The 225001-nt window shown below is 64.1% G+C and carries 224 protein-coding genes, 1 tRNA gene and 6 pseudogenes (2 of these 231 only partly in view); 93 read left to right on the plus strand and 138 right to left on the minus strand.

All coding sequences use genetic code 11. The annotated features are described in order from the left end of the window. Both ndk and IVB50_RS24005 read right to left on the minus strand, forming a co-directional pair. Positions 1-49: the start of a nucleoside-diphosphate kinase gene (gene ndk / locus IVB50_RS24000; protein ID WP_018456271.1), read on the minus strand. 374 nt of this gene lie to the left of the window's left edge; only the first 49 of its 423 coding nucleotides appear in the window; it begins with the start codon at positions 47-49; its stop codon lies beyond the left edge, outside the window. 255 nt (positions 50-304) lie between these two features. After that, positions 305-931, minus strand: coding sequence for a glutathione S-transferase family protein (locus tag IVB50_RS24005; protein WP_018459082.1), 627 nt, complete (start codon positions 929-931; stop codon positions 305-307). Positions 932-1266: 335 nt separating this feature from the next. Between IVB50_RS24005 and IVB50_RS24010 the strand changes: the two genes are divergently transcribed. The 3 genes from IVB50_RS24010 (at position 1267) to IVB50_RS24020 (ending at position 3846) form a co-directional block, all read left to right on the plus strand. After that, positions 1267-1521, plus strand: a complete 255-nt coding sequence (locus IVB50_RS24010) for a hypothetical protein (RefSeq protein WP_018459083.1) — start codon at positions 1267-1269, stop codon at positions 1519-1521. A gap of 217 nt (positions 1522-1738) precedes the next feature. Next, the gene (locus IVB50_RS24015; protein ID WP_007609361.1) at positions 1739-1912 is read left to right on the plus strand and encodes a hypothetical protein; all 174 of its coding nucleotides are present in this window, start codon (positions 1739-1741) and stop codon (positions 1910-1912) included. A 71-nt stretch (positions 1913-1983) separates the two neighbouring features. Beyond that, on the plus strand, positions 1984-3846 hold the full coding sequence (locus IVB50_RS24020) for an ABC-F family ATP-binding cassette domain-containing protein (RefSeq protein ID WP_018459084.1): 1863 nt from the start codon (positions 1984-1986) through the stop codon (positions 3844-3846). A 159-nt stretch (positions 3847-4005) separates the two neighbouring features. Here the strand turns inward: IVB50_RS24020 and IVB50_RS24025 are convergent, their stop codons facing one another. From IVB50_RS24025 to IVB50_RS24055, 7 genes are all read right to left on the minus strand, one after another. After that, on the minus strand, positions 4006-4971 hold the full coding sequence (locus IVB50_RS24025) for a tripartite tricarboxylate transporter substrate-binding protein (protein ID WP_018459085.1): 966 nt from the start codon (positions 4969-4971) through the stop codon (positions 4006-4008). A gap of 166 nt (positions 4972-5137) precedes the next feature. Then, positions 5138-6592, minus strand: a complete 1455-nt coding sequence (locus tag IVB50_RS24030; RefSeq protein WP_026233732.1) for an HlyD family type I secretion periplasmic adaptor subunit — start codon at positions 6590-6592, stop codon at positions 5138-5140. Further along, on the minus strand, positions 6579-8711 hold the full coding sequence (locus IVB50_RS24035) for a type I secretion system permease/ATPase (RefSeq protein WP_018459087.1): 2133 nt from the start codon (positions 8709-8711) through the stop codon (positions 6579-6581). Before IVB50_RS24035 ends, IVB50_RS24030 begins: the two co-directional genes overlap by 14 nt. A 275-nt stretch (positions 8712-8986) precedes the next feature. Then, complete coding sequence (locus IVB50_RS24040; RefSeq protein ID WP_247297469.1) at positions 8987-11833, minus strand: calcium-binding protein; 2847 nt, start codon at positions 11831-11833, stop codon at positions 8987-8989. Positions 11834-12273: 440 nt separating this feature from the next. Then, positions 12274-12765: a hypothetical protein gene (locus IVB50_RS24045; RefSeq protein ID WP_018459090.1), complete on the minus strand. Its 492-nt coding sequence runs from the start codon at positions 12763-12765 to the stop codon at positions 12274-12276. A 166-nt stretch (positions 12766-12931) separates the two neighbouring features. Continuing rightward, positions 12932-13384: a DNA polymerase III subunit chi gene (locus IVB50_RS24050; protein WP_018459091.1), complete on the minus strand. Its 453-nt coding sequence runs from the start codon at positions 13382-13384 to the stop codon at positions 12932-12934. Between the two features lie 6 nt (positions 13385-13390). After that, positions 13391-14890 (minus strand): leucyl aminopeptidase, encoded by a 1500-nt coding sequence (locus IVB50_RS24055; protein ID WP_018459092.1) that lies wholly within the window; start codon positions 14888-14890, stop codon positions 13391-13393. 339 nt (positions 14891-15229) lie between these two features. Between IVB50_RS24055 and lptF the strand changes: the two genes are divergently transcribed. From lptF to IVB50_RS24105, 10 genes are all read left to right on the plus strand, one after another. Beyond that, positions 15230-16399 carry an LPS export ABC transporter permease LptF gene (gene lptF / locus IVB50_RS24060; protein ID WP_018459093.1) on the plus strand — a complete coding sequence of 390 codons (1170 nt, stop codon included), beginning with the start codon at positions 15230-15232 and terminating at the stop codon, positions 16397-16399. Beyond that, on the plus strand, positions 16396-17493 hold the full coding sequence (gene lptG / locus IVB50_RS24065; RefSeq protein WP_018459094.1) for an LPS export ABC transporter permease LptG: 1098 nt from the start codon (positions 16396-16398) through the stop codon (positions 17491-17493). The genes lptF and lptG overlap by 4 nt, the downstream gene beginning before the upstream one ends. Then, the gene (locus tag IVB50_RS24070; RefSeq protein WP_026233733.1) at positions 17493-19982 is read left to right on the plus strand and encodes an LPS-assembly protein LptD; all 2490 of its coding nucleotides are present in this window, start codon (positions 17493-17495) and stop codon (positions 19980-19982) included. The genes lptG and IVB50_RS24070 overlap by 1 nt, the downstream gene beginning before the upstream one ends. Before the next feature lie 69 nt (positions 19983-20051). Then, positions 20052-20978, plus strand: a complete 927-nt coding sequence (locus tag IVB50_RS24075) for a SurA N- domain family protein (protein ID WP_026233734.1) — start codon at positions 20052-20054, stop codon at positions 20976-20978. Then, entirely contained in the window at positions 20978-21994 is a 1017-nt protein-coding gene (gene pdxA, locus IVB50_RS24080) for a 4-hydroxythreonine-4-phosphate dehydrogenase PdxA (RefSeq protein WP_018459097.1), read from the plus strand. The genes IVB50_RS24075 and pdxA overlap by 1 nt, the downstream gene beginning before the upstream one ends. Then, positions 21991-22851: a 16S rRNA (adenine(1518)-N(6)/adenine(1519)-N(6))-dimethyltransferase RsmA gene (gene rsmA / locus IVB50_RS24085; protein WP_247297470.1), complete on the plus strand. Its 861-nt coding sequence runs from the start codon at positions 21991-21993 to the stop codon at positions 22849-22851. Before pdxA ends, rsmA begins: the two co-directional genes overlap by 4 nt. A gap of 16 nt (positions 22852-22867) precedes the next feature. After that, a complete protein-coding gene (locus tag IVB50_RS24090; protein WP_018459099.1) occupies positions 22868-23926 on the plus strand; it encodes an alcohol dehydrogenase in 1059 nt (352 codons plus the stop codon). A gap of 90 nt (positions 23927-24016) precedes the next feature. Beyond that, positions 24017-24178, plus strand: a complete 162-nt coding sequence (locus IVB50_RS24095) for a Flp family type IVb pilin (protein ID WP_018459100.1) — start codon at positions 24017-24019, stop codon at positions 24176-24178. A 71-nt stretch (positions 24179-24249) separates the two neighbouring features. Next, positions 24250-24486, plus strand: coding sequence for a hypothetical protein (locus tag IVB50_RS24100; RefSeq protein ID WP_018459101.1), 237 nt, complete (start codon positions 24250-24252; stop codon positions 24484-24486). Between the two features lie 361 nt (positions 24487-24847). Beyond that, entirely contained in the window at positions 24848-25564 is a 717-nt protein-coding gene (locus IVB50_RS24105; RefSeq protein ID WP_018459102.1) for a Crp/Fnr family transcriptional regulator, read from the plus strand. Between the two features lie 9 nt (positions 25565-25573). Here the strand turns inward: IVB50_RS24105 and IVB50_RS24110 are convergent, their stop codons facing one another. Beyond that, complete coding sequence (locus tag IVB50_RS24110) at positions 25574-26311, minus strand: Crp/Fnr family transcriptional regulator (protein ID WP_247297472.1); 738 nt, start codon at positions 26309-26311, stop codon at positions 25574-25576. A gap of 158 nt (positions 26312-26469) precedes the next feature. Here IVB50_RS24110 and IVB50_RS24115 point away from each other — a divergent pair, with 158 nt between their 5' ends. Then, positions 26470-26709, plus strand: coding sequence for a hypothetical protein (locus tag IVB50_RS24115; protein ID WP_018459104.1), 240 nt, complete (start codon positions 26470-26472; stop codon positions 26707-26709). Positions 26710-26726: 17 nt separating this feature from the next. Next, positions 26727-27428 (plus strand): Crp/Fnr family transcriptional regulator, encoded by a 702-nt coding sequence (locus IVB50_RS24120; protein ID WP_247297474.1) that lies wholly within the window; start codon positions 26727-26729, stop codon positions 27426-27428. 63 nt (positions 27429-27491) lie between these two features. Here the strand turns inward: IVB50_RS24120 and IVB50_RS24125 are convergent, their stop codons facing one another. Beyond that, a complete protein-coding gene (locus IVB50_RS24125; RefSeq protein ID WP_018459106.1) occupies positions 27492-28106 on the minus strand; it encodes a hypothetical protein in 615 nt (204 codons plus the stop codon). Between the two features lie 166 nt (positions 28107-28272). Further along, on the minus strand, positions 28273-29265 hold the full coding sequence (locus tag IVB50_RS24130; RefSeq protein ID WP_018459107.1) for a LysR family transcriptional regulator: 993 nt from the start codon (positions 29263-29265) through the stop codon (positions 28273-28275). 112 nt (positions 29266-29377) lie between these two features. Here IVB50_RS24130 and IVB50_RS24135 point away from each other — a divergent pair, with 112 nt between their 5' ends. The 5 genes from IVB50_RS24135 to IVB50_RS24155 all read left to right on the plus strand — a co-directional run bounded on the left by IVB50_RS24135 (position 29378) and on the right by IVB50_RS24155 (position 34986). Beyond that, entirely contained in the window at positions 29378-30358 is a 981-nt protein-coding gene (locus tag IVB50_RS24135) for a tripartite tricarboxylate transporter substrate-binding protein (protein WP_018459108.1), read from the plus strand. After that, entirely contained in the window at positions 30358-30969 is a 612-nt protein-coding gene (locus IVB50_RS24140) for a protocatechuate 3,4-dioxygenase (RefSeq protein WP_026233735.1), read from the plus strand. Before IVB50_RS24135 ends, IVB50_RS24140 begins: the two co-directional genes overlap by 1 nt. A 791-nt stretch (positions 30970-31760) precedes the next feature. Next, on the plus strand, positions 31761-33107 hold the full coding sequence (locus IVB50_RS24145) for a caspase family protein (RefSeq protein ID WP_247297476.1): 1347 nt from the start codon (positions 31761-31763) through the stop codon (positions 33105-33107). Between the two features lie 28 nt (positions 33108-33135). Next, positions 33136-33624, plus strand: coding sequence for a hypothetical protein (locus IVB50_RS24150; RefSeq protein WP_018459111.1), 489 nt, complete (start codon positions 33136-33138; stop codon positions 33622-33624). A 150-nt stretch (positions 33625-33774) separates the two neighbouring features. Continuing rightward, the gene (locus IVB50_RS24155) at positions 33775-34986 is read left to right on the plus strand and encodes a hypothetical protein (RefSeq protein ID WP_018459112.1); all 1212 of its coding nucleotides are present in this window, start codon (positions 33775-33777) and stop codon (positions 34984-34986) included. Here the strand turns inward: IVB50_RS24155 and gmk are convergent. The 9 genes from gmk to IVB50_RS24200 all read right to left on the minus strand — a co-directional run bounded on the left by gmk (position 34919) and on the right by IVB50_RS24200 (position 43629). Further along, a complete protein-coding gene (gene gmk, locus IVB50_RS24160; RefSeq protein ID WP_018459113.1) occupies positions 34919-35578 on the minus strand; it encodes a guanylate kinase in 660 nt (219 codons plus the stop codon). The two genes, IVB50_RS24155 and gmk, sit on opposite strands and share 68 nt — an antisense overlap. A gap of 3 nt (positions 35579-35581) precedes the next feature. Then, positions 35582-36469 (minus strand): YicC/YloC family endoribonuclease, encoded by an 888-nt coding sequence (locus tag IVB50_RS24165; RefSeq protein WP_018459114.1) that lies wholly within the window; start codon positions 36467-36469, stop codon positions 35582-35584. Between the two features lie 118 nt (positions 36470-36587). Next, positions 36588-37862, minus strand: a complete 1275-nt coding sequence (mltG, locus tag IVB50_RS24170) for an endolytic transglycosylase MltG (protein WP_018459115.1) — start codon at positions 37860-37862, stop codon at positions 36588-36590. Positions 37863-37987: 125 nt separating this feature from the next. Next, on the minus strand, positions 37988-39253 hold the full coding sequence (gene fabF, locus IVB50_RS24175) for a beta-ketoacyl-ACP synthase II (RefSeq protein ID WP_026233736.1): 1266 nt from the start codon (positions 39251-39253) through the stop codon (positions 37988-37990). Positions 39254-39361: 108 nt separating this feature from the next. After that, positions 39362-39601 (minus strand): acyl carrier protein, encoded by a 240-nt coding sequence (locus tag IVB50_RS24180; RefSeq protein WP_006020277.1) that lies wholly within the window; start codon positions 39599-39601, stop codon positions 39362-39364. A 307-nt stretch (positions 39602-39908) separates the two neighbouring features. After that, positions 39909-40646 (minus strand): 3-oxoacyl-[acyl-carrier-protein] reductase, encoded by a 738-nt coding sequence (fabG, locus tag IVB50_RS24185; protein WP_026233737.1) that lies wholly within the window; start codon positions 40644-40646, stop codon positions 39909-39911. A 102-nt stretch (positions 40647-40748) separates the two neighbouring features. After that, positions 40749-41708, minus strand: a complete 960-nt coding sequence (gene fabD / locus IVB50_RS24190) for an ACP S-malonyltransferase (RefSeq protein WP_026233738.1) — start codon at positions 41706-41708, stop codon at positions 40749-40751. Positions 41709-41895: 187 nt separating this feature from the next. Beyond that, positions 41896-42921 (minus strand): fatty acid desaturase family protein, encoded by a 1026-nt coding sequence (locus IVB50_RS24195; protein ID WP_018459119.1) that lies wholly within the window; start codon positions 42919-42921, stop codon positions 41896-41898. 3 nt (positions 42922-42924) lie between these two features. Then, a complete protein-coding gene (locus IVB50_RS24200; RefSeq protein ID WP_018459120.1) occupies positions 42925-43629 on the minus strand; it encodes a TetR/AcrR family transcriptional regulator C-terminal domain-containing protein in 705 nt (234 codons plus the stop codon). 343 nt (positions 43630-43972) lie between these two features. Here IVB50_RS24200 and rpsF point away from each other — a divergent pair, with 343 nt between their 5' ends. The 4 genes from rpsF to rplI all read left to right on the plus strand — a co-directional run bounded on the left by rpsF (position 43973) and on the right by rplI (position 46509). Then, on the plus strand, positions 43973-44488 hold the full coding sequence (gene rpsF / locus IVB50_RS24205; RefSeq protein WP_018459121.1) for a 30S ribosomal protein S6: 516 nt from the start codon (positions 43973-43975) through the stop codon (positions 44486-44488). 5 nt (positions 44489-44493) lie between these two features. Further along, the gene (gene rpsR / locus IVB50_RS24210) at positions 44494-44733 is read left to right on the plus strand and encodes a 30S ribosomal protein S18 (RefSeq protein WP_007592020.1); all 240 of its coding nucleotides are present in this window, start codon (positions 44494-44496) and stop codon (positions 44731-44733) included. A gap of 129 nt (positions 44734-44862) precedes the next feature. Then, on the plus strand, positions 44863-45840 hold the full coding sequence (locus IVB50_RS24215; protein ID WP_204510986.1) for a hypothetical protein: 978 nt from the start codon (positions 44863-44865) through the stop codon (positions 45838-45840). Positions 45841-45903: 63 nt separating this feature from the next. Continuing rightward, a complete protein-coding gene (gene rplI / locus IVB50_RS24220; protein ID WP_007609316.1) occupies positions 45904-46509 on the plus strand; it encodes a 50S ribosomal protein L9 in 606 nt (201 codons plus the stop codon). 37 nt (positions 46510-46546) lie between these two features. Here rplI and IVB50_RS24225 read toward each other — a convergent pair. Together IVB50_RS24225 and IVB50_RS24230 are read right to left on the minus strand one after the other, a co-directional pair. Next, positions 46547-46752: pseudogene (locus tag IVB50_RS24225) on the minus strand (PaaI family thioesterase); the annotation flags it as partial. Between the two features lie 51 nt (positions 46753-46803). Then, positions 46804-47847 (minus strand): hypothetical protein, encoded by a 1044-nt coding sequence (locus IVB50_RS24230; protein WP_026233740.1) that lies wholly within the window; start codon positions 47845-47847, stop codon positions 46804-46806. Positions 47848-48128: 281 nt separating this feature from the next. Between IVB50_RS24230 and IVB50_RS24235 the strand changes: the two genes are divergently transcribed. From IVB50_RS24235 to alr, 3 genes are all read left to right on the plus strand, one after another. Continuing rightward, positions 48129-49379 carry a cyclopropane-fatty-acyl-phospholipid synthase family protein gene (locus IVB50_RS24235; RefSeq protein ID WP_247297479.1) on the plus strand — a complete coding sequence of 417 codons (1251 nt, stop codon included), beginning with the start codon at positions 48129-48131 and terminating at the stop codon, positions 49377-49379. Between the two features lie 755 nt (positions 49380-50134). Further along, positions 50135-51643, plus strand: coding sequence for a replicative DNA helicase (locus IVB50_RS24240; protein ID WP_018459126.1), 1509 nt, complete (start codon positions 50135-50137; stop codon positions 51641-51643). Positions 51644-51694: 51 nt separating this feature from the next. Continuing rightward, on the plus strand, positions 51695-52975 hold the full coding sequence (gene alr / locus IVB50_RS24245; RefSeq protein ID WP_018459127.1) for an alanine racemase: 1281 nt from the start codon (positions 51695-51697) through the stop codon (positions 52973-52975). A 12-nt stretch (positions 52976-52987) separates the two neighbouring features. Here alr and IVB50_RS24250 read toward each other — a convergent pair whose 3' ends face one another. After that, positions 52988-53206 carry a hypothetical protein gene (locus IVB50_RS24250; protein ID WP_018459128.1) on the minus strand — a complete coding sequence of 73 codons (219 nt, stop codon included), beginning with the start codon at positions 53204-53206 and terminating at the stop codon, positions 52988-52990. A 40-nt stretch (positions 53207-53246) separates the two neighbouring features. Here IVB50_RS24250 and IVB50_RS24255 point away from each other — a divergent pair, with 40 nt between their 5' ends. Next, positions 53247-54017: an exodeoxyribonuclease III gene (locus IVB50_RS24255; RefSeq protein WP_018459129.1), complete on the plus strand. Its 771-nt coding sequence runs from the start codon at positions 53247-53249 to the stop codon at positions 54015-54017. 1 nt (position 54018) lies between these two features. On the opposite strand, the gene IVB50_RS24260 is transcribed toward IVB50_RS24255, so the two are convergent. The 3 genes from IVB50_RS24260 to IVB50_RS24270 all read right to left on the minus strand — a co-directional run bounded on the left by IVB50_RS24260 (position 54019) and on the right by IVB50_RS24270 (position 56798). Continuing rightward, the gene (locus IVB50_RS24260) at positions 54019-54834 is read right to left on the minus strand and encodes a hypothetical protein (RefSeq protein ID WP_018459130.1); all 816 of its coding nucleotides are present in this window, start codon (positions 54832-54834) and stop codon (positions 54019-54021) included. Positions 54835-54933: 99 nt separating this feature from the next. Next, positions 54934-55302, minus strand: coding sequence for a GFA family protein (locus tag IVB50_RS24265; RefSeq protein ID WP_018459131.1), 369 nt, complete (start codon positions 55300-55302; stop codon positions 54934-54936). Positions 55303-55931: 629 nt separating this feature from the next. Then, positions 55932-56798, minus strand: coding sequence for a L,D-transpeptidase (locus tag IVB50_RS24270; protein WP_247297679.1), 867 nt, complete (start codon positions 56796-56798; stop codon positions 55932-55934). 194 nt (positions 56799-56992) lie between these two features. Between IVB50_RS24270 and IVB50_RS24275 the strand changes: the two genes are divergently transcribed. The 7 genes from IVB50_RS24275 (at position 56993) to IVB50_RS24305 (ending at position 65103) form a co-directional block, all read left to right on the plus strand. Further along, on the plus strand, positions 56993-57718 hold the full coding sequence (locus IVB50_RS24275) for a sulfite exporter TauE/SafE family protein (protein ID WP_018459133.1): 726 nt from the start codon (positions 56993-56995) through the stop codon (positions 57716-57718). Between the two features lie 102 nt (positions 57719-57820). Further along, the gene (radA, locus tag IVB50_RS24280; protein WP_018459134.1) at positions 57821-59266 is read left to right on the plus strand and encodes a DNA repair protein RadA; all 1446 of its coding nucleotides are present in this window, start codon (positions 57821-57823) and stop codon (positions 59264-59266) included. A gap of 165 nt (positions 59267-59431) precedes the next feature. Next, positions 59432-60061 carry a CvpA family protein gene (locus IVB50_RS24285; RefSeq protein WP_007592055.1) on the plus strand — a complete coding sequence of 210 codons (630 nt, stop codon included), beginning with the start codon at positions 59432-59434 and terminating at the stop codon, positions 60059-60061. 28 nt (positions 60062-60089) lie between these two features. Next, positions 60090-61595: an amidophosphoribosyltransferase gene (purF, locus tag IVB50_RS24290; RefSeq protein WP_018459135.1), complete on the plus strand. Its 1506-nt coding sequence runs from the start codon at positions 60090-60092 to the stop codon at positions 61593-61595. A 144-nt stretch (positions 61596-61739) separates the two neighbouring features. Beyond that, complete coding sequence (locus tag IVB50_RS24295) at positions 61740-62480, plus strand: SDR family NAD(P)-dependent oxidoreductase (RefSeq protein ID WP_018459136.1); 741 nt, start codon at positions 61740-61742, stop codon at positions 62478-62480. A 78-nt stretch (positions 62481-62558) separates the two neighbouring features. Then, on the plus strand, positions 62559-63707 hold the full coding sequence (locus IVB50_RS24300; RefSeq protein WP_247297480.1) for a hypothetical protein: 1149 nt from the start codon (positions 62559-62561) through the stop codon (positions 63705-63707). Positions 63708-63876: 169 nt separating this feature from the next. Next, positions 63877-65103, plus strand: a complete 1227-nt coding sequence (locus tag IVB50_RS24305; RefSeq protein ID WP_018459138.1) for an ABC transporter substrate-binding protein — start codon at positions 63877-63879, stop codon at positions 65101-65103. Positions 65104-65224: 121 nt separating this feature from the next. On the opposite strand, the gene IVB50_RS24310 is transcribed toward IVB50_RS24305, so the two are convergent. From IVB50_RS24310 to IVB50_RS24340, 7 genes are all read right to left on the minus strand, one after another. Further along, positions 65225-66478 (minus strand): tetracycline resistance MFS efflux pump, encoded by a 1254-nt coding sequence (locus tag IVB50_RS24310; RefSeq protein WP_018459139.1) that lies wholly within the window; start codon positions 66476-66478, stop codon positions 65225-65227. Beyond that, on the minus strand, positions 66475-67857 hold the full coding sequence (der, locus tag IVB50_RS24315; RefSeq protein ID WP_018459140.1) for a ribosome biogenesis GTPase Der: 1383 nt from the start codon (positions 67855-67857) through the stop codon (positions 66475-66477). Before der ends, IVB50_RS24310 begins: the two co-directional genes overlap by 4 nt. A 49-nt stretch (positions 67858-67906) precedes the next feature. Continuing rightward, positions 67907-68455, minus strand: a complete 549-nt coding sequence (locus IVB50_RS24320) for a hypothetical protein (protein ID WP_026233742.1) — start codon at positions 68453-68455, stop codon at positions 67907-67909. 26 nt (positions 68456-68481) lie between these two features. Next, complete coding sequence (locus IVB50_RS24325) at positions 68482-69135, minus strand: tetratricopeptide repeat protein (protein ID WP_247297481.1); 654 nt, start codon at positions 69133-69135, stop codon at positions 68482-68484. Positions 69136-69302: 167 nt separating this feature from the next. Continuing rightward, entirely contained in the window at positions 69303-70895 is a 1593-nt protein-coding gene (locus IVB50_RS24330; protein ID WP_247297483.1) for a class I adenylate-forming enzyme family protein, read from the minus strand. Between the two features lie 72 nt (positions 70896-70967). Continuing rightward, complete coding sequence (locus tag IVB50_RS24335; protein ID WP_026233743.1) at positions 70968-71552, minus strand: NnrU family protein; 585 nt, start codon at positions 71550-71552, stop codon at positions 70968-70970. Positions 71553-71623: 71 nt separating this feature from the next. Next, a complete protein-coding gene (locus tag IVB50_RS24340) occupies positions 71624-72202 on the minus strand; it encodes a hypothetical protein (protein ID WP_026233744.1) in 579 nt (192 codons plus the stop codon). On the opposite strand from IVB50_RS24340, the gene IVB50_RS24345 reads away from it, so the two are divergent. Then, the gene (locus tag IVB50_RS24345) at positions 72189-72410 is read left to right on the plus strand and encodes a hypothetical protein (protein WP_157643098.1); all 222 of its coding nucleotides are present in this window, start codon (positions 72189-72191) and stop codon (positions 72408-72410) included. The two genes, IVB50_RS24340 and IVB50_RS24345, sit on opposite strands and share 14 nt — an antisense overlap. Before the next feature lie 20 nt (positions 72411-72430). Here the strand turns inward: IVB50_RS24345 and IVB50_RS24350 are convergent, their stop codons facing one another. Then, positions 72431-74050, minus strand: a complete 1620-nt coding sequence (locus IVB50_RS24350) for a peptide chain release factor 3 (protein WP_085352891.1) — start codon at positions 74048-74050, stop codon at positions 72431-72433. A 168-nt stretch (positions 74051-74218) separates the two neighbouring features. Between IVB50_RS24350 and sugE the strand changes: the two genes are divergently transcribed. Then, positions 74219-74533: a quaternary ammonium compound efflux SMR transporter SugE gene (gene sugE, locus IVB50_RS24355; protein WP_204510973.1), complete on the plus strand. Its 315-nt coding sequence runs from the start codon at positions 74219-74221 to the stop codon at positions 74531-74533. On the opposite strand, the gene IVB50_RS24360 is transcribed toward sugE, so the two are convergent. The 7 genes from IVB50_RS24360 to IVB50_RS24390 form a co-directional block, all read right to left on the minus strand. Continuing rightward, complete coding sequence (locus IVB50_RS24360) at positions 74526-75533, minus strand: inorganic phosphate transporter (RefSeq protein ID WP_247297484.1); 1008 nt, start codon at positions 75531-75533, stop codon at positions 74526-74528. The genes sugE and IVB50_RS24360 overlap by 8 nt on opposite strands. Before the next feature lie 15 nt (positions 75534-75548). Continuing rightward, entirely contained in the window at positions 75549-76193 is a 645-nt protein-coding gene (locus IVB50_RS24365) for a DUF47 domain-containing protein (protein WP_018459150.1), read from the minus strand. Between the two features lie 158 nt (positions 76194-76351). Further along, the gene (locus IVB50_RS24370; RefSeq protein WP_007592084.1) at positions 76352-77320 is read right to left on the minus strand and encodes a branched-chain amino acid ABC transporter permease; all 969 of its coding nucleotides are present in this window, start codon (positions 77318-77320) and stop codon (positions 76352-76354) included. Between the two features lies 1 nt (position 77321). Next, positions 77322-78185: a branched-chain amino acid ABC transporter permease gene (locus IVB50_RS24375; protein ID WP_018459151.1), complete on the minus strand. Its 864-nt coding sequence runs from the start codon at positions 78183-78185 to the stop codon at positions 77322-77324. A 72-nt stretch (positions 78186-78257) separates the two neighbouring features. Next, positions 78258-79481 carry an ABC transporter substrate-binding protein gene (locus IVB50_RS24380; RefSeq protein ID WP_018459152.1) on the minus strand — a complete coding sequence of 408 codons (1224 nt, stop codon included), beginning with the start codon at positions 79479-79481 and terminating at the stop codon, positions 78258-78260. A 33-nt stretch (positions 79482-79514) separates the two neighbouring features. After that, positions 79515-80261: an ABC transporter ATP-binding protein gene (locus tag IVB50_RS24385; protein WP_247297486.1), complete on the minus strand. Its 747-nt coding sequence runs from the start codon at positions 80259-80261 to the stop codon at positions 79515-79517. Further along, positions 80254-81009 (minus strand): ABC transporter ATP-binding protein, encoded by a 756-nt coding sequence (locus tag IVB50_RS24390; RefSeq protein WP_018459153.1) that lies wholly within the window; start codon positions 81007-81009, stop codon positions 80254-80256. The genes IVB50_RS24385 and IVB50_RS24390 overlap by 8 nt, the downstream gene beginning before the upstream one ends. 336 nt (positions 81010-81345) lie before the next feature. Here IVB50_RS24390 and IVB50_RS24395 point away from each other — a divergent pair, with 336 nt between their 5' ends. Continuing rightward, positions 81346-82029 (plus strand): PAS domain-containing protein, encoded by a 684-nt coding sequence (locus IVB50_RS24395; protein ID WP_018459154.1) that lies wholly within the window; start codon positions 81346-81348, stop codon positions 82027-82029. A 3-nt stretch (positions 82030-82032) separates the two neighbouring features. Here IVB50_RS24395 and IVB50_RS24400 read toward each other — a convergent pair whose 3' ends face one another. Continuing rightward, the gene (locus IVB50_RS24400) at positions 82033-82407 is read right to left on the minus strand and encodes an ArsC family reductase (RefSeq protein WP_018459155.1); all 375 of its coding nucleotides are present in this window, start codon (positions 82405-82407) and stop codon (positions 82033-82035) included. Positions 82408-82514: 107 nt separating this feature from the next. Between IVB50_RS24400 and IVB50_RS24405 the strand changes: the two genes are divergently transcribed. The 3 genes and pseudogenes from IVB50_RS24405 to IVB50_RS24415 all read left to right on the plus strand — a co-directional run bounded on the left by IVB50_RS24405 (position 82515) and on the right by IVB50_RS24415 (position 84515). Beyond that, positions 82515-82886 (plus strand): tRNA-binding protein, encoded by a 372-nt coding sequence (locus tag IVB50_RS24405; protein WP_018459156.1) that lies wholly within the window; start codon positions 82515-82517, stop codon positions 82884-82886. Positions 82887-83097: 211 nt separating this feature from the next. Then, the gene (locus tag IVB50_RS24410) at positions 83098-83730 is read left to right on the plus strand and encodes a TetR/AcrR family transcriptional regulator (protein ID WP_085362174.1); all 633 of its coding nucleotides are present in this window, start codon (positions 83098-83100) and stop codon (positions 83728-83730) included. Positions 83731-83733: 3 nt separating this feature from the next. Next, a pseudogene (locus tag IVB50_RS24415) lies at positions 83734-84515 on the plus strand (sulfite exporter TauE/SafE family protein). Between the two features lie 2 nt (positions 84516-84517). Here IVB50_RS24415 and IVB50_RS24420 read toward each other — a convergent pair. The 9 genes and pseudogenes from IVB50_RS24420 to IVB50_RS24460 form a co-directional block, all read right to left on the minus strand. Next, positions 84518-85222, minus strand: a complete 705-nt coding sequence (locus IVB50_RS24420) for a glutathione S-transferase N-terminal domain-containing protein (protein ID WP_247297681.1) — start codon at positions 85220-85222, stop codon at positions 84518-84520. Between the two features lie 93 nt (positions 85223-85315). After that, positions 85316-85459 carry a hypothetical protein gene (locus tag IVB50_RS24425; RefSeq protein WP_162847292.1) on the minus strand — a complete coding sequence of 48 codons (144 nt, stop codon included), beginning with the start codon at positions 85457-85459 and terminating at the stop codon, positions 85316-85318. Positions 85460-85573: 114 nt separating this feature from the next. After that, positions 85574-86149, minus strand: a pseudogene (locus tag IVB50_RS24430) (DUF429 domain-containing protein); the annotation flags it as partial. Beyond that, positions 86104-86464: pseudogene (locus IVB50_RS24435) on the minus strand (carboxymuconolactone decarboxylase family protein). The pseudogenes IVB50_RS24430 and IVB50_RS24435, both read right to left, overlap by 46 nt. Before the next feature lie 3 nt (positions 86465-86467). Continuing rightward, the gene (locus IVB50_RS24440) at positions 86468-86989 is read right to left on the minus strand and encodes a sigma-70 family RNA polymerase sigma factor (protein WP_085352883.1); all 522 of its coding nucleotides are present in this window, start codon (positions 86987-86989) and stop codon (positions 86468-86470) included. Beyond that, complete coding sequence (locus IVB50_RS24445; RefSeq protein WP_162496413.1) at positions 86986-87195, minus strand: DUF2892 domain-containing protein; 210 nt, start codon at positions 87193-87195, stop codon at positions 86986-86988. The genes IVB50_RS24440 and IVB50_RS24445 overlap by 4 nt, the downstream gene beginning before the upstream one ends. Positions 87196-87292: 97 nt before the next feature. Continuing rightward, entirely contained in the window at positions 87293-88477 is a 1185-nt protein-coding gene (locus IVB50_RS24450) for a serine hydrolase domain-containing protein (protein WP_346658551.1), read from the minus strand. Between the two features lie 74 nt (positions 88478-88551). Then, positions 88552-89244, minus strand: a complete 693-nt coding sequence (locus IVB50_RS24455; protein ID WP_085384875.1) for a GNAT family N-acetyltransferase — start codon at positions 89242-89244, stop codon at positions 88552-88554. A gap of 4 nt (positions 89245-89248) precedes the next feature. Continuing rightward, a complete protein-coding gene (locus IVB50_RS24460) occupies positions 89249-89596 on the minus strand; it encodes a Lin0512 family protein (RefSeq protein ID WP_026233749.1) in 348 nt (115 codons plus the stop codon). 162 nt (positions 89597-89758) lie between these two features. Between IVB50_RS24460 and IVB50_RS24465 the strand changes: the two genes are divergently transcribed. The 3 genes from IVB50_RS24465 to IVB50_RS24475 all read left to right on the plus strand — a co-directional run bounded on the left by IVB50_RS24465 (position 89759) and on the right by IVB50_RS24475 (position 91503). Then, positions 89759-90112, plus strand: a complete 354-nt coding sequence (locus IVB50_RS24465) for an MmcQ/YjbR family DNA-binding protein (RefSeq protein ID WP_085352880.1) — start codon at positions 89759-89761, stop codon at positions 90110-90112. A gap of 75 nt (positions 90113-90187) precedes the next feature. Next, a complete protein-coding gene (locus IVB50_RS24470) occupies positions 90188-91060 on the plus strand; it encodes a bifunctional helix-turn-helix transcriptional regulator/GNAT family N-acetyltransferase (RefSeq protein WP_204510969.1) in 873 nt (290 codons plus the stop codon). Between the two features lie 56 nt (positions 91061-91116). Then, on the plus strand, positions 91117-91503 hold the full coding sequence (locus tag IVB50_RS24475; RefSeq protein WP_247297491.1) for an ester cyclase: 387 nt from the start codon (positions 91117-91119) through the stop codon (positions 91501-91503). A 22-nt stretch (positions 91504-91525) separates the two neighbouring features. On the opposite strand, the gene IVB50_RS24480 is transcribed toward IVB50_RS24475, so the two are convergent. Next, positions 91526-92746, minus strand: coding sequence for an MFS transporter (locus IVB50_RS24480; protein ID WP_204510967.1), 1221 nt, complete (start codon positions 92744-92746; stop codon positions 91526-91528). Between the two features lie 420 nt (positions 92747-93166). On the opposite strand from IVB50_RS24480, the gene IVB50_RS24485 reads away from it, so the two are divergent. Further along, positions 93167-93628, plus strand: a complete 462-nt coding sequence (locus tag IVB50_RS24485; protein ID WP_018459171.1) for a cupin domain-containing protein — start codon at positions 93167-93169, stop codon at positions 93626-93628. A gap of 31 nt (positions 93629-93659) precedes the next feature. On the opposite strand, the gene IVB50_RS24490 is transcribed toward IVB50_RS24485, so the two are convergent. Both IVB50_RS24490 and IVB50_RS24495 read right to left on the minus strand, forming a co-directional pair. Then, entirely contained in the window at positions 93660-94238 is a 579-nt protein-coding gene (locus tag IVB50_RS24490; RefSeq protein ID WP_247297493.1) for a DUF308 domain-containing protein, read from the minus strand. A gap of 105 nt (positions 94239-94343) precedes the next feature. Beyond that, positions 94344-94928: a TetR/AcrR family transcriptional regulator gene (locus tag IVB50_RS24495; RefSeq protein ID WP_247297494.1), complete on the minus strand. Its 585-nt coding sequence runs from the start codon at positions 94926-94928 to the stop codon at positions 94344-94346. A gap of 76 nt (positions 94929-95004) precedes the next feature. Here IVB50_RS24495 and IVB50_RS24500 point away from each other — a divergent pair, with 76 nt between their 5' ends. Together IVB50_RS24500 and IVB50_RS24505 are read left to right on the plus strand one after the other, a co-directional pair. Beyond that, entirely contained in the window at positions 95005-95502 is a 498-nt protein-coding gene (locus IVB50_RS24500; protein WP_085395946.1) for a peptide deformylase, read from the plus strand. Between the two features lie 59 nt (positions 95503-95561). After that, positions 95562-95843 (plus strand): annotated as a pseudogene (locus IVB50_RS24505) (GFA family protein); the annotation flags it as partial. Between the two features lie 361 nt (positions 95844-96204). Here IVB50_RS24505 and IVB50_RS24510 read toward each other — a convergent pair. Genes IVB50_RS24510 through IVB50_RS24520 form a run of 3 tightly spaced genes read right to left on the minus strand, consistent with a single transcriptional unit; the run spans position 96205 to position 98083 of the window. Next, on the minus strand, positions 96205-96567 hold the full coding sequence (locus IVB50_RS24510) for a metalloregulator ArsR/SmtB family transcription factor (RefSeq protein ID WP_018459176.1): 363 nt from the start codon (positions 96565-96567) through the stop codon (positions 96205-96207). Then, a complete protein-coding gene (locus IVB50_RS24515) occupies positions 96567-97229 on the minus strand; it encodes an SRPBCC family protein (protein WP_247297496.1) in 663 nt (220 codons plus the stop codon). The genes IVB50_RS24510 and IVB50_RS24515 overlap by 1 nt, the downstream gene beginning before the upstream one ends. 56 nt (positions 97230-97285) lie before the next feature. Then, positions 97286-98083 (minus strand): helix-turn-helix transcriptional regulator, encoded by a 798-nt coding sequence (locus IVB50_RS24520; protein WP_247297497.1) that lies wholly within the window; start codon positions 98081-98083, stop codon positions 97286-97288. A gap of 125 nt (positions 98084-98208) precedes the next feature. Between IVB50_RS24520 and IVB50_RS24525 the strand changes: the two genes are divergently transcribed. Continuing rightward, positions 98209-99759 (plus strand): carboxylesterase family protein, encoded by a 1551-nt coding sequence (locus IVB50_RS24525; RefSeq protein WP_247297499.1) that lies wholly within the window; start codon positions 98209-98211, stop codon positions 99757-99759. A 7-nt stretch (positions 99760-99766) separates the two neighbouring features. On the opposite strand, the gene IVB50_RS24530 is transcribed toward IVB50_RS24525, so the two are convergent. Next, complete coding sequence (locus IVB50_RS24530) at positions 99767-101023, minus strand: serine hydrolase (RefSeq protein WP_247297501.1); 1257 nt, start codon at positions 101021-101023, stop codon at positions 99767-99769. Positions 101024-101260: 237 nt separating this feature from the next. On the opposite strand from IVB50_RS24530, the gene IVB50_RS24535 reads away from it, so the two are divergent. Then, entirely contained in the window at positions 101261-101611 is a 351-nt protein-coding gene (locus IVB50_RS24535) for an ethanolamine utilization protein (protein ID WP_085395943.1), read from the plus strand. A 90-nt stretch (positions 101612-101701) separates the two neighbouring features. On the opposite strand, the gene IVB50_RS24540 is transcribed toward IVB50_RS24535, so the two are convergent. Both IVB50_RS24540 and IVB50_RS24545 read right to left on the minus strand, forming a co-directional pair. Beyond that, on the minus strand, positions 101702-102460 hold the full coding sequence (locus IVB50_RS24540) for an SDR family oxidoreductase (protein WP_085395942.1): 759 nt from the start codon (positions 102458-102460) through the stop codon (positions 101702-101704). Between the two features lie 167 nt (positions 102461-102627). Beyond that, positions 102628-103509, minus strand: a complete 882-nt coding sequence (locus tag IVB50_RS24545) for an AraC family transcriptional regulator (protein ID WP_247297503.1) — start codon at positions 103507-103509, stop codon at positions 102628-102630. A 364-nt stretch (positions 103510-103873) separates the two neighbouring features. Between IVB50_RS24545 and IVB50_RS24550 the strand changes: the two genes are divergently transcribed. After that, on the plus strand, positions 103874-104221 hold the full coding sequence (locus tag IVB50_RS24550; protein ID WP_085352869.1) for a hypothetical protein: 348 nt from the start codon (positions 103874-103876) through the stop codon (positions 104219-104221). A gap of 91 nt (positions 104222-104312) precedes the next feature. Here IVB50_RS24550 and IVB50_RS24555 read toward each other — a convergent pair whose 3' ends face one another. The 4 genes from IVB50_RS24555 to IVB50_RS24570 all read right to left on the minus strand — a co-directional run bounded on the left by IVB50_RS24555 (position 104313) and on the right by IVB50_RS24570 (position 107156). Next, a complete protein-coding gene (locus IVB50_RS24555) occupies positions 104313-104879 on the minus strand; it encodes a suppressor of fused domain protein (protein ID WP_085352868.1) in 567 nt (188 codons plus the stop codon). A gap of 259 nt (positions 104880-105138) precedes the next feature. After that, positions 105139-105543 carry a nuclear transport factor 2 family protein gene (locus tag IVB50_RS24560; protein ID WP_204510960.1) on the minus strand — a complete coding sequence of 135 codons (405 nt, stop codon included), beginning with the start codon at positions 105541-105543 and terminating at the stop codon, positions 105139-105141. 1 nt (position 105544) lies between these two features. After that, the gene (locus IVB50_RS24565; protein ID WP_247297505.1) at positions 105545-106441 is read right to left on the minus strand and encodes an MBL fold metallo-hydrolase; all 897 of its coding nucleotides are present in this window, start codon (positions 106439-106441) and stop codon (positions 105545-105547) included. A 70-nt stretch (positions 106442-106511) separates the two neighbouring features. Next, positions 106512-107156: a DsbA family protein gene (locus IVB50_RS24570; RefSeq protein WP_247297507.1), complete on the minus strand. Its 645-nt coding sequence runs from the start codon at positions 107154-107156 to the stop codon at positions 106512-106514. A gap of 110 nt (positions 107157-107266) precedes the next feature. Here IVB50_RS24570 and IVB50_RS24575 point away from each other — a divergent pair, with 110 nt between their 5' ends. Next, positions 107267-108166 (plus strand): LysR family transcriptional regulator, encoded by a 900-nt coding sequence (locus tag IVB50_RS24575; protein WP_247297509.1) that lies wholly within the window; start codon positions 107267-107269, stop codon positions 108164-108166. 15 nt (positions 108167-108181) lie between these two features. Here the strand turns inward: IVB50_RS24575 and IVB50_RS24580 are convergent, their stop codons facing one another. Continuing rightward, positions 108182-109084 (minus strand): HNH endonuclease, encoded by a 903-nt coding sequence (locus IVB50_RS24580; protein WP_039800641.1) that lies wholly within the window; start codon positions 109082-109084, stop codon positions 108182-108184. 149 nt (positions 109085-109233) lie between these two features. Next, a complete protein-coding gene (locus tag IVB50_RS24585; protein WP_018459184.1) occupies positions 109234-110130 on the minus strand; it encodes a LysR family transcriptional regulator in 897 nt (298 codons plus the stop codon). Between the two features lie 266 nt (positions 110131-110396). Between IVB50_RS24585 and IVB50_RS24590 the strand changes: the two genes are divergently transcribed. The 5 genes from IVB50_RS24590 to IVB50_RS24610 all read left to right on the plus strand — a co-directional run bounded on the left by IVB50_RS24590 (position 110397) and on the right by IVB50_RS24610 (position 113690). Further along, entirely contained in the window at positions 110397-111131 is a 735-nt protein-coding gene (locus tag IVB50_RS24590; protein ID WP_018459185.1) for an SDR family oxidoreductase, read from the plus strand. 49 nt (positions 111132-111180) lie between these two features. Next, positions 111181-111933 carry a glucose 1-dehydrogenase gene (locus tag IVB50_RS24595; RefSeq protein ID WP_018459186.1) on the plus strand — a complete coding sequence of 251 codons (753 nt, stop codon included), beginning with the start codon at positions 111181-111183 and terminating at the stop codon, positions 111931-111933. 32 nt (positions 111934-111965) lie between these two features. Then, positions 111966-112565 (plus strand): NAD(P)-binding domain-containing protein, encoded by a 600-nt coding sequence (locus tag IVB50_RS24600; RefSeq protein WP_247297511.1) that lies wholly within the window; start codon positions 111966-111968, stop codon positions 112563-112565. 70 nt (positions 112566-112635) lie between these two features. Further along, positions 112636-113046, plus strand: coding sequence for a nuclear transport factor 2 family protein (locus IVB50_RS24605; RefSeq protein ID WP_018459187.1), 411 nt, complete (start codon positions 112636-112638; stop codon positions 113044-113046). Between the two features lie 11 nt (positions 113047-113057). After that, positions 113058-113690, plus strand: coding sequence for a class I SAM-dependent methyltransferase (locus tag IVB50_RS24610; protein WP_018459188.1), 633 nt, complete (start codon positions 113058-113060; stop codon positions 113688-113690). A gap of 54 nt (positions 113691-113744) precedes the next feature. On the opposite strand, the gene IVB50_RS24615 is transcribed toward IVB50_RS24610, so the two are convergent. The 3 genes from IVB50_RS24615 to IVB50_RS24625 form a co-directional block, all read right to left on the minus strand. Then, positions 113745-114488 (minus strand): SDR family NAD(P)-dependent oxidoreductase, encoded by a 744-nt coding sequence (locus IVB50_RS24615; RefSeq protein WP_247297513.1) that lies wholly within the window; start codon positions 114486-114488, stop codon positions 113745-113747. Between the two features lie 215 nt (positions 114489-114703). After that, entirely contained in the window at positions 114704-115114 is a 411-nt protein-coding gene (locus IVB50_RS24620; protein WP_247297514.1) for an SMI1/KNR4 family protein, read from the minus strand. Between the two features lie 76 nt (positions 115115-115190). Further along, a complete protein-coding gene (locus IVB50_RS24625) occupies positions 115191-115727 on the minus strand; it encodes a hypothetical protein (protein ID WP_247297516.1) in 537 nt (178 codons plus the stop codon). A gap of 117 nt (positions 115728-115844) precedes the next feature. Between IVB50_RS24625 and IVB50_RS24630 the strand changes: the two genes are divergently transcribed. Continuing rightward, positions 115845-116237: a VOC family protein gene (locus tag IVB50_RS24630; protein ID WP_247297518.1), complete on the plus strand. Its 393-nt coding sequence runs from the start codon at positions 115845-115847 to the stop codon at positions 116235-116237. A gap of 84 nt (positions 116238-116321) precedes the next feature. Here the strand turns inward: IVB50_RS24630 and guaA are convergent, their stop codons facing one another. Beyond that, complete coding sequence (gene guaA, locus IVB50_RS24635; RefSeq protein WP_247297520.1) at positions 116322-117920, minus strand: glutamine-hydrolyzing GMP synthase; 1599 nt, start codon at positions 117918-117920, stop codon at positions 116322-116324. A 147-nt stretch (positions 117921-118067) separates the two neighbouring features. Between guaA and IVB50_RS24640 the strand changes: the two genes are divergently transcribed. Beyond that, on the plus strand, positions 118068-118439 hold the full coding sequence (locus IVB50_RS24640) for a nuclear transport factor 2 family protein (protein ID WP_247297523.1): 372 nt from the start codon (positions 118068-118070) through the stop codon (positions 118437-118439). A 40-nt stretch (positions 118440-118479) separates the two neighbouring features. On the opposite strand, the gene IVB50_RS24645 is transcribed toward IVB50_RS24640, so the two are convergent. After that, on the minus strand, positions 118480-118932 hold the full coding sequence (locus IVB50_RS24645) for a helix-turn-helix domain-containing protein (protein WP_247297525.1): 453 nt from the start codon (positions 118930-118932) through the stop codon (positions 118480-118482). A 182-nt stretch (positions 118933-119114) separates the two neighbouring features. Here IVB50_RS24645 and IVB50_RS24650 point away from each other — a divergent pair, with 182 nt between their 5' ends. From IVB50_RS24650 to IVB50_RS24660, 3 genes are all read left to right on the plus strand, one after another. Next, entirely contained in the window at positions 119115-120299 is a 1185-nt protein-coding gene (locus IVB50_RS24650; protein WP_247297683.1) for an MFS transporter, read from the plus strand. A gap of 97 nt (positions 120300-120396) precedes the next feature. Next, positions 120397-120729 carry a DHCW motif cupin fold protein gene (locus IVB50_RS24655; protein WP_018459194.1) on the plus strand — a complete coding sequence of 111 codons (333 nt, stop codon included), beginning with the start codon at positions 120397-120399 and terminating at the stop codon, positions 120727-120729. Between the two features lie 259 nt (positions 120730-120988). Next, a complete protein-coding gene (locus tag IVB50_RS24660) occupies positions 120989-121198 on the plus strand; it encodes a cold-shock protein (RefSeq protein WP_007592195.1) in 210 nt (69 codons plus the stop codon). 133 nt (positions 121199-121331) lie between these two features. Here IVB50_RS24660 and IVB50_RS24665 read toward each other — a convergent pair whose 3' ends face one another. Together IVB50_RS24665 and IVB50_RS24670 are read right to left on the minus strand one after the other, a co-directional pair. Further along, on the minus strand, positions 121332-122630 hold the full coding sequence (locus tag IVB50_RS24665) for an RsmB/NOP family class I SAM-dependent RNA methyltransferase (protein WP_085352855.1): 1299 nt from the start codon (positions 122628-122630) through the stop codon (positions 121332-121334). A 34-nt stretch (positions 122631-122664) separates the two neighbouring features. Further along, the gene (locus IVB50_RS24670; protein ID WP_026233755.1) at positions 122665-123087 is read right to left on the minus strand and encodes an MAPEG family protein; all 423 of its coding nucleotides are present in this window, start codon (positions 123085-123087) and stop codon (positions 122665-122667) included. Positions 123088-123255: 168 nt separating this feature from the next. Here IVB50_RS24670 and IVB50_RS24675 point away from each other — a divergent pair, with 168 nt between their 5' ends. Both IVB50_RS24675 and IVB50_RS24680 read left to right on the plus strand, forming a co-directional pair. Then, positions 123256-123927 carry an acriflavin resistance protein gene (locus IVB50_RS24675; RefSeq protein WP_247297527.1) on the plus strand — a complete coding sequence of 224 codons (672 nt, stop codon included), beginning with the start codon at positions 123256-123258 and terminating at the stop codon, positions 123925-123927. Positions 123928-123997: 70 nt separating this feature from the next. Continuing rightward, entirely contained in the window at positions 123998-124840 is an 843-nt protein-coding gene (locus IVB50_RS24680; RefSeq protein ID WP_247297530.1) for a metallophosphoesterase, read from the plus strand. A 16-nt stretch (positions 124841-124856) separates the two neighbouring features. Here IVB50_RS24680 and IVB50_RS24685 read toward each other — a convergent pair whose 3' ends face one another. The 3 genes from IVB50_RS24685 to guaB all read right to left on the minus strand — a co-directional run bounded on the left by IVB50_RS24685 (position 124857) and on the right by guaB (position 128028). After that, a complete protein-coding gene (locus IVB50_RS24685; RefSeq protein ID WP_026233756.1) occupies positions 124857-125147 on the minus strand; it encodes a hypothetical protein in 291 nt (96 codons plus the stop codon). 149 nt (positions 125148-125296) lie between these two features. Continuing rightward, positions 125297-126319 carry an NADP-dependent oxidoreductase gene (locus IVB50_RS24690; RefSeq protein WP_085395926.1) on the minus strand — a complete coding sequence of 341 codons (1023 nt, stop codon included), beginning with the start codon at positions 126317-126319 and terminating at the stop codon, positions 125297-125299. Positions 126320-126537: 218 nt separating this feature from the next. Then, a complete protein-coding gene (guaB, locus tag IVB50_RS24695; RefSeq protein ID WP_007609139.1) occupies positions 126538-128028 on the minus strand; it encodes an IMP dehydrogenase in 1491 nt (496 codons plus the stop codon). A 384-nt stretch (positions 128029-128412) separates the two neighbouring features. On the opposite strand from guaB, the gene IVB50_RS24700 reads away from it, so the two are divergent. After that, positions 128413-129903, plus strand: coding sequence for an MFS transporter (locus tag IVB50_RS24700; RefSeq protein ID WP_247297531.1), 1491 nt, complete (start codon positions 128413-128415; stop codon positions 129901-129903). On the opposite strand, the gene IVB50_RS24705 is transcribed toward IVB50_RS24700, so the two are convergent. Together IVB50_RS24705 and IVB50_RS24710 are read right to left on the minus strand one after the other, a co-directional pair. Further along, positions 129900-130598: an RlmE family RNA methyltransferase gene (locus IVB50_RS24705; RefSeq protein ID WP_247297532.1), complete on the minus strand. Its 699-nt coding sequence runs from the start codon at positions 130596-130598 to the stop codon at positions 129900-129902. The two genes, IVB50_RS24700 and IVB50_RS24705, sit on opposite strands and share 4 nt — an antisense overlap. Position 130599: 1 nt before the next feature. Then, positions 130600-131667: a Ppx/GppA phosphatase family protein gene (locus IVB50_RS24710; RefSeq protein WP_026233757.1), complete on the minus strand. Its 1068-nt coding sequence runs from the start codon at positions 131665-131667 to the stop codon at positions 130600-130602. 210 nt (positions 131668-131877) lie between these two features. Here IVB50_RS24710 and IVB50_RS24715 point away from each other — a divergent pair, with 210 nt between their 5' ends. After that, positions 131878-134250 (plus strand): xanthine dehydrogenase family protein molybdopterin-binding subunit, encoded by a 2373-nt coding sequence (locus IVB50_RS24715; protein ID WP_018459203.1) that lies wholly within the window; start codon positions 131878-131880, stop codon positions 134248-134250. Positions 134251-134412: 162 nt separating this feature from the next. Here IVB50_RS24715 and IVB50_RS24720 read toward each other — a convergent pair whose 3' ends face one another. Beyond that, positions 134413-135219: a hypothetical protein gene (locus IVB50_RS24720; RefSeq protein ID WP_018459204.1), complete on the minus strand. Its 807-nt coding sequence runs from the start codon at positions 135217-135219 to the stop codon at positions 134413-134415. A gap of 141 nt (positions 135220-135360) precedes the next feature. Here IVB50_RS24720 and IVB50_RS24725 point away from each other — a divergent pair, with 141 nt between their 5' ends. The 3 genes from IVB50_RS24725 (at position 135361) to IVB50_RS24735 (ending at position 138816) form a co-directional block, all read left to right on the plus strand. Next, positions 135361-135858, plus strand: coding sequence for a YaiI/YqxD family protein (locus IVB50_RS24725; protein ID WP_007609125.1), 498 nt, complete (start codon positions 135361-135363; stop codon positions 135856-135858). 8 nt (positions 135859-135866) lie between these two features. Further along, positions 135867-137672, plus strand: coding sequence for an ATP-binding cassette domain-containing protein (locus IVB50_RS24730; RefSeq protein WP_018459206.1), 1806 nt, complete (start codon positions 135867-135869; stop codon positions 137670-137672). 64 nt (positions 137673-137736) lie between these two features. Beyond that, entirely contained in the window at positions 137737-138816 is a 1080-nt protein-coding gene (locus IVB50_RS24735; RefSeq protein WP_026233758.1) for an alanine racemase, read from the plus strand. On the opposite strand, the gene IVB50_RS24740 is transcribed toward IVB50_RS24735, so the two are convergent. Further along, on the minus strand, positions 138817-139719 hold the full coding sequence (locus tag IVB50_RS24740) for a LysR family transcriptional regulator (RefSeq protein ID WP_204510951.1): 903 nt from the start codon (positions 139717-139719) through the stop codon (positions 138817-138819). 91 nt (positions 139720-139810) lie between these two features. On the opposite strand from IVB50_RS24740, the gene IVB50_RS24745 reads away from it, so the two are divergent. Next, positions 139811-141028 carry an MFS transporter gene (locus IVB50_RS24745; protein WP_247297533.1) on the plus strand — a complete coding sequence of 406 codons (1218 nt, stop codon included), beginning with the start codon at positions 139811-139813 and terminating at the stop codon, positions 141026-141028. A 9-nt stretch (positions 141029-141037) separates the two neighbouring features. Here IVB50_RS24745 and IVB50_RS24750 read toward each other — a convergent pair whose 3' ends face one another. The 8 genes and pseudogenes from IVB50_RS24750 to IVB50_RS24785 form a co-directional block, all read right to left on the minus strand. Beyond that, positions 141038-142264, minus strand: coding sequence for a TIGR03862 family flavoprotein (locus IVB50_RS24750; RefSeq protein ID WP_256465056.1), 1227 nt, complete (start codon positions 142262-142264; stop codon positions 141038-141040). Beyond that, positions 142261-143178, minus strand: a complete 918-nt coding sequence (locus IVB50_RS24755; RefSeq protein ID WP_018459211.1) for an SDR family NAD(P)-dependent oxidoreductase — start codon at positions 143176-143178, stop codon at positions 142261-142263. Before IVB50_RS24755 ends, IVB50_RS24750 begins: the two co-directional genes overlap by 4 nt. Before the next feature lie 236 nt (positions 143179-143414). Then, complete coding sequence (locus IVB50_RS24760; RefSeq protein ID WP_247297535.1) at positions 143415-143894, minus strand: MaoC family dehydratase; 480 nt, start codon at positions 143892-143894, stop codon at positions 143415-143417. After that, entirely contained in the window at positions 143895-145613 is a 1719-nt protein-coding gene (locus IVB50_RS24765; RefSeq protein WP_247297536.1) for an AMP-binding protein, read from the minus strand. It lies immediately after the preceding gene. Next, positions 145613-146518: pseudogene (gene mmsB / locus IVB50_RS24770) on the minus strand (3-hydroxyisobutyrate dehydrogenase); the annotation flags it as partial. The pseudogene mmsB and the gene IVB50_RS24765, both read right to left, overlap by 1 nt. A 13-nt stretch (positions 146519-146531) precedes the next feature. Continuing rightward, a complete protein-coding gene (locus IVB50_RS24775; protein WP_247297537.1) occupies positions 146532-147599 on the minus strand; it encodes an enoyl-CoA hydratase/isomerase family protein in 1068 nt (355 codons plus the stop codon). Beyond that, positions 147596-148741 (minus strand): isobutyryl-CoA dehydrogenase, encoded by a 1146-nt coding sequence (locus tag IVB50_RS24780; RefSeq protein WP_018459216.1) that lies wholly within the window; start codon positions 148739-148741, stop codon positions 147596-147598. The genes IVB50_RS24775 and IVB50_RS24780 overlap by 4 nt, the downstream gene beginning before the upstream one ends. Positions 148742-148765: 24 nt before the next feature. Further along, positions 148766-150262 (minus strand): CoA-acylating methylmalonate-semialdehyde dehydrogenase, encoded by a 1497-nt coding sequence (locus IVB50_RS24785; RefSeq protein ID WP_018459217.1) that lies wholly within the window; start codon positions 150260-150262, stop codon positions 148766-148768. 101 nt (positions 150263-150363) lie between these two features. Here IVB50_RS24785 and IVB50_RS24790 point away from each other — a divergent pair, with 101 nt between their 5' ends. Further along, complete coding sequence (locus IVB50_RS24790; RefSeq protein WP_018459218.1) at positions 150364-151272, plus strand: LysR family transcriptional regulator; 909 nt, start codon at positions 150364-150366, stop codon at positions 151270-151272. A 3-nt stretch (positions 151273-151275) separates the two neighbouring features. Here the strand turns inward: IVB50_RS24790 and IVB50_RS24795 are convergent, their stop codons facing one another. Together IVB50_RS24795 and IVB50_RS24800 are read right to left on the minus strand one after the other, a co-directional pair. After that, complete coding sequence (locus IVB50_RS24795) at positions 151276-151896, minus strand: TetR/AcrR family transcriptional regulator (RefSeq protein ID WP_018459219.1); 621 nt, start codon at positions 151894-151896, stop codon at positions 151276-151278. A 59-nt stretch (positions 151897-151955) separates the two neighbouring features. Then, positions 151956-152495 carry a PaaI family thioesterase gene (locus IVB50_RS24800; RefSeq protein ID WP_018459220.1) on the minus strand — a complete coding sequence of 180 codons (540 nt, stop codon included), beginning with the start codon at positions 152493-152495 and terminating at the stop codon, positions 151956-151958. Between the two features lie 151 nt (positions 152496-152646). On the opposite strand from IVB50_RS24800, the gene IVB50_RS24805 reads away from it, so the two are divergent. The 3 genes from IVB50_RS24805 (at position 152647) to IVB50_RS24815 (ending at position 156158) form a co-directional block, all read left to right on the plus strand. Continuing rightward, entirely contained in the window at positions 152647-153417 is a 771-nt protein-coding gene (locus IVB50_RS24805) for an enoyl-CoA hydratase (RefSeq protein ID WP_018459221.1), read from the plus strand. 142 nt (positions 153418-153559) lie between these two features. Beyond that, positions 153560-154756 carry an acetyl-CoA C-acyltransferase gene (locus tag IVB50_RS24810; RefSeq protein ID WP_247297538.1) on the plus strand — a complete coding sequence of 399 codons (1197 nt, stop codon included), beginning with the start codon at positions 153560-153562 and terminating at the stop codon, positions 154754-154756. 106 nt (positions 154757-154862) lie between these two features. Further along, entirely contained in the window at positions 154863-156158 is a 1296-nt protein-coding gene (locus IVB50_RS24815) for an MFS transporter (protein ID WP_085352817.1), read from the plus strand. Positions 156159-156377: 219 nt separating this feature from the next. Here the strand turns inward: IVB50_RS24815 and IVB50_RS24820 are convergent, their stop codons facing one another. From IVB50_RS24820 to IVB50_RS24845, 6 genes are all read right to left on the minus strand, one after another. Then, a complete protein-coding gene (locus IVB50_RS24820) occupies positions 156378-157139 on the minus strand; it encodes a hypothetical protein (protein ID WP_317244448.1) in 762 nt (253 codons plus the stop codon). A gap of 102 nt (positions 157140-157241) precedes the next feature. After that, a complete protein-coding gene (locus tag IVB50_RS24825; protein ID WP_085352815.1) occupies positions 157242-158951 on the minus strand; it encodes a response regulator in 1710 nt (569 codons plus the stop codon). After that, positions 158948-160462 (minus strand): ATPase domain-containing protein, encoded by a 1515-nt coding sequence (locus IVB50_RS24830; RefSeq protein WP_085352814.1) that lies wholly within the window; start codon positions 160460-160462, stop codon positions 158948-158950. The genes IVB50_RS24825 and IVB50_RS24830 overlap by 4 nt, the downstream gene beginning before the upstream one ends. A gap of 263 nt (positions 160463-160725) precedes the next feature. After that, complete coding sequence (locus IVB50_RS24835; protein ID WP_085395913.1) at positions 160726-162423, minus strand: GMC oxidoreductase; 1698 nt, start codon at positions 162421-162423, stop codon at positions 160726-160728. Positions 162424-162844: 421 nt separating this feature from the next. Then, positions 162845-164404 carry a carboxyl transferase domain-containing protein gene (locus IVB50_RS24840; RefSeq protein WP_247297539.1) on the minus strand — a complete coding sequence of 520 codons (1560 nt, stop codon included), beginning with the start codon at positions 164402-164404 and terminating at the stop codon, positions 162845-162847. Then, on the minus strand, positions 164334-165308 hold the full coding sequence (locus IVB50_RS24845; protein ID WP_085395911.1) for a helix-turn-helix domain-containing protein: 975 nt from the start codon (positions 165306-165308) through the stop codon (positions 164334-164336). The genes IVB50_RS24840 and IVB50_RS24845 overlap by 71 nt, the downstream gene beginning before the upstream one ends. Positions 165309-165402: 94 nt before the next feature. Here IVB50_RS24845 and IVB50_RS24850 point away from each other — a divergent pair, with 94 nt between their 5' ends. The 4 genes from IVB50_RS24850 (at position 165403) to glsA (ending at position 170936) form a co-directional block, all read left to right on the plus strand. Further along, positions 165403-165624 carry an acetyl-CoA carboxylase biotin carboxyl carrier protein subunit gene (locus IVB50_RS24850; protein ID WP_247297541.1) on the plus strand — a complete coding sequence of 74 codons (222 nt, stop codon included), beginning with the start codon at positions 165403-165405 and terminating at the stop codon, positions 165622-165624. 164 nt (positions 165625-165788) lie between these two features. Beyond that, positions 165789-166955 carry a TAXI family TRAP transporter solute-binding subunit gene (locus IVB50_RS24855; RefSeq protein WP_018459232.1) on the plus strand — a complete coding sequence of 389 codons (1167 nt, stop codon included), beginning with the start codon at positions 165789-165791 and terminating at the stop codon, positions 166953-166955. A 35-nt stretch (positions 166956-166990) separates the two neighbouring features. Continuing rightward, entirely contained in the window at positions 166991-169066 is a 2076-nt protein-coding gene (locus IVB50_RS24860) for a TRAP transporter permease (protein WP_204510945.1), read from the plus strand. Positions 169067-169088: 22 nt separating this feature from the next. Next, positions 169089-170936, plus strand: coding sequence for a glutaminase A (glsA, locus tag IVB50_RS24865; RefSeq protein ID WP_247297542.1), 1848 nt, complete (start codon positions 169089-169091; stop codon positions 170934-170936). A 5-nt stretch (positions 170937-170941) separates the two neighbouring features. On the opposite strand, the gene IVB50_RS24870 is transcribed toward glsA, so the two are convergent. Both IVB50_RS24870 and IVB50_RS24875 read right to left on the minus strand, forming a co-directional pair. Next, positions 170942-171244, minus strand: coding sequence for a nucleoside triphosphate pyrophosphohydrolase family protein (locus IVB50_RS24870; RefSeq protein WP_026233761.1), 303 nt, complete (start codon positions 171242-171244; stop codon positions 170942-170944). A gap of 26 nt (positions 171245-171270) precedes the next feature. Then, positions 171271-171798, minus strand: a complete 528-nt coding sequence (locus tag IVB50_RS24875) for a carboxymuconolactone decarboxylase family protein (RefSeq protein WP_085352807.1) — start codon at positions 171796-171798, stop codon at positions 171271-171273. Between IVB50_RS24875 and IVB50_RS24880 the strand changes: the two genes are divergently transcribed. Further along, the gene (locus IVB50_RS24880; protein ID WP_158091581.1) at positions 171797-171967 is read left to right on the plus strand and encodes a hypothetical protein; all 171 of its coding nucleotides are present in this window, start codon (positions 171797-171799) and stop codon (positions 171965-171967) included. The genes IVB50_RS24875 and IVB50_RS24880 overlap by 2 nt on opposite strands. A 436-nt stretch (positions 171968-172403) precedes the next feature. On the opposite strand, the gene IVB50_RS24885 is transcribed toward IVB50_RS24880, so the two are convergent. From IVB50_RS24885 to ugpC, 12 genes are all read right to left on the minus strand, one after another. Further along, entirely contained in the window at positions 172404-172763 is a 360-nt protein-coding gene (locus IVB50_RS24885; RefSeq protein ID WP_247297544.1) for an OB-fold domain-containing protein, read from the minus strand. Continuing rightward, positions 172760-173896 carry a thiolase family protein gene (locus IVB50_RS24890; RefSeq protein ID WP_247297547.1) on the minus strand — a complete coding sequence of 379 codons (1137 nt, stop codon included), beginning with the start codon at positions 173894-173896 and terminating at the stop codon, positions 172760-172762. Before IVB50_RS24890 ends, IVB50_RS24885 begins: the two co-directional genes overlap by 4 nt. Beyond that, positions 173893-175116: a CoA transferase gene (locus IVB50_RS24895; protein WP_247297549.1), complete on the minus strand. Its 1224-nt coding sequence runs from the start codon at positions 175114-175116 to the stop codon at positions 173893-173895. The genes IVB50_RS24890 and IVB50_RS24895 overlap by 4 nt, the downstream gene beginning before the upstream one ends. A 121-nt stretch (positions 175117-175237) precedes the next feature. Next, a complete protein-coding gene (locus IVB50_RS24900; RefSeq protein ID WP_018459240.1) occupies positions 175238-175444 on the minus strand; it encodes a hypothetical protein in 207 nt (68 codons plus the stop codon). 118 nt (positions 175445-175562) lie between these two features. Further along, the gene (locus IVB50_RS24905) at positions 175563-176732 is read right to left on the minus strand and encodes an acetyl-CoA acetyltransferase (RefSeq protein WP_247297551.1); all 1170 of its coding nucleotides are present in this window, start codon (positions 176730-176732) and stop codon (positions 175563-175565) included. 59 nt (positions 176733-176791) lie between these two features. Beyond that, positions 176792-177442, minus strand: coding sequence for a bifunctional 4-hydroxy-2-oxoglutarate aldolase/2-dehydro-3-deoxy-phosphogluconate aldolase (gene eda / locus IVB50_RS24910; RefSeq protein WP_247297556.1), 651 nt, complete (start codon positions 177440-177442; stop codon positions 176792-176794). A 13-nt stretch (positions 177443-177455) separates the two neighbouring features. Next, complete coding sequence (locus tag IVB50_RS24915) at positions 177456-178436, minus strand: sugar kinase (RefSeq protein WP_204510939.1); 981 nt, start codon at positions 178434-178436, stop codon at positions 177456-177458. Between the two features lie 23 nt (positions 178437-178459). Beyond that, on the minus strand, positions 178460-179446 hold the full coding sequence (gene denD, locus IVB50_RS24920) for a D-erythronate dehydrogenase (RefSeq protein WP_247297557.1): 987 nt from the start codon (positions 179444-179446) through the stop codon (positions 178460-178462). 78 nt (positions 179447-179524) lie between these two features. Beyond that, the gene (locus IVB50_RS24925) at positions 179525-180400 is read right to left on the minus strand and encodes a carbohydrate ABC transporter permease (RefSeq protein ID WP_007592322.1); all 876 of its coding nucleotides are present in this window, start codon (positions 180398-180400) and stop codon (positions 179525-179527) included. 2 nt (positions 180401-180402) lie between these two features. Next, a complete protein-coding gene (locus IVB50_RS24930) occupies positions 180403-181350 on the minus strand; it encodes a sugar ABC transporter permease (RefSeq protein ID WP_007592324.1) in 948 nt (315 codons plus the stop codon). A 66-nt stretch (positions 181351-181416) separates the two neighbouring features. After that, the gene (locus IVB50_RS24935) at positions 181417-182730 is read right to left on the minus strand and encodes an ABC transporter substrate-binding protein (protein ID WP_018459245.1); all 1314 of its coding nucleotides are present in this window, start codon (positions 182728-182730) and stop codon (positions 181417-181419) included. Positions 182731-182808: 78 nt separating this feature from the next. Further along, positions 182809-183870 (minus strand): sn-glycerol-3-phosphate ABC transporter ATP-binding protein UgpC, encoded by a 1062-nt coding sequence (gene ugpC, locus IVB50_RS24940; RefSeq protein WP_007592328.1) that lies wholly within the window; start codon positions 183868-183870, stop codon positions 182809-182811. Positions 183871-184072: 202 nt separating this feature from the next. On the opposite strand from ugpC, the gene IVB50_RS24945 reads away from it, so the two are divergent. The 7 genes from IVB50_RS24945 (at position 184073) to IVB50_RS24975 (ending at position 190459) form a co-directional block, all read left to right on the plus strand. Beyond that, positions 184073-185173 (plus strand): LacI family DNA-binding transcriptional regulator, encoded by a 1101-nt coding sequence (locus IVB50_RS24945; RefSeq protein ID WP_247297558.1) that lies wholly within the window; start codon positions 184073-184075, stop codon positions 185171-185173. 122 nt (positions 185174-185295) lie between these two features. Continuing rightward, positions 185296-187125: an IlvD/Edd family dehydratase gene (locus tag IVB50_RS24950; RefSeq protein WP_247297560.1), complete on the plus strand. Its 1830-nt coding sequence runs from the start codon at positions 185296-185298 to the stop codon at positions 187123-187125. 113 nt (positions 187126-187238) lie between these two features. Beyond that, positions 187239-187970, plus strand: coding sequence for an SDR family oxidoreductase (locus IVB50_RS24955; RefSeq protein WP_247297562.1), 732 nt, complete (start codon positions 187239-187241; stop codon positions 187968-187970). A gap of 15 nt (positions 187971-187985) precedes the next feature. Next, positions 187986-188732, plus strand: coding sequence for an SDR family NAD(P)-dependent oxidoreductase (locus tag IVB50_RS24960; protein WP_018459249.1), 747 nt, complete (start codon positions 187986-187988; stop codon positions 188730-188732). Positions 188733-188739: 7 nt separating this feature from the next. Then, positions 188740-189132 carry a GFA family protein gene (locus IVB50_RS24965; protein ID WP_085362164.1) on the plus strand — a complete coding sequence of 131 codons (393 nt, stop codon included), beginning with the start codon at positions 188740-188742 and terminating at the stop codon, positions 189130-189132. A 161-nt stretch (positions 189133-189293) separates the two neighbouring features. After that, positions 189294-189974 (plus strand): site-2 protease family protein, encoded by a 681-nt coding sequence (locus IVB50_RS24970; RefSeq protein ID WP_026233763.1) that lies wholly within the window; start codon positions 189294-189296, stop codon positions 189972-189974. Between the two features lie 62 nt (positions 189975-190036). Continuing rightward, entirely contained in the window at positions 190037-190459 is a 423-nt protein-coding gene (locus IVB50_RS24975) for a hypothetical protein (protein ID WP_085352797.1), read from the plus strand. Here the strand turns inward: IVB50_RS24975 and IVB50_RS24980 are convergent. From IVB50_RS24980 to IVB50_RS25005, 6 genes are all read right to left on the minus strand, one after another. Beyond that, positions 190447-191262 (minus strand): TonB family protein, encoded by an 816-nt coding sequence (locus IVB50_RS24980; RefSeq protein ID WP_085352796.1) that lies wholly within the window; start codon positions 191260-191262, stop codon positions 190447-190449. The genes IVB50_RS24975 and IVB50_RS24980 overlap by 13 nt on opposite strands. 9 nt (positions 191263-191271) lie before the next feature. Beyond that, positions 191272-191727, minus strand: coding sequence for a TonB system transport protein ExbD (exbD, locus tag IVB50_RS24985; RefSeq protein WP_018459254.1), 456 nt, complete (start codon positions 191725-191727; stop codon positions 191272-191274). Between the two features lie 3 nt (positions 191728-191730). Then, entirely contained in the window at positions 191731-192651 is a 921-nt protein-coding gene (gene exbB, locus IVB50_RS24990) for a tonB-system energizer ExbB (RefSeq protein ID WP_085352795.1), read from the minus strand. After that, entirely contained in the window at positions 192648-193337 is a 690-nt protein-coding gene (locus IVB50_RS24995; protein WP_085352794.1) for a Fe2+-dependent dioxygenase, read from the minus strand. The genes exbB and IVB50_RS24995 overlap by 4 nt, the downstream gene beginning before the upstream one ends. A gap of 2 nt (positions 193338-193339) precedes the next feature. After that, the gene (locus tag IVB50_RS25000; protein WP_247297564.1) at positions 193340-195733 is read right to left on the minus strand and encodes a TonB-dependent receptor; all 2394 of its coding nucleotides are present in this window, start codon (positions 195731-195733) and stop codon (positions 193340-193342) included. Between the two features lie 228 nt (positions 195734-195961). Continuing rightward, positions 195962-196201: a hypothetical protein gene (locus IVB50_RS25005; RefSeq protein WP_085352792.1), complete on the minus strand. Its 240-nt coding sequence runs from the start codon at positions 196199-196201 to the stop codon at positions 195962-195964. Positions 196202-196576: 375 nt separating this feature from the next. Between IVB50_RS25005 and IVB50_RS25010 the strand changes: the two genes are divergently transcribed. From IVB50_RS25010 to IVB50_RS25020, 3 genes are all read left to right on the plus strand, one after another. Continuing rightward, complete coding sequence (locus IVB50_RS25010; RefSeq protein ID WP_204510936.1) at positions 196577-197749, plus strand: efflux RND transporter periplasmic adaptor subunit; 1173 nt, start codon at positions 196577-196579, stop codon at positions 197747-197749. After that, complete coding sequence (locus tag IVB50_RS25015; RefSeq protein ID WP_247297571.1) at positions 197746-200892, plus strand: efflux RND transporter permease subunit; 3147 nt, start codon at positions 197746-197748, stop codon at positions 200890-200892. Before IVB50_RS25010 ends, IVB50_RS25015 begins: the two co-directional genes overlap by 4 nt. 66 nt (positions 200893-200958) lie before the next feature. After that, positions 200959-201531, plus strand: coding sequence for an invasion associated locus B family protein (locus IVB50_RS25020; RefSeq protein WP_247297572.1), 573 nt, complete (start codon positions 200959-200961; stop codon positions 201529-201531). A gap of 80 nt (positions 201532-201611) precedes the next feature. On the opposite strand, the gene IVB50_RS25025 is transcribed toward IVB50_RS25020, so the two are convergent. From IVB50_RS25025 to IVB50_RS25050, 6 genes are all read right to left on the minus strand, one after another. Then, a complete protein-coding gene (locus IVB50_RS25025; RefSeq protein ID WP_085352790.1) occupies positions 201612-202331 on the minus strand; it encodes an ABC transporter ATP-binding protein in 720 nt (239 codons plus the stop codon). Then, positions 202328-203095: an ABC transporter ATP-binding protein gene (locus tag IVB50_RS25030; protein WP_247297573.1), complete on the minus strand. Its 768-nt coding sequence runs from the start codon at positions 203093-203095 to the stop codon at positions 202328-202330. The genes IVB50_RS25025 and IVB50_RS25030 overlap by 4 nt, the downstream gene beginning before the upstream one ends. Next, positions 203085-204056, minus strand: coding sequence for a branched-chain amino acid ABC transporter permease (locus IVB50_RS25035; RefSeq protein ID WP_204510934.1), 972 nt, complete (start codon positions 204054-204056; stop codon positions 203085-203087). The genes IVB50_RS25030 and IVB50_RS25035 overlap by 11 nt, the downstream gene beginning before the upstream one ends. Positions 204057-204069: 13 nt before the next feature. Then, positions 204070-204933: a branched-chain amino acid ABC transporter permease gene (locus IVB50_RS25040; RefSeq protein ID WP_018459265.1), complete on the minus strand. Its 864-nt coding sequence runs from the start codon at positions 204931-204933 to the stop codon at positions 204070-204072. Positions 204934-204997: 64 nt separating this feature from the next. Continuing rightward, the gene (locus tag IVB50_RS25045) at positions 204998-206251 is read right to left on the minus strand and encodes an ABC transporter substrate-binding protein (RefSeq protein ID WP_247297574.1); all 1254 of its coding nucleotides are present in this window, start codon (positions 206249-206251) and stop codon (positions 204998-205000) included. Between the two features lie 180 nt (positions 206252-206431). Then, complete coding sequence (locus IVB50_RS25050; protein WP_085385621.1) at positions 206432-206794, minus strand: DUF1428 family protein; 363 nt, start codon at positions 206792-206794, stop codon at positions 206432-206434. A 299-nt stretch (positions 206795-207093) separates the two neighbouring features. Here IVB50_RS25050 and IVB50_RS25055 point away from each other — a divergent pair. Next, positions 207094-207167, plus strand: a tRNA-Gln gene (locus tag IVB50_RS25055). Between the two features lie 61 nt (positions 207168-207228). Here IVB50_RS25055 and rnz read toward each other — a convergent pair. Continuing rightward, positions 207229-208131: a ribonuclease Z gene (gene rnz, locus IVB50_RS25060; RefSeq protein WP_085352786.1), complete on the minus strand. Its 903-nt coding sequence runs from the start codon at positions 208129-208131 to the stop codon at positions 207229-207231. Positions 208132-208395: 264 nt separating this feature from the next. Between rnz and IVB50_RS25065 the strand changes: the two genes are divergently transcribed. Next, a complete protein-coding gene (locus IVB50_RS25065) occupies positions 208396-209898 on the plus strand; it encodes an amidase (protein ID WP_247297575.1) in 1503 nt (500 codons plus the stop codon). Between the two features lie 23 nt (positions 209899-209921). On the opposite strand, the gene IVB50_RS25070 is transcribed toward IVB50_RS25065, so the two are convergent. Next, a complete protein-coding gene (locus IVB50_RS25070) occupies positions 209922-210527 on the minus strand; it encodes a TetR/AcrR family transcriptional regulator (RefSeq protein WP_018459270.1) in 606 nt (201 codons plus the stop codon). 199 nt (positions 210528-210726) lie between these two features. Between IVB50_RS25070 and IVB50_RS25075 the strand changes: the two genes are divergently transcribed. After that, positions 210727-211968: an efflux RND transporter periplasmic adaptor subunit gene (locus tag IVB50_RS25075; protein ID WP_247297576.1), complete on the plus strand. Its 1242-nt coding sequence runs from the start codon at positions 210727-210729 to the stop codon at positions 211966-211968. 150 nt (positions 211969-212118) lie between these two features. Next, complete coding sequence (locus IVB50_RS25080; protein ID WP_085352783.1) at positions 212119-215307, plus strand: multidrug efflux RND transporter permease subunit; 3189 nt, start codon at positions 212119-212121, stop codon at positions 215305-215307. On the opposite strand, the gene IVB50_RS25085 is transcribed toward IVB50_RS25080, so the two are convergent. The 10 genes from IVB50_RS25085 to IVB50_RS25130 form a co-directional block, all read right to left on the minus strand. After that, on the minus strand, positions 215304-216032 hold the full coding sequence (locus tag IVB50_RS25085; RefSeq protein WP_085352782.1) for a sulfite exporter TauE/SafE family protein: 729 nt from the start codon (positions 216030-216032) through the stop codon (positions 215304-215306). The two genes, IVB50_RS25080 and IVB50_RS25085, sit on opposite strands and share 4 nt — an antisense overlap. Before the next feature lie 14 nt (positions 216033-216046). Beyond that, positions 216047-216223: a hypothetical protein gene (locus IVB50_RS25090; RefSeq protein ID WP_231188607.1), complete on the minus strand. Its 177-nt coding sequence runs from the start codon at positions 216221-216223 to the stop codon at positions 216047-216049. Then, complete coding sequence (locus tag IVB50_RS25095) at positions 216216-216473, minus strand: hypothetical protein (protein ID WP_085352780.1); 258 nt, start codon at positions 216471-216473, stop codon at positions 216216-216218. The genes IVB50_RS25090 and IVB50_RS25095 overlap by 8 nt, the downstream gene beginning before the upstream one ends. A 230-nt stretch (positions 216474-216703) precedes the next feature. Next, on the minus strand, positions 216704-217822 hold the full coding sequence (locus IVB50_RS25100; protein WP_247297577.1) for a helix-turn-helix transcriptional regulator: 1119 nt from the start codon (positions 217820-217822) through the stop codon (positions 216704-216706). A 113-nt stretch (positions 217823-217935) separates the two neighbouring features. After that, positions 217936-219054 (minus strand): helix-turn-helix transcriptional regulator, encoded by a 1119-nt coding sequence (locus IVB50_RS25105; protein WP_018459277.1) that lies wholly within the window; start codon positions 219052-219054, stop codon positions 217936-217938. Positions 219055-219204: 150 nt separating this feature from the next. Beyond that, positions 219205-219453 carry a hypothetical protein gene (locus IVB50_RS25110; protein ID WP_204510928.1) on the minus strand — a complete coding sequence of 83 codons (249 nt, stop codon included), beginning with the start codon at positions 219451-219453 and terminating at the stop codon, positions 219205-219207. A gap of 81 nt (positions 219454-219534) precedes the next feature. Further along, a complete protein-coding gene (locus IVB50_RS25115) occupies positions 219535-220506 on the minus strand; it encodes an AraC family transcriptional regulator (protein WP_018459279.1) in 972 nt (323 codons plus the stop codon). Between the two features lie 229 nt (positions 220507-220735). Next, positions 220736-221893 carry a LuxR C-terminal-related transcriptional regulator gene (locus IVB50_RS25120; RefSeq protein WP_247297578.1) on the minus strand — a complete coding sequence of 386 codons (1158 nt, stop codon included), beginning with the start codon at positions 221891-221893 and terminating at the stop codon, positions 220736-220738. A 320-nt stretch (positions 221894-222213) separates the two neighbouring features. Continuing rightward, complete coding sequence (locus IVB50_RS25125; protein WP_247297580.1) at positions 222214-222726, minus strand: hypothetical protein; 513 nt, start codon at positions 222724-222726, stop codon at positions 222214-222216. A 93-nt stretch (positions 222727-222819) separates the two neighbouring features. Beyond that, positions 222820-223266 (minus strand): MaoC family dehydratase, encoded by a 447-nt coding sequence (locus tag IVB50_RS25130; RefSeq protein WP_247297582.1) that lies wholly within the window; start codon positions 223264-223266, stop codon positions 222820-222822. On the opposite strand from IVB50_RS25130, the gene IVB50_RS25135 reads away from it, so the two are divergent. Next, positions 223265-223537, plus strand: coding sequence for a hypothetical protein (locus IVB50_RS25135; RefSeq protein WP_247297584.1), 273 nt, complete (start codon positions 223265-223267; stop codon positions 223535-223537). The genes IVB50_RS25130 and IVB50_RS25135 overlap by 2 nt on opposite strands. Before the next feature lie 99 nt (positions 223538-223636). Here the strand turns inward: IVB50_RS25135 and IVB50_RS25140 are convergent, their stop codons facing one another. The 3 genes from IVB50_RS25140 to IVB50_RS25150 all read right to left on the minus strand — a co-directional run. Continuing rightward, positions 223637-224059, minus strand: a complete 423-nt coding sequence (locus IVB50_RS25140) for a hypothetical protein (protein ID WP_018459285.1) — start codon at positions 224057-224059, stop codon at positions 223637-223639. Positions 224060-224071: 12 nt separating this feature from the next. Then, on the minus strand, positions 224072-224293 hold the full coding sequence (locus tag IVB50_RS25145) for a hypothetical protein (protein ID WP_085352772.1): 222 nt from the start codon (positions 224291-224293) through the stop codon (positions 224072-224074). Positions 224294-224489: 196 nt separating this feature from the next. Continuing rightward, a protein-coding gene (locus tag IVB50_RS25150; RefSeq protein ID WP_247297586.1) for a lytic murein transglycosylase crosses the window boundary here: on the minus strand, positions 224490-225001 show its 3' portion. The gene runs 301 nt beyond the window's last position; only the last 512 of its 813 coding nucleotides appear in the window; its start codon lies off the right edge, out of view — the gene reads right to left on this strand; its stop codon occupies positions 224490-224492.

Consider the following 225001-nt stretch of genomic DNA (forward strand, 5'->3'; position numbering starts at 1 on the left):
GCGCGGTGGCGTCGGGCTTGATGATCGAGAAGGTGCGTTCGATGGCCATGATGTTGTCCTTGAAGAGAAACAGTGGTTCGGAGTTGCCGGGCTTATATCGGCGCCTTCGCGATACGGCAAGCGACCGCCCAAACGGGCTCGCGGGGGCTTCGCCGCAGGCCGAGGGCGAGTGTTCACCTGAACCGATACTTGTAGATGGCGGCGATCTGGGCGTCCGAAGGTCGGCGTCGGGCTTAGGGCCGCTTTCGACCCCATGACGTTGAGTGCTGACCTCTCGTGTCTCGATTCGCGGACGAAACGGGAATCAGGTGTTCACCCCTTCGTGCGAACGCTCCATGGCACGCTTGTAGGCGTCGCGGCCGGTGGTGCGGGCGAAATAGGCCTGTTCGGCGTCGCCGAGGGTGATCCCGCAGTTCCGTTGGCCCAGGTTCAGGGCGTAGGTCACCGAGATGTCGGCTGCTGTGAAAGCCTCGCCGGCAAGGTAGGACGAGTCGGCAAGCCGTTGGCTGACAAGCTTTAGCCGCTTCTGGAACGACTGCAGGCACCAGGTCGCGCCCCAGTTCTCCCGTTCGGCGTCGGGCGCGATGAAGCGGCTGACGACGACGGGCATCATCAGGGTCGCGAGACCGGCTTCGCCCAGATGCAGAAATTGCTGGTAGGCGGGGAACGTGGGATCCTGCGGCGCGGGCGCCAGCGGCGTCGGCCCGTAGCGGGCCATCAGGTACTCCATGATCGCGATCGACTCGACCATGACGACGTCGCCGTCCTGGATCGCGGGGATGTAGTCAGCGGGGTTGACCGCCAGGAACTCGGGGTCCTGCTTGGCGGCCAGCATGTCCACCTGCCGCACGCGGTAGGGAAGGCCCATCTCCTCCAGCACCCATACGACCCGGATCGATCGCGAGGTCTGTCCGCCCCAAACGGTGATCACGCGAAGGCCCCTTCCTGGTGTGACTGAGGATCGACCATGGCAGACTCTATATGACCGTAGCACTCAAGGCAGACGCGAAGCTTAGCTTCAGCGTGGTCTCCTTCCCATCCATTGCGGACGCGTGGTGGGTCCCCCTTTCAGGGTTGGAAGTCCAACGTGGATTACAATGATTTCACCCAGATGAACCCATTCTGAAGGTCACGTCAGGGTTTGGTTCAGCCTCGCTCGGATAACCTCGGGTCCATCGAAACCAAAGCCTCTTTCAGAGGCAGACCGTTTCGGCGGCCTTTCCATCGACGCGATAGCCCCGCGCCAACAGATTTGAGGAGATCACCATGTTGAGGAAACTTTCCCTCGCCGCCGTCGCCGCGGTTGCGCTTGGTGCCGCGCTGGCGCCGACCTCCGCCTCCGCGCACTGGCATGGTGGCGGCGGCGGCTGGCACGGCGGCGGTGGCTGGCACAACGGCCACGGCTGGGGTGGACCGCGCTTCTATGCTCCCGTCTCCTACGGCTATGGCGGCTGCTATGTGCGCCGGCTGGTCCCGACCCCCTGGGGACCCCGCTGGCGGATGATCAACCGCTGCTTCTGAGCCCGACAGCACCTTTCCAAAGATACCTGAGCCCCCAAGGTACCTTCCAGGCGAAGCCCCGGCGTCCCCCGGCGCCGGGGCTTTGTATTCGGAGAGGATATTGCGCGGCTTCACACAATTTTTGCTAGAATGCCGCGCAATCGCCGCGAGTGGCGAAACCATTTGGGGGCCAAGGACTTGGTACTGTGTCGCTTCTTTGAGAACACGGAACTCTGCGATGGTTAGCCTTTTCGCCGACGATAGCGAGCAAATCGACCGGCGCACCAGCCGCTCGATCCGCGATGCGGTGGGCGAACGGCTCCAGCAGAGCCTGCGGCCCGAAGCCAGGCTGCCGACGCACCTCGAGCAACTCCTCAATGAGCTGAAGCAGCGCGAGCGCGATTCGCACTGAGTTGACAAGCACCGGCTTGCAAACACAGAAAAACGGGTTGCGTTTGATCGCGGGTGCGGTGACAAGGCCGCATGCTCTCCATCACCGACCTCTCCATCCGCCTCGCCGGACGCCTTCTGATTGACCAGAGTTCCGTGCAGATCACGCCCGGATCCCGCGTGGGCATGGTCGGTCGCAACGGCACCGGCAAATCGACCCTGTTCAAGGTGATCCGCGGCGAGCTCGCCGCCGAGCACGGCACGGTGAGCCTGCCGCCCCGCTGGCGCGTCGGCAGCCTGGCGCAGGAAGCGCCGAACGGCCCCGAGAGCCTGATCTCGGTCGTGCTCAAGGCCGACCTGGAACGCGACGCACTGCTCACCGAGGCCGAGAGCGCGACCGACCCGCACCAGATCGCCGAGATCCAGACCCGGCTGGTCGACATCGACGCGCATTCGGCGCCGAGCCGCGCCGCAGCCATCCTTTCCGGTCTCGGCTTCTCCGCCGCCGACCAGCTCCGCCCCTGCGCCGAATTCTCCGGCGGCTGGCGCATGCGCGTTGCGCTCGCCGCAACGCTGTTTGCGGCTCCCGACCTGTTGCTGCTCGACGAGCCCACCAACTATCTCGACCTCGAAGGCACGCTGTGGCTCGAGGATCACCTCGCGCATTATCCGCGCACCGTTATCGTGATCAGCCATGATCGCGATCTGCTGGAAAGCTCGGTCGACCAGATCCTGCATCTGGATCGCAGCAAGCTCACCCTTTACAAGGGCACCTACTCCTCCTTCGAGGAGCAGCGCGCCATGCGCGAGATGCTCGATGCCAAAGCGGTCAAGCGCCAGGAAGCCGAACGCGCCCGCCTGCAAGCCTTCGTCGACCGTTTCAAGGCCAAGGCCTCGAAAGCCCGCCAGGCGCAGTCCCGTGTGAAAATGCTGGAGCGGCTGAAGCCGATCACGGCGCTGGTCACCCAGGACGTACGCGAGATCAGCTTTCCCGCGCCCGAGAAAATCCTGTCGCCGCCGATCATCGCCGCCGACAACGTCGTGGTCGGCTACGATCCGACCACGCCCGTGCTGAACCGCGTCACCTTGCGCGTCGATAATGACGACCGCATCGCGCTGCTCGGCTCAAATGGCAACGGCAAGTCGACTCTCGTGAAGCTGCTCGCCGGCCGCCTCGCGCCGTTCTCGGGCAAGGTGACCCGCGCCGACAAGCTCTCGATTGCCTATTTCGCCCAGCACCAGCTCGACGAATTGAACGAGGATGCCTCGACCTACGACCACGTCCGCAAGCTGATGGGCGAGGCGCCGGAAGCCAAAGTACGCGCCCGCGCTGGTGCGATCGGCTTTTCCGGCAAGGCGGCCGATACCAAGGTCGGAAAATTGTCGGGCGGCGAGAAGGCGCGGCTCCTGCTGGGACTGGCGACCTTCTTCGGCCCCAACATGATCATCCTGGACGAGCCGACCAACCATCTCGACATCGACAGCCGCGCCGCGCTTGCGGAAGCCATCAACGAATTCCCCGGCGCCGTCATCATGGTTTCGCATGATCGCTATCTGATCGAGTCCTGCGCCGATCAACTCTGGATCGTCGCCGACCGCACCGTGACTAATTACGACGGAGACCTCGACGAATATCGCCGCCTGGTGCTGTCCGCGCGCAATGGCGAGCCCGCCCCGCGAGAGCGCAACGCGCCGAGCGAGAAGCCGCAGCGTCCGAGATCGGACAATCGCGGCTCGCTGAAGAAACGTATCGCGGAAGCTGAGACCGAGATCGCCCGCGTCAGCGCGATCATCAGCAAGATCGACACTGCGCTGGCCCTGCCCGACATCTTCACCCGCGACCCCAAGCAAGCCGCGCAACTGTCGAAGGCACGTGCCAATGCGGCCGACGCGCTGGCGCGCGCCGAGGAGCAGTGGCTAGAGGCGAGCACGCAGTTCGACGAGGCGGCGGGCTGACGCCTCCGCGACCGGCCCGACATCAAAATCGCAAAAACAACCCCATGCACAGTACCGGTATTTTGCTACCCGGTGATTGGCTATTGAATGGACTGTTCTTTACCGTGGTGACTTAGCCCGCTCACGCAGCGATGTCGGGACGAATTGAGCAGGAATGGCTCAGTCCGCGAATTGGCCGGCTGCCTTGATCATCGGAGCCCATCGGTCGACTTCGCTCGCTAGCATCGCGGCCAGCGCCTCCGGCGTCGCCTTCTCCTGCGGGACCGGCTCGGTATTGATGTCGTTGAACCGGGCGATCAGCGTGGAATCCCTAAGGGCGGACTGGAGCGCCGCGGTCAGCTTCTGAACGACCGCCGGCGGTGTGCCCTTGGGGGCATAGATGCCGTGCCAGACGCCAAGTTCGAACCCTTTGAGACCGGCCTCGTCGGCCGTCGGCAGATCGGGCAGGCTCTTCAGCCGCTCCTTGGTGGTGATCGCATAGGCCTTGACCTGCTTCGACATGATCGGGCCGGTGGTATTCGTCGCCTGGTCGCAGGTAAGATCGATCTGCCGGCCGAGAAGGTCGTTCATGATGGGGCCGTTGCCCTTGTAGGGCACCGCGGTGAGCTGCTTCTGGATCGCTGTCATGAACAGCATGCCGCAGAGATGCGACGCCGCGCCGAGTCCGGCATTGGCATAGGTCAACTTGTCGCCCTGCTGTTGGGCGTAGGCGACCAATTCCTTCAGCGTGTCGGCCGGAAAATCCGGACGCGCGATGATGGTCATCGGCGCATTGGTCACAAGCCCGATCGGCGCAAAGGCCGTCTTCGTGTCATAGCTGAGGTTGCGGTACAGTGTGGCGGCCGTCGAGAGGCCGACATGATGGATCAGCAGCGTGTATCCGTCGGGCTGGGCTCGCGATGCGCGGGTCGTGGCGATGGTACCACCGGCGCCAGGCGCGTTCTCGACGACGATCTGTTGGCCAAGCGATTTCGCCATGCCGGCCGCGGTCAGGCGAGCAATCGTGTCCGTAGGTCCGCCGGCGGCGAACGGCACCAGCATGGTGACGGGCCTGATCGGATAGTCCTGGGCGAGCGCCGCGCCAAACGGCAGGACCAGAGCCGATACGAGGGCAATGAGCCGCATGCTTTCCTCCAAATTTTTTGCTTGCTCCTATGTACGCATTCCGGGCTGCGGGGCCACACCAAAATGACTTCATCAGGAGTGGCGCGCCCGCGGCATGGTGTAGCTGCCGAAAAGCCCGATTGGTTCTCAGCGCGTCTCGCGAAGCTTCGTCGGCATCATGCGGGAACTAGCGCTCGCGCATGATCTCGTGCCGGTAGCGCTGCAGCGGCGATAGCAGGTAGCTCAGGATGGTGCGCGAACCGGTCCTGATCTCGACGGTCACCGCCATTCCCGGCGACAGGCTGACGAGCCGGTCGTCCACCTGCATCTGGGTGCGATCGAGCGAGATGCGGGCGCTGTAGCTCAACTCCTGCCCGCTGGGCTCGCTGCTGTCGCGTTGTGTCGCGAGCGGACGGTCGCTCCCGCGCTCCTGCGGCCGGTCGCGGATGATGGCGTCCTGCGAGACGCTCACGACCTGGCCTGCGAGAAGCCCGTAGCGGGTGAAATTGAAAGTGTCGATTTTGATGGCAGCACCCTGCCCGGCCTCGACAAATCCGATATCGCGATTGGAGATCATCGCCTCGATCTCGAGCCGCGTATCGGTCGGCACGATTACCAGCAGCGACTGCGCGGGCGTGACCACGCCGCCCACGGTGTGGACCGCAAGCTGCTGCACGACGCCGTCGACCGGCGACGTCAGTTGCTGAAGCCTCGTCCTCTGCTGCGCCTTGATCAGATCGCGTGCGACGCCATTGGCTTTCTGTTCGCTCTTAGCCAGCTCGTCGGAGAGACTCTTCCTGTACTCGGCCAGGGCTTGGATGCGGGTCTCCCGGATCGCGGCGACGGCCGCCTCGGCCTCCTTCAAGCGGCTGCTCTGGACGCGAAGCTCCTCCTGCTGCTCGATCTGGAGCTGGAGGGTCTCATAGTAGGTCAGCTTCGAGCCGATCTCCTTCTCCATCAGCGTCTTGCGGATCTCGACACGCTGCTGGGTGATCGGCAGCAACGCATCAAGCTTGTGAATCGTCGCCGCAATCGTCTGATGTTCGGCCTCCTTCTGCGCTTCCTGACGTGCCAGCGCCGCGAGCTTGGCCCTGTTCTCGCTGACCTGATTGGCGAGGAGCTGCCGTTGCGTCGCAACCAGCATGGGATCGGCATCCTCTGGTACGACGAGATCAGCGGATACCCCTTCGCCGCCCGCCAATGCGGCGCGGAGGCGCGCGACGTTGAGCCGTTCGGCCATGAGATCGTCGTGCAGACGATCGCGCTCTGCGGCGTTCACCGTCGGATCGAGCTCGATCAGCAGGTCGCCCGATTTGACCGATTGCCCGTCCTGCACGTGAATGGCGCGCACTACGCCGGTCTCGAACGGCTGGACAACCTTGCTTCGCCCGCTCGACACGACCTTGCCGGTTGCGGAGGCCACGATGTCGATCGTGCCCCAGGCCGACCAGGCCAGCGCCGCGCAGACAAGCAGCATCAGGGCCAGGGCGATGGCGCGGCCGATCGGCGATGGCGGTGTCTCCGTGATTTCCAGCGCCGCCGGCAGGAAGGCGACTTCCTCGGCGCGCCGGCCCTTTCCATTCCGGAACGGGATCACGGTCTGCTCCGGCCGAGCCGCCGGCACAGTGCTAGCCGACCTCATAAATGCCTCCCTGGAGACGATGCAGGGCGGCGTAGCGGCCGCCGGTCTTGATCAGCGCATCATGCGTGCCGTCCTCGACCAGACGGCCGCGTTCCAGGGTGAAGATGCGATCGGCGCCGCGGACGGTGGACAGACGGTGCGCGATGATCAGGACGGTACGGCCTTTCGCGATCTCCTTCATGTTGTCATGGATGATCCGCTCGCTTTCATAGTCGAGCGCGCTGGTGGCTTCGTCGAAGATCAGGATCCGGGGATTGCCCACCAGTGCGCGGGCAATCGCAATGCGCTGGCGCTGCCCGCCCGAGAGCGTCGAGCCGCGCTCGCCGACCACCGTATCGTAGCCCTCGGGGAGCTCCAGAATGAAGTCATGCGCGCCCGCCAGCTTCGCCGCATCGATGATGCGGTCCACCGGCAGGCTCGGATCGGCCAGGGCGACGTTGTCGCGCACCGACCGATTGAACAGCATGTTGTCCTGGAGCACGATTCCGATCTGCCGACGGAGCCCGGCCGGGTCGGTCGTCATCAGATCCATTCCGTCGACCAGCACGCGGCCGCCTTGCGGAACGTAGAGCCGCTGCACCAGCTTGGCGAAGGTGCTTTTGCCCGAGCCGGACGATCCGACGATGCCGACGGTTTGTCCGGCTGGAATATCGAACGAGACATCGTGCAGGATCTCCGGCCCATCGGGCCGGTAGCGGAAAGACACGTGCTCGAAGCGGATGTTGCCCCGGATCGGCGGCAGCCCCGCGCGGGCGGCGGAGTAAGCCGGCTCCGCCGCGCTGTTGAGGATGTCGCCGAGCCGCGCGATCGACAGCCGCGCCTGATGAAAATCCTGCCAGACTTGCGCGAGCCGCAGCACCGGGGCCGACACCCGCCCCGCGAAGATGTTGAAGGCCACGAGCTCGCCGACCGTCAATGCGTCACCGATCACCAGCCTGGCGCCGACATAGAGAATGGCGGCAGTGACGACCTTGCTGACGAGCTGCACGAGCTGGCTTGCCGTGTTGCCGAGGCTGGTGACACCGAAGCTCGCGGAGACATAGCCGGCGAGCTGCTCTTCCCAGCGGCGCTGCATCTGCGGCTCGACCGCCATCGCCTTCAGCGTTTCGATGCCGCTGACGCTCTCGACCAGGAAGGCCTGGTTCTCCGCGCCGCGGCGGAATTTCTCGTCCAGCCTGCGGCGAAACAGCGGCGTCGCCACGGCCGAGATCGCGATGTAGAACGGGAACGATGCCAGCACGATGAAGCTCATCTGCGCCGAATAGGCGAACATCACGGCCAGGAACACCGAGGTGAAGACCAGGTCGATGAGAAGCGTCAGTGACGAGCTGGTGATGAAATTGCGGATGTTCTCGAGCTCGCGGACCCGGGCCACGGAATCTCCGACGCGCCTGGCCTGAAACCAGGCCATCGGCAGCGCCAGCAGATGATGGAACAGCCGTGCCCCGAGCTCGACATCGATGCGGTTGGTCGTGTGCGCAAACAAGTAATTGCGTAGGATCCCAAGCACGGTGTCGAACAGGGAGACGACGACGAGGCCGATGACGAGAACGTCGAGCGTGGACAGTGAGCGGTGCACCAGCACCTTGTCGATGACGACCTGGAAGAACAGCGGCGAGACCAGCGCAAAAAGCTGGAGGAAGAACGAAGCCGCCAGCACCTCGCCCAGCAGCCGCCGGTATTTGCCGATCGCGCCGATGAACCAGGTGATATCGAAGTGCCGCCCGAGGTCGGACAGGCCGGCGCGCCGGACCATCAGGATCAAGCCGCCGTCCCAGATCGCGCTCAGCTCGTCGCGATCCATCAGCACCGGGCGCTGTGCCTCCGGGGACTGCACCAGCACCTTGTCGGCGGAGGCCTTTGCGATGACCATGAAGCCGCCGTCCCGCAGCATTGCGATCGCAGGCAGCGGGGTGTCCGACAGCCGGCTCCACTGCGTTCGATAGGTTCGCGCTTTAAGTCCGAGAGACCTGGCGCAGCGGACGATATCCGCTACGCCGAAGCTTGCCGCGCCCAGCCGGTGCCTGAGCTGCTCGCGATCGGCCGCAACACCCTGCAGATGCAGCAGCGTGAGCAACGCATCGAGCCCCGTGTCGGTGGAGACCGCATTCGTCATCATGCGCGTTCTCCGGGCCGATTCAGCGAGAACGCAATGGCGTGAAGTCGAATCGAGCTTGGCCAGCAGCCGCGCTCTATCCGGTCCCTCCCCCCTTGTGGAGGAGGGACCGGGAGGGCGGTGCCCCACGGGGATTCTTTCCGACGTTCGGCCGCTAACACTGCATCTTCAACCATCGGCACCTTTTCCTGGGCTACCCCTCTCCCTAACCCGCAAGGGGGGGAGGGAACGCACCTCCGTCGGAGCGCTAGTGAGGCTCTTCCCATCAGGCCTTACTGTCAGGCGTGCTGCGGCGGTGCGAGCACCTGGCTCTGCGTCGCGTGCGGATCGGGCAGCGGCATCTCGCCGTTCCCCTCACCTGCCGGGACGAAGCTGGCCGCCATGGCCTGGTTGAGCAGCATCGCGGCCGCGAACGCTCCGCCCTGGATGACGACGTTGTTGCCGGTGCCGCCGTCCAGAATGTCGAGGCCCCCGCCGCCGATCAGCACGTCATCACCGGCACCACCTGCCAGCGTGTCGTTGGCGGGGCTGCCGATCAGCACGTCGTCGCCGTTGCCGCCATTGGCAACGAGCTGGATGCCGCCGTGCAAGCCGGAAGCCGTGATGACGTCGTCGCCATCGAGACCGTTGATGACGATCCTGTCGCCCGCGCCGGCATCGGTGATGTTGATGTCCTGGCCAAGCCCCGACACCGTGATGATGCCGTCGTGCTCGGTCACCGTGATGACGTCGTTGCCGCCGGTTGCGTTGATGGTCACGGTATCAGCGGCGCCGTCATTGGCGCCGAGATCGAGGTCGACCTGGCTGACGCCGGTGCCGGAGAGGTCACCGACGGTAATGTTGTCGGCACCGCCGAGAGCATTGAAGTCGACATGTTCGACCCCGTTCAGGTCCATCGCAATGGCGGCGACATCCCGCGTGAACAGCACCCGACCGCCATTGGCCGAGATGTTGATGGTCTCGCTGATATTGGCGCCGTTGAATGCCAGCGTGTCGGAGCCCTTCCCGCCTTCGACGGTGTCGCTGCCGTCGCCGGGATTCCAGACGAAGGTGTCGTCGCCCGCGCCGAGATTGGCGAAATCGTTGCCGCGTCCGCCGTTCACGATGTCATTGCCGGCGCTGCCGGTGATGGTGTCATTGCCGTCGCCGCCGTTGATGTTGAGGCTGAACGACTGTCCCGCCTTGATGGTAGAGGCGTTGATGACGTCATTGCCTTGTCCGCCGTTGATGCCGAGCACGTCACCGGTGTCCGCGTGCGCAACCATCACCTGCGCAGCGAGGCCGTTGACCACGATCGATCCGCCGGAGGTCACGACCGATATGTTGTCGTCACCGATCGTGCCGTTCACGGTCACGCGGTCCGCAGCGCCATCGCCGCTCTGGCCGCCGGGGCCGGCACTGAGGTCGATGGCAACCTGCGTGATTCCTGTCCCGGTCAGATCGTTGACGGTGATGTTGTCGGCGCCGCCTGCCGCCGCGATCTGCACGTGCTCGACGCCAACGAGGTCCATGACGATAGCACCGACGTCACGGGTGAGTAGCGCACGGCTTCCGTTCGCCGAGATCGACATGGTCTCGGCCACATTGGCGCCGTTGAACACCAGCGTATCGGTTCCCGTGCCGCCTTCGACAGTGTCGCTGCCGTCACCGGGATTCCACGTGAAGATGTCGTCGCCTGCGCCGAGAAGCGCGACGTCATTGCCGCGGCCGCCGATGACCTTGTCGTTGCCGTCGCCGCCGATCAGGGTGTCGGCTCCCTGGCTGCCGGTGATGGTGTCGTTGCCCGCACCGCCGTCGATGGTCAGCCCGATCGCCGCGCCGAGCGTGGATGCATCGATCACGTCGTTGCCGCCGAGCGCCTGCACGACCAGCCGGTCGTTGCCGGCCTCTGCATTTGCGATCGTCACGACCTCCGGCAGCCCCGTGACCGTGACCGTTGTGCCCGCGGCTGTGACCTCGATGTGCTGATTGCCGTTGCTGCCGTTGACGGTCACCGTATCAGCAGCGCCGTCGCCTTGCGTCCCTCCCGGAACGGCTCCGAGATCAACCAGCACCTGCTTGACGCCGGTCCGGGTGAGGTCGCCGACGGTGATGTTGTCGGCGCCGCCACGCGCATCGAATTCGATCTGCTCGACGCTGTTGAGATCCATCGTGATGTTGGCGACATCGCGGGTGAAGCGCACCCGGCCGCCATTGGCCGAGATGTTGATGGTCTCGTTGATGTTGGCGCCATTGAAAAGCAGCTTGTCGCTGCCCGAGCCGCCCTCGACCGTGTCGCTGCCGTCACCGGGATTCCAGATGAAAGTGTCGTCGCCACTCCCGAGCTGGGCGACGTCGTTGCCGCGTCCGCCATTGACGATGTCGTCGCCGCTGCCGCCGATGATGAGGTCGTTGCCGTCGCCGCCGATGATCCGGTCGTTGCCGGCGCCGCCATCGAGCGTCAGCGAGATCAGGCTGCCGAGCCCATTGCCCGCGGTGATGACATCGTCGCCGCCGCCGCTGTGCAAGACGAGATTTTCAGTCGTGCCGATGTCGAGCGAAAACGGCGCCGCGCCCGTCCCGTCGAGCCGCACGCGGGTGCCGTTCGCCGTGATCGTGAACGTCTCGGCGGCGTTGTTTCCGTTGACCTGAGCCGTATCGTTGCCCTCACCACCTTCGAACAGGTTGGTGCCGCCGCCGGGATTCCAGATCATGACGTCGTCGCCGGCCTCGCCGAACAGCTGGTTGTCGCCGCTGCCGCCGTCCAGGACGTCGTTACCCGCTCCGCCGAACAGCAGATCGTTGCCGCCGCCGCCCTTGATCAAATCGTTGCCGGCCTGACCAAACAGGAGGTCGGCTCCCGAGCCGCCCGTGATCCTGTCATTGCCGTCGCCGCCGAAGATGTGCACCGCCGGCATCGGTCCGTGGCATTCGTCGACGGTGATCGTGTCGTCACCGCCTTGACCGAAGATGTCGATCGCGGTGGTGTTGTCGACCGTGGGTTCGCCACCAACCGTTTTCACGTGCCCGTTATCAACCAGGATGCGGCCGGACTTGTCGCGACTTATCACGAGGCCGTTATTCGCGCTGTCGCCGAAAATGATGAGTTGCCCCGTAACCGGGGAAAACACAGAGGTAATGGACATCCAAATGATCCTTCCGACCTAGCCCCTCCCTTCGACGCGTAGCATTCGCGCACATGACATTCTTGAACCGTTGCTTGAGACGCGCGTGATTATTCTGGAGATTTCCTCCAGTTTTGCTTCGGGGCAGTTTCCGACAGCGGATGCGAAGGCTTGCTCATCACGAACCGCCTGATCACGGATCACGCGTAACGCCCCCGTGATTTTCAACGCGCGCGGAAGAACGCAGCTCGAGGCAATGAAGGCACTTTGGGCGAAGGTCGGCATCCGCGATGTCGAAACTCGCGAACAAGATCGCCGGCGAGCGCGAACGGGAGAGATCACGGTTCACGCCTCGGCCACCGCGATCAAGGAATGCAAAGCCGCTTGATGATGGGGATAGGAGTGCGCGGCTGATCGCATCGACAGCCGCAACCAGCTTCAGGCCAAAAGGTCGACCCGTGTTACGCCGACTTCTTCTTCGGCTTCGGCTTGGTCGCCTTCGGCATGACCGGCGCCTCCGGCGTGCCCTCGATCGAGGACAGGCGACCGGCCGTGAAGGTATAGATGCCAGCGCGCGGACCGGTCGTCCAGGTCACGACCGCAACGCGCCTGCCGGCGGCATCACCGGAGAGGTTGACGCTCGAGGGCGCGCCGATGCCGCGCACCACATCGCATTCGGTGTGGCCGAGCGCGACGGTGCCGCCCATGGGAGCCGGCGCGGTCGTCGACGCATTCGCATCAGCCGGCCCGGGCGGCGGCGCCATGCCGGCACAAGCCCCGTCGGCGCTGACCAGATCCTCGGCCCCAACCGGCTTGTCGGGGGTCAGCGGCGGCGACTCAATCGAGATGCTTTTGATGAACAGGCGGCTGGGCGTGTTGAACCACTGGGCATCCCTGGACAACAGATCGGTCCCGCCCGAACAGCCCGCAACCAGCGGGGCTACGGCCGCCAACGCAATTATGAGCGAGCTGGGAAGCTTTTGATGTCGCACGATAAACTAAAATCCCCGAGTGAAGGATCGGCCCTAAGCAATTGTAGCAACATCACTTTGCGGCACGAAGGTGACAAAAGCCATCATCACCCGAAAAGTGCAAATTATCATTAATTGCGAGCGACCGCTAATTCCGCTTCTGCCACCGGCCCCGCTCGTCAGCCTGCCAATAAGTGACATCAAATCCCCGCGCCTTGCAATCCGTCCAGGCGCTGCGGGCGAACGCAAGCGCGTCCGGATCGTCGCCGTCGAACAGCAGCACCATGCGCTCATAGGCCTGCGCGTCCTGCGGCACCGCGGCGTTGTCGACGAGGAAGCGGACATTGGCACCGTTCGGATTGTCCTCCTCGACCGCCAGCACGATCGGCTGATCGGCGGCGTCGCTCACCCGCCATGTCGCGTGCGGCAGGAAGGAATCGTCGCGATAGGTCCACAAATGAGCGTCGAGCGCATCGGCGCGCTCCGGCGAATTCGACTGCACCACGACGCGCCAGCCGCGCTCGAGCGATTTCTCGAGAAGCGGCGGCAACACGTTCTCCACCGTCATGTTTTGCAGATGGTAGAAAAGGACTTCAGTCATCTCGGGTCATTTGCGCTCGTAATGGTCGGCGACCAGACGGTCGAGCAAGCGAACTCCGTAACCGCTTCCCCAGCTCTGATTGATGTCGGTCTTCGGCGCGCCCATGGCGGTCCCAGCGATGTCTAGATGCGCCCAGGGCGTGCCGTCCACGAAGCGCTGGAGGAACTGTGCCGCGGTGATCGAGCCGCCATGGCGGCCGCCGGTGTTCTTCATGTCGGCGAACTGGGAATCGATCAGCTTGTCGTATTCGGGGCCAAGCGGCAGGCGCCAGACCTTCTCGCCGCTCTCGATGCCGGCCGCCAGCAGCCGCTCGGCAAGCTCGTCATTGTTGGAGAACATGCCGGCATGCTCGGTGCCGAGCGCGACCACGATGGCGCCGGTCAACGTCGCGAGATCCACCATGAATTTCGGCTTGGTTTTCTTGGCGACGTACCAGAGCACATCGGCAAGCACCAGGCGGCCTTCCGCGTCGGTGTTGATGATCTCGATGGTCTGGCCCGACATCGAGGTGACGATGTCGCCTGGGCGCTGCGCGTTGCCGTCCGGCATGTTCTCGACGAGGCCGATGGCGCCGACGACGTTGACCTTGGCCTTGCGTGCCGCGAGCGCATGCATCAGGCCGACGACGCAGGCAGCCCCTCCCATGTCGCCCTTCATGTCCTCCATGCTGCCGGCCGGCTTGATCGAAATGCCGCCGGTGTCGAAGCAGACGCCCTTGCCGACGAAGGCAACCGGCGCCTCACCTTTCTTGCCGCCGTCCCAACGCATGATCACGGTGCGGCTCGGCCGCGCCGAGCCCTGGCCGACGCCGAGCAGAGCGCCCATGCCGAGCTTGTCCATGGCCTTGACGTCGAGGACCTCGATCTTGACGCCGAGCTTGCGGAGCAGGCCTGCGCGGCGCGCGAACTCCTCGGGAAAAAGCACGTTCGGCGGCTCGTTGACGAGGTCGCGCGCAATGATCACGCCGTCCACGATCGCAGCCGCCGATGTAAACGCCTTCTTCGCGGCGACCACGTCGCCGACCGCAAACGAGACGTCGGCGCGCGTGCCGCCCTCCTCGCCATCCTTCTTCCTGGTCTTGTAGCGGTCGAACTTGTAGGTGCGCAGCCGCAGGCCCGAGGCGATCGCGACCGCCTGCTCGCTGGTCATGGCGCCGCCTGGAAGTTCCGCCATGATGGTCATGGCCGCCGCCCCGGCCGGAAGCTTGCTCGCCGCCACGCCGCCGAATTTGAGGAAGTCGTTCGCCTTCAGGCCGGCCGCCTTGCCGGCACCGATCACGATCAGGCGGGTGGCCTTCACGCCTTCGGGCGCAAGGATGTCGAGCGCAGCGCCGCTTTTGCCCTTGAAGGCGGCGGCGGTGGCCGCCCGCTTCACGAGTTCGGTGGCCCCGCCGAGCGCCTTGGCGGTCGCCGGGCCGAGCTTCAGGCTGTCGTCGCAGAACACGACCATGATGCCACGGGCGGCGGCAGACAATGGAACGAAGCCGACCTTGATGGCATCGGACATGAGTAACTCCTTAAAACATTGCGCTTTTTACCGATCGGCGGTCCCGGCCACGGGCCGGAGCTGAACGGCGATTCACTGAGCGTGCCGCACTATGGGCCACCGGCCCGGCAGATGCCAAGCACCCCCCGTGGCCGAGGGGCCACAACGAGGGAAATATTAACCATATATTGAGGGTGCCACGGGGCAGCCATTTTGTTGACGGATCAAAGGGATGGTACTGAGAGAGTAAGCCGGCGGATGAGATGGTTGGCCGACCTTGGGGATCCTCTTGCGGGGATTGGTTGGACAGGCGGAATTCCGGCCGGCATTGGGGACTTGGTGGGATTCGTGCGGTAGCGCATGGGGTCAATCGATAGGTATATCTTCCGCACGACGCTCGCGTCGTTTGCGCTGGTCCTGGTCAGCCTCACGGGCGTGATCTGGATTACGCAAGCGTTGCGCGGCATCGACCTGATGACGAGCCAGGGTCAGACCATCCTGACCTTCCTCGGGATCACCAGCCTCGTCGTGCCCGCGCTGGTCCTGATCATCTCGCCGATCGCGCTGATGATCGCGATCTCGCATACGCTGAACAAGCTCGCGACCGATTCCGAGATCATCGTGATGAATGCCGCCGGCTTCTCGCCATTCCGGCTGTTCTATCCGTTCTTCTACGCCACCTGCGTGGTGGCGCTGCTGGTCGCCTTCATCGCGGCCTATCTCGCTCCCGACGGCATGCGGCGGATCAAGCAGTGGGACGCCGAGATCACCGCAGACGTGCTCACCAACATCCTGCAGCCCGGCCGCTTCGCCCAGCTCGACAAGAACCTGACGATCCGGATTCGCGAACGCCAGCCCGGCGGCATCCTCGCCGGCATCTTCATCGACGACCGCCGCGATCCGAACGAGCGGGTCTCGATCGTCGCCGAGCACGGCGAAGTCGTGAAGAACGAGACCGGATCGTTCCTGGTGCTGGAGACCGGCAATCTCCAACGCTTCGAGGCCGGCAAGCGCGATCCCGCGCTGGTGGCGTTCGGCCGCTACGGCTTCGACATGTCCAAGTTCTCGGGCCAGGGCCGCGACGTCACCCTCGGCATCCGCGAGCGTTATCTCTGGGAGTTGCTCTCGCCGTCCGAGGACGATCCCGTCTACAAGCAGATTCCCGGCCAGTTCCGCTCGGCCCTGCATGACAGCCTGCTGGCGCCGATCTATCCCTTCGCCTTTGCCGTGCTGACCTTCGCGTTTCTGGGTGCGCCTCGCACCACGCGCCAGAGCCGCAATTTCTCGATCGGCTCCTCGATCCTCGCCGTGTTCGGCCTGCGCATGGCCGGCTTCGCCTGCTCGGTGATGGCGGTGAAATCGCCGGGCGCGGTGCTGGTCCAATATGCCATGGTCATTGGTGCCATCGGCGTCGGGCTGGCGATCATCATTGGCGGCCTTGTGGTCGAACCGCCGCCGCGCCTCATGGAGGCCATCAACAGGTCGAACGCGCGCATTGCGCGGCTGTTCGGACGGCCGGCCACCGCATGAGCATGCTCACCAACACACTCGGGCGCTATTTCGCCGGCCGTTTCGTGGTCGCGGCGCTCGGCGTGTTCGCCGGCATTTTCCTGCTGCTGGTGCTGGTCGATTACATCGAGATGGTGCGCAAGACCTCAGGGCTCGCATCCGCCTCCGCAGTCATGGTGGCCGAGACCTCGCTGTTCCGCGTGCCTCAGCTTTTGGAGAAGCTGACGCCGTTCTGCATGCTGATCGGCGCCATGACCTGCTATCTCGCCCTCTCCCGCCGGCTCGAGCTCGTCGTCGCGCGCGCCGCCGGCGTCTCCGCATGGCAATTCATCTCGCCGGCGCTCGGCAGCGCGCTCCTGATCGGCGTGATCGCCACCGTCGCCTACAATCCGATGTCGGCCAATCTGCGCGAGCTGTCCAAGCGCATGGAAGCCGAGCTGTTCGGCTCGGCGCCCGGCGGCGGCATTCAGGACGCCTCCGGCTTCTGGCTCAACCAGAAGACCAGCGACGGCGAGACGATCATCAATGCGGCGCGCAGCGAGCAGCAGGGTATCCGGCTCACCGGACTCACGCTGTTCCGGTTTGACACAGAGCAGCACTTCAAGGAACGGGTCGAGGCGCGCGAGGCGACGCTCGAGGCCGGCCGTTGGCTGTTCAAGGGCGTCCGCCGCTTCTCGCTGGATTCGCCGCCGGTCGATCAGGCCAGCCTGGAGATTCCGACCACGCTGACCGAGGCCCAGGTCCGCAACAGCTTTTCCACACCCGAGACTGTGTCCTTTTGGCAACTACCGAGCTACATCCGCTCATCCGAAAGCTCGGGCTTCGCGACAGCCGGATACCGACTCCAGTATCAGAAGCTTCTGGCACAGCCGTTTTTGCTTGCAGCCATGGTGATGCTCGCGGCCTCCGTGTCGTTGCGCTTCTTCCGGATGGGCGGCGTGCAGAAGATGGTTTTGAGTGGCGTGGGCGCAGGCTTTCTGCTCTACGTTCTGTCGAAAGTGACTGAAGATTTGAGCAAGGCTGAGTTGATGCATCCGATCGCTGCGGCGTGGTTGCCCGTGGTGGTGGGCGGCCTCACCGGCTTTTTGGCCTTGCTGTATCAGGAGGACGGATAGTGACGGCCGTCCACCGAGGGCCCGTGTCTCGTTTGACGCGGCGCACATTGGTGCGCGCGAACGGGTGTGGCTTGTCCATTCGCAGATTCCTGCTTGCTGTCGCCGCCGTGGCATCGCTCGGTGGCGTGATGGACGTTGCCGCCGTGACGCCGGCATCCGCCCAGAGCTTCACCTACAATCCGCTGCCGCCGCGTGCGAAGCCGCCGAAGGCCGTCAACGACAACCAGATGCTGGTTCAGGCGACCGAGGTCGATTACGACTACAACAATTCGCGCGTCTCCGCGGTCGGTAACGTCCAGCTGTTCTACAACGGCACCAGCGTCGAGGCCGACAAGGTCATCTACGACCAGAAGACCAAGCGGCTCCATGCCGAAGGCAACATCCGTATGACGGATGCCGACGGCAAGATCACCTATGCCGAGATCCTGGACCTGTCCGACGACTACCGTGACGGCTTCGTCGATTCGCTGCGCGTTGATACGGCCGACCAGACCCGCATGGCGGCGAGCCGCTCCGATCGCTCCAGCGGCAACTACACGGTGTTCGAGAACGGCGTCTACACGGCCTGCGCGCCGTGCAAGGACGATCCGAAGAAGCCGCCGCTCTGGCAGGTCAAGGGTGCGCGCATCATCCACGACCAGCAGGAGAAGATGCTGTATTTCGAGACGGCGCAGCTCGAATTCTTCGGCGTGCCGATCGCCTATATGCCCTATTTCTCGACGCCCGACCCGACCGTGAAGCGCAAGACCGGCTTCCTGATGCCGGGCTTCACGTCGAATACGCCGTTCGGCTACGGCGTCGAGGTTCCGTTCTACTGGGCGATCGCGCCCGACATGGACGCCACCTTCAACCCGCGCATCACGTCCAGGCAGGGCGTGCTGTTCCAGGCCGAATTTCGCCAGCGCCTGATGGACGGCGCCTATCAGATCCGCGTCTACGGCATCGACCAGCTCGATCGGAGCGCGCTCGCTGGCCAGCCCGGCGACAAGCAGTTCCGCGGCGCCGTCGACACCAAGGGTCAGTTCGCGCTGAACGACAAATGGGTCTGGGGTTGGGACGGTGTCCTGATGTCCGACTATTATTTCTTCTCGGACTATCGGTTGTCGCAATATCGCGATCCGCTGGGCTCGTTCCTGTATCTGCCGACGGATGCACTCTCGCAGCTTTACCTGACCGGTGTCGGCAATCGCAGCTTCTTCGACGCGCGCACGATGTACTGGCTGAGTTACTCGGGCAACCAGAACCAGGTGCCGGTCGTCTACCCCGTGATCGACTACTCGAACGTGCTGAACTATCCAGTCTTCGGCGGCGAGTTCAGCTACAAGACCAATTTCGTGAACCTGTCGCGTGACACCGCGGTGTTCGATCCGATCACGACGCTCGCCAACACCAACAGCCTGTGCACGACGGTGTCGGCCGATCCGCTCGCGCGTACGCCGTCGCAGTGCCTGCTGCGCGGCTTCCCGGGTACCTACACCCGCCTGACGGCGGAAGCGCAGTGGCGCAAGTCCTTCACCGATCCGTTCGGTGAAATCTGGACGCCGTTCGCCATTCTCCGCGCCGACGCGATCAACTCCTCGGTCTCCAACCAGCCGGGCGTGTCGAACTATTTGCCCGTCGGCGATACCCAGGCGCTCCGCCTGATGCCGACCGTGGGCCTCGAATACCGCTACCCCTTCATCAACGTTCAGCCCTGGGGTTCGACCACCATCGAGCCGATCGCGCAGATCATCATCCGGCCGAACGAGACCTATGCCGGCAAGCTCCCCAACGAGGACGCGCAGAGCATGGTGTTCGACGCCTCGAACCTGTTCAGCGTCGACAAGTTCTCCGGCTACGACCGTGTCGAGGGCGGCGGCCGCGCCAATGTCGGCGTGCAGTCCACCACGCAGTTCGACAGGGGCGGAGCCATCAAGACGCTGTTCGGCCAGTCCTACCAGCTGTTCGGCATGAACTCCTTCGCGGTCCAGGACTCCATCAATACCGGCGTGGATTCCGGCCTGCAAAGGCCGCGCTCCGACTATGTGGCGAGCGCCGCCTATTCGCCCAACAGCACCTATACGTTCAGCGTTCGCTCGCGCATGGACGAGCAGACCTGGAACGTGCAGCGCTTCGAGGCGGAAGGCCGCGCCAACTTCAACCGCTGGTCAGTCAGCATGCTGTACGGCAATTACGCGGCGCAGCCGGAACTCGGCTATCTAACCCGCCGCGAGGGCATCCTGACGTCAGGCTCGATCAAGCTCGCGGCCAATTGGGTGGTCACGGGCTCGGCGCGCTGGGACCTTGAGGCCAACAAGATCAACCAGTATGTGCTCGGTGCCGGCTACGTCGACGATTGTTTTGTGCTCGGCTTGAACTATGTAACTGCGTATAGCTATTCCGCAGGCTCGACCCCGCCCGTGCTGAACCACGCGATCATGTTCCAGATCGGCCTGCGCACGCTGGCGAACACAGCGACCACCAGCAGTTCCGGCGGCGGACTCCAGTGAACGGTTTGAAGGTGCCGGCCGCGTGTTCCCGATCGCAGGTTCACCTCGGCTGACATGCGAGCGACAAATATGACGATCCCATTGCCTGTCTTCCGCCTATTCCTCATCCTCGCCGCCCTGCTGCTGGCCGGCGCGCCGTTGCGTGCGCAGAACATCGTCTTGATGGTCAACGGCGATCCCATCACCGACTTCGACATCGAGCAGCGCTCCAAGCTCGACCAGCTGACGACGCAGAAGACACCGGCCCGCCAGGACGTCATCAACGAGCTGATCGACGACCGGGTGAAGATGAAGGAAGGCAAGAAATATGGTGTCGACCCCGGCGTCTCCGACATCAACCAGTCCTACGAGGGCATGGCGCAGCGCATGCGCATCTCGCCGGACCAGCTCACCAAGTCGCTCGAGGTCAAGGGCGTCCGCCCCGAAACCCTGAAGAGCCGCATGAAGGCCGAGATGGTCTGGACCAGCCTCGTGCGCGGCCGCTTCAAGGAGAAGCTGCTGGTCGGCGAGAAGGACGTCGCGCAGGCCGTGCAGGCCCAGACCGGCGACAAGCTGCAGATCGAGGGCACCGAATACAAGATGCAGCCGATCGTGCTGATCGTGCCACGGGGCTCGTCGCCGGCGTTCCTGGAGACACGGCATAAGGAAGCCGAGCAGTATCGCTCGCGCGTCGGAAGCTGCGAAGAAGCCAATTCGCTGTTCCGCTCCACGCCGAACGCCACCATCCGCGACGTCGTCACCAAGACCACCGCTGAATTACCCGAGGCGCTGCGTAAGGTGCTCGACGACACGCCGATCGGCCACCTGACCGCGCCCGAGACGACCAAGGCAGGCATCGAGATGGTGGTGCTGTGCTCGCGCAAGCCGACCATGATCGACACGCCGAAGAAGCGCGAGGTCCGCGAGAAGATGTATCAGGAGAAGTACGAGAAGACCCAGAAGACCTATCTCGAGGAGCTCCGCAAGGCGGCGATGATCGAGTATCGCAACCGCTGATGGCCAAGCAGCCTGCCAAGCCCCTCGCCCTGACGCTGGGAGAGCCTGCCGGCATCGGCCCCGACATCACCATCGCAGCCTGGCTCAAGCGCCGCGAACTGGACCTGCCCGCCTTCTATCTGCTCGGCGACGAGGCGCTGATCGCCCGCCGCGCCAAGGCGCTCGGCGCTGCCGTCAGGATCGCTTCGGTGACCACCGGCGAGGCCGAGGCCGCCTTCCCCCAGGCCCTGCCCGTGGTTGCGTCCGGCGAGCCCGCGAGCGCCGCGCCCGGCAAGCCCGACGCATCGAGCGCGCCGGCCGCGCTCGCCTCGATCCGCCAGGCGGTCACGGATGTCCGCGAGGGCCGCGCCGGCGCCGTTGTCACCAATCCGATTGCCAAGAGCGTGCTCTATCGTGCCGGCTTCCGCCATCCCGGCCATACCGAATTCCTCGCAGAACTCGCCGCGGAAGACGGCCCCACGCCGCAGCCGGTGATGATGCTGTGGTCGCCGCGGCTCGCCGTAGTGCCCGTGACCATCCACGTCTCCTTGCGCGATGCACTGGCCCAGCTCACCAGCGAGCTGATCGTCTCGACCGTGCGCATCGTCGCGACCGAACTCAAATCCCGCTTCGGCATCGCGAATCCGCGCATCGCGATTTCCGGCCTCAATCCGCACGCGGGCGAGGACGGCTCGCTCGGCCACGAGGAGCAGACCGTGATCGCGCCGGCGATCAAGACGTTGCGGGGCGACGGTATCGAGGCGAAGGGACCGCTCCCCGCCGACACCATGTTCCACGAAGCCGCGCGAAACAGCTATGACTGCGCCGTCTGCATGTACCACGACCAGGCGCTGATCCCGATCAAGACTGTGGCCTTCGATGACGCGGTCAACGTCACGCTCGGACTGCCCTTCATCCGCACCTCGCCCGACCACGGCACCGCCTTCGACATCGCCGGCACCGGCAAGGCCAATCCGGCAAGCCTGATCGCTGCGTTGAGGCTTGCGAGCCGGATGGCGGCTGCGAAAACCCGATGAGCACGATCGATGACCTCCCGCCGCTTCGCGAGGTCATTCGCCAGCACGCCTTGTCGGCGCGCAAATCGCTCGGCCAGAACTTCCTCCTCGACCTCAATCTCACCGCGCGCATCGCGCGTGCGGCGGCTCCACTCGAGGATTCCACCATCATCGAGATCGGCCCCGGCCCGGGCGGGCTGACGCGCGCCCTGCTCGCGCTCGGCGCCAGACGCGTCATCGCCATCGAGCATGACGAGCGCGCGATCCCTGCCTTGCAGGATATTGCTGCGCGCTATCCCGGCCGACTCGAGATCGTCCATGGCGACGCCATGACCTTCGACCCGCGCCCGCTGCTATCAGGCGAAAGAGCAAAAATCGTCGCCAACCTGCCCTACAACATCGCGACCCACCTCCTCGTCGGCTGGCTCACCACCGAACCCTGGCCGCCCTGGTACGAAATGATGGTCCTGATGTTCCAGCGCGAGGTCGGCGAGCGCATCGTGGCGCGCGAGGACGAAGAGGCCTTCGGCCGACTCGGCGTGCTCGCCAATTGGCGCTGCGAGACCAAGATCCTGTTCGACATCGCGCCGTCCGCCTTCGTGCCGCCGCCGAAGGTTACGTCTTCCGTTGTGCGACTGATCCCGCGCGAAACGCCTCTCGCCTGCGATCGCAAGCTGCTCGAACAGGTCGCGGCCGCCGCCTTCGGCCAGCGCCGCAAGATGCTGCGGCAAAGCCTGAAGGCGCTCGGCGCCGATCCCGCGCGGCTCGCCGCAGCTGCCGGCGTCGATGCGACGCGGCGCGCGGAGACCGTTCTGATTTCCGGCTTTGTTGCCATGGCCCGTGAATTGGCCAATATACGCAGCGAAACAGAGAGATAATTTCGGAGGAAGAAATATGGCGTTGATGCGTCGGCAGTCCCTCGTCAAGTTCGATGCGCCGCTGTGCGAGACCATCGTCGAGACGCCGAAGCCGCAAGGTCGAGAGGTGCTGGTGCGGATCGAGCGTTGCGGCCTCTGCCACTCCGATCTGCACATCCAGGACGGCTACGCCGATCTCGGCGGCGGCAAGAAGCTCGACACCACGCGCGGCATGACGCTGCCCTTCACGCTCGGCCACGAGATCGCGGGCGTGGTCGACGAAGTCGGCCCCGAGGTATTCGCCGGTCTCGTCGGCAGCAAGAAGGCGGTGTTTCCGTGGATCGGTTGCGGCCAGTGTCGCGACTGCGCCAATGGCGACGAGAATCTCTGCGCCAGACAGCGCTTTCTCGGCGTCTCCATCGACGGCGGCTTCGCCACCCACGTGCTGGTGCCCGACGCGAAATATCTGCTCGACTACGATCCCCTGCCCGTCAACCAGGCCGCGACGCTGATGTGCTCCGGCGTCACCGCCTACGGCGCGCTCAAGCGCCTGGTCGACCGGCCGCGCCAGCGCAACCTCCTGCTGATCGGCCTCGGCGGTGTCGGCATGATGGGCCTTTCCTTCGCGGCGGCCATGTTCAAGCAGCCGATCACGGTCGCCGACCTCAGCGGTGCCGCGCGCGAAACCGCGCTGAAGAACGGCGCGGCGGTGGCCTACGATCCGGCCGAGCCCGACGTGGTCAAGCGCATCCTCAAGGAAACCGATGGCGGCTTCGACGAGATCGTCGACTTCGCGGGCAACGAGAAGTCCATGGCTTTCGCGGTCGCCGTCGCCGCGCGCGGCGGCAAGATCGTGGTCTCCGGCCTGATGGGGGGCCAGTTCACGTTGCCGATGGTGCAATGGGTCTACAAGCGCATGACCATCGAGGGCTTCATGGTCGGCACACTCACCGAGGCTCACGAGCTGATGGCGCTCGCCCGCGCCGGCAAGATCAAGCCGACGCCGATGCGCGAGGAGCCGATGGCCGACGTCCAAACATGGATCGACGAGCTTCGCGCCGGCAAGGTCGTCGGCCGCATCGTGCTCAAGAACTAGAAACTGACGCAGACCCGTGTTCCAAATTGGGGAACCCGCTCTCTGCAGAATACGGTCCTCGCCAGCTCTCTTTTTGGATTTCTGGCAACCATGCAGACGATCCGCCGCTTCCTCGCCGACGAGTCCGGCGCCACAGCGATCGAGTACGGCCTGATCGCCGCTGGCATTGCGCTTGCGATCATCGCCGTCGTCAACAATCTCGGCGCGACGCTGAACAAGAAGTTCACCTCGATCGGCAGCTCGCTGAAGTAGCGGGCACGCGCGCCAATTCAAAGCATTCGTCTGTCCCGCGGAACGGCAACGGCCGCGCCGCGTTGGCAGCCATGTCCATTCGCTGCACCGTCGAGAACGCATTCTTCATCGCCTGGAGTTTCCTGGAGCAGAGCGGAGAGCTCGGCTCCCCGGACGAGACGGCGAACGTCCTGCTCGACGCCATTGAGGCCCAGCTCAGGACCGGCGAGCGCCGGCAACTGATGCTCGCCAACAGGGCGATCGATGCCTATCGCGCCCACGCGGAAAAAGGCCGGCCCGCGCACGATTGCGAAGCACGCTTCGGGTGACGAACTTCGGGTGATGAACATCCCGGCCGCCCTCGGGCCCGCCGGCCCGGCGGCGTTGAGGTATAGGCCGGCGGTCCGTCGGGCAGAGCGCACGGGCTGCGGCGCTCCGCGACGAGCGCGCTACGCTGGAGCCGCGCCCCTGCTGTGTGCACTCCTGCACAGAGCTCGCAATGTTGAAGGCCGCTGGGTTCGGCTGCGCCATTGCCTCGTCCCATGCCTCGCCAAAACTTTCTGGAATTCCGCAAGCCGGAGGCCATTTTTCAACGGCTGAAAAACGCCTTGTGTGCACTTTGGAACCGTCGGCTCCGTCACGGAAACGTAGGGTTCTGGCCGGTGCCGATTCCCGGCCAGAGCAAGACATGTGACCGGTCGGCCCCAGAACGATCTTCTCCAGCAGCTCAGCCGCCCGGATTTCGAACTGCTCGCGCCGCACCTCCAGCCGGTCGAACTCGAGGCGGGCCACATCCTTTATCATGCCGGCGACGAGGTGGCGGCGGTCCATTTTCCCTGCCGCTCCACGCTCGTGTCGTTCGCCGTGCCGGTCGAGGACGATCGCGAGGTCGAAAGCCTGCTGGTCGGGCGCGAGGGCGCGGTGGGCATTGCCGCCGGCCGCAGCGCCTCGCTGGCCTATTCGCGCATCGTCGTGAAGCTGGGCGGCACCCTGCTGCGGCTGCCGCCGCGCGTGCTCGAGCAGGCCCAGCAGAGGTCGGCCACGCTTCTGCAAATCTTCTCTCGCTACGCCGACTGCCAGTTCGCGCAGCTGCTCCAGACCGCGGCCTGCAATGCCGCGCATTCGATCGAGCAGCGCGCCGCCAAGTGGATCATCTCCGCGCAGGAGCACGTCGGCGGCCCCGAGATCCCCCTCACCCATGAGCAGCTGGCCGGCATGCTCGGCGTGTCCCGCAGCTATGCCAGCCGCGTCATCCAGATGTTCAAGGCCAGGCGGATCCTCGCGACACGCCGCGGCGCCATCCTGATCCTAGATGCGCCGGCGCTCGAAGCCAGAGCCTGCTCCTGCAACGACTGGGTGAAGAAGCACTTTGACGAGGTGATGGGACGCACGGCCGCGGACGGTTAGCTTTAGGTCTCACGCATGCGGCGGCGATTGGCGCTTCAAGTGCAGATAGGTCGGACTGAAGCCTCCGAGCCGCTGCAATTCGCGCCATTTCATGACGATGAGCTCGCCGTCGTGCATGTCCATGGTCCCGCTCCGCCTGAGGTCGGCGAGCGTCCGGTTCACCGTCGCGATCGCCATACCCAAGGTCTCGCCGAGCTGCGCCAGGCTGAGCGGCAGGCGGCAGCGATTGCCGCGGACGAGCTGCGCTGCGCCGGCGCGGTAGAACAGCTCGCAGAACAGGTGTGCCATGCGCGCGTGCATCGGCCGGGCGCTGTTGTTGGTGATGGCCTCGCGAAAGATCGCGGCATCGAGCAGGGTCTCGCGCCAAACCGACAGTGCGAAGGTCGGCCGTCGCCGGAAGGCAATGAACAATTCGCGATGCGGGATGAAGGCCACCGAGGCAGGCCCGAGGGCGCAGAGGCCATGGTCCATCTGGTCGATGAACAAGCCCTGGGAGTCCGGCAGGTCGCCGGACAGATGGAACGCGAGGTATTGCCGCCGGCCGCTGTCGAGCAAATGGTAGCGCGCGATCATGCCGGAGACGACCAGCGCCGAATGCTCGGGTTCGTCGCCCTGACGGATGAAATCCTCGTTCGGCGCGAACTCGCGCTGCACAAAGGTCAGCCCGCGAATTTCGGCGACATCCTCCTGGGCGAGTGCGGTGTGCTCGCCCAAGTTCCGGATCAGCACGTCATGCGCTTTTTCCATAGGTCCCGCCAAAAATCCTGCCGGTTCGATCAAATGATACATCTGGCCCGTATCCAGCGGACTAGAACGCGGGTCGGAAGCACAGGTTGCTACCGGTCTGCGACATTACTTGGTCGCAGCCCACCGTCCCTCGATCGCTGACTGCGCCCGCCATTCGCATGAGCTCTACCACGATCCTGAAGCGCATTCGCCACCTGTTCGCATCGGAGTCGGGCGAGCACCTGGACAGTATCAGCGCTGCCTTCCAGCGAGGCACGCTGAAGGAGCCGGCGCGGCCGATGTCGGATCAGGAGCTTGCGCGCGCCATCCGCGAGTTCCAGGCGGTTCCCGTGTCCGATTGGACCATCGCGAAACTCTCACGATGCCTGCTCGAGCCGGCGATGCCGGGTGACGACTGAAACACCTCCTCCTCTCCATGTCGCACCCCAAGTTCATCGCACATCTCCAGGCGATTGAAGGCCTCTCCGACGACGAACGCCGCCAGATCGCGGCTCTGCCGTCCACGCTGCGCCAGGTCTCCGACGGCGAGACCCTGCTGCGCCAGGGTGAAGATACCTCTCGCTGCGTTTTCGTCGTCAGCGGCTTCCTCTATCAGGCGCGCATCGTCGGCGATCGCAGCCAGATCCTCGCCTTCCACGTTCCCGGCGACATGCCGTGCCTCCACACGCTGCTGGTCTCGCCGATGGATGCGGACCTCGTCGGTCTTGGCCCTTCCCTCGTCGGCTACGTCGCACACAGCCAACTCAAGCAGCTGCTCGACGGCTCCATTCACCTGACCCGCGCGTTCTGGCGCGAGACGCTGATCGATGCGGCGATCTCGCGACAATGGATCGCGCGCCTCGGCGCACAGGCGGCACTGCCGAAGGTGGCCCATCTGATCTGCGAGCTCGCCGCAAGGCTGGAGGTCGTGGGCCTCGTCAAGAACGGCCGCTTCCAGATGCCGATGACGCAGCGGCACGTCGCCGATGCCTGCGGACTGTCGATCGTCCACGTCAATCGCACCATCCAGGAGCTGAGAGGGCGCCGATTGATTGCCTGGGAGGGAAGCGAGATCGAGCTGTTGCAACCCGACGAGCTCCGCGCGCTCGCGGATTTCACGCCGGATTATCTGACCTGACAAAGACGGGCGGCGTCCCAACGAACGACATTCGAACCGGCACAGCAAAAGCGATCCCCCGCCTCACGATCGCGATGGCTTTATCCGCCATGATTTGAGCAACGGGCCGCCGGCACCCAGCACGGGATCGGTCTTCGGCTTGCGGACCTTGGCGACGCGTTTGCTGGCGTCAGGACGCTCTCGCGTGTCGGTGCACTCGTCATACGTCCCCTCCTGCGGATACGCTCCGACGACCAGGAAGTCCCGGCTGGACTCGATCAGTCGGTGTCCGGTCCCTGCGGGAAGGACCAGAACATCTCCGGCCTTCACGCTCAGGATTCGCCCCTTGATCCCGCCGCACTCGATCCTGGCCGTGCCGCGTGCCACGCCCATCACTTCGTGGATCTGCGAATGATAGTGGACAAAGTCATAAACCGTATCGCGCCAAGAGCGGCCCCAGCCGTGACGATCGAACAGCGTGTCGATGATGACCTCTGGAGCAAAACGCCGGGTCTTCAGGTTCACCGCGCCGCGATAGAGCAAGACGGGAAAATGCGGGTTATTCGGCACGATGCCATCGTCCTGGAAACGGATGGCTGTCGGCTTCCGAGCCCGCACGAGCGCCCGCAGCGTTGCCGCGTCGGGGTGATCCTCAACGAACTTCTTGGCGAGATTTTTGATCTGGTCCTTGATCGGCATGGCGTCTCCTCAGCCGCAATTAAACGACGGCCGGAAGCATAAGTTTCCCGAGGTGATCCGGTTGGACCGCCATCTCCTCGGCGTCATTTCCGGCGAAGACAAGCATTCCAGAAATCGTTCCGCGGCAGCACTCCGGAATGCTCGCTGCGCTCGCCCGGCCACCGCCTTACCCCGGGGTAGCCGACGATGGCCGCGCAGGAGCGGAACGACGCGCGTTTCGCTTACCTGCGAGCGGCTTTGCGACCTCCCGGGCGCACTCGACGAGCAGCCGCTGAGCAGGGTTTGGCGTTCTGCCCTTCATCGCAATGATCCCGATCGGCCACATCTGAATAGGCATTTCCACCGGTAAAACCTTCATCGACAGCCGCTTCGCGCTGAAGTGCAACATCGATGCCGGAAGGAAACTCAGGAATCGTTCCGACGAGAGCAACGCCGACTGCATAAGGATCGAATACACGGTTACGCTGGCACGTGGCACCTCCAGCCCGGAGGCGTGAAATGCGTTGGCAATCCAGCCGCCCGGAAAGCTTTCGCGCGGCGGCAGGCACCAACGCTCGTTGACCAGCTCGTCGAGGCGGATCTTGCGCCGCCCCACCCACGGACTGTGCAAGCCTGCGACAACGACACCGCTTTCGTGCAACAGCACTTCGACGTCGGTATCGGCAGCGGGTGTCGGGCTCGGCAGGCGCCCTATCATGAGGTCGATGTCGTGATTGCGCAGATGACGATCCTGAAGCTCCGGCGGTTCGCCCTCGATGATGTGAAGCGCGAGCCTCGGATATTGCCGGGATAGCCGGTCAATGATGGCCGGCAGTAGTCCGGCCATCACGGGCTCGGTGCTGCCAATGCGCAATTCACCCACCGCGGGATCAGCGAGCGATTGCAGCTCGTCGACGCCACTCCGCAAATCGTTGCACAAAGCAATGCTGCGCTTGAGCAAGGCCTTGCCGTAAAGCGTGGGCTCAACGCCGAGCCGGCTGCGCTCCAGAAGCGGAAGGCCGATCGTTTGCTCCAGGCTTGCGATCATCTTGGATATGACAGGCTGAGAAATGGCTAGGTGCTCGGCCGCCTTCGCCATGCTCCCGTATTCCACGACGGCGATAAACACGTTCAGTTGCCGCAGCTTGATCCGACGGCTGATCTGGGATGCATCGAGCATGCGACCCTTTCCGAAATGGAATAGAACTATCGAGAAATAGAACTTTTCTTATATAGATCCGCGGGACAGCTGCAATTCGCGTTACCCTCCACCGCCAAGGTTTGGAGCAGCCATGTCGAACATTCATGTACCCCGTCGCACCTTCCTGTTCGGAAGCCTCGCGGGATTGTTGCTGCCCGGCCAGGTCGCCGCGCAACCTTATCCGTCCAATCTCATACGTGTTGTAGTCCCTGCCGGCGCGGGGACACCGCCCGACATCATCAGCCGCATGATCGCCGACGAGCTCGCCGCCAATGAAGGCTGGCGACTTGTGGTGGAAGATCGCCCCGGTGCGCTGCAGACCATTGCCATGAACGACGTGAGCGGTCGTCCGGCGGACGGCTATACACTGCTGACCATGAGCCTTCCGATGACGGTCACCCCGGCCCTGCTTCCGAAGGCGGAGACACGGGCGGATGTGGATTTCGATCCGGTGATCAAGATATCGAAATCCTACACCGTGCTCGTTACAACGCCTTCCTTGCCGGTCGACTCGTTAGCCGGTCTGGTGGCGTTGCTCAAGAGCAAGCCAGGGAAGCTCAACTTCTCTTCCGCGGGCTTCGGCACCCCCTCGCACCTGATCGGCGAAATGTTTGCATTGCAGGCGGGCGTGCGCGCCACCCACGTGCCCTACCAGCAGTTTTCCCAAGCAATCACCGATCTGATCAGCGGCAACGTCCAATACATGTTTGTCACCACGCTTCCGGTTATTGACCTCATTGCGACCGGCAAGTTGCGAGCGCTTGCCGTCACCGCCCCCACCAGGATTGCTGCCCTGGGAGACATTCCCACTGTGATCGAGGCAGGCTTTCCCGATCTGGTGACAGCCGATTGGATCGGCTTTGCAGCGAAGCGTGGAACGGCTGCGGAAGTAACGTCGCAGCTCAACAAGGCAATTAACAAGGTACTTCTCGAGCCGAAGATCCGTGCTTCCCTCGACAAGATAGGAGCCGTAGCCGTGGGTGGCACCGCCGCAGAATTTGGTGAGGGAATCCGGAGTGACATCGCCCACTGGGCCAAGGTCGTCAAGGATGCGGATATCAAGCTGCCTTGATGAGCCAGACCCCATCCAAAGCCCAGACGAGTGGCCGCGATGCAGCAGCATTGGCGATCACGCCGCCGCAGATTGTCGGCCCGTTCTACCCGGTCTCGGAGCACCCCGATCTGGCAACCGATCTGGCGCGTCCAAGCGGCAGCACCGCTGAGGCGCTGGGCCAGCTCATCCATCTCAGCGGACGCGTGCTCACGCGTTCGGGAGCGCCGGTGCCGCATGCACGCATTGACATCTGGCAAGCCAACGCGGCGGGGAAATATCGTCATCCGAGTGATATCAATCCGGCGCCGCTCGATCCCAATTTCAAAGGCTTCGCGCGTCTCACAACGGATGCGGCCGGGCACTACAGCTTTCGTACCGTCAAACCGGGCCGCTATCCGACAGCAGAGGGCGAGGTCAGGCCGCCGCACATTCATCTCACCGTTGAGGGGCGGTTCGATTGCCTGGTGACCCAGTTGTATTTCGCTGGCGAAGAAGAAAACGTGACCGACCGCTGGCTCAATGCGGCCCCGCATCCGGAAAGGTTAATCGTTACTCTGCAAAATTCGCCATCACGCCTTGAGAGGCATGCGTTGATCGCGCATTTCGACATTGTTCTTGCCAGCGGATGACAAGCGTTTCAGGTGGCTCCAAGCCCGATTTGGGTCGTTCGCCACCGGCGCTGACGCGTCGGGCAAAACACCCCCGTCAAGGCCTCCGCGCAAAAATATTTCGCTTTTCCGAATTTCGGATTTGTGGCATACGCCCGTCATCCTGGCCCTGCCAAAGGGGCGTTCGCGACCGTCACGACATGCGGGCCGGGTGGCGGTGGACGCGGCAGCGACGGCGCGGGCGGCGTGACGACAGGGCGGGCAACCGTGAGTCCTCGCGCGACGCGTACGACACGGCGCTGGAGAGCGGGCTTGTCGGTCATCGGGGGTGAGCACACGCAAGCCCTCGATGATTTCGGCCGGACCGTCCGCGGATGGAGAAGTCGTGTGGTCCTGACGCCCGGGGTCTGTGCGTCAAGCCTCGCGGTGATGTGGCGGCCCGACCGGGCGCGCGCATCATCGATCGGCCAGGCGACGGGGGCAATAGTGCATCGCTCCCCGGGGAGAGCACGAAGGACACCGTTAAAACCATCCGCGCAGGGAAGGCCGGGCGATCGGCCACCCTATCGGTCCACCCCGTGTGCATTCCTGTAGCGCACGGACCAACGGGTGCCGCCGGCGCCCGGCCTTCCCTGCGCCCTTTGGCCTCCAGTTGGGCGATGAACGGCAGCAAGGTTCGGGCAGAATCTGCCGCGGGAACGCGCAAGCGTGCGCCCTCCCCGGCGCGACCGGCCAACGCTGTACACACTGTCGCACCGCTTTTCGCCCGCGCCTCGAGCTGGTAGAATGGCGATATTGTTTGGGGAATTTTGATGCGCGCGAGGATTTTCAATCGCGTCCCGGGGCTGGCGATGCTGGTCGCAGCCCTGCTCGTCGTCGCAACGCACCCGGCATCGGCCGAGAAGCGCATCGCGCTCGTGGTCGGCAACTCCGCCTACAAGAACATCACGCCGCTCGACAATCCATCCAAGGACGCGAGCCTGATGGCGGACACGCTTGGCCTGCTCGGCTTTACGCTGGTCGGAGGCCGCGCCCAGCTCGATCTTGACAAGGGCGCGATGGATCTGGCGGTGCAGAGCTTTGGCCGGCAGGTGCAGGGCGCCGACGTCGCGCTGTTCTATTATGCCGGCCACGGCGTGCAGGTCTCGGGCGCCAACTATCTCGTGCCGGTCGGCGCCAATCCGACCCGCGAGGCCGACGTCGACTTCCAGATGACCGATGTCAACCTCGTGCTGCGCCAGATGCAGGGATCGGGCACGCGCCTCAACCTCGTGATCCTGGACGCCTGCCGCAACAACCCCTTCGGCTCACGCGGCCTGCGCGCCTCCGATGGCGGCCTCGCGCAGATGCGCGCGCCCGAGGGCACGCTGATCTCCTACGCAACCCAACCCGGCAACGTCGCCCAGGACGGCAGCGACGGCCACAGCCCCTACACCAAGGCCTTGGCCGCGACGGTCCGGACCGCGGGCCTCGACGTGTTCCAGACCTTCAACCAGGTCGGCCTCGCGGTGAAGCGCGCCACGTCCGGCGCGCAGCAGCCCTGGGTGTCGTCCTCGCCGCTCGACGGCACCTTCTATTTCGTCGCCCCCACGCAAACCGCGCCGCCGCAGGTCGCAGCGATGCAGCCCGATCCGCCGCCGGCGGATCGGCTGCGCGCCGATCCGGACCGCGTCCCCTTGCGCGATGCCGCCCTGCTGAGCGAACTCAGCGAGCGGCTCTACGAGCTCAATTTCGATCCTGACAGCCCTGATGGACTGACCCGCGCGATCACGAAACTCCAGCAGCGGATTTCCATGGCGCCGACGGGCGAAGCCACCGAAGGCCTGCTGTTGCGGATGCGCAAGATGGAGGACCTGAAGCCATGGGGCTCGATCGTCTACGGCCCCGACGGCAGCAAATGGGGCATCTCCTGGAACCACGCCTCGCGGCGCGCGGCGGTGGCGGATGCGCGCGGCAATTGCGCCGGCGCCAAATGTCCGATCGAGCTGTCTTTCTATGGCAACCGCTGCGGCGCGTTCGCGATCTCCGACAAATCCTGGTCGCTGGTCCAGCGCGACAGCGTGCAGCGCGCGAAAGATGCCGCGCTTGACGAATGCGGCAAGGCTGGCAAAGCTTGCCGCATTATCGGTTCCGTCTGTGCCGACGGCTCCGGCCGCTGATACGATTTTTCATTCTGGATTTTTACTCATGCGCGCCATCATCCCTGCGATTGCCCTGACCGTCTTCCTGTCCGCCGTCGGCGCTCCACCGTCCGCCGTTGCGCAGTCCGGCAGCGCCGGCGGCTCGATCGGCAATGACGAGAAATCGCTGTCCGGCTCGCGGTCGGATCGTTCCGCCGAGCCGGCGCCCTCGGCGCGCCGCAGCAAGCCCGCCGAGGAGCCGCGCAGCTCCTCGCGACGCGGTGGTGGAGGCGGTGGCGTGAGTTTCGACGGCGCCTGGATGGTCGTCAGCGTCGGCTGCGGCGGCACCACGTCCGGCGCGGTCGTGGTCTCCTCGGGCAAGGTCATAGGCCAAGGCGTCACGGGTACCGTCAGCGCGAGCGGCGCGGTCAGCACGTTCGGTCAAGGCGATGGCGTGACCTTTACCGGCTCGGGCCGCCTCGCTGCCCGCAGCGGCTCCGGTTCCTTCCGCCGCTCGGACGGCTGCGGCGGAACCTGGACTTCGACCAAGCAATAGCAGCGAAAAAGTCTGGTTTCGCGGGGGAACGAACGCCGCGCAAGCCCGATTCAGGCCACATCCTCTCCGGATTTGCGGCTCATTGCCACCCAAGTCTTTGACGACAAAGGGAAGGTAACGAGTTGCGTCATGCGTAATCGGGAGACCAGGATGGGCAACCGCACCGCAAAATTCTTATCTGCCCTCGTAGGCAGCATCATTGCCGGCGCGCCACTTGCCGCCGTGTCGCAGAATGCATCGACGCCACCGAGCACGGCAAATGCCGCGAGCGACTGCCTTGGCTCGCCAAAGGGCGCCGCGCCGCAGGGCCAGCATTGGCATTATCGCCTCGAGCGCGCGACCAAGCGGCAGTGCTGGTATCTGCGCGCCGAAGGCGGCAAGGCCACCCAAACCGCACAGACTGCGCCCGATACGCCTGCAGCGGATTCAGCCGTGCCGCAGCAGCACTCGGTCGAGGACGCGCGCGCCGAATATCTGACGCCGCAGAGCATCGCCGCCGTGAAGACGCCTGCACAGGCGGGACCGGCGCCGACGCAGCAAGCTGCGAACCCCTCCGCTGACGCCAACGCACAGCAGCCCGCCGTCGCCGGGCGCTGGCCCGACGCCTCCACGGCGTCCGCCGCGCCCACAGAGCAGCCGTCGCCTGCACCTGTCGCGGCCGCCGCGCAGCCGACCGCGAAGCCGGCGAAGTCCCCTGCTCCGATGGCTCTGGCCGCGGCAGACAGCACCGCCGACAAGCAGACCGGCTCGCTCCAGATGCTGCTGCTCGTGATCGGCGGCGCGCTGGCGCTTGCCGGCATCCTCGCCAGCGTCATCTACCGCTTCGCCGGTGGACGCATGCGCGTCCAGGCCGCCGACCAGCGCCGCGTCAACTGGGACAATTTTGAGCCGCACGATCACGACGATGGCCGTGCACCCTGGCTCAACGCTGCGCCCGCCGGCGCGCCGCACGCTCGGCAGCCCCGCCCGGTGGATTTCGATGCCCTGCGTCCGCAGTCAACCCAGCTCAAGACCGCGCAGCTCGCCGCGATCGATCGCGAGATCGATGTGATCGACGAGCTCGCCCCGCAAGCGCAAGACCAAGTCCACGTCGAGGCCGCAGAGCTCGACGAGGCCGATATCTTCAACGGAGAATTCCAGATCGAGGCCGCACCGCAGCTCGCGGCCAACGACGTGAATGACGAAGAGCCGGCCGGCCATGACGACGCGGGAGTCGAGAACGCCATCGACATCGACGTGATCACGACGATGCTGGAACGGTTGGCGAAGGACGGGCCGCGGCTGACGCAGCCTACTAGCCTTGAAGTTGACCTTGCAGACCTCGCACGAAGCCCACGAGGCCGGTCTGCCGCTCGCGCTTGAGGCGTTCGGCCTTCAGGATCGACTGCACCTCGGCGAAGGCCTCGTCAACGTCGTGGTTGATGACGATGTAGTCGTACTCGGCCCAGTGGCTCATCTCGTGGCTGGCGCGGCTCATGCGCTTGCGGATCACCTCGTCGGAATCCTGCGCGCGCGAATGCAGCCGCTTCTCGAGATCGGCAGCCGAGGGCGGCAGGATGAACACGCTGACGACGTCGGCGCGCGCCTTCTCTCGGAGCTGCTGCGTGCCCTGCCAGTCGATGTCGAACAGCACGTCCTGCCCGGCTGACAGCGCCGCCTCGACCGGCGCACGCGGCGTGCCGTAACTGTTGTCGAACACGGTCGCCCATTCCAGCAGCTGGTCGGCTTTCACCATCGCGCCGAAGGTAGCCTTGTCGACGAACGAATAATCCCTGCCGTCGACCTCGCCCGGCCGCATCGCCCGCGTGGTCGCCGACACCGACATTCGAAGGCCGGGCATACGGTCGATCAACATGCGCGACAGCGTCGTCTTGCCCGCGCCCGACGGCGAGGACAGCACGAACATCAATCCGCGCCGCTCGACACCATCAGTTCCGTGACCGCCAATCGTCATCGATCACTCCAGATTCTGGACCTGCTCGCGGAACTGCTCGACCACGTTCTTCATGGCGAGCCCCGTATTGGTCAGCTCGATGTCGTTCGACTTCGAGCAGCAGGTGTTGACTTCGCGGTGAAACTCCTGCGCCAGGAAGTCGAGCTTGCGCCCGACCGGGCCGCCCTTGCCGATCAGCTCGCGCGCCTGCGCGATGTGCGAGGCGATCCGATCGAGCTCCTCGCGGATGTCGGCCCTGGTCGCAATCAGGATCGCTTCCTGCATCAGGCGGTCGGAATCAAAACGGTCGGAGGTGTCGAGGAGGCTCGCGATCTGCTCGGCGAGCCTGGCCTTGACCGCCTCGGGCTTGCGACCGGGCGCGGCCTCCGCCTTCTTCGCCAGCTGCTCGACCTCGTCGACGCGCTGGATCAGGATCTGCCCGAGCGAGGTCCCCTCACGCTTGCGCATCTCGACGAGTTCGGCGAGCGCCTTGTCGAAGGCATCCGCGGCGGCGGCGCGCGCGGCCTTGTCCTCCTCCTCGTCGCCCTCGGGCTCGGCGACCTCAATGACCCCCTTGATGGCCAAAAGCCCGTCGACGCTCGGCGCGACCGCATCGACCTTGCCGGCGATCACGGCGGCGGCCTTGAGGACGGCGTTGAGCACGTCCTCGTTGACGCGGACGCTGGTGGCTGCATTGGCCCGCTTGACGGTCAGATTGGCGTAGACGGTGCCTCGTGAGAGCAGCTCGGCGGCGCGCTTCTTGGCATGAGCCTCCAGCTCGTCGAACCCCTGCGGCAGCCGCACCCGCAAGTCAAAGCCCTTGGCATTGACCGACTTCAATTCCCATTCGAACGTATACGGCCCACTCGCGCCGTGGCTTCGGGCAAAGCCGGTCATGGACGACAACGCCATCAGGTCAATTTCTCCAGAAGCACGGGATTCGCGCGGCCATCAAGCCACGCGAATCTTAAGACTATTTTGCAGGAAAATGTAATCCGCAAAGTCCCGCGGGGCAGGTCTACGCGCAGGCCTAGCGCTGCACCACCGGGGGCGAGGCCTGCACCGCGCCTTGTCGGGCCGGCGGCGGACCCGGGGGGCGAGCGGCCGGCGGCTTCTTCTGCTGGTTGGGGCGTGCCGGCGTCGTCGCCGTCGGCGTATCGGCGGCGCCGGGCGCGGCGGCGGCCGGCGGCTGCGCGTCCTCGGCCGGCTCGACCGTGTCGTTCTGGATCTGCTTTTCCATGGCGCGCAGCTTGGCGACGTTCTTCTGGTGCGCGTCGTAGGTCTCGGTAAAGGAATGCCCGCCGGTACCATCCGCGACGAAATAGAGGTCGCGGGTACGGGCCGGGTTGGCGGCAGCCTCGAGCGAGGCGCGGCCGGGGTTGGAGATCGGGCCCGGCGGCAGGCCCTCGATGACATAGGTGTTGTAGGGCGAAGGCTGCGTGATCTCGCTGCGCTTGATCGGACGGCCGAGCGTGCCCTTGCCCCCGACGAGGCCATAGATGATCGTGGGATCGGACTGCAGCTTGATCCTCTGCTTCAGGCGATTGACGAACACCGCGGCGACACGGCTGCGCTCGTCAGGCTTGCCGGTCTCTTTCTCGACGATCGAGGCCAGCGTCACCAGTTGCTCCGGACTCTTGACCGGAATGTCCTGATTGCGGCGCTCCCAGATCTCGGTCAGCACGCGCTTGTGCGCCTGCTGCATGCGCTGGATCACCTGATCGCGCGGGGTGCCGCGCGGGAACTTGTAGGTCTCGGGCAGCAGCGTGCCTTCGCGCGGCAGCTCACGCACGCTGCCGGTGAAGATGTCGTTGTCGGACAGGCGCGCCACGATCTGCTCGGAGGTGAGGCCCTCCGGAATCGTCACGGCATGCTGCACCACCTTGCCCTCGACGATTGTGGCAATGACGTCGCGCAAGGACGCGTTCTTCTGGAACGAGTATTCACCGGGCTTGAGGTCCGAGCTCGCCTTCAACGCAGCGACGCTGGCAATGAACGCCCACGGATTGACGTCGGTCACGCCTTCCCGGTTCAGCGTCTCGGCGATGTCGCGCTTGCCGGCGCGCTGCGGGATGTTGACGATCTTGTCTTCCTTCAGCGGTCCCGGCGCCTCGAGCACCTGCCGGCCGTAATAGTACACGCCGCCCGCACCGATCATTGCAATCAGCAGCAGGGTGATGATGGCGTTGCCGACGATCACGAACGGATTGCGCGCGCGGTCCGATCGCTTCGGCGGCGGCGGGACCTGCTCGGGCTCGAGCGCTGCCCGCGGGCTCCGGGGCGAAATGGGCGGCCTTTCACTCATCGAAGCAACCTGAATCCTGCCGGTTCAAATGCGACCCGACAATCGCTTGTCTGGCCAAGTACACGCGCCCACTTGTATGACTATCGCCGAATACGGCAAAATGGTGGATTCGTCGCAAACACAAACTATTGGACCGGACGCCGGAAGATCACCGATGCGTTGGTACCGCCAAAACCGAAAGAATTCGACAACGCGACGTTGACCTCGCGCTTCTTCGCCTTGTGCGGCACGAGATCGATCGCAGTCTCGACCGATGGATTGTCCAAGTTGATGGTCGGTGGCACGACATTATCGCGAATCGCGAGAATGGCGAAGATCGCCTCGATCGCGCCAGCCGCACCCAGAAGGTGACCGGTCGACGATTTGGTCGAGGACATCGCGACCTTGGAAGCGGCATTGCCGAGCAGACGCTCGACCGCACCGAGCTCGATCTCGTCACCGAGCGGTGTCGAGGTGCCGTGCGCATTGATGTAGTCGAGATCGGACGCGGTGAGGCCGGCGCGCTTGAGCGCTGCCGCCATGCTGCGGAAGCCACCGTCGCCGTCGGGTGACGGCGAGGTGATGTGGTAGGCATCGCCCGAGAGACCGTAGCCGATCACCTCGGCATAGATCTTCGCGCCGCGGCGCTCGGCGTGTTCGAGCTCTTCCAGGACCAGAACGCCGGCGCCCTCGCCCATCACGAAGCCGTCCCGGTCCTTGTCGTAGGGACGCGAGGCCTTCTCAGGCGTTTCGTTGAAGGCTGTCGAGAGCGCACGCGCGGCGTTGAAGCCGGCAATGCCGATGCGGCCGATCGGCGATTCCGCGCCGCCCGCAACCATGACGTCGGCATCGCCGAGCGCGATCAGGCGGGCGGCATCGCCAACCGCGTGAGCGCCGGTCGAGCAGGCCGTGACCACCGAATGGTTCGGCCCCTTCAGCCCATGCTTGATCGAGACATAACCGGAGGCGAGATTGATCAGGCGGCCCGGAATGAAGAACGGCGAGACCCGGCGCGGCCCGCGTTCCTTCAGCAGGACCGCAGTCTCGGCGATACCGTTGAGGCCGCCGATGCCGGATCCAATCATGGTGCCGGTGGCGCATTTATCCTCTTCGGTCTCGGGATGCCAGTTGGCATCGTCGAGCGCCTGGCCGGCTGCGGCCATGCCGAAGATGATGAAGTCGTCGACCTTGCGCTGGTCCTTCGGCTCCATCCAGATGTCGGGATTGAAAGTGTCGTTGGTGCCGTCGCCGCGCACGACCGTGCAGCCGATCTTGGTCTGAAGATCGGAGACATCGAAGCTCTCGATTTTGCGTGCGCCGCTTTCGCCGTCGAGGATGCGCTTCCAGGTCGGCTCGACTCCGCAGCCGAGTGGCGAAACCATGCCAAGACCCGTAACGACAACCCGCCTCATGTCCGAAAACTCCGCATCGAAAGATTCACGGCCAATAACAAGAAACCGGCTGACCGCTGTTGGGCGGTCCGTCCGGTTTCAATGTTGTCCCCGCGAAAATGAAGAGCGTTAGCTCTTCGCGTTCTTCTCGAGAAACTTGGTGGCGTCGCCGACGGTGAGAATCGTTTCCGCGGCATCGTCCGGAATCTCGCAACCGAATTCCTCTTCGAACGCCATCACCAGCTCGACGGTGTCCAGACTGTCGGCGCCGAGGTCGTCGATGAAGCTCGCAGCGTCGACAACCTTCTCGGGTTCAACACCAAGGTGTTCGACCACGATCTTCTTAACCCGCTCGCCAATCTCACTCATTGCATAACCTCGTGTTGTTCCCTGTAGACCCGACCCCCCGGGACGATACGAGCCGTCGTGGTCGTTGACTGCCTTCGCTTACGAACTTTGATCTGGCCCCATCCTAACCGATGCAGGCCCGGCGAATGACGGCCAAGGCTCCGCATCGCCAATATACAGGGTTTCAAAAACCTGCAATGGCGTTCTTTGCCCATCCGTTGAAGGTCCGGTTATCATACTTCAATTGCGTTGACTACAAGCCTCATTTCGCTCCGGAAACGGCCGTTTGCCGCATTCGGCTGCCCAAGGGGCGGTGCGGCATGAGGCGTCAGATCATGGCCATGCCGCCGTTGACGTGGATGGTTTGGCCGGTGACATAGGCCGCTTCGTTCGAACTCAGGTAGACGGCGGCCGCCGCGATGTCCTCTGGCGTCCCCAGGCGATTGGCCGGAACCTTGGTCAGAATCGTTTCGCGCTGCTTGTCGTTGAGCGCATCGGTCATCGGGGTCTTGATGAAGCCGGGAGCGATGCAGTTCGCGGTGACGCCGCGCTTGGCGTATTCGGCACCCAGCGTCTTGATCATCCCGATCAGGCCTGCCTTCGACGCAGTATAATTGCCCTGCCCCGGGTTGCCGGTGACGCCGACCACCGAAGTGATGGCGATGATGCGGCCGAAGCGCTTGCGCATCATCAATTTGGTTGCGGCGCGGGCAAGCCGGAAGGTCGAGGTCAAATTGATGTTGATGACCTCCTCCCAGTCTTCGTCACGGAGCTGCACGAAGAGATTGTCGCGCGTGATGCCGGCATTGGCGACGAGGATGTCGACCTGTCCCATCGCCGCCTCCGCACCGGGCACCAGCGCTTCGACCTCCTCGACTTTGGAGAGATTGCAGGGCAGCACATGGGTGCGCTCGCCGAGCTTGCCTGCAAGCTCATCCAGCACTTCCTTGCGCGTCCCCGATATCGCGACGGTGGCGCCCTGCGCGTGCAGCGCCTGCGCGATCGCGCCGCCGATGCCGCCGGTTGCGCCGGTGACGAGCGCCTTTTTGCCAGTCAGATCGAACATCGATAACTCCTCCAAGGCACGATCCGGAAACGCGCGCAGCGGTTTTCCGAAAGGGTCGTGCGTCAACTGTAGAACTCGCGCGCGACGACGAATTATCGCGCTTCAGGCCTGCTTGGCAGCAGCCAATGCATCTTTGGCAGCAGCAATGTCGTTGGGACCGCCGACCGCAACGCCGACGGCACCGTCTGCGATACGCTTGACCAGGCCCGTCAGCACCTTGCCGGCACCGATCTCAAAGAAACGGGTGACGCCCTGCCCCGCCATATAGGCAACCGACTCGCGCCACCGCACAGTGCCGGTGACCTGCTCGACCAGGCGCCGGCGGATCTCGTCGGGATCGGTGATCGCGCTCGCCAGCACATTCGACACCAGCGGGGCGGCCGGCGCCTTGATCGTGACCCCGGCCAGCGCCTCCGCCATTGCGTCGGCAGCCGGCTGCATCAGTTTGCAATGGAACGGTGCGGACACCGGCAGCAGCATTGCTCGCTTAGCGCCCTTGGTTTTGGCGATCTCGACGGCGCGATCGACCGCAGCCTTGTCGCCGGAGACGACCACTTGCCCGCCGCCATTGTCGTTGGCGGCTTGGCAGACCTCTCCCTGAGCGGCCTCCTCCGCCACCGCCACGGCGGCCTCGTAGTCGAGGCCGAGCAGAGCGGCCATCGCACCGACGCCGACCGGCACAGCTTTTTGCATTGCGAGACCGCGGATGCGAAGCAGCCGCGCCGTGTCGGAAATCGTCAGGCTGTCGGCCGCGGCCAGCGCCGAATATTCGCCGAGCGAGTGGCCGGCGACGAAGGCCGCATCCCGCCGCACGGAAAACCCGGCTTCGGCCTCCAGCACCCGCAGGGTGGCGATAGACACCGCCATCAGGGCCGGCTGGGCGTTTTGGGTGAGCTGGAGGGTTTCAGCCGGACCATCCCAGATGGTCGCCGTCAGCTTCTCCCCCAGCGCGGCATCGACCTCGTCGAACACGGCGCGCGCCACCGGAAAGGCATCGGCCAGGGCCTTGCCCATGCCGACCGCCTGGGAACCCTGCCCCGGAAATGTGAATGCTGCCGTCATCGGCGCTCCCTGCTTGTCGGGCGTGATCTCTGCGAGAACCGGCAGCCGATGACGCGCGGCCTTAGGCCATGGTTCCGGATCAAGCTCCAAAGGGGGCCGTAGACACTGTCCGGGGCCGGAATGTCAAGCCAAGATGGGAACTTCGATCAGCCTTCGACTGGCAGCCTTCAACCGGAGTGACGGGTTCCTAGAATCCGCCAGCCGTCTGGTTGGCATCGACCTCGGACCCCGCCTGCGCGCGGCGCGCGCTGTTGACCAATTGCCCCGGCCGGTCATCGCGGTTCGGCTTCGCGGTCGCAAGCCGCAGCACGGCGGCGTAACTCGGTTGCACCTCCATCCGGCCCGCATGCCGGCTCTCACTCAGCAAGCGGTGCACCTTCGGCAGATTGTAGCAGGGCACGTAGAACAAGAGATGATGTTCGAGGTGGTAGTTCACGTAGTACGGCGCGATGAACAAGCGCTCGAGGAAATTGGCATAGGTGGTGCGGGTATTGCGCAGGGGATCGCTGCTGTCAGGTACGACCGCGTGCTCTGCGATGTTGCGGATGCGGGTGATGACCATCATCCAGGTCAGGAGCGGCACCAGCCATAGCAGCGGATAGGCCCACCACACGCCGGCCGCCGTGAGCGCTGCGAACATCGCGCCATTGACCAGACATTGCGGGCCAAGCTTCTCCCACAAATGCGCCGCGCGCTGCCGCGATGGCCAGTCCTTCGGCCCGAGCGCGTTGAGCAATTGCGCCTTGCGCTGCTGGTAGCCGGTCTGCCCGGTGAGGTCGCGAATGAACTTGCGGCGATAGCTCAGCTTCGTGATCGGAAACGGCGCCGATAGCACGAGATCGGGATCGTCCTCCTGCTGGGTGCGCGCATGGTGCTGAAGGTGATAGCGCCGATAGCTGCGCGTCTCCGCAAACAGAGGATAGGCGCAGAACCACTGGCTTAGGGTCAGATTGGTCTTCTCGTCGGGGGACAGGCAGCCATGCGCGCCGTCATGCATGAGGATCGCGAGCCCGAGCTGGCGCGAGCCGATGATGGCAACGGCGAGCACATAAGTGATCGGATTGGGCCACCACGCGACCAAGGCGATTGCCGCGATGATGAGCGCCCAGGCGTGCGCGATCAGCGCGACGCCTTTCCAGGTCACGCGCCGGCGCACGTCGGCAAGTTGCTCGTCGGTCAGGAAATCGCGGGCACGCATGCGAAGCGCAGTCATGGCCTAATCCTCCTCATTCGAATTGCTCGATGCGTCGCGCGCGTCGACGAGGCGCAGCCGCGCAGTGTCATCAGAGGATTTCGCCTGTTCGCCCAGCACGCGCAGCATCTCGGCGCACAGCGCCTCGGGCGAACGGCCCATGGCGTAGCCCTCAAGGATGACGCCGATGGCGACGGCCCAGAACCGCCGCGAACTCTCGTCGGGCGCGCGCAGGGAGCGCCAGCCGTGCCGCGCGACCTGGCTCGCATAGGCCCGCGCACCTTCACTGTGCAGGCGCTCGATGGTGCGCTCGACCAGCGGCGCGAGATCCTGGCGCCGCCGCGTCAGCGTCAGCGCCTCGGCGAAGAAGGCCACCGAATCGCACGTCGTCACGGTCTCGGCCAGCGCGTGGGTATAATCCCGCGGCGCGCGCGCCTTCAGCGCCGCCTGCTCGGTCGCCCGCGCCAGATACAGCAGCTCGCGGCAGGCGCATTCGACGAACAGCGCCTCCTTGGTACGGAAATAATAGGTGATCTGGCTCGGGAACGCGTTCGCAGCGGCCGCGATGTCGGTGATCGCCGTACCCGACAGCCCCCGCTCCCGAAACAGCGGGCTCGCGGCATCAAGCAGCAGCGAGCGCATTTTGCGGCCGGCCGACCGCGTGGCGCGGGCGGCGTGTTTGGGATCGCCTGCCTCCTTGAGGGGCTCGTGGGCCGGCTTTTCTGCCATTGGAGTTCGCTCCGGTTGATTTATTTGTATAATATACAAACAAACAAATCAAGCCGGTATGATGGTCGGCGGCGGATCCGGCCGCCCGCATTGCGATCCCCGCGCCGAAACGGCGCCTGCAACCTTGCCAAGTCAGCCGAAATCCGTATAAGGCGCCCATCCGCAGACCCCGGCCGGGAGCTGAACGGACGGTCTCAGCAAATCATTTGTGATTTTGGTGTGGCAGGGCCAGTCGGCCCGTCGTCCCGTGTTTCCGCCTTCTGAGCTTAATCCCAGAGTCCTTTCCGAAGGCCTCTTAAGGGCTTGACGCCGGGCGATGCGCCAACATGAGGAAAGGACTTCCATGGCTCTCTATGAGCATGTTTTTCTCGCGCGCCAAGACGCGAGCACGCAGCAGGTCGAAGAGCTGACTGCGCAGATGACCGGCATCGTCGAAGGTCTCGGCGGCAAGGTCACCAAGACCGAGAATTGGGGCGTACGCTCCCTCACCTACCGCATGAACAAGAACCGCAAGGCGCATTTCGTGCTGCTCAACATCGACGCGCCGTCCGCGGCGATCGCCGAGATCGAGCGCCAGGAGGGCATCAGCGAAGACGTGATCCGCTATCTCAGCGTCCGCGTCGAGGAGCTCGAGGAAGGCCCGTCCGCGATGATGCGCAAGGCCGACCGTGACCGCGAGCGTGACGACCGTGGCGGCGGCTTCCGTGGCGATCGCGAAGGCGGTGGCTTCCGTGGCGACCGCGAGGGTGGTTTCCGTGGTGGCGATCGTGAAGGCGGCGGCTTCCGCGGTGACCGCGGTCCGCGCCGTCCGCGTGAAGACGCTGAAACCACCACCACCACCACGACGGATGGGGAGTAAGAACAATGGCTGAAGCTGGTGCACGCCGCCCGTTTTTCCGTCGCCGCAAGAGCTGCCCGTTCACGGGCGCGAATGCTCCGAAGATCGACTACAAGGACTCCAAACTGCTGATGCGTTACGTCTCCGAGCGCGGCAAGATCGTGCCGAGCCGCATCACCGCGGTTTCCGCGAAGAAGCAGCGTGAGCTTGCCCGCGCCATCAAGCGCGCGCGGTTCCTGGGCCTGTTGCCCTACGTCATTCGCTAAGACGAATTCGGCCGGCGGCGACATCGCCGCCGGCCGTACGACCTAGTTTCTCATAAGGCTTCCGGGTCGTCCGGTCGCCGATGGTTGGGGCGAGATGCCTCTAACCGCTCGAAGGGAGCGGGACAGCTGATGATGGCCTTTGGACTGATAGCCCTGATCGCCGGCGCTGCGTCGGCCCTGATGTTCGCCTCGATCATTTCGGGCGCGCTGATCTCTCTCGTCCTGTTCTATCTCGCACCGCTGCCGCTGATGGTCGCTTCGATCGGCTGGGGACCGCTTTGCGCGAGCCTGGGCGGCATCGCCGCCGCGCTTGGCCTCGGCGCCCTGTTCGGCCTGCCCTATTGCATCGCCTTCGCCCTCACCGTCGCATTGCCGGCCTGGTGGCTCGGCCATCTCGTCCTGCTCAGCCGGCCGGTCGGAGCCGCCGCGCCGGAGCCCGCCGCCGAGCCGCCCACCGAGCCTGCGCTGGAGTGGTATCCGGTCGGCCGTATCCTGCTGTGGATCGCGGGCTTCGCCACACTGACCACGATCGCCGCGCTGCTCACGATCGGCACCGACGCGGAGACCATCACCGGCACGCTGCGCCGCGGCTTGATGCGCCTCCTCCGCGCCGCCGACCCGCAGAGCTCCGGCGAGACCGACCAATTCGTCGGCGCACTGGTGCGTATCTTGCCGGCGGGTGCCACCATCGTTGCGATGATGACGCTGACCCTCAACCTCTGGCTCAGCACCAAGGTGACGGCGACGTCGGGCCGGTTGCGGCGCCCCTGGCCGGACCTGATGACCGCGGAGCTGCCGCCGATGACGCTCGTGGCGCTCTGCGTCGCGCTCGCCTTCTGCTTCACCGGCGGACTGCTTGCGATCGCGGCGCAAATCGCGACGGCTGCGCTGATGATGGGGTACGCGCTGACCGGCTTTGCCGTGCTGCATACGCTGACGCTGGCGCTGAAGAGCCGCACCTTCTGGCTCGGCTCGACCTACGCCGTCGTCGTCGTGTTCGGATGGCCCGTCATCGCGATGGTGATCCTCGGCCTCGCCGATGCCGTGTTCGGCCTCCGCGAACGCTTCCTTCGCACGCGCCAGCCACCGCCGCTGCCGACCTCTTGAGTTCAAGTCCGAAAGTTCAAGTTCGAAATTCCACCTCACTCAACACATCAAAGGAGAACGAATATGGAAGTCATTTTGCTGGAACGCGTCAACAAGCTCGGTCACATGGGCGAAGTCGTGAAGGTTCGCGACGGCTATGCCCGCAATTTCCTGCTCAAGCGCGGCAAGGCGCTGCGCGCCACCGCCGACAACCGTGCCAAGTACGACGGCATGAAGGCCGAGCTCGAGGCTCGCAACCTTGAGTCCAAGGGCGAGGCGTCCAAGGTCGCCGAGAAGATCCAGGGCAAGAACATCATCGTGATCCGTCAAGCTTCGGAAGCCGGTCAACTGTTCGGCTCGGTCAACGTGCGCGACATCGTCGTGGCGTTCGAAGCCGACGGCGTTTCGCTGTCCCGCCCGCAGGTTCAGCTCGATGCGCCGATCAAGACCATCGGCAAGCACACCATCACGGTCGCCATCCACCCCGAGGTCGAGGTCGAGATCAGTGTCACCGTGGCGCGCAGCCAGGACGAGGCCGAGCGCATCAACCGCGGCGAGGACATCTCGAGCCGGAACGAAGACCGGGATGCTGCGGCCGAAGCGATCGCAGCCGCCGGCGAGTTCTTCGACCCGGAAGCCCTGCAGGACGACGCCGAGCCGGCGCCGGCCGCGGAAGAGACCGAGAAGTAAGCCTCGCGTTCGCGCAGGCTTTCGAAGCCCGGTCGCCTCAGGCGGCCGGGTTTTTCGTTGTGGCGGCACAATCCTCGCTCAGCATCGCGATCGACGCGAGCGCCGTCGCCGTATGGTCTCGACCCCGGCGCTGACGCAGAAAACGCCGGCTGCGGCGACGGAGACCTGACGGCCCGACTTGATCACCCTCGCCCGGCAGATCCGCTTCTCGCCGACCGCGGGCGACAGCAGATTGAGCTTGTAGCCGAAGGCCGCGCGAGAGCGCGGCCTTCGCATGTCTAAAAATGTGGTCGCCTATCGCGAAATCGGCGGCGTCGGCGGACCGGACGATTCGGCTGGCGCCGGTGGAGTCGCAGCGGTCGCGGGCGGCGCCGGTTCCTGCGACTTCGCTGGCGGTTCGGCGCTCGCGGCGGGCTTGGGAGCAGCCTCTTCCGCCGCCTTGGGCGCAGCTGGCTCGGGGGGCTTCGCGGCGGACGGTGCGGCCGGCGTCACCTGCGGCACCGGATCGGGCCGCAACGCCGGAGCTTCGCTGCCGCGCGGCTCCACCTTGGCGCTTTCCGGCTTGGCCTCGGCGGGCTTGTCGGACGGCTTGCTGCCTTCGGGTTTGCTGCCTTCGGGTTTGCTGCCTTCGGATTTAGCTTCGCCGGAATCCACCTTCGCAGTCTCGGGCTTTGTCTCAGGCTTGGACTCGACCTTCGGCTCGCTCTTCTTGTCGTCTGCCGTCGGCGCCGCGGCATCGACCTTCGGCGCCTCATCACTTCCCGGCTTGCCGCGCTTGCCGAGACGCTTGGCCTTGCGCCCTTCGGGGACAGCCTGGCCCTCGGGCTTCGCACCTTCCTTCGTTCCTTCTTCGGCCGGCCGCGCGGCGCGCTTCTGACGCGCGCCCTCGGCCGCGGGAGCGGCACCCTCGCCTTCCGGCTTGGCGGACTCCTGGGAACGTTGCCGGCGGCCCTGATGTTCAGGAGACTGCGCGGGATTGGTATTGGCTTCCTTGTCCTTATCCTTGGCGCCGTCCTTCTTGTCCTTGCCGTCCTTATGGCCGTCCTTCGCCTGGAAGCGGGTGTCGGTGGCCCCGTTGGAGACGAGGTAGGAGGCAAGCACGCCGGCCATGTCGGGGCTGGTCGTGTAATGCTGGCGCAGGAAGCCCGGCAAGGAGCCCGGCGCCACTGTTTTCAAAAGGCCGCGCGGGCTCTTGTGACATGCATTACAGGTCTGCGCGAAAAGCTGGGATGGGGCCTTGCCGGCCTCGAGGTTCGTCGCCTGCGCGAAAACGGTATCGGTCGCGCCGAAGCCGATCAGAAGCAAGATCGTCGCGAGGCTGAGCGCTCGGCTCGACATTCCCATCATCTCCATTGAATTCCGAGAGGTGCAGCCGGCAGGCGGCGCCGCGGCGGGTCACCTTTTATCCGATTGAGCCGCGAATGGAAGCAGGCACCGCGCGCAAGGATGTGATTAAGCGGTTTTGGAATATCCGCTTTGAGCACAGCGCAATAGCGGGCCCGGGACACCTCCCTAGATCTAGATGCAAGCGCATAGGAACCGCTGAGATGCCCGGGCGTAGGGTGTGAAAGGCCGGGTTAGTCGCATCTCTTCGGGTTCGCTCGAGAGGATGGGTGCCGATGGACCGATTGTTGCGTCAATTCCTGTCTCAATTCATCCGCCGCGGGTCGATGACGGTGACCACGGCGAAGGGCTCGAAGTTCACCGTCGGCGACGGCTCGGGCGAACCGGTCGCAGTCCGCTTCGTCACCGCGGACGCAGAGCGGAAGATCCTCGTCAATCCCGAGCTCGGGCTTGGCGAGGCCTATATGGACGGCGAGTTCATTGCCGAGCATGGCACCATAGCTGATGCTCTCGCGATCCTGCTCGGTCAACCCGACCTGTTGCCGCACTGGGCAAAACCCTGGTGGCACCTGCGCTATCTGGTGCGGCACCTGAAGCAGTTCAATCCGCGCCCGCGATCCCGCCGCAACGTCGCACATCATTACGATCTCGATGCGAGGCTCTATTCGCTCTTCCTCGACGCCGACAAGCAATATAGCTGCGCCTATTTCGAGACGCCGGAGAGCACGCTCGACGATGCACAGCTTGCCAAGAAACGGCACGTCGCCGCAAAGCTGCTCGTCAAGAGCGGCCAGCGCGTCCTCGACATCGGTTCGGGCTGGGGCGGACTTGGGCTCTATCTCGCCGAGATCGCAGGTGCTGACGTCACCGGCATAACGTTGTCGACCGAGCAGTTGCAGATCGCCAATGCGCGCGCAGCCGAAAAGGGCCTGACCGGATCGGCCAAATTCCTGCTTCAGGACTATCGCGACATCGCCGGTCCGTTCGACCGCATCGTCTCAGTCGGCATGCTGGAGCATGTCGGCGCCCGCTTCTACGACACCTACTTCCGGCGCTGCGCCGAGCTGCTGGATAAGGACGGCGTCATGTTGCTGCACTCGATCGGCCGTTCGCAGGGCCCGGACTCCACCAATCCCTGGATCGCCAAATACATCTTTCCCGGCGGCTACATCCCCGCCCTCTCGGAGGTGCTGCCGGCGATCGAGCGGGCGGGCTTGCTGGTCTGCGACATCGAGATTTTGCGCCTTCATTACGCCGAAACCCTGAAGGCATGGCGCGAGCGCTTCATGGCGCGACGCGAAGAAGCCGTGCAGCTGTATGACGAGCGCTTCGCGCTGATGTGGGAATTTTATCTAGCAGCCAGCGAGATGACGTTCCGCAAGCAGCATATGATGAACTTCCAGATTCAACTCACCCGCCGTCAGGGCGTCGTGCCGATGACGCGCAACTACATCGCGCGTGAAGAAGCCCGACTGCGGGCCGTCGAAGCCGGCGCCACGCCGAGGCTGAAGCTGGCTGGTGAATGAGTCCTAGTGGCGCAGGGTCGAAACCGGAGCGGACGGGGAAGAGGCCGTTAAGGCCAATTGCATCCGCAGCGCTTTCAGGATTTCAGGGGCGACCGGTTCCCGACGCACTTCCGGCCGCTCAGCGTGCTCCATGGCCGCGATCAGCCCCGACAGCCAAAGTCGGCTGCCTGCTTCGCTTCGCCAATTCCGGGGCTGCCGTTCTGGCCGCATCGCTTGCCTCGTTCCCTGGTGGCAGATCAGGAGACAACCCCCCGCCCGCTAACCTGTTCCGGCTGTACCCCCGAAAGAATCCGGGGAGATGTGATCTGCTTCACATAAGTCTCGTCAGCCCTGGCTTAGACCGTCGCCATGAGCAACGAGACCAAAACCTCATTCGACGTGCAGGACGACCTCCGCACCGATTACGCCCTGATCGCTACCGGCGTCGGGGCGGCCCTGGTTGCACTGGTCTACCTCCTGCTGGTCTGAACCGAGCCAAAAGCGCCTGGCCGTGGGTCATTCCCGCGCGTCTCGATGTGTCTGCCCGGCACCCCATCAGGTTCACTTCATCCGGCGTTTTCCGGGGTGCGTAACGACCGCATCTAGGCCGCGACCTGGTTCCACGAAATCCGTCAAGCGCGGCGCGTGCTGCGGCGGTCAATCATCCACCATTTTAATGATCGGTTGATAGCGGCGAGCTTTTGCTTCCGCTTTGGGCTGAGGCGGCGCTTTATCCCGGCCCCGCATCCGCCCCAGAAAATTGCTATCGCTCGACCATGGCCCTGACTGATTCGAACGTTCTCAAACTCGCGCCCGAAGCCGGAACCCCGGCCTATCGGAGCGCGCCGCATAACATCGAGGCGGAACAGAGCCTTCTGGGCGCGATCCTGGTCAACAACGACGCGTTTTACCGCGTCTCCGATTTTCTGGAGCCGAAGCATTATTTCGAGCCGCTGCACCAGACCATCTTCGAGACCGCCAGCAGCCTGATCCGGATGGGCAAGATCGCGACGCCCGTCACCCTGAAGACCTTCCTGCCCGCCGACACCGACATCGGCGGCATGACAATCGGGCAATATCTGGCGCGCCTCGCCGCCGAAGCGACGACCATCATCAATGCGCAGGATTATGGGCGCACCATCTACGATCTGGCATTGCGACGCGACCTGATCGGCATCGGCGAGGACATGGTCAATGTCGCCTACGACGCCCCGGTCGACTTCGCGCCGCGGGCGCAGATCGAGGACGCCGAGCGCCGCCTCTACGAACTCGCCGAATCCGGCCGCTATGACGGAGGCTTCCAGAAATTCTCGCAGGCGCTGACGCTTGCGGTCGATCTGGCCGCGAAAGCGTTCCAGCGCGACGGAAAGCTGTCGGGCATCTCGACGGGCCTGCGCGACCTCGACACCAAAATGGGCGGGTTGCAGCACTCCGACCTCATCATCGTCGCCGGCCGCCCCGGCATGGGCAAGACGTCGCTAGCGACCAACATCGCCTACAACGTCGCCCGGGCCTATGTTCCAGAACTCCAGGCCGACGGCACCATGAAGGCTGCCCATGGCGGCGTCATCGGCTTCTTCTCCTGCGAAATGTCGGCCGACCAGCTCGCCACGCGTATTGTGGCCGAGCGCACCGGCATCCCTTCCTCCTCGATCCGCCGCGGCGGCATCTCGGAGGCCGATTTCGAGAAGATCCGCGAGGTCTCGATCGAGCTGCAGTCGCTGCCCTTCTATGTCGACGAGACCGGCGGTCTCTCGATTGCGCAGCTCATGGCGCGCGCCCGCCGGCTGAAGCGGCAGAAGGGCCTCGACCTCATCGTCATCGACTACATCCAGCTCTTGTCGGGTTCGGGCAAGCGCAGCGAAAACCGCGTGCAGGAAATCACCGAGATCACGACCAGTCTGAAGGCGCTCGCCAAGGAACTCAGCGTGCCCGTGATTGCGCTTTCGCAGCTCTCGCGCCAGGTCGAATCGCGCGACGACAAGCGGCCACAGCTCTCGGATTTGCGCGAATCCGGCTCGATCGAGCAGGACGCCGACGTCGTGCTGTTCGTCTATCGCGAGGAATATTACCTCGGAAACAAGGAGCCGCGCCCGGGCACACCCGAGCACGAAAAATGGCGCCTGGACATGGATCTTGCGCACGGCAAGGCCGAAGTCATCATCGGCAAGCAGCGCCACGGCCCGACCGGCACCGTCGATCTGGCCTTCGAAGCGTCGGTCACCCGGTTCGGCGACCTTGCGCCGGACAGCCAGGTGCCGGACCGCGGCGGCGGCGACTACTGAGTTCCCTGGGTTGAACCTGACCGGCCTCTTGCGTAAAACGGCGCCATGACAATGGCGTCCGACCCGAAAATGATCCCGCAATCCGGCCTTCTCTCCGCGGAGGCCAATCAGGCTGCCGCGCTCGCGACCTTCGGCGGCGTGCTCACCGTCGATCTCGATGCCATCATCGCCAATTGGCGCAAGCTCGAGAAGACGGCGGTGCCGGCCGAATGCTCGGCGGTGATCAAGGCAGACGCCTATGGCTGCGGCGCCGAGCAAGTCGCGCGTGCCCTGAACAAGGCCGGCTGCAAGACCTTCTTCGTCGCCACCATCGGGGAAGCGCGCAAGGTGCGCGCGGCGGTGCCGGAGCCTGCGATCTACGTGCTCGGCGGCTATTTCCAGAACACCGGCGAGCACTACGCCCAGATCAACTGCCGCCCCGTGATCGGCGATCTCAACGAGCTCGCCGAATGGGACGTGTTCTGCCGCCGCACCGGCTGGACCGGTGGCGCCGCCATCCACATCGACACCGGCATGAATCGGCTCGGCCTGACGCTCGCGGAAGCGCAGGCCATTATCCCCCGCATCAACGCCGGCGATCACGGCATTACGCTGGTGATGAGCCATCTGGTTTCGGCCGAGCAGCTCAACAACCCGGTGAATGCCAAGCAACTCGCGGCCTTCCGCGGCATCGCCAGCGAATTCTCCGGCGTGCCGGCGGCGCTCGCCAATTCGTCCGGCGTCTTCCTCGGCGCGCCCTTCCAGTTCGACATGGTGCGGCCGGGCGCCGCGCTTTACGGCGTCAACCCGACGCCGGAGGCTGACAATCCGATGCAGCCGGTGGTCGATCTCAAGGCCCGCATTGTGCAGATCCGCAATGTCGAGCGCGGCGAGAGCGTCGGCTATGGCGGCACCTGGACGGCACGGCGACCGACGAAACTCGCGATCATCGCGGTCGGTTATGCCGACGGCTATTTCCGCGCCGCAAGCTCCAATGACGGCACCCGCGGCGCCGAGGTCATCGTCGCCGGCAAGCGCTGTCCGGTCGCCGGCCGCGTTTCGATGGACCTGATCGCGATCGATATCACCGATCTGCCGCCGAATGCGGCGCGGCGCGGCCACATGGTCACGCTGCTCGGCGAGGGCATCACCGTCGACGAGCTCGCGCATCATTTCGGAACGATCGGCTACGAGGTGCTGACCAGCCTCGGCCGCCGCTACGCCCGCATCTACAAGGGCGGAAATGTGGTGGAGCCGCTGGCCAAGCCGGCTTCCGCGCAGGCGGTCGAGCAGCAGACGCCCGCTCCGCCATCGATCGAACAGCCCGCAAGCGCGCCGCCGCTGCCGGGCTGAGCGACTTGCCGCCTACTTCTTTTTCCTGCTGTCCAGCGCCGTCTTGCAGGTTGCGCTGAGCTTGTCGCGCTTGGCGTTGAGGCAGGCGACGATGCCGCCGCCCGGCGCAATGCCGGCGCAGAATTTGTCGTAGTCGGCCTTGCACGCGCCGCGCGGATCGGATGATTGTGCCGAGGCAACCCCGGAGAACGCAACGGCGACGGCGATGACGGCAAAGCTCAACTTGGACATTGTTTCTCCGGTAACGGAAGGCAGGAGCCGGTAGCTCTACATGAAGATCGCGACATTCAACATCAACAACATCAATCGCCGCCTGCCCAATCTGTTGGCATGGATGCGAACGGCGAAGCCAGATGTCGTCGCACTTCAGGAGTTGAAGGCAAGTGATGGCGAATTTCCGGCGACCGCGATCGAAAAGGCCGGTTACGGCGCAGTGTGGTGTGGACAGAAGACCTGGAACGGCGTCGCCATCCTGGCCCGCAATGCCGAGCCCATTCTCACCCGCGATCGCTTGCCGGGAAAACCTGCCGATCACGAAGCCCGCTACATCGAGGCCGCGGTACGCGGTGTCATCGTCACCAGCATCTACCTGCCGAACGGCAATCCGCAGCCGGGACCGAAATTCGACTACAAGCTCGACTGGTTCGCGCGGCTCAAGCGCCATGCCAGAACCTTGCTCAAGCAGGAGCTGCCCGTGGTGCTCGCCGGCGACTACAACGTTGCACCTGATGAGCTCGACATCTATCCGACGCGCTCGTGGGACAAGGATGCCTTGATCCAACCGAAGAGCCGTGCGGCCTTTGCCTCGCTGCTGGCACAAGGCTGGTGTGACGCGATCCGCGAACTGCACCCCGAGCAGCGCATCTACACCTTCTGGGATTACAAGCGAAACCGCTGGCCGCGAGATGCGGGCCTGCGGCTCGACCATGTCCTGCTCAGCCCTGCCCTCGTCTCACGCCTGGCAAAAGCCGGCGTGGACAAGAAGGTTCGCGGCGAAGAAGGCGCGAGCGACCACGCACCGGCGTGGGTCGTGCTGCGCTAGGTCAACGCCCGTAATACTCCTGCACCGTGTCCCACGCTGCTTTCTGCAGCAGCTCCACCGTCGGGCCGTCCAGTCCCATCGTGTAGGAATTGCCGACCGGCGAGCGGCCGGTCAGCGCGGCGAACGTCACGCAGGTCGCCAGATATGTGCCTGCGGGGCTCGGGTGCCGCTTGTCCGGCGCATACAGATTGAGCTCGGGCTGCAGCTTGCGCACGCGCGCGAAGGCAAAACCTGCGGGGATCACCAGCGCATCATTGGCATTGCCTGCGATTGTGTAGGCCTCGGCCAACGCTTCCGTCATCTCAGGCTTGTCGGCGTAAGCCCAGGACATGAACAAGACCGGCCGCATGCCGTTGGCGCGGACGATCTCGCTGTCCTTCTTTACGAAGGTCGTGAACGCGTCCTTCAATTGCGGATGGATGGGGCACTGGCTGCAATCCATCATCACGACGGCGTCGTACTGCCTGCCCGGCTTGTTGAAGACGACGTTGTTCTGCTCGTCGAACGAATAGGCGCCGAGGCCACCCGGCCGCAGCAGGTTGTCCATGTCATGCCAATCGAGGCCGGAACCGCCGATCGTCGCCATGGTGTTGCGATAGGCCGTCTTGTTTTCAGGGTCCGCAGCCCGCTCCATGAAGGAGAGATGCCCGGGCATGCCGTTGTTGTAATAGAAGAAGCTGTTGCCGACGAACAGCGCGGCCTTGGGGAAATCCGGTCCTGATGTCGTGACCTTGGGCCTGGTCTGCGCCTGCGCATTGAAGCCGGCTACAACGGCCAGACACATCGCGAGCATCACTCGCGCGAAAAGACGCATCATCGGCTTCCTCCCCTTTTTCTGTCGGGCCGGAAACAGATCAGCTTTTCAAGAGGGCCTCAAGAGCACGGACGAGCAGCAGACATGCGCGAGAGCGCATGCTCACCATAAATTCTTGCCATCGATCATGGTCACCGGCACGGTCTCGAGATCGAACTCGTCGAACAGGCGCGCGTTGACGGCGACCCTCGGATTGTCGAAATCGGGCTTGCCGGTCGACCAGTCCGGCGACTCCGAATAGGTACCGCAGCCGCAGCTTGCGCAGAAATGGTGTTTGACCGTTCGGCTGCCCCAGAGATAGGTCGCGAGGTTCTCCGCGGGCGACAGCAGCCGAAACTGCGCCGGCGTGTAATAGGCCCACAACGCGCCGCGCTTGGCGCAGAGCGAACAGGTGCAACGGGTGACGCTCGCGGGCGCCTCCGTCACCTCGAACACCGTCTCACCGCAATGACAGCTTCCCTCGACCCGCATGACCCACTCTTTGTTTTGTCAGGAGATGGTCGTAGCCGGACCCTGCTGCCAACATGCTGTCAGCAGCGCGCAGCCGGACTTGCCCCATGTGCTGCGAGCACCGACTTGCCGCGCCAACTCAACAAAAACATGAAAAACAACCCCATGCACAGTAGCCGATGGCTGGCAAATCAATGGGTTACGCATGCTCCGAAACACTGATTTGACGCGTCGGGCAAACACTGGCGGGATGTTTTCAGAAGCGGTCGTCGACACGGTGGAGCGTGGACTTCATCGCAGCAGCGCGTCATGCGATGCGAAGGGCCTACGGGAGACAGCTCGGGCTTCGATATGAAGGGGCAGCCCGTCGACGCCCCTCTTCGGGGACGTCGACGGCATGAAATTGCGATGGCAAATTGCAATCCTTGGTGCTGCTCTAACCGGCGCAGCTCTGAGCTACGCTTATACTCATACCGCAATCGGGGTGACTGAGCCGTGCCGGAGAAGTTCTTCGGGCGAGGTGGTGGTCTGTCCTCCGCCCTACAAGCCATAAATTGTTTGTGCCTGTCACAAGCTTCCGACCGGATGACCTCGTAGGCGACTTGAATTGCCTCCTTGTCCTCCGTTGCAGGATGAGGACGGAGGACGAATTACTGCGCCTCGGCGATCTTCGCTCCAGATGACGGCATCTGCGCGTGAGTTGCCGAGGGCCGGTTCGGCGGTGATGCCGGGTCCGGTAATCGGAAAGCGGCGTCGGCTGGCGCTCCCTGGGGTGCTCGGCGGGCAACGGTCGTCGGAAGCACGATCACTTTCGCGCCGACGTTCACGCGATCATAGAGGTCAACGACGTCCTCATTGGTCAGTCGGATACAGCCGGACGAGACCCGCTTCCCGATCGTATCGGGCTTGTTGGTGCCGTGAATTCGATATTCGGTCTCGCCCAGATACATCGCCCGAGCGCCGAGCGGGTTGCCAGGACCTCCGGCCATGAACCGCGGCAGATAAGGCTGACGCGAGACCATCTCCGCAGGCGGATGCCAATCCGGCCATTCTGCCTTACGAGCCACAGTCTGCTCACCGGACCATGTGAAACCTTCGCGGCCAACACCGATGCCATAGCGCAGTGCCTGCGCGTCGTTCAGAACGAGATAGAGGAATGTGTTCTTGGTATCGATGATCACGGTGCCCGGCGTCTGGCGGCTGGCGTAGTCAACCACCTGCCGCACGAATGCTCCGGGAACGTCAGCCGCTTTGGGCGGTTCGACCAGAGGCGCCGGGGCCGTAAGCGGAGCCGAAGCCGGCGTCGGAGCTGATGCATGAACAGGCGTTGAGACGTAAACCGGAGTTGATGACGCTTGGGCTTCGTGCGCGGACGGCTTTCGTGCCGGTTGCACGTTCGCCGGTCGGGACAGCAAGCCGTACCCCAACGCTGCGACGGCGACGGCGCCAACTGCAACTCTCGCGGCCATCGGGATTGCGAACGTCTGCGCCTTTCCGCGTTTGGCTCGCTTACCCATACTCTTCTTCCCCCAGGTCACTATGCCCAAGAGAGGTACCCAGTAAGATTTAAGAAACTTCGAAGCGATTTCGCTCAGACTGGAACCGTCGGCGATGGTTAACGCCGGGCTCTCGGCAAGATAAGGTTCTCTCGCCTCGCGGATCGCCCGCGCCGCTGGCCGCGGCTAAACTCTCCCGATTCGTGGAGACTGGTTTGGCTTTCTTGTTCGTCCTGATCGTCGGCCTCGTCGCAGGCACCATTTCCGGCATCGTCGGCACGGGCTCGTCGATCATGCTGATGCCGGTGCTGGTCTATGCCTATGGGCCAAAGGAGGCGGTGCCGATCATGGCATTGGCCGCCGTCATGGCCAACTTGTCACGAATCCTGGCCTGGTGGCGCGAGGTCGACTGGCGGGCCTGCACGGCTTATTCGGTGACAGGCATTCCAGCCGCCGTGCTCGGCGCGCGGACGCTGCTGGCCCTGCCCTCGCACGCCGTCGATCTCGCCATCGGCGTCTTCCTGATCGCTATGGTGCCGGTTCGGCACTGGCTGGCGCGGCACGATCTCAAGGCCAATCTCTGGCATCTGGCGATCGGTGGGGCCGTCATCGGCTATCTCACCGGCATCGTCGTCTCCACCGGCCCGCTCAGCGTGCCGCTATTCCTGTTCTACGGCTTGTCCCGCGGCGCTTTCCTCGCCACCGAAGCGGCATCTTCGCTCGGGCTCTATGTTGCGAAATCCGTGACCTTCGAACGTTTCGGCGCGCTGACCGGCGATGTGTTCGTCAAAGGCCTGGTCGCAGGATCGTCGCTGATGGCCGGCGCCTTCATCGCCAAACGCTTCGTGCTGCGCTTGAAGCCGGAGATGTTCCGCTTGGTGATGGACGCAATCATGATCGCGGCCGGCCTCTCCATGCTCTGGAACGCGGCGCAGCCGTAGCCGGGCTTCGGGGAGCGCCCGGACTCACTCTCTCGACCCGTCATTCCGTGCTATCAGCAAACCTGAAACCCCCGACTCGCTGTCCCCGGACTCGCTGTCCCCATGGCCAAGAACACACTTTCCTTCGTCTGCCAGAACTGCGGCGCGGCCTATAACCGCTGGCAGGGCAAGTGCGAGTCCTGTGGCGAGTGGAATACGCTCGCGGAGGAGGACACGACCGGCAGCGTGCCGGTGTCGATCCGCTCCAAGCGCAAGGGGCGGACCTTCGCGCTCGAGAGCCTGTCCGGAAAAACCCAGGACGCCCCGCGCCTGTCCTCCGGCATGACGGAGCTCGATCGCGTGACCGGCGGCGGCTTTGTCCGCGGCTCGGTGCTGCTGGTCGGCGGCGATCCCGGCATCGGCAAGTCGACGCTGCTGACGCAGGCCACAAGCCTGCTCGCGCGCGCCGGACACCGCGTCGTCTACATCTCCGGCGAAGAGGCGGTCGCGCAGGTGCGGTTGCGCGCCGAACGGCTCGGGCTGTCGGATGCGCCGGTGCAGCTCGCCGCCGAAACGTCGGTCGAGGACATTGTCTCGACGCTGTCTGAGGGCGCGGTGCCGCGGCTGATCGTGATCGATTCGATCCAGACCATGTGGACCGACACGGTGGAATCGGCACCCGGCACGGTGACGCAGGTGCGCGCCTCGGCGCAGGCCCTGATCCGTTTTGCCAAAAGGACCGGCGCGGCCATCATCCTGGTCGGCCATGTCACCAAGGACGGACAGATCGCCGGCCCTCGCGTGGTCGAGCACATGGTCGATGCGGTGCTGTCGTTCGAGGGCGAAGGCTCGCAGCAATTCCGCATCCTGCGCGCCGTGAAGAATCGTTTCGGGCCGACCGACGAGATCGGCGTGTTCGAGATGACCGGGCTTGGCCTGCGCGAAGTCACCAATCCTTCCGAGCTGTTTTTGTCGGAGCGCGATCTCGGCACGCCCGGCACCGCAGTCTTCGCGGGTATCGAGGGTACAAGACCCGTTCTGGTCGAATTGCAGGCACTGGTGGCGCCGACCTCGCTCGGCACCCCGCGCCGGGCCGTGGTGGGCTGGGATCCGAGCCGGCTATCGATGGTGCTGGCGGTGCTGGAAGCCCATTGCGGGGTGAAGCTGTCCGGCCACGACGTCTATCTGAACGTCGCGGGCGGCCTGCGCATCCACGAGCCCGCGGCTGATCTGGCCGCCGCGGCGGCGCTGGTGTCCTCGCTGGTTAATGCGCAGTTGCCCTCCGATGCGGTCTATTTCGGCGAGATCTCGCTGTCCGGCGTGGTGCGCCCGGTAGCGCAGACCCCGGCCCGGCTGAAAGAAGCGGCAAAACTCGGCTTCCAGCGTGCCGTTCTGCCCGAATCGGCCCGGGGCGAAGCCGGCGGCGATGCCGGCTTGTCGCTGAACGCGATCAACAGCCTGACGACATTGGTCGCCGAGATCGCCGCACGCGGCTCCCGGCGGGGCGACTCGAGCGCACCGGCAGAGAAAAATGCCACACCAGCAAGATTCCGCCGTGGAGAGGGTTAGCCGGTGGTGACGTCCCCCGCCCTCGCCGCTATACAGCCGTCACAAAAGCAGCATGGGATTGCGTGGTTGCGGCCTTGCCGGGAACGTCGTCTGGCCCTCACTTAGGGCGGCGGCCAAGCACCGATTCGCTGAGCACCTTGAAGTACGAGCGGACCAGACCAGCCGATGCCAGTAACCATCCTCGACCTGATCCTGCTCGGTGTGATGCTGATTTCGGGCCTGCTCGCCATGGTTCGCGGCTTCATGCGCGAGATCCTGTCGATCGCGGCCTGGGGCACGGCGGCGATTGTCACGCTTTATTCATTCTCGAAGCTGCTGCCGACCGCAAAGACCTATTTCAACAACGATACCGTCGCGAGCGTGGTCGTGGTTGCCGGCGTGTTCGTGGGCACTTTGGTCGTGGTCTCCGTGATCACGGTCCGGATCTCCGACATGATCCTGGATTCGCGCATCGGCGCACTGGACCGCACCCTCGGCTTTCTGTTCGGGCTGGCGCGCGGACTTTTGATCGTCGTGGTCGCCTTCCTGTTCTTCACCTGGCTCGTGCCGGACAAGCAGCGCCCGGATTGGGTCACGGGGGCCAAATCCCGCGTGGTGCTGCAGGGAACCGGGGATTGGCTGATGGCCCTCTTGCCTGACGACCCCGAGAACACCATCTTGAAGAGATTCAAGAAAAACAAACCAGATGAAGAGCAAACTGATTCCGAGCAGCAGCCTTCGGGCAGTGGCGACGGATACAGCAAACCGGCTCGTGACAGCCTTAAAAAGCTGATCGAGAAACCCGCGGCGCGTTGATTAAGCCCTAACGAGAGGCTCGGACGAGATGCGAAATCCTGACCAGGACGCCCTACTTGATCTCGGCCCGGCCGCGCTGGAACTTCAAGACGATCTGGAGGGGGATACGCTGCGCGAGGAATGCGGCGTCTTCGGCATCTACGGCCACCCCGATGCCGCCGCCATCACGGCGCTCGGCCTGCATGCCCTTCAGCACCGCGGCCAGGAAGCCGCCGGCATCGTCTCCTATGACGGCGGCCGCTTTCATTCCGAACGCCGCCTCGGCCTCGTCGGCGACACCTTCTCCCGCCGCGAGGTGATCGATCGCCTGCCCGGCACAATGGCAGTCGGCCATGTCCGCTATTCCACCACCGGCGCGACGATCCTGCGCAACGTGCAACCGCTGTTCGCCGAACTGAATGCCGGCGGCCTTGCGGTCGCCCACAACGGCAATCTCACCAACGGCCTGACGCTGCGCCGCGAGCTCGTGAGGAACGGCGCGATGATGCAGTCGACCACCGACACCGAGGTGATCCTGCACCTGGTCGCGCGCTCCAGGCGCAGCCGCTTCATCGAACGCTATATCGACGCGCTGCGCGAGATCGAGGGCGCCTATGCGCTGGTGTCGCTGACCAACAAGAAGCTGGTCGGCGCGCGCGATCCGCGCGGCATCCGTCCGCTGGTGCTCGGCGAACTCGATGGTTGTCCGATCCTGACCTCCGAGACCTGCGCACTCGACATCATCGGCGCACGCTTCGTCCGCGACATCGAGCCCGGCGAGGTCATCGTGTTCGACGAGAACGGGCAGGACATCCACAAGCCGTTCCCGCCGATCGCGCCGCGTCCCTGCATCTTCGAGTACATCTACTTCTCCCGTCCGGATTCCATCGTCCACGGCCGCTCGGTCTACGAGGTGCGCAAGGCCTTTGGTGCCCAGCTTGCGCGCGAGAGCCACGTGCCGGTCGACGTCGTGGTGCCGGTGCCGGATTCCGGCGTGCCCGCGGCGGTTGGCTACAGCCAGCATTCCGGCATCCCGTTCGAACTCGGCATCATCCGCAACCACTATGTCGGCCGCACCTTCATCCAGCCGACGCAGGCGATCCGCGAATCCGGTGTGCGCATGAAGCATTCGGCCAACCGCGCCGCGATCGAAGGCAAGCGCATCATCCTGATCGACGATTCGCTGGTACGCGGCACCACCTCGAAGAAGATCGTCCGCATGATGCGCGATGCCGGCGCCAAGGAAGTGCATTTCCGCCTCGCCTCGCCGCCGATCCTCTATCCCGACTATTACGGTATCGATCTGCCGGACCGTGGTGGTCTTCTTGCGGCGACACATTCGCTGGAAGAGATGCGCGAGATCATCGGCGCCGACTCGCTCGCCTTCCTGTCGATCGACGGCATGTACCGCGCCATGGGCGAGCCCGGCCGTGACCCCGCCAATCCGAAATTCTCGGATCATTGCTTCACCGGGGCTTATCCGACCCACCTCACCGACCAGACCCAGACCGAGCAGCAGCCGCGGCAATTGTCGTTGCTGGCGGAGGCGAGCTAGGCTCGTCGTCGTGGCGAAAGCCAGGACCCATTACCACAGGCCTTTCTGGTTCGAAGAAGGTGTGACAATCATCTTCCCTAGCCATAAACGTCACGGCGTATGGGTCCTGGCTTTCGCCAGGACGACGCTGGATAGAACCTTTCAATGACAAATCCCCTCGCCAACCGCATCGCTCTCGTCACCGGCGCCTCGCGCGGCATCGGCTTCGCCACGGCAAAAGCGCTGGCCAGGGCCGGCGCGCATATCGTTGCGGTCGCGCGCACGCAGGGCGGGCTGGAAGAGCTCGACGACGAGATCCGCAAGGACGGCGGCAGCGCCACGCTGGTGCCGCTCAACCTCACCGATTCCGACGGCATCGCGCGGCTCGGCGCCGGCCTGCACGAACGCTACGGCAAGCTCGACATCCTGGTCGGCAATGCCGGCGTGCTCGGCCCCTCCTCGCCGATCGGCCATATCGAGCTGAAGGCCTTCACCGACGTGATGGCGGTCAATGTCTCCGCGAATTTCCAGTTGATCCGCTGCATGGAGCCGCTGCTCAAGCAGTCGGACGCCGGCCGCGCGGTGTTCGTCACTTCCGGCGCGGCCAACAAGGCGACCGCCTATGTCAGCCCCTACGCCGCCTCCAAGGCGGCGCTGGAAACGCTGGCGCGCGCCTGGGCGCAGGAGACCGCGAACACCAAGCTGCGCGTCAATCTGTTCAATCCGGGCCCCGTCCGCACCCGGATGCGCGCGACGCTGATGCCGGGCGAGGATCCGGCGACGCTCGATACAGCCGAGCAGGTCGCCGAATTCATCGTGCCGATGTGCGCGCCGGATTGGACCGAGACCGGCAAGTTCTACGACTACAAGACCCGGACCTTGATGAGCTTCCGCTCCCCGGCCTGATTGACTTGACCGCCTCCCCGCGATTGACTGCCCGCGCTCAAGCGGCAGCAAGCTGCAGGCCAATAAAGGGAGGTTGCCATGGCGCCATGGCGGAATCGCGCAGGCTCTACGCATGCGCTCGCAAATGTCTCTCGCGTCCTCTCTGTCCTGATCGCGGCCGTCGCGTTCGCGCTTCCGGGCGCGGCAACCGCCGGCGACGTCCCGACCTTCGCGGTCGATGCTTCCTGGCCAAAGCCGTTGCCGAACAACTGGATCCTCGGCCAGGTCGGCGGCATCACCGTCGACTGGCAGGGCCACATCTGGGTGATCCATCGCCCACGCTCGCTCACCGACGACGAGAAAGGCGCGAGCCTCACCCCGCCCCGCTCGAAATGCTGCGTGTCGGCGCCGCCCGTGCTCGAATTCGACACGGATGGCAATCTGCTGCGATCGTGGGGCGGCGCGGGCGAAGGCTATGAATGGGTCGGCCGCGAGCACGGCATCGAGGTCGACGAGCGCGGCTTCGTCTGGGTCGGCGGCAATGCCGACAATGACAACGCCATCCTGAAATTCACGCTCGACGGCAAGTTCGTCGCCCAGATCGGCAAGATCGCGCCGAGCCTCGGCAGCAGCGACACGACCCAGCTCGGCAAGCCCGCCGAGACCGCGATCGACAAGGCCGCCAACGAAATCTACGTTGCCGATGGCTACGGCAATCGCCGCGTCATCGTGTTCGATGCGACCACGCTCGCCTACAAGCGGCACTGGGGCGCCTACGGCAACAAGCCTGACGATACCAAGCAGGCTCCTTACGATCCCAAAGCGCCGGTTGCGCAGCAATTCGGTAATCCCGTCCACTGCGTGAAGCTCGCCAATGACGGGCTTGTCTACGTCTGCGATCGCATCAACAACCGCATCCAGGTGTTCAAGACGGACGGCACCTTCGTGAAGGAGTTCTTCTTCGAGAAGAACACGCTCGGCAACGGCGCGGTGTGGGACATCGCGATCTGGCCCGATCCGAAGCAGACCTGGCTGCTCAGCGCCGACGGTGAGAACAACGAGATCAGGGTGATCAGGCGCGAGGACGGCAGCGTGGTCGGCAGCTTCGGGCACAACGGCCGCAATGCCGGACAATTCCACTGGGTGCATGCCATGGCGATCGACGCCAAGGGTAACGTCTATACCGCCGAGGTCGACACCGGAAAGCGGATCCAGAAATTCAAGCTGACATCGGACGCGCTGAAATAGCGTCTCGACGCATTTTGCCCAAAAGTTAACCGAGGGAGGACGCTGCGACGCAGCGTCATCCGGCTTTAGGCGCATTGCCGCCGGCCGTGGGACACGGTAGAGCCATCAGCCGGAACAAGGCTCCGTTTAAGAGAGCCGTCCGCATGTTTGACAATGGAGGAAACCTTTTATGACGACGACGTTCGCGCGCCGCTCCGCGGCCCTTCTGGCCTGTGCCGCCTTCGGTTTTGCCACATCCGCCTTCGCTCAAGACAAGACCGTCAAGATCGGCGTGCTCAACGACATGTCGAGCCTCTATGCCGACATCGGCGGCCCGAACTCCGTGGTCGCAATCAAGATGGCCGTTGAGGATTCCGGCCTGCTCAAGAAGGGCTGGAAGATCGACGTCATCAGCGGCGACCATCAGAACAAGCCGGACGTCGGCGTCAACATTGCCCGGCAATGGATCGACAACGACAAGGTCGATGCGATCGCCGACACGCCGAATTCCGGTGTCGCCCTGGCGGTCAGCAACCTGGTCAAGGAAAAGAACTCGGTGCTGCTCAATTCCGGCGCGGCCTCCGCCGACCTGACCGGCAAGGCCTGCACGCCGAACACGGTCTCCTATACCTACGACACCTACATGTTGGCCAACGGCACCGGCAAGGCGCTGACCAAGGCCGGCGGCGACAGCTGGTTTTTCCTGACCGCAGATTATGCCTTCGGCCATGCGCTCGAACGCGACACCACCGCGGTCGTGACTGCGAACGGCGGCAAGGTGCTCGGCAGCGTCAAGCATCCGATCAATACCGCGGACTTCTCGTCCTTCCTGCTGCAGGCGCAATCGTCCAAGGCCAAGGTGGTGGGCCTTGCCAATGCCGGCGGCGACACCACGAACTCGATCAAGCAGGCCGCCGAGTTCGGCATTGTGCAGGGCGGGCAGAAGCTCGCGGCGCTGCTGCTGTTCATCAACGACGTGCATTCGCTGGGTCTGAAGACCGCCCAGGGCCTGACCTTCACGGAATCCTTCTACTGGGACATGAACGAGCAGACCCGCGCCTGGTCGAAGCGATTCTCGGCGCTGGCCAACAAGAATGCGATGCCCTCCATGACGCAGGCCGGCAATTACGCGATGGTGCTGCATTATCTCAAGGCGATGGACGCGCTCGGCAGCAATCCGCATGACGGCGCCAAGGTCGTCGCCAAGATGAAGGAGCTTCCGACCGACGATCCGCTGTTCGGCAAGGGTCCGCTGCGCGAGGATGGGCGTCGTCTCATCCCGGCCTATCTGTTCGAGGTGAAGAAGCCCGACGAATCGAAGGGACCGTGGGATTACTACAAGCAGATCGCCACGATCGCGGCGGAAGACGCGGCCAAGCCGCTCAAGGACAGCGAGTGCCCGCTGGTGAAGAAGTAAGGGCGTAGCAATTGCGCAACTGCCTCCACGACGTCATGCCCGGGCTTGTCCCGGACATCTACGTTCTGGACCGGACGAAGAACGTGGATGGCCGGGACAAGCCCGGCCATGACGGCCCTCTTCAAGGCCCCTTGGCGACAGCCAGCGCCCGCACCGCGATCGCCGCGCACGCCACCATCAGCACCGCCGCGAGCAGGAACGGCGCGCCGGGCAGCTGCCACGGCGCGCTGGCGCCGATGAAATATGAAAACGTCAGCGTGAACAGGAACGGGCCGACGAGCTGCGACACGCTCTGCACGCTCGCGGTCGCGCCCTGCAACTGGCCCTGCTGATCCGGCGCGACCAGCCGCGTCATCAGCGATTGCATGGCGGCGCCCGAAATGCCCCACAGCGACATCACGGGAATGCCGATCCAGAACAGCGGCCCGGTCGGCGCCGCGCCGAAGATCACGAAGCCAATCGCGCCACAGCACAGGCCGAGCAACAAGGCGTTCCGCTCGCCGAGCACACGCACGATCGGGCCGATCGCGAGCCCCTGCACCACCATCGCGCAGATGCCGACCATCGCCAGCGTCAGCCCCACGGTTTTCGAATCCCAGCCGTAGCGATAAGTGGCGTAGAGCACGAAGGTCGAGGGCAACACGACATGCGCGACCTGCGCGATGAAATTGACGACGGACAGCGCGGCGAGCACCGCGTTGGAACGCAGCAGGCGGAGCGCTCCGAGCGGATTGGCGCTCCTCCAGCGGAACGGCGCGCGCTTGTCCGGCGCCAACGATTCCGGCAGGACGAAGAGCCCATAGAGCGCATTGGCGAAGCTCAAGGCCGCCGAGGCCCAGAACGGCAGGCGCGGATCGATATCGCCGAGCAGGCCGCCCAGCGCCGGGCCCAGCACGAAGCCGGCGCCGAATGCAGCGCCAATCCTGCCGAACACCGCTGCGCGCCGCTCCGGCGGCGTGATGTCGGCGATATAGGCAAAGGCGGTCGAGATGCTGGCCGAGGTGATGCCCGAGATGACGCGGCCGACGAACAGCCAGACCAGCGACGGCGCCAGCGCCATCAGCACATAGTCTGCCGCGAGCCCGAAATTCGACAGCAGCACCACCGGCCGCCGCCCGAAGCGGTCCGACAGCGCGCCGAGCACCGGCGAGAATACGAACTGCATCAGCGCCCAGGCGGTGCCGAACAGGCCGAAGATGCGGGCCGCATGGGCCGTGTCGTTGTCGACGAAGCTCTCGATCAGTTTTGGCAGGATCGGCATGATCACGCCGAGCGCGAGCATGTCGAGCAGGATGGTGACGAAGATGAAGGCGACCGCACCGCGCCGGACTGGCGCTGCGCCCTGCGCCATCGCCTCGCCGGCGTCGTTGCTCACGACGGCCGCTTGCGCTTGTGGGCGAACGGATTGGCCTTCTCGCGCAAGGTGATGCGCACCGGCGTGCCCGGCAGCTCGAAGGCCTCACGCAGCGAATTGGTGAGATATCGCAGATACGACTGCGGTACCGCGTCCGCACGCGAGCAGAACAACACGAAGCTTGGCGGGCGGGCCTTGGTCTGCGTGATGTAGTTCAGCTTGAGTCGTCGTCCGGACACGGCCGGCGGCGGATTGGCTTGGACCGCCTCCTCGAACCAGCGGTTCAGCGCCGCGGTCGACACACGCCTGTTCCAAAGCGCATAGGCATCCTGGATCGCCTGCATCAATCGATCGATGCCCTCGCCCATCAAGCCGGAGACGGCGACGATCGGCACGCCCTTGATCTGCGGCAGCAAGTGATCGGCATCGCGGCGCAGGTTCGAGATCGCGCCGCCGCCCTTGCTTTCCATCAGGTCCCATTTGTTGACGGCGAGCACGACGGCCCGACCCTCGCGCTCGATCAGGTCGGCAATGCGAAGATCCTGCTCCTCGAAGCGGTTCTGCGCATCCATCATCATCACGACGACTTCGGCAAAGCGCACCGCGCGCAGTGCGTCGGCGACCGAGAGCTTCTCGAGCTTCTCCTCGATCCGCGAGCGCCGGCGCAGACCTGCGGTGTCGAACACCCGAAACTCGCGCCCCTTCCAGTTGATCTCGACCGCGATGGAATCGCGCGTGGTACCCGCCTCCGGGCTCGTCAGCAGGCGCTCCTCGCCGAGCAGATGATTGATCATCGTCGACTTGCCGGCGTTGGGCCGGCCGACGATCGCGACCCGGATCGGACGCGTGGCCGCCTCTTCCTCCGTCAGCGGCTCGTCGTCCTCGACCTCATCCTCCTCGACGGGCTCCGGCATCAGCTCTCTCAAGGCGTCATAGAGCTCACCCAGGCCCTCGCCATGCTCGGCCGAGATCTGGATGGGATCGCCGAGGCCGAGCGCGAAAGCCTCCATCGCGCCGGCATCGCCGTGCTTGCCTTCGCTCTTGTTCGCGACGAGCATCACCGGCTTGTTGGCCTTGCGGGCGAAATCGGCGAAGGCGCGATCGTTGGGCGTGAGGCCCATGCGGGCATCAATCACGAAGAACAGCGCGTCGGCCTGTGCGATCGCGGCCTCCGTCTGCTCCTGCATGCGGGCGGTCAGCGAGCCCTTGGCACCCTCATCGAGGCCGGCGGTGTCGATGATCGTGAAGTCGAGATCGCCGAGCCTGGCCTCGCCCTCGCGGCGGTCGCGGGTGACGCCGGGGAGGTCATCGACAAGCGCGAGCTTCTGCCCGACCAGACGGTTGAACAGCGTCGACTTGCCGACATTGGGTCGGCCGATAATGGCAATCTTAAAGGACATGGGTCATTCGTGCGCTGCCGGAGCCGCGCCTGTCAATGAAATGAAAAAATCAGCGCGAGAAGCTGCCGCTCGGCATGGGCGCCGGGAAGGCGCCCTGCGTTTGCTGCTGGGTGGTCTGGGTCGGTTGCGCCTGCTGGACGGATTGATCGGGCGGCGGCGCGGTGGTGCGCTTGCGCACGATCTTCTGCCTGGGCGGCGGCGTGGCCGCGGGCGGCGCGGCCTCGGGCTGGGCCTCGCCGTCGACTTCGCCGGCGGGCGCCTCAGCCGGCGCGACGGCTGCGGTGGCCGGCTGCCTGGTCTTTTTCGCCTTGGCACCCTTCGCCGGCTTCGGCTCGGGCGCAGGCTCGGTGGGCAGAGCCGCAACGGCGGGTCCGTTCGGATCGGGCTGTTGCTGGGCGCCCTTGTACATATCCTTCGGAACGCCTTGCTCGAGGCCGGGCACGCCTTCCGGGAACACCGGCTTGCGGTCGCCCGGCAGCTTCTTCTTGGTGTCGAGGAAGTCGAGCATGTCGCTCGGATCGAAGCTGGAGCAACCGCCCAGCACGCCCGTGAAGGCGATCAGGACGGCGGTTGCGATCAAGCGTGGCGTGCGGCGCATGTCGGTATCTCGTCTCAGCTCTCGGCTCAGCTCTTCGCTACGGGCGGCAGCAGGGCCTGCAGCGCCTCGGCGCGTGAGCGCAGGCCGGGCAGCGTTTCGCCGTCCTCGGCAATCGCGTCGAGCCATTTGCGGGCCGCAGTCACATCGTTGTTGCGCCAGGCCGACAGCGCCAGCATCTCGCGGGCGGTGTGACGGAAGGTCGATTTGGGTGCGGTCGAGGCTTCCAGCCGCTGCTGCATGTCCGCATAGCCGGCGCTGTCGAGCAGGAGACCGGCGGCGCGGATCTTTGCCAGATCCTGCCACTCGCCGCCTACACTGCGGTCGGCGGCGATGTCGTCATACAGCTTGGCGCCTGCCTTGGGATCGCGGGCCGCCGCCTCGGCCGCAGCACGCAGCCGCGCCAGGGTGCGATAGCCCGATGGAGCCTTGGCAGCGAGCTCGGTGAAGGCCGCCTCGGCCTCCGCATGCTTGTCCTGCTCGGACAGCTCAGCGGCCTTCTCGAAGGCAGCACCGGCCTCGGCAGCCTTCTTGGCTTCAAGATATTGGTAACCGCGCCAGCCACCCACGGCGGCGACGATCAGCACCATCAGTGCGATAAAGACGATCGAATATTTATCCCACAGCTTCTTGAGCTGTTCGCGACGTACTTCCTCGTCGACTTCGTCAAATAATTCAGACACTTATGCTAATCCCATGCCCGTCCGGGTGCGCGCGCCAAAGCGTTCGCGTCAGGAATCCCGTCCCCACGTGGCGGCGGGGTACCCTAACGATATGGCGGTGGCAAGGCAAAGCGAGCCCGATCAAGGCGTTAACCACCCGGGACAGCCCGAGAGACCGCCTCCCCGGGTCAATTTCCCAACAGCTCCCGCAGCTGTCGCTTCAGCACCTTGCCATTGGCATTGCGCGGCAGCGGCTCCGCGGTGATCACCATGGTCTCCGGGACCTTGTAGTCGGACAGCCGTTCCGCGCACCAGGCGCGCAAGGCCTCGCTGTCCACCGGCGCACGCGCCACCACCACGGCGTGGACGCGTTCGCCCAGCACCGGACAGGCCTTGGCGACGATCGCGCTCTCGACCACGGCGGGATGGCCGGCCAGCACCGATTCGACCTCGGCCGAATAGATCTTGAGGCCACCCCGATTGATCATGTCCTTCTGCCGGTCGAACACCCGGACAAATCCCTCCGCATCGACCGAGCCGAGATCGCCGGAATGCCAGAACCCGCTGGTGAAGCTTTCGGCCGTGGCTTTCGGATTGTTCCAATAGCCCTTGATGACGGAGGCACTCTGGATCCAGAGCTCGCCGATTTCCCCAGGCGGCAGCTCACGCCCGTCCGCGTCCATCGCCAGGATGCGTGCACCCGGACACGGCAGTCCGACGCTGTCGATATGGCTTTCCGTCAACTCGCCCGGCATGATCGTGGACGGCGACGTGGTCTCGGTCGCACCGTAGCAATTCGCCAGCGCGAGGCCGGGAATGATCGCCTTGAGCTTCTCGATGGTGGCAACCGGCATCGGTGCGCCGCCAAAGCCGCCGATGCGCCAGCTCGACAGATCGTAGCTCTCGATATCGGGCTGGAGCAGGCACAGATTGTACATCGCCGGCACCATCACCGTGTAGGTGACGCGCTCGCGCGCGGCGAGCTTGAGATATTCGCCGGCTTTGAACTCCGGCATGATGATCAACGCGCCACCGCAGCAGATCATCGTCGTGATGTTGGCGACCACGCCGGTGACATGGCCGAGCGGCACTGCCGCGATCGAACGGTCGGCCGCCGTCAATTGCAGGCAGGACATGAAGATCATCGAGGAATGGACGATGTTGCAATGGGCCAGCATCGCGCCCTTCGGCTTGCCTGTCGTGCCCGAGGTGTAGAGGATCATCGCGGTGTCCTCCTCGCTCGTCTCGACCGGCGCCGCGGCCGGGGCGTTGTCGACGAGCACCGCGAAATCCGACAGAGCCGGATCGTGGTCGATGGCGATGCGGTCGATCACATCGGGCACGTCCAGTGCGTCCGGCAGCCGCTCCGCAAGTGCCGCCTCGTGGATCAGGATCTTGGCGCCGCAGTCGGCGAGCACATAGGCGATTTCCGGCTTCTGCTGCCGCGTGCTGAGCAGCACCGTGACAAGCCCCTCATGCGCGGCAGCAAACAGCAGCAGCGGGAATTCGACGCGGTTGCCGAGCAGGATCGCGACACGATCGCCGCGCTGCAATCCGAGCTTGCGAAATCCCGCCGCGATCCGCGCAGCCTGCTCGACGGCCTGCCGCCAGCTCAGCCGGACACCGCCTGAGATCAGCGCTTCGCCGTCGGGATTGCGGGCGCAGGCGTCCGCAATCATCGCCCACAGGCTCGACGGCCGATCGCAAAATGCCGGTACCACCCGATCGCCGAAGCGCGCCTCGAACCGCATTGGCGGGATCTGAGAATGCGGCCAGTCCATCGGATTGCCCTTGGCTTGTTACTTTCGTTATCTTCCGCGCACGGGCATGCGGTCCTGTCTTGTGCTGATCGGCTAGCCGCCCATCACGGGAACGCCGATGACGACGGGATGGAACGCAAAAGCCAGCGCCAGATAAGCGACGATTCCAACCACGACCGCGATCAGATCGTTGGTGACGCCGCCGACCGGAATCGGCGGACCGCCGCCATCGGTGCGACGCTTCAGCGTGATGCGGTCATACACCGCCCAGCCCAGAAAGGACCCGAACAGGATGATGGAGCCGAGATCGCCATTGGCCAGAAGATGCGCCGCCGCCCACAGCTTGATGCCGGCCAGCATCGGATGCTTCAGTGTCGCGTAAATGCGGCCGCGCAGATAGGACGCAACCACCAGGATGACCGCGGGCAGCATCAGTGCGAGCGTGATGTGCTTCAGCGCCTTCGGCGGATACCAGACGTCGATCCAGCCGGTCGCGCGATAATGCGCGAAGCCCCAGATGATCAGTGCGAGCCCCGCAAGCGAGGCAAGCGAATAGAGGATCTTGTAGGTCCCCTCGCCCACTCTCGCGATGGCCTGCGCGCGTGCATCGCGTTTCGTCGTGAACACATGCGCCGCAAAAAACAGCGCAAGCCCCAGGATCATAACCAGCAGACCCACGAGATTCTCCCCTCAACCAGCGCCCCAGCCCATGGCGTATCATCGATTGGCCGCGGGTCGCAACTGATGCGCTACTTGCCGATCTCGCGATTGTCGACATACCGGATCGCGATCGGCCGCCCGGCGATGGCACCGCCAAGGCCGCCGGTGAATTTCAGCGGCAGGCAGGCGTTCAACGATGAATTGATCGCATTGAGGTAGGAGGTTCTCGTCTCGGCGGGGACGCCTGCGGTCGCATAGGTCAGGCGCGGCGGGCCGATCAGGCCGCCCGATTTGTTGAAGCTGAAACGCACGGCGATCTGCATGCCCGCGCGCGCATTGTCCGATGGCGGTGACCAGCAGGTGCGCAGCTCGGCGAAGAGATCGCCGATCGTATCGAGATCGTGATCGGGCTTCTGATATTTGGCGCGATCGGCGTCCGCTGGCACGCTTTGGATCGTGAGCTGGAGGTTCTGCCCATAGGGATAGTCGATCTCGGGAATACAGGGACCAGGCTCAAGCGGGCTGCAATAGGACGGCGTGCAGGGCCGGCCGTCGAGCACACTGCATGGCTCGTGCGAAAACGGAATTGGGTTGATCTGTCGCGGCCGCGCGTCGGCGGCAACGATCGAGATCGCCAGCAGGAGAAAAACAAGGATGCCGCGCCACATCATGCGATCTCACAATACCGCAAGAGTAAAACGTGGCATTACCTCCGACAACGTCAAGATCGCCGGCGTTCACGTGCTCGCGTTCAACCTCGGTGTCGTCGCCCGGCTTGACCGGGCGACCCAGTACTCCGGGACGTCTGTGATTGAGCCGGGAAGCCGCGGCGTACTGGATGCCCCGGTCAAGCCGGGGCATGACAGCGGAGGGTGAGGAGCGGACGGAGCTACGCCCTAGCCCTTCTTCTTGACGTCCTTGACGTTGGTGAACTCGATGCCCTCGGCACGTTCCCTTGTGTAGCCGAGATAGAACTCGTTCCGCGCCAGATAGACGGGATCCCCGTCGACATCGTCGGCGATGCTGGAGGTGTTGGCAGCGATGAAGGTATCGAGCTTCTTGCGGTCGTCCGAAGAGACCCAGCGCGCGAGCTGGAACTCGCTGACCTCGAATTCGACTGGGAGGGAATATTCCGCATCCAGCCGCGCCTTGAGCACGTCGAGCTGGAGCGCGCCGACGACGCCGACCAATGCGGGCGCGCCGTCGCGCGGGCGGAACACCTGCACAACGCCCTCTTCCGACATCTGCTGAAGCGCTTCCTTCAGCTTCTTCGCCTTCATCGCGTCGGTGAGACGCACGCGGCGGACGATTTCCGGCGCAAAGCTCGGTACGCCGACGAAGTTGAAATCCTCGCCGTCGGTCAGCGTATCGCCGATGCGCAGCGTGCCGTGATTGGGAATGCCGACGACGTCGCCGGCATAGGCCTCGTCCGCGACCGAACGGTCCTGCGCGAAGAAGAATTGCGGGCTGGACAGCGGCATGCTCTTGCCGGTGCGCACGAGCTTCGCCTTCATGCCGCGGCTGAGCTTGCCGGAGCACAGGCGGGCAAAGGCGATGCGGTCGCGGTGATTGGGATCCATGTTGGCCTGGATCTTGAACACGAAGGCGCTCATGCGCGGGTCGGTGGCTTCGACCTTGCGCTGGTCGCTCTCCTGCGCGCGCGGCTCGGGCGCGAACTTGCCGAGCCCTTGCAACAGGTCGCCGACACCGAAATTGCGCAGCGCGCTGCCGAAATAAACCGGCGTCAGATGGCCCTCGCGAAAGGCTTCGAGCTCGAACGGTTTTGAAGCCGCGGTGACGAGCTCGAGCTCGTCCTTGACCGCCGATACGTCGAGATTGGCGTTGAGCTTGGCGAGCTCGGCGATCTCGATCTGCTGCGCCGCGCCGGTCTTGGCGCCGCCGCCTTCGAGCAGGCGCACGCCGCCATTGACGACGTCGTAGGTACCGAGGAACTCGCGGCCGCGGCCGACCGGCCAGGTCATTGGCGTGGTATCGAGCGCCAGCGTCTTTTCGATCTCGTCGAGCAGCTCGAAGACGTCGCGGCTCTCGCGGTCCATCTTGTTGATGAAGGTGATGATCGGGATGTCGCGAAGACGACAGACCTCGAACAGCTTCCGGGTGCGCGCCTCGATGCCCTTGGCGGCGTCGATCACCATGACGGCGGAATCGACCGCCGTGAGCGTGCGATAGGTGTCTTCCGAAAAGTCTTCGTGGCCCGGCGTGTCCAGCAGGTTGAACACGAGGCCCTCGAACTCGAAAGTCATGACCGAGGTCACGACCGAGATGCCGCGCTCGCGCTCGATCTTCATCCAGTCCGAACGCGTGTTGCGCCGCTCGCCCTTGGCCTTGACCTGGCCGGCCAGATTGATGGCGCCACCGAACAGCAGCAGCTTTTCGGTCAGCGTGGTCTTCCCGGCGTCCGGATGCGAGATGATCGCAAACGTACGCCGCCGCGACACTTCAGCGGCAAGCGAGGAACGGGCCGTCGATTCGGCTGTGGTGGCGATGTCGGACATTGCGGCAGCGTTTGGCAGGGAAAATGAGCCTGATCAAGCCTGATCTGGTGATTGCGGAGCCTTCCGGCCAGCCCCATATCCGGCTCGGATCAGGTTGGGACGGACGGCCTTCCCTTTCTATCAGCACACCAGTCGCGGGGACGACCCTGCCTTGAATGGAGGGTCGTCATGGCCTGGAGCATCCTGTTCGTCGCCGGTCTGCTGGAGGTCTCCTGGGCGATCGGCCTCAAATATACCGAGGGGTTCACCAAGCTCGTTCCGTCGGTCCTCACGCTTGGCGCCATGGCCGGCAGCATCATCCTGCTCGGGCTCGCCCTCAAATCGCTGCCGATTGGAACCGCTTATGCAGTCTGGACCGGCATCGGCGCGGTCGGTACCGCGACGCTCGGCATCATCCTGTTCGGCGAGCCGGCCACCGCATTCCGCCTCGCCAGCATCGGGCTGATCGTCGCCGGGATTGTCGGACTGAAGCTGGTTACCTGAGGAAGATCTTGACCGCCCACCAGCTCAGCGCGGCGACGATGGCCGAGGCCGGCATCGTGATCACCCAGGCATAGACGATCGAGCTGGCGACGTTCCAGCGCACCGCCGAGAGGCGGCGGGCGGCGCCGACGCCGACGATGGCGCCGGTAATCGTGTGGGTTGTCGAGACGGGAACACCGAGGAAGGTCGCCATGAACAGGGTCGCGGCACCGCCGGTCTCGGCGCAAAAGCCCTGCATCGGGGTCAGCTTGGTGATGCGCAGGCCCATGGTGCGGACGATGCGCCAGCCGCCCATCAGCGTCCCCATCGCCATCGCGGCCTGGCACGCGAGCACCACCCAGAAGGGGACGAAGAATTCGCCGCCGAGCTGGCCCTGCGAATAGAGCAGCACGGCGATGATGCCCATGGTCTTCTGCGCGTCGTTACCGCCATGGCCGAGCGAATAGAGCGAGGCGGAGGCGAATTGCAGGATGCGGAAGGCGCGATCCACGGCAAAGGGCGTGGAGCGCACCGAGGCCCAGGAGACGATCGCGATCAGCACCATCGCGAGCAGGAAGCCGACGAGCGGAGACAGCACGATGGCGATGACCGTCTTGGACAATCCGCTCCAGACCGCCGCCGAGAGGCCGGCTTTGGCCACACCGGCACCAAACAAGCCGCCGATCAATGCATGAGACGAGGACGATGGGATGCCGAGTGCCCAGGTCACAAGGTTCCAGACGATGGCGCCGACGAGCGCGGCGAAGATCACCTGAGCATCCACGATCGCGGGATCGATGATGCCGGTGCCGATAGTCTGGGCAACGTGCAGCCCGAACACCATGAAGGCGACGAAGTTGAAGAACGCGGCCCAGAACACCGCGTATTGCGGCCGCAATACGCGGGTCGAGACGATGGTCGCGATCGAATTGGCGGCGTCGTGCAGGCCGTTCAGGAAGTCGAACAGCAGCGCGACGGCGATCAATCCGACCAGGACGGGAAGACCCAACGCAACATCCACGGCGTGGCCCCTGCCCTAAACTTGCTCGATGACGATGCTGTTGATCTCGTTCGCGACGTCGTCGAAGCGGTCGGCGACTTTCTCGAGATGGTCGTAGATCTCTGCGCCGACGATGAAATCCATCGCGTTGCCGCCGCGATGCTTGAGGAACAGTTCCTTCAGCCCGATATCATGGAGATCGTCGACGCGGCCTTCCAGCTTGCCAAGCTCTTCCGTGATCGCGGTCAGCATGGCCACGTTCTGACCGATCTTCTGCATCAGCGGCAGCGCGCGGCCGACCAGATTGGCGCATTCGATCAGAAGCCCGCCGATCTCCCGCATCGGCGGCTCGAAGCTGCGGACCTCGAACAGCATCACGGCCTTGGCGGTCTGCTGCATCTGGTCGATGGCGTCGTCCATCGAGGTGATCAGGTTCTTGATGTCGCCGCGGTCGAACGGGGTGATGAAGGTGCGGCGCACCGCGGTCAGCACCTCACGGGTGATGTTGTCGGCATCGTTCTCGAACTGGTTGACGCGCTGGCAATAGACCGGCGTCTCCTCGCCCCCGTTGAGCATGCTCTGGAGCGCGATCGAGCCCTGGATCACGGTCTGGGCGTGGCGGTCGAACAGGTCGAAGAACCGTTCTTCCTTCGGCAGGAAAGCGCGAAACAATCGCATCATGGGGGAGAGACTACCGGTTGGATGATGGCCTGGCCCAAGCGGGCCGTCATGAAACTGTCATAGACCATTTTCGATCCACGCGCGTGCCACCTCACGCCCGTGGAGCCGGATCATCCACCGCTTTCGCGCGTCAACACATCTTCTATTATATCAACGACTTACAGCGACCGCCGGAAGTAATGCGCGATTTCGCCGATGACGCCACGGCGGAAGGTGAGCACGCAGATCACGAAGATCGAGCCCTGGATCACGGTCACCCATTGGCCGAACCCCGCCAGATATTGCTGCATGGCGATGATCACGAAGGCACCGACCACGGGACCGAAGACGGTTCCGAGTCCGCCGACCAGCGTCATCAGCACGACTTCGCCCGACATCGACCAGTGCACGTCGGTGAGCGAGGCATTCTGCGCCACGAAGACTTTCAGCGCACCGGCAAAGCCGGCCAGCGTGCCCGACAGGACGAAAGCCAGGAACTTGTACTGATCGGTGCGGTAACCCAGCGAGATCGCGCGCGGCTCGTTCTCGCGGATCGCCTTGAGGACTTCGCCGAACGGCGAGTTGATGATGCGGAAGATCAGCAGGAAGCCGGCGAGGAAACCGACCAGCACCACGTAGTAGAGCACGGTGGGCTTGGTCAGATCGAAGACGCCGAACATGCGTCCCTGCGGAATGCCCTGGATGCCGTCTTCGCCATGGGTGAACGGCGCCTGGAGGTAGATGAAGTACAAGAGCTGCGACAGCGCCAGCGTGATCATCGAGAAATAGATGCCCTGGCGGCGGATCGAGATATAGCCCGTGATGAGCGAGAGCACGAAGGCACCGGCGACCCCGACGAGGATGCCGAGTTCCGGCGGCAGCGCCCATACTTTCAGCGCATGCGCGCTGCAATAGCCGGCCGTGCCCAGGAACATCGCATGGCCGAAGGACAGCAAACCGCCGTAGCCGATCAGCAGGTTGAAGGCGCAGGCGAGCAGCGCGAAGCACAGCGCCTGCATCACGAAGAACGGGTAGACCCCCGTGAATGGCACCGAAGCCAGCAGCAGCGCCATCACCACGAACACGATCATCTCGTCGCGGATCGCGCGCGGGGTTACCGGCAGCGTGTCGTCCGTCAAGGCTGTCATATCAGGCCGCCCTTCCCGTCAATCCCGTTGGCTTCACCAAGAGCACCAGCACCATCAGCACGAACACGACGGTGTTGGAGGCCTCGGGGTAGAAATATTTGGTCAGGCCTTCGATCACACCGAGCGCGAAGCCGGTGATGATGGAGCCCATGATCGATCCCATGCCGCCGATCACGACCACCGCGAACACCACGATGATGAGGTCGGCGCCCATCAACGGCCGCACCTGGTTGATCGGCGCCGACAGCACGCCGGCGAGCGCTGCAAGGCCGACACCGAGGCCGTAGGTCAGCGTGATCATGCGCGGCACGTTGACGCCGAAGGCGCGCACGAGCGTCGGGTTTTCGGTGGCGGCGCGCAAATAGGCGCCGAGCCGCGTCTTCTCGATCAGGAACCAGGTCGCGATGCAGACCACCAGCGAGAAGATGACGACCCAGCCGCGATAGACCGGCAGGAACATGAAGCCGAGATTCATGCCGCCCTTGAGCTGGTCCGGAATGGCGTAAGGCAGGCCGGAGGAGCCGAAGTAGTTCTGAAACACGCCCTGCACGATCAGCGCAATGCCGAAGGTCAGCAGCAGGCCGTAGAGATGATCCAGCCCGGTCAGCCATTGCAGCATGGTCCGTTCCAGGATCATGCCGAAGATGCCGACGATAACAGGCGCAAGCAGCAACGCCCACCAGTAGTTGATGCCGCCGAGGTTCAGCAGGAAGTAGGCGACGAACGCGCCCATCATGTAGAGCGCGCCATGGGCGAAATTGATGATGTTGAGCATGCCGAAGATCACGGCAAGCCCGAGACTGAGCAGCGCGTAGAACGAGCCGTTGATCAGTCCTACCAGTAGCTGAGCGTAAAGAGCCTGCATCGATCCCGCACCTGGTCCCTTCGGCGTTCCCTGAAAGTCGCCCGCAGGCCTGATGGCCTGCGGGCGGTTAGCTTACTTCTTCAAGAGCGCGCACTTGCTCTCGGACAGCGGCGTGAAGGCCTGGTCGCCCGGCACCGTGCCGACCAGCTTGTAGAAGTCCCACGGTCCCTTGGACTCGGAGGGCTTCTTCACCTCGAACAGATAGGCATTGTGGATGGTGCGGCCGTTGGGCTGGATCTCGCCCTTGCCGAACAGATCGTCTTCCGTCGGCATCGACTTCATCTTCTCGACGACCTTGACGCCGTCATGCGGGTTGCCGCCGAGCGCTTCCAGCGCCTTGAAATAGTGACGCACGCCCGCATAGACGCCGGCCTGCACCATGGTCGGCGGCGCGTTGTTCTTCATCTTCTCGGCGAAGCGCTTCGAGAACGCCCGGGTCTGGTCGTTCATGTCCCAGTAGAAGGTCTCGGTGAAGTTGAGGCCCTGTGCGGTCTCGAGCCCGATCGCCTTGACGTCGGTGAGGAACAGCAGCAGCGCCGCGAGCTTCTGGCCGCCCTTGACGATGCCGAACTCGGCCGCCTGCTTGATCGTGTTGGTGGTATCGCCGCCGGCATTGGCAAGGCCGATGATCTTGGCCTTGGAAGCCTGCGCCTGCAGCAGGAAGGACGAGAAGTCCGGCGTGTTCAGCGGGTGCTTGACGCCGCCGACCACCTTGCCGCCATTTGCGGTAACGACAGCGGTGGTGTCGCGCTCCAGCGCCGCGCCAAAGGCGTAGTCCGCGGTCAGGAAGAACCACGTGTCGCCGCCGGCCTTCACCAGCGCCTGGCCGGTGGTGTGGGCAAGCATGTAGGTGTCGTAGGTCCAGTGCACCGTGTTGGGCGAGCACTGCGCGTTGGTCAAATCCGAGGTCGCCGCGCCCGAGTTGATATAGACGCCGTTCTTTTCCTTGATGACGTTGTTGACCGCGAGCGCCACGCCGGAATTCGGCACGTCGACGATGAGGTCGACCTTGTCGACGTCGAACCATTGCCGCGCGATCGCGGTGCCGATGTCGGGCTTGTTCTGGTGATCACCCGAGATGATGTCGATCTTCCAGCCCTTCGCAGCCAGACCCGAATCTTCAATGGCCATCTGCGCGGCGAGCGTCGAGCCCGGCCCGCCAAGATCGGCATAGAGCCCGGACTGATCGGACAGCGCGCCGATCTTGACGGTCTTGTCCTGCGCGAAGGCTACGCCCGCGGTGGTCACGGCCAGCGCCGTGCCGAGCAGAAACGACGCAATCGACTTTGTCATCATGCTACTTCCCTATGAATCTTCTTGTTGGCAGTTCTAGACACCGAGATAGGTGTGGAGCTTGTCCATGTTGGCGGCGAGCTCCGCATTGGAAAATCCGTCAATGTTCTTGCCGTGCTCGACCACGTAATAGCGGTCAGCGACAGTGGATGCGAACCGGAAGTTCTGCTCGACCAGGAGGATCGTAAAGCCCTCCTTCTTGAGCCGCGCAATGGTGTGGCCGATCTGCTGGATGATGACGGGCGCGAGACCCTCCGTCGGCTCGTCCAGCATCAGGAAGTTCGCGCCGGTGCGCAGGATGCGCGCGATCGCGAGCATCTGCTGCTCGCCGCCGGAGAGTTTGGTTCCCTGGCTGTTGAGCCGTTCCTTCAGGTTCGGAAACAGATCGAAGATCTGCTCGAGCGGCAATCCGCCGGGACGCACCACCGGTGGCAGCAGCAGGTTCTCGCGGACATCGAGGCTGGCGAAAATTCCCCGCTCTTCCGGGCAGAACGCGATTCCCATCCGCGCGATCTTGTCCGAGGTCGTGCGGATGATGTCCTGGTTATTGAACTTCACCGAGCCGGTGCGCTTGCCGATGATGCCCATGATCGACTTCAGCGTGGTGGTCTTGCCGGCGCCGTTGCGCCCGAGCAGGGTGACGACCTCGCCCGCGTTCACGTCGAAGTTGATCCCGTGCAGGATGTGGGACTCGCCGTACCAAGCTTCGAGGTTGCGGACCTGGAGGAGGTTGCCCCCACTCGCGGCCTTTGCGGGAGCTTCCGCCGTTGCAGTCTCAGCCATGACCGGCTCCCAGATAGGCTTCCTTGACGCGTTCGTCCTTGGTGAGCTCGCTGTAATGGCCTTGCGCCAGCACCTGGCCGCGCGTCAACACGGTGATGATGTCGGAGAGATTGGCAACGACGCTCAGATTATGCTCGACCATCAGGATGGTGTATTTCGCGGAGATGCGCTTGATCAACGCCGCGATCTTGTCGATGTCCTCGTGGCCCATGCCGGCCATCGGCTCGTCCAGCAGCATCATCTCCGGGTCGAGCGCGAGCGTGGTTGCGATCTCCAGTGCGCGCTTGCGCCCGTAGGGCATCTCGACCGCGGGCGTATTGGAAAACTCGCTGAGGCCGACATCGTTCAACAGCTCGCGCGCGCGATCGTTGAATTGGTTGAGGACGGACTTGGAGCGCCAGAAATCGAAGGAGCTGCCGTGCTGGCGCTGAAGCGCGACGCGCACGTTTTCCAGCGCGGTGAGATGGGGAAATACCGCCGAGATCTGGAACGAGCGAACCAGCCCCAGGCGAGCCACGTCGGCGGGCGCCATCGCGGTGATGTCCTGCCCCTTGTACAGGATTTTTCCGGCAGACGGTTTGAGGAACTTGGTCAAAAGATTGAAGCACGTCGTCTTGCCGGCGCCGTTCGGGCCGATCAACGCGTGAATGCTCCCACGGCGAACCTTGAGCGCAACGTCGCGGACGGCGAAGAAGCCCGCGAACTCCTTGGTCAAGCCTTCCGTTTCGAGAATGAACTCATCGGCCAAACAGTTTTCCCCCTGCCCGCACAACGCGCGTGGCTATCCTTGTTGCTTCGGCTTTCCGGAGGCCCTTGGAGCCACTCCCTGGAGCCCATCCGGAACGCCGCCTCCGGGCGCGGAATATGCCGGAGGTGACGGGGGTTAGGCAAGGCGGAAAGCTGAGCAGGTCAGGCCTCCGGCCGGGAGACTTATGCTCCCTTAGTCGGACATGTTTTGATGTCGCGCCTGCCCGGCTTCCCGGTTCGCAAAGCGCCGGTCATCAAGCCGTCGTTAACGGTCTTTCGTTCCATGCGCCAGCCTTCATAGAAAATTTTCCCGCAGCGAGGATCATGCGCGGGTTTCATGCGTCCGGAATTTCTATTCGCCGGGAATATTGTCTTGGATTTTGCAAGCGCGGCTCCTTCCGTGGTCAAGTCGATCAGGCAGCGTGATCTCCTGAACACGTGGCTGCGGCTCTATGCGCGCGAGCAGACGGCCCCGGCGATCTGGGAGTACCAGCCTGCGCGGCTCGAGGAAGAGCTCTCCGATCTGATCTATTATACGGTGGATGCGTCGATGCCGACACCGCGTCTGACCATCCAGAGCGAAGGCACGCGCATCTCGCGCGCCTATGGACACACCGGCAAGGGCGTTCTGCTCGACGACTATATCGGGCCGCGTCTCGCGCCCCTGGTGATGCCGGTCTATCATGAATGCGTGGCGCGTGGGCTGCCTGTCTACAGCGTTGCCGACGTCGATGACATCTACGGCCGTATCGTCGCCTATGAGCGCCTGCTGCTGCCGTTCCAGAGCGACGGCAAGGTCTGTCACATCATCGCGTCGCTCAAGACCTTCTGCGAGGACGGCGGCTTCGAGATCAAGAATCTGATGCGCGGAAATGACGCGCTGCCGCGCCCGAGATTGCGCGCGGTGATCGACCACGACCTGTTCCATCGCACCCCGGGCCGCATCGCGCCGGCCGAACTGGTCGAGTTCGCGGACCAGCAGGGCTCAGGTGTTCCCACCGAGATCATCGAGCTGAACTAGCGGTCAGCGCGATTTGGCGGCGGCTTCCTTGGTCGTGACTTCCTTGGCATAGATCTCCGGCTTGAAGCCGACCAGCAGCTTGCCGCCGACTTCAAGCACCGGCCGCTTGATCATCGATGGTTGCGCTAGCATCAACGCCAGCGCCTTTTTCTCGGAGAGGCCTTCCTTGTCGGCATCGGGCAGCTTCTTGAAAGTCGTGCCGGCGCGGTTGAGCAGCGTCTCCCAACCGACCTTCTCGCTCCACTGCTTGAGCTTGTCCTTCTCCACGCCCGCCGTCTTGTAGTCGTGAAACGCGTAGGCGACGCCATGGCTGTCGAGCCAGGCGCGCGCCTTCTTCATGGTGTCGCAGTTCTTGATGCCGTAGATGATGTTGGGCAAAGCGTTCCTCGCGCATGCGTCGTATCGTGATCCCAAGGCGTTGTACGCAACTCCGGTTCGCGCGACAATATTGCGAAAACGATGCCAGCTCTTCGAACGGACACTCCATGCACGTCACCCACGATCCAGCCGCGACCGCATCGCCGACCATCGACTTCGACACTTTTCTCGCGGTCGATATCCGCGTCGGCACCATCGTCGATGCAAAGCCGTTCCCCGAGGCGCGCAAGCCGGCCTGGCGGCTGTGGATCGACTTCGGTCCCGCGATCGGCGTGCGCAAGAGCTCGGCGCAGATCACCGAAAATCATCCGCTTGAAACGCTAGTGGGCCAACAGGTGGCTGCGGTCGTGAATTTCCCGCCGCGCCAGATCGGCCCCGTTGTCTCGGAGGTGCTGACCCTCGGTTTCCCCGATGCCGACGGCAAGGTCGTGCTGGTGCAGCCGAGCAAGCCCGTGCCGAACGGCGGACGGCTGTTCTAGGACCGCGCGCTCAAGGGGCGTTTCCTGGCCGCCGGGGGCGCCTTTGAAGGTTACCTCCTGTTTCCCGCCCCCGGTTCCTCGGGCTTGACCACGATACCCTTTCATAATAAAAATGACTGACTGATCGTTTTTTATCATATCAGTATTGCGAAGCCGCTTGTCCTGCAGAACGACTAAAACGATTGATTTGTCATTTTTTTGTGGATGGCGAATGCCGAAAATCAGCGACAAGCAACGTGAAGGCCGGCGGCAGCAGATTCTCGAAGCCGCCCTTGCCTGCTTCGCCGAGGACGGTTTTCACCAGACCGGGATGGCCGACATCGTCAAACGGTCGGGGCTGAGCCACGGTGCGGTCTATCTCTACTTCCAGAGCAAGGACGATCTGATCGAGGCACTCGCCGACGACCGGCATCGGCGCGAGGCCGTGCTCAATTCGGTCGCGCAAGGATCCGGCGATCCGATCGAAGGACTTCACGCGCTGGTCGGCGTCTACGCGCAATGGCTCACCGACTCCGCCGGCGAAGCGCGCCGCCGTGTCGGCATCCATGGCTGGGCCGAAGCCCTACGCAACCGCCGCGTCCGCACCAGCGTCGTGGAAGGCATCGACATGCCCCGCGCCCTGATCGTCGCCCTGGTCGAGCGGGGCCAGCATGACGGCCTCATCAAACGCGATCTCGGTGCGGAAGCGATCGCGCGCGTGCTGATCGCGATCTTCCAGGGTTTTGTGCTGCAAAAATGCTGGGGCCAGGATTTTGACATCGAGGCCTGCATGGCGGCCGTGACCGGCGTGATCGATGGATTTCGCACCACAAAGGCCGACGTCAAGCGACGGACCAGGAGCTGAGCGATGTCGTGGGTCCATGACCTGCTCGCAGGCATTGGGGTCGGCCTCATCGGCGGGCTGACATCGGGCTTCATGGGCACGAGTCCCGGAGGCGGCCTCGTGATTTCAGCGTACTGCTACTGGGCGCCGAGCAACACGTCGCCCAGGGGACATCGCTGATCACGCAGGTTCCACCGACGGGACTCGCGGGCGTTCGCCGCTACTGGCAGAGCGGCAATCGCAGCCCGTTGCTGTGGATCGTCTGGATCGGCATCGGGTTTCTCTTCGGCGGTGCCGGCGGCGGCTACGCTGCGGCCGCAGTCTCCGACTCGGTGTTGCAATGGACCTACGTCGTCTATCTCGTCGCGCTGATCGCTCTCCTGATCCTGCGCCGCGACCGCGAGGAGAAAAGCAATGAGACCTGCGACCGAGACAAGCTGCCTTGGCTGCCGCTGCTCCTCATCGGCATGCTTGCCGGATTTTCCTCCGGCTTCATGGGCATCGGCGGTGGGCTCGCGATCACCGTCGGGCTCGCGGCGGGCCTGCGGGTGCCGCAGCATCAGGCCCAGCTCGTCAGCCTCGTCTTCTCGGTCATCCCGACCAATATTCCGGCGGCCTGGATCTACTGGAGCAAGGGCCTCATGGTCGGCTGGCCTGCCATCATCGGCATCCTTGCCGGCCTCTGGGTCGGCACCGATCTCGGCGCACGCGCGGCTAATGGCGTCAGCAAATCGGTGCTGCGCCGGGTCATGATCGCCCTCATCTTGCTGATGGCGCTCTACATGACCCACAAGGCGCTAACCTGATCTCACGGCCGCTTCGGAATGTTCAGCCCGCGCTCGACCGCCGGACGCGCCAGCCCGCGGTCGAGCCAGGCGGCGACGGATTTGAACTGGCTGAACTCGACGAGATCGCGGGCGCCGTAGAACCCGATGAGGTTGCGCACCCAGCCGAGCATGGAGATGTCCGCGATGGTGTAATCGTCGTCCATGAACCATTGCCGGCCGGCAAGATGCATCTCCATCACCCCGAGCAGCCGCTTGGCTTCGCCCACGTAGCGCTCGAGCGGCCGCTTGTCCTCGAAGTCCTTGCCGGCGAATTTGTGGAAAAAGCCGACCTGGCCGAACATCGGCCCGATGCCGCCCATCTGGAAATGCAGCCACTGGATGGTCTGATAACGGCGCGCGGCGTCCTGCGGCAGCAGCTTGCCGGTCTTCTCCGCGAGGTATTGCAGGATCGCCCCGGACTCGAACAGCGGCAGCGGCCTGCCGCCGGGACCATCGGGATCGAGGATCGCCGGGATCTTGCCGTTCGGATTGAGCGAGAGGAATTCCGGCGTCTTCTGGTCATCCTTGCCGAAATCGACGAGATGGACTTCGTAGGGAAGCCCGATCTCTTCCAGCATGATCGAGACCTTGACGCCGTTCGGCGTCGGTAGCGAATAAAGCTGGAGCAGCTCCGGGTGCTTGGCCGGCCAGCGCTTGGTGATGGGAAAGGCGGACAGATCGGACATCAGGACCCCGGCTTCGTTCATGAGATGCCGCCTAGTCTAGGCGAGCGGACGAACGACGCAAGGTCGAGTAGTCAGGTCATTTTCCCGTACAGGTCACAATGGCCGCAGCAAATGGTTGGTGGCGTGCATCACATCGCGCTGTGCGCGTTGCTCGATGAAGAGCTGGCCGGTGACGAGCAGTGCTCCGGTGAAGACGAGCGCAAGCATCGCGGTCGCGAACTGACTGACATCCCTCATCGGACGAGCTTCTCCGTGTTCGGTTCGCACGAGGAACGCGGGCCAGCCGTCGTCTGTTCCTGCAAGCTTCAAATAAATTGCAGCTTTTTCCCGGCTCCTCGCACCCCGACGGCCTCAATAATTGATCTCTATCCGCAAGCCCCGCGGATCGGTCTCCTCCCCGCCGAACCGCTGCGTGCTGTCGCGTGCCGCGATCGCGCAGGCACAGGCGTCGATCAGATCGTCACCGCCGATGCCGGTGCCATGTCGTTGAGTCAGCCATGTCGGCAAGCGCCCGAAGCCGCGCTGCTGCAGGAGTGCGATGCGCTGCCCGCGGCCCTCCGCCGATGTCTTCTTTGCAAGCCGGACCCGCCCAGCCAAATTCCAAAAAATCAATTCCGGATGCGCTTCGCCGATGGTCGCCTGCCGCGCCGGCGTCATGATCGCGTCGACGTCCCTGATCTTGTCCCTGATGTTCCAGAGCTGCGCCGATACGCCCCTGCCCTTGCCCTCGCGCTCCCAGTAGTGGCGATTGGCTGCCGCCATATCGGCGAACGTCCAGAGATCGCGGCGGGCGCCGAGAAACACGGCGGGACCGACCAGCTCGCGTGCGCGCAAATCGCAGATGCGATAACCACTCCATTTCAATCCGATCGGCATGTCGATCATCGCCCGGGCATGCGGCAGCGCGAGCAGCCGCTCAAGACCCGGCCGAGCAGGCGCTGCGCCAGCAACGCGTGGCCGAGCGTGCCGCCGGCGCGAACCGCGGCCGCAATCAACGCGGCTTCCGCGACTTCTTCGCGCGTTGCACCGGCCTTCGCCGCCTGCGCAGTGTGCACGTCGAGGCAATAGGCGCATTGCGTGGTGAGCACGACTGCGAGCGAGATCAGCTCGCGATATTTTAGCGGGATCAATCCGTCCTTCGACCGCGTGGTTGAACGCAAGGAACGCGTTGGCCTCGACCGGCGCGAGCGCCACGAAGGCCGGGATAGATTTCAGGTCGTCACGGCTTTGATAATCGGTCATGGCTCATCTCGTCAGATATTCGCGCATCAGGGCGCGGGCGCGATGCAGACGTGCCTTCACGGTCTGCCGGGTCGCGCCGAGCGCGACGGCGATCTCGTCGATGGTCATTTCCTTGACGTCGCGCATCAGCGCGACGTCGCGGTAGTGCGGCGGCAGCGCCTCGAAGGCCGCCGCGATGTCGATCCGCAAATCGGCTTCAGGACGCGACAGCAGCAGCGCCTCTGCCTCTCCGTCGTCGATCGCCGGCGCGAGGCCTGCCTTGCGGGCAAGCCGCAGGCATTCGCGGCGGACCACACTGAACAGCCAGGCCGAAAACGCCAGCCACGAGCGGATCGTGCCGACATGGCGAAACAGGATCCACAGCGCCTCCTGCGTCGCATCCTCGGCGTCCGCCGAGCTGCGACAGGTGGCGCGGGCGTAGCGGCGGATGTTCGGTTGCGCCGTCTCGAGCAGAGACGCGATCGCCTGGGGATCGCCGAGGCGCGCGGCCTCGAACAGGTCCGGCGAGATCCCGGCCGCGCTCACGACGCGCCTCCTCTTCCGATGCCGGCCATCGCGCAAATCGGACAATAGCCGACGAGGCCGGTCAGTGCGAAGCCGGCGCCGCCGAGCGCAACCAGCCACGCCGCAGCGCCGGTAAGATACACGAATGCCGCGACCGCCACCGCGACGCCTAAGGCGATCCGCACGGCCTGATGCAGGCCGCCGATGTTCTTTCTGTAAAATGCCATCACATCCTCCGAGATGAGCCGAAGCAAAATGCCTCGACCGTCAAGAGAGGGCGCGACGACCGGAAAGGATTCGCGGCAACCTGCATTTTTTTCGCGATCAGCCTCCGACGGCCTGATAGGCCAGACGCTTGAACTCGAAGAAGAACGGATTCCAGAAGCCCATGTAGCGCTGCGTCATCAGCACACCGGCGGTATTGGCCTGCGGGCAGATCCACCAATGGGTGCCGGCGAGGCCGCCCCACTGGAATTCGCCGGTCGAATTCGGGGGATCGAACGGCATCGGCGCGAAGGTGACCGCGCCGCCGAGGCCAAAGCCCTTGCCGGGGATCGGGCCGAGATTGGCGAAGCGAATGTTCTCGCCGGCGGGCAGCTGGTTCGTCGTCATCTGCCGCAGCGTCTCCGGCTTCAGCAGAGCATCCGAGCCGGGAAGCAGCGCCTGTATCAAAGCGAGCATGTCGGGCAAGGTCGAGACCAGTCCGCCGCCGCCCGACAGCCGCGGGAACTGCCGCCGATAGGCCTGCGGATAAGGCAGGTCGTCGGCCCGGGCGAGGCCGGGCTTCATGGGATCGAGCACGTCCGCGCCGTTGTAGAGGGCGACCAGCCTGCCCTGCTGCGCGTCCGGCACGTGGAAGCCGGTGTCGGTCATGCCGAGCGGCTCGAAAATGCGCGCCTTGAGCACGGCGTCGAGCGGCTTGCCGGAGACGACCTCCACGACGCGCCCGAGGACGTCGGTCGCAACCGAATATTCCCAGGACGCGCCGGGATGAAAGGACAGCGGCAGATCGGCGAGCCGGTCGATCATGTCAGTCAGCGGCGTCAACGGATTGAGAACGCGTGCCTCGTTATAGCTTTTGAACAGCACCGTGCCGGGATCGAAGATGCCGTAGCTGAGGCCGGAGGTATGGGTCAGAAGCTGCCGGATCGTGATCGGGCTCTTCGCCGGTTCGACGTCGGCAAGGCTCAAAGCGCCCGGCTTCAGAACCTTGCGATTGCCGAGTTGCGGCAGGAATTTCTCGACAACGTCATCGAGCCCGATGCGGCCTTCCTCGGCCAGCAGCATGATCGCGCAGGTGACGAAGATCTTGGTATTGGAGAAGGCGCGAAAAATGTGATCGGGCCGCAGCGCGGTGCTGGTCTCGCGATCGGCGAAACCGACGCACTGCTGATCGACGACCTCGCGGCCCCGCAGCACCGCCCAGGATGCACCCGGAATGATCTCCTGATCGACGTAACGCTGCATTGCTGTCCGCGTGGCGGAAAAATCAGGTGTTCTGGCGTCCATGTGTTTCCCCAATGATGGTTGGGATCGATATAGCGTGAATTCGCCAGATATGAAGCCTGACCGGACGGCGCGGCTCATCTCTGCTTCATGAACGCAGTCACGTGCAGGCGGCGCCGAGTCCGCATCCCCTGCCGCTGGTACAGCGCGATGGCCGACGAGTTGCTCGAGAACACGTGCAGGAACGGAATTTCGCTGCGCGCCTCGATCTGCCGCGCGACCGCCGCCAGCAGCGCCTGCGCGTAGCCCCGCCCCCGATGATCAGGGTGGACGCAGACGGCCGTCATCTCGACGAAATTGCCCGGCTTCATGCGCTCGCCGGCCATCGCGACCAATTCGCCGCCGGCGCGGATGCCAAGAAACGTCCCGAGTTCGTGCGTGCGCCGCGCGAATGGACCGGGCTTCGTCAACTCCGTCAATGCCATCATGGCGGGAACGTCGGCTGCACCCAGCCGGACGATCTCGGCATCGCGAAGCGGGCTATCGGCCGGGGAGCCGATCATCTGCTCGCAGGGTCCGGCCAGCACGACCTTGAAACCGGCGGGAACGTCGACGGCCTCGGGTGTGAACAGCGCGGCGACCTGCGAGCCCGACAGGAGATTGCCGAGCTCGGCAAAGCTCGTCTCGGACATGTCGACCATGTCGGCAAAAGGCGTCACGTCCACCGGATAGCGCAGCGCTCCCGGGCCACCCTCGGCCAGATGTTTGTGGCTGGTCGTCAGCGCGCTCCAGATCGGGCGATCCAGTAGGGTCACGTCACCGTCGGACACCGGCCTAGTCCTTATCGAAGCTGACGATGACGGCGGCATTGGCGATGAGGATGGGGTCGTTACCCTGCTCCGCAGCCGAGGGAATCTCCAGCCCGCCCTTCACCGCGTTGACGGTGACGGTGCCGTAAGGCAGTTCCTTCGCGACCGCGTCCTTGTCGACGGCTTCGGGATTCGGCACCGCGATCGTGACGTCGACGAACATGTCGTTCGCAGTCTTGTCGATCATCCGGAAGAAGCCGAGGCTCGAATGCCTGATGGCATCAGAAACGGCACGCTTCGCCGCCTTGGTGGCGTCCCTGCCGTGCACGTCGACGCCCATCCCCATCTCGGTGATACAGCGAATGCGAGCCATGACCTTATTCCTGTGACTGATTGAGTGATGTGGAGTGTGGGGGATCGGACGGCACGATACAAGTGGGGTCGTTCCTCTCGTATCGCGGACGCGGTGCGGCACGCAGAGGCGCTCCATCGTTGCGGCGTTGCAAGCCGCGTACGCTGTGCTATCGCTTAGGCGATGACTCCCAAAACTTTCGAAACCCGCTGCCTGCGCCTGCCCGCCGTCACCAAGGTGGTGCAGTGGGAGGGTACCTCCGTGTTCAAGGTCGGCGGCAAGATGTTCGCACTCGGCGGCGGCTTTGCCGCGCGCTCCGGCGGCTACATGTTCAAGGTCTCGAACATGGCCTATGCCATGCTGATCGAGCACGGCCTTGCGCGGCCGGCGCCCTATCTGGCGCGCGCCAAATGGGTGCAACTCGTCGGCAACAACGCGCTGCCGGACGCCGAGCTCACGGCCTATCTGGCGCAGGCGCACGCGCTGATCGCGGCGAAACTCACGCGGAAATCCCGCAAGGTCCTGGGCCTGGATTGAAGCGCAGTTCGCTGGTGAAGCGAAAACGTGCACTGATTGACTTCGATGATATGTCTGACTAAAGTCAGATATATCATGCTTGACCCTGTTTCCCGCGTCCGCCGCTTCAATCGTGCCGTCACGTCCGCTGTCGGCGCGCTCGACACGTCATTCCTGGGACGCGGGCGGCCACTGGGGGCGGCGCGCGTGCTCAACGCGATCGGGCATGGACGTTCGGACGTGGCCGAGATTCGCGACTATCTCGGCCTCGATTCCGGCCTGATGAGCCGCCTCCTCCGCTGCCTCGAGGACGAAGGGCTGGTCGAGACCAATGCGCATGAGGACGATGCGCGCCGTCGCGTCGCGACGTTGACGCGTGCGGGCCGGCGCGAGTTCGCGGCCTACGAGGCGCTGTCGAATACGCAGGCCGAGGGCTTCCTCGCCCAACATGCGCAACGCGAGGCGCTGCTGGCGGCGATGGATTTGGTTGCTTCCGCGCTGACGCGCGAGCGCGTCACGCTGGACGAGATGGACCCGCGGAGCGAACAGGCGCGCTATTGCCTCGGCGAATATTATGGCGAGCTCGGCCGCCGCTTCAAGCAGGGGTTCGACGTCTCGCTGTCGCGCGATCCCGACGCCAAGGATATGCGCCGCCCGCGCGGCACGTTCATCGTCGCGATGTCGGACACGCTACCGGTCGGCTGCGTCGGGCTCAAGGGCACCGATCACGGCTATGCCGAGATCAAGCGGCTGTGGGTCGCACCGGCGGCGCGCGGATTGCGGCTCGGCCGGCGCCTGATGGACATGACCGAGAACGCCGCGCGCGGGCTCGGCATCAAGCTATTGCGGCTCGACACCAACAGCGCCTTGGCGGAAGCCGGCCAGCTCTACCGACGAAGCGGCTGGAGCGAGATCCCCCGCTTCAATGACGATCCCTACCCGGACCTGTTCTTCGAAAAACGTCTGTGAGCGCCTGCGCCTTTTCTCTCGTTGCCGCGTTAGGGCCGGAGCCGCAGGAGCACGCCATGACCAGGTCCGACCTCGCCGACATCTACCGCGACTACATCGCCTGCCTGAACCGGCAGGATTGGCCCGCCCTCGGACAGTTCGTCCACGATGATGTCGCCCACAATGCGCGACCGTTCGGACTGTCCGGCTATCGTGCCATGCTGGAGCAGGATTTTCGCACAATTCCGGATCTGCATTTCAACATCGAGCTGCTGGTCTGCGATCCGCCCCATATCGCCGCCCGGCTGAAGTTCGATTGCACACCGGCTGGAACGTTTCTGGGGCTGGATGTGAACGGCAGGCGCATGTCCTTCTGTGAAAACGTGTTCTATCAATTTCACGACGGAAAAATACGGCACGTGTGGTCCATCATCGACAAGCCCGCGATCGAGGCGCAGCTCTAGCGCTGTGCCTCGATGAACTTGCTTACGCCGCCGCCGGCGCCAAATCCGCGCGCGGCTTCGGGAACGGCTTGAAATTCATCGCCATCAGGAAGGCGCCGAGGCCCATCGCCCAGGAGGCGATATAGAGCCAAGCGTAGCTCGAGAACGCATCGTAGATCAGGCCGCCGGCGAGCGGGCCCGTGGCCATGCCGAGACTGCCGGCCATGGCGGTGCCGCCGATCACCGTGCCCATCATCTTGAGCGGGAAATTTTCGCGGATCAGCACCGCGTAGAGCGGCATGGTGCCGGCATAAATGAAGCCGAAGACGGCCCCGACGGCGTAGAACGTCGCAAGCTGGTGCGCGAAGACATAGGCGAGTGCGCCGAACGCCTGCAACAGCAGGCCCGAGACGAGCACGCGCTTGGCGCCGAAGCGGTCACCCATCAGGCCGAAGGCAATGCGTCCGCCAAGGCCGGCAAAGCCTTCGATGCTGTAGATCGTCACCGCCGCGACCAGCGGGATGCCGCAGCTCACGGCATAGGAGACGGTGTGGATGATCGGGCCGGAATGGGTGGCGCAGCAGAAGAAATTGGTCGCGAGCAGGATCAGGAATTGCGGCGAGCGCAGCGCCTCTCCCATCGACATCTCACCTTGCACGGCGCCCTCGCCCGCAGGCGCGGCCACGGCGTGCGCGAGCGCCGGCGGGCGGCGCACCAGGAACGAGACCGGGATCATGATGGCGCCGACCACCAGCGCCACGATCTGCATCGAGGTGCGCCAGTCATGGCCGGAGACGAGCCAGGCCGCGAGCGGCGCCATCGTCATCGGCGCCATGCCCATGCCGGCCGACACCAGCGAGACCGCGAGGCTGCGATGGGTGTCGAACCAGCCGGTCACGGTCGCCATCATCGGCGCGAAGATCGCCGCACAGGACGCTCCGACCAGAAGCCCGAAGACGAACTGAAACGCCAGCAGCGAGGTGGCGTGACTCGCCGCGAACAGGCTCACGGTCAGCACCGTCGATCCCGTCAGCACCACCAGCCGCGGCCCGAACCGGTCCGTCAACGTGCCCCAGACCATGCTGGTGCAGGCCATTGCCAGAAAGCCGATCGTCATGGCGCTGGAGATGCCGGTCACGGACCAGCCGGTGTCCTTTGCGATCGGCTGCAGGAATACCGGCAGCGAAAACATGCCGCCGATGGCGACGCAGCCGAGCAAGCCGCCCGCGGCGACGATCACCCAGCGATAGGAGGAAGCGTTCATTTTGGTCTCCCGTCAGATCTGTCTGGGTGGAAGACGAATGGGAACATGGTGGGCCGACAGGCCGACGCAAGTTTTTGCGGCACGCTTTTGTGACCTGCCAAACAAAAAACGCGAAAACAACCCCATGCACAGTAGCGGGGCGCTGTCGGATCAAGGACTTACAGCGCAGCTCTTTGCAGTGCGAAGGAAGACCCGCCGTTTGACTCGTCGGGCAAAACACCTGCATGATGGCATCATCCCGCCGCTATTGAATTCGTCCCGTCGCAAACGCGATCGTCCGCCTCCTCGCGCGCCATCCGGCCTTGCCGTGCGGAACTGGCCGTGCGGATGCGGCGAAATCCGTGACCGGGTTCGACGACGCGCCTGGCGCTCCGCGATGTGCCAGGCCACGCAACGCTAGAGAACTGCAGGGAAATGCTTATGCCGAAAATCGACATCGCTGCCGTACCCGCCCGCAAGGGCGCCGGCTACCCCGCGCCCTTCGATGCACCTTGCGCCGATCGGGTCCGGCAGCGGCTCGGCAATGCCGGAGGCTTGTCCGATTTCGGCGTCAACCTGATGCGCTTGCCGCCCGGCAACTGGTCGAGCCAGCGGCATTGGCACTCGCATGAGGACGAATTCGTCTATGTCCTCGAAGGCGAAGTGACGCTGATCGAGGACAAATGCGAGATCGTGCTCCGCGCCGGTGACTGCGCCGCCTTCGCGAAAAACAGCGGCAACGGCCATCACTTGATCAACCGTTCGAGCGCCATCGCCCTCTATCTCGAAGTCGGCTCTCGCTCGCCCGACGATCTCACGATTTGCTCCGACATCGACATGATGAGCGCCAACTCCGACGGCCGATTCGTGCACAAGGACGGCACGCCCTATCCGGACGGGTGAGCGTCCGCGACAAGGCTTGAATGGCAAGGCTTCAAACAGCCGCGCTACGCCGCCACTCGCCGACCGTGAGCCAGACCGCCGAGACCAGGAAGTAGAGCGCACCGACTGCAGCATAGCCCGCGACATTCGCGATCGAGGGAATCGCGGGCATCGTGGCCTGAAAGATGAAGAAGCCGCCTGCGAGAGCCGACTGGCCCCCGCTGAGCACCATGGCCCATTGCGCGCCAAAACTCCGCCAGCGCTGGATGGCCGTTCCGAGTTGGAGCAATCCCGACAGGATCGCCCATGCCCCGAAGATTCCGAGCACCCGGTTCATGCTCATCTGCAAGGTCACAAGCACCGCGACGGTGGTCGCCAGGCTGACCACAACGTTCAGAGCCTGCGGGCGGCTTTGAGCGAGTCCGCCGCTGCGAACCGCGTCCGCGAAGTTGGCAGCGGCGTCCCATGCGGGATAGAGGACGAGCAAGGCGCCGGCGATCACTGGAGAAGAAGCCCCGGCGGCAAACGCAGCAGCGACCCAGGCAACCGAGAACGCCGCTCGCACGAAGTAATATTGCTTCAGCCATCGCTTGCGGTCGCAATGAACCGGATTCAATTGATATCGCGCCATCGCAGTCTCTCCTATACCTACTAGTTGGTAGTTTTCTTACACACAACGAAACCGTCTTCGATCCAGCCCACTTGCTGGCTATCGTCATCGTCTCGCCGATGTCTCTCAGTGCTTGTTGGACAGCCGGTCCAGCAGCGGGGTGGTAATCACACCGAACATCTTTGGATCGCCATAGGCACGCGCCGACAGCATGGCGCCGTGAATGGTCGCCATGAATCCTTCGGCCTCGACGCGGGCTGTGCCGGAGAGTTTGAGTTGCCCTTTCCGCTTGCCACGCTCCATGACGGCCGTCAGCCAGGAAGCCAAGGAGCGGAAGTGCGCACGGACTTCGAGCGCAACCTCCTCCGGCAGGATCGGAAGCTCGCTGGCCAGCAGCGCGCACACGCAGAACGGCGCTGTCGCATCATTGATGCACGCCTTCCAGTACGCGACATAGTTTTCGAGCTGGTCGCGCGGATCAGGGACATTGCGCTCGAGCGCGGACAGTCCCGCCTCGGCTTCGGCGCGGTAGCGCGACACGAGCGTGCGGACCAGATCGACCTTGCTGGCGAAATGATGGTGGATGCTCGGCTTGCGGATACCGACCACCTCGGCCACGTCGGCGTAGCTGAAACCATTGTAGCCGCCCGCGATGATCAAGCTGCGCGCGCAGGCCAGGATGTCGTCGGCTGTCGAGGAAACGTTGGTCATGGTCCCTAGCTACCTTCCAGTTGGTAGGGCGTCAAGAACGGGATGCTTCAACCATCCGTGAGTGCTAGGAGCTTGCATGACCATTCGCCCGATCGTCCGCTATCCCGACCGCCGGCTCGCGATGCCGGCTCACCCCGTCACCGCGTTCGACGATGCGCTCCGCGAGCTTGCAAATGATCTGCTCGAGACCATGCGCGCCGCGCCCGGCATCGGCATCACGGCGCCGCATGTCGGCGTGCCCTTGCGCGTCGTCGTGCTCGAGCTCGACGCCAGGGACGGTGCACAGACCTATGTCAATCCGGAGATCGAATGGGCCTCACCCGAGATGATCCTGCATCGCGAAGGCAGCGTCTCGATGCCCGGCGTCAACGACGAGGTCCAGCGCCACGCCCGCGTGCGGATCAGCTATCGGGATCTCGACGGCAGCATGCACAAAGAGGAGTCGGAAGCCTTGCGTGCTGTCTGCCACCAGCACGAGATCGACCAGCTCGACGGCATGTTCTGGATCCAGCGCCTGTCGCGGCTGAAGCGGGAGCGGCTGGTGAAGAGGTTCGAGAAGATGTCGCGCGAGTGAGCGGGCCGGCAAATATCCGGCTTGTGTGAAATCGCGCCGGCCCGTTGGGAGGGAGACGAATGACATATTCAGGTCGTTGTGCCTGCGGCGCGGTTTGTTACACCATTGCGTCCGCGCCGATCCGCGGCTTCCAATGCCAGTGCAGCGACTGTCAGCGCGATACCGGCAGCGGCCACAGCTCCATCTTCGTGTTCGCGCGCAGCGCAGTCGCGGTGACAGGCGAGGTGCGCGAAATCGAGCGCACTGCCGTCAGCGGCGCGGTCAAGCGCAAAGGGTTCTGTCCGAACTGCGGCTCGCCTATCTACAACAAGCCGGACGAGAAGCCGGACTTAATCGGCATCTATGTCGGCACGCTGGACGATGCCAGCACGTTCAAACCGTCCGTCGTGCTGTTCTGCTCGCGCGGATATGCCTGGGATCACCTCGATCCCGAGATTCCCAAACTCCCGGATGGCACCCGGGATCGCGCTGATTTCTTGCAGATTGGGGGACAGCCAATGGCGATGAGCTTCGAGCTATCGATGCTGCCCGCCGCAATCGTCTGGGGCTTTGTACAGCTCGTCGCCGCCGCGCAGGCCGCGAACCTGCAGTACGGCCTCAGATGGGCCGCCAGCCCGGGCGACACCGAGATGCCGCCGCTCAAGCCCATCCCCCGCCGGGCAAAGAACGGAAACGTCTCCATGAGGCGTGGCCGCGATGCCTTCACGCCCGCTTCCCGCTCCGCTTGCTCATTGGCGCGTTACGACGCTCGCGTTTGCCGCGCGCGATTTCCGTCGCCAGCGCATCCAGCTTCGGCTCCCAGAAATTGCGGAACTGACCGATCCATGCATCCACCGCTTGGAGGCCCGCAGCATCGACCGAATAGAGCCGTCTTTGCGCCTCCGCCCGAACCGTCGCGAAGCCGCTCTCGCGCAGCACCTTGAGGTGCTGCGACACGGCGGCCTGCGTGATCCCGAACTCCGCTCCGATCACTTCGACGACCTCGCCGGACGCCATCTCGCCGGGCGCAAGCAGCTCGAGGATGCGACGGCGGACGGGGTCGGCAAGGACCTCGAAGATTTGCATCAGCTTCCTGTGCCCGGATGCGCCACGTCGGGCGGCGTCTCGCCGCGATAGAAAGCGATGGTACGGTCCGACCGCTGTTTCGCGGACGCAGGATCCACGCCGCTTGCGACATGCGCTGCGCGCCAATACTCGCCGCTGCTCGTCATGAATTCCTTGCCCGCGGGAGAGCCCATCCATGCCTCGGCCGTCTCATGGTCGACCGATGCCCCGGTCGCAACATATCGCTCCAGCCCGGCAATGGCGAGATCCCAGCCGATCCCGACTGCCCCTGGACCGAACTGATTCCAATGATCCTCGATCATCGCGGTGTGCTCGAGCGTCAGCCGCGCCTGGCTTCGATCTGCGGTCAGCTTGACGTCGATCCAGCTCATCGCGCCGCCGAATTCCCAGGTCGCCGCAAAATGGGTCGGCGGCGTACATGCCGTGATGGTCCCGCCTGCATTCCCCTTGAGCTGGTATTTTCCGCCGAGCCGGAGATCTCCCCCGACCGGAAAGAACCAGCGCGGAATGCGTTGCTCGCTGGTCACTGCGTCCCAGAGATCGTCGACGCTGGTCTCGTAAAGCCGCGTCAGTGTCACCGCACTGGCTGCCTTCCCGTCCTTCTCGAAATTCCTCACCGAACGCGTAACCAGCCCTAATACCCTGACGACGTCGATCTCCATGGCGCTCCTCCTTGTCGTTTCGTGCCAGGATTAATATCGGTCGACGCTAATATAAGTCAATTCTTATATTCAGGGAAAATACCGCTCAGATATTTCCCTGGTGGTTTCCCGAGCGCCTTCTTGAACATGGTGATGAAGGCCGCGACGGAGTCGTAGCCGAGATCGGCGGACACCTGCTGCACGCTCGCGCCGGACGTCAGCTCCCGCAAGGCGACGATCAGGTGCAATTGCTGGCGCCACCGCCCGAAGCTTAAGCCCGTCTCCCTGACCACGAGACGCGCGAGGCTGCTCTCGCTCAGCGCGACGCGATCGGCCCATTCGGCCAGCGTCCTGCGATCGGAAGGGTTTTTCGCCAGCGCCGCGGCAATCTTCTTCAACCGCGGCTCGGGCGAGAGCGGCAGATGCAGCTGCTGAACCGGCATGCGGGGAAGCTCGCGCAGCAGGACGCTCGCCAGAAGCTCCACCCTCGCCTCGTCATCCGCGATCTGATTGGCCAGCTCGACGATCACTTCACGCAGCAGTGGGGAGATCGAAAGCGTGCAGCACCGATCCGGCAGGTCCACGACCTCAGGCTCGATGTAGACGAAAACCAGCCGGGCGTTTTCCGTCGCGAGGTTGCTGTGCTGCATGCCTCCTGGAATCCACACCGCGCAATGCGGCGGCACCATCCACAGACCGGTGGGAACGCGGCACGTCACGGCGCCGCCCAGCGCAAAGACAAGTTGCCCCTTGCGGTGCCTGTGATCGGGCACCTCGTCCTTGGTCCCGATCACGTCGACGCGCACGGCGATAACGGGCGCGGAGACATCATCCACATCAAGATCAGGCCATGGAAAACGGAGCGGCTGCCGCATGTTGCCGGTTTTTAGAAATTGATTGGCAGAACATCTAAATCGAGCGAAGAGGAATGTCGATAGGGTGCCGCCTGAACCTGCCCGGGGGCGTCCGGGCGCCGCCCACGCTATCGAAAGAAACGGCCATGCATGGTTTCACGAGTACGACAGCAGCCGGGCTGCAACGCGTGGTCCGCACGCAAGCGGGGGCCGTGCGTGGCGGCCCGCGCGATGCAAGCGGCGTGATCGCGTTCAAAGGCATTCCCTACGCAGCACCGCCGGTCGGGCCTCTGCGTTGGTGCGCTCCGCAGCCCCCGGAGTCCTGGGATGGCGTGCGCGATGCGCTTGTGTTCGGCGCGGGGTGTCTATCGGCGCTCGAAAACGACCCGCGGCCGGGACCGCGCGACGAGGATTGCCTCTATCTCAACATCTGGACCGCGGCGAAGCACGCGGATGAGAAGCGGCCCGTGATGGTGTGGATTCACGGCGGCGGCTTTCAGTTCGGCTCCTCGGCGAATCCCGCAACCGATGGCAACGCGCTAGCAGCGAAAGGTGTCGTCGTCGTCAGCTTCAACTACCGCCTCGGCATCTTAGGCTTCTTCGCCCACCCCGATCTCGACGCGGAGGCGCCTTCAGGCAATTACGGCCTGCAGGATCAACTGGCGGCGCTGCGCTGGGTCAAGGCCAACATCGCCGGCTTCGGAGGCGACCCCGAGAACGTCACCGTGTTCGGCGAATCCGCCGGCGCCATGGCCGTCGGAATCCTGATCGCCTCGCCGCTCGCGCACGGACTGTTTCACAAGGCCATAGGACAGAGCGGCGCGTTCTGGGATGGCAAACACGGCCCGCTTCAGGGCTTTGAAGAAGCCCGCGCGCGTGGTCTCGCTTTTGCCCGGCAGCAGGACAACGCGTCGATCGCAGCTTTGCGCAGCATGCCGGCCGATTCGTTGAATGCAGCCGCGCCGTGGAGTTTCAGGACCAGCCCGGTCGTGACGGCCTTCTCGCCGAGTATCGATGGTCTTGTCGTTCCTGATGTGCCCGCGCGGCGCTTCCGGCGCGGCGAACAGATGCACATCCCGCTGCTGGCGGGCTGGAATGCGGCCGAGGAATTTCCTTTCCGTTCGCAGTCACTCCCCGATCAATCGGCACAAGTCTTTCTCGCCGCGGCCGAGGCGATGTTCGGGAAGGAGCGCATGACCGATTTCTTGAAGGTCTATCCCGCGGCGACCGATGCGGAGGCCAGGACTTCCGCGGCGGCGCTCACGGGCGACATCGTGGTCGGCGAGCAATGCTGGCAGTGGCTGCGTCTGCATCGGCGCGGGGGACGAGCGCCGGTCTACGGCTATCACTTCAGCTATACCTCGCACTACACGCCGATCGCCTCGCACGTGACTGAAATTCCGTTCGTGTTCGGCACACTCACTCCGCAACAGGTGATCGGCAGCTCGGCACCGCCGGCCGAAGAGGACCGCGCTCTGGCGCGGACCATGATGGCCTATTGGGTGAATTTCGCAGCGCACGGCGATCCCAACGGATCAGGCCTGCCACCCTGGCCCACCTATGACGAGAACGACGTCGTGCAGATCCTGGGCACACCGATCGAAGCCCGTCCCAATCCGCAAGCCGCCCGGTTCCGCTTCCTCGCCAGTTTCAGGCAGGACGGCATTTTGCCGATGCGCTGGCGGGAGCTGCCATAGGCGTACCTCACCCGCCCGCCATCAGCTCCTTCGCCAGCGCCATGTAGGCAGGCAGCGTCACGGGATCGTTGGCGGCGTTGCCCGCGGCGGGGTGCGAGGCGTAGCGCGCGATCACCATCTCGGCCTTGGGATCGATATAGATGCCCTGGCCGTGAACGCCACGCGCCATATAGGCGCCGTGGGCGTTGTGCGTGACCCACCATTGATTGCGATAGGAGGCACCTGTTAGCGTGGTGTAGCCAGCCGGCTTGAATTTTTCGGGATCGCCGCCGCGCGCGATGTCCTCGACGACAGATGAAGGCACGATCTGCCGGCCGTTGAAGCGGCCGTGATTGCGCATGGTCTCGCCGAATCGGGCGAGATCGCGCAAGCAGGTCGACAGGCCGCCGCCGCCGCTTTCGGTGCCGATGCGATCGACGTGGTAATGCGCGTCTTCCTCCGCGCCCATCGGCTGCCAGATGCGCTCGGAGAGCAGATCGGACAACGTCATGCCGCTGACGCGCCGGATGATCCAGGCCAGCACGTCTGTGTTGACGGTCTTGTAGGCAAAGACCTTGCCGTGCTCGCCCTGCTTCTTTTGCCCGACCAGGAAATCGAAGATGGTGGTCGCACCGTCATAGTCGGGTGGAATCGGCGCCATGCCGTTGGCGCGCCGCAGTCCCCACACATGCGAGTTCTTGTCGGTGTAGATTTCGGTGTATTCGAGCCCGGTGGTCATATCCATGACCTCGTGCACGCGCGCGTCGCCGAACGCGCTCGCCTTCAGCTCCGGCACATAGTCCGTGACGGGCGCCTGCGGATCGATCTTGCCCTCGGCGACCAGAATGCCGGCGAGCAAGCCGGTGAACGACTTCGTCACCGACATCGCGATATGCGGCTTGTGCGGCTTCAACGCGCCGAAATAGCGCTCATAGATCAGCTTGCCCCGATGCAGCACGGCGATGCCGTCGGTGTAGGTTTCCTCGAGCATCTTCGCGAACGTCATGGGCCGCCTGTCCATGGTGGTCGAGGCCGACGCACCGATGTCGTGGTCTTCCCGCGGCAACACCGATGCAGGCCCCGCCCCGCGCCAGACATTCACGGTCGGCACCAGCTGGCGGATGTTGCTCCATGCCCAGCGTAGCTCGGGGAAGCTGCGGAACGAACCATCCTGGAAGCTGATGGTGCGGTCCGGAGACGGCGGGAAGCCTTTCATCCAGCCGAGTGTTTCGGGATCGGTTTCGGCGGAGGTTGCGGGCGACTGACTCGGCGCGGTGGCAGACATGAACATTGGCTCCGGAAGCGAACGACGGGGGTTTCGTATCATGGAGACGCGTGGCGAACATCCAGTGTTTGCGCCGAGGCGACCGTCGCCGTGGGCTGGGCACCAATCGTCTCCTGCGCGCCAGCCATCGTCGCACCATCTGCGTCAAACGGTCCCGCAAGGCGCGCTGAACAAAACACTTGCCTGAGGCTTCTATCGTCCTCAACCCGCCCACTTTGAAAAGACGGACGACATCTCATGCAAGTTCGCAAGTTTGCCATCTCGGACGCAACGCTCGAGCGTTCGCCCGGCCAGGATGGCGACATATTCGTCGGCAACGTGATCGACCAGCGTCACGGCGCGCCGATCACCATCGGCTACGGCCGCTACGCGCCGAACCAGATCCTCGACGAGACAATCGCCGTCGACGACGTGATGATCGTGCTCGAAGGGAAGCTCTCGGTGTCGAGCAACGCCGGCACCGTGACCGCCGGTCCGGGCGAGACCGTCCACATGCCCAAGGGCACGCAGGTCACCATTCGCTCGCATGAGCAAGGCGCCGTCACCGCCTATGTCACCTATCCGCACTGGCAGGAGGCGCACGGGTGAAGCAGGCCTTTCGCGCACTGCGCGCCCCGCTATCAATTGGCTCGATCGACGGCGCAGAGCCCCGTCGATCGGGCCCGAGCGGATTCGTGGTCAGGTCAGGCGGACCGACATGCCGCCGTCAACCGTCATGGGGCTGCCCGTCATGAACGATGCCCGGTCGCTCAGGAGAAAAACCGCCGCCTGCGCGATCTCCTTGGGACTGGCCATCCGCTTCATCGGGTGGAGCCCGGCGATGAAATTCAGGGCGTCGGGATTTCCTTCGCCCGCCGCCGGGGTGATGGTCCCTCCAGGCAGAAGCGCGTTGACGCGAATGCCTTCGGCCGCATGCTCGGCGCCCAGTGATTGAGCCAGGCCGATCAGTCCTGCCTTTGAGGCTGCGTACGCCGCCATTCCCGGCAGGCCCCCGTTGCTGAAGCCAACGAAGGACGAGGTGAAAACGATCGAACCGCCGCCCTGCTTGCGCAGTGCCGGGATCTGCGCCTTCGCGCTGAGGAACGCCGAGGTGAGATTCACCGCAAGCACATCGGTCCAGTTTTCGACGCTCATCTCGGGGACTGGCGTCATCTCGCCGACAATGCCGGCATTGTTGAAAGCGCCGTCGAGCTTTCCGAAAGTCTTGACGGCGTGCTCGACAAGGCGGGCTGCATAGCCGGTGTCCCGAACATCCCCGGCGAGAAACGTCGCGCGCCCTCCGGCGCTCTTGATGCTTGCAACAACGGCCTGCAGCTCGGGGCCGCGACGCGCCCCGAGCACCACATCGGCGCCTTCGGACGCGAACAACGATGCTGCGGCAGCACCGATACCGCTGCTGGCGCCGGTTACGATGATCGTCTTGTTTGCCAGTTCCACCGTGAGACTCTCCTGATGTCAAAAAGGAGCCGAACAAGACATCAGGCACCAGCGAGCTGCCACCCGTTTCCCGAGTTGAACGCGGGATCACATCGTGGCGGTATTGATCCGCGAATGGCGGCCTGCCGGTCTCCGCGATCGGAGTGACAGGCCGCCGTCAGCAGACGCTACTTCAGCGGCAAGAAAACGTCCGCGACCGTCTCGTGCTCCGGCACCTCCGGGAACAGGCTCAGCCGCTGGCAATAGATCGGGAAGTCGCGCGCTTCTTCGCCGCTGGCGGGAAGCCAGTCGCGATAAAGGAAGAGCGCGGCCGGCTCGAGATTGTCGGTGTAGCCGACGACGCGCAGCACCGCGCAGCGTCCGCCGGGGATCTCGCTGGCCTTGATTTCTTCGCCGTTCGCCACGATCGCTTGTGCGGTCCCGACGCAAAGGTCCACGCTGTAATCGGCGGGTGATGCAGGCCGCCGCTCGGAACGCCAGACGTTGAAGGTCGGACTTGTGCTGGGGTGCAGGTGAGCCGCCTTGCGCCACGCGATGAAGCGCTGGATTGTGGCGGGAAGCGTCGCCGGGTCGCCGCGATGCTCCATGATCGCCACCGGTGTCGGGGGCACATCGCGGATCGTCACGTCGTCAGTGGTAAGGGTCTTCTGCATGAGCTTGCTCCTCGCATTGTCGAGAGGCCCTAAGGCCGCAAGCCACGGCTCCCAGTCGGGAGACTTCCGGAACGACGACGGAGATTGCCCGAACCGTTGCCGAAAGGCGCGGGCGAAGGCATCCGGTGCGTCGTAACCGGCATCCATCGCAACATCCGTGACATCAAGGGCGTCCATATAGGCCAGCTGGTGCGAAGCGCGCTTCATGCGGGCCAGCTGGACATAGCGATGCACAGATAATCCGAAGGTTGCCGAGAACTGCCGGTGGAAATGAAATTTCGAGAAGGCGGCAACAGCGCTTAAGCCGTCCAGGTCCAGATCTCCGTCGAGATGCCGGTCGATATGGTCCAGCACTCGTCGCATGCGGTCCTGATAGTTTTGCAGCGCCGCCTTCATCGTCCCTCCTCCGTGGCGGCGCCATCTAGTCGCTGACGGCCATGACACGCTCGACCGATCTTGCGGTTTGGCACGGATCGCTAGCCCGGATGGAGCTACGTCCGGCAACTGGTTTCCTCAGGGAAGACCACACCGATTGCAAGCACCTTCCTCTACGCGTTAGACTGTCGGCCCCCCTTCACCCACAAAGTGGGCGTTCCCCTTCAAGATGTCAGTACGGATGAACTGCCTTCCTCTGCACGAACTGGCGCCCGACTTCGAACGCTTCATCCGCGATCTCGAGGACTTCAATCGTGGCTGATGCGGTCACCGGCCATCCGGGCTGCGGCTTCAGGGAAATCTCATTCGCAAACGGAATCCAAGCATGACTGCAACTCTATCCATCGTCGTCCTGGCTGCCGAGCTCCTCATCAGCGCGTTGGGCGCGTTCGTATCAATTGCCGCGCTTGGCTTCGCGGGAGAGGTCACGCGATCCAGGGATTTGACCGCCTTTGGCTGGGTTTTGGGGGCGCTCTACTTCGTTGTCACCTTTACACCCCTCGTCGCAACCGCATGGGTGGCACACAGAAGGTTTGTTTCAGACAAAGCGTTCCCGGTGCTCGAAGTCATTTCGTCGCCGTACCTGGTCCCGGTGGTGCTGTGGGTTGGCGCAGCGATTTTCTGCATTGGGCTGTTGGCATTTCAAAACGGTGCGGGGCTGGCGCCGCGGTAGGGAGACGCGAAGCGATACCCATCGGGCCGAATGCCATCAGCATCCTCCAGGCGAAGCGCAGGCGTCCACGAAGATAGCGGCGGTCAGGGTATCAAAGAGCGCTGGGACGATCGATGTCAAACACGTCGATCTGTCGGTCCTGGAGCAGATCCTCCAGCGCTTCGGGCCCGTTCGCCAGCGCGTAGTCCCGCTCGGCGTCGGAAATAGGCAGTACCTGCAGCCAGGCGACGGACTTGGCCGAGAAGGACTGTGTTTCCAGGTCCCACACGAACGGAGAGATGAGCATGGCGTGCTTCATCTCGCGCCCTTCGCCATACAGTTCCAGGGCTCGCGGAATGACGACGCCGGGCAAGGGTGTGATCTCGCCCTTCTTGATGCTGAAAGCGCAAGTCGCGATCATGTTGGCGCCCTCGGCCGTCGCCAGAGCCAGCAGAATCTCGACGCCCAGGGCCTTGCCGCCAGACGTCAGGCCGGTTTTTGCGTCAGAGAGCGCGAGGCTGGCATAAGTGGAAACGCCTCCTGCCGGCACGTCCTTGATGATCATGATGTCGACGTCACTGACGTGGGCGTCATCCCAATATTTCGTAACCGTCGGTGAACCCTGCGTAACATCTCTCAGATAGCGGGCGAGAGATTTGTTGTCTTCCGAAACCGCCATGGCTCCTCACGTCAAAAATCCAAGGTCGTCGGCAGTCATATCTTCAACACCATGACTGCGAGCATACGATCGCCGCTCTGGCCTGTCGTGGGACCTCGGTATAGACGGGGCCGGCGGTCATATCCATGACCACGTTCTGGCGCGCGGTGGACTTCCTCGGCCAGGCACAATTCCATCAAGATCTAGCAGACGCCGGAACGAAAAAGGGGAGCCCGCATGTCGCGGGCTCCCCCTCCTGCATTCCGACGTGATGCGGCTGTTACCGGCCGGCAGGCTCCAATGCCTTTTGCACCATCGCGGTGTCGACATATTGGGTCATGCTGGCGATCTTGCCGTCCTTCACCAGATAGAGATGCGCGAAATTGGCGCGCATGGACTTGCCCGTCGCCTTGTAGGTCCCGGAGTAGACGCCGAAGGCGGCGACGCGGTCGCCGTCTTCGAGATAGGTGTGAACATCGGCGCGGTAGCCGGTCCATTCGATGGCGAGACGCCGGAACACGCCTGATATGATCGCCTCGGCCCCGACATAGGTGCCCGCGTATGGAAACCCTTCCGCTTCGGTCCATGCGGCATCGGGAGCGAGAGCGGCCAGCAAGTTGCGGCCGTTCTCTTCCGACGATGATCCCTCATAGGTGGCGCGGATCAGGTCGAGGTTCGCCCCCATCTCAACCCCACTTCATCTCGCCGGTGGCGACCTTGGCGCCGATGTCGAGCGCAACGCCCATGCCGAGGCCGGGGAAGCGCGCTTCCATCGCCGCCTTGAGCGCCGCCGAATCCTTGGTTTTGGCCAACTCTTCGTCGAACGCCTTGAGGTAGGCGATGGTGTGCTCGACACCGGACAGGTCGGTCTTCGCATCCGCCGACAAATGGCCGGGCACGACGATCGCCGGCTTGCGCGCCGCGATCATTTCGAGATTGGCGATCCAGGCGGCGCGCTGCTCCCTGGTCGGCGTGTCGGCGGTCCAGACATGGACGCCGGAGAAGATCAGCACGCCGCCGAACACCGCGTTGAGCGAGGGTACGAACAGATAGCGCCGGTTGGCCAGGCCGTCGGCGCTGACGATCTCGATGGTCTCGCCGTCGACGCTGAGCGTCTTGCCGTCGAACGCTTCGGGGATGACCACATCGGCCAGCACCTGCGGGCCGTTCGCCTTGAGTTGCGGCCCCCAGACGGCAAGCTTCTTTTCGACGCTGGCGTGAATGGCCGCCAATGTCGCTGGCGACGCGAGCACGCGGGCCTCGGGGAAGACAGCCTTGATCGCGCCGAGGCTGAAATAATAATCCGGGTCCGACTGGCTGATATAGATGGTGGTGAGCTTCTTGCCGGTGGCCTTGATGGCGTCGGCGACAGCCTTGCCATCGGACAGCGTGAAGCCGCCATCGATCAGCACGGCTTCGCTTGGCCCGGACACCAGAACGGGCGCCCGGAAGAAGCCGTTCTGTCCGGCCGGAAAATGCTTCCAGGCGAGCCCGCCCGCGGCATGGCCGAGGCCTGCGGGTGCGAAGACGGCGGCGGCGCCCGCGGCGAGAGTGGTTTTCATGATGGTTCTCCTTGTCGGCATGTTGGTCTCCTGGTGCTAGTCTGCGATTGGGAAATTCACACTGATCGTCCGGTCGTGTTGACCGCTGCGCTCAGGCCGCCTTCAGTCCGTCGATCAGGACGTTCAGGCTGCCGAACAGGGCGCTTGCCTGCACGAGGCGGCGGTCATCGCCCGCCCCGACGATGAGGGCCGGGACGCCGCTTGCACCGAACCGGCGCATCTCGGCACGCGCGGCCTCGAGGCGTGCGCGATACGCGGCGATCAACGCGGCGTCGGGGCTCGCCAGGCGCGCGGCAACCTCCGGCAAATTCATCGCGCGCAGCACATCCGACAGAACGGAGATGTCCGTGCTGTCGCGGCCCTCGACATAGCGGACGAGCTGGAAGGCCTTCAGCGCCGCGAACTCCCGATCAGGCGCCGTGAGCGCGACAGCCGTGAGCGCCAGTGTCGCCGGACCGGAATCGAACAGGCGCGTACGGTCGCCCAGCACATCGCGGCGATAGGCTTCGCTGAAGGGCTGGCCGCTCAAGCGCGAAATCCGCTGGTCGTTGCTCCAGGCATAAGCGGCAAAGCCGTCGTCCATCGGACGGGCGCCCTCGCCGGCGAACAGACCTGTCGGCGCAAGTTCGACAGCGAAATCCGGACAGGTCACGAGCTGTTCGAGCAGCGTGGCGGCGCCGTAGCACCAGCCGCAGAGCGGATCGAACAGGTAGGTGATTTGAATGGGCGCGGACATGGCGATCTCCTTGAACCGCAATGTGGCACGCGCACATTGGTAGATAAATATCAACAAAACAGACATAATGTATGGTATTGACTGACAATAAATCTGACCGGACAGAGCCCATGAACCTGAACCGACTGGCCTACTTCGCAGCCGTCGTGGACAGCGGATCGTTCACGCGGGCCGCCGAACGGCTCGGCATCACCAAGGCCGTGGTGAGCCAGCAGGTGGCGCAGCTGGAGCGCGATCTCAGCACCAGCCTGCTCGTGCGCACGACGCGCCGGGTTCATCCGACCGAGGCGGGCCGCATGTTTCATTCGCGCTGCGTCATGATCCTGCGCGAAGCGGAGGATGCCTTCGACGAGCTCGCTCAGGCAGCCGCCGCGCCGACCGGCACCTTGCGGATCACGGCGCCCAACGACTACGGCACCGCCGTCGTCATCGCCGTCGTCACGGCCTACGCGGCACGCTATCCCCACTGCCGCGTGGAGTTGACGCTCGAAGATCAGACGGTCGACCTCGCCTCAGGCCAGATCGACATGGCGATCCGTGTGGGGTGGCTGGTCGATTCCAGCCTGCAGGCGCGCAAGATCGGATCGTTCCGGCAATGTCTGGTCGGCGCTCCCGCATTCGCGGATCGGATCGCCGCCGCGCGCGATCCCGACGAATTGGTGACGCTACCGTTCATCGCCAACATGGCGCTGCGCGAGCCGTTGCTGTGGCAGTTCTCGCGCGGTGATCTCGATCGATGCGCCGTGCGCCTGCAGGCGAGCATCGCCATCGACACGACGCCGGGGGTGCTCGCAGCGGTGCTCGCCGGCGGCGGCCTTTCGGTGCTGCCGGATTTCCTGGTGGCCGACGATCTCGCGGCGGGCCGCCTCATCCACATCCTGCCGCAATGGCAACTGCCATCCGGCGGCATCCACACGGTCTACCCCGCAGCCCGCTTCCGCCCGCCGAAGGTGACCGCGTTTGTGGAGATGCTGATTGCGGCTCAGCGGCGGGCGGGTACGAGCGCATGAGCCGTATGGTTTTGCTTATTGCTTGAAACAATGCTCGCGGTGCCACTTTAAGAAGTGCGGATGTGGCCGATCTGACGCACGACGCGGCGCAAGAGCGCGCCCCGTCTTGTTGATGATCGATTGCACTCCCTCCAGATCGTTTGTCTGGCGCGAGATCAATATCTCCAGATCGTCCGCGAAGCTGATGAGACCACGATCAAACATCCAATGTGCGGTACCCGAAAGAGCAACGCCATTGCTGATGATGTCCGGCCCGTTTGCCTCGACGGAGCGTATGTGAGCCGCCGCGACCTCCGCGCGCCCCATTCCATTGATGAGCTTGAGGCCGGTGACGGCGCAACGCTCTTCATAGGCACGCAGCACGATGCGGCGGAAAACTCGATCACGCAGGACTTTCGAGATCGTTACGCTAACACGGTCGCGCTGCTGCTCAACCGCGAATGGCACCTGCGGCTGGTCGTTAAGATCGAGCGATGGAAGGTCGCCGTCGCGCCGCGGCAGCAGCGGCGCGTTCTCCGCGAAACCAAGCTCGCATATTCTATTGAAATCGTCGGGAGAGATTGGGCGGACTGCGGACTGAGCGCGTCCTGAAATCCGCCCCTGTTCGTTAAGAACACCGCGCTCTACTGGACCCGTCGGTCCGTTGAATGGGACTGAATTGGCAAAATCGAGATAGCTTCCCGGTTCCATTAAAGCGAGATACATCCCGGAAGTACCGGGATCGGGAAGAACCTGCTGAACCCGAGCAATTGCAAAGTAACCGCGCGTTTCAGCAACCTTGCTCGGTTCGTAATATACTATCCAATCGCCGATGCAGGCTTCAACGCGATGAAGATATTGACTGGGAAATTGGTACTGCTCAGCGGGGCTGTCGTCGTAGATCGAGTCCAATCGATGGATGAATACCCCAAACCCCATGACCTAAGCGGCGCTGCCTCTCCAGGAAACAACACCCAGCGATGCTGGATCAATAGCAGTCACAACCCTACTCCCACTCGATTGTTTCGGAAGCACGATAACGCATTGATCTGTCGAGGCCAAGCTTTCCGCCCACGACCCGCCCCGCGTCACTCGCGCGCCACCGACAGCCCCGCCAGCAGCGGCGCGTACGCGGCGAGCCTGCGTGATACGAACTCCGTGAACAGCCGCACGCGCTTGGTCTTGCGCGTCTCTCCCTGCGTGAGGAGCCAGACCGTTCCGTACATGTGCAGGTCGGTCCCCGGCACCCGCACCAGCAGCGGGTCGGCATCGCCGACGAAGCACGGCAGTGTCGTGATCCCCAGCCCTTGCCGGACAGCAGCGATCTGCGCTCCGGCGTCACTGGTCCTGAATGGAACGTCCGTGGTGCGAACCTCGCCCGCGCTGGCCCAATCCGGGATGCCGTGCATGCTGATGACGATCCAGCGGAAGGGATCCGGCGCGCCCGCACGCCACGCGGCCAGTCGATCCCTGGACATGTAGACGGCGCCGAACAGCTCCGGTCCCTTCATGCCATGAAGATTTTGCGGCAGGGTTTTGCGCTCGTAGACGACGCGGATCGCGACGTCGGCCTCACGGTTGGTCAGATTTGCCAGTTCGCCGAACGACAGGACATCCATCTCGATATCGGGATGCAGACGCGCGAAATCGGCGAAATCAGGCATCAGCAAATGTGTCGCCATCGGCGGCGCCAGCGTCACCCGCAGACGCCCGCGCACGCTCTGATCGCGCCCGAACACGCGCGTCTCCAGCTGGTGTGACGAGGCTTCCATCTGGTCGGCGAATTCGAGGACCTCCTCGCCCGCAGCCGTCAGCCGGTAGCCCGAAGGCAGCTTTTCGAACATCTGGACCCCAAGGCGTTCCTCGAGCTGGGCGATGCGTCGCAGCACGGTCGCGTGGTTCACGCCGAGGTGCTCGGCGGCCGCCCGCACCGAGCCTCCCCGCGCGACGGCTAGAAAATAGCGAACATCGTCCCAGTCGATCATGGTGCAATCCCGCACCGCGCGGTGCGCCTTTTCAAGCCGTATCTGATGCCTCCTACAGCAGTATGGGCGGTGATCATAGCCGGTTCCGGCCAGCAGGGCCCATTCTGAGCGACGGACACCGATCGTCGCCGTCGGCGTTAGTCGTCCGGCCGGATCGATTTCGCACCACCGATGTGCGCGCTTCCGCACTCAACGCCTAGGGCCGGCGGACCTATGTCGGGGTCCTCGGGGGGAGATGCTGCCCCGACACCACGACAGGAGACATCATGGGAAAGCTTGACGGCAAGGTTGCAGTCATCACGGGTGGCGCGACCGGCATCGGCCGCGCCGCGGCAAAGCGCTTCATCGAGGATGGCGCTTTCGTCTTCATCTTCGGCCGCCGACAGCAAGCCCTCGACGCTGCTGTCGCCGCCCTCGGGCCTAATGCACGCGCGGTGAAGGGCTCGGTCTCGGATGAGGCCGACCTCGACCGGCTCTACGCGGCGGTGAAGGCCGAGCGCGGAACCCTCGACATCGTCTTCGCCAATGCCGGCGCGGGAAGTCAGCTTGCGCTCGGCAAGATCACCGCCGCGCACATCGACGAAACCTTCGACACCAATGTGAAGGGTACGATTTTCACGGTGCAGAAGGCGCTGCCGCTGATGCGCCGGGGCGGTTCGATCATCCTGACGGGATCGAGCGCCGGCACCACGGGCGCCCCGGCCATGAGCGCCTACAGCGCGAGCAAGGCGGCCGTGCGCAACCTCGCGCGGACCTGGGCGGAGGACCTGAAAGGCAGCGGCATCCGGGTCAACGTGCTGTCGCCCGGAGCGACCGCGACCGAACTCGCGAAGGAAGCGCTGGGCGAAGAGGGACAGAAGGTGTTCGCCGCGATGACTCCGCTGCAGCGCATGGCCGATCCGGCGGAGATCGGGGCGGTGGCTGCCTTTCTCGCCTCCTCGGACAGCAGCTTCATGACCGCCAGCGAAGTCGCCGTCGACGGCGGCCTGGCGCAACTCTGATCCCGGCGCGGTCCCGCGCCTGGCCCACACACAATGAAAGATAAACATCATGAAAAAACTAGAAGGCAAGATCGCCGTCATCACCGGCGGCAGCAGCGGCATTGGATTGGCCACGGCCAAGCGCTTCGTGGACGAAGGTGCGCACGTCGTGATCACCGGGCGACGCGAGAAAGAGCTGAAGGAGGCCGCAGCCTTCATCGAGAGAAACGTGACGACGGTCGTGAGCGACGTGTCGCGCCTGGAAGATCTGGAGCGGCTCTATGCCGTCGTGAAGGAGAAACATGGTCACATCGACATTCTCTTCGCGAACGCAGGCGCGGGGACAATCGCGCCGCTCGCGCTAGCGACCAAGGCCCATTTCGACCAGACCTTCGATGTGAACGTGAAGGGCCTGTTCTTTACGGTGCAGAAAGCCCTCCCCCTCTTTAAGGACGGCGGTTCGATCATCCTGAACTCTTCGGTGTCGAACGTGAAGGGGCTGCCGGGGTTCAGCGTCTACGCCGCGAGCAAGGCGGCGGTGCGCAGCTTCTCGCGCGCTTGGACGCTGGAGCTGAAGGACCGCAAAATCCGCGTCAATACGATGAGCCCCGGGCCAACGGAGACCCCCGCCCTGGAGACGACGACGGGCTTGACCCGCGAGCAAGCCGAGCAAGCGGCCAGCCAATTTGCTTCACAGGTCCCGATGGGTCGCAGGGGCAAGCCGGAGGAAATCGCGGCTGCCGTCACGTTCCTCGCCTCCGATGAAAGTTCTTACATCACCGGCGTGGATCTCGCCGTCGATGGCGGCATGGCCCAGGTCTGACCGCGCCATCGACACAAGTTCGGAGAAACATCATGAGCTACGCAATCATCGGCTTCGGCCCTATCGGCCAAGCCCTGGCCAGCGCGTTTGCCCGCAACGGCATCGAAGTCTCCGTTGCAACCACGCGCGACCCGGAAAGCTTTACATCCGCCGCGGCCGTGATCGGACCCTCGATCATTCCCAAAAAGCTGGCGGACGCCGTCAAGGCGGAGATCGTCTTTTTGGCGGTCCGTTTCGAGTCGCACCAGGATGTCGCGAAAGCGCTGCCCACCTGGCAGGGCAAGACGATCGTCGATGTGACCAACGCCTACGGCGTGCCGCCTGAGAAACTGGGGGGACAACCTTCGTCCAAGGCCCTCGCGCAAGCCTTCACCGGCGGTCGACTGGTCAAGGGCTTCAACCATTTGGGTGCTGCCGTCCTTGCCCAGGATCCGGCCGTCCATGGTGGCAGGAGAGTCGTGTTCCTGGCGAGCGACGATGACGCTGCCGCAGCGGCGATTGGCACGCTTGCGGAAACTCTCGGCTTCGCGCCGATCAAGCTCGGCGGGCTTTCGGAAGGCGGGCTGCTTGTGCAGGCGCGCGGAAACAGCTGGGGCCATCTGATCTTCAAGGATTTGGTCAAGTTCGACTGATGAACACGAGGACACGAAGCATGCGATCGGATCGAGCGCGATCCGATCGGAGCGAAATGGAGAAATTCCCATGAGTATCGAGACAAACATCCAGACCGTGAAGGACTTCTTCGCCGCGATCGGCCGAGGCGACAGGGAAACACTGCTGGCGCTGATCGCCGACGACATCGAGTGGATCATCCCCGGTGAGGACTGGCCGCTGGCCGGAACGCATCGCGGGCACGACGGGGTGGCGGATTTGCTCGAGACGGCATCCAAGTCGATCGAAACGTCCACCGAACCCCGCGAGTTCGTGGCGCAAGGAGACCGGGTCCTGGTCGTCGGATTCGCAAAGGGAAAGATCAAAGCCACGAACAAGACGTTTAGGGACGACTGGGTCTTCGCCATCACCGTTCGCAACGGCAAACTGACGAACATCCGGGAGTACGTCGACACGCAGGCACTGGCACGAGCCGCGCGCGTGTCGAATGCCCAAGCCTAAAGGAAATCCAGATGTACGACCAATCCAAGCTGTCCGAGTTGATCCGGTTCGCACGTATCGATGCGGGCGCCACCGTGATCGACGTTTACCCAGGCGACGGCGACTGGACCCGTCTCTTTTCCGACATCGTGGGAAGCGAAGGACGGGTTGACAGCTTCGTGCCGGCTGAAGTCGCCCACTTCAAGAACGATCCGGTCGGCCGCATGCGGACGCTTGCGAAGGAGCCGGGCCGAGAGAACGTCGAAGCCGTCTCGGCGGACCTCCTGGCGATGCCGCAGGCCACGCAGGCAGCGGATGTGCTGTGGCTGCACCTGTTCTACCACGATCTCCACACCGCGCTGATCCAGGCCCGGGGCGCGAGGGCGGCCGACTTCAATCGCGCTGTCTACGAGCGGCTGAAGCCCGGCGGGTGCTACGTCATCGTCGACCACGCCGCCGCGCTCGGGGCGGGCACGACCGAGGCCCAATCGCTGCATCGGATTGAGCCTGCATCCGTTCGCAAGGAGGTGGAGGCGGCCGGCTTCGTGCTGGACGCGGAAAGCACCCTGCTCGCGAACAAGGACGATCCGCACACGATCAAGGTGTTCGATCCCGCGATCAAGGGAAAGACCGATCGCTTCGCCTATCGGTTCGTGAAGCCGTGACCTTCGGATGCAGCAAATACCTGAATGTTAGTTACCCAACCATGGCGGCCGGGCTCAGGCCTGTTGGGTGGGATAAAGCGTGAGGATGTTGACGTTGACCCTGCGCGGTTGCGTCACCGCGTAGAGGATGGCCGCGGCGATGTCCTCGCTTTCGAGTTGCTCCATATCTCCCAGTCTCGTCTCCACCGCCTGGCGGACATCGGGACGCATCTGCGCGACAAACTCGGTCTTGACGGCCCCGGGCTCGATCGTCGTGACGCGAATGCCGTCCTTCCCGACCTCGCGTCGAAGCGATTCCGCCATGGCGCTGGCAGCATGCTTTGTGCCGGAATAGACAGTCGAGGCATGGATATAGCGTCCGGTGCCGGATGAGAGGATTACGATGTGTCCCGAACCCTGCCGCTTCATCGCGGGCAACGCGGCATGTATCGGGTAGAGCACCCCCAGGAAGTTCACGTCAATCATCTGACGGTATTCAGCCGTCGTGGTGTTCTGGAACGGCGCCGCGACGCCAACACCAGCGATGCAGAGCAGCATGTCGAGCCCACCAAGCTCCTCGACAGCGCGCCGCACCATCGCCGTGACTTGTGCCTCGTCCGAAACATCGACTTCGAGCGGAAGCGCTTGGCCGCCGGCTTGGCGGATCCGCTCCGCAAGATCACCCAAGCGCTGCATGCGCCGGGCTGCGATCGCCACGCGCGCACCCTCGCCCGCCAGAGCCAGGGCTGTCGCCGCTCCAATCCCCGATGACGCTCCGGTCACCAGCGCGACTTTGCCGGTCAGTTTGCCTGTACTCATGCGATGTCTCCGTTCGTCTTGCTCCCGCAGCTCACAGCATTGAATGACTTCTTGACAAAATCGCGGTGCGGCTTGTGCGGAGCGGACGCATACCAGGATCAGAGGCGAGGCTGGCCCGCAGCGGCAGCCTCAAACCCCACTACAGCAACTCCAAACCGGCCGCGCAGTATCGGATCTGACGGTGAAGTTGATCGTCATCGCCCACGCGCGTGCCGCTAGGAATCGGGGACCAGAGCAGCGAGAAACTCCGGGAAGCTCGTCGCGACCAACTCCACGCGGTCCTCGCCAGGCTCCTGTTCGTGATCCCACCAATAAACGGCTCCGGTGCTCGGACCCGTGCGGCAATCCAAAAGGTAGAGGTTACCACCTTGGTCTTGGCCAACTGGCAACATCCCTTCGGGAAGGACGTCGCCAACCAGTTCATAACAATGATCGAGCTGGAGGTAACTTTCAGCGTCGCCGATTTCGAGGATGCAGCTCACATCCCAGTAGTCTGGACTGGTCGAGACGACCAGAACCGGACGAGACGGCTCTTCCCTGTGTGACCGCAGGAAGGCGCGATACGCCACGGGCAAGCTGGCCCCAAGCGCTGCTTCCAAGTTCTCAATTCGTCGTTCGGCGTCCATAACGCGATGCTAGCGCTCGGCCCGCTCTGGCTCAATCGTCATCCCGCCCTCGTTCTTGAGCTTTCGGTCAGCCGGATCACTTTTTAGCCGTGCCGTCAGATGGCTGCTCTGCCGACCCGCCGATTTTCTTCGCGACCACATAGATGTCGACGCCGCTCATCGAGCATTCCTCGCTTGATGCCTGGTTTTTCGTGATGACCTCGATCGTCTTGCCATCCTTGGTGTGAAACGTGATGTCATAAACCTGCTGGTAGAGGTCTTTGCCGATCTTTTCTGACGCGAGACGAACGGTCTTGGTCTGCGCCTCGATCACTGATGGGATATCGATCAGGCCGGCGTTCTTGAGGTGCACGAGGGCCATGTTGGTGGGCCAACTCGCGCAGTCCGGAGACTTCGCCAGAGCCCCCGCAGCCGGCATGGCGAATATTGCCGCCATCACCACTTTCAACGCGGCGCGCATCAATGCAACACCTTGACGGTGTGGTCGCCACTTCCACGGATCGGCTCGCGCCTCTTGATGGGCGGGACGGCAACGTACATGCTGTCGCTGTCGCCGCGCTTGTAAAGCTTCTCGCCAGGCTTGAGCTTCTGAAGTCCCCGCATCGGTCAACACGGTATTCTCCGTTCGGTTCGCCGCCAGATACCATCATAGTACTGCTTCATATTCTCGAATACGTTGTTATCTTTTGTCAAAAGAAACTCGACTGACCAGTCAACGGATGCCCTGCGAATGAAAAGCTTGAACAATCTAGAGTGCGTGACTCTCTTCGTCGACGACCTCGCGCGCGCGAGGGCATTCTACGAGGCCGTGTTCGACGCCAAGCCGATCTATTCCGACGCAGTATGCAGCGTGATCGGGCTCGGTGGCGTAATGGTCAATTTGCTACAGGAGACGGAGGCACTGCAGCTCGTGCAGCCGGTGGTGCCGGCTGCTTCGAGCGCCGGACCTCGCATGCTCATGACCATTCAAGTCGGCGATGTCGATGAGGCGTGCGCGAGGCTCCGGCAAAGCGGTGTGCACTTGGTGAACGGCCCTATCGATCGTCCCTGGGGTCGCCGCACCGCCGCCTTTTCCGACCCATCCGGTCATATGTGGGAGATCGCACAGGAGATACCCTCCTAGAATCCGTCATCCGCGCCGGGACTTCTGCACCAAAGCGATTCTCATTGGCGAGTGGCAGAGCATTGCTCCGATGGTAGCTATTCCCTACTCCCACTCAATTGTCCCCGGCGGCTTGCTCGTCACGTCGTACACCACCCGGTTCACGCCCTTCACCTCGTTGATGATGCGCGTGGCGGTCTCGCCGAGAAACTTCATGTCGAACTGATAGAAGTCCGCGGTCATGCCGTCGGTGGAGGTGACGGCGCGCAGGCCCACCACGAAGTCGTAGGTGCGGCCGTCGCCCATGACGCCCACCGTCTTCACGGGCAGCAGCACGGCGAAGGCTTGCCAGATATCGTCGTAGAGGCCGTGTTTGCGGATCTGGTCGATGTAGACGGCGTCGGCCTTGCGCAGGATGTCGAGCTTTTCGCGGGTGATGTCGCCGGGGCAGCGGATGGCGAGGCCGGGGCCTGGGAACGGATGGCGGCCGACGAAGATTTCGGGCAGGCCGAGCTCGCGCCCTAGCTTGCGGACCTCGTCCTTGAACAGCTCGCGCAGGGGTTCGACCAGCTTCATGTTCATGCGCTCGGGGAGACCGCCGACATTGTGGTGCGACTTGATCGTCACCGACGGGCCGCCGGTGAAGGAGACGCTCTCTATCACATCAGGATAGAGCGTGCCTTGCGCCAGGAAGTCAGCGCCGCCGATCTTCTTGGCCTCCGCCTCGAACACCTCGATGAAGAGGCGCCCGATGGTCTTGCGCTTCACTTCCGGGTCGGTGACACCTTCGAGCTCGCCGAGAAATTGCTTCGAGGCATCCACGTGCACGAGCGGGATGTTGTAGTGGTGGCGGAACAGGTCGACCACGGTCTTGGCTTCGTCAAGGCGCAGCATGCCGTGATCGACGAACACGCAGGTGAGCTGCTCGCCGATGGCTTCGTGGATCAGCACGGCCGCGACGGCGGAATCGACTCCGCCGGACAGGCCGCAGAGCACCCTGCCCTTGCCGACCTGGGTGCGGATCTTCGCGATCTCCTCCTCGCGGAAGGCGCGCATGGTCCAGTCGCCGGAAAGGCCCGCGATCTTGCGAACGAAATTGCGGATCAGTTTGGCGCCGTCGGGCGTGTGCACCACTTCCGGGTGGAACATCAGGCCGTAATATTTGCGCGTCTCGTCCTGGATGATGGCGAACGGCGCGTTCGGCGAGGTGCCGGCCACCGAGAAGCCCGGCGGCATCTTGGTGATGCGGTCGCCATGGCTCATCCAGACCTGGTTCTTGCCGCCTGGCGACCAGACGTCCTCGAACAGCTTGCTCGGCGCTTTCACCTCGACATCGGCGCGGCCGAATTCGCGGTGATGGCCGCCCTCGACCGTGCCCCCGAGCTGCTCCGCCATGGCCATCTGGCCGTAGCAGATGCCCATCACCGGCACGCCGGAATCGAAGATCGCTTGCGGGGCGCGGGGCGAGCCGGCCTCATGCACCGATTCAGGGCCGCCGGAGAGAATCACCGCCTTCGGCTTCATCTCGTTGAAGGCTTGTTCGGCCTTGTTGAACGGGACGATCTCGCAATAGACGCCGTCCTCGCGCACGCGACGCGCAATGAGCTGCGTCACCTGGCTGCCGAAGTCGACGATGAGAATCTTGTCATGCGCCGAGGCCACGGAGGGCGTCGACGCGGAGCGGTCGGTCTGTGCTGCTGTCATGGCAAGCAGATACGCGACGGGGGCTTTTCCCGCAACCGCGCGGGCCGCGCGCCCACATTCTTCTTTGGGTATGGACAAATCGATATAGGTAAGTATTATTGACCTATATGGCCCGCCACTCACCAAGGGCCGATCAGGGAGAACGCCATGCCAAACCATCATCAGCCGTCATCGCTTGCAGAGCTCGGCCGCACCTGGATCGAGGCCTGGAATACCGGCGATCTCGAGCGCGTGCTCACGCTCTATGACGAGGACACCGTGATGACCTCGGACCGCATCCCCGCGATGGGATTCGATGAAAGCGGCACCGTGCGCGGAAAGGATGCGTTGCGCGCCTATTGGGGCAAGGCGCTCGCCCTGTTGCCTAATCTGCATTTCTCGCTGATCGAATTGTTCGTCAGCCCTGATAGCGTGGTGGTGTTCTACGAGAACGAGCGGGGAAAGCGGATCTGCGAATATCTGCGGGTGAACGCGGCCGGAAAGATCGTGCAGGGATCGGCGAATCATCCGGTGCCCTGATCGCGCTTCTAGCTCGAGGACGCACCAAGGCCGACGCGAATCAGCGCTTGCGCAGACCGGCCTTTCTCACCTTGGTATCGGACCATGCCAGCGGACGGCCGGCCCGCGACGGAAGCACGAGCTTCCCGACCGGCTGGCCCGTCTCGTCCACCAGGTCCGAATGGACTTCGCCGCGCGCGTAGAGATTCGCTTCGCCCCATTGGCGCAAGCTGACCACGACTGGAAACAGCTCGCGCCCCCTCTTGGTCAGCGCATATTCCCGATAGGCGCTGCCGTCGGAGGCCGGAATCAGTTCGAGCACGCCAAGCTCCACCAGCCTGTGCAGCCGCGCAGTGAGCATGCCCTTGGCGATGCCGAGGTTCTTCTGGAAATCGCCAAATCGACGCAGCCCGTCGAAGGCATCGCGCACGATCAGAAGCGACCAAATGTCCCCAACTGCGTCCAGTGCACGCGCCACCGGGCAGTCAGCCTCGGCAAAACCGGTCCGCTTCATTCGCCGCCCTCCAAACTGGTCTTAAAATAGGACTGGACAGTACGGTGTGCAACTGGTCTTATTTTAAGACTAGATAGAACGTGCCGGAGACGACAATGACAATCCACGATGCCGCCACAGCCGGACCGACCAACGCCGACGAAAAGGCCGACGATGACGCCGGGCGCGGGCTCTCGCGCGGGATGGCGATGCTGCTGGCGCTGACCTGCGGCCTGAGCGTCGCCAATATCTACTTCGCGCAGCCGCTGCTCGATGCCATGGCGCGCGATCTCGGCATCGACCCCGCCGCGATCGGGATGGTGGTGACCTTCACCCAGATCGGCTACGCGTTCGGCCTGATCCTGATCGTGCCGCTCGGCGACCTCTGGGATCGCCGCCGCCTGATCGTCGGCCAGACCGTGCTGTCGGCGATCGGCCTCGTCATCGTCGGCACGGCGGCGCATGCCGCCGTGCTGCTTGTGGGAATGGCGCTAGTCGGCATGCTCGCCGTCGTCGTCCAGGTCCTCGTCGCCTTTGCCGCGACGCTGGCCAAACCGGACGGGCGCGGCCGCGCGATCGGCACCGTCACGAGCGGCGTCGTCGCCGGCATCCTGCTGGCGCGGTTCGCCTCGGGCGCGCTGGCCGATTTCGGCGGCTGGCGAATGGTCTACCTGGTCTCGGCCGGCCTCATGCTGGCCATGGCGGCGCTGCTCCTGCGCGTGCTGCCGCGCGGCCGGCAGTCGGCGCTGGCCCGATCCTCTTATCTGTCGCTGTTGCGCTCAACCGCCTCGCTGTTTGTCGAGGAGCCGATACTGCGCGAGCGCGCGTTGTTTGCGTTTCTGATCTTCGCCAATCTCAACGTGTTCTGGACGTCGATCGTGCTGCCGCTCTCGGCGCCTCCCTTCGCGCTGTCGCATACCACCATCGGATTGCTCGGCGTCGCCGGGTTCGCCGGAGCGCTCGCGGCGCGCAATGCCGGGCGGCTTGCCGATCTCGGATGGGCCCAGCGGACCACCGGGCTGTCACTGCTGCTGATGCTGGGTGCCTGGGCTCCGATCGCCTGCCTGCAAAGCTCGCTCTGGCTGGTCGTCGCCGGCGCGATCGTGCTGGATCTGGGACTCCAGGCCGTGCACGTGACGAGCCAGAGCCTGATCATCGCCGTGCGGCCCGACGCGGCGAGCCGACTGGTGGGCGGTTACATGGTGTTCTACTCGGTCGGAAGCGCGATTGGCGCGATCGCGTCGACGATGGTGTACGCGATGGCCGGCTGGTCCGGCGTCTGCGTGCTCGGCGCGGGAATCAGTGCCGCCGCGCTGCTGGTCTGGGTCATCATCGCAAGCAGGATGCCGGTGACCGCACATTGCGCGCTGATGCATGGGCAAAAATAAGGGCCGAAAACAATAAGAACTGTAAAGTAAAAATGAGGACTACCGCGGGAGCATCCGATAGTAACGGCACTGCCGTCGCCGCCCCAGGATCACCATCATGAAGCTCCCCACCTCCCCTTTCACCGTCACCGACTGGAGCAAGGTCGAGCCGACCGTCCATCCCGGCGAGACCGGGCAAGCCCAGTGGCGTACGCTCGACATCGGCGATCTCCGGGTGCGGATGGTCGAGTATTCGCCGGGCTATCTCGCCGACCATTGGTGCGACCGCGGCCACGTGCTGTACGTGCTGCAGGGCGAGCTCGACAGCGAGCTGCGCGACGGCCGCAAGTTCAAGCTCACGGCGGGGATGAGCTACCAGGTCTCGGATTTCGGCGATGCAGCGCACCGGTCCTCGACGGCGACGGGGGCGACGCTGTTTATCGTCGATTGAGGCGCCCCGGAAGGGTTAATTTGCACCGCAAAATAGCAAAATTCGGCGACATCCCGAGCGGCGGGTGGTGCCTTGAAGTGGCCCCAAAATCTCGCTATATTGTGATCATCGATACTTGGCCGAACGACTGGGCCGCTTCGCTTCGTTGCTGACGGGCGCGCACGCTTCAGATGATTTCTCCAACATCGACTGATCAGGACTATGGGCGCAATAGTGCGTACCGGTCCGCGTGTTAACTTCTTAAGCAAAGGAAATTCCCATGGCTATGGGCACCGTGAAGTGGTTCAACAATCAAAAGGGCTTTGGTTTCATTCAGCCGGATGACGGCGACAAGGACGTGTTCGTGCACATCAGCGCCGTCGAGCGCGCTGGCCTCTCGACCCTCAACGAAGGTCAGAAGGTCTCGTTCGACATCGTCGCCGATCGTCGCAGCGGCAAGTCCTCGGCTGACAATCTCCGCGTCGGCTAAAGCCCGCGCACCGTTCTGACCACGGACGTACCGGCAGAACGTCGAGTTAGAAAACCCCGCGACCGGGTTCCGGTTCGCGGGGTTCTTGTTTGGTGAGACAGGCGTCGCGTCATCCGCGATGTCGTGGGGTGGGCTATGCCTTCTTCAAGACCGAGACGAAGAACCCGTCCGTCCCCGTCCGCCGCGGCGTCATCAGCCAGCCTTCCGGCGATTGCAGCGCGGCTTGCGCAAACTCCTCGGCCTTGTCCCAGAGCACGCTCGCGGTCTGCTCGGGCGGCACCACAGCGAACTCGGGATGGCGGGCGGTGAACGCCCTCACCTGGTCGCCGTTCTCCTCTGAGAGCACCGAGCAGGTGATGTAGGCGATGCGGCCGCCGGCCTTGAGCAGCGGAACCGCGCGATCGAGCACTGCGGTCTGGTCCCGCAAGCGAATCTCCAGCGCGCCCGGACGCATGCGCCATTTGGCATCGGGATTGCGGCGCCAGGTTCCGGTTCCCGTGCAGGGCGCGTCGATCACGACGAGGTCGGCGGTCGCGCTGATCTCCGCCAGCGGATCGGCCTCGCCCTTGGGCGTGCGCACATCGGCATTGTGGACGCCGGCGCGCGACAGGCGTTCGTGAATGGGCGCAAGTTGCCGCTTGTCGCTGTCGGTCGCGATCAGCCGGCCCTTGCCCTGCATCATCGCGGCGAGCGCCAGCGTCTTGCCGCCGGCCCCCGCACAGAGATCGATCACCTGCTCGCCGGGTTTTGCCGCGGTCAAGGCAGCCGCAAGCTGTGACCCCTCATCCTGCACTTCAATGGCACCCTTGATGAAATCCTCTTCGGCCTGGATACCGGGGTTGCGCGCATCGGCCGAAAGCTCGATGCGCAGGCCGGTTGCGGACCAACGCGTCGGTTTCGCATGAAGGTGAGCAAGCGCCCCCAGCGTCTTGTCGCGATTGGATTTTAACGTGTTGACGCGCAGGTCGAGCGGCGCCCGGCTCGCCATCGCGGCCGCCTCCGCGACGCGTTCGTCGCCGAACGCTTTTGCCAAATACGGATCCAGCCATTCCGGATAGTCACCGGCGATCGCGGCCGGGGCACCTTCAAGCGACCGCGAGGCGAGCGCGGCCTGCTCGGCCTCGGTCAACGGCGCGGGGGCAAAGCGGCTGCCGTCGAACAGCGCGGCCATGGTCGCCGCGTCCATGTTGCGCTCGAGGCGGAGCATGCCGATCAGCCGAGCACGCGCGGTGTCCGAATCCATCAGGTAGGCGCTCGAAGCATAGCGGCGCAGCACGTCCCAGACGAGGCCGGCAATGGCGGCGCGGTCGCCGGATCCGGCGAAGCGGTGCGCGGTGCCCCACTCCTTCAGCGCCTTGGCCGCGGGCACGCGGTCCTTCTCGATGGTGTCGATCAGTTCGATGGCTGCGGACAGCCGGGCAGCGGGAGTCATTTGAATCTTTCAGATCAAATCCGACGGCTAACCGTCAGATCAACAAGAGCATCTTCAGTGCGAAGTAGATCCACATCGCGAGCAGGACGAGCACGCCGGCGAGCCAGATCGTGGAGCGGCGCCCGAGATTGTTGGAGGAGACGAAGATTCCGGCATGGACGAAGCGCGTCACCACGAACACCCAGGACATCAGCACGATGAAGAGATCGGCATGGCGCAACGGGAGCGCCAGCGCGATCAGGGCGTAGAACAGCACCGGCAATTCGAACTGGTTGCGGTAGCAATTGGCGATTTGTGTGGCGCCCTTGGGCCAGTTGGGCTCGCCGAGCGCAATGTCACGGCTCTTGGTCTCGCCGGAGACGAGCGCGCGCCGGCGTCCCAGCGCCATGGCGATCAGGAGCGCGAAGGTGAGACCGACCTGCACGAAGACCGGCAGCAAAACCATTTGAATGGACATCGGAATTTCCCGGGATTTCCCATCCGGCGGAGACCACAGCTAGCGTCCATTAGCGGTCACCGCTGGTCCTGACAATCAACGAGTTGAACCGGCGTTCCCGATGAGGCGACCCACTGTCGACAGTTAAAGCGATTTCCCCCTTTGGGGCGCGCAAGGCGAGAGACCGCCATGAACACCCTCTTCAGCCAGTTCGGCAGCCTGACCGGCGCTTTGACCGAGTCCGCCGACGGCCAGTTCGGCATCCTGATGTCGGCGCTGGCAGGCATCGCGACGGCGCTCGCGGTGGCGCTGGCAATGACGGTCTACTTCCGAATGAGCTATCGGACCTGGCGCGATGTCCTCAGGCATGGCCTCGCTGCGCTCGCCGCCCTCGCTCTGTTTGCGTTTGCCGCCTACGACATGCGCCATGCCACGCTGGCCTATCTCGGCCTCAATCCCTCGAAACCCGCGGTCGAGTTCGAGATCCGCATGCCCAAGGAGACCTTGGCGGCGGCGTCCGACACCCAGATCGAGCTGCATACCGACCGCAACCAGACGCTGGCACTGGTCGAGGGCGTGCGGGAGCTCGGTGATGGCCGCTCCGTGCTGCGTGGCGCGGTACCGCTCAACCACCGCACTGCGGACCGCGTGCTGGTCGTGAACCTGCCCGGCAAGGGCACCTTCGAATTCCGCCTCCGCCTGCCGGCCGAGCCGCATCGCTCCGAACAGTCCGGCGCTCAGTTCGGCCCTCAGTTCGGCCCTCAGTTCGGCCCTTGGCACCTCGCCGACCGCATCGCCTCGCCGCTGGCAAGCCCGGTCGCGCCGCAGGACGCCTACACAATCCGCTATCGCGTGCTTTAAACTTTGTTCGATCGCTGACCGCGGACGCGCCGTCATCGTTCCGACGTCGGGCGTGGCCTATGATCGATCCATGTCCGAATTTCGCCTGACACAGATCTCCGACACCCATCTTGGCCGGCGCTTCCCTGGCCTGATCGCCAACTTCCAGGCGCTCAGCGAGCATATCGACACCGATAGGCCCGATCTCGTTGTCAACACCGGCGACGTCTCGTTCGACGGGCCGACCAGCCGCGACGATGTCGAATTCGCCAAGGGCCTGCACGATGCCCTGCCCGTCGCCTGCCGCTACATCCCCGGCAATCACGACATTGGCGACAATCCGACCGCGATCGGCCCTGCGCCGAAGCCGCCGGTCGCGGAAGCGCATCGTCAGCAATTCCGCGAGATCATCGGCGAGGACCATTGGTCGTTCGAGGCCGCGGGCTGGTGCTTCCTCGGCCTCAACTCGCTGGTGATGAACTCAGGGCTCGCCTTCGAGGCCGAGCAGTTCGATTGGCTTGCTTCGGAAGTTTCGCGCACGAACGGCAAGCCGGTCGCGCTGTTCGTACACAAGCCGGTATTTCTCAACGGGCCCGACGACCCCGAGACGCCGGAGACGTCGATCCGCTATGTGCCGCAGCCGGCCCGCGCGCGGCTGATCGAGATGTTTGCACATGTCGACCTGCGCCTCATCGGCAGCGGTCACGTGCACCAGCGGCGCGACTTTACCTGGCGCCACACCCGCCACGTCTGGGCGCCGTCGGCCGGCTTCAAGATCAACGATGCGCGCCAGGACCGGATCGCGATCAAGGAGGTCGGGCTCGTGGAGTACCGCTTCCAGCCCGACGGCTTCGAGGTTCGCCACGTCAGGGCCGCGGGCCAGGTCGATATCGATATCGAGGAGCTGCTCGCCCAGATGGGCGGTGCGCATTAGCGCCGCCAGTCGCGGCTCAAGCGACGCTTTTGAGATCCTGCTGGATCGCGGCAAGCAAGGACTGCAGCGCGTCGCTGTTCACCGGTTTGGCCCCGGTATTGGCGGGCAGAACATTGGCAGGCCGCGCGGCATTGACCGGGCGCTTGGGGAATGGCGGCGTGGGTGTGGGCATCGCGGATTGCGCGAACACGTCCTCGGTATGGACGAACTTGCCATGGATGACGTCGTCGCGACGGCCCATGACAAACATGGTCGCCCAATAACCGGCAGCCAGCAGGATTACGCAGAAAACAACAAGCTCTAACATCATCGCACCTGAAATATGCGCAATGATTCAATGCCTTCGCGAGCCCGTCAATGAACCGACGGTCACACCTGCGGCTTTTACGGGCGGGTGTGGCCGATCAGTCACTCTTTGTTAACCATACCCGGCCCCGAGGGGGCGAGAGCGGCCGATCAAGCTTTGTCCGGTCCGACCCGCACCAGCTGCTTGCCGAAATTGGCCCCCTTGAGAAGCCCCATGAAGGCTTCGGGCGCGCTCTCCAGGCCCTCGGTGACGAACTCCTTGTACTTGACCTTGCCCTCGCGGACCCAGCCGGACATGTCGCGCAGGAAGTCGCCATGGCGGGAGGCGAAGTCGGAGACGATGAAGCCGCGGAAGGTCAGCCGCTTGGTCAGGGTCGCGCGCATCATGCTGGCGGCCCATTTCGGCGGCTTCGCTTCAGTGTCGTTGTAGTGGGCGATGAGGCCGCAGACGGGTACGCGCGCAAACGCATTGAGCAGCGGGAACACCGCCTCGAACACGGCGCCGCCGACATTCTCAAAATAGACGTCGATACCCTTCGGGCAGGCGTCCTTCAGCTTCGTCGCCAGATCGGGATCGCGGTGATCGATGCAGGCATCGAAGCCGAGCTCCTTCACGACGTAATCGCATTTGTCCTTGCCGCCGGCGATTCCAACCGCGCGTGCGCCCTTGATCTTCGCGATCTGTCCCACGGCCGAGCCGACCGCGCCGGAGGCGCCGGCGACGACGACGGTCTCGCCTTGCTGCGGCTTGCCGATATCGAGCAGGCCCGTGTAGGCGGTCATGCCGGGCATGCCCAGCACGCCGACGGCGGTCGAGATCGGCGCGAGCTTCGGGTCGATCTTGTTCAGCCCCTTGCCGTCGGAGATCGCGTGCGTCTGCCAGCCCGCGCGCGAGAGCACGATGTCACCCTTGGCAAAGTTTGGATTGTTGGAGGCTGCGACCTCGCAGACCGTACCGGCTTCCATCACACCACCGACGGGCACCGGCGTCGCGTAGGACGGACCGTCGCTCATGCGCCCGCGCATATAGGGATCGAGCGAGAGCCAGATCGTGCGCAGCAGGACTTCGCCTGCGGCAGGCGTAGGAACCGCGAATTCCTCGATGCGGAAATCGGACGGCTTTGGCTCCCCGACGGGACGCGCGGCGAGAACGATGCGTTTGCCTTGGGACATGATGGCTTCCTCCTGATTATGCTTCGGCGCGAACGGAAGCGGAGGGAGCGGAGCACGTCAACACAAAAGCACACTCTCGCTGTCATCGCCCCCGAAGGCGGACGATCCAGTAATCCGAGAGGGTCGTGGTAGAGCCGAAAGGCCGCGGCGTACTGGATGCCCCGCCTTCGCGGGGCATGACACCGTCATTTGGGCAATTCCAACGCGCAGCCGCGAGCCTACCCCCCGCCCGGATAGTTCGGCGCCTCGCGCGTGATGGTGACGTCGTGGACGTGGCTTTCGCGCAGGCCCGCGCCGGTGATGCGGACGAACTGGGCCTTGTCGTGCAGGTCCTTCATGTCCTTTGCACCGACATAGCCCATCGCGGCGCGCAGGCCGCCCGCGAGCTGATGCATGACGTTGCCGACCGGGCCCTTGTAAGGCACCTGGCCTTCGATTCCTTCGGGCACGAGCTTGAGCGTGTCCTTGATGTCCTGCTGGAAGTAGCGGTCGGCCGAGCCGCGCGCCATCGCGCCAACCGAGCCCATGCCGCGATAGGCCTTGTAGGAGCGGCCCTGCCACAAGAACACTTCCCCGGGCGTCTCGTCGGTGCCGGCGAGCAGTGAGCCGACCATCGCGATGTCGGCACCGGCAGCGAGCGCTTTGGCAAGGTCTCCGGAAAACTTGATGCCGCCATCGGCAATGACGGGGATGTCCGACTTCTTCGCCGCCTCGACCGCATCCATGATCGCGGTGAGCTGCGGCACGCCGACACCGGCGACGATGCGCGTGGTGCAGATCGAGCCCGGGCCGATGCCGACCTTGATGCAGTCCGCACCCGCATCGATCAGCGCCTGCGCACCCTCCGAGGTCGCGACGTTGCCGGCAACGACCTGCACGGAATTGGACAGGCGCTTGATGCGGTTGACCGCATGGAGCACGTGACGGGAATGGCCGTGCGCGGTGTCGACCACGACGAGATCGACGCCGGCATCGATCAGCCGCTCGGTGCGCTCGAAGCCGCTATCGCCGACCGTGGTGGCGGCGGCGACGCGGAGGCGGCCCTGCGCGTCCTTGCAAGCCAGCGGATGGGCGACCGCCTTCTCCATGTCCTTCACGGTAACCAGGCCGACGCAGCGATACTGCTCGTCGACCACAAGCAGCTTCTCGATGCGATGCTGATGCAGCATCCGCCGCGCCTCGTCCTGGCTGACATTCTCGCGCACCGTGACGAGACCTTCATGGGTCATCAGCTCGGAGATTTTTTGCTGGCGGTCGGTGGCGAAGCGGACGTCGCGGTTGGTGAGAATGCCGACCAGCTTGCCCGGCGTGGACTTGCCCGCACCGGTGACGACGGGAATGCCGGAGATGCCGTGATCGCTCATCAGCTTGAGCGCGTCGTCCAGCGTGGCGTCCGGGCTGATCGTGAGCGGGTTCACCACCATGCCCGACTCGTAGCGCTTGACCTGCCGCACCTGGGCGGCCTGCCCTTCGGGATCGAAATTGCGATGGATCACGCCGATGCCGCCGGCCTGCGCCATGGCGATCGCCATGCGGGCTTCGGTGACCGTGTCCATGGCGGAGGCCATGATCGGGATGTTGAGCGGAATGGCGCGGGTGACGCGGGAGCGGATGTCGACCTCGCCCGGCATGACGTCCGACAGGCCCGGCTTCAGCAGCACGTCGTCGAACGTGAGGGCTTCGCGAATGCCTTGTTGCACCGTGGCCATGTGCCAACTCCTTCCGCGGCCCTGCCGCAAATAGCTATGGATGAGCGCCGCCCTCGGCGTACCTTGCGGCAACGCCGGAGAATCGGAGCCCATCGGTGGGGTTGACGCGGGTCGATAGCACGGGCGGGCGACGAATCAAAGCAATTCGGACCGCCGGCCAGCCATGCACAGGCTTTTTTGGCAAGTTCGGCGGCGGATAGCCTCGCGGCGGCTCGTACCGGCGAACGGTGCCGGCGGATCATCGCAGTCTCCGGCGCAGGGCGCACCCATCTGGGGTCACGCGGGATTTAGGTGCCATGCGTCGATCCGCAATGGTCGCGGCCCAGTGGCGGTGATAAGCCGCAACTCTCGCCCTTCGTTCCCGATGTCCATTACCAATCCGTCATGGTCGACAAGCAACGCATCATTCCGCTGATCGTGGCCACTGCTCTCTTCATGGAGAACATGGACTCGACGGTGATCGCCACGTCGCTGCCCGCGATTGCAGCCGACATCGGCACCAGCCCACTGACGCTCAAGCTCGCGATCACTTCCTATCTGCTGTCGCTTGCGGTCTTCATCCCGGCGAGCGGCTGGACCGCCGACCGGTTCGGCGCGCGCCTGGTGTTTGCGATTGCCGTCGGCGTGTTCATGGTCGGCTCGGTCGGCTGCGCGCTCTCGACATCGGTCACTGATTTCGTGTTCGCGCGCATCCTCCAAGGCATGGGCGGGGCAATGATGACGCCGGTCGGGCGCCTCGTGCTGCTGCGGTCGGTCGACAAAAGCGCGCTGGTCAACGCGATGGCGTGGGTGACGGTCCCTGCCCTGATCGGCCCCGTGATCGGGCCGCCGCTCGGCGGCTTCATCACCACCTACGCGTCATGGCACTGGATCTTCCTGATCAACATCCCGATCGGGCTGCTCGGCATCTTCATGGCCTTGCGCTTCATCGATCCCATCAAAAGCGAGGAACGAGAGCCGTTCGACCTCTACGGCATGGTGCTCGCGGGCCTCGGGCTCGCCGGCATCGCCTTCGGGCTGTCGGTCGCCGGACTCAATCTGCTGCCATGGAGCACGGTTGCCGCCCTGGTCGTCGGCGGATCGATCTCGATGACGCTGTATGTCCTTCACGCGCGGCGAACGGGGTCGCCGGTGCTGGACTTTACGCTGTTGAGACTGCCGACACTGCGTGCGGCCGTTCTCGGCGGCTTCATGTTCCGGCTCGGCATCGGCGCGCTGCCGTTCCTGCTGCCACTGCTGATGCAGATCGGATTCGGCCTCTCGCCGTTCAAGTCCGGCCTCGTCACGTTTGGCTCCTCGCTCGGCGCCATGGGCATGAAGGCGCTGGCCGCGCGCATCATCCGCGCCTTCGGCTTCCGCAACCTGATGACGGTGAACGCGATCATCAGTGCGGTTTTCCTCGCCGCCTGTGCCCTCTTCACCGTGACGACGCCGCTGCTGATCATCATGATCATCCTGGTGGTCGGCGGCTTCTTCCGTTCGCTCGAGTTCACCGCGATCAACACGGTGGCCTATGCCGAGGTCGAGCAGGCGCAGATGAGCCGCGCCACCACGCTCGTCAGCGTCAACCAGCAGCTCGCGGTCTCGGCCGGCGTCGCGGTCGGCGCCGCCTCCGTGGAGACGACGATGTGGTTCAGCCACGTCAGCGAGCTCGACGCCACCGTGTTTGCGCCGGCCTTCGTCGTGGTCGCCCTGACTTCGGCGGCGTCGAGCTGGTTCTTCTGGCAGATGCCCGCCGATGCTGGCCACGAAGTCTCCGGCCGCAAAGCCGTGGAGATCGCGAGCCGCAAAGGTGCCGGCAAGGGCGCGGCCAAGGCGGCCGTCAAGGCCGCGACCGAGGATACGCAGGACGTGCGGGATCAGCGGCTGGGCTAGTGCTCCACCTCGTCGTTGCGAGCCCCCCGAAATCCCGTCGCGAGAACGTAGCGCTCCGAGGAATCCGCACGGCTCGCGGCCGGCTTGACGTGGCGCACCGTGGCGAAATCGCGCTTGAGCTGGGCGAGCAGCTCGGCGTCGGCCCCGCTCTGGAACGCCTTCGCCAGGAAGGTCCCGCCCGGCCTCAGCACATCGCAGGCGAACGCGGCAGCGGTTTCGATCAGGCCGACGATGCGAAGCTGGTCGGTCTTGCGATGACCGGTGGTGTTGGCAGCCATGTCGGACATCACGATGTCGGCGCCGCCGTCGAGCATGGCCTTGAGCTTGTCCGGCGCGTCATTGTCCATGAAGTCGAGCTGTGCGAACTCGACCCCGGCAATCTCGGGGATTTCCAATAGGTCGATCGCGATGACCTTGCCCTTGCCGTCGACCGAGCCGACGCGCTTGGCGGCGATCTGGCTCCAGCCGCCCGGCGCCGCACCGAGATCGACCACAGCCATGCCGTGCTTCAGCAGCCGGTATTTGTCATCGATCTCGAGCAGCTTGAAAGCGGCGCGCGAGCGATAGCCCAGCGCCTTCGCCTTCACCACATAGGGGTCGTTGAGCTGCCGCTCCAGCCAGAGCTTCGACGACAATTTGCGCTTGCCGTGGGTCTTGACCTGGACGTGCAAACGGCCGGTGGTGTCCTTGGCCATCTCACCAGCTCCTGAGCGCGCCGTCTTCGCGCATCATCTCGACCAGCATACCTTCGCGCAAGCCACGGTCGGCGACGCGCAGGCGCGGCAGCGGAAAGGCGCGGCGGATCGCGTCGAGGATGGCGCAGCCGGCCAGGACGAGATCGGCGCGCTCAACGCTAATGCAGCTGTTCGCGGCGCGCTCCTCGTAGCTCATGCCAAGCAGCTTGTTGATGGTCGCGGTGACGTCGGTATCGTTCATCCAGACGCTGTCGATGCGGCGGCGGTCGTAGCGCGCGAGGTTGAGATGGATGCCGGCGAGCGTCGTCACAGTGCCTGACGTGCCGAGCAGATGCATATCAGTGAGATCGCCGCCATGCTGTTCGGCGAACGGCGCGATGTGATGGGCGACCTCGCGCTCCATCGCGGCGTAGATCTCGGGCGTCACGTCGCGGCCCCCGAACTGCTCGGCAAGCGTGACCACACCGAACGGGATCGACATCCAGGCTTTGATGCGCGGCTCCGGATTTGCGGCGTCGCGCTCGATCCGTACCAGCTCGGTCGAGCCGCCGCCGATGTCGAACAGGATTGCGCCGCGCCCCCTGGGATCGACCAGCGGCGAGCAGCCGAGCACGGCAAGCGCCGCCTCGGTCTCGCGGTCGATTACCTCGAGCTCGATCCCGGTCTCGGCAGCGACGCGGCTGCGAAAGCCTTCGGCATTCGAGGCGGCGCGGCACGCTTCGGTGGCGATCAGCCGCAGCCGCCGCGCTTTGCGCAGGTTGATCTTGTCGCGGCAGATGCCAAGCGCCACGATGGCGCGTTCGATCGCGGCCTCGCTGATGCACCCGGTTGCCGAGACGCCCTCGCCGAGCCGGATGATGCGCGAGAAGGAATCGACCACGCGAAAGCCGTCGTGGGTCGGACAGGCGATCAGGAGCCTGCAATTGTTGGTGCCGAGGTCGAGCGCCGCGTAGACGCCGGTTCCCGGCGCTTGCGCGCCGACGGCCGGTTCAGTGGCGAACGCCGCCGCCATCGACCCCAGCTCACCGTGCGGCGCAAGGCCGTCGCGGAGCCGCGTGTGGTCATTCATACAAACTGTCTTTCCGCGGCCGGTTAGGCCGATCTGGAATTGCTTTTTCGCCTGAAACATTAGCAGCGCACCAATCCTGCGCAACAACGCATCACATGGGACCATGCCCATTCGTGCGTTGTCGTGAGCGGGCCGGTGGGTTATTTTTGAGGGGTCCGGACCCCAGGCGCCCCCCAAACCGCGCATTTGCCGGCTTTTCAGGTCAATTCCATGCAAGAACACACCAAATCCTCCACGCTCGAAAACGCTATTGCACTGCAAAAATATGGCGTCGGGCAGCCGGTCCGCCGCAAGGAGGACGATACCCTGGTGCGCGGCAAGGGCCGCTACACCGACGATTTCAACCTGCCCGGCCAGGCCCATGCCGTGATCGTTCGCTCGACCCATGCCCATGGCGTCATTCGCGGCATCAACATCGATGCAGCCAGAGCAATGCCGGGCGTGCTCGGGGTGTGGACCGGCGAAGACCTCGATGCGGCCGGCTACGGCCCCTTCACCTGCGGCCTGCCGCTGAAGAGCCGTGACGGCTCGCCCCTGCTCCAGACCAACCGCCAGCCGCTCGCAACCGACAAGGTCCGCTTCGTCGGCGATCCCGTCGCCTTCGTGGTGGCGGAGACGCTGGCCCAGGCGCGCGACGCGGCCGAGGCGGTCGAACTCGACATCGAGCCGCTGCCGGCGGTGACCGATCCCGAGGAAGCCGCAAAACCCGGCGCGCCGCAACTGTACGACCACATCCCGAACAATGTCGCGCTCGACTACCACTATGGCGACACCGACAAGGTGAACGCGGCCTTCGCCAGTGCTGCTCACGTGACCAAGGTCGACATCGAGAACACCCGCGTCGCCGTGGTCTCGATGGAGCCACGCGTTGGCCTTGCCTCCTATGACAAGAAGACCGAGCGCTACACTCTTCAGGTGCCCACGCAGGGGGTGGCAGGCAACCGTGCCAATCTCGCCAAGAATCTGAAAGTGCCGAACGAAAACGTGCGCATTCTCACCGCCAATGTCGGCGGCTCCTTCGGCATGAAGAACATCAATTACCCCGAATACATGTGCATCCTGTACGCGGCGAAGACGCTGGGACGACCGGTGAAGTGGCTGGACGAGCGCTCGACCAGCTTCCTCTCCGATAGTCACGGCCGCGCGCAGAAGATTCATGCCGAGCTCGCGCTGGACGCCGAGGGGCATTTCCTCGCCGCCAAGCTCTCGGGTTACGGCAATCTCGGTGCCTACATCACCGGCGTTGCTCCCAGTCCGCTCTCGCTCAACACCAGCAAGAACTTTTCCAGCGTCTATCGCACGCCGCTGATGGCCGTCGACATCAAGACGGTGCTGACCAACACCACGTTGATGGGCGCCTATCGCGGCGCCGGCCGGCCCGAGGCCAACTACTACATGGAGCGGCTAATCGACCGCGCCGCGGACGAGATGGGCATCAACCGGCTGACCCTGCGGAAGCGCAACTTCATCAAGCAGAACCAGATGCCGTTCGCCGCGTCCTCCGGCGTCACCTATGACAGCGGCGACTTCCAGGCCGTCTTCAACAAGGCCCTCGAAATCTCCGACCACGAGAATTTTGCCAAGCGCAAGAAGGAGAGCAAGAAGTCCGGCAAGCTGCGCGGCATCGCCGTCGGCTCCTATCTGGAGGTGACCGCACCTCCCGGCGTCGAGCTCGGCAAGATCGTGTTCGATCCCGATGGCTCGGTGCAGCTCATCACCGGGACGCTCGATTACGGTCAGGGCCACGCATCCGCATTCGCGCAGGTCCTCTGCCAGCAGCTCGGCGTTCCCTTCGACAGCGTCAAGCTGGTGCAGGGCGACAGCGACATCGTCCACACCGGCAACGGCACCGGTGGCTCGCGCTCGATCACCGCGACCGGCATGGCGATCGTGGGCGCCGCCAAGCTCGTGATCGAAAAGGGCAAGCGCGCCGCCGCGCACATGCTGGAGGCCTCCGAAGCCGATATCGAATTCGAAGGCGGCAGCTTTACGATCGCCGGCACCGACCGCAGCATCGACATCATGGAGCTCGCCAAACGCCTGCACGACAGCAAGATGCCGGAGGGCGTACCCGACAGCCTCGACGTCGATCACACCAGCGAACCGGTGCCATCAGCCTTCCCGAACGGCTGCCATGTCGCCGAGGTCGAGATCGACCCTGAGACCGGCGTCGTGCAGATCGTGCGCTACAGCGCGGTCAACGATTTCGGCACGGTGATCAATCCGCTGCTGGTCGCGGGCCAGCTCCATGGCGGCGTGGTCCAGGGCATCGGCCAGGCGCTGATGGAGCACGTCCGCTACGACGAGAGCGGCCAGCCGATCACGGGCTCGCTGATGGACTACGCTCTGCCGCGCGCCGAGGACGTTCCGAACATGACGGTCGGCGACCACCCGGTGCCGGCCACGACCAATCCGCTCGGCAGCAAAGGCTGCGGCGAAGCCGGCTGCGCCGGCAGCCTGTCGACGGTCGTGAACGCGGTGATCGACGCGCTCTCCGAATACGGCATCAAGCACATCGACATGCCGCTGACGCCGGAACGCGTGTGGCGCGCGATCCAGGATGCGAAGGGGAAAGCGGCGTAAAGGGCGTTCCGTCGTCGCCACAAACTCCGCTGTCATCGTCCGCGAAAGCGGACGATCCAGTATTCCAGAGACGGTCGTGGGATACGGAGGAGCCTCGGCGTACTGGATTCCCCGCCTTCGCGGGGAATGACAGCGAGTGTGAGGACGCGCTGTGCTCCTTCCCTACGCCGCCGCCTGCTCGCGCGGCTGGTAGATCGCGATGTGCTGGCAGTGCGCCAGCGGCGTCGTGCCGTTGGCGACCACCAGCGCGTCGAGCTCGACGAAGCGGTGGCCCTTCTTCTCGTAGTTCGCGGTGACTTTTGCCCGCGCGGTGATCTCGTCGCCGGCGCGCGCGGCTGACAGCAATTGCATGCGGCTGCCGACATGGATCCAGGGGCCGAGCATCGTGTTGTCCACCAGCACGCGGTTCATGACGCGCTGGATCAGGCCGGGATGGCCGAGCCCCTCGCCCGCGAAGATCGGATCGGTCTCACGGATGTCGGCGAGATAGTCGGCGGCATCCTGCCCGGCCCAGCGGCGCGGCGTCGTGCCCAACCATTTGCCGGTCTCGAAGGTTGCTGGGCTGACCGGTTTGCGCTCGGCAACCGCGGGGACCTCGACATAGTCGCTCAACGACACCGCAGCCGCAGTCGCAGTTGCCTGCAGCGCCGCCGTGCCGGTGGCACAGAGCTCGGTGCGGCTGAACACCTCGATGGTGAGCAGGCCGTTGTGCTCGGTCGCATCGACGTCGGCGGTCTCGCCGTCATAGACCGGCTTGATGAAACGCGCCTCGATCAGCCCGCGCGACAGGAAATCGCGGCCCCAGCGCGACACCGGCACATGCATCATGTAGGCGAAGACGTCGACGCCGGGGACCAGCCCGCCGGAGAACCCGAAGCGGCGCGCCACTGCATCGTCATGCATCTTGTTTTCGGATTGCTTGGCCGTGTTGTAGGCCTCGACGCGATAGGTTTCGAGCCGGTTCGGCATGGCTTGGCTTTCCCCAATTTCTTGTTGTTTCGGGCCGATCGTAGGCCCTGAGGAACCGGGGTCAATCCCCTCGCCTTTGCGGCCCGAATGGGGTACCACGCGGCTGCTGCGGAACCGCTTCGCAAGCCCCATCTACGGACCATGACGAACCCTCAAAACACCACCCGCATCTATGTCGACGCCGACGCCTGTCCGGTGAAGGACGAGATCTATCGCGTCGCCGGCAGGCACGGCCTGCCCGTGAGCGTGGTCGCGGGCAATTTCATCCGCGTGCCCCAGGATCCGCTGATCGAGCGGGTCGCCGCGGGTGCCGGCATGGACGCAGCCGATGACTGGATCGCCGAACGCGCCGGGCCCGGCGACATCGTCATTACCTCGGATATTCCGCTCGCAAGCCGCTGCGTGAAGGCCGGCGCCGATGTGATCGCGTCCAACGGCAAGGCGTTCACCGAGGAATCGATCGGGATGACGCTCGCGGTCCGCAACCTGATGACCGATTTGCGCTCGGCCGGCGAAGTCACCGGCGGTCCGAAATCGTATTCACCGCGCGACCGCTCGACGTTTCTGTCGACGCTCGACCAGACCATCCGCCGCATTCAGCGCCGCCGCGCCGACCAGGCCGCAACAAGACAGGACTGAGACACCGCATGGCGCCACCGCTGATTCAACTGCGCGATATCAAGCTGACCTTTGGCGGCACGCCGCTCCTGGCGGGCGTCGAACTGTCGGTTTCGACCGGCGAGCGCGTCTGCCTGATCGGCCGCAACGGTTCCGGCAAATCGACGCTGCTCAAGATCGCCGCCGGCCTGGTCGAACCGGATGGCGGCAGCCGTTTCGTGCAGCCCGGCGCCACCATTCGCTACCTGCCGCAGGAGCCGGATTTTTCCGGTTTCTCCACCACGCTCGCTTATGTCGAGGCCGGCCTCAATGCTGGCGACGACCACTATCAGGCGCGCTATCTGGTCGAGCAGCTCGGTCTCAGCGGCGAAGAAGATCCGGCGCATGTCTCCGGCGGCGAAGCGCGCCGCGCCGCGCTGGCACGCGTGCTGGCGCCCTCGCCCGACATCCTGCTGCTGGATGAGCCGACCAACCATCTGGATCTTCCGACCATCGAATGGCTGGAGAGTGAACTGGAGAGCCGCCGCTGCGCGCTGGTGATCATCAGCCACGATCGGCGCTTCCTCGGCAATCTCTCGCGCAGCACCGCCTGGCTCGACCGCGGCCAGATCCGGCAGATCGACCGCGGCTTCAGTGCCTTCGAGGCTTGGCGCGACGAGGTGCTCGCGGAGGAAGAGCGCGACCAGCACAAGCTCGACCGCAAGATCGTCAACGAGGAGCACTGGCTGCGTTACGGCGTCTCGGGCCGCCGCAAGCGCAACGTCAAGCGACTCGGCAATCTCCACGCGCTGCGCGACCAGCGCCGCACCCATCGCGGCGCGACGGGCAACGCCAACCTGGCGGCTGCCGAGGCCGACAAGTCCGGCAAGCTCGTCATCGAGGCCAAGAATATCAGCCGGTCCTATGGCGAGCGAAAGATCGTCGACGGCTTCTCGATCCGCGTCCAGCGCGGCGATCGCATCGGCATCGTCGGCCCGAACGGCGCCGGCAAGACCACGCTGATCGAGATGCTGACCGGCGGCAGCGCACCGGACAGCGGCAGCATACGGCTCGGCGCCAACATCGAGATGGCGACGCTCGACCAGCATCGTGAAAGTCTCGATCCGAAGACGACGCTGGCCGAGGCGCTGACCGGCGGCCGCGGCGACCATGTCATGGTTGGCGGCAAGCCGAAGCATGTCGTCAGTTACATGAAGGACTTCCTGTTCGCCCAGGAACAGATGCGCACGCCGCTGGAGGTGCTGTCGGGCGGTGAGCGCGGCCGGCTGATGCTGGCGCGCGCGCTGGCAAAACCCTCCAACCTCCTGGTGCTGGACGAGCCGACCAACGACCTCGACCTGGAGACCCTCGACGTCCTCGAGGAGATGCTCAGCGACTACGAGGGCACCGTGATTCTGATCAGCCACGATCGCGATTTTCTCGACCGCGTGGTGACGTCAGTGATCGTGCCCGAGGGCAACGGACGCTGGCTCGAATATGCCGGCGGCTATACCGACATGCTGGCCCAGCGCGGCGCCGACGTGAAGCGCGCGACCGCGAAGGCCGTCGAAGAGACGAGAGAGCAGCGATCAGCCGTGCCGTCCGGCGTCGCGAGACGACGCTTGACCTTCAACGAGCAACACGCGCTGGAGACGCTGCCCAAGACCATCGCCAAGCTGCAGGCCGAGATCGCCAAGCAGCAGCGCTTCCTTGACGACCCCGATCTCTTTCGCAAGGATCGCAAGCGCTTCGACCAGGCCTCCGACGCTCTGACGAAGGCGCAAAAGGAACTGGCCGAGGCCGAGGACAAATGGCTGGAGCTCGAAGTGCGGCGCGAAGAGATTGAACAGGCCTAGCGTGCATTCCGCAAAAGTGGGCACCGCTTTTGCAAACGGGATGCGCGCCAACTCAGAGACTTCCATGACAACGACCCTTGCCGCCAAGATCGCCCGCGAATACGGCACGCCCTGCGCCGTTATCGACATGGACAAGGTAGAGCGCAACATCGCGCGGATTCAGAAGGCTTGCGACGACGCCGGGATCGCCAACCGTCCCCACGTCAAGACGCACAAGAACCCCACCATCGCGAAGATGCAGATCGCGGCCGGTGCCAAGGGCATCACGTGCCAGAAGCTCGGTGAAGCCGAGATCATGGCCAATGCCGGCATCGACGATATCCTGATCAGCTACAACCTGCTCGGCGAAGAGAAGATGGCGCGGTTAGGGGCGCTGCAGGCGAAGGCCAACATGACGGTCGCCGCTGACAATTCGACCGTCGTCGCCGGCCTGCCCAAGGCCGCCGCAGCCTCAGGTCGACCGCTATCGGTCGTGGTCGAATGCGATACCGGCCGCCAGCGCGCCGGCGTCGAGACGCCCGCCGAGGCGATTGCACTGGCGCAGAAGATTGCCGCATCCAAGGGCCTGCAATTCGCCGGCTTCATGCTGTATCCGACCGAGACTGGTTGGGCGGACGCCCAAAAATTCTATGACGAAGCTCTGGCCGGCGTGCGCGCACACGGGCTGGATGCAAAAATCGTCTCGACCGGCGGCACGCCGAACCTGAAGAACCTCGGCAAGCTCAAGGGCGGCACCGAGCATCGCTTCGGCACCTACATCTATAACGACCGCATGCAGGTCGCGGCCGGCGTCGCCACCTGGGACGACTGCGCGCTGCACATCTATTCGACCGTGGTCAGCCGCGCCGCGCCTGAGCGCGGGATTCTGGACGCCGGCTCAAAGACTCTGACGACGGACACCGGCGGCCTCGACGGCCACGGCCTCATCCTGGAGCACCCCGAAGCGAAGATCGCACGCTTCGCCGAGGAGCACGGCTTCCTCGACCTCTCCCGCAGCAACACCCGGCCTAACGTCGGCGACGTCGTGCGGGTCGTGCCAAATCATGTCTGCGTCGTCGTCAACATGATGGACGAAGTGGTGATGGTGCGCGGCGAGGAGATCATCGGCACGCTGCCGGTGGCGGCACGGGGGAAGCTGAGATAGCTAGCCCCCGATCAGTGCCTGGAGTTCCCGGACCAATCCGTCGCGAAAGAGTTTGATCGGCCGCTCCAGCCGACCGGCGGGGGCGCGATGCACCACCCAAGCGCGCACGGCGGGTTTGAAGTCGCGCGCGGCGACCGGCTTGAGCCTGTCGCGAAATGCGCTACGTTTCAGGGCGATCGGGGTGACCAGCCCGACGCCGAGGCCGCGCGACACCAGCGACAGGCGGAGCTCACTGTCCAGCGCCTCGACGGCGATGTTGAACGGCAGATGCGAGGCATCGAATTTTCGCTTCAGCGTATCGCGAAATCCACAGCCGTCCTGGTTGATCACCCATGACAGTTGGGACAGCCGTTCCAGGTCGACGGTGCGCGGGATCTTCATCTCGCGTGCGACGACGAAGACGACGGGCTGCGCGCCGAGATCGTCGGCCGCCAGATCGGCGGGCGGCACTGCACCGTCGGGGAGACAAATCGCGGCTGCATCGAGCTCGTTGCGGCAGACACGCTCGAGCTGGTTCGGCGACCAACCGGAGACCACCCGCACCGCCAGCGCGGGAAATTCGGCGCGCACCGCATCGAGTGGTGCGGTCAAGCCCGCTTCCGAGAGAAACGGCGTCAGGCCGAGCCTGAACTCGCCGCGGACCATTCCGTCGCTGGCAACGCCCGACTTGAGGTCGTCCAGCATCCTGAGCAGGCGCCTGCCCTGCTCGTAGGCCTCATGCCCCGCTGCCGTCGGCTTCAGGGGCTTCGAGAGCCGATCCAGAAGCTGCGCCCCCAACATCTCCTCGAGATTCTGGATGCGTCGGGTCACGCCAGGCTGGGTGAGATTGAGACGCGCCGAAGCTGCGACAATCGATCCGGTCTCGACCACGGCGACGAAAGCGACAAGGTCATGGGTATTCATAACAAACCCGCATATTCTTTATAGGCTTATTTGAATTGTAGCATATTGCTCGCTCCGCTTAAAGGGTCTCGCGCTACAGCTGCGAGGTCCCATGACTGTCTCCGAAACCATCAGGCCTGCGTCCCGAAACCAGCTCGCCGAGCGGCCGCTGATCTGGCTCGGCGCGATCACCGCCGGTGTCGTCGTCACCAATCTGTTCGCGCCGCAGATCCTGCTCGGCCTGATCGGCCGGTCAATGTCCATGCCGGCGTGGCAGGCGGGGCTGATCAGCACGCTGACCTTGCTGGGCTACGCACTCGGCCTGCTGCTGCTCGTACCTCTGGTCGATCTGGTCGAGAACCGGCTTGTCATCCTCCGCACACTCGGCTGCGCGATCCTCGCCGCTCTCGCGACGGCGCTCGCGCCGACGCCCTCGCTCCTGCTGCTCGCCACCTTCATCCTCGGCGCCTGCGGCGCGGCGATCCAGATGATGGTTCCGCTGGTCGCATCCATGGTGGCACCGGATCGCCGCGGCCAGGCCATCGGCGAGGTGATGGGCGGATTGATGATCGGCATCCTCTTGTCGCGACCTGCGGCGAGCCTGATTGCAGATCTCTGGAGCTGGCGTGCATACTACGTCGTCTCGGCCGCTCTGATGGCCCTGCTTGCCGGCGCACTCGCCCGTTACCTTCCAACTCTTCATCCGACTGGACGCGCGAGCTACGCCGAATTGCTTTTGTCCTTCCCAAGACTGCTGCGCGAAGAGCCGGTGCTGCGCGTGCGGGCCTGGACGGCATCGCTTGTCATGGCTTCCTTCACGGCGTTCTGGTCGGCGGTCGCGCTACGGCTGCCGGAGGCGCCGTTCGATCTTGATGCCAAGGGAGTTGCCGCTTTTGCACTGATCGGTGTGGCGGGCGCCGCGGCGACACCGATCGCGGGACGCTGGGGCGACAAGGGCCGGGCGCGGCCGATGTTCTTTGCCGCCCATCTGCTCATCATCGGCTCGCTTGCGCTCTGTGCCTGGGCGAGCGTGCTTGAATCCCAGATCACCGGTCTGCTGGTACTGAGCCTCGGCACGATCCTGCTCGACGTCGGCATCACCACCGATCAGACGCTGGGCCGCCGCGCCATCAACCTGTTGCGCCCCGAGGCCCGCGGTCGCATGAACGGCCTGTTCGTCGCGCTGTTCTTCATTGGCGGTGGCATCGGCGCGGCGGCGGCATCGCTGGCCTGGAGTTTTGGCGGCTGGACGATGGTCTGCGCGGTGGCGGCAAGCTTCGGCGTGCTCGGTCTCCTCACGGATCTCGCAACCCGGACCGGGACGTCATGATGCGGATGGTCAGGACGACAGTTGGACGAGCCGTCGCAACACACCCCTGCCCGCCGCAGCTCCCGTCGCGAACGAGGCCTGGAGCAAATAGCCACCGGTCGGCGCCTCCCAGTCCAGCATCTCACCGGCCGCGAACACGCCCGGCAGCTTGCGGATCATGAAGTCCGAGTCGAGTTCATCGAAGGAAATCCCGCCGGCGCTGGAGATCGCGCGCGCGATCGGCGCGACGCCTATGAGCTTGATCGGCACGGCGTTGATGAGCTCCGCCAATTGTTCAGCCGACATCGCCGACAACGACTGGCCGGCACCGATGGCGACTTCCTGCAACAGCCCGCCCGCGACCGGCGACAGCTGCGCAGCCTTGCGCAGGAAGTTGGAGAAGGATTGCTTGCCGCGCGAGGCGGACAGGCGCTTGACGAGTTCGCCATGATCGACATCCGGCCGCAACGCGACGTGAAGGACCGCTGCGCCGTTCGCTGCGATCGCCTCGCGCAGCTCGGCCGACAACGCATAGATCGCCCCGCCCTCGATCCCGCCGCTTGTGATCATGGCCTCGCCGCGGGCGCGGTGTGGGCCGAAGGACAGCGTGATACCCTTGAGCGGTTGGCCCTCGAAGCGCGTGCGGAAGATTTCGGACCATGCGACGGTGAAGCCGGAGTTCGCCGGCCGCAGCGGCGAGATCGCAACGCCTTTGTCGGCCAGGATCGTCGTCCAGCCGCCATCGGAGCCTAATCGCGGCCAGCTGGCGCCGCCGAGTGCCAGCACCGTGGCGTCCGCGGCGATGGCAGCGCCGCTGCCGGGTGTGTCAAAGACCAGCCGTCCGTCCCCGTCCCAGCCCATCCAGCGCTGGCGAAAGGCAAAGCGCACGCCGGCGGCATCGAGGCGCCGCAGCCAGGCCCGCAGCAAGGGCGAGGCCTTGAAGGCCTTCGGAAACACACGCCCGCTGGAGCCGACAAAAGTCGGCTCGCCCAGCGCCTCGCTCCAGGCGCGCAGCGCGTCAGGCGGAAACGCTTCGATCGCAGCCTGCAACCTCTGCGCCGCCTCGCGGTAGCGCGTGATGAACTGAGGCAGCGGTTCGCTGTGGGTGAGATTGAGCCCGCCGCGGCCGGCCATCAGGAATTTGCGGCCAGCGGACGGCATCGAATCGTAGACGGTGACGCGAGCACCACCCTGCACGAGCACTTCGGCCGCCATCAGACCGGCAGGGCCGGCGCCGATGACGGCGACCGCTGTCAGAGTTTTACCCCGGCGCGCGCAGCGGCTTGCGCCACGTATTTCTGCGTCTGCTCGAAAGCTCCCTGCAGCGCCTTCGCCTTTGACATGTCGCTGATCTCGGCGAAATGCGCCGCGACCGCATCCGGGGTCCACTCGGACTCCGGCAGGTTGATGCCTTCGCTCTCGACGATCTTGATCACCGCGAACGAGCCGGCGCCGGCGCCCATGATGGTGCGGGTCGGCGCGTCCTCGCTCAGCATGTACTCGACCGCGGGCGTGATCGCGTTCGGCTTCATCAACTGCAGCGCCTGCGGCGGCAGCAGCTCTTCCGTCATGCGGGTCGCTGCCGTCGGCGAGATGATGTTGACGCGGATGTCGCTCTTGCGGCCTTCTTCCGCCAGCACGTTCATCAGGCCGACCATGCCGGACTTGGCCGCTCCGTAATTGGCCTGGCCGAAATTGCCGTAGAGGCCGGAGGACGACGTCGTCAGGACGATGCGGCCATAGTTGCGATCGCGCATGCCGGCCCAGGCCGCCTTGCAGCAATAGAAGGTGCCGACGAGGTGCACGTCGAGCACCTTCTGGAAATCGGCCGCTTCCATCTTGCCGAACGACTTGTCGCGCAAAATGCCGGCATTGGCACACAAGAGGTCCACGCTGCCCCACTCCTTGGTGGCGCGCTCGACCATCGCGGTGACCTGCTCGAAATTCGAGACGTCGGCGCCGTCGGCCATGGCGGTGCCGCCCGCCTTGCGGATCTCCTCGACAACGGTCTCCGCCGGCGACAGCGAGCCGCCGCTGCCGTCGCGCGCGCCGCCGAAATCGTTGACCACGACTTTCGCGCCGCGGCTTGCCAATCCCAGCGCATGCGCGCGCCCCAAACCATTGCCCGCGCCGGTGACGATGGCGACGCGTCCGTCGAACCTGATTGCCATTGTGCTTCCTTGTGCTGTCTTCCCTTCTCCCCTTGTGGGAGAAGGTGGCGCGAAGCGCCGGATGAGGGATCTGTCTCGGCAGATGAGCGTGTGGAGAGATACCCCTCACCCGGCTTCATCTCGCTCCGCTCGATTTCGCCACCCTCTCTCGCGAGGGAGAGGGTTCGAGCGCACCGATTTGGACAACTTTTGAGCAGCGATGGGCTGCCGGGTCAAGCCCGGCAGCGACGGCCCACTCAGGCGAAATAGATCAACCCGAGCCAGTCCGCGACCAGCGCGGGCTTGTCCTCGCCTTCGATTTCCACGGTGACGTTGGTGCGCGACTGCAATTCATTCGGCTTGCGCAGCTTGGCTTCCGCCAGCACGAAACGGCCCCGAACGCGCTTGCCCGAGCGCACCGGCGAGATGAAACGCAGCTTGTCAAAACCGTAATTGACCCCCATCGTGGTGCCCGCGATAACGGGCATCACCTCGTAGGACATAATCGACAGCAGCGACATCGTCAGGAAGCCGTGCGCGATGGTGGTGCCGAACGCCGTCTCCTTCTTCGCACGCTCCGGGTCGACGTGAATGAACTGGTGATCCTCGATCACGTCGGCATAGGTGTCGATGCGGGGCTGATCGACCAGGTGCCACGACGACACGCCGATCTCCTTGCCGACCATGGCCTGATAGGCGTCCAAGGAAATCGGCGGCTTCTTCCAGACTTCGTTCACTTAGGTCTCACTCCGTGTTTTCGGCAGCTCCGGAAAGTCCTCTTCGCGGAATTCCCGGCCGCGCAGGGCATCATTGCGGTCGTCGTCACGCTCCAGCCGTCTCAGCTGAACGCGGCGGATCTTTCCCGAGATCGTCTTCGGCAGCTCCGTGACGATCTCGAGGCGCCGGATGCGCTTGAACGGTGCAAGGCGCGTGTGCAGATGCCTGAAGATGGAGAGCGCCGTCTCCGGCGAACGCTCCGCACCGGATGTCAGCAGCACATAGGCCTTGGGGATCGCGAGCCGGATCGGGTCCGGGCTCGGCACCACGGCAGCTTCCGCGACGAGCTCGTGCTCGAGCAACACGCTCTCGAGTTCGAACGGGCTGATGCGATAGTCGGAGGATTTGAATACGTCGTCGGAGCGGCCGACGAAAGTGAGATAGCCATCGTCATCCTCGAACACGACGTCACCGCTGCGATAAAGCTCGCCTTCGGCGCCGGACAGCCCACCGTCGTCGCCCTGATAGCCCTGCATCAGGCCGGCGGGGCGGTTTTCGCCGAGCACTAGAGCCACCTCGCCCTCTTTGGCCGGATGACCATCGGCGTCGCTGACCTGCACGCGATAGCCCGGCAGCGGCCGGCCCATCGAGCCGACCTTGATCTTTTGCCCCGGCGAGTTGCCGGCCAGCGCCGTGGTTTCGGTCTGGCCGTACCCGTCGCGGATGGTGAGGCCCCAGGCGGCCTGCACCTGGTCGATCACTTCAGGATTGAGGGGCTCGCCGGCGCCGCAGACCTCGCGCAAGGCCACCTTGAACGACGCAAGATTCTCCTGGATGAACAGCCGCCACACCGTCGGCGGCGCGCACAGCGTGGTGACGCCGCAGCGGCCAATGGTGGCAAGCAGCCCCTTGGCGTCGAAGCGCGGCTGGTTGACCACAAAGACGGTCGCGCCCGCATTCCACGGCGCAAAGAAACAGCTCCAGGCGTGCTTGGCCCAACCGGGCGAGGAGATGTTGAGATGGACGTCGCCGGGCTTCAACCCGATCCAATACATGGTCGAGAGATGGCCGACGGGATAACTGCGCTGGCTGTGCCGCACCAGCTTCGGCTTTGCCGTGGTGCCCGAGGTGAAATAGAGCAGCATCGGGTCGTCAGCGTTGGTCGGGCCGTCGGCTGCAAAGCTCTCCGACGCCCTTGCGGCGTCATCATAGGAAAGCCAGCCATCGGAGGCCTCGCCCACGACGATGCGGACGATATTATCGGCGCCAAGACTTGCGAACTTCGCAACCTGGTCCTGCGCGGCCACCACCGCCTTTGCCTTGCCGCGATCGAGCCGGTCGCGCAGCTCGTCGGCGGTGAGCAGCGTCGTCGCGGGAATCACGACGACGCCGAGCTTGATCGCGGCCAGCATCGTCTCCCACAGCGGAACGACATTGCCGAGCAGCAGCAGGAGATGATCGCCGCGCTTCAAGCCTTGCGCGCGGAGGAAGTTGGCGACCTGGTTGGAGCGGCGCGACAACGCCCCGAACGAGAGCTTGGTCTGCCGATCCTGCGCGGCATCGACGATCCAGAGCGCAGGACGATCCTTGCTGTCCGCATTCGCCGCTAGCTCGGCATCGAACCAGTCGAGCGCCCAGTTGAAGGGAACCGGATCCGGCCAGCGGAAGCCCTTGACCGCTGTCTCATAGTCCGTGCGGTTGTGAAGCAGAAACGCGCGCGCTTCCTGAAATGTCGTCATTAGGCTTTCCCGGCCAGCCCCCTAACGTGCTCGATAATTCCGGAAAAATCCACCCCGCCCTGGCCGGCTGCGTCAAAGGCCTGATAGATTTCCTGCGCATGCTTGCCGAGCGGCGTCGCCGCGCCGGCGGCCTTGGCGGCGTCCTGCGCCAGTGTCAGATCCTTCACCATCAGTGCCGAGGCAAAGCCCGGCTTGTAGTCGTTGTTGGCGGGCGAGGTCGGCACCGGCCCGGGCACCGGACAATAGGTCGTCAGCGACCAGCACTGGCCCGACGAGGTCGAGGCGACGTCGAACAGCGCCTGGTGCGAGAGCCCGAGCTTCTCGGCCAGCGCGAACGCCTCACTCACGGCGATCATGGAAATGCCGAGGATCATGTTGTTGCAGATTTTTGCCGCCTGGCCCGCGCCGGCACCGCCGCAATGCACGATCTTCTTGCCCATGTTCTCCAGCACGGGCTTTGCCGCTGCAAACGCGTTGTCCTCGCCGCCGCACATGAAGGTGAGCGTCGCACCCTTGGCTCCGCCGGTGCCGCCGGACACCGGCGCGTCGACCGAAAGCACGCCGTGCTTGGCCGCGAGCGCATGCGCCTGCCGCGCGCTCTCGACGTCTATGGTGGAGGAGTCGATGATCAACGCGCCCTTGGTCATCGCGGGAACGACCTCGCCCCACACGCCGAGCACATGCTTGCCGGCCGGCAGCATGGTGACGACCACATCGGCACCTTTCACGGCGCCCGCAGCGCTCTCTGCGATGCCGGCACCGTCGGCCTTGGCCTGGTTGCGGGAGGCCTCGGCGAGGTCGAAAGCGACGACCTTGTGGCCGGCCTTGACCAGATTGGCGGCCATGGGGCCGCCCATGTTGCCGAGACCGATGAATGCGATCGTGGCCATCTTGGTTTCCTCCGCTTGAAAGACGTTGTTAGTTGAACTTCAATTCGTCGGCGCCGATCTCGGCGAGATAGTGCGCAAGCATGTCCGGCGTGACGTCCTCGATTCGCGACGGCGACCAGGTCGGATTGCGGTCCTTGTCGATCACGGCGGCGCGCACGCCTTCGCGAAAGTCGTCGCTGCGGAAGACTTCCAGCGCAGCCCGATATTCGCGCACCAGGCATTCTTCCAGGCTCGACGCGGTGCGCGCGAGCCGCAGCAGCTTGAGCGTCACCACCATGCCGCGCGGCGATTTTTCGTTGAGCGTCTTCAACGTCGCCAGCGCGAACTCGGAACCGTCGCGCTTGAGCGCGGCAAAAATGTCTTGCATGCGGTCGAAGCCGAACAGTGCGTCGATCGCCGGCTCCTTTGCGGCGACCGGCCCCGCGATCTCCCCGGTCGCAAAACCGTTGATGAGCTTGCTGACATCGGCCGCGGTGACGCCCTGGCGAACTTTGGTCAGCGCGTCGCGCAACTCGGGCCATTTGGCCGCCGGTACCACCGCGTCGGCAAACCTGGCATGGATCGCATCGGGGCCGTTCATGGTCTGGCCGGTCAGGCCGAAATAAGTGCCGATCTCGACCGGCGAGCGTGACAACAGCCAAGTGCCGCCGACGTCGGGAAAGAAACCGAGCCCGACCTCGGGCATCGCAAGCCTCGTACGGTCAGTCACGATTCGATGGCTCGCATGCGCCGAGAGTCCGACGCCGCCGCCCATCACAATGCCGTCCATGAAGGCGACATAAGGTTTCGGGAATTTCTTGATCCGGGCGTTGAGGATGTACTCTTCCCGCCACAGGATCTTGCCGAGGTCACCATTGACCTTCGAACTTTCCCAGAGCGCACGGATGTCGCCGCCGGCACACAAGCCACGCTCGCCGGCACCTTCCAGCACGATCACGGCAACGGCGGGATCGGCCTCAAAACGGTCGAGCGCCTTGTCGATGTCGCGAAACATCTCCAGCGTCACGGCATTGATCGCCTTGGGGCGGTTGAGCCTGATAAATCCGGCCGAGCCTTCGACCCATGCGACCAGATCGCCCTCCTCCGCTCCACTCATCGGGCGCCCTCGATCAATTTGCGCGCCACGATCAGCCGCATGATTTCGTTGGTGCCTTCGAGAATCTGGTGCACGCGCAAATCGCGCACGATCTTCTCGATGCCGTATTCGCTGAGATAGCCGTAGCCGCCGTGCAGCTGAAGCGCCTGGTTGGCGACCTCGAAGCCGGCATCGGTGCCAAAGCGTTTGGCCATCGCGCAGAGCATCGTGGCGTCGGGATCCTTGCGGTCTAGCGCCGCCGCTGCGCGCCACAGGAACGTACGCGCGGCCTCGAGCTCGATCGCCATGTCGGCGAGACGGAACTGCAATGCCTGGAATTCGTCGAGGCGTTTTCCAAAAGCCTTGCGCTCTTTCATGTAGGAACGCGCCTTGTCGAGCGCGGTCTGCGCGCCGCCTAGTGAGCACGCTGTGATGTTGAGACGCCCGCCGTCGAGGCCTGCCATCGCGATCTTGAAACCGACGCCCTCCTCGCTCAGCCGGTTGGCGACCGGCACGCGGGCGTTCTCGAAGATCACGGCGCGGGTCGGCTGCGCGTTCCAGCCCATCTTGCGCTCGTTGGCGCCGAACGAGACGCCCGGCGTGTTGCCGTCGATGACCAGCGTCGAGATGCCGCCGGGGCCATCGCCGCCGGTGCGCACCATCGCGACCAGGAGATCGGTCCCGCCGGCGCCGGAGATGAACTGCTTCTGGCCGTTGAGAACGTAATGATCGCCGTCGCGCACGGCACGGGTGCGGAGCGCTGCCGCGTCCGAGCCGGCGCCGGGCTCGGTCAGGCAGTAGCTCGCGATCAGCTCCATGGTGCAGAGCTTGGGCAGCCATTTGTGGCGCTGGGTGTCGCTGCCGTAGGCATCGATCATCCACGACGCCATATTGTGGATGGAGATGAAGGCCGAGGTGGTCGGACAGCCCGTCGCCAGCGCTTCGAAGATCAGCGCCGCGTCGAACCGTGTCATGGCGGAGCCACCCACATCCTCGCGGATGTAGATGCCGCCCATGCCGAGCGTGGCGGCCTCGCGCATCACCTCGACGGGAAAATGCTTCTCCTCGTCCCAGCGCAGCGCGTGCGGCGCGATCTTTTCCGCCGCAAACGCCAACGCCATGTCGCGAACCGCGATCTGATCCTCGTTCAGAGCGAACTGCATCTGTTAGCTTCGCTCCAACGACGGTTACTTCATCAGCGGGATCGAGAACTCCGCGCCTTCCTTGACGCCGGACGGCCAGCGCGAGGTCACCGTCTTGGTCTTGGTGTAGAAGCGGACCGAATCCGGGCCGTGCTGGTTGAGATCGCCGAAGCCCGACTTCTTCCAGCCGCCGAAGGTGTAATACGCAATCGGCACCGGGATCGGCACGTTGATCCCGACCATGCCGACGTTGACCTTGGCCGCGAAGTCGCGCGCGGCGTCGCCGTCGCGGGTGAAGATCGCAACGCCGTTGCCGTAATCATGCTCCGACGGCAGCGCCAGCGCTTCCTTGTAATCGTGCGCGCGCACGACCGAGAGCACGGGGCCAAAAATCTCTTCCTTGTAGATCCGCATGTCCTTGGTGACGTTGTCGAACAGCGAACCGCCGAGATAGAAGCCGTTCTCGTAGCCCTGCATCTTGAAGCCGCGGCCGTCGACGGCGAGCGTCGCGCCTTCCTTGATGCCGATGTCGATATAGCCCTTGACCTTCTCGACCGCCTCGCGCGTCACCAGCGGACCGTAATCGGCGGAGGGATCGATCGAGGTGCCGATCTTGAGACTCTCGACGCGCGGGACCAGCTTTTCCATCAGGCGGTCGGCAGTGGCCTTGCCGACCGGAACCGCGACTGACACGGCCATGCAGCGTTCGCCGGCCGAACCGTAGCCGGCGCCGATCAGTGCGTCGACTGCCTGGTCCATGTCGGCATCCGGCATGATGATGGCGTGGTTCTTGGCGCCGCCAAAACATTGGCAGCGCTTGCCGGTCTGGGCGGCGCGCTCGTAGATGTATTGCGCGATCGGGGTGGAGCCGACGAAGCCGACGGCCTTGATGTCGGGATCGTCGAGGATGGCGTCGACCGCTTCCTTGTCGCCGTTGACGACATTGAGGATGCCGGACGGCAGGCCCGCCTCGATCATCAGTTCGGCAAGCATCATCGGCACGCCGGGATCGCGCTCCGACGGCTTCAGGATGAAGGCGTTGCCGCAGGCAATCGCAGGAGCGAACTTCCACATCGGAATCATCGCCGGGAAATTGAACGGCGTGATGCCGGCGACGACGCCGAGCGCCTGGCGCATCGAATAGATGTCGATGCCGGGGCCGGCGCCTTCGGTGTACTCGCCCTTCATCAGATGCGGAATGCCGCAGGCGAACTCCGCGACCTCGAGGCCGCGCTGGATGTCACCCTTGGCGTCAGGAACGGTCTTGCCATGCTCGCGGGCAAGCAGTTCGGCCAGCTTGTCGTAGTCGCGCTGCACCAGCTCGACGAACTTCATCATGACGCGAGCGCGGCGCTGCGGGTTGGTCGCGGCCCATTCCGGCTGCGCGGCGCGGGCGTTTTCCACGGCGGCGCGAACCTCGGCCTTGGACGCCAGCGCCACCTTGGCCTGAACGTCACCGGTCATCGGCTCGAAAACGTCGGCGGTGCGGCCCGAGGTGCCCTTGACCTCCTTGCCACCAATGAAATGTCCGACTGAACGCATGGAATGGTCTCCTTGAGGCGAGCTTGAACGCTTTGACAAATCCTATCGACCTGCATTTTATAGGATTCAAGTCTGAGATAATGCACCATAGATGTGCGAAAATGCTGGATCAAGGCGCTATCGACTGGGACGACTTCCGGTTCGTGCTGGCCATCGTGCGGGGCGGCTCGGTTTCGGCTGCGGCAAAACAGCTCGGCGTCGACCATGCCACCGTGATCCGCCGCGTCGACCGGCTGGAGAAGCACCTCTCGGCCAAGCTGTTTGACCGGCGCAAGACCGGCTACCTGCTGACAGAGGCCGGCCAGCGCGTCGCCGACAGCGCGGAAGCGATGGAATCGACCATCGTCGCCAACCAGGAGCAGGTCGGTGGCTCCGTGGCGCGGCTGACCGGCACGGTGCGGATCGGCGCGCCGGACGGTTTTGGCACCGCCTTCCTGGCGCCGCGACTGGCGCCGTTCGCGGACCGGTATCCCGATCTCGACCTGCAACTGGTGGCCACCGCGCGGCTGTTCAGCCTCTCCAAGCGCGAGGCCGATATCGCCATCAGCCTGACCATGCCGAAGGAAGGCCGCATCGTCGGCCGCAAGCTGCTCGACTACCGGCTCGGACTCTATGCCGCGCCCGCCTATCTCGACCGCTTCCCGAAAATCACCTCGCGCGAGGTCCTGCCGCAGCATCGATTCGTCGGCTATATCGAGGAGCTCTTGTTCACGCCCGAGCTCGACTATCTGCCGCAGGTCTCGCCGAAGATCTCCGCGCGCTTGCGCAGCGCCAATCTGATCGCACAACTCAACGCCACGCTCGCCGGCTTCGGTATTGCGGTGCTGCCGCACTTCATGGCGGCCGACTATCCGCAGCTGATTGCGGTGCTGGCGGAAGAGGTCTCGATCACCCGCACCTTCTGGATGCTGATGCACGCCGACAGCAAGGACCTCGCACGCATCCGCGCGGTGGCGGATTATATTTCCGAGATTGTGGAGCGCGAGCGGGCGTTGTTTGCGGGGCTCTGAAGCCTAGCTCTGCTTCGCCTTTTTCGCCGCCGCAGCCTTCGGCTCACGCCGCGCGCCGTCCAGCGCGCTGTCCTTGCCCGTCTTCAGCACCTCATCCGACAGCTCGCTCGAGCCGGCAATGCGCGCGAGCAACATGGTGCCGGCCATGGTCGCCAGCGTCGCGATCGCCTGCTTGCGCGCGGCCTTGCGCGGCAGATTCGGGATGAAGTCCGTGATCATCTCGATCATCTCGTCGAGCTTGCCGGCAAAGGCCTTTCGCGTCTTCGGGCTCTCTCGGGCGATCTCGGCGCCGAGCGCGGGGATCGAGCAGCCGTGACCGGGGTTGTCGCGATGCACCGCGGAGAGATAGGTCTCAACGATCTGACTGAGCTGCTTCTCCGGCGTGACCTGATCGGATTGCTTGCGCCAGTGCTCCATCGAGCGATCCATAGCGTAGCCAAACGCCTCGATCACCAGCGCCTCGCGGGAATCGAAATGGGCGTAGAAGCCGCCATGGGTCAGGCCCGCTTCCTTCATGAGGTCGGCGACACCGATGCCGTGGGCGCCCTTTTCGCGCAGCCGCACGGAAGCCTTCTTCACGATGCGGTCGTGGGTTTCCTGCTTGTGTTCCCGGGAATAGCGCATGCGGATCTCATTGGATGTCGGGGGTCATCTAATAACACGGATATCGGCCGGACGGCGCATTAATTCCCGGTAAAATTGTTGCCGATCATGGAAAAGGTCGCCGTTGCGTGCACCGCAAGCGCCCCCTTACCGTCGCGGACAAATCCCTCGGCGTAGCTGGTCTGGCGTCCCAGCTTGATCACCTTGCCTTCGGCGGAGATCAACCCGGACCGGACCGAGAGCGGACGCAGGAAGGTCATTTTCAGATCGAGGGTGACGGAGCCCTGCCCGGGCTCCAGCCGGGTCGAGATCGCACACCCCATGGCGGTGTCGAGCAGCGCGGCGGCTGTGGCCCCGTGCAGGAGGCCTATGGTGTTTTCGAGATCCTCGCGCGGCTCGAGTTCCATGACGATCCGGCCCGGCTCGACCACGGCCATGATGAAGCCGATCAGCTTGGCAAAGGGTGGCGGCGGCAGCCTTCCGTCGCGGATGCCCAGCATCGCATCCATGCCTGACAGGCCCATCGCCACTTTCGCAACCGGCGCAGGCACCTGCCATTCAACCACCCGCTCGCGCCGGCCCGCAGGCGAAAACAGGTCGAGTTGATCGATGTCGGTCATCGCGGCCTCTTTTGTATGATTTTCATCATACTATGCTGCGGACTTAGCGCTGGCAACTCCCTCCCCGCCGGCTTGACAAGCAATGCGTTTCGGCCCGGAAGTGTGACCTGACCGGCGTATTCGCACGTCTACGAAGCTCAGAGATCCTCTCATGGAAATGCTCAACAACCACTGCGGCGTGACGCGCGATGCGCGCGGCGTCGTTCATGTCGCGATCTGCAATGCCGGCTCGCTGAACATTTTGAGCTCGCCCGTCACCGATGCGGTGCGCGAAGGCCTGCAGCAGCTCTCGTCCGACCGCAGCATCCGGGTCGTGGTGCTGCGCGGCCAGAGCGAGAAGAGCATGATCGGCGGCGCCGACATCAAGGAGATGGCCAAGCTCGACCAGAAGTCCGCCGAGGCCTTCATCAGCCGCCTGCGCGACCTCTGCGAGGCCGTGCGCGCCTTCCCGGCCCCTATGATCGCGCGCATGCCCGGCTGGTGCCTCGGCGGCGGGCTCGAAGTCGCCGCGGCCTGCGATTTCCGGATCGCCGCCCGTGATGCGCATTTCGGCATGCCGGAGGTGCGGGTCGGCATTCCCTCGGTGATCCATGCCGCGCTGCTGCCGCGCCTGATCGGGTGGGCCCGCGCGCGCTGGCTGGTGATGACCGCTGAGAACATCGACGCGCCGACGGCGCTGGCCTGGGGGTTGGTCGACAAGGTCGCGCCGGAGGGTGGGCTCGATGCCGAGGTCGAGCACCTCGTGAAGGCCCTGCTCGAATGCGGCCCCGAGGCGCTGCGGTCGCAGAAGGCATTGCTGCGGCAATGGGAGGAGCTGCCGCTGACCGAGTCGGTAAATTTGAGCGTCAAAGTCTTCGGCGAGTCGTTCCTGACGGACGAGCCGACGCGGCTGATGGGCGCGTTTGTGAATCGGAAGCGGTAGGCGCTCTCCACCTCGTCCGATCGAACGAGCAAATCTCATCCGACCTACGACAATTTCTCATGCCCCGCGCAGTTGCATTTTTTGCGCCGCATCATATGATGACCGTAATCTTACATAGTTGGCATCTCACGGAGTCTCACCCATGGCCGAAGCCGCCGATCCCGTCGTCATCGTCTCCGCCGTCCGGACACCGCTCGGCCGCTTCATGGGCGAGCTTTCGCCGCTGGCCGCGCACAAGCTCGGATCGCACGTGATCGCCGCGGCACTGGAGCGTGCCAAGCTTGCGCCGGAGAAAATCGACGAGGTTTTCATGGGCTGCGTCCTTCCCGCCGGCCAGGGCCAGGCCCCCGCGCGCCAGGCGGCGCGGGCCGCCGGCCTACCCGATGCCACCGGCGCGACTACTGTCAACAAGGTCTGCGGCTCCGGCATGAAAGCGACCATGCTGGCGCACGACATCATTTGCGCCGGCTCGGCCGAGATCGTCGTCTCCGGCGGCATGGAAAGCATGAGCAACGCGCCGTATCTGCTCGCCAAGGCGCGTGGCGGCTATCGCGCCGGCCATGATCGCATCATCGACCATATGATGATGGACGGCCTCGAAGACGCCTACGAGACCGGCCGCTCCATGGGCGATTTCGGCGAGGCCACCGCAGAAGCCTATCAGTTCACCCGCAAGGACCAGGACGCCTTTGCGATGGAAACGCTCAGCCGCGCACGCAAGGCGGTCGAGGGCGGTGCGTTCAAGGCCGAGATCGCGCCGATCACGCTGAGTGAGAAGGCCGGCCCCCGCATCGTCGCCAATGACGAACATCCGCTCAAGGTCGATCCCGCAAAGATCCCCGGGCTGAAGCCGGCGTTCCGCGCCAACGGCACCATCACGCCGGCGGCCTCCTCCGCCAACGCCGACGGCGCCGCTGCGCTGGTTCTGACGAAGCGCTCGCTCGCCGATCGCAGCGGCCTGCCGGCTCTCGCCGTGATCAAAGGCCACACCACCCACAGCCAGGAGCCGCAATGGTTCACTACGGCCCCGATCCCGGCGATCCGCAAGCTCTTGGACAAAGTCGGCTGGAATGCCGGCGATGTCGATCTGTTCGAGATCAACGAAGCCTTCGCCGTGGTGGCGATGGCGGCCCAGCGCGATCTCGGCATTCCCCGCGACAAGCTCAACATCAACGGCGGCGCCTGCGCGCTCGGCCATCCCATCGGCGCCACCGGCGCACGGCTGATCGTGACGCTGCTGCATGCGCTCGAGGCGCGAAACCTCAAGCGTGGCGTCGCCGCGCTCTGCATCGGCGGCGGCGAAGCTACTGCGATCGCGGTAGAGCGCCTGACGCACTGACGAGAACGTCCGGAAATGAGGGAACTCCGTCATTTCCGACAGACGCGTCCCGTGCCATTCTGAAAACTTGCGCAGGCTCTCGCCTGCCCATCAAGATTGAGGCCCAATGATCTCGAACTGGCTCGCGGCAACACTCGGCCGCCGCAATATCCACTACGGCTGGGTGATGGTCGGCGTGACCTTCCTCACCGCGCTGATCAGCGCCGGCACGGTCGGCGCGCCCGGCGTTTTCATTGTTCCGCTTCAGAAGGAATTCGGCTGGAGCACAGCGGAGATCTCGTCGGCGTTGTCGATTCGCTTCATCCTGTTCGGGCTGATGGCGCCGTTCGCGGCGGCCCTGCTCAACCGCTACGGCCTGCGAAATGTCACGCTGACCGCGCAGCTCATCGTGGTCTCGGCGCTGGTGCTCTCGCTCGGCATGACGGAGGTCTGGCAGCTCGTCGCGCTGTGGGGCGTCGTGATCGGGATCGGCACCGGCATGACCGCGCTGGTGCTGGGCGCTACCATCGCGACGCGCTGGTTCGCGGCGCGGCGCGGCCTCGTCGTCGGCATCATGACCGCGAGCGTCGCCACCGGTCAGCTCGTGTTCCTGCCGCTGCTGGCAAGCCTCACCGAACGCTTCGGCTGGCGGCTTGCGCTCGGCTTCGTCTGCATCGCACTTGGTGTTTCCGCCCTCGCGGTCCTGCTCGCGATGCGCGACCGTCCGAGCGATTTGGGCCTGCGCCCGTTCGGCGACGAAGGCACCACACCCCTGCCAGCGCCGCCCATCAGCCATGGCTCGATCACCGGCGTCGCACTCGGCACGCTGCGCGAGGCCTCGAAGAGCAGCGCGTTCTGGGTCCTGTTTGCGACGTTCTTCGTCTGCGGCGCATCCACAAACGGCCTCGTGCAGGTGCATCTGATTCCGATGTGCCTCGATTTCGGCATCCCGCAGGTGCAGGCCGCGGGCTTGCTGGCTGCAATGGGCATCTTCGACTTCTTCGGCACCATCATGTCGGGATGGCTTTCGGACCGCTACGACAACCGCTATTTGCTGTTCTGGTATTACGGCCTGCGCGGGCTCTCGCTGATCTTCCTCCCCTTCAGCGATTTCTCGTTCTATGGGCTCTCGATCTTCGCGATGTTCTACGGGCTCGACTGGATTGCAACTGTGCCGCCCACGGTGCGCCTGACCGCGCAGAAATTCGGACCTGAGCGCGCCAATCTGGTGTTCGGCTGGATCTTTGCAGGCCACCAGCTCGGCGCGGGCACCGCTGCCTTCGGCGCCGGTCTCTCGCGGACGGTCTATCAGAGCTACCTGCCCGCCTTCTTCATCGCCGGCGCGCTCTGCGTGTTCGCCTCGCTGATCGTGCTGACGCTGTCGCGACAACCGAAGCCGAAGCCGCAAGCGGCGATGGCTTAGTATCTGATGGTGCCGGTGACGCCGTAAAATGCGGCGTCACCGATCCGCCCGACACGAGGCGGGTCGTCCGGGTTCGGGGTGCCGCTCGATTGCGGAAGACGTACCTGAAATAAAGCGCGACCAGCCGTCGCAGATCGAAAATCAGCAAGGCGAACCTGCCGTAACCGTCAACAGACGCCTTGCGGATGTTCATGCGTCGCAATTATGTCGGCTGGCCGCTCAGGCGAGGGACCCCCCGCGCGGGTTGACGATCGTATAGCCACGCAATGAACGCGCATGCATTCGCGTCGCGTGTCCGCCCGAGTTGGCGTCGTACGCCATCCAGGTGTCCCCTTCCAAATGCTGCTCGAGGACGAATACATGTCCACGTCGCGCTGCGACCATTCCCGGTGCGGGTGATGTCCGCGGGAAGCGCAGCCAATTGGCCGCAAGATTCAATTCCGGCACGATACGGCCGAACACGCGCAGAGCCGCGCCGCAGCCGCAGAAGGAGGAAGGACACCCTGCCGGACGACTGCCGACGATGCGGGCGCTGGAGATGCTCGTCGTCGGGGCGCCGCCCGCGTCGGTCACTGTCAATTGCGTCGCGCGATAGGCTTGTAGCGAGGACCTGGGATTCAGTGGGGACCGGGAAGTCCGCTCACGGCGCGGTTGCGCATATGAGAAGTCGCAGGGCATCGTGACGTTGCATTCAGGTACTTGATGAATGCGATAAGTCCGTGCTTCGGAAGCGACGGAGCTGAGGGCAACCAAGAGACACGCAGAAAGAACCGCCTTGAACATTGCAGGGCTCCAAATTGAAGATCCCTGCCCCGGCAATGAGAAACCAATAACAGTTTGGCTGAAATCGGCTAAAAGAACGGCCAAAAGTGGCTTCATTAGCGGGCCGATTTCTGCAGTCCTCATAGCCCAGACGTAGCGGCGGAGATAGATATTCGCAGAGAACGAACGCGTGTCGTCGCAACCGAAATGCGATCGCATGTGCACGCGCCGCTCAGCGACGGGCGTCGACCGGCCCGAGCGCGCAATTGCGCAGGGTGCCCCTCGAGCCATAAACCCGGGCAGTGATTGTTGCGCGCTTGGTCAGCCCCGAGTCGTCGCCAACCCCGCTCCTGTGGCTATCGCAAAGTCCGATTTTGCAGCGCCGAGCGCTGCGGCGAGCTCGTCGATGTGGTAGGGTTTCGACAGGATCCGGATCCCAGCCTGCTCGGCGTCGTGAACCGCGGCTTCGGCGTATCCGCTCGTCAGCAGGACCGGAATGTCGCTTCGCCTTCTTCTGATCTCGCGCGCGAGTTCGACACCGTTCATGCCGCCCGGCATCATGATATCGGAAAACACCAGATCGACGGAGCGGCCGTCCGCTAGGGCACCGAGAGCCGCCGCAGCGCTGGCCGCGCGCGTGACCTGGTAACCGAGCTGCGCAAGCATCTCGCTGACGAGCGCGGCGACCTCGTCGTCGTCTTCGACGAGGAGGATTCGGCCCTGATTGGCCTTCTTGGGCCGAGCCCTGTTCAGGTCGATGAGGTGCCGTTCACCCGAAGGGATATTCCTGGATCGCGGCAAATAGAGCTCGATGCTGGTGCCCTCGTCGACGATCGATTTTATTCGAACCATCCCGCGTGATTGCGTCGCAAATCCGTGGACCTGAGCAAGCCCCAGGCCCGAGCCTTTCCCCACATCCTTGGTCGTGAAGAACGGTTCGAAGACCCGCGCCAGGATCTCGGGGCTCATTCCAACACCCCTGTCGACCACGGATAGGCGAACGTAATCGCCCGCGATCTCGTTCTCGTTCAGGCCGGCCAGGTTCTCGCCACGGACAACGATCGTACCGCCGTTCGGCATCGCATCGCGGGCGTTGACCGCCAGATTGAGAATGACCAGTTCGAGCTCTCCCGGATCGACCTCAACCGGCCAAAGCCCCTCCGGAAAATCGAACTCGACGTGAACGTCGCCTCTCAGGCTCCGATCGAGCAATTCGCGCATGCCGCCGATCTGCGCGGGGATGTCGACGGCCTCGGGCCGGAGCTTCTGCCGCCGTGAAAAAGCCAGAAGCTGCCTGGTCAGGCCCGCACCACGCTGCGCCGCCTGAACCATTCCTTCCAACAGCCGACGCCGCCGATCAGGATCGGTCTGTCGGTCGAGCATGTCCAATCCACCGGAGATCACCATCAGCAGATTATTGAAATCGTGAGCTACTCCGCCGGTCAATTGCCCAATGGCCTCGATCTTCTGGGCCTGACGAAGGGTCTCCTCGACGCGGGCGCGCTCTTCCATTTCGGCCCGCAGATGCTTGTTGGCCTCCTCGAGGGCACGGGTGCGCTCGACCACGAGCTTCTCGAGCTCCTGGGCCGTCCGCTCGCGCGCCTGCAGCAAGGTCCGAATCTCATATTGCCGCCGGCGGGCCCGCATTGCGGATTGAATTGCGCTCGTCAGCGTGATCGGCTGAACCGGGCGCTCGAGCAGCGAAACGTTGCGGAGTGTATCGACGATGCTGCGGCGCCAGGCAACCACCGCCGGCTGCTCCCGGTGGCTGGTAAGAATGACAAAGGGCAGGTCGGACCAGGGCGGCTGCCGCTCGATCCAATGTGCCAGCGGCTGGGTATCCTTTCCGAACAAGCCCTCCTCGGCGAGAAGCACCGCGCCCACGCCAGCCGACATCTCGTTGACCAGTTCAGGCAGACCTCGACAATTGATTGCCACGAGATTCGAACTGCGGAGAAGCTCGACCGATGCCGGTCCATCGCGGCCAATCGGAGCAAACACGAGGACGCAATGATCGCGGTCGGCGCTCATTCCGACAGCCCCTCCGGTATCTCCGTGCCCGAGTAACGCGGATTCCCGGAAAAGATGCCGCTGAATCCGGTCAGCGGAGGACCGACCGTAATGCCGGCACTGCCAAGACGAAACTCGCGGATGGAATTTTCATGATTGCCGCTGCGCTTCTTCACGACCGAGAGGGCGCGCCGCACCGTTCCGCCGACCTCGAAATAGCGCAGCATGAGCACGGCATCGCTCAAATAGCTGATATCGAGAGCCGTTTCCATCGGACCGACCAGCCCGTGCTGAGCGAGGATCAGGACGGTCAGCACGCCTTTCTGCCCGAGATAGCTCAGGAGCTCGTGCATCTGGAGGATGAGAAATCGCTCATCCGGCATTGCGTTGAGGTAGCCGTTCAGACTGTCGATGACAACAATTCGGGCGTTGTCCTTTTCGACGCTGTTGCGCACATTGGCGGCGAATTCGCCGGGGGACATTTCGGCGGGATCGATCTGTTTAAATCGGATGAGTCCCGATTGCAGATGGCTTTCAAGCGGCAGGCCCAGCGTTCGAGCCCGGGCCTCCACTGTACCGCGACCTTCATCGAAGGCAAAGAACACCGCATGCTCACCGCGATCTGCCGCCGCGATCGCATAGGTCAGCGCGAGAGACGACTTGCCGACACCGGCGGCGCCCAAGAGCAGCGCACTGGTGCCGCGCTCGAGCCCTCCTCCCAGGAGCTGGTCGAGTTGTGCATTGCCGCTGGGCGTCAATTCACCGATAAACGAGGTGTGATGTTCCGCCGCCACCAGACGGGGGAATATCCGCACCCCTCCCGCTTCGATCGTGAAATCGTGGAAACCGCCGCGAAATCGAATGCCGCGCATCTTAATCACGCGAAGCCGCCGGCGCTCTGCCCCATAATCAATGGCGAGCTGTTCGAGCATCACGACGCCATGCGCGATCGAATGGAGTTGCAGATCGTCCTGGGAGGACGAGAGATCGTCGAGGAGGATGACCGTGCAGTTGCGGTTGGTGAAAAAGTGCTTCAGGGCCAGAACCTGGCGCCGGTACCGCAGCGGGTTCTGCGCAAGGAGGCGGAGCTCGGACAGGCTGTCCAGCACCACGCGCGCGGGATTGATCCGTTCGACCTCCTTGAATATCAGGCCCGTGGTTTCGCTCAGCTCCATTTCGGCGGGGTGAAAGACGGTGAGCTCGCGCTCCGGATCGAGCGTCGTCTCGGGCGGCACCAGTTCGAAGATGTCGACCCCTTCCAGCGACCAGCCGTGCCGCTGTGCAACCAGCGTCAGCTCACGCTTGGTCTCCGACAAGGAGATATAGAGCACGCGTTCACCGCAACGGGCGCCCTCGAGAAGGAATTGCAGCGCCATCGTGGTCTTGCCCGAGCCGGGCCGGCCCTCGTAGAGGTACATGCGATTGGGATCGAGCCCGCCGTAGAGGATATCGTCGAGACCGTCACTGCCGGTCGAAATCCTAGGCAACTCTCCGGGATCGCTGGTTTGCGCCCGGCTTGATGAATTGATCATTGAACCCCCGTGAAGCTCCATCGCCGACAGTGCGCTCCGGCCCCGAGATGGGACGCGCGGTCAGCGGCCCGTCTCAGTCGTAAGGCGAAATCTGGCAAAGAACGCCGAAGCCGGGTTCCAAGTTCCGCCTAAGCACGCATGTCCGCCAGACCGTCGGCCGCGGAACCGTTCTCGCCCACCATTTCAGCTTTTGCGGTATCACTAGCGGTCCTGGACGGTCAGCGTCGACAAGGCGGTTCGCCAGCCCGAAAAGCCGCGCCGGCTCACTGCATCATCGCGGCCGCGATCTTCTCCGCCGACATCAGGACCGGAAAATTGGTGTTGGCGCACGGCACCACCGGGAAGATCGAGGCATCGACGACGCGCAGGCCCTGCACGCCCTTGACGCGCCCCTCTGGATCGACCACCGCCATCGGATCATCGGTCCGGCCCATGCGGCACGAGCAGGAGGCGTGCCACACGCCGATCGTGGCCTTGCGCACGAAGGCTTCCAGCGCCTCGTCATCGTTGATGACGTCGTCGAAGGTGAAGCCCTCGACCACGAAATTGTCGATCATGTAGTGGCGCAGCGCCGCCGGCCCGTCCATCAGGGCCGCGGCGATCTTGGTCAGAATCCGATTCTTGGTGTTGACCACGCCGATCTTGCGCACACGGTCGGTATAGGAGGCCGGGAACGGCTTGTCCGTCACGGCCCTGACCACGTCGCTCATCTGCACGGCCGCCATCTTGCGGAAACCGCTCATCAGGCGATCAAGGTCGCGCCGGTCGGACAACAGGTTGAATTCGACGATCGGCTCGACTGCCGGGTCGCGCGAGGCAAGCTTGACCTGTCCGGTCTCCGAATAGGTCTTGTTGACGAATGTCAGGAGCGATCCGATTTGCTCACCGACGGCGTGCCAGGCCGATTTGCTGAGCAGCACGACGAACATGTCGCCTTTCGGTACGCCTTCGAGCCCGGACGAGTAACGCAGGCCAAGCTGCATGTGGCGCCTGGTGTGCTCGTTCATCCGCGCGCCGCGGCGGACAAAGGACGACAGCGAGATCGAGGGATGATCCATCAGGCGTTGGCCGACGCCCTGCAGCCCCATCAACACGGGAATGCCCATATCCCTGAGGTGACCGACCGGGCCGATGCCGGCGCGCAACAGATGCGCCGGCGAATGGATGGCGCCGCTGGAGAGAATGATCTCGCGGGCGCGGAATTCCTGCTCCCGCCCGTCGACCACCGCCTTCACCCCGACGCACCGCGTGCCTTCGAACAGCAATTCCCTGACTTGCGTGTTGGTGGAGATCGTGAGGTTGGCGCGCTTGCGCGTGTCGCGATCGAGATAGCCCATGGCAGCCGAGACGCGTTGCTCGGCCTGGTTCGAGTGCGTCACCGGGAAAAACCCGTCGACGAACTCGCCATTCTGGTCCGGCAGGAACTGATGTCCGGCCTGCTGGAAGGCCTGCGCGAACGCCTGCGAATGCCGCGTCCAGTGCTCCCTGGGGATTCGGCGGACCGGGATGCGGCCGTCCTTGCCGTGGTAGGGACCGTCGAAATCGAGGTCGCGCTCGACCTTCTTGAAGAAGGGCAGCACATCATTCCAGCTCCACCCCGCAGCGCCGCGCGCTTCCCATTCGTCGTAATCGGTCGGCGCGCCGCGGTTGGCCATCTGGCCGTTGATCGAGGAGCCGCCGCCGAGCACGCGAGCCTGCTCGTATTTGCGCAGGGGTGGGCGCCCTTCATCCGGATTGTTGTGGCTGACGATCTGGGTCGTGACCTTGAGCTCGGTCCAGTGGAAGCGCGGATCGAAATAGGCCGTACCCGGATAGCTGTCCTTGATCTCGGCCGGCTCGTCTCCGGGCGGTGTGTCCTGTCCGGCCTCGCAGAGCAGGACCTTGTTGGCGCTCCTCGCGGAGAGCCGGTGGGCCAGCACGGACCCCGCCGAGCCGCCGCCCACGATAATGAAGTCATACACGATTGGCGCTTCCTCTTGTTCTTGCCCGGGAAGCGTAGCGCGTTATTGTTTTGAGGTCACGTCATCGCTGCCGCGCAAAGCGCGAGGACAACGCCGTCGACGCCAAGGGCACCGCCCGGCGGCTGGCATCCGCCGTCCGGTCAGCAGGTGACGAGGGAGCGAACCGAGGAGGCTTTACGGCTTCCTCACGAAGCCCGCGCGCAACCGCTCGGCAAACCAGACTACAAAAATCGAAGCGAACGACAGGCAGAAAAATATGGCCGTCCAAAGCAGCGCGTTACCCGCATTTGTCATGACGTCTCTCCCTCGTTTCAAACGAGACGCTTGCAGACAATCGGACGCGACGTGTTGCGATAGATCAATTTTGCCCAACTGCAATTAGGCTGAGATCGGCATCAGCAGCTCGCAGTGACGGCTGAGGCTACGGCCTGATCGAAAAATTCTCCGGCGGCCCCGGCTTTCGCAATGGCTCCGCGAGCCGCGCGAACTCGCACAGCAGCGACCGCGTCTTCCTGGGATCGATGATCTCCTCCACCCAGAATTTTTCGGCGGAGCGGAACGGCGAGCGCAGCTTGTTGAGGCGGTCCTCGATCTCTTTCAGTTTCTCCGCCTTGTCCTCGGCCGCGTCGATATCCGCGCGGTAGGCGGCTTCGATGCCGCCTTCGAGCGGGAGCGAGCCCCAATAGGCCGACGGCCAGGCGTAGCGGATCGAGAAGCGGTCGGCGGGCTGATGCACCACGCCGGCGACGCCGAAGGCATTGCGCAGGATCACCGTGCACCAGGGCACCGTGGTCTGGTTGACCGCGGTCATGGCGCGAACGCCATGGCGGATGGTGCCCGCCTTCTCCGCATCGAGGCCGATCATGAAGCCGGGGCAGTCCATGAGATAGACGATCGGCAAATGGAAGGTCTCGGCGAAGTCGACCCAGCGCACCACCTTCTGGCAGGCATCCGCCGTCCAGGAGCCGCCATAGTGAAAGCTGTCGCTGGCAAGCACCATCACCGCCCTGCCCTCGAGCCGCGCGAGGCCGACAATGATCGGCTTGCCGAAATTTTTGGCGACCTCGAAGAACGAGCCCTTGTCCACGACCTGCTCGACGATCGGCCGTATCTTGTAGACCTGCTTGCGGTTGCGTGGCACCGCGCTCATCAGCGCCTCTTCTGTGCGCTCCGGATTGTCAGTGCAGGGCAAGGTCGGTGGTAGCTCGTAGACCGACGACGGCAGATAGGACAGGAATCGCCGGGCGCAGGCAAACGCCTCCTCCTCGGTGTCGAGGGCATGATCGACCGCGCCGGCGCGGGTCTGGATGTCGGCGCCGCCGAGCTCTTCCTTCGAGAGGTCCTGCCCCAGCGCCTTCACCACCGGCGGACCTGCGACGAACATCGCGGACTTCCGGGTCATGATGGAATAGTGGCTGGCGGCAAGACGCGCGGCACCGAGCCCTGCGACCGAGCCGAGGCCGAGCGCGACCACGGGCACGCGCGACAAATTCTCGGTGGTGAAGCGATACCAGCGTGTGCCGCCGATGCCGCCCGGCAAGTTCGCCGCGCCCTTGGTCTCGATAGTCTTGACCGAGCCGCCGCCGCCGGAGCCTTCGATGATGCGGACGATGGGCAGGCGGAGATCATGCGCCATCTCCTCCGCCATCAGCGGTTTTGCGGAGATGGACGCGTCCGCCGAGCCGCCGCGCACGGTGAAATCGTCGCCGACCACGACGACGGTGCGGCCTTCGATGCGCGCGCGGCCGAACACGCAGTTCGCCGGCGTCAATTTCTGCAACTCGCCGCTGGAATCGTATTCACCGAGGCCGGAGACGGCACCGATCTCGTGAAAGCTGCCCTTGTCGCTCAGTCTGTCGATACGCTCCCGAACAGTCAGTCGGCCCTGGTCATGCTGACGCTTGACCTTGTCAACGCCGCCCATCTCCCGCGCGAAGGCTTCGCGCCGGGCGAGCTCGTCGAGTTCCGGCTTCCAGTTCATTCACTCCCTCCGAATTGATCGGCTTGTTATTGTTGTGCACGGCCATGGCGACCGGTTTACGCGGGATGCGGGCGTTGAAGACGTCGCCTTCCGCGCCCTCCATCAGGCTGCCGAGCGAACGGCCGAGCGCGAGCATCAGCGGCGCGACCTCGGCATGCAGGCGCTCTTCGTCGTACATCGCCGACAGAAGTCCGATCGTGATGACGACGAAGGTCTGGTATTGCGGCGACCAGATCGGCACCGCGAGCCCGTTGATATGCGGGCTCCACAGGCCGCAGGCCACGACATAGCCGCGCTCATGCAGCGACTGCCGGTTGGCCTCGATGCGGGGCCGCAGGATTTTCGCAGCCTCGGGAGCTTCCCGCTCCATGTCCGCGATGAAGGCATCGCCGACCTCGGGCGCCAATGCCGCAGTGTAGGCTGCGCCTGCAGCGGTCGAGGCCATCGAGATGCGGCTGCCGGTGCCCTCGTGCAGCCCGAGTGCCGAGGCCGAACGCGCGAACTGGAGATAGACCAGATGGAAGCGATCGGGGACCACGAAGCCGACGGTGCCCGGCAGTTGCTCGGCGAGTTCCTGGAGCCGCTGGCGAATCATGCTGCGCAGCTGCGCGCCCTTCATCATCGAGGCGCTCATCGCCACCGCGCTCGGCCCGATGCGATATTTCTGATCGCGCGGCAGATAAACCAGTTGCCCCATCCGCGTCAGCGTGTGCGTCAACCGCGACACCGTGGAGCGCGGCAGGCCGCAGCGATTTGAAATTTCGAGATTGCCAAGCCTGGCCTCGTGGCCTTCGAAGCACCGCAACACGTCGAACGCGCGCGACACCACCTGGATGACATCACCCTCACCGGCTTCGCCAGCGAGCGCACCTTGTCTACTCAACCGCTCCGAACGTCGTCCCATGATCCCTACCGCTTGTTCCGCTGTGCGGAATTAAATTCCGCTTGCAGAAGAAACTACCTCAGGCATTTTGCGACCACAACAAAAAGGCGATGGCATGCCAGAAATTAAGATCGTCACGGAGATCGCCGGACGCGTCTGCGCAACTCCCGTGCAAGTTGGAGGAACCGTTGCAGATGGCGATGAGATTGTGGTGGTCGAAGCGATGAAGATGGAGATACCGGTGCTTTCGCCTGTGAGCGGCGAGATCACATCGCTTCTGGTGAAGCTCGACGACGTCGTTACCGAAAGACAGGCGATCGCAATCGTCGCAAGCTGACTGCATTCTCCGTCGTTTTCCGCGACATTCTGTCAGCCTCATTGCTGTGTTCGCGGTACGGCGTTGCCATCGCCTGACCGCGATGACATGATCTCTCAAACAAAACCTGTTTCAAACAAAGAAAGAAATCGTCGCGGCAAACGCGAGGATCATTGGAGGGAAACATGCGTCGTGGGCTGATCATGCTCGCGCCTGCCGTGGTGGCAGGCCTTTCTTTTGTGTCTACACGCTATGCATTCGCCGACGACATCAAGCTGCCGGCAACATTGACGTTCACCGCCTATGACACCGGTACCGCCGGCTTCAACATCGCGGTCGGCGTCGGCAAGATGATGAAGGACAAATACTCGACCGACGTGCGCGTGCTCCCCGCAGGCAACGATGTCGCGCGTCTGGCGCCGCTGCGCGCCAAGCGCGCGGTCTCCGCGGCGATGGGATCGGGGACCTATTTCGCGCAGGAGGGCGTGTTCGAGTTCGGCTCCAGGGAATGGGGCCCGCAGCCGCTCCAGATCCTGCTCTCGAGCGTTGATTGCAATTGCGGTTCGCTCGGCGTGGCCGCGGATACAGGGGTGAAGGAGCTGAAGGACCTCAAGGGAAAGCGCGTCGGCTTCGTCGTCGGCTCGCCGGCACTGAACCAGAACTCGCTCGCGGTGCTCGCCTTCGCCGGCCTGACGCAGAAGGACGTCAAGATCGTCGAGTTCGCAAGCTACGGCGCGATGTGGAAGGGCTTGATCAACAACGACACCGATGCGGCCTTCGGCACCACCATCACCGGTCCCGCCAAGGAAGCCGAGACTTCGCCGCGCGGGCTGGTCTGGCCGCCGCTGCCCGCCAAGGACAAGGAAGGTTGGGCACGGATGCAGAAGGTCGGCTCGTTCTTCTTCCCGCAGACCGCGACCTGCGGCGCCGGTATCTCGCCGGACAAGCCGATCGAGCTCGGCAACTATCCCTATCCGATCTTCGTCGCCTACGCCTCGCAAGCCCCCGAGCAGGTCTATGCGATCACCAAGGCGATGATCGTGAACTACGATTCCTACAAGGACTCCGCGCCCGGCGCCGGCGGGCTTGCGGCCGATCGCCAGACCAAGAACTGGGTGGTGCCGGTGCATCCCGGCGCGGTGAAGGCTTTGAAGGAGGCCGGGCAATGGAACGACGCACAGGAGGCGCACAACAACGGACTGATCAAGCGGCAAGAGGTGCTTGGCGCCGCGTGGACCGACTACGGAAAATCCAATCCGCCTGCGGATGATAAGGCGTTCCTCGACGCCTGGATGAAGGCGCGTGCTGCGGCGCTTGCGAAGGCCGACATGCCGAACGGGTTCGAGGATTAGTTCACAGCGTTAATTGTCCACGCCCGAGGTCGATCATGTCGTCTGCTTCAGTCTCCACCCCCTCCCAGGACGGGGCCAAGCGGATCGTGTTCGACGATCCGCATGGCGCCGCCGCCAACATGCAGGAAGCGGAAGTTACGCGCGTGCGAAGCTTGCGTGGCGCGTGGCGCTGGCTGCTCGTCCTCGCGACCGCCGCGACCATCCTGCTCTGCATCAACCAGCAATTCTCGCTGCGCTTCTTCGTCGGCTACACCCAGCTCAACACGGAATACTTCTACCTCCTGATCGCCCTGATGCTGCCGTTCACGTTCCTGATCTTCCCGGGGACCCCGCGCGCGTCGCTCGATCGGATTCCCTGGTATGACCTTCTCTGCTTCGTCGTGACCTTTGCCGCCGCGCTGCTGTTGATGTCGAACGTCCGCAAGGCCGCCGAGGCCGGCTGGGAATTCGGCGGCGCGCCGAACAGCGTGATCGCAGCCGGTCTCGTGATGTGGGTGATGTTGATGGAGGCGCTGCGCCGCACCGGCGGCTGGAGCCTGCTACTGAGCGTGCTTCCCTTCACCGTCTATCCGCTGTTCGCGGAATCCAGCTGGCTCGGGCCGTTCCGCGGCACGCAGTCGACGCTGGAGCAGGCGACCGCCTATCACGTGCTGTCGGGCGAGAGCCTGCTCGGCATTCCCATCCAGGCGTTTGCCGACACCGTGATCGGCTTCCTGGTGTTCGGCACCGCGTTGATGATGACCGGCGCCGGAAAGTTCTTCATCAATCTCGCCTTCGCGCTGTGTGGCACGTTCCGCGGCGGCGCGGCCAAGGTGTGCATCTTCGCCAGCGGCCTGCTCGGCATGATGTCAGGCTCGATCATCTCCAACGTGCTGACCGCCGGCACCATGACCATTCCGGTGATGAAGAAGAGCGGCTTTCGCGCCTCCTATGCGGGCGCGATCGAGGCTTGTGCCTCGACCGGCGCGGTGCTGGCGCCGCCGGTGATGGGCGCGACCGCCTTCGTAATCGCGCAGTTCCTCAATGTCAGCTACGCCGATGTCGCGATCGCGGCCATCATTCCCGCCGCGCTCTATTATATCGGCCTGTTCATGCAGGTCGATTCCTACGCCGCACGACACGGGCTGAAGGGCATTCCGCGCGCGGAGCTGCCGCGGGTCATGGATACGATCAAGGATGGCTGGTACTACGTCTTCGTCATCGCCCTTCTGATCGTGATGCTGCTCTACTTCAAGCGCGAGAGCCATGCGCCATTCTACGCCACCGCATTGCTTCTTGTGCTCAACCAGCTGTTCTCGAAGGACACGCGCTGGACTGTCGCGACCATCGGCAAATTCCTCGAGGTCAACGGCCGCACCTTCGTCGAGCTTGTCGGCATCCTCGCCGGGTGCGGCCTGCTGATCGGCGCCTTCTCGATGACCGGCGTGGTGTCGAGCCTCGCCAACGACCTGCTGCATATCGCCGGCGACAATCCGTTCCTGCTGCTCGGCATGTGCGCCCTGACTAGCCTGATTCTCGGGCTCGGCCTGACCACGACGGCCTGCTACATCTTCCTCGCCATCCTGGTCGCACCCGCGCTGGAGAAGCTCGGGCTGAACAAGATGGCCGTGCACATGTTCATTTTCTACTGGGGCATGCTGTCGTCGATCACCCCGCCGGTCGCGATTGCATCATTCGCAGCGGCAGGTATTGCCGGCTCGCCGGCGATGAAGACGGGCTGGGAATCGATGTGGGTCGGCAGCATCATCTATTTCATCCCGTTCTTCTTCGTGCTCAATCCCGCGCTGGTGCTGCAGGGGCCGAGCCCCTATCTGGCCGGTCTCGGCTTGATGGCGCTCGCGGCGTTCGGCACGCTGTTCATCTGCGGCGGCATCCAGGGCTACCAGCCCTTCGTCGGCGATCTCCGCGGCGCCGGTGCGCTGGAGTGGCCCATCCGCGTGCTGCTGGTGATCGGCGGTTTCGTGGTGGCCACCCCCGGCGGCGGCATCATGCCGCTGTCGCAGATGCAGGTGACGCTGCTCGGCCTCGCCATCCTGATCCCCACGATTTTGCTCGCCCTGCTGCTGGTCCGGCGGCAGACCGTGGTGCCGGACGGGTTGCGCGTGCCCTGATTGCGTTGCACAAAGAGAGGCAATGAAACCGCTTTCGCCTCTCGCTACCGCCTGGACCCGCTCGAAGCCGCCTTTGCTGCGGTTTCTGGACAATTGCCTCAACGAATTCTCGGCAGAGACCTCGGGCGCGGTCGCCGACTACATTCCCGAGCTCGGCAAGGCCGATCCTGCCTGTTTCGGCATCAGCCTCGCGACCCTGGACGGTCATGTCTACGAGGTCGGCGACTCCAGGGCGCCCTTCACCATCCAGTCGATGTCAAAGCCGTTCGTGTTCGCGCTGGCGCTGGACCTGCTCGGCGCAAACAGGGTGGAGAGCGCAATCGGCGTCGAGCCCTCCGGCGATCCTTTCAACTCGATCCGGCTCAACTCGGAGAATCATCCATTCAACCCGATGGTCAATGCCGGCGCGATCGCCTGCACCGGGCTGATCCACGACAGCAAGGGTCCGGACGCCTTCGAGCAAATTCGCCTCGCGCTCAGTCGTTTTGCCGGCCGCGACCTCGCCGTCGACGAGGCCGTCTACGCTTCCGAAAGCCAGACCGGCGACCGCAACCGCGCCATCGGCTATCTCCTCAAGACCAATGCGGTGATCTCGGACAATGTCGCGGCCGTACTCGACGTCTATTTCCGGCAATGCGCGGTGCTGGTCACCGCGCGCGACATCGCCGTGATGGCGGCAACGCTCGCCAACCGTGGCGTCAACCCGGTTACCGGCGAGCAGGTGCTGACGCCTTACGCGATCTCGCGCACGCTGTCGGTGATGACGTCGTCGGGCATGTACGACTATGCCGGCGAATGGATCTACCGGATCGGCATCCCCGCCAAGAGTGGCGTCGGCGGCGGAATTCTCGCCGCACTCCCCGCCCGCCTCGGGCTCGGCAGCTATTCGCCAAGGCTCGACAAGCACGGCAACAGCGTGCGCGGCATCAAGGTCTGCGAGGCGCTGTCCTCGCATTACGATCTGCATATGCTCAACCGCAGCGACGACGCACGCAACGCCGTCATCGCCGATTACGACATCGGCAAGAGCCCGTCGCGGCGCGTGCGCCGCCCGCAGGAGCGCGATATTCTCGCAGCCCACGAGCAGGAGGTGCGGATCATCGAGCTGGTCGGCACGCTGTCGCTGTCGGCGGTCGACTATGTCTCACGCCGGCTTGCGGGCCGGCCGCGGCCGCAATTCGTGATTTTCGATCTCCACCGCGTCACCTCCACCACACGCGCCGGGGCGCGGCTGGTGGCTGAAGCGTTCGAGGAGCTGGCGGCGCTGAATGTCACCGTCGTCCTGTCAGGCGTCAGGCGCGCCTCCAAAGAATGGGACAGCCTGCGGGAGTGGACCGCGGAGCTGAAGAACGTCCGCGACTTCTATGTGCTCGACACCGCGACCGAATGGGCCGAAGACCAGATCGTCTACCGCTATGGCGGCTCGATCGATTTTCACGAGACCACCGAGCTTTCCGAGCAGCCGCTGCTCGCAGGCCTCAGCGCGGAAGAGCTGACCGACCTCGCCTCGATCTGCACGATCCGGATCTATCAGTCTGGCGCGAAAATCCTCACCACTGGCGCCGCAGCCGATTCCCTGTTCTTCCTGCGCAGCGGCGCGGTGCATGTCACCCTGCCCGACGGAGTGCGGCTCGCAACACTCACCGCCGGCATGGCGTTCGGCGAGATGGCCCTGATCGAGACCACCCGCTCCGCGGACGTGTTCGCGGATATGGCTGCGACCGCGTTCGAGGCGCCTCTGAAAGCGTTCGAGCGCTTCCGCAAGCAGCACCCGCACGCCAGCGAACGCATCATGCGCAATCTTGCGCAGCTTCTGGCCGAGCGCCTGATCGTCGCCAACGCCAAAGTGGATATCTTGACCTCCACCTGAGCGGCCTAGCGGCTCGCCGCCTCGCTGATCCGCCGCTTGATCTTGGCGGCACTGGTCTTGAGCAGCTCCGATGGCTGCTGGCCGGTCGCCACGCAGAGGCAGGCCCAGTAATAGATGACATCGCCGAGCTCTTCGACGAGGCCCGCCTGGTCGAGCCAGTCATCGCGGAGCAGCTTCTTGATATGGTCGGCGACTTCGCCGGACTCGCCGGCGAGGCCGAGCCCGAGATAGGACAGCCGTTCGTTCGACGGACGCTCATCGACTTTCGCAATCGTTGCAGCCCAGGCGGCATATTCATCGATCGTCATGAGCATCCCTCACAGCAATTGCTCGATCAGCCGACCACTTCGGTGACCGGCTGAAGGTCGATCTCGAAGGTCTCCAGAAACTTTGACGTCATGATGTAGAATCCGACCGAGAGCTGCAGTTCAACCAGTGCGGCCGGCGTCAGCTTCGATGAGATCGCCTTGAAGGTCGCATCCGTCGGCTTGTTCAGCTTGACGATCTCGTCGGTGAAGGCGAGCGCGGCGCGCTGCACTTCATTGAAACAGTTCGCGGCCTGCCAGTTCTCGAGCGCCTCGTTCTGCTCGTCGGTGACGCCGACATTCTTGCCGATGCGCTTGTGCGCGACGATCTCATACGGCGCCTCGCACAAAATGCCGGTGCGGGTGATCGCGAGTTCGCGCACGATCGGATCGAGCTCGCCCTTGTGGCGGATGGCGCCGCCGAGCCGGCAGTACTGCTCGAAATAGCTCGGCGAATGCGACATCATCCGGAAGATGTTGGCATTGCGGTTCTTGTCGAGGATCTCCCGGGTGCGGTCGGATGCCTTGGACGGGTCGCTGTAGTTGATGCGGGCCATGATTTTCCTGAAGTTTTTCCCTAAGCCTTTGATGCTTTTTGTCGTTAGCGGCGAAATTTCCACGAAACTGTATTCTTGCGCGTCCGCAGGAGCAACAACATCGAGTCAAAATGCCGCCGCATTGCTGAACGACCTTGGGACAGTCGATATTCGCCGCGTGGGGACTTGATCGCGGCGGATACTCGCAAGGGGTGTTCCGAGTAAAAACAATTGGCCGTTGGGCGCTAACCGCGCATCGATGAGTCACGCCCAAGTCTAGGGAGAAAATGGAATGAAGGAAGCCACCAAGGGGGCGGCCTCGGAAGCGTTCGCGCATATGCTAGCGGTGATGGCGATGCTCGTCATCGCCAGCATCCTGTTCTACGGGCGCTAGTTAAGAGTCGGGTGAGAGCTTTCGTCATTCCGGGGTGGCCCTCGCACAGGCCAGGCCCAGAATTCCCGTTCCAGGCTCGGTCTCTCAGGACCGCCCCCGAATGACGGATCCCACCGCTCGCGTTGCCGCAATAGCCCGGATGGGGCGCGCAATCCGGGAAAGTCTATCGGTGAGGCGAAAACCCGGATTTCGGTCCGCTCCATCCGGGCCACATTGGAGCATCCAAATTTCACTATCTGTCTTTGGCGAAGAACGGCACCAGCTTGCCGGCGAACAGTTTGAAGCTCGCACTGACCTCATCGCCGATGGCGAGATCATTCTCACCATGCGCCATCATGCGAAAACCCTCGGCGCAATCGACCAGCAGGATGTTGTAGGGCACGTACGCGCGCGTCTCGGGCGTGGCGGCGCGGCAGACCAGCGACGTCGCGTAGATCCTGCCCTTGCCGCTGGCGCACTGCTCGCGCGGATCGGACGCGCCGCAGGCCGCGCAGAAGGCGCGACGAATATACTGCACATGGCCGCATGCGGTGCAGGTCTGATAAATGACGGCCTGTTCGCCCTTGGTCCAGTCGGCTAGACGCTCGCTCATCGCACCCGCTCCAGGAACATGCTGACGTGGGACGACAGCACGCCGCCATCGCCGTGCAGCAGCGCGATCGAGGCGTCGCGCACCTGACGATTCGCCGCCCGCCCCGTCATCTGGAGATGCGTTTCCACCAGATGCGCCATGGCGCCACCGACGCCGCAATGACCGTAGCTCAGCAGGCCGCCATGGGTGTTCAGCGGCATCGCTCCATTGCGGCTGAAATGGCCGGCGCGCACGCGCGCGGCTGCCTCGCCCCGGCCAGCAAGGCCAAGATCTTCCAGCAGCATCGCGAGCGTGATCGTAAAGCTGTCGTAGATCGCCGCGTAGCGCACGTCGGAAATCGCGAGGCCGGTGGCCTCCCTGGCGCGGGCGACGGAGATCTCGGCGCCGAGCTCGCTCAGGGCGGGCGCTGCAGTGACGTGCTGATGGGTATGAGCCTGGGCACACCCGCGAATGCGCACGCCGGCCTCTCCGGTCCGCTCGCGGCTGACGACGAAGGCGGCACCGCCGTCGGACACCGGGCAGCAATCGAGCAGCTTCAGCGGCATCGCCACCGGCTTCGAGGCCATGACGTCAGCGACCTCGATGGGATCCTGGAATTGCGCACCAGGATGAGTGCAGGCGTGGGTGCGCATCAGCACCGCGAATTCGGCGAGGTCTTCTTCCGTCACGCCGTACTCGTGCATGTATCTGTTAGCGACGAGGCCGTAATAGGCGGGGATGGTCGGGCCGAGCGGCAGTTCGTAGTCGGGATGGCCGACCTGCGCCAGCGCTTGGATCGAGGCGTCGCGGCTCTGTCCAGTGAGGCGGTTCTCGCCGGCCACGACGAGCACATTGCGGGCGACGCCCGCTTCGACGAGATGATGGGCGAGCATGGTCATCGCGAGCCCGGTCGCGCCACCGACCTGGACGGCATGGGCGTAACTGGGGCGGATGCCAAAATGCTCGGCAAAAACGGTCGCCAACATGATGTGCGGCGAGACGGTGGAGTAGCCGCAGAGGATGCCGTCGATCTCGGCACGCTTGAGCCCGGCATCGTCGAGCGCAGCCTGCGCGGCCTTGCTCATCAGCTCCAGCGAGGACGAGTCTTCGTGCTTGCCGAAAGGCGTGAGACCGACGCCGGTGATGAAGCTCATGGGCGCACCAGTGCATCGTCATTCCGGGGCGGCGAACGGGTGACGCCATCGCGGACCATGGCGTCGATCTCGTCGGCGGAATAGCCGATCTCGCGCAGGATTTCCGCGCCGTGCTCGTTGAGCTGCGGCGCGAGCCGCACCGGTTCGGCTTCGGTTTCGGACCAGGTGGCCGTCACCCTCATGCTCCGGATCGGCCCTTCAGTTGGATGGTTCACCACTGGGAAAAAGCCGGTCGCCTCCAGATGCTCATCGTGCAGCATCGACGCGAGGTCGTGCATGGGCATCACCGGCACGTCGGCCTTGGTGAGCAGGTCGATCCATTCCGCGGTGCTGCGCGTCTCGAAGATGCGCGCGAGCTCGGCATAGACGACGTCGATATTGGCGGCGCGGCCGGCGAATGTCGCGAACATCGCGTCGGCGCGCAGGTCGTCGCGTCCCGTCGCCTTAAAGAAGTTCTCCCACTGCTTGTCGTTGTAGACGATGACGCTGAGATAACCGTCCGATGTCTTGTAGGGCCGGCGGTCGCGCGAGAGGTGGCGGGCGTAACCGCCCTTGTCGAGCGGGGGCTCATAGGTCAATCCGCCCATGTGGTCGCCCATGACGAAGCCGGCCATGGTCTCGAACATCGGGATGTCGACGCGCTGGCCGCGGCCGGTGCGGTCGCGGTGCACGAGGCTGGCGCAGATCGCGCCCACGGCAGTCAAGCCTACGATGCGATCGACCAGTGCGTTCGGCACATAGCGCGGCACACCGTCACCGGTCTGCGCCATCAAGGCGGGCAGCGCGGTGGCGCCCTGGATCAGATCGTCATAGGCCGGTTTTGCAGCATAGGGCCCGTCCTGGCCGAAGCCGAACACGCCGGCATAGACCAGCCGCGGATTGATTTTGGAAACAACGTCATAGCCGAGTTGAAGCCGCGCCATCGCCTGCGGGCGGACGTTGTAGACGAGAACGTCGGCGTCTTTCAGCAAGCGGAGCACGGCCTCGCGGCCGGCGGGCTTCTTCAGGTCAAGGCAGATCGAGCGCTTGCTACGGTTGGTGTTGAGAAACACCGGGCCCATGCCTGCGTGCCGCATCGGGCCGATCAGGCGGGTGACGTCGCCGTCCAGAGACTCCACCTTGATGACGTCTGCGCCGTAATCGCCGAGCATCTGGGTCGCATAGGGGCCCATCAGCACGGTGGTCATGTCGACGACCTTGATGCCCTTCAGCGGCCCCATCGTTCGCTCCCGATTGCGCGGCCTCAAGTGAGGCCTGCGATTTCGGTCCAGCTAACGGCAGTGGCGGCGCATGCGCAAGAGCCGCCGGCGTATGGCCGCATGCGCCGGCGGCGAAAGGCGGCTATTTCTTCTGACGGGAATCGCGAATCTTGAGGAGGCGGTCGAGCTCATCATTCTGCTGGTTGATGCGGTCAGCGATCCGCGACTCGTTCTGCTCACCCGAGGCGGCCGCGGCCTGCTCGATGAGCTGGCGGATATTGTCCTCGAGAATCGCGATGCGATCGTTGAGTGCGTCCATCGACAGCGAATCTTCGTAGTCATTGCTCATGATGCATCCCCTGCAAATCGATCAAGAGCTTTAAGGGCCCCCAGCGGGCCCACCATGATCTAGCGCAAGATAAGAAGGTGGGCACGGCGCTTCACGCCTTGCCTACCGTGCAGCAGCCTTACTTCAGCGGCTCCAGCACGGAGACGTAGTTGGCAACCGCCGCACCGCCCATGTTGAAAATGCCGCCGAGCTTTGCATTCTTGAGCTGCATGCCCTCGGGCGCTTGGCCGGCGAGCTGCATCGCGGTCATCACGTGCATGGAGACGCCGGTGGCGCCGATCGGATGGCCCTTGGCTTTCAGGCCACCGGACGGATTGACCGGCAGCTTGCCGTCCTTGAGCGTCCAGCCTTCCTTGATGGCACGGGCACCCTGCCCCCGCGGCGTCAAGCCCATCGCTTCGTACTCGATCAGCTCGGCGACGGTGAAGCAGTCATGGGTCTCGACGAAGGAGAGATCGGAAAGTGTAACGCCCGCCTTCTCCAGTGCGCGCTGCCAAGCGACCGTGCAGCCCTCGAACTGGAGGATGTCGCGCTTGGACATCGGCAGGAAATCCTGGGCGTGCGCGGTGGCGCGGAAGCCGATCGACTTGCTCATGCCCTTGGCGGTTTCCGCGTCGGCCAGCACCAGGGCAGCGGCACCGTCCGAGACCAGCGAGCAGTCGGTGCGCTTCAGGGGGCCGGCGACGTAGGGGTTCTTCTCGCTCTCGGCGCGGCAGAAGTCGAAGCCAAAGTCCTTGCGCATCTGGGCGAAGGGATTGGCGACGCCGTTCTTATGGTTCTTGGCCGCGATCAGCGCCAGTGCATCGGACTGGTCGCCGTATTTCTGGAAATAGGAGCTGGCGATCTTGCCGAACACGCCGGCGAAGCCGCCGACAGTGTTGCCGTCCTCGGGCAGATAGGACGCCTTGAGCAGGTTCTTGCCGATCTCCGGGCCCGGCGTGCGCGTCATCTGTTCGACCCCGACAACGAGGACAATCCTGGCCGCGCCGGCCGCGATCGCGCGCACGCCCTGATGGACGGCGGCGGAGCCGGTGGCGCAGGCGTTCTCGACCCGGGTCGCCGGCTTGAAGCGCAGCTTCGGGTCGGCCTGGAGCACCAGCGAGGCGGTAAAATCCTGGGGCGAGAAGCCGGCGTTGAAATGGCCGAGCACGATCTCGTCGACATCGCCGGCCGAAATGCCGGCATCCGCCAGCGCCTCATTGGCTACCTTCACCACAAGGCTTTCCACGGTCTCGGTGTCGAACTTGCCGAACGGCGTATGCGCCCATCCGACGATGCTGGCGGTCATGGTCATTCTCCCTGGCGCTCTCTTGCTGACCTAAGTCTTAGCTCAGGGATGGCAAGACTTCACGCGGGTTTAAGGGCCTCGAGGGTGCGCTGGCAGATGGCAGTTATGCCGGCCCAGTTCCCGGCCCTGATCTCCGCCGTCGGGCACAGCCAGGAACCGCCGACCGCGACCACATTGGGCTCCGCGAGCCAGGTTGCCGCATTGGCCTCGCCGACCCCGCCGGTCGGGCAGAACCGCACGTTCGGGAACGGCCCACCCAGCGAGCGCAGCCCCTTGATGCCGCCGGCCTGCTCGGCCGGGAAAAATTTTGCAATGTCGAAGCCGTAGGACAGCGCCATCATCAGCTCGGAGGCCGTGGCGATACCCGGCGCAAACGGCAAGGAGCTATGGGTGGCGGCCTTCAAGAGGTCCGGGGTCAAGCCCGGGCTGATGCCGAACGCAACGCCGAGCTTCTCGACACTGGTAAAGTCGGCCGGATTGAGAATCGTGCCGATGCCGACCACCGCCTCGGGCACCTCGGCCATCATCGCCCTCGCCGCCTCGATCGCAACAGGGGTACGCATGGTCACCTCCAGCGTGCGGACGCCGCCGGCCACCAGCGCACGCGCCAGCGGCACCGCATCCTGGATACGCTCGATGGTGAGGACGGGAATGACAGTCGCGGCCTTGAACAGCGCGGCGAGGTGGTTCTGTTGGGCAGTCGTGGTCATCTTGGCTTTCGTTTCACTTGGTCGCTTGACGCGTGGTCGCCGGCCGATGCCGTTTCTTCGGCGGCATGGCATAACCCGGAATGATGGCGCCGGAATAGCAGATGACGAGGCTGGCGAGGCGGTGCCCGGCCTGCGCGGCCTCGACCGGGTCGGAACCGGCGAGCCGTGCCGCGATATAGGCCGCCGCAAAGCTGTCGCCGGCCGCGGTGGTGTCGACCACGGGCTTGGTCATGGGCTCTGCGCGGACCTCGTAGGGCCCCCCGGGAAAGCGCAGCAGGCTGACCGGCTCGGCGAGCCGGAACACCAGCTCGGGGCTTGGGATGCGCGCCATCAACTGCTCGTGGCTTTCGCCGGGATAGAGAGCGAGCAGATCCTCGGTCGAGGTCAGCACGATGTCGGCTGCCGCGAAGGCCGCTGAAAACACCTCGCGCGCGACCTCACGATCCGGCCATCCCCGCGCGCGAAAATTGGTGTCGAACACGAAGCGGGTGCCAAGCAGACGCGCGCGCTTGATCGCCGCGAGCAGGCGCTCGCGCCCAGCCGTGTCGTAGATCGAGAGCGTGATCGCAGAGAGATAGACGATGTCGTAGCTCATCAGCGAGTTGAGGAGATCGTCCGTCTCCGGCAGATTCATCAGCTGGCGCGCCGCCGCACTGTCGCGCCAGTGGAAAAACTGGCGCTCGCCCTTCGTATCCAGCTGGATCATGTAGAGGCCGGGCAGCTTGCCGGGCAGCCGCGCGACGCGCCTCGTGCCGACGCCCTCCGCAGTCCAGGCCGCGATCATCTCATCGCTCAGGGCATCGTCGCCAAGCGCGGTGAAATAATCGACCTTGACCTCGAGCCGCGCGAGGTAAACGGCCGTGTTGAGGGTGTCGCCGCCGAATCCACGCGAGTAGAGGCCCCCGCCCTGCCCGCTGGAAGGTCCGGCGGATTGTCCACCCTGGGCCTGCCGGAGCTCGACCATGCATTCGCCGATGCAAGCAACGCTCGCCATCACTTTACCCGCTCAGTCAGAGATCAGGCGACGAAATTGCCGCCGAGCTCGTCTTCGATGTGAATGCGGATGATGTCGTCGAAAGTCTTCTCGGCAGTGGTGAAGCCGAGCTCGAGCGACCGCTTTGCATTGAAGTTGCGCGGCCAGCCGCCGACGATGCCGACGATAAAGGGATCGGGCTCCCGCTTGATGCGGGCGGCGACCTTGTCGCCGGCGACGCGCTTCAGCGCAGCGATCTGCTCGCCAACCGTCGCCGACAGGCCCGGCATGGTCAAATTACGGCGCGGCCCCACCGCGGCGAGGTCCATGGTGCCGGCATGCAGCAGGAAGCCGACGGCGGAGCGCGGCGTGGCATGCCAGTGGCGGACGTCCTCGGACACGGGAAGAACCGCTTCCTTGCCGGCCAGCGGCTCGCGCAGGATGTTGGAGAAGAAGCCCGATGCCGCCTTGTTGGGCAGGCCGGGCCTGATGCAGATGGTCGGCAGGCGGATGCCGATGCCATCGAGGAAGCCGCGGCGGGAATAGTCGGCCAGCAGTAATTCGCCGATCGCCTTCTGCGCACCGTAGCTCAGAAGCGGCGTGTGGAAGAACTCGTCGCCGATCGCATCGGGGAACGGCGCGCCGAACACCGCGATCGAGGACGTGAAGACCACGCGCGGCTTGTAGCCGCCGCCTGCAAGCCTGACGGCATCGAGCAGCATTCGCGTGCCGTCGAGATTGATGCGGTAGCCCTTGTCGAAATCGAGCTCGGCTTCGCCCGAGACGATCGCGGCGAGATGAAAGATCACGTCCGGACGGCCGGCGATCAGCTTTTCGGCCGCACCCGGCACGGCGAAATCGCTCGACACGGTCTCGACGGCAAACCCGGCTCTTTCCGGCGCCTTCGGCTCGACCACGTCATGCATGGTCAGCTTGGTGATGTCGCTCTTGCCGAGCCGGCCGTCGCGCGACAACCGTTCGCACAATTTGCGGCCGACCATGCCGGCGGCGCCCAGAACCAGAATGTGCAAGAGCCTACTCCTTTTATTGGCCGGAACGCGCCGATTTCGGCGATTCGTCCTGGCGCGCTCTCGAGGCAGGCTCCGCGATCATTCCTTCACGGCGCCGGTCATCGCCGACACATAATACTCCACGAAGAAGGAATAAAGGATAACTACGGGAACCGAGCCGGTCAGAGCCGCCGCCATCAGCGCCCCCCAGTGGTAGACGTCGCCATTGACGAGCTCGGTGATCGCGCCGACGGGGATCGTCTTGTTTTCGGACGAGGAGATGAAGGTCAGCGCGTAAATGAACTCGTTCCAGGACAACGTGAAGGCGAAGATGCCCGCCGAGATCACGCCCGGCAGCGAAAGCGGCAACGTGATCTTCATCAGAATCTGCAGCCGCGTCGCCCCGTCGATCAGCGCACACTCCTCCAGCTCATAGGGGATGGTGCGGAAATAGCCCATCAGGAGCCAGGTGCAGAACGGGATCAGGAAGGTCGGATAGGTCAGGATCAGCGCCAAATTGCCGTCGAACAGCCCGAGCTGAAACACGATCGCCGCCAGCGGAATGAACAGAATGGAGGGCGGCACCAGATAGCCGAGGAAGATCGCAAGGCCGACATAGCGCGAGCCCTTGTAGCGAAGGCGTTCGATCGCATAGGCGGCGCAGACGCTGGCGAACAGGGAGATGAAGGTCGAGGACACCGAGACGATCACGGTGTTCCACATCCAGAGCGGATAGTCGGTGTCGAAGAACAGCTTCTTGATGTGCTCCAGCGTCGGATGCACGATCCAGAACGGATTGTACTTTTCGTAGTCGTACATCTCCGCGTCCGGCTTGAACGTCGCGACCGCCATCCAGTAGAACGGGAACAGCAGGAAGAAGATGATCAGGCCGAGCGGAAGGTAGACCCGAAAAAACTTCCGCGGGAAGCTCTCGAGGTAGTCCATTCCGACGCTTTGGTCGTCCGCTGTGGTCATGGTCAGTCCCTCCCGCCTTGCTGCCAGCGGGAGCGCTGAAGCCCGAAAAAGCTGAGCAGGATCGCCGCGACCAGGAACGGAATCATCGCGTTCGAGATCGCCGCGCCTTCACCCAGATTGCCGCCGGTGATAGCGCGCTGGAACGACAGCGTCGCCATCAGATGGGTGGAGTTGATCGGCCCACCCCGCGTGATGGTGTAGATGAGCTGAAAGTCGGTGAAGGTCATCAGCACCGAGAACGTCATCACGACCGCGATGATCGGCGACAGCATCGGCAGCGTGATGTGGCGGAAGCGCTGCAGATTGGTGGCGCCGTCGAGATTGGCGGCCTCATAGAGCGAGGGCGAGATGGTCTGTAATCCCGCCAGCAGCGTGATCGCCACGAAAGGAACGCCGCGCCAGATATTGGCGGCGACGACCGACCAGCGCGCATTCCAGGGATCGCCAAGGAAATCGATATAGCGCGTGATCAGGCCGGCCTTGATCAACACCCAGGAGATGATCGAGAACTGGCTGTCATAAATCCACCAGAACGCGATCGCAGAGAGCACCGTGGGCACGACGAAGGGCAACAGCACGATCGCCCGGATCATCGACTTCATCGGCAGCCGCTCGTTGAGCAGCAGCGCCAGGTAAAGGCCGATGGCGAATTTCACCGCGCTGGCGGCGACCGTGTAGAAGATGGTGTTGAACACCGAAAGCCAGAACACTGAGTCCTTCGCCAGCGAGACGAAATTCTGGAAGCCGATGTAGCGCCCGGCGCCGCCGATCTTGGTGTCGGTCATGCCGAGCCAGAAGCCCAGCGCCAGCGGGTAAGCCAGAAACAGGATGAGGATGGCGATTGCCGGCACCATGAACATCGCGCCGAGGAAATGCCGGCTCTCGAATGCTCTGGTCCACAAGCTGCTGCGCTTGGCCTGCGCGACAGTGGACTCGGCCATAACTGCCATGTCGGATTCCCCTCGACGAAAAGTCGCGGCGTCCGGCGAACCGGACGCCGCGTAGATTGGAGCTGATCAGACCTGATAGTAGCGCTTGGCGCGCTCGGCTGCGCGTGCGGCTGCCGCCTTCGGCGTCACGGAGCCCGACGCCGCCTCGGCGAACATGTCGACGACGACGAAGTCGCCCATCACGGCGGCCGAGGCATAGCCGAGATCGCCGGCATAGCCGTTGTCGCGGCAGCGCTTCAGGCAGTCGCGATACGGCGTGATCTTCGGATCCGACGTCCACACCGGGTTGTCGTTGTAGGCCGGAAGCGGCGGCGACACGTAGCCGTTGGAGGAGACCTCCCAGGCGTCGTAGTTCGCCTTGTCCATCATGAACTTGATGTATTCCTTGACCGCCTTCGGATACTTCGAGTGCTTGTAGCCGTAATAAACCAGCACGTTCTGCTGCTCGGTCGACACGCCGACCGGACCGATCGGCATCGGCGCGTGGTTCATGTCCTTGGCGATCTCCTGCTGCTTCGGATCGGTCGAGTTCTTTCCGACGGTCCAGATCGAGATGCCGTTCAGCGTCAGGCTGAGCTCGCCGTTGAGGAACGCCTTGTTGTTGTTCGAGTCGTTCCACGACAGCACGCCGGGGATGAAGGTCTCGTAGAGCTGCTTGACGTATTCGAGCGCGGCGATCGTCTCCGGCGAGTCGATCACGACCTCGTTCTTTTCATTGACGACTTTGCCGCCGAAGGCCCACAGCGCCCACTGGCACCAGCCGTTGGCGTCACCCGTGGCGTGGCCGAGCGCGAAGCCGGCCGGCGTGTTGTTCTTCTTCAGCGCCTGGCAGAGCTTGAGGAAGCCGGCAGTGTCCTTGGGAAATTCATCGAAGCCGGCGGCCTTCACGTGGCTAACGCGATAGTTCAGGCAGCCGCCGGTCGCGCCCTGCGGAATGGCGATCCAGCTGTTGCCCTTCTTGCCGTAGCGTTCGGCAACCGGGTACCAGCCGCCATACTGCGCGCCGAGATAGTCGGCGACGTCAGTCATGTCGATCAGCTTTTCCGGGAATTTGTGGGGATCATCGAGCGTTCCGATGATCAGGTCGGGACCGGCGCCGACATTGGCGGCGACCGCGGCTTTGGGGCGGATGTCCTCCCAGCTCTCGGCCTCGAGCTTGATCTTGACGCCGGTCTTCTCGGAGAACGCCTTGGTCTGCTCGGCGAATTTGTCGAACTCGGCCTGAATGAACTGCTTCCAGCGCAAGACGCGGATGGAAGCGTTCGGCTCGGGCGTGTTGGTCCACTCTGCCGCGCGTACCGGGACAATGCCCGGGCCGGCCAGCAGCGCCGCGCCGCCCAGACCGACTTTAAGCACACTTCGCCTGTCGAAATCGCTCATCGTTCTCTCCCTAAATTTTATATTTGTATTGGGTCGTCTTGTATTGGGGCAGTTCTGCTTGGCAGTTCTTTGGCGTCGCTATACGCGTTTGCCCGTCGCCTCGTCGAACAGATGAATCACGGAAGGATCGGGCTTCAGCTTGACCTTGTCGCCCGGGTTGAACTGGTGACGTTCGCGGAAGACTGCGACGACCTGCTCACCACCGAGCTTCGCAAACACCTGCGTTTCCGAGCCGGTCGGCTCGACCACGACGATCTCGGCATCGGCGCCGTCGTCAGCGATGGTGAAATGCTCGGGACGCACGCCGTAAACGACAGGACGCCCGTCGGACGCCGCCGGCGCGTTCCTGAGCGGCAGCTTGACGCCATTCGGCCCCTCGAAGGTCGCAACGCCGTTGACCCGCACATGACCCTTCAGGAAGTTCATGGACGGCGAGCCGATAAAGCCGGCGACGAACTGGTTCTCGGGCTTGTCGTAGAGCTCGAGCGGCGTACCCATCTGCTCGACGATGCCGTCATGCATGACCACGATTTTATCGGCCATGGTCATGGCCTCGATCTGATCGTGGGTGACGTAGACCGTCGTGGTCTTCAGCCGCTGGTGCAGCTCCTTGATCTCGGTGCGCATCGCGACGCGCAGCTTGGCGTCGAGGTTCGACAAGGGCTCGTCGAACAGGAACACCTGCGGATCGCGCACGATGGCGCGGCCCATGGCGACGCGCTGGCGCTGGCCACCAGAGAGCTGGCGTGGATAGCGTTCGAGCAGCGGCGACAGCGCCAGAATCTCGGCGGCGCGCTTGACGCGCTTGTTGATCTCCTCGGTGCTCTCGCCCCGCAGCTTCATCGAGAAGCCCATGTTCTCGCCGACCGTCATGTGCGGATAGAGCGCGTAGTTCTGGAACACCATCGCAATGTCCCGCTCCTTGGGCTGGACATTGTTGACGACGCGGTCGCCGATCGAGATCGTGCCTGAGGTGATGTTCTCGAGACCGGCGAGCATGCGCAGAAGCGTCGACTTGCCGCAGCCGGAGGGACCAACCAGGACGACGAACTGGCCGTCCTCGATCGGAATCGAAACGCCGTGCAGGACTTCAAAATTGCCGAACGATTTCCGCACGTCGCGGATTTGCACAGACGACATCTAGCTCCCTCCTCGAAAGTCCACGACGCATCTCGCGCCGCGACCGTCTTGTTTTTTCAGACTTCACCGAACGAAGCCCAACCTTAGCGGGCGACATTGTCGGCAGTTTGCGCGGTTTTGGCAATTTGTCTTTGGTTAGTCCGTGCTGGTAGCGCTGTCAACGTTCCTTTGTTTGCGACAGTGAGTGTGTTAAGAGCAGCAAATGGGTCGAAACCGCACCAAGTCAGGCAAAATCCGGCTGGCGGAAGTCGCCGAGCTCGCCGGCGTAAGCCCGATCACAGCGTCCCGCTTCTTCCGCAATCCCGAGGCGCTGTCGGTGGCCAAACGGACCCGGGTCGAAAGCGCGGCCAGGGAGCTTGGCTATGTGCCGAACCTGGCGGCGCGCGCGTTGGCCTCGCAGCGCACCGAGGTGATCGGTGTCTTGATTCCGTCGCTGACCAATAACGTGTTCTCCGACGTGCTACGCGGCATCTACGACGCCTCCGAAAACAGCCGTTACTCGATCCAGTTGTCCAACACACGCTACAGTATTCTCCAGGAGGAGAAGCTGCTGCGGCTGTTTCTTGCGCAGAAGCCGGCCGGGCTGATCGTCACCGGCATCGACCAGACCACGGAATCGCGCGCAATGCTCGATGCCGCCGACTGCCCGATCGTGCAGATCATGGAGATCGGACCCAATCCGATCGACATGATGATCGGCTTTTCGCACTATGACGCAGCCCGTGCGGCGGTTGCGCATCTGTTCGCGCAAGGTCACCGCAAGATCGGTTTCGTCGGCGCACGGATGGATCCGCGGGTGCAGCGCCGGCTCGACGGATACGTCTCGGCCATGAAAGACGCCGGACTGTTCGACCAACGCCTCGTCGTCACCACGGCGACTCCGACCTCGGTAACGCTCGGAGGCGCCCTGTTCACCGATCTCCTGGCGCGGGAGCCCGGCATGGACGCGGTGTTCTGCGCCAATGACGACCTCGCGCTGGGTGTGCTGTTCGAATGCAGGCGCCGCGAGATCGCGATCCCCGAACAGATCGCGATCGTAGGCTTCAACGATCTCGAATTCATGGCCTCCGCCGTCCCGACTTTGACGAGCGTGCGCACCAACCGCTACGAGATGGGCAACACGGCCGCCAGCATGTTGATCGAGGCGATCGACGGACGGCGCCCGGAGCACCCGGTGCTCGATCTCGGCTTCAAGGTGATCGAGCGGCAAAGCTCGTCGGCCCGGCGTTCCGACAACCGGCCAGCCGTTTCAGGCGGGGGCGTCGCGAACAAAATGGTAGCGTTACCAAGTGGCCATGACTAGTATCGGATTTGTGAGGAAACGACCCGCCAGCGGGCAGGCAAATCGTCGCTCGCGCCGTTGGGCATCGCACAAGCCGATACCATAAAACGGACGCCAGTGCGTTTGCATTGCAGGAGAAACCAATGACAAAAAAACCAACCAATGGGCATGCCCCCGCCGGCAAGGGCGCTCGCCGCCACCTCCGCTCGCAGGAATGGTTCAACAATCCGCATAATCCGGGCATGACCGCGCTCTATATGGAGCGCTATTTGAACTACGGTCTCACCCGCGCCGAGCTCCAGTCCGGCAAACCGATCATCGGCATCGCGCAGACCGGCAACGACCTCTCCCCCTGCAACCGCCACCATATCGAGCTTGCCCATCGCGTCCGCGAAGGCATCCGCGAGGCCGGCGGCATTGCGATGGAATTCCCGACCCATCCGATCCAGGAGACCGGCAAGCGCCCGACCGCGGCGCTCGACCGCAACCTCGCTTATCTCGGCCTCGTCGAAATCCTCTACGGCTATCCGCTCGACGGCGTGGTGCTGACCACGGGCTGCGACAAGACCACGCCGGCCTGCATGATGGCGGCGGCGACCGTCAACCTGCCCGCGATCGTGCTGTCGGGCGGGCCGATGCTGAACGGCTGGCACAATGGCGAGCGCACCGGCTCCGGCACCATCGTCTGGAAATCGCGCGAGCGCCTCGCCGCCGGCGAGATTGACTATGAAGAATTCATGGAGATCGTGGCGTCATCGGCGCCCTCGGTCGGCCATTGCAACACCATGGGCACCGCTTCGACCATGAACGGGCTCGCGGAAGCGCTCGGCTTCTCGCTGCCGGGCTGTGCGGCGATCCCCGCCCCCTATCGCGAGCGCGGCCAGATCGCCTACGAGACGGGAAAACGCATCGTCGACATGGTCTGGGAAGACCTCAAGCCTTCGGACATCCTGACCCGCAAGGCGTTCGAGAACTGCATCGTGATCAATTCGGCGATCGGCGGCTCGACCAACGCACCGATCCACATTAACGCGCTGGCGCGCCACATCGGCGTCGAGCTCTCCATCGACGACTGGCAGAAGGTCGGCCACGACGTGCCGCTGCTGGTGAACATGCAGCCGGCCGGCTTCTATCTCGGCGAGGAATTCCACCGCGCCGGCGGCGTGCCGGCCGTGGTGCGCGAACTGATGAAGCACAAGCGCATCCACGAGGACGCGGTCACGGTCAACGGCCGCGGCATCGGCGAGAACTGCGCCAATGCGCCAAAACCCGACAACGACGTGATCTGGTCTTACGACAAGCCGCTGGTGAAGGACGCCGGCTTCCTGGTGCTGAAGGGCAATCTGTTCGATTCCGCGATCATGAAGACCAGCGTGATCTCCAAGGAATTCCGCGATCGCTACCTCAGCAACCCGACCGATCTCAATGCACTCGAGGGCCGCGCCATCGTGTTCGAGGGTCCCGAGGACTATCACGAGCGGATCGACGATCCCTCACTCGAGATCGACGAGCGCTGCGTGCTGTTCATTCGCGGCACCGGCCCGATCGGCTATCCCGGCGGCGCCGAGGTCGTGAACATGCAGCCCCCTGCGGCGCTGATCAAGCGCGGCATCATGTCCCTGCCCTGCATCGGCGACGGCCGCCAGTCGGGCACCTCGGGCTCCCCTTCGATCCTCAATGCTTCGCCGGAAGCCGCCGCCAATGGCGGGCTCGCGATCCTCAGAAACGGCGACAAGGTACGCGTCGATCTGAACAAGGGCAGTGCCAACATTCTCATCTCCGACGACGAGGTGAAGAAGCGCCACGCCGAACTGGCGGCGAATGGCGGCTTCAAGCATCCGCCGAACCAGACGCCGTGGCAGGAGCTTTATCGCAACACCGTCGGCCAGCAGTCGACCGGTGCCTGCATGGAGCTCGCTACGCGCTATCAGAACGTCGCCGGCACATTTGGCGTAGCGCGGGATAATCACTGAGTTAGGAACACGTAGCCCGGGTGAGCGGAGCGACACCCGGGACATCCGCTCCCGGATATCGCGCTCGCGCGCTCATCCGGGCTACGGCACTGAGAAAATCGAGGAGAATACAAATGGCAGACCGCCTCAAGGGAAAGCGCGCCGTCATCACGGCTGCAGCGGCAGGCATCGGGCGCGCATGCGCCATTGCATTCGCGCGTGAAGGCGCAACCGTCATCGCCACCGACATCAACGAGAGCGGCATCGCGAGCCTGACCAAGGAAGGCATCGCCGAGGTCGCCAAGCTCGACGTGCGCAGCACCGCCGACGTTAACGCCTTCGCCAAGCGCGTCGGCAAGGTCGACATCCTGCTCAACGCGGCCGGCTTCGTGCACCACGGCACCATCCTGGAGTGTTCGGAAGAGGATTTTGATTTCTCGTTCGACCTCAACGTCAAGTCGATGCACCGGACCATCAGGGCCTTCCTGCCGGACATGCTCGCGGGCGGCGGCGGCAGCATCGTCAACATCTCCTCCTGCGCGGCGCTGCGGCCGCCGGCCAACCGTTATGTCTACAGCGCCTCGAAGGCAGCGGTGTCGCTGCTGACGCGCGCGGTCGCGCTCGACTTCATCACCAAGGGCATCCGCTGCAACAGCATCTGCCCGGGCACCGTCGAGACGCCTTCGATGCTCGACCGTGCCGCAGCGCAAGGGCCGCAGGGCAAGGAGATGTTCGTCTCCCGCCAGAAGATGGGCCGGCTCGGCACCGCCGACGAGATCGCATCCATGGCGGTCTATCTCGGCAGCGACGAGAGCGCCTTCACCACCGGTGTCGACCTCGTGGTCGACGGCGGCTACATGCTCTGACGCCAGAGGCCCGGCATGAACAAGATCGATCTCAACGGCCGTGTCGCCATCGTCACCGGCGGCGCGCAGGGCTTTGGCCGCGCCATTGTTCAGCGCTTCGTCGCCTCCGGCGCCAAGGTCGCGATCTGGGATTTTGATGCAGCCCTGGCCGAGAAGACGGCAAAGGAAATCGGCGATAACACCTGCGTCTTCAAGGTCGACGTCACCGATACCGCGGCCGTCGAGCAGGCCCGCGACGCGACGCTGGCCGCCTTCGGCAAGATCGACATCCTCGTCAACAATGCCGGCATCGCCGGCGTCAACAAGCCGGTCTGGGAGACCGATCTCGAGGAATGGCGGAAAGTTCTGCGCATCAACCTCGACGGCCCTTTCATCGTCTGCAAGGCGATCGTGCCTTGGATGCTCAAGCAGAAGTACGGGCGCATCGTCAACATCGCCTCGATCGCCGGCAAGGAAGGCAATCCCAACGCCTCGCATTATTCGGCGTCCAAGGCCGGCCTGATCGCGCTGACCAAGTCGCTCGGCAAGGAATTGGCCGCACACGACATTCTCGTCAATGCGGTGACTCCCGCGGCTGCGAAGACGGCGATCTTCGACCAGATGACGCAGCAGCATATCGACTTCATGCTGTCGAAAATCCCGAAAGCGCGCTTTGTGCTGGTGGAAGAGCTAGCCGCGATGGTGAGCTGGCTCGCATCCGAGGACTGCGCGTTCTCGACCGGCGCCGTGTTCGACATCTCGGGTGGGCGGGCAACCTATTGAGGCAGCCATGATCCGAGAAGGCGGATGTCTGTGCGGCGCGGTGCGGTTCAAGGCGGAGGGCGAGCCGCTCAACGTCCGCATCTGCCATTGTCGCATCTGTCAGAAGGCGATGGGCTCGCCCTACTTCGCCCGCGCGCAATTCGACCAGCGCGCACTGACTGTCGAGGGCGACACCGAGCGCTATGCGTCGTCCGAGAACATCGACCGCGTGTTCTGTAAGCGCTGCGGCACGCGCCTGTTCGCCTGGCGGCGCAACGGCACGCTGGCTGGCGTTGCGCTGGCGACCTTCGACGATCGCAACGCGTTTGTGCCCACCGAGCACATCTGGGTCAGCGAAAAGATGGGCTGGGTGACGATCGAGGACGGCATGATCCGATATGACGGGACGATCCCGACGTAGCTCATCCGGCGCCAAGGCTCCACGTCACGGCCGCTGGTCTCGCCGATCATTTGCGGCGTGGCATTTCGGGACCGCCCACCCTATGTTGGGGTGACGCGTTGCTGCACCACCGGTTGGCTGGGTCGGCTGCAAGACCGCAGGCAAACCGGGACGGACGAGCCGTGAACATTTCCTTGTATGACCTCTCGGTGTGGGTGCTGCCGCTGGTGCTCGCCATCACCTTCCACGAGGCTGCCCACGCCTTCGTCGCACATCGTCTCGGTGATGATACCGCATGGCAGCTCGGCCGTGTCAGCTTCAACCCGCTCCGCCACATCGACCCGTTCGGCACGCTGATATTGCCGGCGATGCTGCTGTTCGCGCATTCGCCATTCCTGTTCGGCTATGCCAAGCCTGTGCCGGTGAATTTCCGCAAGCTCAACGACCCCAGACTCGGCATGGTCTGGGTGGCGCTGGCCGGGCCCGCCACCAACATCCTGCTGGCGCTGTCCGCAGCTCTTGCCCTGCACGCCCTGCCCTGGGCCCCAGCGAACTCGGCGCAATGGATCTTTGACAATCTCAAGAACGCACTGCTGATCAACGCGGTGCTGGCGGTGTTCAACATGATGCCGATCCCGCCGCTCGACGGCGGGCGCGTCGCGGTAGGGCTGCTGCCCCGGCCGCTCGCCCTCCCGCTGGCGCGGCTCGAGCCGTTCGGGATGCTGATTCTGATCGGCTTGCTGATCCTGCTACCGCTGGCAGGCTCGCAGTTCGGTCTAAATCTTGATGTTATTTCAGCAATACTGCGAACGTTGACCGGTTATGTGATTCAGGCTGTTCTCATTCTGACCGGCAATACGTAGTTGAACAGCACACCCGAACACAAGCCGAAGGGCTCGAGGCCGACTTGGTCAAAGCTGCCGATATGCTGATCGCGCGACGCGCTGATACCCGCGCTCGCGCCGATTTTGCCACCTGGAAGATGATGGCCAAGCTCAACGGGTCGTCCGCGCTGCCTCCGGAGGCGCAGGAGTTCCTCCTGAGCTACAAGAACCTGCGGGCGCAGATGAACGAGGGTGAGGCTACCGAGGCCACCATCGGCGCCATCTACAAGGCCTACTATGCCGAGATGGGCGGCGCGGGAACTCCACCTGACGTCCGCCCCCGGGCGGCTGAACCGGCGGCGGACAATGTTACCGCTTTCCGCCGCCCCGAACCGAAGCCGAAGAAGGCCAGTTTCTTCCGGGCAGCGACCGCGGGCGCAACCCAGAAGCGGCCGCTCCCGGTGGCCCTGATCTTCGCCTGCCTGGTCGTGGTCTATGTCGGGATCAGGCTCTACTGGCGCTGAGCCGTCTTCTTCTTTTTCCTTGCGTCCGGCGGCGTGAAGATGATGTCGACGGTGCGCTCGAACCGGTCGTCGGTCAGGCTGGCAGGCGGCTGCGGGATGGGATCGGATTTGCGGACAATCGAGATCGCGGCCGCATCGTAAGCTGCATCCCCGGACGACTCGACAACGTCGACTGAAAGCACGTTGCCCCGTCGGTTGATCGCGAAGCTGACCTTGACTTTCTGATTGTTGGGCTCCTTGCCTTCCGGATTGACCTTGTGGGCCGTAAGGTGCGCGCTAATCTTGCGATTCCAGTCTGCCGTGAGCTTTAGAATGTCCTTGCCGATGCCCAGCACGGGCGCCAGTGCCTTCTCGGCCTCGCGCGCGTCCTCGTCGAGCGTCTGCCGCGCCGTCGCAACGGACTTCGGCGAGGCCTCCGCAGCGGGCGTTTCGACCGCCGCAATCTTCGGATCCTCGTCCTGCGGCTTCTTCGAAATGTTCTCGGTGACGACCCGATCGGGATCGTCGACCTGTTGCGACTGATCCTTTGGAAGCTCGGTTTCCTTGGTCTCGGCCTTTTGCTCGGGAAGCGCCTGCTGCTCCTGCATCGCTTCACTATCCGGTCCCGGCGGAAGGTCGGTGTCAGGCGCCTTCGGCGAGGCCATCTCGACAGCGAACTCCGCGCCGGCCGCGCCGAGGCCGTCATCGGCGTCATCGGCCCGCAGGTGCGCCAACGCGAGCGCGGCCCCGCCCAGATGGAGCGCGAGCGCCGCCATCGCTGCCAAAATCCAAAGCGTCCGGGCTGGTCTGGACTCGTCCGACATAGCGGGCCTCTAAGGCTGAGCGGCGCCTGCCGCGGGCGCCCCCGGAGCGCCTTCCAGCGCAACCAGCTTCACCCGCGAATAGCCGCCTGAGCGCAACAGCTCCATGACGCCCATCAACTCGCCATACGGCACCGAGCGATCGGCGCGCAGGAACACGTACTTGTCCTTGCTCATGTCGGACAGCCCGTCGAGGGTGCCGATCAACTCGGCGCGGTGGACCGGGTTCTCTCCGATGGCAAGCGTCAAATCGGGCTTGATGCTGAGATAGGTCGGCTTGTCCGGCTTCTTCTGCGGTGTCGCGCTCGACGTCGGCAGATCGATCGGCAGGTCGACGGTCGACAGCGGCGCTGCCACCATGAAGATGATCAGCAGCACCAGGATGACGTCGATGAACGGCGTGACGTTGATTTCATGCGTTTCGCCGAAATCGTCATCGTCATCATTGTCTGCGAGCGAGACGCCCATGGGTCACTCCGCCGCGCGCGAATGCACGCTGCCGTGGCTGCGGTCGAGATCGCGCGAGAGTAACCGCCCCGCAGCGCCCGAGGCACGGCTGACGAGTTCGAGATAGCTCTTCGTCACGCGCGAGAAGTAGTTGTAGATGATGACCGCGGGAATGGCGGCGACCAGGCCGATCGCGGTGGCGAGCAGCGCCTCGGCGATGCCGGGCGCGACGACGGCGAGGTTCGTGGTTTGCGACTTCGAGATGCCGATGAAGCTGTTCATGATGCCCCACACCGTGCCGAACAGGCCGACGAAGGGCGAGGTCGAGCCGATGGTCGCGAGCACGCCCATGCCGACGCGGATGCGCCGCGCCTCCGCACGCATGATCTCGGAGAAGCTCGAAGCCGCCCGCTCCTTGATGCCGGTGTCGCTGGAGAGGCCGGCCGACATCCGCGCCTCCCGCAGCGCCGCCGCCAGGAAGGACGGCAGGATGCCCTCCTTGGCCCCGAGCGCCATCTGCGCTTCCGCGAGCGAGCGCGCCTCTGCGATCTTCTTCAGCGCCGAGCGAAGCTTGGTCGCGGCGATCGACAATTCGATCGACTTGGCGATCAGCACCGTCCAGGTCATCAGCGATGCAAAGGCGAGCCCGATCATCACCGCCTTCACGATGATGTCCGCCGACATGAACATCACCCAGGGCGACAGTTCCTTCATGGCGGGCGCGATGCCGGCTGCCGTATCGGACTTTGCAGCCGCGGGCGCGGCAGCTTGGGGCGTCATAGGCGGAGCAACAACCGGGGCTGGACTGACCGCGGACGGCTGAGCCGTCGACTGGACGGGTGCCGCGGGGGCGGCCTGTGTCTGGGCAGAAACGGGGGATGCAAGCCAGGCGGCCGCCAGCACCAGAGCTGCGGCAAGGCTTGCTTGGAAGGACATGATCTTCATACTTCGGCCCAGTAGCGAATGAGGTTGTGATAGATACCCGTCAATTTGACCGTTTCGGGATCGTCACGCCCGAGCCGTTCCACCAGCGCCTGTATCGCGGTGTCGAGGTCAAAGATCATGCTCCGGGCTTGATCGTCCCGTATCATGCTCTGAAGCCAGAAGAAAGACGCAACCCGCGTTCCCCTGGTCACCGGCGTCACGAGATGGAGGCTGGTCGAGGGATAGAGCACGCAGTCCCCGGCTTGCAACTTGACTTCGTGCGAGCCGTAGCTGTCCTCGATCACAAGTTCGCCACCGTCGTACTCCTCCGGCTCGGCCAGGAACAGCGTGACCGAGAGGTCTGTGCGGATGCGAAGGCCGGTCAGGCGGTCGCCGCGGATCGCATTGTCGACGTGCAGGCCGAAATGGTGGCCGCTGCTGGCCGCATAGCGGTTGAACAGCGGCGGGAATATCTGGAGGGGGATCGCGGCCGCGATAAAGCGCGGGTTCGACGTCAGCGCCGAAATGATGCGGTTGCCGAGCTTGCGCGCGACCTCGCTGTCCGGCGCCAATTGCTCGTTGCGCTTGACCATCGCCGACTGCGAGCCGGCGGTGGAGCGCCCGTCCTCCCATTCGCTGACGTCCATGATGCGGCGGAAATCCGCCACATCATCCTTGCTCAGAACGCCAGGAAGGCACGTCAGCATGATCAGAACTTCGCTGTCGTCACGAGGTAGAATGCCCGCCCTGGCGCGACCGCCACGAAGGGCACGGCACTGCGATAGAACGAGTCGTAATAGAGCTTGTTCGTCAGGTTCTGGGCGTAGAACTTCATGGTCCAGTTCTGGTCGATCTTCTTCTCGAGGAATGCGTCGAAACGCCAGTAGCTCGGCAACTCGTTGGTGTTGGCCGCGAACGTGCCGCCATAGACCTTCGAGCGGTACACCGCCTGGCCGCCGAGTTCCCAGCCGCCGTCGAACTTGTACTTGGTCAGCATGCTGAACGACTGGTGGGCAATGTTGGCGAGCTGCAGACCGATGTTGGAGGCAACGCCGCTCTGCGTGACCTTCGACTGCATCAGCACCAGACCGCCAAAAATGCTCCAGCGGTCGGTGAGCTTGCCCTCGGCCTCGATGTCGATGCCTTGGATCCTGTAGGCAGCGCCCGAGGTCAGCAGATTGTTGACGGTCTCGCGCGCGTTGTCCTTGGTCGTCTGGAACAGCGCACCGGTTACCAACAGGTGACGGTCGGCGAGCTCCCATTTGGTGCCGAGTTCGATCGCCTTGTTACGCTCGGGTCCGAGCAAAACGGCCGTGTTGGGCGGAACACCACCGTAATCGGTCGCGGTCGCATCAAGTTCCGACCCGAACGGATTGGCCGAGGTCGCATAGGCTGCATACAGGCTGCCGATCGACATCGGCTTGTAGACCGCGCCGACGTTGTAATTCACGAGATCGGCATTCTGCTTCAAATAGGCCGGGTTGGTCGACGAACTCTGGCTGTAGCCGTCGTAGCGCACGCCGCCGTTCACAATGATGGTGTCCTGCCAGTTCGCGGTGTCCATGACGTAGACGCTGCTGGTGTTGACACCGTAGCGCGTCGGATTTCCAACCAGCGACGGCGTGTTGCTGAAGGGAATGTAGGTGTACTGCGGCGAGTAGAGATTGACCCCCGTGACCGCTCCGTTGCTGGTCGAGCCGCCGCCGAACAGTTCGGACGAGAGGCCGGTGTAACGGTCGATCGAGATGTTTTCGTTGGCATATTCGACGCCGAACACTGCGGTGTGCTTGACCCCGCCGGTGTTGAGCTTGAATGTGGCCTCGTTCTGGTTGGCCCATACATCCACGTTCTGGTAGCGGCTCTGCGCACTGGCCGTCGTGGTCCAGAGCAGCGGATTGGGGCTGGTCGTGATCGGGTTCTGCGGCAGCGTGCCGATATAATTCAGCAGCGAGTGCTCGCCGCGCACCTTGCTGGTCAGCGTGATGGCATCGTTGACCTTGTACTCGATCGTGCCGGTGCCGAAATCCTGCCGCGCCGTCTGGAAGTCGCGGTTGAGAAAGCCGTACCAGTTTCCGCGCGGAATGCCCGCCGACGTCACGGGGACATTGCCCTGCCTGTAGAAGGGCACGCCGAAATCCGGGTAGCCGCTGAGATCGGTGTGGACATAGTTCGTCGTGATCTTGATGTCGTTGGTCGGGGTGTACTTGGTCGAGATGAAAGAACCCCAGCGATCGTCGGTGATATAGTTGCGGCCGGCGACGTTGGCGTCCTGGAACAGGCCGCCCACGCGCACGGAGAAGGTCGGATCGACGACCTGGTTGACGTCGAGCGTGACGCGCTTGGTTCTGTCGGTGCCGAACTCGGTATCCATCCGCTTGAAATTGACGTCGCCCGCCTGCTTGGTGACGATGTTGATGGCACCGCCAGCGGTGCCGCGGCCGGCGTAGGACGAGGCGGGGCCCCGCAGGATCTCGATCTGCTCGGTGAAGAAGTTTTCGCGGATTGAGACCGCGGGATCGCGGATACCGTCGATGAAGACGTCGTTGCGCGCATCGAAGCCGCGGATGAAGAAGCGGTCGCCGAACGCGTTGCCCCCCTCCCCCGAACCCAGCGTCACGCCGGCGGTCGACCGCCCGATCTCCTTCAGCGTCGTGGCGTTCTTGTCCTCGAGAACTTCCTTGCTGAGCACGGTGATGGTCTTCGGCGTGTTCAGCATCGGCTCGGGAAACTTGCCGGAGGCCTGGACGTGGTCGACCTTGTATGGCGCCGCCGGATCCGAATACGGATTGCGGTCAACCTCGCCGGACGGCGTGGTGGGAGCGGTCTGCTGCGCCGCCTGCTGCCGCTGCGCGGCGCGGCGAAGCGCATTGCGCGCGCGGACCTGATCCGCCGTCGGCTTCGAAGCCACCGGGCGCGGACGCGCGACCGGCGCATCGACCGTCACCGGCGGCAGGTTCGACTGCTGCGCCTCCGCGCCGCTCGACACCGATGCTGCTGCGATCAGGCCCGCGACAGCGGAGACCTTCTTGCCGGAAACGCTCGTGAACTTTTCATCGAATGCTGCGACCGAACGCAACGACTTCGGTGCGACCACCTGCCCCATTACCAAACACGCCCCATATTCCAGTTCGCCCATTCACTTCGATGAGCGATTGGAGTGTTGGTATCGGCCGCAAAATTGCGGGTCAATGCGAGTAAGCCGCGAGAACGCTTGAATAAGTCCAGATCAAAGCGATTCTAAACTGCCGTTTGAAATCGTTCTAAATCGAGATTGGAGTCGTTCTAAAGAGCGCGTGAAAATGCTGCTAAATCGGCGGTCGCGGGCGCATGGTCAATCGCTGCTTGGCGGCTTCATCAACGAGAACAATTCATCGACGGTCTTCCGCGCCACCGCGCGCACGCGGTCGCTGTTGTCCATGCCTGCGATGTTGACGCCGTTGACGACGGCTCTGATCTCGTCGCGGAACTCGGTGAGAAAGCGCAAGGGATCACGCTGCTCGTTGGCGACGCGTGCGATCAGTCCCGTGATCAGGATCTGACACGCGATCAGCTTGCCGTTCAGTTCGTCCATGCTGCGCTCCCGTTGTGGCGCGTCGATATGACCGATGCCGATTTCCCTGACAACCGAAACGAGCTCCGCACGATTAGAACCGTTCCTGCCAGCCGTCGCCTTGCGGCCTAGGCGCGGCGCCGCTCAGTCCAGAGCACACCGCTTTCGAGCATTGCACAAACTTTGCACGCTGATCGTTCCTGAGGGGGGAATGCAGCACGGCACACCGTAGTGACACGGAGCTGCCTAACCCGTGCAAAGCTTTCCAATTGTTTAGGATTCTCAACCGATAGTGCTGTTTACACTGGAACTTGGCGTGTATTATACAAGCCTCCTGGAACCCTATGATTGCCTCATAATTCGTAGCTTAGGGCATAAGAGCCGACACGAGACGATATGAAAAAGTCCCGGCCGATCCTCTGGATTCTGATCATCGCGGCCGTGGCCTCCGCAGGTTACTATGGTTGGCAGAAATTCGGCTCGCCCGACGCCGGAAAAACCCAGACCGCACAAAAGGGGCCGCAGCGCCCGTCCGCCGTCCCCGTGAGCGTTTCGCCAGTTCAGAAGGTGGACTTTCCGGTTTACCTGACCGGTCTGGGCACGGTTGCGGGCTTCAACACCGTCCAAGTCCGGACCAGGGTGGATGGCCAGATCGACAAGATCGCCTTCACCGAAGGCCAGATCGTCAAGGAGGGCCAGCTTCTCGCCTCGATCGATCCCCGTCCCTATCAAGCCACGCTCGACCAGGCCAAGGCCAAGAAGGCCCAGGACGAGGCAAATCTGGCCAACGCCAATCTCGAGCTCCAGCGCGCCATGAAGCTCGGCGAATTCGCCACCGCCCAGCGGGTCGACACCCAGCGCTCCACGGTCGCCCAGCTCACCGCACAGATCGCCGCCGATGATGCTGCGATCTCCAACGCGCAGACCCAGCTCGACTACACCCAGGTCAAGGCGCCGATCACCGGCGTCGCGGGCCTGCGCCAGGTCGACATCGGCAACATCGTCAACGCCTCGACGCAGACCGGCATCGTCACGATCTCGCAGGTCGAGCCGATCTCGGTGATCTTCACCGCGCCAGAGGATCAGCTGCCCTATATCAGCGAGGGCCAGAAGGCCGGCGCGCTCAGGGTGATCGCCTTCACGACCGACGGCAAGAAGACGCTGGCCGAGGGCAAGCTTGCCGTCATCAACAACCAGGTCGACACCAGCAGCGGCACGATCCGGCTCAAGGCGGTGTTCGAGAACAAGGACCACGCGCTTTGGCCCGGTCAATCGGTGTCGACACGCCTGCTGGTGCGCACCCTCAAGGATGCGACCGTTGTCCCGGATGACGCGGTCCAGCACTCCACCAACGGCCTCTACGCCTATTCTGTCAATCAGGACAACAAGGCCGAGGTGCACAAGATCAAGGTCAGCTACAGCATCGACGGACGTTCGGTCGTCGACGAAGGGCTGACGCCCGGGCAGCAAGTGATCACCGGCGGCCAATTCAAGGTCCAGCCCGGAAGCCTCGTCTCCACGGCCGTGGCGAGTACGGATCCGGCCCAGAACAAGGTCCGACAGGAATGAACGCGGGCGGGATTTCGGCACCTTTCATCCGTTATCCCATCGGCACCTCGTTGCTGATGGCCGGCATTCTCTTCGTCGGTCTCGTCGCCTATCCCCTGCTGCCGGTCGCGCCACTGCCGCAGGTAGACTTCCCGACCATCCAGATCACAGCCAATCTGCCGGGCGGCAGCCCAGAGACCATGGCTTCGTCGGTGGCCCAGCCGCTCGAACGGCAATTCGCCCAGATCCCGGGCATCGCCCAAATGACCTCGACGAGCTATCTGGGCACCGCGTCGATCACCATCCAGTTCGACCTCAACCGCAGCATCGACGGCGCCGCCAACGACGTGCAGGGCGCCATCAACGCCGCGAGCGGTCAGCTGCCGAAGAACCTGCCCTCGCCGCCGACCTATCGCAAGGTCAACCCGGCCGACGCCCCGATCCTGCTGCTGTCGGCGACCTCCGAGACATTGCCGCTGACCAGTGTCAGCGACGCGGTCGACGCCCAGCTCGCCCAGCAGATCAGCCAGCTCTCCGGGGTCGCGCAGGTCTTCATCGGCGGCCAGCAGAAACCGTCCATCCGCATCCAGATCGACCCGGCGAAACTCGTCGCCAAGGGCCTGTCGATGGAGGACGTGCGCAGCCAGATTGCGATCACCACGGTCGACAGCCCGAAGGGTAACATCGACGGTCCGAAGCGCGCCTACACGATCTACGCCAACGACCAGCTCACCCAGGCCAAGGACTGGAACGACGTCATCATCGCTTATCGCAATGGTGGTCCCTTGCGAATCCGCGATGTTGGCCAGGCGGTCAGCGGCGCCGAAGACGCCAAGCAGGCGGCCTGGGCCAATGGCAAGCGCGGCGTCTTCCTGGTGATATTCAAGCAGCCGGGCGCCAACGTTATCGAGACTGTCGACCGGATCAAGGCCACCCTGCCTCGCCTCGTCGCCGCGATCCCGCCCGCGATCAAGATCGAGCTCATCAGCGACCGCACCACGACGATCCGCGCCGCGGTTGAGGACGTCCAGTTCACGCTGCTGCTGACCATTGCCCTGGTGGTCATGGTCATCTTCATTTTCCTGCGCAGTTTCTGGGCGACCGTCATTCCCACCATCACGGTGCCGCTGGCGCTGCTGGGCGCGTGCGCCTTGATGTGGGTCGTTGGCTATTCGCTAGACAATCTGTCGCTGATGGCCCTCACCATCGCGGTTGGATTCGTCGTCGACGACGCCATCGTGATGCTCGAGAACATCACGCGCTACATCGAGGAAGGCGAATCGCCCATGGCGGCCGCCTTCAAGGGCTCCAAGGAAATCGGCTTCACCATCGTGTCGATCAGCATCTCGCTGGTCGCGGTGCTGATTCCGCTGCTGCTGATGGGCGGCATCATCGGACGCCTGTTCCGTGAATTCGCAGTCGTGCTGGCGATGACGATCTTCGTCTCGATGTTCGTATCGCTGACCCTGACCCCGATGATGGCCTCGCGCTTCCTGCGCGCCCATGGCGAGGTTACCCACGGCAAGTTCTATCAATGGAGCGAGCGCGGATTCGACCGGATGTTGCGCGGTTACGAATGGGTGCTCGACCATGCCCTGGCCTGGCGCCGCACGACGCTCACGATCTTCTTCGCGACCCTTGCCCTGTCGGTCTATCTGTTCGTCCTGATCCCGAAAGGGTTCTTCCCGCAACAGGACGTCGGCCTGATCACCGCGACCTCGGAAGCCTCCCAGGACATCTCGTTCGCGGAGATGCAGCGTCGCCAGGTCGAACTTGGCAAGATCGTGATGGACGATCCCGACGTCGCAACGATCGCAATGAACATCGGCGGCAGCGGCCGCGCCGGCAATAACGGCAACATGTTCATTACGTTGAAGCCGCTCAGCGTCCGCAATGCCTCCGCGCAGCAGATCATCGCCCGGCTGCGTCCCAAGCTCGAAAAGGTGTCCGGCGCCCGCCTCTACATGCAGGCGGCCCAGGACGTCCGGCTCGGCGGCCGGCCGACCCGTACGCAGTTCGAGTTCACCCTGCAGGACGCAGATCTCGCCGAGCTCAACGACTGGGCGCCGAAGATCCTCGCCAAGATGCAGACCTTGCCGCAACTGCGCGACGTCGCGACCGACCAGCAGACCCAGGGCACCACGGTTCAGCTCAAGATCAACCGCGATACTGCAGCGCGTTACGGAATTCAGCCGCAGCTGATCGACGATACGTTGTACGACGCGTTCGGACAGCGTCAGGTCACGCAGTATTTCACCCAGCTCAACACCTACAAGGTGATCCTTGAGATCCTGCCGGAGATGCAGGGCAGCCTCGAGAGCCTGAACAAGCTCTACCTGAAATCTCCGCTGACCGGCGACCAGGTGCCACTGTCAACGTTTGCGACCTGGAGCACCGACCCGGTTCGGCCGCTCTCAATCAGCCACCAGGGCCAGTTCCCGGCGATCACGATCAGCTTCAACCTCGCCCAGGGCGTCGCGCTCGGCCAGGCCACGGAGGCCGTGCAGAAGGCGATGGCCGATCTCGGCGCGCCGCCGACGCTCAATTCGAGCTTCCAGGGCACGGCACAGGCGTTCCAGCAGTCGCTCGGCACCGTGCCGCTCCTCATCCTCGCCGCGCTGGTCGTGGTCTATCTGATCCTCGGCATCCTCTACGAGAGCTACATCCATCCGATCACGATTCTGTCGACCCTGCCCTCGGCCGGCGTCGGCGCGCTCGCGATCCTGATGGCGGCGGGCTTCGAGTTCAGCCTCATTGCTTTGATCGGAGTCATTCTGCTGATCGGCATCGTGAAGAAGAACGGCATCATGATGGTGGACTTCGCCATCGCCGCGGAGCGCGACGAGCACAAGACGCCGGCGGAATCGATCCGGCAGGCAGCGCTGTTGCGCTTCCGTCCGATCATGATGACGACGATGGCTGCCCTGCTCGGCGGCGTGCCCCTGATGCTCGGCCACGGCACCGGCGCCGAGATTCGCCAGCCGCTCGGCTACGCCATGGTCGGCGGTCTGATCGTCAGCCAGGCGCTGACGCTGTTCACCACCCCGGTCGTCTATCTCTATCTCGACGAGCTCAACAACTGGTTCTCGGGCTGGGGCCGCAAGGGTGACGGCGAAGGCGACGAGACGGTCGAGCACGGCACCGTTAAGGAAGCTGCCGAGTAGCAGCTTGCACCGCGCGCCTCACGACGTTACAGCGAGGCCCTCGGTTCACGTCAACGCGGTCTTGCCATGCCCTTGCAATCCAGACTTGTCGCCTTAGCAGCCGCTCTCCTGGTGTCGGCGGGTGCCGCGCATGCCCAGCAAGGCGCCAAGAAGAACGCAGCTCCGTCTGCCCCGGCGGCACAGCCCGCACCGGCTCCGACGCAGCCGCAGGCTGACGGCGCTGCGGCGCAGCAGCCCGGCTGGGTCGTGCGCTGCACCAGCGTCAGCCGCGACGCACCGCTCGAATGCGCGATGGAGCAGAACGCGGTGCTGACCAAGACCGGCCAGACCATCGTTCTGATCAACATCCGCATCGCGCCCGACACCCGCACACCGGTGGCGCTGCTGCAATTGCCGCTTGGCCTCAACCTTCCCATCGGCGCCAAGCTCCAGGTTGACGAGGGCAAGACGGTCGATCTCCAGATCCAGACCTGCGAGAACCGCGGCTGCTACGCCTCCACGCCAATCGCACCGGACCTGCTTGCGACCTTGCGGTCGGGCAAGCAGCTCAAGGTCTCCTTCCAGAACATGGCGAAGGAAACGATCGCGATCCCGATGCCGCTCGGCGATTTCGCGGCGGCCTACGACAAGATCAAGTAGCGACGCCTCCCCGTCACTGTTGCATATCCATTTTGCAGCCTAACGCCGCCGATACCGGGCGCCTCCAGGCGGAAAATCGGTCAGTCCACGCCCAGATAAGCCTTCTGCACCTGCGGATCCTCCGCGAGCGCCGCCGCCGTGCCCGACAGCACGCTCTTGCCGACCTGGAGCACCGTGGCGAAATCCGAGACCTCCAGTGCGAGCTCGATCGACTGCTCGGCGAGCAGAATGGTCAGGCCCTCGCGATGCAGGCGGCCGAAGGTCTCGTACATGGACTCGACCACCGCCGGCGCGAGACCGAGCGAAGGTTCATCCAGCATCAACAGCTTCGGGTCGCTCATCAGCGCGCGCCCGACCGCGAGCATCTGCCGTTCGCCACCGGACATGGTGCCGGCACGCTGGTTGCGGCGCTCCTTCAGGCGCGGAAAGATCTCGTAGACACGTTCGAGCAGCGTGGCCTGGCGCGACTTGTCGCGCAGCGGCGTTGCGCCAAGCATCAAATTGTTCTCGACGCTCTGCTGCACGAACAGCCGCCAGCCTTCTGGCGACAGCGCCAGCCCCTTGCGCACGATCGCAAAGGCTCTCTCGCCGGCGATATCCTCGCCGCGAAAGCGGATCGATCCGGAATGCACGGGAATGAGGCCGGCGATCGCGTTCAGCGTCGTGGTCTTGCCGCCGCCATTGGAGCCGAGTAGCGCCACGACGCTGCCTTCAGGAACCTCCAGCGAGACGTCGGACACGCCGATGAGATCGCCGTAGCGCACCTCGAGGTGCTCGATCCGCAGCAACGGCCCGCTCATAGGTCCGGCCCGCCCATCAGTTCGACCGGCGTGTGGCCGGCCGCTGCCTTGGCTGCACGCTTGCCGAGATAGGCCTCGATCACCGCCGGGTTGGATGTGACCTCGCGCGGCGATCCGCGGGCGATCTCCTTGCCCTGGTGGAACACCATCACGCGGCTGGCGAGTGACATGATCACTTCCATGATGTGCTCGACGATCACGAGGGTGATGCCGGAACGATGGATGTCGCGCACGAGGTCGATGGCGAGCCTCACCTCATGGGCGTTGAGGCCGGCCATGGCTTCGTCGAGCAGAAGCACCTTCGGTTCGGTTGCCAGCGCCCGCGCGATCTCCAGCCGCTTGCGACCGGGGGTGCCGAGCGAGCGCGCCGGCGCATCCGCAAGCCTGATCATGCCGACGCGCTCGAGCACCGCGCGCGCCCTGGTCTCGGCGTCCTTGCGATGCGAGGTGCGCAGGAATGCGCCGATCATGACGTTCTCCAGCACCGTCATGCCCTCAAATGTCTGCGGCACCTGGAAGGTACGAGCGAGCCCAAGCCCGGCGCGCAGCTCCGGCGCGAAGTCGGTGATGTCACGGCCCTCGAACAGGACGCAGCCCGAAGTGGTCTTGAGATCGCCAGTCAGGCAATTGAAGAAGGTGGACTTGCCCGCGCCATTCGGGCCGATCAGGCCGAGGATGTCGCCTTGCTCCAAGGTCACGGAGGCATCGTCCAACGCCTTGAAGCTTCCGAACGCCTTCGTAATTTCGCGTGCCTCAAGGAGCATGGCCAGCTCCCGTGTCCTTCGTCGGCTTGCTGCGCCGAGTGAACAGGCTGAGCAGACCGCCGGGCTGGAAGCGCGCGATCACCACGATGATCGCGCCATAGAGCACGAAGGTGAGCCCGGCGCCCTTGCCGCCGAGCCAGCTGTTCGAGATCTCCTCCAGCGGCACCAGGATCGCGGCACCGACCAGGGGCCCGAACAACAGCCCTGCCCCGCCCAGCGCCGCCATGATCAGGATTTTCACCGAAATCAGGATCCCGAACCCGGACTCGGGGTCGACGAAGCCGAACATCATGGCATAGAGCGCGCCGGCGACGCTCGTCAGCGCCGCACTCAGCATGTAGGCGTAGAGCTTGGTGCGACTGGCGGGTGCGCCGAGCGAGCGCGCCGCGCGCTCGGAGTCCTTGATCGCGCGCAGGTAAAATCCCATGCGGCTGTTGGTCATCCACCAGGTGATCAACAGCGTGATCACGAGGATTGCGAGGAAGAGATAGTAATACGGCAGCGACGACAGGAACGAGAGATCGAAGATGTTGCGCGGCACGGTCGGCCCTGAGAGCCCGACGGCCGCACCGAGCCAGTCGGTGTTGGTCACGATCAGCCGCATCGTCTCGGCGACCGCGATGGTCGCCATACTGAAATAATGGCCCGACAGACGCAGCGTCGGCACGCCGATGATCGCGGCCAAGCCCACGGCGAGCACGATCCCGCCGGGGATGCCGAACAGGGGCGACAGGCCGAACTTTGCGTAGGATCCCATCGCGGCATAAGCACCGCAGCCGAAAAAGACGACGTGGCCGACCGAGACCTGGCCGGCATAGCCGCCGACGATATTCCACGCGGACGCTGCAATCGCATAAAGCAGCACCAGCGCGCCCAGACGCTGCTGGAACGGCGAGGACAGCAGCAGCGGATAGCAGATCGCGAACGCTGCGACGACCGAGAGCCAGATCAAGCGCCGCATCACAGCCTTCCCATCAGGTCTTGCCCATCAGGCCTTGCGGCCGGAACCAGAGGAAGAGCAGGAACAGGACATAGACGACGATGTCCTTGTAGATCGCGCCGATCAGATAGCCCGACAGCGATTCGATCATGCCGATCAGCAGGCCTGCGACAAGGGCGCCCGGCACACTGCCAAAACCGCCGAGCGACACCGTGACGAAGGCGACGATGCCAAGCGTCTCGCCGACGGTCGGCACGATGTAGAAGAAGTTCGCAATCAGCGCGCCGGCAAGCCCGGTGGCACCGGCCGCAATCGCCCAGGCGATCGCCTGCATGGTATCGGGACGGATGCCCATGAGCTGGGCCGCTGTTTGATCCTCCGCCACCGCCAGCATTTTCGAGCCGAGCGAGGTCCGCGTGAGCAGCAGATGCAGCCCGAGCGTGACCAGCAGCGCGACCACGCCGGCAAGCAGCCGCGAGGCCTCGATGCGCAGGCCCGCGAACGCATAAGTGCCGCCCACGATGTCCGGAGGCATCGACAGGAAGTTGGCCCCGAACCACCAGAACACGGAATAACGCAGCAATAGCGCAAGCCCGAAAGTGCCGAGGATCTGCGCCAGCATCGGTCCCTTCATGATATCGCGGATCAGGGCGAAATAGACGACGACGCCGACGGTCGCGAGCACCAGGGTTGCCAGCGGCGCGCCGAGGATCGGCCCTCCTCCCAACAGCGTGTAGACGACATAGGCGACGTACATGCCGAGCATGACGAAATCGCCATGCGCGAAATTGACGATGTTCATCATGCCCCACACCAGCGTGAGGCCTGAGGAAAACAGGGCATAGACAGCGCCAAGCAGAAGTCCGCCGACGATCACCTGCACGAGTACAAAGGACATGAGCCAGCGTTGCTCTGATCAAATCATTTCGGAAATGGCGGGGCGCGCAGCCCCGCCTTCAATCTCACCAGCCCTTGTAGGGCAGCACCGGCGCCTTCGCGGCGTTGGCCTTCGGCCATACCGCGGTGTAGTTCTCGCCATCCTGGAGCTGGATGATGAGCCCGGAGGCGAGGATATTCTGGCCCTTGTCGTCAAACTTCACGCCCTTGTAACCCATCATCAATTGCTCGGGCTTCAGATCGGTCGTCTTCAACGCGGCCTGGATCTTTGCCGGGTCGGTCGAGCCGGCGCGGTCGATCGCGTCGGCCAGCACGAAGAAGCCCTGCATCTGACGGCCGACGGTGTCGTCCATCTCCTCGCCGCTCTTCTTCTTGTACATGTCGGCGATGATGGCCGATGGTGAGCCGGCCGGCCCCACCGACCATGACGAACGGTTGAAGACGCCTTGCGATATCTTGCCGACCGCCTTGATGAAGGAGGGATCGGAATAGCCGGCGTCATCGGCCAAAAGCACCGCCGGCTTGTAGTCGAGCGACTGCATGGTCTTGGCGAACAGGATTGCATCCGACGTGTAGCTGATCATGATGATCACGTCGGGCTTCTTCTCCTTGAGCTGGAGCACTTGGCCCTGAACATCGGTCGCATTGACGGGATAGGCGACGTCAACTGCGATGGCTTGGCCCTTCTCCTTGAAGGCGGCGCTGATCGTGTTGGCGACCGAGGTGCCGTATTCGGTGTTGTCGTGAACCAGCGCGATTGCATCGGTCTTGGCGCCCTGCGCCTCGATGTCGGCGAGGAAATCGACATAGGCCTTGGCGAAGTCGGTGGCGATCGGCGTGGTGCGGAAGAACCATTTGAAGCCGCGCTCGGTGAGATTGGCGGCGACCGACTCGGAGTTCAGAAAGGGAATGCCGTATTTTTCGGCGATGGCGCTCGAGGTCAGCGTGACGCCGGACTGATACGAGCCGAACACGGCGGCTACCTTGTCTTCCGTGATCAGGCGCAGCGCCTGGTTCTGGCCTGTCGCCGGGTTGCCCTGGTTGTCGGCGAACACGATCTCGATCTTGGCGCCGCCGAGGCCCGCAAGGCCTGCGTTCTTGGCCAGCGGCAGAGTGCCGAGCTCGGGATGAGCGTTGTTGATGATGTCCATTGCGACCTCGAGCGCCGCCTTGGCGTGCGCCCCGATCGAGGCGGTGCCGCCGGACATCGGCAGGATCGCGCCGATCTTGACGACCTTGTCCTGGGCCTGCGCGGCTGAAGCGAGCGCAAGGGACATCGCGGCCGCGCAAAGCAGCCCGGTGACGTGCTTCAATCTCATGAAATCAAACCTCCCAAGGGTTTCCCCAACCAGTTTTTTTGGAAGCTCGGCTAAGCGCCCGCTTCCGGTTGTTTATGCCTGGCGATGAGAGGATGGCATGCTGGCCCCGTACCGGCAAGTAAAACGGCTTGCCACGACGCTGCATGGACAAGCACCGACGTGTGGGCCGGGTCAGCGCCCTTACCCCATCACGTCGCTCGCCCGCAGCAGCGTCGTGAAGCCGCCGTAGATCATGCGCTTGCCGTCGAACGGCATACCATCCAACTTCAGCCGCGGGTCCGCCATCACCTTCTTGTTGACGGTGTCGCGAGTCTCCCGGTCGCGATAGACGATCCAGGCGAACACCACGATCTCGTCCTCCTTCGCCATCACCGCGCGCGGAAACGAAGTCAGCTCGCCGTAGGGCACGTCGTCGCCGATGCATTCGACATAATCGAGCGCACCGTGCTCCATCCAGATCGCGCAGGCCGTTTTCGCCAGCGCCTTGTAAGCCTCGATGTTGTCCTTCGGCACGGCCAGCACGAAACCATCGACATAGGGCATCACGGATCTCCTTGGGTTGTGTGTCCGAAGGACGATGCGGTGCGTGACGATCCGACCAGGAAACGTGATTTTCGGATGAGGCAAACGGTCGCGCACCGCCGCGGCGCTCCGCCGGAGCCCATGATGCCGCGGCCCGCACGTCCCATGTGGACCGCAAAACATCCCTGCGTCGCAGCGCTTGCCAGCCCACAGCCGAGCGGGTAGAAACCCTCCACGCTTGAGCCGTGATTTGCGCGATAAGTGCCATCGGCCACAGCCGGACAAATCAACAAGTCATTGAATTTGTTCGGCTATTCCGTTGGGGAATGGTGTAACGGTAGCACAACAGACTCTGACTCTGTTTGTCTAGGTTCGAATCCTAGTTCCCCAGCCACCGCAGGTTAAGCAGCTCACAAACAGACCGTCAGAGATTGCGCTCTCTTTGAGCGGTGCCGCTAAATCACGACGCGATCGAAGTCGGCGGCGATCCGCGTGTTTGGAAAAATCGCTGTCGCTTCGGCCAGAATCTCTTCGTCGCGATAACGCCCCGACATGTGATTCAGCACGAGTTGCCTGACGTTGTTCGCGGCGGCAAATGAAGCCGCCTCGCGCGCGGTGAGATGACCATAGTCCCGGGCGGTCGCGGCGTCGCGATCGAGGAAGGTCGCCTCGATCACCAGCAGATCGGCGTCGGCGACATGCCTGGACAGCCCGTCAGTGGTTTCGGTGTCGCCGATGACCACAATCTTCCTGCCGCCGCTCGGCGGCCCCATGACGTCTTCGGGATAGATCGTGCGGCCGGCGATCACGACTGGTCGTGCCGCGGCCAGTTCTCCGCGCAGCGGCCCATCGGGAACACCGAGCTCGGCGAGGCGCTCCCGCTCAAGATGGCGGCGTGCCGGACTCTGGAAGCAAAAACCAAAGCTGTCGGTGTCGCGGTGACGAACCGGAAAGCAATCGATGGTGAAGTCGCCGGCGTCGATAACCTGTCCTTCGGTCAGCGGTGCGAACTCCACCGGGATCGGCGCCCTGCCCGCGCCCCACAGGCCGGCAAGCATGCGGATGACGATGTCGAGCGTGCCCTGGCCTCCATAGACGGTCATCGCGTCCGATTGCTGACGCAACCCCAGCGTCGAGAAGAGACCGGGGATACCGAGCACGTGATCGAGATGGGCATGCGTCAGCAGAATGCGGTCAAGCCGTCGAAAGCCCGCGCCGCTGCGCAGCAACTGGCGCTGCGTGCCCTCGCCGCAATCGATGAGGACGCGCTTGCCCGTGGCCTCCACCAGGAGAGCCGGATGGTTGCGCTCCGCCGACGGAACGCTGGCGGAGGTCCCAAGGAATGTCAGGGCGAACATGGTCGTCAGTATCCAGGCTTCGCCGCCCCCAATGCCACGTGAGCAGCAGCCCGTACAGAGCCCTCGATCGCGCATAGACCGCGGCAAGCAGTGGGTATCCCGCGATCTGATGGCCAGGCGCCGCCTCCGGCCCCCGACCCGCGGACAGATCTGGTTCCCGTTGCGTGGCCTCCTCATACCATCCGCCAAATTGCATGCTCGATACTCGGATCGATTTGCAGCCGAGCGACATCGACGCGGCGATGCAAGACAATGGAGATCGTGATGCCGCCCGGATTGACCGCCACTGACTGGGACTACGGCTCGATCAGCACATTGCTGAGCGCCCTGCACGCGCGCAAGCTTTCTGCGTCCGAGTTGATCGAGCATATGATCGCGCGCATCGAGGCGCTGGACGGGCAGATCAATGCCGTCATCGTTCGCGATTTCGATCGCGCACGAGACGCCGCGCGCGCCGCCGATACCGCACTTGGTCGCGGCGAGCGGCAGCCATTGCTCGGCATCCCCGTGACGTTGAAAGAACCGTTCAACGTCGCTGGCCTGCCGACGACGTGGGGCTTTCCGCATTTCAAAGATTTCCAACCCGCGGAGGACGCCCTTGTCGTCTCGCGGTTGAAGGCGGCGGGTGCTGTCATCATCGGCAAGACCAATATCCCGATCGGCCTCAGAGATTTCCAGAGCTACAATGACATCTACGGTACGACGAACAATCCGTGGGATCTCGGCCGATCGCCCGGCGGCTCTTCAGGCGGATCAGGAGCGGCGCTGGCTGCGGGATTCGGACCGCTGTCGATCGGCTCGGATATTGGCGGCTCGATCCGGGTGCCCGCGCATTTCTGCGGTGTGTTCGGACACAAGCCGAGCCTCGGCCTCGTCCCGCTACGCGGATACAGCCTTCCGCCGGCACCGCCCGTTGCCGGCCAGGGTGATCTCGCCGTCGTTGGACCAATGACGCGCACTGCCTCGGATCTCGCACTCGCGCTCGACGTGATCGCCGGCCCCGACGAGACGCGCGACGGGATCGGCTATCGTCTTGCGTTGCCGGCCTCACGACACGACCAGTTCAGGGGTTTCAGGATTCTCGTGATCGATACGCATCCGTTGATGCCGACAGGCGATGCCGTGCGTTCCGCCATCGGGCGGTTGTCGGAACGGCTCGAACGATCAGGCGCACGCGTCGCGCGCTCGAGTGCGTCTCTGCCTGATCTCGCCGAATCCGCCCGCCTTTATATGAAGCTGTTGAACGCAGCGCGAAGTCCACGCCTGACACCGGCCGCCCTCGCAGAGGCGCAAGGAGTTGCCGCAGAACTCTCGCCCGACGACCGCAGCCTGCAGGCCGAGCGCGCGCGCGGCTGGGCGATGGTCCATCGCGAATGGCTGGCGACCGACGCGGCGCGCCTGCGGCTGCAACAACGATGGCAGGAGCTGTTCCGCGAGTTCGACGCAGTAATCTACCCGGCCGCAGCCGTACCGGCCTTTCCCCAGGACCAGTCCGAGCCGTTCGACGCGCGGCAACTCGATATCGATGGACAGCTCTATCCCTATGCCGATGCGTGCTTCATCTGGGCAGACCCCGCTTCGACCTGCGGACTGCCTGCAACGGCCGTTCCGATCGAGCGCACGCCATCGGGCCTGCCGATCGGCGTCCAGATCATCGGGCCTTATCTCGAGGACCGCACACCGATTGCGCTCGCTGGACTGATCGAACGCGCGTTCGGCGGCTTCGTCCCGCCGCCGTCGCTGTCTGCCACGCAATCGGAGAGATGAGAGGCGAAGACCCCCAACGATCGTCAGGTTCTTGCAGTCGACTGCGCCTCGACCGCCTGCACCGCCACGCTCGCGACCTGCTGCAATGCCTCGCGGTCGGAGCCTGAGGACGCCATCACGCCCATGCCGACGGAGACGGCCGAAACGTAGCGCGCGAGTGCCGCGGGATCCGAGGTCGGCTTGAGATCGCCTTCGGCCTTGGCGCGAACAAAACGATCGCGAAGCTGGTCCTCGTTCTGGGCGCGCCGAGCGGCGAGTTCGAAGGGGACGCTTTCTGATCCGGTGCCGCATGCAATGCCGCCCTGCACGAGCAGGCAACCGGGCGGGTTGGCGGGATCGGTCTGCTTGTCGGCGATGCCCATCAGCATCCGTTCGGCGACGTCGCGGGCAGTCGGCGCTGCCACGACCTCGTCCATCCAGACGGTGCGCAGTTTGGTATAGCGGTCGAGCGCGGCCTTCAGCAGCCCTTCCTTGTTGCCGAAACAGGCATAGAGGCTGGGCGGATTGATCCCCATGGCTTCGGTCAACTGAGCGATCGTGGCACCCTCATAGCCATGGCGCCAAAACACTTCCATCGCCTGGTCCAACGCCGTTTCGGCGTCGAATTCGCGGGGGCGTCCCATGCCCATGTGCCTGTTCTCCTCGAAATCGGCGTCGTCCCTGACCCTAACGCCGGATCCTATCTCTTTGTTCTCGCTTTATTTTCTCTTCCACTTGCCAATTCTTGCGGTAAACCGCTACAATTTTCTTAGCGAATGGTACATAAGTATCTTGCGCTGCGGTATCCAGCTCCACATCTGTAGTGAACACTACATATCTGGAGCGCAAATGCCCCCCTCCCAAAAGACCTCTCGCCCCGGCCATGTCCGCCGCCTTCTGGGCGGCGTCGCCATCGTGGGCGCTCTCGCCGTAGCCGGCTCGATCGCGACCGGCCATTACTTTCGTTCCGCGCAGGCGACCGCGACCGCCGCGGCCGAGCAAGCCGTCCCTGTCACGGTCGCGCTGATCGAACCAAAGCAGACCGTGCTGTGGGACGATTTCTCCGGTCGGCTCGAGGCCATTCAACGCGTCGAGCTTCGCCCGCGCGTGGCCGGCGCGATCCTGTCGGCCAACTTCATCGAAGGCGCGCTGGTGAAGGCTGGTGACATCCTGTTCAAGATCGACCCGGCGCCCTACGCAGCCGAGGTCGACAAGGCCGCGGCCCAGCTCGAAGCTGCGAAAGCGCGCGTCGTGTTCACGCAGAATGAACTTGAGCGCGGCGCGCAGCTGGTCGGCAACGCCGTGGTGACGCGGCGCGACTACGACCAGCGCGACAACGCCAACCGCGAGGCCATCGCCAACGTGAAGGCAGCCGAGGCGACGCTCCAGACCGCAAAGCTTAATCTCGACTACACCGAGGTACGTGCACCCGTGGACGGCCGCGTCGGCAAGATCGAAATCACCGTCGGCAATCTCGTCGCCGCCGGCACCGCCTCCCCCGTGCTGACCTCGCTGGTCTCGGTCAATCCGATCTACGCGTCGTTCGATGCGGATGAGGAGGTGGTGCTGCGGGCGCTGAACTCGATCGCAGATGTCTCCGGCAAGCGCGGCAATTTGGACCAGATCCCGGTGGAGATGACGACCTCAGGCGGCCTCTCGGCCAAGGGCCACATCCAGCTCATCGACAACCAGGTCAACGGCCAGAGCGGCACCATCCGTGTCCGCGCGGTGTTCAGAAACGAGGACGGGCGTCTCATCCCCGGCCAGTTCGCCCGCGTGCGCATGGGCCAGCCCAAGCAGCAATCGCTGGTCATGATCGACGAGCGCGCGATCGGTACCGACCAGGACAAGAAGTTCGTGATGGCGGTCGGCGACGACAGCCGCGCGGTCTACCGGCCGATCACCCTCGGCGGCTCGGTCGACGGGTTGCGTATCGTGACGACGGGACTGAAGACCGGCGATCGCATTATCGTCAACGGCCTCCAGCGCGTGCGTCCCGGCGCCCTGCTCAAGACGGAGATCGCGTCGATGGGCGCGCGCGGGCCGCAGCAGGCCTCCAACCACAGCAAACAGGACGTGGTGCAACGCTAGCATTCTCCGCTTCCGGAGCGCGCGGGCAGCGCGAGCCGGAATGTCGAATTTGTTGAACTACCAAGACATCACTTCTGGATTTCCGGATTTGCGGGCTTTTCCCGCGCCCGGGAACGGCGGGAGGGTCGTCTCTCGCGCAGGGGCAAAGCCATGAATCTCTCGAAGTTCTTCATCGATCGTCCGATTTTTGCCGGTGTGCTCTCGGTCCTGATCTTCCTCGCCGGCCTGATCTCGCTGTTCGCGATGCCGATCTCGGAATATCCCGATGTCGTGCCGCCCTCCGTCCTCGTGCGCGCGACCTATCCCGGGGCCAATCCCAAGGTGATCGCCGAGACGGTGGCGACTCCCATCGAAGAGCAGATCAACGGCGTCGAAGGCATGCTGTACATGTCAAGCCAGGCGACCACCGATGGCGCGATGACGCTGACGGTGACATTCCGGCTCGGCACCGATCCTGACAAGGCGACGCAGCTGGTGCAGAACCGTGTGCAGCAGGCCGAGCCGCGCCTGCCCGCCGTCGTGCGGCAGCTCGGCATCATCACCAAGAAGTCGTCGCCCGACCTCACCATGGTCGTGCATCTGTTGTCGCCCACCGGCCGCTACGACATGACGTATTTGCGCAATTACGCCGTGCTCAATGTCAAGGACCGTCTTGCACGGATCGACGGCGTCGGCGACGTCCAGCTCTATGGCGCCGGCGACTATTCGATGCGGGTCTGGGTCGATCCGCAGAAGGCTGCCGAACACGGGCTCACCGCAAGCGACATCGTCAAGGCGATCCAGGCGCAGAACGTCGAGGCCGCTGCCGGCGTGGTCGGCTCCTCCCCGAATGTCAAGGGCATCGACCTGCAGCTGTCCGTCAACGCGGAAGGGCGGCTTGCGAACGAAGAGCAATTCGGCGACATCGTGGTCAAGACCGGTACGCGTGGCGAAGTCGTGCGCTTGCGCGACGTCGCCCGCATCGAGCTCGGCGCGTCCGAATACGGCCTGCGCTCGCTACTCGACAACAAGCAGGCAGTGGCGATTCCGATCTTCCAGGCGCCCGGCTCCAACGCGCTGGAGATCTCCGATCATGTCCGTGCCACCATGGCCGAGATCAAGAAGAATATGCCGGAAGGCGTGTCCTACCAGATCGTTTACGATCCCACCCAGTTCGTGCGCTCCTCGATCGAGGCCGTCATTCACACGCTGCTGGAGGCGATCGCGCTGGTGGTGCTGGTGGTGATCCTGTTCCTGCAGACCTGGCGCGCCTCGATCATTCCGCTGCTGGCGGTGCCCGTGTCGATCGTCGGCACATTCGCGGTCATGCACGTGTTCGGCTTCTCGATCAACGCGCTCAGCCTGTTCGGGCTCGTGCTCGCAATCGGCATCGTCGTCGACGACGCCATCGTCGTAGTCGAGAACGTCGAACGCAACATCGAGGGAGGGCTGTCGCCGCGCGACGCCACCTACCAGGCGATGCGCGAAGTGTCGGGGCCGATCATCGCGATTGCGATGGTGCTGATCGCGGTGTTCGTGCCGCTCGCCTTCATCTCCGGCCTCACCGGGCAGTTCTACAAGCAGTTCGCGCTGACGATCGCGATCTCGACCGTGATCTCCGCCATCAATTCGCTGACGCTGTCGCCTGCGTTGTCGGCGCTGCTGCTCAAGGGACACAATGAGCCGAAGGACCGGCTGACGATCATCATGGAAAAGGGCCTTGGCTGGTTCTTCCGTGGCTTCAACAAGGTGTTCACACGCTCGTCGGAGAATTACAGCGGCACCGTCACCAAGGTGATATCAGGCAAGGCCGCAGTGATGGGACTGTATGTGGTGTTGATCGGCGTGACCGCGCTTCTGTTCCAGCAGGTGCCGAGCGGCTTCGTGCCGGGCCAGGACAAACAGTATCTGGTCGGCTTCTCGCGGCTGCCCGACGGCGCAGCGCTCGATCGCACTGAAGAGGTGATCCGCAAGATGAGCGACATCGCGCTGACCCAGCCAGGTGTCGAGAGTTCGGTCGCCTTTCCGGGCCTGTCGATCGCCGGCTTCACCAACTCCTCCAATGCCGGCATCGTGTTCTCCACGCTCAAGCCGTTCGACGAGCGCAAGGATCCTTCTCTCAGCGGCCCCGCGCTGGCGGCCGAGCTGAACAAGAAATATGCCGGCATCCAGGAAGCCTTCATCGCCATGTTCCCGCCGCCGCCGGTCAACGGCCTTGGCACCATCGGCGGCTTCAAGCTGCAGATCGAGGACCGTGCCGGTCTCGGTTATGAGGCGCTGAACGAGGCGACCAAGGCGTTCATGGCGGCGATGCAGAAGGCGCCGGAGATCGCCGGCGTGTTCTCGAGCTTCCAGGTCAACGTGCCCCAGCTGTTCGCCGACATCGATCGCACCAAGGCGCTCCAATTGGGCGTGCCCGTGACGGAGGTGTTCAACACGCTGCAGATTTACCTGGGCTCCTACTACGTCAACGACTTCAACAAGTTTGGCCGCACCTATTCGGTCCGGGTGCAGGCCGACGCGCCGTTCCGCGCCCGCGCCGACGACATCCGGCAGTTGAAGGTGCGCTCGTCCTCGGGCGACATGGTGCCGCTCTCGGCGCTCTTGAGCGTTCGCCAGAGCGCGGGACCCGAGCGGGCGATCCGCTACAACGGCTTCCTGTCCTCCGATATCAACGCGGCGGCTGCTCCCGGCTTCTCCTCCGGACAGGCGCAGGAGGTCGCGACGCGGATCGCGGCGGAGACGCTGCCGCCCGGCTTTGCCTTCGAATGGACCGACCTGACCTATCAGGAGTTCATCGCCGGCAATTCCGGACTGTGGGTGTTTCCGCTGGCGATCCTCCTGGTGTTCCTGGTGCTGGCCGCGCTCTATGAGAGCCTGACCTTGCCGCTCTCGATCATCATGATCGTGCCGATGGGTCTGCTGGCTGCTATGTTCGGTGTCTGGATCTCCAAGGGCGACAACAACGTCTTCACCCAGATCGGCTTGATCGTGCTGGTGGGACTCTCGGCCAAGAACGCGATCCTGATCGTCGAATTCGCGCGCGAGCTCGAATTCGCAGGCCGCACCCCGATCCGGGCCGCAATCGAGGCGAGCCGGCTGCGGTTGCGCCCGATCCTGATGACGTCGATGGCGTTCATCATGGGCGTGCTGCCGCTGGTGCTCTCGACCGGGGCCGGCTCGGAGATGCGGCGCGCCATGGGCGTCGCCGTGTTCTCCGGCATGATCGGCGTCACCGTATTCGGCCTGTTCCTGACGCCGGTGTTCTATGTGCTGCTGCGGACCGTCACTGGCATGAAGCCGCTGACGCATCACGGCAGCGACACCAGCGCGGCGCCGGTGCAACCCGTCGGGCACTAGATCAGGGAAATCCCCGACAGCAACAACAAAACGAGCACGGTCTTGCGAAAGACCGTCTCGTTGACCCTGTGGAACGCGATCACGCCCAGCGCGGAGCCTGCGAACAGCGCCGGCAGGCTAACCGCGAGATCGACGAAGACCTTTGACGACAGATCCTGATGTCCGAACAGCAGCGCGATCGCGAACAGCTGCATCGCGGCGATGAACGGCTGCACCAGGCCGCGCTGCTCGCTCTTGGGCATGCCGCGCATGTCGCACCAGATCGTCGGGATCGCGCCCGGCATCGCGGTCAGTCCGCCGACCAGTCCTCCACCGAACCCGATCAACGCGACCCAGTGCCGCCCGACCGCCTCGCCGGCCGTCACCAGCGTCGGCCGCAGCAGCATGTAGGCCGCATAGAGCGCAACGATAATGCCGAAGCCGCGCCGGAGCAGATGCGTATCGGTGCTCTGGAGCAGCGACACCGCGATGGGAACGCCGATCAAGCCGCCGACGATCAGCAGCAGACTGCCTTCCCAGCGGATATTGCGCCGAAGCGACCACAGATTGGTGGCCTGCACGCCGATGCTGCACGCCATCATCAGCGGTACGGCTTCGAGCGGCTGAAACACCCGGAGCAGGATGGCGCCCGCTACCGCGGAAAAGGCAAATCCCGAGAGTCCGGAGACAAAGGCGCCGGCGAACACGGCAACGCTGAGCAGCATCAGAGTCGTGACATCAGGCACAATTTGCCCTCCGATCAATCGTAGGGAATTTGCGAGACGGGGACATCGGTGCTCTCGGTGCAAACGGTCGGCACGAGTGGAACCGACGGCTGCGCGTAAGCATGAGATCGCTCCAGCATCGCGAGGCCGACCAGTTCGAGAGCGACGAGCGCTGCCGTCAGCGCGATTGCGACGATGCTGGCGTTACGCACGTTCGAATTTGGGGTGGTCGCTCGTGCGCTCGCGCGGATCAACTCCGTTGGCATTTTCAAAGATATCCTCTTCACGGGAAACAGGAATAATTTCATTCAAACACGGCGCTTCGTGCGGCTGGTCCAGCAGGTGGCGATAGCGCCGCAACACGCGCTCCGCGTCGATTTCCCGCTGCGCGCGGAGTACCGCGCCCATGCGGGCGACGATATCGCGGAATCTTCCTGTCAGAACTGGTGACGCCGTCCGCATGACAATCTCCTCTCAACCTGCACGAGAGATTGACGGAATTCGTTTCCGCTCGCAGTGAGTTGCTTCACAACAATGTCTGGTAGGTCGAACAACAGATCGTGTGACGTCTAGTAGAAGACAACGCGGAAAATCGCGTCATTCGATCGAACGACGTGCGATAACTTTCTAATGATGCTTGTGATTGAACCTATTGCGAGCTACGGCGACTCGCCTGCGTTTTTGAACGCGTCTCAGTGCACGAGCGGATTGGAAAATCCAGCTGCGAGCTTGACGAGATCGGCCTGACGAGAAACGCCGGTCTTGGCGAACACGCGATGCAGATGCGTCTTCACCGTCGTCTCGGCGATACCGAGCGCAACCGCCGTCTCCGGCACGCCGCCGACATCGACGATTGACTGCAAGACCCTCAGTTCGGCAGGCGTGAGCTCGAAGGTGCGGTCAATGAGCCCGGCACACGAGCGGCCGTCGAGTTCCGCTTTCCAGATGAACAGGGCTCCCACTGCCGAACTGCGCTCGGCCACCCCGTCGCGCAGCAATGATGGCAGCGCGATGATTTGCGCGACGTAGTAGGAACCGTCATGCGACATCAACGGAATTTTCCGTCCCGAAGATGCCGCCAACGCGACCTCGCTGGTGTCACGGAAAATATCGCGCAAGGCTGAATTAGCAGCGGAAGATCTTGCCACCAACCTGCCCGAGACAGACCGCAGGACATCGTCGACGTCTAGGATCGTCGCCGCGGCCGGATTGCTGTGGATGACATGACAGGTCGAATCGAGCAGGATGACACCGGCATTCAGTCGGTCCACGACGTCGGCAAGCGCGACCGCGCGCTGCTGCTTCCGCTCGATCGCCCGGTTGATCAACAGCGCCCGGCTCGCATGCGGAGCCAGGAACTGCATTCGCGCCCGCTGTTCCGCGCCGAGCATCTCCCTGCCCGGGATCACGGTCATTAGCATCGGACACGGCGACTTCGACTGCTCCAGCACCACGTTGGCGACGTCGACGCAGCCCTGGGGGCGCAGCCATTCCTGGTAGAAGCGGCCGCGGCGGTATTCGTCGAAATCCACGAGATCAGGGATATTGCGCACCTCGCCATAGCGCGGAAGCCGAGCAAGCGGGTCGTATCGGGAGTAGGTCTCCGCATAGAGCTGAATGTAGTACGGATCGACCCCGCAATAATAATGCGTCGCGCCTGATTTGCTGACCGGGTCCTTCGAAATCAGACCACAGGCTTGGCTGCCAATGAAGGCATTGAGTTTGACAACGACCTCGCTCCACAACTCCGGGTGGAGACCCGCGTCATAGATAGTCTCGATCAACTCGGACGGTTTTGGAGGTCGGGGCATCGGAAGAGCCAATGGTGACACATGGAGATGGCGAAATGTTCTTCATGCCTGGCGGCTTCCGTGAGTCTTTCGCGGGAGCGAAAGGTTCAATCGTGAAGGCAAAATTCAACAGTCTAATTCACAAGCGGATTGGAGAATCCTGCCGCGAGCTTAACGAGATCGGCCTGACGCGAAACGCCCGTCTTGGCGAACACGCGATGCAGATGCGTCTTCGCCGTCGTTTCCGCGATACCAAGCGCGACCGCCGTCTCCGGGACGCCGCCAACCTCGACGATCGACAGGAACACGCGCAGCTCGGCCGGCGTAAGGTCGAATGTCCGCGCGATCAATTCGCCATAGGACTGTCCGCCGAGCGATACCTTACGCAGCAGCAGCGCACCGACGGCATCGACCACCCGCTCGCTGCCGTCCCGCAGGACGGACGACAGCGGCAGGATGTGCGCGACGTAGCGCTCGCCCGAAGGCGAAAGCAGCGAAAACGCATGCCCCTTTGCGGCAAGCAGCGCAATTTCATGGCGGGTCGCGAACGCTTCCCACAGTGTCTGATTGGCCTCCGCACTGCTGGTCACCAATTGCCCGGCAACGGACCGAACCAGATCGTCGGCCGCAAGCAAGGCGTGCCCTGCGGAATTCGCGTGCACCACCCGGCAGAAGCCATCGAGCAGGAAGATGCCACAGGCCAAATTGTCCAGGACCTCCGCCAACGCCGTCGCCAGCGTCAGTTGCGAGGTCATGGCGCGGTTGATCAGCAACGCTCGGCTGGCGTGCGGCAAGATCAGCGAGAGGCGCTGCTTCATCACCGGATCCACCATCCGGCGGCCCGACAGCACCGTCATCATCACGGGGCAGCTCGCATTCGAATTCTCGAGCACGACGTTAGCCGCATCGCTGCAACCCTGCGGCCGCATCCATTCCTGGTAAAAGCGTCCTCGCCGATATTCATCGAAATTGACGAGATCCGGGATGCTGACGATCTGGCCATGCGGCGGCAGGACCGTCAGCGGATCGAACTTCGAATGCGTCTCGGAATAGAGCCGGATGTAGTGCGGGTCCGCCCCGCAATAATAGTGCGTGACGCCGAATTTGCTGATCGAGTCCTTGGAAAACAGCCCGCAGGCCTGGCCGCCGACGAAGTCGCGGATGCCGGTGACGACGTTATTCCACAGCGAGGGATCGAGCCCGGCATCGTAGATGGCCTCGACCAGGTCGGGCAGTTTCCGTGGTCCGTGCATGGCTATAAATGGCCTGGGTGATCAATATCACCAAGCATACCACAACCACAGCATGCGGCATCCTCCGATCGGATGAGGCGTCGGCCGGTAACGAGCGGATATTCGTTTCGGGTGCTACTGATGCAGAGTCGCGATACCGCACCGGGATGCTCACATCTCGTCCCAGCCGACCTTCTCCAGATTCTCCGACCAGACCGCGGCGCGATAGATCTCGCGCCCGTCGGCGTTTCTGACCCGGATGCAGGCATCGCGGTCGCGCAAATCGTCGCGCCAGACGAACAGGTGGCTTGCCATCTCGTTGGCCACCACGAATGTCGCTTCGGGGCATTCGAACACCATGCCGCCCGGATCGATCTTCACGATATTGCCGATCATAAGATCAAAGAAAAAACGGCGCATGCAACACTCCAACTGGGGGCGGCGCACGCCCGCCCCTGCCGTCTCCAAGCGGCATTTGACTTGAAACTCAGTCGTGCGCGGTCACGACATTTCGCCGCTCCTGACGTCACTGGGCGTGGCGCCATAAGTTCGACGGAAGCAGCGGTTAAAATAGGAGAGATCGCCGAAGCCGACATCGTAGGCGATCGAGCTGACCGTCCGCTCGGCGTATCCGGGTTCCCGCAACATGCGATGGGCGCGCTTGACGCGTTGTTCGATCACGAAGGACGAGAACGTCTTGCCGTCGGCCTCGAACAGGCGCTGGAGATAACGCGGCGTCACGCCGAGCTCCTGGGCGACTGTGGCCACCGACAGGTCCTGCCGCCAGCAATTGTTGGCGATGGAGACTTTGGCCTTCTGCAGCCGTGCCGCCTTCACGCCGCGCCGCCCGGCCAGCTCCCGGGGCTCGTTGGTGGCACCGAGAACGATTGCCAGAAGATCGTGCAGATGCCCGACCCCGAGCTGGCGCAAATTTGGCGTCGCGAACGCCTTCTCCCGCACCAGTGTCTCCGCATAGTTGACCAGCAATCGAAGTCCTGTCGAGCTCTCCGGCATGACACGCATTACGGCGTCATCGACATCCACGATCATCGGCGCCAGCACGCGTCTCGGCACGCGTAGGGAGAAGCAGCTACCCAGCGACAATCGCTCGAACGTCGTGACGTCCTCCGCGCTGGTCAGGACCGCCTCCCCTGCACGAAGGCTCAGATCGTGTCCCCGCTCGGATATTCCAAGTACGCCAGATCGATTCACGATCAGGGCCAGGCTGTCGTCGCCATCGGCAACCAGGTGTTTGGTGCGACTGACGCGCGCTCCGCACAATCCTCCGATCAGCAATTGGGCTTCCGGCAAGACGTGGGACGTGAAGCTCGCCGTAGCCGGCTTTCCTTCTCTCGCCTCGACCTCCGCCTTCAACACCCCGCGGCAGTAGAAATCGCGAAGCAGCGGGATACGCTCGTTTTCGGGAATTTCGTTCGTCGAAACATTAATAATGGAAAAATCAAACTGGCTCACTGCAATCCTCCAACCGACGAGCAGGTCCGGCCGTGCGCTGTCGTTTCCTCACACTCGCGTTTGACGCCGTCGTCGCATCTCTTCGTGGCGCTTGCTGCTCTTCACTTTTCTGGATCGCGATATACGAAAGTATCAAATGACTCGCGTCCTGCATTCGGAGGACACGGGAGCTCGGCTCATCACAATGCATTGAGATCGCGGCACGTATCGGCGAGCCTTGTGAAATGGATCACACGGCGTCGTCACCGCCATTCGTTCGATGCGCGAATGGAACGGCAAAGCCGGTGGCGATCTTGACTAGGTCGGCCTGCCTGCCGGCGCCGGTCTTCTCGAACAGGCGCCCGAGATGCGTCTTCACCGTCGTCTCGGCGATGCCGAGCTTTGCCGCAATGTCGGGGACACCGCCAATCTCGATAATGGCCATTAAAACACGCAGTTCGGACGGTGTCAGCCTGAAGGCCGCCGCAATCGCATCAGCCGCGAGCCATGTCGCCGCCGATGCCTTCTGAACGAACAGCACCGTGGCTGCAGCATCTCGCGATGGAGTGCGATAGCGCTTCAAGGGAAAGGCGTGGAGCAGATAATGCTGTCCATCGACTGATGTCGCAAGCTCGATCTGACGGCGGGCGGCGGAACGAGTTTCGTTGCCTGCATCGATTTCGCTCAGGCCGCGGAATATTTTGTCGGTCTGGGTGTTGCGGGCCACGATCCGGTCGCCGACCATTGCGAGCAGGCTGGCATCGGCGAACAGCCCGCGGCATGCTGCGTTGGCATGGACGACCCGACCATCTGCGTCGAGCAGGCAGATCGCCGTGCTCAGCCCATCCAAGACCTCGGCAAGGTCGTCCACGGTATGCGAGCGTGCCCTGATCTGTCGGCCCATGATCCTGGAGCGCTGAAGGTGCGGCGCCAGCAGCCGCATGCGCTCACGCATCGGCTCGTCAACCATTCCGCGCGACCGGTGGCGCAACACCTGCAGGATTGTGGTGCGCGTGTCCGACTTCTCGAGTGCAACGGTTGCAAGGTCTATCGCTCCTTGCGGTTCCACCCACTCGCGATAGAAGCTCGTTGCCAGGAAATCCGCCTGAGGCATGATGTCGGCTACGCCGATCGTCTGCTCCGCCACGAGCGTAAAATGGCGATCGAGCAGAGGGTCCAGCTCCACATATCGGTCGCGATAAAGCTGGCGGAAGCGGGATTCGGTGCCAAAATGCTCGTGGATCTCGATCGAGAGCCTGGCTCTGTCCCTGGACAGGATGGTCGCGGCACATCCGCCGACGAAATGCGAAACCTGTTCCAGCACCCCGCTGCGCAGCGCGGGATCGACCGCGGCGTCGTAGATCTCGCCGACAAGGGACGAGAATCGATTTGCGTGGAGGATTGTCATCGGCCGGACGACGCAATCTGCGTATGGCTCGGGCGCGCGAGAAAGATCGCGATCCGGGGACTGGCGAAGGAGACGGGCCGTTCAATGGCCGCCTTCGACGGGGAGAAAACGTTGCAACGAAATGCTGGAATATCGAACATCGTCCTTGCGTAACGTCAACCGCAGGATGCGGCTTGGACGTTTTCGCCAAAGACTAGGATAAATGCGAACAGCGCGCGGACTGTATGCGATGAGTCACGCGTGCGATGCGTCAGGCAGCGCGCGCACCGCAGAACCCTGTCGCCACCGATCCCGCCGGCCTCGCATTCGGCTCCGGCAATTTACTTGCGATTCTCCTCGCAGAATTTCAATGCCGCCAGCGCTTCACCGGCACGCGGCACCTGCATCTCGATGCTGTCGTCGTCATCGTCCTCGAAATCGAGCGAGAGACGCTTGGCCCTGGACAGCCGGTCCATCATGGACTGATCGTATTCGAAGATGCCGCGAACGGTGGTCTTGTCCATGACCTCCCACTTGGCCTTCTTCATGATATCGGCGTCATCGGTGCCGACATCGGCCCGGAGGATCTCGCCCACCTTGTCCCACTCCCAGCCGTCATAGATCATGACGATGACGATAGCTTTCTCGGAATAGGTGACGACGATGACGTAGTCCCGGTTCTCGTCTTCCTTGTCCTTGTAGCCGCGGCTCGCATTGCAATGCGCGTCCTGCGTACGCTTTTCGATGGTCCAGTCGCCGACCTTGGATTGTTGCGCCTGCACCGGTCTTGCGGTCAAAGCGACGGCACTCAAGGCGCCGGCCAGCAGCCCGGCGGCGAGAAGAGGTCGTTTCATGTCAGCCTCCAGCGTGTTCCCCGGACCGAGATGACCACCTCTGCCGGTGACCCGCAAGGGCTTCAGGCGGTTGCGTAGGGCGCCGACCCTGCCCTACTCCCGCCGGGGCACGATCGCGATCGGGGTGAAGGTGTAAACCTCCTCGCCGTTCTGGTTGAACATGGTCCATTTCACCAGTGCGATACCCTGCGGCTTCGACTTCGACGGCGTCAGGCTCATGACCTCCCCGACCAGATGCAGGCGGTCATCGGGCCGTACCGGGATGGTCCAGCGCAGCCCGTCGACGCCGGCGCCGATCAACGGATGCGGGCCGAACGGGCGGGTCTGGATCGCGAGGCTCATGGCAATCGCGGCGGTGTGCCATCCCGAGGCAGCGAGACCCCTGAACAGGGTCTGCTTGGCGGCTTCGTGGTCGAGATGCATCGGCTGCGGATCGAACTCGGCCGCGAACCGCTTGATGTCGGCCTCGGTGACGTGAACTTCGGGGGATTTGAACTGCATTCCAATGGTGAGATCGTCGAACCACTCGACCTGCGCCATGATTTCGCCTCGCAACGTGATGCGCCGCCTCGCGGCTAATGGGATTGAGCAAGAGCGGGATGTAGCGGCTCCGCAGCGCACAAACCAGCCCGGGGTTCCCCAAGAAACCCGTTTCCAGATGCGACGAAACACGCCTGAAACAGATGGTCGGTTATCTCGTTGTCAAAAGCATACAGGGACGGCCACCATGCAATTCTTCCTCAACCTGATCTGGGATTATTCCTGCTGTCAGCACCTCGTCTCCCTGCCGCCGCAGGAGGACGAGTTATGATCGAGCTGATCTCAGCCTTGCTCGCGCTTTGCAGCGTCGGCGTTTTTGCAGCGCACGCGGTGGATGCCTATCGCTCCACCCATTACTGATAGCCACGCCCTAGAACGGCCGGCGGTAGAAGTGCTCCGAATGCGTCGCTGGCGGAAACCTGTTGGCGAGCGCGAGAGCTCCCCTTTCGTCGGTTTCGAGCGCGATCTTCTGTGCGAGCATCACGTCGCCGGGAACGAGAAAGCCTGACGGGACGAAGCACCACCCCATCGTCGCATTTCCGGCCTCGTCGATCTCATGGACGTTGGCGGCGGTGCCATAATGGATGCGATAGGTCTTGCCGGTATCGCCGCCGACGACATCGAAATACCGGTGCTGCTCGAATTGGGCGCGCTGCGCCGGTGACAGCCATTCGGCCAGGAGCCGGCGACCGCGAGCATCCGGCGTGTTCTCGCCGAAAAAGCGCCGATAGAGTTCGCGGAGCGCATGCAGACGCGCACGCGCCGGCCCACGGAGCCAAACTGCCGCGATCATGAGCAGCTCAGATCAACCGCCAACCAGGCGGGGATAGAACAGCGTTTCCTGCGCGGTCGAGTCAAACGATCGGATCCGGGTGACTTCGCCAGGTCCGGTTCGCAGCGCGGCGGTGAAGCCCGCTCCGGTCAGCTCCCGAAAGCGCCGCTCGGCTCGCGCCAGCGCTTCGGCATTGCCAGGATCAAACTCGTGGCGCGTGTCGCCAGTCTGGTCCATCACGATCTGGGTTGCCATGTTGAGTCTCCTCATGCCCAGCCCTGTTCGATCAAAGCAAACCTCGTGCCGTCGGTTCCAGTTGGCAACAACTTTCTCTTGCCGGCGCATCACGCCTTGCTGAGCAGGAGCGTTCTCAAGCGAAGTGGATGCCGGTTCGCATAAAGCAAACGCGCCAAAACCAAGAAGCTTGAGCCCCTTCGAAACGCGGCTCTGGTCAGCGCGAGGCGGCCGTACCTCCGCCCTCGTCGATCTGCCGTCCCATCAGGGCGATCGCTTTCTGATAAACGCCGGCGGCATTCCAGGCTTCGATGGCAGCGAAATTCGGCTCGCCCGGCTGGTAACCCGCTCCTGCACGCCAGCCATGGGCCTTGAGGAAATTCGCCGTCGAGTTCAGCGCATTGGCGGCAACTTCGAGATTGCCGGTGCCGTAGGCCAGGATGTTCTTGGGCATGAACTGGGTCTGACCGACTTCGCCGTGCATCGAGCCGCGGGTTGCCCCCGACAGCGTGCCGCGATCGATCAGCTTCAGCGCCGCATAGAGCTGCTCAGTGAAGAATTCGGGACGGCGGCAGTCATAGGCGAGCGTCGCGATCGAAGAGAGCATGTTCTGGTTGCCGCGCTGGCTGCCGAACCCGGTCTCCATGCCCCAGATCGCGATCAGCGGCCCCGGCGGGACGCCATAGCGCTGCTGGATCGAGGTGAACAAGGCGGCTTGCGACTGCTTGA

The sequence above is a fragment of the Bradyrhizobium sp. 87 genome, assembly GCF_023073015.1.
GTDB classification, from domain to species: Bacteria; Pseudomonadota; Alphaproteobacteria; order Rhizobiales; family Xanthobacteraceae; genus Bradyrhizobium; species Bradyrhizobium canariense_D.

What these genes read in the sequence shown, in the direction of transcription:
- IVB50_RS24010 (WP_018459083.1), top strand. Translation starts at nt 1,267, where the DNA reads ATGTTGAGGAAACTTTCCCTCGCCGCCGTCGCCGCGGTTGCGCTTGGT.
- IVB50_RS24015 (WP_007609361.1), top strand. Translation starts at nt 1,739, where the DNA reads ATGGTTAGCCTTTTCGCCGACGATAGCGAGCAAATCGACCGGCGCACC.
- IVB50_RS24020 (WP_018459084.1), top strand. Translation starts at nt 1,984, where the DNA reads ATGCTCTCCATCACCGACCTCTCCATCCGCCTCGCCGGACGCCTTCTG.
- IVB50_RS24025 (WP_018459085.1), bottom strand. Translation starts at nt 4,971, where the DNA reads ATGCGGCTCATTGCCCTCGTATCGGCTCTGGTCCTGCCGTTTGGCGCG.
- IVB50_RS24030 (WP_026233732.1), bottom strand. Translation starts at nt 6,592, where the DNA reads ATGAGGTCGGCTAGCACTGTGCCGGCGGCTCGGCCGGAGCAGACCGTG.
- IVB50_RS24035 (WP_018459087.1), bottom strand. Translation starts at nt 8,711, where the DNA reads ATGATGACGAATGCGGTCTCCACCGACACGGGGCTCGATGCGTTGCTC.
- IVB50_RS24040 (WP_247297469.1), bottom strand. Translation starts at nt 11,833, where the DNA reads ATGTCCATTACCTCTGTGTTTTCCCCGGTTACGGGGCAACTCATCATT.
- IVB50_RS24050 (WP_018459091.1), bottom strand. Translation starts at nt 13,384, where the DNA reads ATGACTGAAGTCCTTTTCTACCATCTGCAAAACATGACGGTGGAGAAC.
- IVB50_RS24055 (WP_018459092.1), bottom strand. Translation starts at nt 14,890, where the DNA reads ATGTCCGATGCCATCAAGGTCGGCTTCGTTCCATTGTCTGCCGCCGCC.
- lptF (WP_018459093.1), top strand. Translation starts at nt 15,230, where the DNA reads ATGGGGTCAATCGATAGGTATATCTTCCGCACGACGCTCGCGTCGTTT.
- lptG (WP_018459094.1), top strand. Translation starts at nt 16,396, where the DNA reads ATGAGCATGCTCACCAACACACTCGGGCGCTATTTCGCCGGCCGTTTC.
- IVB50_RS24075 (WP_026233734.1), top strand. Translation starts at nt 20,052, where the DNA reads ATGACGATCCCATTGCCTGTCTTCCGCCTATTCCTCATCCTCGCCGCC.
- pdxA (WP_018459097.1), top strand. Translation starts at nt 20,978, where the DNA reads ATGGCCAAGCAGCCTGCCAAGCCCCTCGCCCTGACGCTGGGAGAGCCT.
- rsmA (WP_247297470.1), top strand. Translation starts at nt 21,991, where the DNA reads ATGAGCACGATCGATGACCTCCCGCCGCTTCGCGAGGTCATTCGCCAG.
- IVB50_RS24090 (WP_018459099.1), top strand. Translation starts at nt 22,868, where the DNA reads ATGGCGTTGATGCGTCGGCAGTCCCTCGTCAAGTTCGATGCGCCGCTG.
- IVB50_RS24095 (WP_018459100.1), top strand. Translation starts at nt 24,017, where the DNA reads ATGCAGACGATCCGCCGCTTCCTCGCCGACGAGTCCGGCGCCACAGCG.
- IVB50_RS24100 (WP_018459101.1), top strand. Translation starts at nt 24,250, where the DNA reads ATGTCCATTCGCTGCACCGTCGAGAACGCATTCTTCATCGCCTGGAGT.
- IVB50_RS24110 (WP_247297472.1), bottom strand. Translation starts at nt 26,311, where the DNA reads ATGGAAAAAGCGCATGACGTGCTGATCCGGAACTTGGGCGAGCACACC.
- IVB50_RS24115 (WP_018459104.1), top strand. Translation starts at nt 26,470, where the DNA reads ATGAGCTCTACCACGATCCTGAAGCGCATTCGCCACCTGTTCGCATCG.
- IVB50_RS24120 (WP_247297474.1), top strand. Translation starts at nt 26,727, where the DNA reads ATGTCGCACCCCAAGTTCATCGCACATCTCCAGGCGATTGAAGGCCTC.
- IVB50_RS24125 (WP_018459106.1), bottom strand. Translation starts at nt 28,106, where the DNA reads ATGCCGATCAAGGACCAGATCAAAAATCTCGCCAAGAAGTTCGTTGAG.
- IVB50_RS24130 (WP_018459107.1), bottom strand. Translation starts at nt 29,265, where the DNA reads ATGCTCGATGCATCCCAGATCAGCCGTCGGATCAAGCTGCGGCAACTG.
- IVB50_RS24135 (WP_018459108.1), top strand. Translation starts at nt 29,378, where the DNA reads ATGTCGAACATTCATGTACCCCGTCGCACCTTCCTGTTCGGAAGCCTC.
- IVB50_RS24140 (WP_026233735.1), top strand. Translation starts at nt 30,358, where the DNA reads ATGAGCCAGACCCCATCCAAAGCCCAGACGAGTGGCCGCGATGCAGCA.
- IVB50_RS24145 (WP_247297476.1), top strand. Translation starts at nt 31,761, where the DNA reads ATGCGCGCGAGGATTTTCAATCGCGTCCCGGGGCTGGCGATGCTGGTC.
- IVB50_RS24150 (WP_018459111.1), top strand. Translation starts at nt 33,136, where the DNA reads ATGCGCGCCATCATCCCTGCGATTGCCCTGACCGTCTTCCTGTCCGCC.
- IVB50_RS24155 (WP_018459112.1), top strand. Translation starts at nt 33,775, where the DNA reads ATGGGCAACCGCACCGCAAAATTCTTATCTGCCCTCGTAGGCAGCATC.
- gmk (WP_018459113.1), bottom strand. Translation starts at nt 35,578, where the DNA reads ATGACGATTGGCGGTCACGGAACTGATGGTGTCGAGCGGCGCGGATTG.
- IVB50_RS24165 (WP_018459114.1), bottom strand. Translation starts at nt 36,469, where the DNA reads ATGGCGTTGTCGTCCATGACCGGCTTTGCCCGAAGCCACGGCGCGAGT.
- mltG (WP_018459115.1), bottom strand. Translation starts at nt 37,862, where the DNA reads ATGAGTGAAAGGCCGCCCATTTCGCCCCGGAGCCCGCGGGCAGCGCTC.
- fabF (WP_026233736.1), bottom strand. Translation starts at nt 39,253, where the DNA reads ATGAGGCGGGTTGTCGTTACGGGTCTTGGCATGGTTTCGCCACTCGGC.
- IVB50_RS24180 (WP_006020277.1), bottom strand. Translation starts at nt 39,601, where the DNA reads ATGAGTGAGATTGGCGAGCGGGTTAAGAAGATCGTGGTCGAACACCTT.
- fabG (WP_026233737.1), bottom strand. Translation starts at nt 40,646, where the DNA reads ATGTTCGATCTGACTGGCAAAAAGGCGCTCGTCACCGGCGCAACCGGC.
- fabD (WP_026233738.1), bottom strand. Translation starts at nt 41,708, where the DNA reads ATGACGGCAGCATTCACATTTCCGGGGCAGGGTTCCCAGGCGGTCGGC.
- IVB50_RS24195 (WP_018459119.1), bottom strand. Translation starts at nt 42,921, where the DNA reads ATGACTGCGCTTCGCATGCGTGCCCGCGATTTCCTGACCGACGAGCAA.
- IVB50_RS24200 (WP_018459120.1), bottom strand. Translation starts at nt 43,629, where the DNA reads ATGGCAGAAAAGCCGGCCCACGAGCCCCTCAAGGAGGCAGGCGATCCC.
- rpsF (WP_018459121.1), top strand. Translation starts at nt 43,973, where the DNA reads ATGGCTCTCTATGAGCATGTTTTTCTCGCGCGCCAAGACGCGAGCACG.
- rpsR (WP_007592020.1), top strand. Translation starts at nt 44,494, where the DNA reads ATGGCTGAAGCTGGTGCACGCCGCCCGTTTTTCCGTCGCCGCAAGAGC.
- IVB50_RS24215 (WP_204510986.1), top strand. Translation starts at nt 44,863, where the DNA reads ATGATGGCCTTTGGACTGATAGCCCTGATCGCCGGCGCTGCGTCGGCC.
- rplI (WP_007609316.1), top strand. Translation starts at nt 45,904, where the DNA reads ATGGAAGTCATTTTGCTGGAACGCGTCAACAAGCTCGGTCACATGGGC.
- IVB50_RS24230 (WP_026233740.1), bottom strand. Translation starts at nt 47,847, where the DNA reads ATGTCGAGCCGAGCGCTCAGCCTCGCGACGATCTTGCTTCTGATCGGC.
- IVB50_RS24235 (WP_247297479.1), top strand. Translation starts at nt 48,129, where the DNA reads ATGGACCGATTGTTGCGTCAATTCCTGTCTCAATTCATCCGCCGCGGG.
- IVB50_RS24240 (WP_018459126.1), top strand. Translation starts at nt 50,135, where the DNA reads ATGGCCCTGACTGATTCGAACGTTCTCAAACTCGCGCCCGAAGCCGGA.
- alr (WP_018459127.1), top strand. Translation starts at nt 51,695, where the DNA reads ATGGCGTCCGACCCGAAAATGATCCCGCAATCCGGCCTTCTCTCCGCG.
- IVB50_RS24250 (WP_018459128.1), bottom strand. Translation starts at nt 53,206, where the DNA reads ATGTCCAAGTTGAGCTTTGCCGTCATCGCCGTCGCCGTTGCGTTCTCC.
- IVB50_RS24255 (WP_018459129.1), top strand. Translation starts at nt 53,247, where the DNA reads ATGAAGATCGCGACATTCAACATCAACAACATCAATCGCCGCCTGCCC.
- IVB50_RS24260 (WP_018459130.1), bottom strand. Translation starts at nt 54,834, where the DNA reads ATGATGCGTCTTTTCGCGCGAGTGATGCTCGCGATGTGTCTGGCCGTT.
- IVB50_RS24265 (WP_018459131.1), bottom strand. Translation starts at nt 55,302, where the DNA reads ATGCGGGTCGAGGGAAGCTGTCATTGCGGTGAGACGGTGTTCGAGGTG.
- IVB50_RS24270 (WP_247297679.1), bottom strand. Translation starts at nt 56,798, where the DNA reads ATGGGTAAGCGAGCCAAACGCGGAAAGGCGCAGACGTTCGCAATCCCG.
- radA (WP_018459134.1), top strand. Translation starts at nt 57,821, where the DNA reads ATGGCCAAGAACACACTTTCCTTCGTCTGCCAGAACTGCGGCGCGGCC.
- IVB50_RS24285 (WP_007592055.1), top strand. Translation starts at nt 59,432, where the DNA reads ATGCCAGTAACCATCCTCGACCTGATCCTGCTCGGTGTGATGCTGATT.
- purF (WP_018459135.1), top strand. Translation starts at nt 60,090, where the DNA reads ATGCGAAATCCTGACCAGGACGCCCTACTTGATCTCGGCCCGGCCGCG.
- IVB50_RS24295 (WP_018459136.1), top strand. Translation starts at nt 61,740, where the DNA reads ATGACAAATCCCCTCGCCAACCGCATCGCTCTCGTCACCGGCGCCTCG.
- IVB50_RS24300 (WP_247297480.1), top strand. Translation starts at nt 62,559, where the DNA reads ATGGCGCCATGGCGGAATCGCGCAGGCTCTACGCATGCGCTCGCAAAT.
- IVB50_RS24305 (WP_018459138.1), top strand. Translation starts at nt 63,877, where the DNA reads ATGACGACGACGTTCGCGCGCCGCTCCGCGGCCCTTCTGGCCTGTGCC.
- der (WP_018459140.1), bottom strand. Translation starts at nt 67,857, where the DNA reads ATGTCCTTTAAGATTGCCATTATCGGCCGACCCAATGTCGGCAAGTCG.
- IVB50_RS24320 (WP_026233742.1), bottom strand. Translation starts at nt 68,455, where the DNA reads ATGCGCCGCACGCCACGCTTGATCGCAACCGCCGTCCTGATCGCCTTC.
- IVB50_RS24330 (WP_247297483.1), bottom strand. Translation starts at nt 70,895, where the DNA reads ATGGACTGGCCGCATTCTCAGATCCCGCCAATGCGGTTCGAGGCGCGC.
- IVB50_RS24345 (WP_157643098.1), top strand. Translation starts at nt 72,189, where the DNA reads ATGCCGCGCCACATCATGCGATCTCACAATACCGCAAGAGTAAAACGT.
- IVB50_RS24340 (WP_026233744.1), bottom strand. Translation starts at nt 72,202, where the DNA reads ATGTGGCGCGGCATCCTTGTTTTTCTCCTGCTGGCGATCTCGATCGTT.
- IVB50_RS24350 (WP_085352891.1), bottom strand. Translation starts at nt 74,050, where the DNA reads ATGTCCGACATCGCCACCACAGCCGAATCGACGGCCCGTTCCTCGCTT.
- sugE (WP_204510973.1), top strand. Translation starts at nt 74,219, where the DNA reads ATGGCCTGGAGCATCCTGTTCGTCGCCGGTCTGCTGGAGGTCTCCTGG.
- IVB50_RS24365 (WP_018459150.1), bottom strand. Translation starts at nt 76,193, where the DNA reads ATGATGCGATTGTTTCGCGCTTTCCTGCCGAAGGAAGAACGGTTCTTC.
- IVB50_RS24370 (WP_007592084.1), bottom strand. Translation starts at nt 77,320, where the DNA reads ATGACAGCCTTGACGGACGACACGCTGCCGGTAACCCCGCGCGCGATC.
- IVB50_RS24375 (WP_018459151.1), bottom strand. Translation starts at nt 78,185, where the DNA reads ATGCAGGCTCTTTACGCTCAGCTACTGGTAGGACTGATCAACGGCTCG.
- IVB50_RS24380 (WP_018459152.1), bottom strand. Translation starts at nt 79,481, where the DNA reads ATGATGACAAAGTCGATTGCGTCGTTTCTGCTCGGCACGGCGCTGGCC.
- IVB50_RS24385 (WP_247297486.1), bottom strand. Translation starts at nt 80,261, where the DNA reads ATGGCTGAGACTGCAACGGCGGAAGCTCCCGCAAAGGCCGCGAGTGGG.
- IVB50_RS24395 (WP_018459154.1), top strand. Translation starts at nt 81,346, where the DNA reads ATGCGTCCGGAATTTCTATTCGCCGGGAATATTGTCTTGGATTTTGCA.
- IVB50_RS24405 (WP_018459156.1), top strand. Translation starts at nt 82,515, where the DNA reads ATGCACGTCACCCACGATCCAGCCGCGACCGCATCGCCGACCATCGAC.
- IVB50_RS24410 (WP_085362174.1), top strand. Translation starts at nt 83,098, where the DNA reads ATGCCGAAAATCAGCGACAAGCAACGTGAAGGCCGGCGGCAGCAGATT.
- IVB50_RS24420 (WP_247297681.1), bottom strand. Translation starts at nt 85,222, where the DNA reads ATGTCCGATCTGTCCGCCTTTCCCATCACCAAGCGCTGGCCGGCCAAG.
- IVB50_RS24425 (WP_162847292.1), bottom strand. Translation starts at nt 85,459, where the DNA reads ATGAGGGATGTCAGTCAGTTCGCGACCGCGATGCTTGCGCTCGTCTTC.
- IVB50_RS24445 (WP_162496413.1), bottom strand. Translation starts at nt 87,195, where the DNA reads ATGGCATTTTACAGAAAGAACATCGGCGGCCTGCATCAGGCCGTGCGG.
- IVB50_RS24450 (WP_346658551.1), bottom strand. Translation starts at nt 88,477, where the DNA reads ATGGACGCCAGAACACCTGATTTTTCCGCCACGCGGACAGCAATGCAG.
- IVB50_RS24460 (WP_026233749.1), bottom strand. Translation starts at nt 89,596, where the DNA reads ATGGCTCGCATTCGCTGTATCACCGAGATGGGGATGGGCGTCGACGTG.
- IVB50_RS24465 (WP_085352880.1), top strand. Translation starts at nt 89,759, where the DNA reads ATGACTCCCAAAACTTTCGAAACCCGCTGCCTGCGCCTGCCCGCCGTC.
- IVB50_RS24470 (WP_204510969.1), top strand. Translation starts at nt 90,188, where the DNA reads ATGCTTGACCCTGTTTCCCGCGTCCGCCGCTTCAATCGTGCCGTCACG.
- IVB50_RS24475 (WP_247297491.1), top strand. Translation starts at nt 91,117, where the DNA reads ATGACCAGGTCCGACCTCGCCGACATCTACCGCGACTACATCGCCTGC.
- IVB50_RS24480 (WP_204510967.1), bottom strand. Translation starts at nt 92,746, where the DNA reads ATGAACGCTTCCTCCTATCGCTGGGTGATCGTCGCCGCGGGCGGCTTG.
- IVB50_RS24485 (WP_018459171.1), top strand. Translation starts at nt 93,167, where the DNA reads ATGCCGAAAATCGACATCGCTGCCGTACCCGCCCGCAAGGGCGCCGGC.
- IVB50_RS24490 (WP_247297493.1), bottom strand. Translation starts at nt 94,238, where the DNA reads ATGGCGCGATATCAATTGAATCCGGTTCATTGCGACCGCAAGCGATGG.
- IVB50_RS24495 (WP_247297494.1), bottom strand. Translation starts at nt 94,928, where the DNA reads ATGACCAACGTTTCCTCGACAGCCGACGACATCCTGGCCTGCGCGCGC.
- IVB50_RS24500 (WP_085395946.1), top strand. Translation starts at nt 95,005, where the DNA reads ATGACCATTCGCCCGATCGTCCGCTATCCCGACCGCCGGCTCGCGATG.
- IVB50_RS24510 (WP_018459176.1), bottom strand. Translation starts at nt 96,567, where the DNA reads ATGCAAATCTTCGAGGTCCTTGCCGACCCCGTCCGCCGTCGCATCCTC.
- IVB50_RS24515 (WP_247297496.1), bottom strand. Translation starts at nt 97,229, where the DNA reads ATGGAGATCGACGTCGTCAGGGTATTAGGGCTGGTTACGCGTTCGGTG.
- IVB50_RS24520 (WP_247297497.1), bottom strand. Translation starts at nt 98,083, where the DNA reads ATGCGGCAGCCGCTCCGTTTTCCATGGCCTGATCTTGATGTGGATGAT.
- IVB50_RS24525 (WP_247297499.1), top strand. Translation starts at nt 98,209, where the DNA reads ATGCATGGTTTCACGAGTACGACAGCAGCCGGGCTGCAACGCGTGGTC.
- IVB50_RS24530 (WP_247297501.1), bottom strand. Translation starts at nt 101,023, where the DNA reads ATGTCTGCCACCGCGCCGAGTCAGTCGCCCGCAACCTCCGCCGAAACC.
- IVB50_RS24535 (WP_085395943.1), top strand. Translation starts at nt 101,261, where the DNA reads ATGCAAGTTCGCAAGTTTGCCATCTCGGACGCAACGCTCGAGCGTTCG.
- IVB50_RS24545 (WP_247297503.1), bottom strand. Translation starts at nt 103,509, where the DNA reads ATGAAGGCGGCGCTGCAAAACTATCAGGACCGCATGCGACGAGTGCTG.
- IVB50_RS24550 (WP_085352869.1), top strand. Translation starts at nt 103,874, where the DNA reads ATGACTGCAACTCTATCCATCGTCGTCCTGGCTGCCGAGCTCCTCATC.
- IVB50_RS24555 (WP_085352868.1), bottom strand. Translation starts at nt 104,879, where the DNA reads ATGGCGGTTTCGGAAGACAACAAATCTCTCGCCCGCTATCTGAGAGAT.
- IVB50_RS24560 (WP_204510960.1), bottom strand. Translation starts at nt 105,543, where the DNA reads ATGGGGGCGAACCTCGACCTGATCCGCGCCACCTATGAGGGATCATCG.
- IVB50_RS24565 (WP_247297505.1), bottom strand. Translation starts at nt 106,441, where the DNA reads ATGCCGACAAGGAGAACCATCATGAAAACCACTCTCGCCGCGGGCGCC.
- IVB50_RS24570 (WP_247297507.1), bottom strand. Translation starts at nt 107,156, where the DNA reads ATGTCCGCGCCCATTCAAATCACCTACCTGTTCGATCCGCTCTGCGGC.
- IVB50_RS24575 (WP_247297509.1), top strand. Translation starts at nt 107,267, where the DNA reads ATGAACCTGAACCGACTGGCCTACTTCGCAGCCGTCGTGGACAGCGGA.
- IVB50_RS24580 (WP_039800641.1), bottom strand. Translation starts at nt 109,084, where the DNA reads ATGGGGTTTGGGGTATTCATCCATCGATTGGACTCGATCTACGACGAC.
- IVB50_RS24585 (WP_018459184.1), bottom strand. Translation starts at nt 110,130, where the DNA reads ATGATCGACTGGGACGATGTTCGCTATTTTCTAGCCGTCGCGCGGGGA.
- IVB50_RS24590 (WP_018459185.1), top strand. Translation starts at nt 110,397, where the DNA reads ATGGGAAAGCTTGACGGCAAGGTTGCAGTCATCACGGGTGGCGCGACC.
- IVB50_RS24595 (WP_018459186.1), top strand. Translation starts at nt 111,181, where the DNA reads ATGAAAAAACTAGAAGGCAAGATCGCCGTCATCACCGGCGGCAGCAGC.
- IVB50_RS24600 (WP_247297511.1), top strand. Translation starts at nt 111,966, where the DNA reads ATGAGCTACGCAATCATCGGCTTCGGCCCTATCGGCCAAGCCCTGGCC.
- IVB50_RS24605 (WP_018459187.1), top strand. Translation starts at nt 112,636, where the DNA reads ATGAGTATCGAGACAAACATCCAGACCGTGAAGGACTTCTTCGCCGCG.
- IVB50_RS24610 (WP_018459188.1), top strand. Translation starts at nt 113,058, where the DNA reads ATGTACGACCAATCCAAGCTGTCCGAGTTGATCCGGTTCGCACGTATC.
- IVB50_RS24615 (WP_247297513.1), bottom strand. Translation starts at nt 114,488, where the DNA reads ATGAGTACAGGCAAACTGACCGGCAAAGTCGCGCTGGTGACCGGAGCG.
- IVB50_RS24620 (WP_247297514.1), bottom strand. Translation starts at nt 115,114, where the DNA reads ATGGACGCCGAACGACGAATTGAGAACTTGGAAGCAGCGCTTGGGGCC.
- IVB50_RS24630 (WP_247297518.1), top strand. Translation starts at nt 115,845, where the DNA reads ATGAAAAGCTTGAACAATCTAGAGTGCGTGACTCTCTTCGTCGACGAC.
- guaA (WP_247297520.1), bottom strand. Translation starts at nt 117,920, where the DNA reads ATGACAGCAGCACAGACCGACCGCTCCGCGTCGACGCCCTCCGTGGCC.
- IVB50_RS24640 (WP_247297523.1), top strand. Translation starts at nt 118,068, where the DNA reads ATGCCAAACCATCATCAGCCGTCATCGCTTGCAGAGCTCGGCCGCACC.
- IVB50_RS24645 (WP_247297525.1), bottom strand. Translation starts at nt 118,932, where the DNA reads ATGAAGCGGACCGGTTTTGCCGAGGCTGACTGCCCGGTGGCGCGTGCA.
- IVB50_RS24650 (WP_247297683.1), top strand. Translation starts at nt 119,115, where the DNA reads ATGGCGATGCTGCTGGCGCTGACCTGCGGCCTGAGCGTCGCCAATATC.
- IVB50_RS24655 (WP_018459194.1), top strand. Translation starts at nt 120,397, where the DNA reads ATGAAGCTCCCCACCTCCCCTTTCACCGTCACCGACTGGAGCAAGGTC.
- IVB50_RS24660 (WP_007592195.1), top strand. Translation starts at nt 120,989, where the DNA reads ATGGCTATGGGCACCGTGAAGTGGTTCAACAATCAAAAGGGCTTTGGT.
- IVB50_RS24665 (WP_085352855.1), bottom strand. Translation starts at nt 122,630, where the DNA reads ATGACTCCCGCTGCCCGGCTGTCCGCAGCCATCGAACTGATCGACACC.
- IVB50_RS24670 (WP_026233755.1), bottom strand. Translation starts at nt 123,087, where the DNA reads ATGTCCATTCAAATGGTTTTGCTGCCGGTCTTCGTGCAGGTCGGTCTC.
- IVB50_RS24675 (WP_247297527.1), top strand. Translation starts at nt 123,256, where the DNA reads ATGAACACCCTCTTCAGCCAGTTCGGCAGCCTGACCGGCGCTTTGACC.
- IVB50_RS24680 (WP_247297530.1), top strand. Translation starts at nt 123,998, where the DNA reads ATGTCCGAATTTCGCCTGACACAGATCTCCGACACCCATCTTGGCCGG.
- IVB50_RS24685 (WP_026233756.1), bottom strand. Translation starts at nt 125,147, where the DNA reads ATGTTAGAGCTTGTTGTTTTCTGCGTAATCCTGCTGGCTGCCGGTTAT.
- IVB50_RS24690 (WP_085395926.1), bottom strand. Translation starts at nt 126,319, where the DNA reads ATGTCCCAAGGCAAACGCATCGTTCTCGCCGCGCGTCCCGTCGGGGAG.
- guaB (WP_007609139.1), bottom strand. Translation starts at nt 128,028, where the DNA reads ATGGCCACGGTGCAACAAGGCATTCGCGAAGCCCTCACGTTCGACGAC.
- IVB50_RS24700 (WP_247297531.1), top strand. Translation starts at nt 128,413, where the DNA reads ATGGTCGACAAGCAACGCATCATTCCGCTGATCGTGGCCACTGCTCTC.
- IVB50_RS24705 (WP_247297532.1), bottom strand. Translation starts at nt 130,598, where the DNA reads ATGGCCAAGGACACCACCGGCCGTTTGCACGTCCAGGTCAAGACCCAC.
- IVB50_RS24710 (WP_026233757.1), bottom strand. Translation starts at nt 131,667, where the DNA reads ATGAATGACCACACGCGGCTCCGCGACGGCCTTGCGCCGCACGGTGAG.
- IVB50_RS24715 (WP_018459203.1), top strand. Translation starts at nt 131,878, where the DNA reads ATGCAAGAACACACCAAATCCTCCACGCTCGAAAACGCTATTGCACTG.
- IVB50_RS24720 (WP_018459204.1), bottom strand. Translation starts at nt 135,219, where the DNA reads ATGCCGAACCGGCTCGAAACCTATCGCGTCGAGGCCTACAACACGGCC.
- IVB50_RS24725 (WP_007609125.1), top strand. Translation starts at nt 135,361, where the DNA reads ATGACGAACCCTCAAAACACCACCCGCATCTATGTCGACGCCGACGCC.
- IVB50_RS24730 (WP_018459206.1), top strand. Translation starts at nt 135,867, where the DNA reads ATGGCGCCACCGCTGATTCAACTGCGCGATATCAAGCTGACCTTTGGC.
- IVB50_RS24735 (WP_026233758.1), top strand. Translation starts at nt 137,737, where the DNA reads ATGACAACGACCCTTGCCGCCAAGATCGCCCGCGAATACGGCACGCCC.
- IVB50_RS24740 (WP_204510951.1), bottom strand. Translation starts at nt 139,719, where the DNA reads ATGAATACCCATGACCTTGTCGCTTTCGTCGCCGTGGTCGAGACCGGA.
- IVB50_RS24745 (WP_247297533.1), top strand. Translation starts at nt 139,811, where the DNA reads ATGACTGTCTCCGAAACCATCAGGCCTGCGTCCCGAAACCAGCTCGCC.
- IVB50_RS24755 (WP_018459211.1), bottom strand. Translation starts at nt 143,178, where the DNA reads ATGGCAATCAGGTTCGACGGACGCGTCGCCATCGTCACCGGCGCGGGC.
- IVB50_RS24765 (WP_247297536.1), bottom strand. Translation starts at nt 145,613, where the DNA reads ATGACGACATTTCAGGAAGCGCGCGCGTTTCTGCTTCACAACCGCACG.
- IVB50_RS24775 (WP_247297537.1), bottom strand. Translation starts at nt 147,599, where the DNA reads ATGAGTGGAGCGGAGGAGGGCGATCTGGTCGCATGGGTCGAAGGCTCG.
- IVB50_RS24780 (WP_018459216.1), bottom strand. Translation starts at nt 148,741, where the DNA reads ATGCAGTTCGCTCTGAACGAGGATCAGATCGCGGTTCGCGACATGGCG.
- IVB50_RS24785 (WP_018459217.1), bottom strand. Translation starts at nt 150,262, where the DNA reads ATGCGTTCAGTCGGACATTTCATTGGTGGCAAGGAGGTCAAGGGCACC.
- IVB50_RS24790 (WP_018459218.1), top strand. Translation starts at nt 150,364, where the DNA reads ATGCTGGATCAAGGCGCTATCGACTGGGACGACTTCCGGTTCGTGCTG.
- IVB50_RS24795 (WP_018459219.1), bottom strand. Translation starts at nt 151,896, where the DNA reads ATGCGCTATTCCCGGGAACACAAGCAGGAAACCCACGACCGCATCGTG.
- IVB50_RS24800 (WP_018459220.1), bottom strand. Translation starts at nt 152,495, where the DNA reads ATGACCGACATCGATCAACTCGACCTGTTTTCGCCTGCGGGCCGGCGC.
- IVB50_RS24805 (WP_018459221.1), top strand. Translation starts at nt 152,647, where the DNA reads ATGGAAATGCTCAACAACCACTGCGGCGTGACGCGCGATGCGCGCGGC.
- IVB50_RS24810 (WP_247297538.1), top strand. Translation starts at nt 153,560, where the DNA reads ATGGCCGAAGCCGCCGATCCCGTCGTCATCGTCTCCGCCGTCCGGACA.
- IVB50_RS24815 (WP_085352817.1), top strand. Translation starts at nt 154,863, where the DNA reads ATGATCTCGAACTGGCTCGCGGCAACACTCGGCCGCCGCAATATCCAC.
- IVB50_RS24820 (WP_317244448.1), bottom strand. Translation starts at nt 157,139, where the DNA reads ATGCGATCGCATTTCGGTTGCGACGACACGCGTTCGTTCTCTGCGAAT.
- IVB50_RS24825 (WP_085352815.1), bottom strand. Translation starts at nt 158,951, where the DNA reads ATGAGCGCCGACCGCGATCATTGCGTCCTCGTGTTTGCTCCGATTGGC.
- IVB50_RS24830 (WP_085352814.1), bottom strand. Translation starts at nt 160,462, where the DNA reads ATGATCAATTCATCAAGCCGGGCGCAAACCAGCGATCCCGGAGAGTTG.
- IVB50_RS24840 (WP_247297539.1), bottom strand. Translation starts at nt 164,404, where the DNA reads ATGAACTGGAAGCCGGAACTCGACGAGCTCGCCCGGCGCGAAGCCTTC.
- IVB50_RS24845 (WP_085395911.1), bottom strand. Translation starts at nt 165,308, where the DNA reads ATGGGACGACGTTCGGAGCGGTTGAGTAGACAAGGTGCGCTCGCTGGC.
- IVB50_RS24850 (WP_247297541.1), top strand. Translation starts at nt 165,403, where the DNA reads ATGCCAGAAATTAAGATCGTCACGGAGATCGCCGGACGCGTCTGCGCA.
- IVB50_RS24855 (WP_018459232.1), top strand. Translation starts at nt 165,789, where the DNA reads ATGCGTCGTGGGCTGATCATGCTCGCGCCTGCCGTGGTGGCAGGCCTT.
- IVB50_RS24860 (WP_204510945.1), top strand. Translation starts at nt 166,991, where the DNA reads ATGTCGTCTGCTTCAGTCTCCACCCCCTCCCAGGACGGGGCCAAGCGG.
- glsA (WP_247297542.1), top strand. Translation starts at nt 169,089, where the DNA reads ATGAAACCGCTTTCGCCTCTCGCTACCGCCTGGACCCGCTCGAAGCCG.
- IVB50_RS24870 (WP_026233761.1), bottom strand. Translation starts at nt 171,244, where the DNA reads ATGACGATCGATGAATATGCCGCCTGGGCTGCAACGATTGCGAAAGTC.
- IVB50_RS24880 (WP_158091581.1), top strand. Translation starts at nt 171,797, where the DNA reads ATGATTTTCCTGAAGTTTTTCCCTAAGCCTTTGATGCTTTTTGTCGTT.
- IVB50_RS24875 (WP_085352807.1), bottom strand. Translation starts at nt 171,798, where the DNA reads ATGGCCCGCATCAACTACAGCGACCCGTCCAAGGCATCCGACCGCACC.
- IVB50_RS24885 (WP_247297544.1), bottom strand. Translation starts at nt 172,763, where the DNA reads ATGAGCGAGCGTCTAGCCGACTGGACCAAGGGCGAACAGGCCGTCATT.
- IVB50_RS24890 (WP_247297547.1), bottom strand. Translation starts at nt 173,896, where the DNA reads ATGAGCTTCATCACCGGCGTCGGTCTCACGCCTTTCGGCAAGCACGAA.
- IVB50_RS24895 (WP_247297549.1), bottom strand. Translation starts at nt 175,116, where the DNA reads ATGGGGCCGCTGAAGGGCATCAAGGTCGTCGACATGACCACCGTGCTG.
- IVB50_RS24900 (WP_018459240.1), bottom strand. Translation starts at nt 175,444, where the DNA reads ATGAGCAATGACTACGAAGATTCGCTGTCGATGGACGCACTCAACGAT.
- IVB50_RS24905 (WP_247297551.1), bottom strand. Translation starts at nt 176,732, where the DNA reads ATGACCGCCAGCATCGTCGGATGGGCGCATACGCCGTTCGGCAAGTTC.
- eda (WP_247297556.1), bottom strand. Translation starts at nt 177,442, where the DNA reads ATGACCACGACTGCCCAACAGAACCACCTCGCCGCGCTGTTCAAGGCC.
- IVB50_RS24915 (WP_204510939.1), bottom strand. Translation starts at nt 178,436, where the DNA reads ATGGCGAGCGTTGCTTGCATCGGCGAATGCATGGTCGAGCTCCGGCAG.
- IVB50_RS24925 (WP_007592322.1), bottom strand. Translation starts at nt 180,400, where the DNA reads ATGACCACAGCGGACGACCAAAGCGTCGGAATGGACTACCTCGAGAGC.
- IVB50_RS24930 (WP_007592324.1), bottom strand. Translation starts at nt 181,350, where the DNA reads ATGGCAGTTATGGCCGAGTCCACTGTCGCGCAGGCCAAGCGCAGCAGC.
- IVB50_RS24935 (WP_018459245.1), bottom strand. Translation starts at nt 182,730, where the DNA reads ATGAGCGATTTCGACAGGCGAAGTGTGCTTAAAGTCGGTCTGGGCGGC.
- ugpC (WP_007592328.1), bottom strand. Translation starts at nt 183,870, where the DNA reads ATGTCGTCTGTGCAAATCCGCGACGTGCGGAAATCGTTCGGCAATTTT.
- IVB50_RS24945 (WP_247297558.1), top strand. Translation starts at nt 184,073, where the DNA reads ATGGGTCGAAACCGCACCAAGTCAGGCAAAATCCGGCTGGCGGAAGTC.
- IVB50_RS24950 (WP_247297560.1), top strand. Translation starts at nt 185,296, where the DNA reads ATGACAAAAAAACCAACCAATGGGCATGCCCCCGCCGGCAAGGGCGCT.
- IVB50_RS24955 (WP_247297562.1), top strand. Translation starts at nt 187,239, where the DNA reads ATGGCAGACCGCCTCAAGGGAAAGCGCGCCGTCATCACGGCTGCAGCG.
- IVB50_RS24960 (WP_018459249.1), top strand. Translation starts at nt 187,986, where the DNA reads ATGAACAAGATCGATCTCAACGGCCGTGTCGCCATCGTCACCGGCGGC.
- IVB50_RS24965 (WP_085362164.1), top strand. Translation starts at nt 188,740, where the DNA reads ATGATCCGAGAAGGCGGATGTCTGTGCGGCGCGGTGCGGTTCAAGGCG.
- IVB50_RS24975 (WP_085352797.1), top strand. Translation starts at nt 190,037, where the DNA reads ATGCTGATCGCGCGACGCGCTGATACCCGCGCTCGCGCCGATTTTGCC.
- IVB50_RS24980 (WP_085352796.1), bottom strand. Translation starts at nt 191,262, where the DNA reads ATGTCGGACGAGTCCAGACCAGCCCGGACGCTTTGGATTTTGGCAGCG.
- exbD (WP_018459254.1), bottom strand. Translation starts at nt 191,727, where the DNA reads ATGGGCGTCTCGCTCGCAGACAATGATGACGATGACGATTTCGGCGAA.
- exbB (WP_085352795.1), bottom strand. Translation starts at nt 192,651, where the DNA reads ATGAAGATCATGTCCTTCCAAGCAAGCCTTGCCGCAGCTCTGGTGCTG.
- IVB50_RS24995 (WP_085352794.1), bottom strand. Translation starts at nt 193,337, where the DNA reads ATGCTGACGTGCCTTCCTGGCGTTCTGAGCAAGGATGATGTGGCGGAT.
- IVB50_RS25000 (WP_247297564.1), bottom strand. Translation starts at nt 195,733, where the DNA reads ATGGGGCAGGTGGTCGCACCGAAGTCGTTGCGTTCGGTCGCAGCATTC.
- IVB50_RS25005 (WP_085352792.1), bottom strand. Translation starts at nt 196,201, where the DNA reads ATGGACGAACTGAACGGCAAGCTGATCGCGTGTCAGATCCTGATCACG.
- IVB50_RS25010 (WP_204510936.1), top strand. Translation starts at nt 196,577, where the DNA reads ATGAAAAAGTCCCGGCCGATCCTCTGGATTCTGATCATCGCGGCCGTG.
- IVB50_RS25015 (WP_247297571.1), top strand. Translation starts at nt 197,746, where the DNA reads ATGAACGCGGGCGGGATTTCGGCACCTTTCATCCGTTATCCCATCGGC.
- IVB50_RS25020 (WP_247297572.1), top strand. Translation starts at nt 200,959, where the DNA reads ATGCCCTTGCAATCCAGACTTGTCGCCTTAGCAGCCGCTCTCCTGGTG.
- IVB50_RS25025 (WP_085352790.1), bottom strand. Translation starts at nt 202,331, where the DNA reads ATGAGCGGGCCGTTGCTGCGGATCGAGCACCTCGAGGTGCGCTACGGC.
- IVB50_RS25030 (WP_247297573.1), bottom strand. Translation starts at nt 203,095, where the DNA reads ATGCTCCTTGAGGCACGCGAAATTACGAAGGCGTTCGGAAGCTTCAAG.
- IVB50_RS25035 (WP_204510934.1), bottom strand. Translation starts at nt 204,056, where the DNA reads ATGCGGCGCTTGATCTGGCTCTCGGTCGTCGCAGCGTTCGCGATCTGC.
- IVB50_RS25040 (WP_018459265.1), bottom strand. Translation starts at nt 204,933, where the DNA reads ATGTCCTTTGTACTCGTGCAGGTGATCGTCGGCGGACTTCTGCTTGGC.
- IVB50_RS25045 (WP_247297574.1), bottom strand. Translation starts at nt 206,251, where the DNA reads ATGAGATTGAAGCACGTCACCGGGCTGCTTTGCGCGGCCGCGATGTCC.
- IVB50_RS25050 (WP_085385621.1), bottom strand. Translation starts at nt 206,794, where the DNA reads ATGCCCTATGTCGATGGTTTCGTGCTGGCCGTGCCGAAGGACAACATC.
- rnz (WP_085352786.1), bottom strand. Translation starts at nt 208,131, where the DNA reads ATGTTCGCCCTGACATTCCTTGGGACCTCCGCCAGCGTTCCGTCGGCG.
- IVB50_RS25065 (WP_247297575.1), top strand. Translation starts at nt 208,396, where the DNA reads ATGCCGCCCGGATTGACCGCCACTGACTGGGACTACGGCTCGATCAGC.
- IVB50_RS25070 (WP_018459270.1), bottom strand. Translation starts at nt 210,527, where the DNA reads ATGGGCATGGGACGCCCCCGCGAATTCGACGCCGAAACGGCGTTGGAC.
- IVB50_RS25075 (WP_247297576.1), top strand. Translation starts at nt 210,727, where the DNA reads ATGCCCCCCTCCCAAAAGACCTCTCGCCCCGGCCATGTCCGCCGCCTT.
- IVB50_RS25080 (WP_085352783.1), top strand. Translation starts at nt 212,119, where the DNA reads ATGAATCTCTCGAAGTTCTTCATCGATCGTCCGATTTTTGCCGGTGTG.
- IVB50_RS25095 (WP_085352780.1), bottom strand. Translation starts at nt 216,473, where the DNA reads ATGCGGACGGCGTCACCAGTTCTGACAGGAAGATTCCGCGATATCGTC.
- IVB50_RS25100 (WP_247297577.1), bottom strand. Translation starts at nt 217,822, where the DNA reads ATGCCCCGACCTCCAAAACCGTCCGAGTTGATCGAGACTATCTATGAC.
- IVB50_RS25105 (WP_018459277.1), bottom strand. Translation starts at nt 219,054, where the DNA reads ATGCACGGACCACGGAAACTGCCCGACCTGGTCGAGGCCATCTACGAT.
- IVB50_RS25110 (WP_204510928.1), bottom strand. Translation starts at nt 219,453, where the DNA reads ATGCGCCGTTTTTTCTTTGATCTTATGATCGGCAATATCGTGAAGATC.
- IVB50_RS25120 (WP_247297578.1), bottom strand. Translation starts at nt 221,893, where the DNA reads ATGACAATCCTCCACGCAAATCGATTCTCGTCCCTTGTCGGCGAGATC.
- IVB50_RS25125 (WP_247297580.1), bottom strand. Translation starts at nt 222,726, where the DNA reads ATGAAACGACCTCTTCTCGCCGCCGGGCTGCTGGCCGGCGCCTTGAGT.
- IVB50_RS25135 (WP_247297584.1), top strand. Translation starts at nt 223,265, where the DNA reads ATGATTTCGCCTCGCAACGTGATGCGCCGCCTCGCGGCTAATGGGATT.
- IVB50_RS25130 (WP_247297582.1), bottom strand. Translation starts at nt 223,266, where the DNA reads ATGGCGCAGGTCGAGTGGTTCGACGATCTCACCATTGGAATGCAGTTC.
- IVB50_RS25140 (WP_018459285.1), bottom strand. Translation starts at nt 224,059, where the DNA reads ATGATCGCGGCAGTTTGGCTCCGTGGGCCGGCGCGTGCGCGTCTGCAT.
- IVB50_RS25145 (WP_085352772.1), bottom strand. Translation starts at nt 224,293, where the DNA reads ATGGCAACCCAGATCGTGATGGACCAGACTGGCGACACGCGCCACGAG.